We start from the raw sequence: 178,929 nt of genomic DNA, 5'->3' as shown, positions 1-178,929 counted from the left end.
TTCTTCGATCATCTCGCTTCCCCAGCACCAGGTGCTGGATTCAGCGTGTCCAAGAACCGGGGTCAGGCCCCCACCACCGTTCCGGCTTTGGGTCGGAACACGCTCGACCCGTCCGCGCGACGAAACAGCGAGGGGCTCTTCGCGAGCTCGGGCGGAGTGAGGCGCAGCGAGACCCGTTCTGCGGCATCGACGATCTGCTGGGTGATGACGTCCCGGTCGTTCGCGGACGCGAAGCGGAGAGCCATCGTCTGTCGCACGGCCTCCGCGTGGAGGTTCCACCGTTTCCACGTCGCTCGCCGGTCACCGACCTGCTGCACCACGACCTCGGCGACCTCCTCGAGATCCTCCAACGGGATATCGTCTGCCCGCAGCAACGGTTCGTGCTCACTACCGGCGAGCAGTGCCGACGCCCAGGTTGGCGCGTCCTCACCCAGCAACGCGGTCGCGCGTTCTCGCCACTGGGAGGTGAGATCGCTGAGAGAGTGCTGCTGCTTCGGGGGCCGAGTCTCGAGCGTGGCCTGCTGCCGGAACTGCCACACCAGCTTCGGGGACGGCTGCCTCCCGTGCTTCGAGACGTAGTCGTCGACCAGCCGGTCTTTGACCTGCTCGATATCGCGAGTACGGGAAGAGAACTCGTCCATCAGCTCCTGCGGCACGCCAACGATCTCCCACGCCGTGGAGCGCCCCGCACCGCGCTCACGGGCTTCCCACCCGACGCCGAGGATCTGAGTGAGATGGTCCGAGAGGACCGCGTTGTAATGCTCCGATAGGCCGGTGACGGCGGCGTGGATAGCGCGAGAATCGAGCGTGCGCCACTTCCCGTCATGAGCTGCTTGCACGCGGTTGGCGACGACAATGTGCGTGTGGAGTTGTGGATCCGCGGCCCGAGAATCGTAATGATCGTAGGCAGTCGCAATCACACCCCGCACGTCGACTTGCGCGACGGCGCCACGCGCCCCTTTCGCGCCGACCCTGGTCATCGCGACGTCGCGCTCGAGTAGGGCGATCATGTCTCGGATCGCTGCGTGGTGAGCTTGGGCAATGAGTGCTTGCGTGCCGCCGTCGGCAACTGCCCAGAGGGTCGAGACGGACTTCGGGACCGAGAACGTGAGATCGAACCCTGCGACCGGCGCATTCGTTGGCTTCTGTGCTTCCTCCGCCTCGATCAGCGCTTGCTGCGCGGTACGCTCACCTGCGGTAAGGGACTTCGGGAGCTGATCGAGGCGGCGCTGCGTCCGCTCGCCCGCGGTGGCAAACTTTCGGTACGGACGCCCCAGTTGCTCGCCGCTGTTCGGATCCTGCCCGTGCCCCATGAGGCGCCGTAACTGCTCCTCGCTCACCGAGGCACCGACGGCGATCTCTCCGGCGAGTCCTGGGAGGCCGGCCCCGAGCCAGATGCCGGGAGGCGTTCCTGCTTCAAGGTAGTACCTTGTCAGCGCTGACGACGCATCGCGATCCCCGTCGCCAGCGACAACTGCGTTCAGCAGGTACCGGTACCCGTCCCCAGCGGTCATGACCCTGATCGAGATCGTCACACTGGGCAGGTGCGCCGCAGATCTTGGGATCTACCCTCGGAAGGCGGAGAGCGCGATGTTTGCGTCAATGCAGGGAGATAGCGAAGAGCGCGCTTCAACGGAGATGCTCGAATGGGTCCACGACGGATTGGACTCCGTGGTCGCGGCAGACGTAGACGATTCACACGCCGTACCCGTCGGCGCCGCTCGGCTCGGGGTCGCATTCTGCGCGGCAGACGTTACAGAGCCGGTGCTCGTTGCTCCCCCAGACCGTGACCTCGATATCGTCGGGGATCTCCATTCCGTCGAACTCCATATGCGGAGGTTAGCTGTCGCGGATTGAGTCGTGTCAAGATGCGGCACCGATGCTAAACCGCCGTTACCTATGGTCATCGCGCCGGTCACGCACTCGACGCTTAGTTCTTGAGGTACTCGAGGACGGCGATGACGCGCTTGTTTCCTGTGCGCTCGTTAAGGTCGAGCATGGTGAAGATGCTGCTGATGTGCCGTTCCGCGATCGCGACGCGACATGCATACGGTCCCTGATTTGCTCGTTAGTGAGCTCCGTAGCCATGAGCAAAACGTCAGTATCGCGGAGGAGCTGCTGCGGGAGCGGGAAAGGATTGACCTTACTGACGCAGAGACCCAAAGCGCGAGCATCCCTCATCGCTTTGATGCCAGCCCTTCAACCATTGCAACTAACCCGAACTCGAAATCTAGGTCTTGATCGACAGGCTCACATCCGTTGTCGAGCGCTGTTTGTTCTTCTAGTACGAAACCGACCGTATAGCGGCTGATAGCCATGAGAGCTCGGACCGCAGAGACCTCAGCGAATCCTTCGGACACGAGAAACTCGATCTGACTTTCGGGGGCATCCGAGCCCGCTGGCATCTGGTCACTCTTTTGACGGTGAAACTCTGCGTGCAGCCGTGCTCCATCCCGGACTGCCAGAAGCGCTGTCCGGAAGCTCCGCGCGTTGCGCAGGAGAAAGTCGTCCCAGCGCTCCCCTGACTCTGGGAGTGAGGCGTGGTGTTCGCGATCAAGCACATCAGCTGCGAGCGATCCGAGCAGGTGGCCCTTTGTCCGAAAGTGCCAGTAGAGCGCTGGCTGCTGCACCCGCAGATGCGCAGCCAGCGCCCGCGTGGTGAAACCGTCGATCCCCGTGTTATTGAGCACATGCCTCGCACCGCGCAAGACTGCTGCACGATCGAGTCGCGCTTGTTTCTGAGCCATGCTTGCACTTTATCATCGATAACTTTATCGTTGATAAGGTGTCATCTCTCACTTCCGCTCGTGGCTCGTTGGCCACGGTCCTCATCACGGCTAGCCTCGACGCCGCCGGCATGGGCCTGGTGATGCCGATTCTCCCCGCACTGCTACACGAGGCAGGGGCCACCGCTGATGCGGTTCCGCTGAACGTCGGAGTGCTGATCGCGCTCTACGCGGTAATGCAGTTCATCTTTGCCCCCGTACTGGGAACACTGTCGGACCGATTCGGCCGCCGCCGGGTGCTGCTTGTTTCCCTGGCCGGTGCGACCGTCGACTATCTCGTGCTCGCCACGGCATCCGCTCTGTCGGTGTTCTATATCGCCCGTGCAGTGGCTGGGATAACCGGAGCGACCAATGCGGTCACCGCCACCGTGATCGCCGACATCACGCCACCCCACCAGCGCGCCAAGCGTTTCGGTTTACTCAGTGCCTGCTATGGCGGCGGAATGATCGCGGGGCCAGCCATGGGTGGACTGTTCGGTGCCATCTCGCCACATCTGCCGTTTTTGCTCGCTGCTCTTCTCTCAGCGAGCAATCTGGCACTCACCTTTATCTTGTTACGCGAGACCCGTCCTGATTCCCCTGCGCGCTCTGCGTCGCTCGCTCAGCATCGTGGTCGCCCCGGCCTCAGCGCGGTGCCTGGGATTACCTTCCTATTAGTCGCATTCGGCCTTGTTCAATTCATTGGGCAGGCTCCAGGTGCGACCTGGGTGCTGTTTACTGAACACCGCCTCGACTGGAGTCCCGTCGAAGTTGGAATCTCCCTGTCCGTCTTCGGGATCGTACAGGTTCTCGTGCAGGCCCTCCTTACTGGCCGCATCGTGGAGTGGATCGGTGAGGCAAAAACAGTCATCATCGGGTGTGTTACCGACGCCTTGGGTCTCGTAGGCCTGGCGATTGTCACTGACGCATTTTCCATGGCGCCTATCTTGGCGGCACTGGGGATCGGTGGCATCGGCCTCCCCGCTCTGCAAACCCTTCTCTCCCAGCGCGTCGATGAACAGCACCAAGGGCGCCTCCAGGGTGTGCTCGCCAGCATCAACAGCGTCACATCGATCTTCGGACCGGTCGCTTTCACAACGATCTTCGCGCTCACTTACATCAACGCCGACGGCTTCCTCTGGCTCTGCGCCGCAGCACTCTACGTGCCCTGCGTGATTCTCATCATGCGTGGTACAGCAGCGTCCCCGAAGTTCGGCTCATGGGCGAGCGGCGACTCGATGTGAGTTGTGAGACGTGAGCAGGAGCAACACGGCGGCGACACTGCTTCGCCATGGCCGACTAGCGAGACGGCGCCACCGGGAAACTCGGCATCATCTACCAAGGACAGGTCAGCTGGGAGCCTGATAGACCCATCGAAATGTGCGTGCCGATCGCGGAGAAAGGCCGGGCGCATCGGATCGAGCCATAGCACCATGAGTCTTCACGGAAGTGCGTTGACGGAGACTTCGTTGTGAACCGGGCCAAGGGAGAGCTGGAGGCCCTCTCCGAGTGGCTTGCCGATGACATGAGCTGGACGCTCATCGAGAAATCCACACACAGCGGCCCCAGTGCAGCCCGAGAGGTGCGCCCGCCGTTCTCCCGAGCGGGTGGAGGTCATTTCTGTCGTCACCCACGGACGACGCGCTTCCTGCGACGGCTACCTCGAGGCTGGAGGAATGCGCGTCCGTTTCAGCCATGCGTTCCGCTTCGTCAGCACCCCCAAGACCGCGATGATCGCAGAACTGCGACGCTACTGCATCGAGACGCAGGTTGACTGAGGCCTGTGCGGACAGCACGAACGACCCTTAAGCCCGTAATCTGGGAACCGCAGAAACTACCCGATCGAAACGCAACTACTTTGCCGGCCCTACGGGGTTGGCTCGCGGTCGTCGTCCTTGGCCGCGACCGTGCGCAGGAGGTGCTTGTAGCCATCCCTCGCGATCATCACGCGCATCGAAACCGTCACGACGCTACTGCCTTCGACGATCAGGGGAGCGGGGACTGATCGCGGACGCGCTGTCCACTTTGGTTAAAAGATTGCGCCGCTGTAGACGACCGCCATCTAGATGCCGACGATGACCATGCTCTCGAGTGCGCCACTACCCACCATTAGTGTGGTCAGGGTCGGCTTCAGGTGATGAGTCCATGTCGGTAGGCGGTGATGGCGGCGTGGACACGGTTGTCGATGCCGAGGGTGTTGAAGAGCTGGGAGACGTATTGCTTGACGGTGCCTTCGGACAGATGCATGGCCCTGCCGATCTGGGCGTTGGAGAGTCCGCGAGCGATGTGGGTGAGGAGCTCGATCTGGCGCTCGGTGAGCAGGGCAGTGAGTTCGTCTCGCGCGGTTCGGGTGCGGTGGCCCGCTCGTTGCTCGGCGGCGAGCCAGCGGGCGACTCGAGGGGAGAACGCGCCTCCGCCGTGCGCGAGGGCCCTGACGCCGGCAATGAGTTGCTGAGGTTCGTCGGACTTGAGGAGGAAACCGAGGGCGCCGGCGTTGATCGCATCGGCGATGAGATGGTCGTCGGAAAAGGTGGTGAGCATGGCGATCGGAAGCTCGGGCAGTCGGTGCCGGATCTCACGGAGAGCTCCGATGCCGTCGAGTCGTGGCATCTGGATATCCAGCAGTGCGACGTCAACGCGGTGTGTTGCCGCGGCGTCGACGGCCTCGTGGCCGTTGCTGGCGAGGGCGGTGATGTCAAGGTCAGTGGCGGAGGCGAGAATAGCGGCGACGCCGGTGCGGACGAGCTGGTCGTCATCCGCGATCAGGACACGGATCGGCGGGGTGTCGGTGCGATCCTCCGGGGTCATGGCGCGGGAACCGTTCCGATCCTGCTGACCTGGTCGGAGGCGAAGCAGACGACGTGGACGTCGACTCGTTCGAAGAAGCTGATTTCCGCCTCGTAATAGTGACAGGTCTCGTCGGGGCGAGGCGGGAACTCATCGCGTGGAGGATCGAGCATCTCCAGGGCGGCCACCGCGTCCTGTCCGGCGACTCGAGGGGCAATGGCAGTCTGTGTGGTCTCGGTGACGACCGTAGTGGTGCCGACTAACCCAGCGACCAGGTACAAGTGGACCATGGTCAGCGAGTCCAGTGCCAGGGCAGTGATCACCGTCGCCAGCAGCATTGCTCGGACCAGGCCAGAGCCAGCGAGCAGCCGCACCGTGGGCGAGCGGTCGACCAGGACCCCAATCGGGATCCCCAGCACGAGGAATGCCAGTGTTCCGATGGCGTTGAGCAAACCCATCTGCGCAGCACTGGCTCCAAGAACCAGTACCGCCAAGACATCAGTTACGAAGTCGACACCCCGACGCCCAGCGGCATCCAAGGCATTGGACAATAGCAATGGCCACCTGGGCCGTGGTAGCGAGGATCGCAGAGAAGAAGAGGAATCGGTAGAAGACATGAACTTCCCTCAGGAATGAGCGGGCGAGTGGGCAGAACAAAGGACCGCGCGACGTTCCAGCGCGGTCCTGTTACTCGCCACTTACAGGCTGGCCCGAGCCCTGAAGAACATGTCCCAACCTTCCTGGATGGATCGACCAGGAGCGTGGACAACCGTCCCCGCTCAGTGCTGAGTCTAGGCCAGCGCCAGCGCAGACCCTCAGTCGCATCCCCACATGCCGCCGAGCACGCGTCCTCGATTCCCTCCCCCGCGTCGCTCTGAAGGCCGGAACTGACTGCCCCAGCCCTTCGCGGGGGAACATGCCCGAGCCGGATGCGCAGTGGTGCCGGTGCCGCGCTGCGTTCTCCGACAGATAAAGCAGCACGGTCCCGCTGCGCGCCCCTGGCCGAGCAGATCGGCGCACGCGCCATGGTGCCCGCGATCGGCGTTGCTGCCAAGGCCGTGACCACGCTCGCGATGTCAGGCCCCTCGGCTGAACCACAGCCTGACTCAGCTCGTATACGCCCAACCTTGATACGCAGGGTTACCAGTAGCGCCAAGCGCTGACCTCGCGACCTCTCCCTCACCTTGACACACAGGCTCCCATCTATCGATCATCGATAGATGAACCACGCGACCATCCTCATGCTGCGCACGATGCTCGGCGTCCTCATGCTCGGCACGCTCGGGGCGCAGCTGCTCACTCCGGTCGTCGCGAACGAGATCGCCACCGCAACACCCGAGGTCAGCCACCTCGTCGTCCCGTACTCCATCGCCGGCATCCTCGGCATCGCCTGCGCCCAGGTGGTCCTCGTCGTCATGTGGCGCATGCTCGGTCTCGTCGCCGACGACACGATCTTCTCGTCGCACGCCTCGCACGCACTCCGGCTCGTCGACGTCGTCGTCGGCGCCTTCGCTGCCGGGACGCTCCTCACCGGCGTCGTCGCGACGACGATGCTCGTCGTCCCGAACGCAGCCTCGCCCGCCGAACTTCTCGCGACCCTCGGTGTCGGCGCGGTCGGCGTCGCGCTCGTCCTCCTCATGATCGTCATGCGAGGACTCCTCGCCGCGGCGGCGCGCGACCGCGCCGAGCTCGCCGAGGTCGTCTGATGGCGATCGTCGTCGACATCGACGCACTCATCCAGTCGCGCGGTCTCACCGTCGGAGCCCTCGCCGACGCCGTCGGGATCACGCCCGCCAACCTGGCAGTGCTCAAGAACGGTCGTGCGAAGGCGGTCCGGTTCACGACGCTCGACGCGCTCTGCAGGGTGCTGGAGTGCCAGCCGGGCGACATCCTTCGACGCGTTCCCGACTCCCCCGACTGACCTGCGACGAATCGGGCTGCCCAACTCGTCGAACGGCGGATACAGTGACGGCGTGCCACTGACTGAGAACGTCCGACGAGCTCTCGTGCGCGGCGCTGCCGTCACGGTCGCCACCCCGTTCGCGCTCGCCGGTGCGCTCGTCGTCGCGGAGGCGATCAAGACGTACCGTCACGGGCGCAAACCCGCCCAGTTTCCCCACCTGCCCCCGCTCGACGCAGAGATCGGCGCGTCCCGCTCGACCGTGTTCACGTACGGCGAGGACCTCTATGCGGCGATGCTCGAGGCGATCCGTGGTGCTCGGACGACGGTGCTCCTCGAGTCGTACATCTGGAAGAGCGACGAGCTGGGCGAGCAGTTCAAGCAGGCGCTCATCGACGCCGCCGCTCGCGGCGTCGACGTCTACGTCATCTACGACGCCTTCGCGAACATGGTGGTCCCACGCGCCTTCTACGACCTTCCCGCACCTATCCACGTGCTGCGCTACCCGTTCGTCCATGCGAAGACGTTCACGTTCAACATCCGCCACCTGGGCCGTGACCACCGCAAGATCCTCGTCGTCGACGACGAGATCGGGTTCGTCGGCGGCTTCAACATCGGCTCCCTCTACGCGACTGAGTGGCGCGACACGCACCTGCGGCTCGTCGGACCAGCCGTGTGGGACCTCCGCAACGCGTTCGTCGACTTCTGGAACGGCAAGCGCAAGGCCCACCACCCGATCCTCCCCGACCCGGGCTCTGACGTCTGGGACCCGCACATCCGCCCTGCGCGGAACGTCCCGTCCCACATGCTGTTTCCCATCCGCGGCATCTACCTCCAGGCGATCGACCGTGCACGGCGCAACATCTTCATCACGCAGGCCTACTTCATCCCGGACGAGGAAATGCTCGACGGCCTCCTCGCCGCGGCGCGACGCGGGGTCGACGTCCGGATCATCGTGCCGGCCGCCTCGAACCACGTGCTCACCGACTGGCTCTCCCGCGGGTTCTACACGACGCTCCTCGCCGGGGGCGTGACGATCTGGATGTTCGAGAACGCCATGGTCCACGCGAAGACCGCGACGATCGACGGCGAGTGGACGACGATCGGCACCGCGAACATCGACCGGCTCAGCCTCACCGGCAACTACGAGATCAACCTCGAGGTGTACGACCGTGACGTCGCAGCCCAGATGGAGCGGGTGTTCGCGACGGACCTCACCAACTGTCGGCAGCTGACACTCGACGAGTGGTCCGTGCGGCCGTGGTACTCGCGGCTCGGCGAGCGCATCCTCGCGCCGCTGCGCCCTCTTCTCTAGCGCCGCTCCCCCACGTTCTGCTCCCAGCACGCGCCGGGAACGACGAAGGCCCCGCCATGGCGGGGCCTTCGTCGTCGATCGTTCAGCCGTAGTCGCGGGTCGCGTCCGCGATCTCCTCTTCGGGGCGCGGCGGGACCGTCTCGTCGTCCTCGAGGAGCGGCACCTCGTCGAACTCGGGATGCTGCGCGCGCAGGAGCGCTGCCACCTCGTGAGGATCGTGCGCGGCGCTGCTCATGGCATCAGCCGACGTTCCGTGCCCGACGACGCGCCGCAAGCTCGTCGACCGGGGCCGTGGCCTGCTCCTCGTCGGAGAGGCGCTCCGTCGGGAGCTCGGCGAGGGTTCCCTCGACCTCGCGCCACACGCGGCCGACAGCGATGCCGAAGACACCCTGTCCGCCCTGCACGAGGTCGATGACCTCGTCGGCGCTCGTGCACTCGTAGACCGACGCGCCGTCGCTCATGAGCGTGATCTGCGCGAGGTCCTCGACGCCACGCTCGCGGAGGGTGCCGACGGCGGTGCGGATCTGCTGGAGCGAGACTCCTGTGTCGAGCAACCGCTTGACGACCTTGAGGACGAGGATGTCGCGAAAGCTGTAGAGCCGGTGCGTGCCCGAGCCGGTCGCCGGGCGGACCGTGGGTTCGACGAGACCGGTGCGAGCCCAGTAGTCGAGCTGGCGGTAGGTGATGCCGGCTGCTCGGCAGGCGGTGGGGCCGCGGAAACCCGTCGCGGGGTCGGCCTCGGCGAGGTCCTCGCCGAAGAGGAGGCCCTGCGACGCGACGACCGCGCGGGCTGGTCCGTCGTTCGTCTCTCCGGTGACGCTCACTGTGCCTCCTGATGGCGGGGTCCGGTTCCCCTCGCGGGCGCCGGGCTCGATGTCTACCGCTACGCTACGGTCCCCCCATGGCAGCGTCAACGACATCGGGTCCGACACGCTGTCGGCGTGTCGCACGTCGAACCCTGACCCTCAACTTCAACTTGAGGGTGGGGCGCTCCGGGCGTGTCAGCGCAGGTCGAGCCGGGCGACCGACTGGCGCAGCATCGCCGCGTGCAGCTGCGTGAACGACTCCCCCAGCTCAACCGCAGCAGCCTCGGCGCGCGCCTTCGCATTTCGCCCGACCTTCGCCCGTGAGGGTGCCACGACCTGTTCGACGAGCCCGATCTCGCGGTCCACCGCCGTCCGCAGCGCACGCAGGTGCCGCGGCTCGACGCCGTGCTCGGCGAGGACGGACGCGTGCAGCACGACCTGACGTGCCCACGCGTCGAATCCCCCGCGCTCGTCGAGCCGCACGATGCCGGCCTCGACGAGCGCGACGACGAACGTCTCCTCGACACCGAGGTCCGCCGCGAGGGACGACGCAGTCTCGCGGTCCGCCGCCCGCAGCGGCGCGTACGGGACCCCGTCCTGAACCGCCTGGGGACCCGTCGGCACCTCGGCGAGCCCCGCATCGAGCTCGGCGAGCTGCTCCTTGATGACACGAAGCGGCAGGTAAGCGTCACGCTGCTGCGCGAGCGCATATCGCAGTCGCTCGACGTGCGCCTGCGAGTACTGGCGGTAGCCCGCCGGAGTCCGCACCGGCTCGACGAGCCCCTGTTCCTCGAGGAAGCGCAGCTTGGAGTGGGTGAGTGCAGGGAACTCCGGCTTGAGCGCCGCGAGAACGTCTGAGATCCGCATCGTGGCCGTCGTCGGGACCCCGGCCGGCCACGACCGCACGAGATCGAGGCGGGGTGCCTCGACGGCACCTTCGTCCGTGACCTGCGGCAGCTGCCGCGGCGTCACGCAGGAGCCCCGGGCTGCTGGCGGCTCGGGAAGTAGACCATGCGGAACTTGCCGATCTGCACCTCGTCACCCGTGCGCAGCGGTGCGACGTCCACCCGCTGACGATTGACGTACGTGCCGTTGAGCGAGCCCGAGTCACGTACGGCGAAGCTCCCGCCGTGACGGACGAACGCCGCATGCTTGCGCGACACGGTGACGTCGTCGAGGAAGATGTCCGAACGCTCGGAACGCCCGACGAGCACCTGGTCGGCGTCGAGGAGGAACTGCGATCCGGCACCCGGACCCCGAAGCGTCACGAGGAGCGCGCTTCCCGCAGGGAGCGCGGCGATCGCAGCCTCGTCCTGGGCCCCGGGACGTTCGACGGGCTCTCCGCTCGACGGCTCGGGCGCGATCGCGCCGAAGACCATCGTCTGGTCCACTCCCCGCAGGGGGTCGTCCCCCGGAATCGGGTCGCCTGCGTGCGTCATGGGCCCTCCTCGCTGCGTCGGTCACGCCGGGGCGACCGGCGTCACACCATTCTAGGTGACCACCGGCGTGACGTCGCACGTCCGACGCTGCTCAGCTCGCCGGATCGACGGGCACAGGAACGGCCCAGCGCGTCGCGGGCGCCTCGTGGATCGCCGTCACCTTGACCTCGTCCCGGGCGACGACCTCGCCCGTCGCACCGGCGTTGCGCACCTGGGCCATCGCCCCGCCTGGGATCTCGAGCGCCGGCATGATCGTCTCGGCCGAGCCGATGACCTCCCAGACGACGGGCGCCGTGAGCACCGTCCCGTCGAGCGCGACGCCCTGTGCTGTGTCGACGAACGACGAGCTCGCGACGATCCGCACGTCGTCGACCTGGACGACTTCCGCGCCGGCGTTCCGCAGCTCCTCAAGGATCGCCCGGTACACCGTCGCGCGCAGCGGCTCCGTGCCCTCCGAGATCCGGATCGTCACCCCGGGGCCGACCGCCGGGAGGCGGCCCGAAAGAATGCCCTGCACGGCAGCGCGCTCGCGCGCGACGGTGAGAAGTGCCTTCTGGTCGGCGTTGCCGGACTCGAGTTCGTCGAGCTGCTCACGCAACGACTCGGCCTGACGCGCGAGCTCGTTGCCCCGCCGCGTCGTGTCGTCGAGGATCCTCACGAGCTCGTTCTGGCGCAGTCCCGTGAGGGGCTTTTCCCGCGTCGACGAGACCTGGACGACGATTGCGAAACCCAGCAGGCCGCACAGCAGCGCCACGACGGCCTGGGTGCGCGTCGCACGGGGCGACGCCGCGCGGGCGAGCGTCCGCCAGGCGCTGCGTCCCGAGGCCGTGGGACGGGCGTGCTCGGCGACGTGCGTGCCTTCGCCTCCTGACGCACCGCGGGGCTCCTCGCCGCGGGGCTCCTCGTCCGCGACCGCGGGAACGTCGTCGTCCGCCACGGTCACGCCTTGAAGAGGTGGCGGCGGATGGCCGCAGCGTTCGAGAAGATGCGGATGCCGAGGACGACGACGACGCCCGTCGAGAGCTGCGTCCCGACGCCCAGCTGGTCACCGATGAAGACGATGAGCGCGGCGACGACGACGTTCGAGAGGAACGAGACGAGGAAGACCTTGTCGTCGAAGATGCCGTCGAGCAGGGCCCTCAGGCCGCCGAAGAGCGCGTCGAGCGCAGCGACGACCGCGATCGGGAGGTACGGCTGCAGCACGACCGGGACGTCGGGTTGGAAGTACAGACCGAGCAGAGCGCCGGCGAGCAGGCCGAGCACGGGGATCACGGGCGACCTCCTGAGTTCATGGTGTCGGAAGACCGGCGGGACGGTTCTGCGACGCGCCCGAGCCTAGCGCCTCGACGGGGCGTGCGAGCAACGTCTCGGCGGCCCGGCCCGCCGGCAGGGCGAGCGCCTTCTCGCGGCGCACGTCCGACGTGATCGCGTAGCGAGAGCCGAGCACTGTGAGGTGCTGCTGCCCGACCGAGCGGGCGAAGAACGCCGGCAGCGTTGACGGGTCGCCGATCGCCTCGATCGTGTAAGGGCTGCTGAGCCCCACAAGATCGACGAGGATCGCCTCCCCCGCGCTGCGGATCGCGCTCGTCGCGGTGAGCCGGTGCCCGTTGACGGCGATCGCCTGCGCCCCGGCGCTCCACAGGGAGTTGACGACGACCTGGAGGTCGTAGTCGAGGACGCGCTTCGACGCGCTGTCCGTCTCACCGAGCAGCGGCACCGCGTCACGCATGGTGACGACGAGCCCGGGCCCGGTCACGGCGACCGTCCCCGCAGCCGCGCCGTCGCGCTGCGTGCCGTCGAGCAGGACCGGGTACGCGTCGCCAAGGCCAGCGTTCTGGAGCGCGTCGATGCGGGCGTCGAGCTCGAGGATCGCCTCCGCCGCGGCGTCGGCCTCCTCGGAACGCTGGACGATCTCGTCGTGGAGGACAGAACGGGCCGTGAGGACCGAGTCGCGCGGCTGGAGCGCGACCGCCGCCGCAGCCGTGCCCGCGCCGAGGAGCACCGCGACGATCGTGAGGACGAGCGTCCGACGCGGGCCGCGGGTCGAGGTCCCGTCGCGACGTCGCGCCGCCTCGTCGGCGTACCCGGGGTCGAGCGGACGTCGCATGACCTCGTCGAGCAGCACCATGGAGGCGTCGGGCCGGGTCGGCCGCGTACGCGTCTCAGATCCAGCCTTCACGGGTCGTGCCTCCTGCGTCCGGTGCGCCTGTCATCCTAGGCTGCGCAGGTGCGCATCGCACCCGACCGCCGAGGAGGCCCACGATGATCGAGCTGCTCACCGGGACGAGCCTCGCCTCGGCCGCCGGCCTCAACGCGTACGTGCCGCTCCTCGTCCTCGGTCTCGCCGACCGCTTCACGACGTTCGTCGAGCTGCCCGCGGCCTGGTCCTGGCTCTCGGGCTGGCCTGCGCTCGCGATCCTCGGGGTGCTGCTCGTCGTCGAGGTCGTGGCCGACAAGGTCCCGGTCGTCGACTCCGTCAACGACGTCCTCCAGACGGTCGTGAGGCCCGCCTCGGGCGGTCTCGTCGTCGGTGCGGGAACCGCGGGTGAGCAGGTGGTCGACAGCGGCACGTGGAGCGGCACGAGCTGGTGGGCCGTCGCCCTGGGGGTCGGGGTCGCGCTCGCCGTCCACCTCCTCAAGTCGGCGGTCCGGCCCGTGCTCAACGCGGCGACGCTCGGTGTCGCCGCGCCTGTCGTCTCGACCGTCGAGGACGCGTCGTCCATCGTCCTGTCGATCCTCGCGATCGTCGTCCCTGTACTCGCGGCCGTCGGCGCCGTCACGGTCGTCGTCATGCTCGTCCGCATGCTGCGACGACGACGCCGCAGCGTCGTCGTGCCCGGCTCCGCAGGCTGAGCGAGCCTGTGGCCGACCTCACCGGTCCGCCTCCTCACGCAGCCGGGGCCGGACACGCTAAGGTGGAAGTTCAGCTTGGAGCGTGTCGCGCGTCCCGCGTGTGAGTCAGGTGGTCACCTCACGGTGGCCGTGTGGGTTGTTTCGGGAGTAGCGACCGCGGTGGACCCGACGTCCGCCGCACCGGCTCCGCACCCCGAACAGAAGATCGGTCCCTCTCGAATGTTGACGTCCGAGCAGGGCACGCTTCCGCGCGCCCTCGACGCCCAGCCCACCCGTTCCTTCGACGGCCTCGGCCTCCCCGACGCCCTCATGGCCGCAGTCGCCGACCTCGGCTTCCAGACACCGTCCGCCATCCAGGTCGAAGCGATCCCCGCACTCCTCGCCGGCCGTGACATCACCGGCATCGCCCAGACCGGCACGGGCAAGACCGCCGCGTTCGGCCTTCCGATGCTCGCCGCCGTCGACGCGTCGCTCCGCGCGACGCAGGCCCTCGTCCTCACCCCGACGCGCGAGCTCGCCATGCAGGTCGCCGACGCGATCCAGTCGTTCGCGACGCACCTGTCGGGCCTCGAGGTCCTCGCCGTCTACGGCGGCTCGCCCTACATCCCGCAGCAGCGTGCCCTCCAGCGTGGTGCGCAGGTCGTCGTCGGCACCCCCGGCCGCGTCATCGACCACATGGAGCGCGGCGCGCTCGCCATGGACGGCATCCGCTTCCTCGTCCTCGACGAGGCCGACGAGATGCTCCGCATGGGTTTTGCCGAAGACGTCGACACCGTTTTCCGGCGCGCCCCCGAGAAGCGTCAGGTCGCCCTCTTCTCCGCGACGATGCCGCCCCAGATCCGCCGCGTCGCCGCCGAGCACCTCACGGACCCCGTCGAGATCGCGGTCGCCCGGCAGGCGTCGACCGTCACCTCGGTCGTCCAGGAGTACGCGGTCGTCCCGTTCCGCCACAAGGTCGGAGCGCTCAGCCGGGTCCTCGCGACGTCCGACGCCGACGCGGCGATCGTCTTCTGCCGCACTCGCGGTGCCGCCGAGGAAGTCGGTTCCGAGCTCATCGCCAAGGGCATCTCCGCCGCGACGATCTCCGGTGACGTCGCCCAGAAGGAGCGCGAGAAGATCGTCGAGCGCCTCCGTGGCGGTCAGCTCGACGTCCTCGTCGCGACCGACGTCGCGGCACGCGGCCTCGATGTCGACCGCATCGGTCTCGTCGTGAACTTCGATATTCCGGGCGAGCCCGAGGCCTACGTCCACCGCATCGGCCGCACGGGCCGTGCGGGGCGTACGGGCCGTGCGCTGTCGTTCGTGACGCCCAACGAGCGCGGCCGCCTGCGCGGCATCGAGCGCACGACGCGGACGCCGCTCACGCTCGTCGAGATCCCGACCCCTGCCGACGTCTCGGCACACCGCGCGCGCTCCGTGCTCGCACAGGTGCCTGCGCGGATCGAGTCGGGCCGCCTCGACCTCTACCGCTCGCTGCTCTCGTCCTACGCGGCCGAGTCCGGCACGGACCCGCTCGAGGTCGCTGCGGCGCTCGTCGCGCTCCACGTCGGTGACGACGGCCCGCGCGCCTACGCGGAGCAGGTCGCAGCCGAGGCTGAGCGTGACGAGGCCCGACGGCTCGAGCAGCGCGCCAAGGAGCGTGCCTCCGAGCGTGACCAGCGTGGAGACCGACGCTTCGACGACCGTCGCTACGAGGACCGCCGCCACGACGGGCGTGTCGCCCGTCGCGAGCACGGCGCCGCCGGCACGCGCTACCGCCTGGCGGTCGGCCGCAACCACGGCATCCAGCCGCGCGGCATCGTCGGCGCCCTCACGAACGAGGGCGGCCTCTCCGGCTCCGACCTCGGCAAGATCGACATCTTCGGCAGCTTCTCGCTCGTCGAGATCAGCGCGTCGCTCGACGACCAGGCGATCGAGCGCATCTCGCGTGCGAAGGTCGGCGGCAAGTCGCTGCGCATGACGCTCGACGAGGGCGCTCCCCCGGCACGCGGCGGTCGCGACGAGCGTCCCGCCTACGGTCGGCGGGACGAGCGTGGCCCCCGCCGCGACGACCGTCACCGCTCGGCCGACGCCCCGCGCACGACGCGCTGGACGCGCTGACGCACGACGCGCCCACGCACGATCGAGCTCTGGCGCTGAGCAGGGGTCCACGGACCTCGGCTCAGCGCCATAGCCGTCTCACAAGGGGATCAGCGTGGAGGCTCCTGGGCCTCGCCGTAGCGCTCGACGAGCGTTGCGAGGCGACGTGCTTCGGACCGGCCGAACGCCCCGTCGGAGGACTGCACCGCCATGACCGCGAGCGTCGTGCCGTCCGTGAGGTCGAGCGTCACCCACGGCTGCCCCTGCGCGAACCGCACCGCCTCGACCTGCGCCCACTCGAGCGCGCGTGTCCGTACGAGGTTCCGCACGACGATCCCCTCGGGGCTCACGACCGCGAGGACGCCCGCGTGGCGTCGCAGCAGCCAGACGGCAAACCCGGCGACAAGGCACAGCGCGACCGTGTTGAGTGGGTCGTAACCGACGCCCGGGTGCCCAGGGGACGCGAGGAGCACGAAGGCTGCGCCCGCGACGATCGTCACGGCGAGCGTCTGCCCGACGACGCGCGCTCCCCGGGGCCGGAACGGTCCGAAGAGGTGCGCGTCTCCAGGGCTCATGGCTGCTACAGCCGGCTCGCGTGGATCGACGTGACGATGATCGCGCGCGCTCCGACCTCGTAGAGGTCGTCCATCACACGGTTCGTCTGCTTGCGCGGGACCATGGCGCGGACGGCCGCCCAGTCACGGTCGTGGAGCGGCGACACCGTCGGTGACTCGAGGCCGGGCGTGATCGCGACCGCTGCGTCGACCTTGTCGACCGGCACGTCGTAATCCATGAGCACGTACTCGTGGGCGGTGAGCACGCCCTGGAGGCGACGCGTGAGCGTTGCGAGCCCCTCGGGGTCCTCCCGGTCCGCACACTTGATGAGCACGGCCTCCGAGCGGAGGATCGGCTCGCCGAAGACCTCGAGCCCGGCCGCGCGCAGCGTCGTGCCCGTCTCGACGACGTCCGCGATGACGTCCGCGACACCGAGGCGCACCGACGACTCGACCGCGCCGTCGAGGTGGACGACACGGTCCGCCGCGATGCCGCGGTCCGCGAGGTAGTTCTCGACGAGGAGGTTGTACGACGTCGCGACGCGCAGGCCAGCGATCTGCGGAATCTCGGTGACCGTGCCGGACGGCGCCGCGAACCGGAACGTCGAGCGGGCGAAGCCGAGCGGCAGGTGCTCGACCGCGTGCGCGCCCGAGTCGAGCAGCAGGTCGCGCCCGGTGATGCCGGCGTCGACCGTGCCCGAGCCGACGTACACGGCGACGTCGCGCGGACGCAGGAAGAAGAACTCCACGTCGTTGTCCGGGTCGGCGAGGACGAGCTCACGGGCGTCACGGCGCTGGCGGTAGCCGGCCTCCCGGAGCATGTCGGCGGCGGGCTCGGACAGGGATCCCTTGTTGGGGACGGCGATACGGAACACGGGTGGTCCTTCGGGTCGGCCCGCACCGGAAGGTCCGGCGCGGACGAGAGATCGGGGAGGAGCGGCGGGCGTGGCCCAGAGTCGCTCAGAGGTAGGAGTAGACGTCCTCGAGGGTCAGGCCCTTGGCGACCATGAGCACCTGGAGGTGGTAGAGCAGCTGGGAGATCTCCTCGGAGAGCTCCGCGTCGCTCTGGTACTCGGCGGCCATCCACACCTCGGCCGCCTCCTCGACGATCTTCTTGCCGATGGCATGCACGCCCGCGTCGAGCTCCTTGACGGTGCCTGACCCGTCAGGACGTTCCACGGCCTTGCGGCCCAGCTCGGCGAACAGCGTGTCGAAGGTCTTCACAGGGATCGAGCCTAGCGCGCGCACGACGTCGGCCGGTGACCGTCCCGAAGGACGGTCACCGGCCGACGCCGTGCGCGCAGGTGGGACGCACGACGTCCCACCCCGTGGGATCAGAGCGCCCGGAGGGCGACGACCGTCGCGACCGCTGCCTCGACGGCCTCGGCGCCCTTGTCCTCGCTCGAGCCCGGCAGGCCCGCGCGAGCGCGCGCCTGCTCGACCGTGTCGACGGTGAGGACACCGAACCCGACAGGGACGCCCGTGCGCACCGCGACGTCCGTGAGGCCCGCGGTGACGCCCTGGCACACGTACTCGAAGTGCGGCGTGCCGCCGCGCACGACGACGCCGAGCGCGACGACGAGGTCGAAGCCGGCCTGCGCCGCGCGCGAAGCGACGACCGGCAGCTCCATCGAGCCCGGCACGCGGATCTCGGTGACGTCGGTGACGCCCGTGCGCTCGAACGCGCGGCGTGCGCCCGCGACGAGACCGTCCATGATCTCGGTGTGCCAGCTCGCGGCGACGAGCACCGCGCGCAGGCCGGTGCCGTCCGTGACGACCTGGGGTGCGCCTTCTCCGCTCATCGCGGGTCCTCCTCGGTGGTGATGGTGGTGCTCGCGGGAGCCACGACCGTGTCGAGGACATGCCCCATCGCGAGCTTCTTCGTCAGCAGGTAAGCCTGGTTGTGGGGGGTGTGGCCGACCTCGATCCGCCGCGTGCCTGCGACGTCGACGCCGTTGGCCGTGAGGCCCGTGACCTTCGCCGGGTTGTTGGTGAGCAGCTCGACGTGGTCGACGCCGAGATCCTTGAGGATCGCGGCCGCGGCCCCGTACTCGCGCCGGTCCGCGGGCCAGCCCAGCTCGAGGTTCGCCTCGACCGTGTCGAGACCCTGGTCCTGGAGCTCGTAAGCCGAGATCTTCGCGACGAGGCCGATGCCCCGCCCCTCGTGGCCTCGCATGTAGACGACGGCGCCACCCTCACGGGCGACGGCCGCCATCGCGGCGTGGAGCTGAGGCCCGCAGTCGCAGCGGGATGACCCGAAGGCGTCGCCCGTCAGACATTCCGAGTGGACGCGCACGACGGGACGCTCCCCCGGCTCGGCTGGAGCGGACGACGGGACGAGCGCGACGTGCTCCGCCCCCGTGCGCAGGTCGCGGTAGCCGTGGATGCGGAAAGCGCCGTGTGCGGTCGGCAGGTCGGCGACGCCGGTGCGCTCGACGCGCTTGGCATCGGCGAGGCGTCCCGGCGTCTCGGGGGTCACGGGGTCGTGCTCCCGCCGCCACGCCTGGAGGTCCGCGATCGTGAGGACGACGAGCCCCTCCTTCTCGGCGAGCTCCATGACGGCCGGCAGACGCATCATCGTGCCGTCGTCGTGGACGAGCTCTGCGATCGCGCCGACCTCGCCCGCGCCTGCGAGCCGGACGAGGTCGACCGCGGCCTCCGTGTGGCCGCCGCGGTGCAGGACGCCGCCCGCGACCGCCCGCAGGGGCAGGACGTGTCCGGGACGGATGAGGTCGATCGGGCCCGAGACCGGGTCGGCGAGGACGTGGAGCGTCCGCGTGCGGTCCGCGGCCGAGATCCCCGTCGTCACACCCGTCGCCGCGTCGACCGTCACCGTGTACGCGGTGCGCCGCGGGTCCTGCGACTGCGGCACCATGAGCGGCAGCTCGAGCGCGTCTGCGCGCGGACCCGGCATGGGCGCACACAGGTAGCCCGAGGAGTGCCGGATCGTCCACGCGACCCATTCGTCGGTCGCGGTCGACGCCGCGAGAATGACGTCGGCCTCGTTCTCACGGTCCGGGTTGTCGGCAACGAGCACGGGACGCCCCTGCCGGATCTGCTCGAGGGCTTCCTCGACGGTCGCGAGCCTCATGCCCTCGCCCCCAGCAGCCGCTCGACATACTTCGCGACGACGTCGACCTCGAGGTTGATCGCGTCGCCCGGCGCGAGCGCACCGAGCGTCGTCGCGGCGAGCGTCGTCGGGATGAGCGAGACGCCGAAGGTCTCGTCGTCGACGTACGTCACCGTGAGGGAGACACCGCTCACCGTGATCGACCCCTTGTGGACGACGTACCGCAGGACGTCGGCGGGAGCCTCGACGACGAGGTCGTCCCACCGCTCCCCCGGCGTGCGCGACAGCAGCCGCCCGACGCCGTCGACGTGCCCCTGGACGATGTGCCCGTCGAGGCGGCCGCCGACGAGAGCAGCACGCTCGAGGTTGACCGGGTCGCCCGGCCGCAGCGCGCCCAGCTGTGTGAGCCGCAGTGTCTCGGGCATGACGTCGGCCCCGAACGTGCCGGCCTCCGCGTCGAGCGTCGTCACGGTGAGGCACACGCCGTTGACGGCGATCGAGTCGCCGTGCGCCGCGGTCGACGTGACGAGCGGCCCGCGGATCGTCAGGCGTGCGTCGGTCCCGAGGTCCTCGGACGCGACGACCGCGCCGAGCTCCTCGACGATGCCGGTGAACATCAGTGCTCCTTCGTGAGGGGGGTGGCGTGAGCGTCCGAGGACGCACGCCGGGGACGGGACACGACGAGGACGTCAGGCCCCAGGACCTCGACCGACGTCGGCTCGAGGCGCAACGCCTGCGAGATCGACGTGAGGCCGAGGTCGGCGACGGCCGGACGGCCGGCGCCGAGGAGGACGGGGGCGACGTAGGCGTGGACCTCGTCGACGAGCCCCGCGCGGAGGAACTGGGCCGCGACCCGGGGCCCGCCCTCGACGAGGACGTGCCGGACCTCGAGCGCCGCGAGCTCGGCGAGCGCCTCGTGGACGTCGTGCGTGCGCAGATGGACGAGACGACCGCCCGGCGTCGTCCGCAACCGTGCCTCGCGCGGGATCTCGGTGCGTCCGAGAACCACGCGCAGCGGCTGGTGCACCCCCCGCGTGCTGCCGTCGGGACGCGCGTCCGCGGCGCGCGCCGTGAGCGCAGGGTCGTCCGCGAGGACGGTGCCCGTGCCGACGAGGATCGCGTCGACCTCGGCCCGTCGCTCGTGCGCGTGGTGGCGTGCGGTCTCGGACGTCACCCAGCGGCTCGTGCCGTCGGCCGCCGCGACGCGACCGTCGAGCGTCGTCGCCATCTTCAGCGTGACGAACGGGCGGCCCGTCGTCACCGAGTGCAACCAGGCCCGCACGAGCTCGTGAGCGGGGCCGTCGTCCACCTCGGTCGGGCCCACGACCGTGACGCCCGCCGCAGCGAGATGCGCGGCACCGCCAGCCGCGACCGTGCTCGGGTCCGGCACCGCGAACGTCACCTCGGCGACGCCCGCCGCGAGCAGCGCCTCGCTGCACGGACCGGTGCGCCCCTGGTGGTCGCACGGCTCGAGGCTCACGAACACCGAGGCGCCCGTGACGTCGACGCCCGCGTCGGCGGCCTGCGTGAGAGCTGCGGCCTCCGCGTGCGGCGTGCCCGCGCCACGATGGATGCCCGTCGCGAGCACGCGGCGCGGGTCGGACCCCTCGCCCGGAGCGAGCACGACGCAACCGACACGAGGGTTGGGGCCGTACGCAGGACCGTCGGCAGCGATCTCAATCGCGTGCGCGAGGGCCTCGGCGGGAGTGAGGTACTCAGGGGTCCGATCGGTCCCCGTGGGGGCGTCGTGCATGGTCGCTCCAGGACGGTCGGCCCCGGGGCGACGGACGGACGTCCGCGACGACGCCGCACGTCACGTCACCCGAGAGGTGACACGCATGCCCGCGTCGTCGTCACGTACGCCTCCCATCCGGACTTTGACCGTCGGTTCCGGAGTTCCACCGGATCGGCCGAGCGCCAGCCACCGGCGGTGGCGACGACCCGGTTCGCGGACTATGACCGCCGGCTCGGAATTTCACCGACCCCGGAGCACGTGCTCACCCTCAACAATGCCACATGCGCCGCGTTCATTCCCGCACGTCGGCACCAAGTCCGCCCGTTGGACGGTCAGTGGCCACAGGCGGCAGCACCGAGCGCGCGCAGCGCCGCGATCTCCCCCGCGATGTCGTCCGCACCGTAGACGGCCGAACCAGCGACGAAGACGTCCGCCCCGGCCTCCGCCGCACGCTCGATCGTCGAGCGCGACACACCGCCGTCGATCTGTAGCCGCACCTCGAGGCCCGAGGCGTCGATCGCCGCGCGAGCACGCGCGATCTTGCCGAGCGTCGCGTCGATGAAGGACTGGCCGCCGAAGCCGGGCTCGACCGTCATGACGAGGATCATGTCGAGCTCGGGAAGAAGGTCGACGAACGGCTCGATCGGCGTCGCTGGACGCAGCGCGAGCGCCGCACGCGCCCCGAGCCGACGGAGCTCGCGCGCGAGCCGCACGGGCGCCGCCGCAGCCTCCGCGTGGAACGTCACGGAGGCCGCGCCCGCCTCCGCGTACGCGGGGGCCCACCGGTCCGGGTCCGCGATCATGAGGTGCGCGTCCACCGGCACGGGGCATACCTCGACGATCCGCTCGACGATCGGCAGGCCGAGCGTGAGGTTCGGCACGAAGTGGTTGTCCATGACGTCGACGTGCGCGGCGTCCGCGGTCGAGATCGCCTCGAGGTCGCGCTGGAGGTTCGTGAAGTCGGCCGAGAGGATGCTGGGGTGGATGGCGATGCCCATGGCCGCCACCCTACCGGCGCCCCCGCGCTTAGCGGGTGCGTCGCAGGAGCGTGAGGTGCATGGCGTCGGTCCCGTGGACGTGCGGCCACAGCTGCACGTCGGTCCCCGGGACGAGCTCAGGCTCCTTGAGCGCGACCGACCGCAACGCGCTCGCCGCGTCCGCGCGCTCGACGTCCGAGCGCCCCGCCAGGACGTCATCGACGACGAGTCGGGTCTCGGCGAGGTGCGGCGAGCACGTCACGTAGGCGACGAGCCCGCCGGGCCGCGTCGCGTCGAGCGCCGCGCCGAGCAGCTCGCGCTGCAGCCGGGCGAGCGCGGGCACGTCCGACGGTTCCCGCCGCCACCGGGACTCGGGCCTCCTGCGCAGAGCGCCCAGACCCGTGCACGGCGCATCGACCATGACGCGGTCGAACCCGCCCTCGGTGCGCTCGAGGATCGTGCGACCGTCACCGACGACGACACCCTCGACCGCGTCCGCGGGAACCGCACGCAACGCCTGCTCGACGAGCCGCGCGCGGTGCGGCTGCGCTTCGTTCGCGAGAAGCCGGGCTCCGCGCTCCCCCGCGAGCGACGCCAGAAGTCCCGCCTTGCCGCCAGGGCCCGCGCACAGGTCGAGCCAGCGCTCGTCCCGACCGTCGAGCGGCGCCGCGGCGAGGGCGAGCGCGACGAGCTGCGAGCCTTCGTCCTGGACCGCAGCCGCGCCTGCGCGCACCGCCGGGATCGACGCAGGGTCACCACCCTGGAGGATGGCCGCGGTCGGCGCGTACCGCGCCGGGACGATACGTGCCTCACGGTCGCCGAGCTCGTCGGCGACCTCCTCGCTGAGCCCCGTGACGTCGAGCAGCCCGGGACGCGCGACGAGCGTCACCCGTGCTGCCGCGTTGTTGGCCTCGAGCAGCGCCTCGATCTCCGTCGCGTCACGACCGTGCGCGGTGAGCGCCTCACGCAGCGCCCGGACGACCCACGCCGGGTGGGACCCGAGGACCGCGAGGCGCGAGTCGTCGTCCGGGGCCTCGGACGCAAGGATCTCCTCCCACTCCTGCGAGCTCCGCTCGGAGACGCGCCGCAGGACGGCGTTGACGAACCGCGACGGCCCCGTGCCCGCGTGCACGCGTGCAAGCCCGACCGTCTCGGAGACCGCCGCGTGCGTCGCGACCCGCATGCCGAGAAGCTGGTGCGCACCGAGGCGCAGCAGATCACGGACGACGGGGTCGACGTCGGTGAGTGCGCGGTCCGTGCAGCGCGTGAGGATCGCGTCGTACCGGCCCTGGAGGCGGAGCGTCCCGTACGCGAGCTCGGTCGCGAAGGCAGCGTCACGACCGTCGAGGCGTGCCCGGCGCAGCGCAGGCGGGAGGACGAGGTTGGCGTACGCGTCCGCGTCCGCGACCTCGCGCAGCACCTCGAGCGCAACCTCGCGCGCGGCGTCCGACCCCTTGCGTCGAGCCGACGGCGCGAGCGTTGACCGCTCGTCGTAGCGGCGCACAGCGCCGCGCTCGCGGCCCTTCGCATCGCGGCGTGGACCCCGCCTCTCACCGTCGCGGGCGCTCATGCGGCACCGAGCCGCGTGCCGTGGCCGAGCGGTTCGCCGTCCGCGCCACGCGCGCCACGCGCCCAGTCTGCCGCGGGCATGAGCTTCTTGCCGACGGGCTGCACGTCGCCGAGACGGACGGCGTGCGTCGCGGTACCGACGTGGACGTCACGACGCCCGACGCGCAGCTCGCCCGGGGCGAGGTCAGTGACGTCGGCGGCGAGGGTCACCGGGCCGAGGCCGAGCCGGGCACCGTCGGGGAGCGTCGTCCAGGCGCCCGGCGCCGGGGTGCAGCCACGGATGCGACGGTCGACCGCGAGGGCGGGGACGGTCCAGTCGACGCGGGCGTCAGCCACCTCGATCTTCGGGGCGTGCGAGATGCCGTCGGCCGGCTGCGGCTCGGGGACGAGCCGACCTTCGGCGAGCGCGTCCATCGTCGCGACGAGCAGCGGCGCGCCCGCCTGCGCGAGGCGACCGAGCAGATCGCCCGCCGTGTCGCGTGCGCGCACGGTCTCCGTGAGCGTCCCGAGCACGGGTCCGGTGTCGACCCCGTCGCCGATGACGAACGTCGTCGCGCCCGTCACCTCGTCGCCCGCCATGATCGCGTGCTGCACAGGGGCCGCGCCGCGCCACGCGGGCAGGATCGAGAAGTGGAGGTTGATCCAGCCGAGCGGCGGGATCGCGAGCGCGTCAGGACGCAGGATCTCGCCGTACGCGACGACCGCAGCGGCGTCTGGCGCGAGCTCGCGCAGCCGTATGAGCGTCTCCGCGTCCCGGGGCCTGCCCGTGATGACCTCGAGGCCGAGCTCCTCCGCGCGCACCCGGACGGGGCTCGGCGTGAGCCGCTTGCCGCGGCCCGCCGGCGCGTCGGCCCGGGTGAGCACCGCGACGATCTCGTGCGGGGAGGCGACGAGCGCCTCGAGGGAAGGGACCGCGACCTCGGGGGTCCCGGCGAAGAGGATGCGCATAGGAACCCATCCTAGGCGTGGACGAGCCCCCGACGACCGCGTCGTCGGGGGCTCGTCCGTGCTGCGGAGGACTCAGCCCTCCTGGCGACGGCGGCTGCCGACGCCTGCGGCCGCCGCGGCGATCGCGAGAGCGGCGAGCACGCCGCCGCCCGCGGCGAGCTGCTTCGTCGGGCTGCCTTCGACCTGCGTGCGCAGGTCGAGCGTGCCGTTCGCCACCTGTCCGGTGCCGTCGGCGAGCGTCGTCGCGCCGTCGGCGAGCTGGGAAGCACCGTCGGAGAGGTCGCCCGCGCCGGTCGCGAGCTGCCCCGCGCCGTCCGCGAGGTCGCCCGCGCCGGTCGAGAGCTCGCCCGCGCCGTCCGCGAGCTTGTGGGCCCCGGAGTCGGCCTCGGTGAGCCCGTCACGCAGCTCAACGGAGCCCGCCGCAAGAAGGCTCGTGCCCTCGGCGAGCGCACCCGCTCCCGCAGCGAGGTCGCGAGAGCCCGTCGAGAGGCGCGCGGCACCGTCCGCGAGGTCGCCTGTGCCCGCGCTGAGGGTGCTGGCACCCGTCGCGAGAGACGTCGACCCGGCGAGGAGCTTCTTCGTGCCCGACGCGAGGTCCTTTGTCCCCGTGCTCAGCGTGCTCGCTCCCGTCGCAAGGGTGCCGGCGCCGGTCGCGAGCGAGCGTGTCCCGGTCGCGAGGGCCGTCGTCCCGGCGGCAAGCGTCGTCGAGCCGTCGGCGAGAGCCCCGGCTCCGGTCGCGAGCGTCTTCGTGCCCACGGCGAGCGTGGACGCACCCGTGCTGAGCTCTCCCGCACCTGCGGCGAGCGTGGACGCACCCGTCGCGAGAGCGTCGGCACCGGCGGTGGCCCGCGCAGCGCCCGTGACGAGGCTGCCCGTGCCCGTGGCGAGTGCTGCGCTGCCGGCCTGGAGCCGTGCGCCGCCCGCGACGAGGGGCTCGAGCGCCTGGTCGTCGAACGCGGCGGCGCCGGCAGCGAGCCGCGAGGCCGCGGCGTGGGCCGCGGTGAGGCGGGCCTCGAAGCCGATCTCGGGTGCCGCGATCTGCTGGGCTGCGCCGTGCGCGTTCGTGCGGATGCTCGTCGCGCCCTGCGCCAGCTGGTCGATCGTGCCGAGCATGCGGCGCTGCGTGGTCTCGTCGAGCGCCGTGTCGGTCGCGACGAGCTGTCGGAGTCCCGCGAGACCAGCCTCGAGGTCACCGGCGCCCGTCGAGATCGAGCTGAAGCCATCGGCCAGGTCCCCCGCGGCCCCGGGCGCGGCAGCGAGAGCCGAGGCGAGCTGCTGCGTGCCCGCCTCGATGCCTGGCTGTGCCGTGTCGATGCTCGTGAACGCCGCGCGTGCGGTGGCCAGCTTCGTCGCGAGCTCGGTGGCGCCGTCGCGCACGCCGGTGGCGCCTGCGTCGGCGGCACCGATACCGACGGCCAACTCGTGGACGCCTGTGCGGAGCGCGGCGGCGCCGTCGTTGAGAGTGCCGGCCCCGGTGGCGAGAGCGTCCGCGCCGTCCCGGACCTTGTCGGCCCCCTCGGAGGCGGACCGCGCGCCGGTGCTGAGAGCGCCCGCGCCTGCTGCGAGATCGTTCGCGCCCTTGTCGACCTGCGAGGCTCCCGTGCTCGCGGCCGTGGCGCCGTCGCGCAGCGTCACCGCGCCTGCAGCGAGGCTCGTCGCACCGGCGCGGAGCTTGCCGGCGCCTGCGTGTGCGCTGCTCGTACCGTCGCGGAGGTCGCCCGCACCTGTCGCGAGGGCGGAGGCGCCGGCGTCGAGCTTGGTCGTCCCGGCGGCGAGGGTCTGCGCCCCGTCGCGGAGGGAGACGGCACCGGTCGCGAGCTGCCCGGCGCCGGTGTGGGCGTCGCCGAGCCCGGCGGCGAGCGTCGTCGCGCCCGCGCCGAGCTTCGTCGTGCCCTCGGCGAGGGCCGTGGCTCCGGTCGAGAGCGCCCCGGCCCCGTCGGCGACCTTGGTCGCACCGTCGGAGAGCTGTCCGGCTCCGTCGGAGACCTGAGCCGCGCCCTGGGCTGCGGAGCCGGCGCCCGTCGCGAGCTGGGCGGCTCCGTCGTCGACCTTGCCCGAGCCCTCGGCGAGGCGACGGGAGCCGTCGTGGACGCGGCTCGAGAAGATGAGGAGGAAGGCGATGAGAACGATCGCCGTGATCAGCAGCAGGGTGTGGCCGACGACGTGCGCCGCCGTGGACCGCGAGGCCCTCACCCCGTTCGAGGTCAAGCTCATCCGAACTCCTTCGTCACGCGACGCGCGCGTGCGTCATGGGCCGAGCCGTCGCGCAGCGTCGCGCGGCGGCCCCGGGAGGTCCGGCCCACGTCGTCGGGGGCCGGTCGAACATCTATCTGAGACGTGGCGTATCAGGTACTTGCCGCTGCAAGATTACACGATGACGTGATCCGCGTCACAGAGAGGGTTGGGGGGGTTCAGTCACGCGCCGCGACATACGCGTCGGCGACCAGCCGCGCATACACCGCAGCACCGTCACGCGTCGGGTGCACACCGTCCGCGGCAAGCAGCTCGCCGTGCGACCGCACCGCACCGTGCCAGTCCGCGACCGACACCTGAGGATGTTCCTTCGCCGCCTTTGCGATGACTGCGTTCGTCCCCTTGATCCAGCTCCGGGCCCCGTACGCGTTGACGAGCACGACCCGACGCTTCGGCCCCACGGCCGCGAGCACGTCGTCGATCGTCCGCTCGCGCAGTGTCGTGTTCGTCGCGAGGGCCAGCACGACGACGTCCGGAAGCTCACCCTTCTTCTCGAGCTCACCGAGGATCCCGGGAGCCACGAGCATCGAGCGCGACACCGCCGAGTCGATCCGCACGTCCGGCAGGAGAGCCCGGATCTGCTTCGCCGACGCCGCGGTCACCGAGTCACCGACGACGACAAGGTCAGCACCGGTCGCAGGCGGTGCCGTCGACGCGCTCGGCTCCGCCCCCGCCCCCGGCTCCGTGCTCGGCGCACCCGACGGCTCCCCGGGCACGTCCGACGGAGCTGGCGAGGGCACGTCCGACGGCTCCGAGGTCGCCCCCGGCGTGCCGGACGGCGCGACCGTCGGCACCTCAGCGGCTCCCGGCCCAGGGGTGCCGGGCCCCTCGCCCGGCCCGTTCTCCCCCATGCCCGCAGCGATGTCCTGCTCGATCGACGTCACGTGCGGGGCCGTCGCCACAGCGAACCCCGTGAGCACGAGGCACGCGACCATCGCTCCGCCGACCAGAGGTGCACGCAGCCCACGACCCGGCGCGCTCCGCGCCGGACGCACCCAGCGCGCCAGCCGCTCGAGCGAGACGAGCACGCCGTCGCGCACGACGGGCTGCTCGACGTAACGGAACGAGAGACCCGCAAGGACGAACGTCACGACGACCGTGACGACCCACACGAGCGGCACCCCCGAGCCCTCGACCCACTGCTTCGCGAAGATCTGCGTGAGCAGCACGAACACCGGCCAGTGCCACAGGTAGACGCCGTAGCTCCGCTCTCCGATCCACCGCAGCGCAGGCGTCTCGAGCAGCCGTCGCACGCGCGAGTCGTGGAGCATCGTCGTGACGAGGAGCGCCGCCGCGAGCGACACGACGAAGAGCCCGCCGCGGTACGTCACAGCGGAGTCCCACGGCACGAGCAGCGAGAAGGCGCCGATGACGACGAGGCACACGCCCGCGACGACCCCCGGGCGACGCCGCTTGAGCGCGCGGACGACCCGTGCACCCCGGCCCACCGGCGTGAGCGCCGCCGGCCACGGCGCAGGCCGTCCCGTCCGGACGTTGCCGAAGTACCAGAACGCCAGGAGAGCCCCGAGCATCATCCCGAAGACGTGCGTGTCGGTCCCGTAGTAGACGCGCGTCGGGTCCTCGCCCGGCGTGTGCAGCAGCGCCATCGCGCCCGCGGACGCGAGCGCCGCCGCCCCCGCGGCCACGAGGCCCGCGCGCCGGGAACGCGCGAGCAGCAGCACCCCGAGGACGACGAGCGGCCACACGAGGTAGAACTGCTCCTCGACCGCGAGTGACCAGAGGTTCGAGAACATCTGGGGCACGAGCGCCGAGAAGTAGCTGTCCTCCGCGGCGATCGACACCCAGTTGCTCGAGAACGTCAACGCGCCGAAGACCTGCCGGTCGAGGTGCACGCGCACGTCACCGCCGACGAGCAGCGCGACCGGCGAGCACACCGCGACGACGACGAGGAGCGCAGGCAGGAGCCGCCGGACACGTCGCGTCCAGAAGTGTGCGAGGTCGATCCGCCCCGTGCGGGCCTTCTCCCGCAGCAGACCCATCGTGATGAGGAAGCCCGAGATGACGAAGAACACGTCCACGCCGACGAACCCACCCGGAACGGCGTTCGGTGCGAGGTGGAACGCGAGGACGAGGAGGACGGCGACCGCGCGCAGACCGTCGATGCCCGCGATGCGACGAGGGGTCGGCCGACGCTGGACCAGCCGGGTGGCGCCCGTCGGGGGGTCGACCGTTCTCACGGTCCCCGTACCGTTCTCCGCCGTCGCCGTCGCGTCCTCGACCGACAGGTCAGTCGTCCGTGCTGCCACTGCTCGTACTGCCTCCGTGCGTCGCTCCCAGCCTCCTACTGTGCCACGGGCAGGGGCTCGCTCCGGGATGCACGCCGCGGCGCCCCGCGCCGACATGACGCACGCCACGGGTAACTCGCGTCACACGAGGTCTGCGACGTCCATGTGCAGCCTCACTGTGCCCGCTCCGCGCCGTGCCCCGCGCCCGGCCACCCCAGCGCGCAACGACGCCGCGAGCAGGCGACCCTCCCCGCGGGGCGCACGGACGATCGCCCGCACGTCACCGAGCTCACCGCCGAGCACGGGCGCTCCCCCGTCGGCCGGCGTCACAGGGACGGGGCCGAGCACCGTCGCCCCCGGGGGCAGGGTCGTCTCCGCAAGCACGGCCATGACTGCCTGCCGCGGCCCTGTGAGCGCCCCGACGCGCACCGCCGGCGGCAGCCCGAGCTCGACCCGCTCGTCGAGCTCCCGGTCAGCGAGCCCCGCCGGGTCCCATCGCACGAGAGCTCCTGTGACGACCTCGTCACCGTCGCCGACGACCGCGACGACCCCGCCTGCTGTCGCAGGCCTCACGAGGCTCGCGGCCGTGAGCCAGCGTCGCACGGCATCCTGTCGCGTCCTCAGCTGCGTGCCAGCCGTCGCGACCCCGGCGTCGAGGAGCAGCGCCGCCGCATACCCGCCGGCCGCGACCGGCTCGGCGCCCGGGGTTGCGACGACGAGCGCGGACGCGCCCGACACCGTCGCGAGGACGCCCCCGGCAGACCGTGCCCCCGAGATCCGTACGGGAACGTTCGTGAAGGCACGCCCGAGTTCCTCCGCGGTGCGCTCGGAGCCGACGAGGACCGAGCGGAGCGTGCTCCCGTGGCAGCGGGGGCACGACCATGCGGCGGCGAGCCGACCGCACCACCGGCACTGGGGAGTCGAGGATCCCGACGCTAAACCGAGCGGACCGTGGCAGTCCGGGCAGTCCGCGGGTTCACGGCACGTCCCGCACGCGGTGACGGGCACGTAGCCCGCACGCGGCACCTGGACGAGGACCGGTCCCTGGGCGAGCCCCTCGCGCGCGATCCGCCACGCCGCCGACGGGATGCGCGCGACCGCCGCAGGCCCCTCGCGCGCGACCTCGACCCGGGTGAGGGCCCTCACCCGCGGTGCGCGCTCGCGGACGACGGCGCGGGCGGCACCGATCTCGTGGGCCCAGCCGGAACGCACGAGAGCCTGGGCCTCGACCGACCGACCGAGGCCCGCGACGAGCAGCGCGCACCCCTCGGCCTCCGAGCGCAGCGCGAGCACTTCCCGCACGTGCGGGTAGGGCGCGCGCTGCTCGGCGTGCAGCGGGTCGTCGTCCTCCCACACGACCGCGAGACCGAGCTCGGCGACGGGAGCGAACGCTGCTGCGCGCGTGCCGATGACGACGCGGGCATGGCCCCGCAGGGCGGCGAGGAAGGCCCGGTAGCGCTGGGCGGGGCCGTCGTCGGCGAGGAGGCGCACGTAGCCGTGGGCGCGTCCGACGTCGTCCGGGAGTGTCCGTCCGGACGCGGTCGCGTCGCGGAGCCCCGCCGCGTCGAGGGCGCGGCTCAGACGGTCGACGTCGCGCGCGTCCGGGAGCACGACGAGCACGCCCCGTCCGCTGTCGCGCACGACGCGGACCGCGCGCGCGACCATGTCCTCCCAGCCGTCGTCCGCGAGCACCGAGCCGCCGGCCGTCCATCGGCCGGGAAGTGCCGTCCACACCCCGCGCACGGCGGCTCCCGAGGCTGCGTGCCGGAGGAACGCCTCGCCGCCGGCGAGCCCGGACCACGGTCCGGCGTCCGTCGGCGCGGAGCCGTGCGGTGCGGAGGCGCCTGGTGCGGGCCCGTCCGGTGCCATGGGCGACCGGCTTCCGTTGTGAGGCTGCTCGCCCGTGGTGACGGCGGCCTCGGCGAGCGGCTCGTCCTCGGTGCGGGCGTGCCGGGGCGGGACGGCGAGTCGGACGACGTCGCTCATCGAGCCCGCGTAGTGCTCGGCGACGACGCGGCAGAGCCGCGCCGAGGCGTTGGGCAGGACGGGCTCGGTCGACACGAGCCGTCGCAACGGGCGCAGCGTCCCCTCGTGCTCGCTCGTCGCCAGGCGCTCGAGCACGTAGCCGTCGACGTCCTGCGCGCCGAAGCGCACCTTGACGCGCACGCCGGCCGTGACGCCGTCGGCCATCGACACGGGGACGAGATAGTCGTACGTGTGGTCGAGGCGCAGCACGGGCACCTCGACGACGACCCGGGCGACGGGGAGGTCGTCGGCCGCCGTGACGGCCTGCGCCCCGGGTGCGGGCCGTCGCCGAGGCGCAGGCATGCCGGGGAGCTCGAGCTGGTCGGGCTCGCCCGCGGCTGGGCCCTGCGCGGGCTCGGCGGGCTCCGTGCCCGCCGGACCCGTCACGGTCAGACGGCTGACCGCAGCGCGTCCACGCGGTCCGTGCGCTCCCACGTGAAGTCGGGAAGCTCACGGCCGAAGTGGCCGTACGCGGCAGTCGCCCGGTAGATCGGACGCAGGAGGTCGAGGTCGCGGACGATCGCGCCGGGACGCAGGTCGAAGACCTCGTTGATCGCGGCCGTGAGCCGCGGCAGCGGCACGGTCTCCGTGCCGAACGTCTCGACGTACACGCCGACGGGGTGCGCGCGGCCGATCGCGTACGCGACCTGGACCTCGCAGCGCTCCGCGAGCCCGGCCGCGACGACGTTCTTCGCGACCCAGCGCGTCGCGTACGCGGCCGAGCGGTCGACCTTCGACGGGTCCTTGCCGGAGAAGGCTCCGCCGCCGTGGCGGGCCATGCCGCCGTACGTGTCGACGATGATCTTGCGACCCGTGAGGCCCGCGTCGCCCATGGGGCCACCGACGACGAAGATGCCCGTCGGGTTGACGTGGACCTTTGTTGCGCGCGTGTCGAGATCGAGCTGCGCGGCCTCGAGGACGGGAGCGATGACGAGGTCGCGCACCGCGCTCGTGAGCACGTCGTGGCGCACGTCCGGGTCGTGCTGCGTCGAGACGACGACCGTGTCGAGGGAGACGGCATGATCGCCGTCGTAGCCGATCGTCACCTGCGTCTTGCCGTCGGGGCGCAGCCCGGGAACCTCGCCTGAGCGGCGCACGTGGGCGAGCCGCTCCGCGAGCCGGTGGCTGAGCCAGCCGGGCAGCGGCATGAGCTCGGCGGTGTCGGAGCACGCGTAGCCGAACATGAGGCCCTGGTCGCCCGCGCCCTGGAGGTCGAGCGGGTCGACGTCGCCCGCGTCGTTCGTCCGCGACTCCTCGGACTTGTCGACGCCCTGCGCGATGTCCGGGGACTGCTGCCCGATCGAGACGGAGACGCCGCACGAGTCGCCGTCGAAGCCGATCGCGGACGACGTGTACCCGATCTCGCGGACGACGGAGCGGATGATCTGCGGGATCTCGACGTACGCGGACGTCGTCACCTCGCCGGCGACGTGGACGAGGCCGGTCGTCACCATGGTCTCGACGGCCACCCGTGCCTCGGTGTCCTGCTCGAGGATCGCGTCGAGGATGGCGTCGGAGATCTGGTCGCAGACCTTGTCCGGGTGGCCCTCGGTGACGGACTCGGAGGTGAACAGGCGGAGGTGGTCGGTCATGGTCGCCAATCCTAGACGTCAGGGACGGGGCGGCCGCTCGAAGGTCGTGACGTGAGACGTCGCGGAGACGCCTGTGGTCAGGTCGACACGCTGCGGCTCGACGTCGCTCCCGACGAGGAGCGCGACCGTGGTGACGCCCGGGTCGTGGTCGACGCGCACGAGCGCGTCGAGCGCCCGCACAGGGCTCGTCCTCACCCGGATCCGCGCGGTCGTGCGGTCGGACTCCCCGGGTGACCGGAGGCCGTCGGGTCCGACGACGGTCCGGCGGTGCTGCGTCGCGAGATCGCCCTGCCCGGCCTTGACGAGCGACTCCTTGATGCCCCACGCCTCGAGGAACGCGAGCTGCGGACGTGACGAGGATCGCACGAGCGCGGCCTCGTCGGCCGTGAGCGTGCGGTCGACGACGCGCGGCGGGACGGGCCGTCCGCCCGTGCGTTCGACGTCGACCCCGCACGGCACGCCCGCGACGACGACGGCGACGGCCCCGCGGGTGTGCGCCCAGGCGACGTGGACGTCCGGGTGCCCGGCGACGTGCGGGCGTCCGTGCGGCCCGCCGCAGCCCGCGCACGACTGCGCGGGGACGAGCTCGCCGTCCTCGGTGCCCGTGGCGAGCGCGAGAGCCCGTCGGGCGAGGAGATGGGCAGCGCGGAAGTCGACGGCGTCCTCGGCCCGGACCATGCGTGCTGCCCGGGCCTCCTCGTCGACGCTCAGGGGAAGGTGACCGAGGACGTCGAGGACCTCGGTGCTCGGGGCGACGACGAGGAGCGGGTGGACGTGTGCCATCGCGGCAGGCTCAAGCACGCGCGCGGAGCACCGCGTCCCAGACTGCGTGGGCGACCGCGGCCTTCGAGCCGTCGGCCGACGCCACGGTGCTGCCGTCGCGGTCGAGGATCGTCACGGAGTTGTCGGACGAGCCGAACGTGCGCCCTCCGGAGACGTCGTTCGCGACGAGGAGGTCGGCGCCCTTGCGCCGCGCCTTGGCGCGCGCGTGGTCGAGCACGGTGCCCTCGGCGTCGCCCGTCTCGGCGGCGAAGCCGACGATGGTCTGCCCGGGGCGGCGACGCTGGTGCGCGAGGTCCGCGAGGATGTCGGGGTTCTCGACGAGCCGCACCACGGGCGGTTCGCCGCCGTCGGTCTTCTTGATCTTGTCGCGCACGACGTTCTTGGGCCGGAAGTCGGCGACGGCGGCGGCCATGACGACGACGTCGGCGGTGCGCGCGGCCGTGTCCATCGCCGCGTGCATGTCACGGGCGCTGCTGACCCGGGTCACCTCGATGCCCGCGGGAACGTCGACGTCGATCGACGCGGCGACGAGACGGACGCGCGCGCCGCGCTCGTGGGCGGCACGGGCGAGCTCGATGCCCTGGCGACCGGTCGAGCTGTTGCCGAGGAACCGCACGGGGTCGATCGGTTCGATCGTGCCGCCCGCGCTCACGACGACCTCGAGGCCGGCAAGGTCCTGCGGGCGGACGAGGGCGAGCGCCGCCGCTGCGATGACGTCGGGCTCGGGCAGGCGGCCTGGGCCCGAGTCGGCGCCCGTGAGCCGGCCGACGGCCGGGTCGAGGACGGTGACGCCGCGTTCGCGGAGCAGGGCGACGTTCGCTCGGGTCGCGGGGTGGTGCCACATCTCGGTGTGCATCGCCGGGGCGAGCAGCACGGGGCACGTCGCGGTGAGGAGCGTCGTCGTGAGGAGGTCGTCCGCGCGGCCGGAGGCCGCCCGGGCGAGGAGGTCGGCGGTCGCCGGAGAGACGACGACGAGGTCGGCCTCACGTCCGAGCCGGACGTGGGCGACCTCGTCGACGTCGTCGAAGATCTCGTGCGTGGCCTTCTCGCCCGAGAGGGCCTCCCACGTCGCGCGCCCGACGAACTCGAGGCTCGCCGCGGTGGGGATCACCCGCACCGAGTGGCCCGCCTCCGTGAGGAGGCGCAGCAGGAGCGCGCTCTTGTAGGCGGCGATGCCGCCCCCGACGCCGAGGATGATCCGCACCGCACGTCCTCCGTGGAAGTGGTCGAGCTGGGGCGTCAGGCCCCGGCGTCCTCGTTCTCGGTGAGCTCGAGGAGGCTCTGGTTGATCTCGCGCATCGCGATCGAGAGGGGCTTCTCCTGGACGCGCGTCTCGACCAGGGGTCCGACGTGCTCGAGGAGACCCTCGGAAAGCTGCGAGTAGTACGCGTTGATCTGGCGGGCCCGCTTCGCGGAGTAGACGACGAGCGCGTACTTCGAGCTGGCGTGCTCGAGCAGGTCGTCGATGGGCGGGTCGGTGATGCCCATGGGCTGGGCAACGGTTCCGGACAAGATGATCTCCGCAACGTGTGATCGGTGGTGGAGGCCCGGCGCGGAGCGCACGAGCCGAAGGGTCATCCTATCAGCGCAGCGGCGCACCTTCCGCGACCGGGTTCGCTGGGCGCGGTGCAAGGCCGATGACGCTCACGAGCTCGTCGGTCGCTCGCGTGACGACATCGTTGACGATGACGTGGTCGAACTCTGCCTCCGCGGCCATCTCGACGCGTGCCGTCGCGAGCCGACGCTCGCGCTCCTCAGGTCCCTCGGTCCCGCGTCCCACGAGCCGCCGCTCGAGCTCGTCCCAGCTCGGCGGCGCGAGGAACACGAAGCGCGCGTCCGGCATGGACTCCCGCACCTGACGTGCACCCTGGAGGTCGATCTCGAGAAGGACGGGCTCCCCCGCCGCAAGACGCTCGTCGACCGGACCGCGCAACGTTCCATAGCGGTTCTGGCCGTGGACGACAGCGGTCTCGAGGAACTCGCCCGCGGCAAGTCGCCGCTCGAACTCCTCGGTCGTGAGGAACAGGTAGTGCACCCCGTCGACCTCCCCCGGGCGTGGCGCCCGTGTCGTCGCCGACACGGACAGCCACACCTCGGGATAACGCGCACGGAGGTCGGCGGAGACTGTGCCCTTGCCGACCGCAGTAGGCCCTGCGAGGACCGTGAGACGTGCAGGATCGCGGTCGCGGGGCGTTGTGGGAGCGGAGATGTCAGCCGAACCTCTCGATGAGGGCCTGTGCCTGGTGCGGGCCGAGGCCACGGACACGGCGCGACTGTGCGATCCCGACCTCGTCCATGATCGCCTGCGCCTTGACCTTGCCGACCCCCGGCAGCGACTCGAGCAGCGCGGTGACCTTCATCTTGCCGATGACGTCATCCGTCCTGCCCGCCTCGATGACGGAGGAGAGTGAACCCTGAGAGTACTTCAACCTGTTCTTGATCTCGGCGCGCACGCGTCGTGCCTCTGCTGCCTTCTCGAGAGCAGCGGCCCGCTGCTCCGGGGTCAACGGTGGGAGTGCCACGTTCATCACCTTCCTCGCGGTGGGCTGGTAGTTGTGAACCTAGGCACATCTTCGCTGGTCGGCAAGCAGAGCCGGAGGTGATGGCGCCTGCGAGAGGGCCCGGGAGGGGCTCCAGCGGCGGGCTGGCGCCCCTCCCGGAGAAGGGTGAGAACGGGGTGGTTCAGCCGCGCAGAGCGCGGGCAGCCTCCCCCGCAGCCTTGAGCGCGGCAGCCCGGAGCGCGCCGAGGTCCGGACCTGCGCGAAGAACCCCGCGCGACGAGGACGCGAGGACCGTCCGGCGGGCGTCGCCGAAGACGGCGCGCAGCTCGTCGGGCCCAGCACCCTGCGCGCCGACGCCCGGGGCGAGCAGCGGACCGTTGACGCCGACGAGGTCCGTGCCGGTGCCCTGGGCGGCCGCGCCGATGGTCGCGCCGACGACGAGGCCGACCGACCCGAACGGCTCGGCCCCCGCGTTGAGCTCGCCGGCCGACGCGGCGATCGACGCCGCGACCGTCGTCGTGCCCGCCCCCGCGCCACGCCGTGCGTGCTGCACGGACGCACCCTCCGGGTTCGACGTGAGGCACAGGACGAAGAGGCCGCGGCCCGTCGCCGTCGCGAGCTCGACCGCTGGCGCGAGCGAGCCGAAACCGAGGAACGGTGACACGGTGAGCGCGTCGCCCGCGAGCGGCGAGCCGTCGCGGAGGAACGCCTCGGCGTACGCGCCCATGGTCGAGCCGATGTCGCCGCGCTTCGCGTCGACGATCGACAGCGTGCCCGTCTCGCGGGCCGCTGCGACGACCTCCTCGAGCACCGCGAGCCCCCCGGACCCGTGGCGCTCGAAGAACGCCGCCTGCGGCTTCACCGCGGCGACGCGCCCGCCGACGGCCTCGAGGACGCGCGAGGAGAACTCACGCAGACCTGCGGGGCTGTCGGGCAGCCCCCACGCCTCGAGGAGCGAGGCGTGGGGGTCGATGCCGACGCACAGCGGACCGTGCGCGTCCATGGCTGCCGCAAGGCGTGCGCCGAAGGGCACGACGCTCACGCGACGACCGCCGGGGTCGGCAGGTCGGACGCCGCAAGGGCCGCCATGTGCTCCTGGAGCGAGGTGACCTCGAACGGCCCGGCGAGGATCGCCTCGATGGCCTGGACCGCTGCCGCGAGCTGCTGCGTCGTCGTGACGATCGCACGGTCCGCGGCCGTCGACGCTGCGCGGATCTCGTAGCCGTCGGCGCGCGCGCCCTGGCCCGAGGGCGTGTTGACGACGAGGTCGATCTCGCCCGCGGAGATGAGGTCGACGATCGTCGGCTCCCCCGCCGGCCCGCGGCCGTCGGACTGCTTGCGGACGATGCGCGTCGCGATGCCGTTGCGCTCGAGGACCGTCGCCGTGCCGGACGTCGAGAGGATCTCGAACCCGAGCTCGACGAGTCGCTTCACCGGGAAGACGATGTCCCGCTTGTCGCGGTCCGCGACCGAGACGAAGACCGTGCCAGACGTCGGCAGGCCGCCGAACGCTGCGGCCTGGGACTTCGCGAACGCCGTCGGGAAGCGCTGGGAGAGGCCCATGACCTCGCCCGTCGAGCGCATCTCCGGGCCGAGCACCGTGTCGACCGCGACGCCGTCCGCCGTGCGGAAGCGCTTGAACGGCAGGACAGCCTCCTTGACGGCGATCGGCTGCGAGAGCTCGATGACCGCGGCGTCGCCCGCGGCGGGCAGGATGCCGCTCGCACGCAGATCAGCGATCGACTCCCCCGCCATGACCTGGGCGGCCGCCTTCGCGAGCGACACGCCCGTGGCCTTCGAGACGAACGGCACCGTGCGCGATGCACGCGGGTTGGCCTCGAGGACGTAGAGCACGTCGCTCACGAGCGCGTACTGGACGTTGAGCAGGCCGCGCACGCCGACGCCGCGGGCGATCGCCTCGGTCGAGCGACGGATGCGGTCGAGCTCGGCCTGGCTGAGCGAGACGGGCGGCAGGACGCACGCCGAGTCGCCCGAGTGGATGCCCGCCTCCTCGATGTGCTCCATGATGCCGCCGAGGTAGAGCTCGGTGCCGTCGTAGAGCGCGTCGACGTCGATCTCGAGCGCGTCGTCAAGGAAGCGGTCGATGAGGATCGGCGCGACCCGGCCACCCTGCTGGGCGGCGGCACCGAGCGCACGCTCGACGTAGCCCGTGAGCTGCTCCTCCGAGTAGACGATCTCCATGCCACGACCACCGAGGACGTACGAGGGACGCACGAGCACCGGGTAGCCGATGTCGGCGGCGATCTGGCGCGCCTGCGGGAGCGTCGTCGCCGTGCCGAACGCGGGGGCCGGTAGCCCGGCCTCCTCGAGGACCCGCCCGAAGACCGCGCGGTCCTCGGCCGCGTCGATCGCCTCGGGCTGCGTGCCGAGGATCGGCAGGCCCGCGTCCGCGAGGCGCTGCGCGAGGCTCAGCGGCGTCTGGCCACCGAGGGTGACGACGATGCCCTTGACCGGACCCGCGGCGAGCTCGGCCTCGTAGACCTCGAGGACGTCCTCGAAGGTGAGGGGCTCGAAATAGAGGCGGTCGGAGGTGTCGTAGTCCGTCGAGACGGTCTCCGGGTTGCAGTTCACCATGATCGTCTCGTACTTCTCGGCGAGCGCGAGCGTCGCGTGCACGCACGAGTAGTCGAACTCGATGCCCTGACCGATGCGGTTGGGGCCCGAGCCGAGGATGATGACGGCCTCGCGCTCGCGCGGTGCGACCTCGGTCTCCTCGTCGTACGTCGAGTAGTGGTACGGGGTCGTCGCGGCGAACTCCGCCGCGCACGTGTCGACTGTCTTGAAGACGGGCCGCACGCCGAGCGCCCGGCGCACCTCGCGGACCGTCGACTCCCCTGCGGGGCCGCGGATACCGCGCAGCGCGGCGACCTGGACGTCCGAGAGGCCATGACGCTTGGCGAGCGTGAGGACGTCACGCGTGAGGGCGGGCGCCTGCGCGACCTGCTCGGCGACCTCGTTGACGAGCTCGATCTGGTCGAGGAACCACCGGTCGATCTTCGTCGCCTCGTAGACGGCCTCGATGCCCGCACCGGCGCGCAGCGCCTGCTGGACCTGGACGAGACGCTGCTCGGTCGGGCGCTTGATGGTCTCGAGCAGCTCGTCGAGCTCAGCACCCGACGGGGCCTCGCCGTCCCAGTGGAACGTCGTGCCGGACTTGTCGATCGAGCGCAGCGCCTTGCCGAGCGCCTCGGTGAAGTTGCGGCCGAGGGCCATGGCCTCACCGACCGACTTCATGGTCGTCGTGAGCGTGTCGTCGGCCGCCGGGAACTTCTCGAACGCGAAGCGCGGGACCTTGACGACGACGTAGTCGAGCGTCGGCTCGAACGACGCGGGTGTCGTGCCCGTGATGTCGTTGGTGATCTCGTCGAGCGTGTAGCCGATCGCGACCTTCGCCGCGATCTTGGCGATCGGGTAGCCCGTCGCCTTCGACGCGAGCGCCGAGGAGCGCGACACGCGCGGGTTCATCTCGATGACGACGACGCGGCCCGTCTCCGGGTGGATCGCGAACTGGATGTTGCAGCCGCCCGTGTCGACGCCGACCTCGCGGATGATCGCGATGCCGATGTCACGGAGGTTCTGGTACTCGCGGTCCGTGAGCGTGAGCGAGGGCGCGACGGTCACCGAGTCGCCCGTGTGGACACCGACCGGGTCGACGTTCTCGATCGAGCAGATGACGACGACGTTGTCCGCCTTGTCGCGCATGAGCTCGAGCTCGTACTCCTTCCAGCCGAGGATGGACTCCTCGAGGAGCACCTCGGTCGTCGGCGAGTAGTGGAGGCCCTGACCGGCGATGCGACGCAGGTCGGCCTCGTCGTACGCGATGCCCGAGCCGAGGCCCCCCATCGTGAACGACGGCCGGACGACGAGCGGGTAACCGAGGTCCTCGGCAGCCGTGAGTGCCTCCTCGATCGTGTGGACGATGTGCGAGCGTGCGGACTCGCCCCCGCACACCTCGACGACCTCCTTGAACTGCTCGCGGTCCTCGCCCTTCTGGATCGCGGGGATGTTTGCGCCGATGAGCTCGACGCCGTACTCCTCGAGGACACCGGCCTCGTCGAGAGCGATGGCCGCGTTGAGGGCTGTCTGGCCGCCGAGCGTCGCGAGGACGGCGTCGGGCCGCTCCTTGGCAATGATCGACGTGAGGACCTCGGTCGTGATCGGCTCGACGTACGTGGCGTCGGCGAAGCCGGGGTCCGTCATGATCGTGGCGGGGTTGGAGTTGAGGAGGATGACGCGCAGGCCCTCCTCCTTGAGCACGCGGCACGCCTGGGTGCCGGAGTAGTCGAACTCGCAGGCCTGGCCGATGACGATCGGGCCCGACCCGATGACCAGGACGCTCTGGATGTCGTTGCGACGAGGCACGGGTCAGTTCTCCTTGCTGGCGGCGGGCGTGGCGGACGTCGCGGCCGAGAGGCCGGCGGCGGACTTCGCACCCGAGGTCATGAGGTCGATGAAGCGGTCGAAGAGGTAGGAGGCGTCGTGCGGGCCGGCCGCGGCCTCCGGGTGGTACTGCACCGAGAACGCCGGGATGTCGAGGCACTCGAGGCCCTCGACGACGTTGTCGTTGAGACCCACGTGGCTCACGACGACACGGCCGTAGCGGCCGTCCGCGTGCGGGGCCGTCGACGTCTCGCCGATGGGCGCGTCGACAGCGAAGCCGTGGTTGTGGCTCGTGATCTCGACCTTGCGGGTCGCGAGGTCCATGACCGGCTGGTTGATGCCGCGGTGGCCGTAGCCGAGCTTGTACGTGCCGAAGCCGAGCGCACGGCCGAGCAGCTGGTTGCCGAAGCAGATGCCGAAGTACGGCACCTTCGCGTCGAGCACCTCGCGCAGGAGCGCGATCGGGCCGGTGGCCGTCGACGGGTCGCCTGGGCCGTTCGAGAAGAACACGCCGTCCGGTGAGTACGCCATGAGCTCGTCGAACGTCGTCGTGGCGGGCACGATGTGCACGCGGACGCCACGCTCGGCGAGGCGCGCGGGCGTCATCGACTTGATACCGAGGTCGAGGGCGACGACCGTCGCGACGGGATCCTGGCCCTCAAAGCGTCCCGCGGGCTCGATCGTGTAAGCCGTGTCCGTCGACACCTCGGTCGCGAGGTCGGAACCCGCCATCTGCGGGCTTGCGAGGATCTCCTCGACGAGCGAGCCGATGCGGCGCGGGTGGCCGTCGACGCGCAGCGACGCGCCCGAGAAGATGCCGCCGCGCATGACGCCGCGCTCGCGCAGGTGCCGCGTGAGCGCCCGCGTGTCGATGTCGGAGATGCCGACGACGCCCTGGGCCGCGAGGTCGTCCGAGAGGTCGCCCTCCGAGCGCCAGTTCGAGGCGCGACGCGCCGCGTCGCGCACGACGAAGCCCGCGACCCAGATGCGCACGGACTCGGGGTCCTCGCTGTTGACGCCGGTGTTGCCGATGTGCGGCGCTGTCATGACGACGATCTGGCGGTGGTACGACGGGTCGGTGAGCGTCTCCTGGTAGCCGGACATGCCGGTGTTGAAGACGATCTCGCCGAGCGTCGTGCCGACCGCGCCGAAGGCACGCCCTGCGAAGGCGCGGCCGTCCTCGAGGACGAGCACGGCGGCATCGTCGTCGAGAGGCACGAGGTCGAGGGGCTGGTTCACTGCTGCTCCTTCGGTGCGGGGGCTGTGCTGAGGATCGAGCGGACGGCCTCGTCGAGGACGTCGCGCTCGGTGGAGTGGTCGGGGCGCAGCCCCGTGTCGAGGAGGACCTCGTGCCCGTCCGGGCCGCTCGAGGCCCAGGTGATGACGACGATCGACGCGTCGGCGACGAACTTGCCGACCATGCCCGAGGACCGGGCGACGCGGCGCAGGGTGTTCGCGGGAAGGACGAGGTCCGGCGCGCCGACGCGCTCGACGACGAGCGCGTGCTCGTGGACCGTCACCGTCGCGCGACCGCGGACGCCGAGACCGTGGGCGGCGACACGTTCGAGCCACTGCTCGTGGAACGTCGTCGCGACGTAGCTCGCGGCGATCGCGTCGGTGAGGGGCGTACCGCGCTCGGCGGGTGCGACGGGCAGCGCGCCGATCTCGAGCGCCGTGCGTGCGGAGCGTCGGCGCCAGCCGACGGCCATGCCGACGAGCGTCGCGACGGCGAGCACGGCGAGGACCGTGATCGTCACCTCGTGCGGGACGCCCATCAGGCGATCGTCCCCTGCGGGGCGGGTTCGCCGGCGGGGGCGAGCGCCTCGCCGTCGAGGACCGTGGGGCGGCCGCGGAGGAACGTCGCGACGACCTGGCCCGGCAGCTCACGGCCCGCGAACGGCGAGTTGCGGCTCATCGTGCCCTGGAGCGCGGGGTCGACCGTGCGGCGCACCGTCGGGTCGACGAGCGTGAGGTTCGCGGGCTCGCCCTCGGCGACGGGCCGGCCGTGCCGGTCGTCGACGCGGCCGATGCGCGCGGGGTTGGTCGAGAGGACCCGCGCGACGTCCTCCCAGGTGAGACGGCCCGTCTCGACCATCGTTTCCTGGACGACCGCAAGGGCCGTCTCGAGGCCGGTCATGCCGAACGCCGCGGCGTCCCACTCGCAGTCCTTGTCCTCGACCGGGTGCGGGGCGTGGTCGGTCGCGACGATGTCGATCGTGCCGTCCGCGAGGCCCGCGCGGACCGCCTCGACGTCCTCGGCGGTGCGCAGCGGCGGGTTGACCTTGAAGACTGGGTCGTAGCCGCGCGCGAGCTCGTCGGTGAGGACGAGGTGGTGCGGCGTGACCTCGGCAGTGACGGGCAGGCCGCGGGACTTCGCCCAGCGGACGATCTCGACCGAGCCAGCCGTCGAGAGGTGGCAGACGTGGAGGCGTGAACCGACGTGCTCGGCGAGCAGGACGTCGCGCGCGATGATCGCCTCCTCGGCGACCGCAGGCCAGCCGCGCAGGCCGATCTCGGCGGAGACGACGCCCTCGTGCATCTGCGAGCCGTCGGTGAGCCGCGGCTCCTGAGAGTGCTGTGCGATGACGCCGTCGAACGCTTTGACGTACTCGAGGGCGCGGCGCATGAGCACGGGGTCGTGGACGCACTTGCCGTCGTCGGAGAAGACGCGGACGCGGGCGGCCGAGGACGCCATGGCGCCGAGCTCGGCGAGCTGCTCCCCCGCGAGGCCGACGGAGACGGCGCCGACCGGGAAGACGTCGACCCAGCCTGCGTCGTTGCCGAGGCGCCACACCTGCTCGACGACGCCCGCGGTGTCCGCGACGGGCGTCGTGTTTGCCATGGCGTGCACGGCCGTGAAGCCGCCGAGGGCAGCAGCGCGGGTGCCGGTGAGGACCGTCTCCGCGTCCTCGCGGCCCGGCTCGCGCAGGTGCGTGTGGAGGTCGACGAGCCCGGGCAGGAGGACCTTGTCGGTCGCGTCGATGACGAGCGCACCCTCGGGCACCTCGAGCGACCCGGCTGGCGCCACCTTGGCGATGACGCCGTCCGCGAGGAGGACGTCCTGGGGCTCGCCACCGAGGATGCGCGCCGCCGTGAGGAGGACGGGTCGGTTCTGGGCGGTCATGCGAGCTCCTTCGACGTGGGGACGGGGGCCGCGGTGCCGGAGCCCGCGAGCGTGAGGTAGAGGACGGCCATGCGGACCGCGACGCCGTTGGAGACCTGCTCGACGACGACCGAGCGTGCCGCGTCGGCGGCCTGCGCGGAGATCTCGAGCCCACGGTTCATGGGGCCGGGGTGCATGATGACCGCGTGCTCGGCGAGGGTCGCGAGGCGCCGCTGGTCGAGGCCGTAGAGCCGTGAGTACTCGAGCGGGCTCGGGAAGTAGCCGCCGCCTGCGGCGCTCATGCGCTCGCGCTGGACCCGGAGCATCATCACCGCGTCGGGGCGCTCCGCGAGGGTCGCGTCGAGGTCGTAGCTCACGGTGCACGGCCACGTCCCGACGCCGACGGGCACGAGCGTCGGCGGTGCGACGAGGGTGACCTCGGCGCCGAGGGTCGTGAGGAGCTGGACGTTCGAGCGCGCGACACGCGAGTGCAGGACATCACCGACGATCGCGACCTTGAGGCCCGCGAGGTCCTTGCCGACGCCGCGGCGCGCGTCGAAGCCCTCTCCCGAGCCTGCGACGCCACGATCGGCGAGGTGCCGGCGGATCGTGAACGCGTCGAGCAGCGCCTGCGTCGGGTGCTGGTGCGTGCCGTCGCCCGCGTTGACGACGGCGGCGTCGACCCAGCCCGCGTGCGCGAGCAGGTGCGGCGCGCCCGACGCGTGGTGACGGATGACGATGCCGTCCGCGCCCATCGCCTGGAGCGTGAGCGCCGTGTCCTTGAGGGACTCGCCCTTGGAGACGCTCGAGCCCTTCGCGGAGAAGTTGATGACGTCGGCGCTCAGCCGCTTGGCCGCGGTCTCGAAGGAGATGCGGGTACGCGTCGAGTCCTCGAAGAAGAGGTTGACGACCGTGCGGCCACGGAGCGTCGGAAGCTTCTTGATCTCGCGGGACTGGGTCGCGGCCATCTCGGCGGCCGTGTCGAGGACCTGGACGGCGTCCGCGCGGGTGAGGTCGCGCGCGTCGAGGAGGTGTCTCATGCGCGGGCCTCCCCTGCGGTGATCGTCACGGCGTCCGTCCCGTCGATCTCCTCGACGAGCACGGCGACGCGCTCGCTCAGGGACGTCGGGAGGTTCTTGCCGACGAAGTCGGGGCGGATCGGCAGCTCGCGGTGGCCGCGGTCGACGAGGGTCGCGAGCTGCACGGCGCGTGGGCGGCCGAGGTCCTTGATCGCGTCGAGCGCCGCCCGGATGGTGCGGCCGGAGAAGAGCACGTCGTCGACGAGGACGACGACCTTGCCGTCGATGCCGTCGGCCGGGAGCGTCGTCGTGCCGATCGGACGCGTGGGGTGACGGTGGAGGTCGTCGCGGTACATCGTGATGTCGAGCTCGCCGACGAGGTGCGCGGCGTCGAGGCTGGGCTCGACCGCCGCGAGGCGCTCGGCGAGACGGTGCGCGAGCGGGAGGCCGCGTGTCGGGATGCCGAGGAGGACGACGTCGTCGCCGCCCTTGTTCCGCTCGAGGATCTCGTGCGCGATCCGGGTGAGCGCTCGGCCGATCTCGGGGGCGCCGAGGACTGTCGTCACGGCGTCTTCGGGCATGGGTGCGCCAGCCATGTGGCGACCTCCTTCTCCGCCTCTCTGGACGGTCTGTTAAAGGAAAGCCTGTCGGTGGCCGACTCTACGCCCGGGCTGTGCCCGCGCGGAGGTTCGTCCACGGAGCGGAAGGTGTGGCGTGCGCCACGTGTGCTGCGCGTGCACGGAGAGTCTCGGCTCGGCAGGCTCGAGGTGGCGACGGGCGTCGACCGTGCTGGGCCGGCCCGGCCGCATCTGTGCAACGAGCTGTCGTCGGCGCCGGTTCTTTGCTCATCCTCGGGCGAACGAGCTGCATCCGTGCTAAGAGCCCGCCCGCGGCCCGATTCTTTGCTCATCCTCGGCCCTCGCGGCAGCATCTGTGCAAGTAACTGCCCCGCGCCCCAGTTCGCTGTTCATCCTCGGGCGCGCCAGCGGCATCCGCGCAAAGAACCCGCCCGCGCCCCGGCTCGCTGCTCATCCTCGGGCCCAGCGGCAGCATCTGCACAGAGAGCCATCTCGCGCCCCTCCTTCTGCGCGATGCAGGGACGCGTCGCGGCCCGCGGTCGTCAGCCGCGGTGTGCTGCGTCGAGTGCCGCGTCGAGCTCGTCGAGGATCGCGCGCGCGTCCTCGACGTCCCACTGCGTGCCCTGGAGCTCGAACTCGTAGAGCACCGGACGCCCTGAGAGTCGCGCGATCGTGCGCGCGGCCGCCTGGTAGTGCTCGCCGAAGTTGCGGTTGCCGGAGCCCATGACCCCGACGAGACGCCGGCGCGTCACAGGGTTGCGCAAGAACCGGCGGACGGGCTCAGGAATCGTGTCGTTGTCAGGGTTGCCGGTCTTGTACGACGGCGTGACGAGCACCCAGGGCCCGTCGGGCACGGATCGCCGGACCTCCCGGTCGCCAAGGTCGTGGGCGGCGCGGCCCAGCCGCTGCGCGAACTGTTTGACCATGCCGGACGCGCTCGACGCGTAGTAGATCTCGATCATCGTGCCCTCCTCCCCCACCCTCGCCCGATCGCGGCGCGCGGCGCAGGGACGAAGGTCCTGCCGCCATGACCACAGGGCTCGCCATGCCGACGTCGATCCACAGCTCAAACGTGTGGTGTCCTGTCGCCGACGTACTGGTGCAAGCATCCGTCCATGGCCATGCTCACGGATCGCGGAGTGCCGCTGCCGGCGTCGGCACGCCAGGTCGGCGTCTTCACCCTGGTAGACTCGCGCGCTGCCGGTGCCACGCACGACCAGACGTCGCGGATGACGACGTCCGGCGCCTGGGTGCGCGTCGTCGGTGAGGCGTACTGCCGGGCCGGGACGCAGGTGACGGTACCGATGCTTCTTGCTGGAGCTCGGCTGACCTGGCCACGAGGCGTCGTCATGGGTCCGCTCGCGGCGATCCATTACGGCGCGCCACTCGACCGACCCGACATGATCGATGTCGCCCGTATGTGTTCCGGTCGCCGGCCACTCCACGGCCTTCAGCCGCGCGTCATCCCGCTGGGCGACGACGAGTGGCGCGACAACGGCGTGTTCCGCGTGACGCACCGAACTCGGTCCTATGTGGACACTCTCGCGTTCGCGCCGTTCGAACAGGCACGGCGCCTGCTGGTCTTTGCGTTCGCGCACGGCATCCTCACCCGGTCGGATCTCGTCGAACGGCTCGTCACGCACCCTGGCATGCACGGCAACGGCCAGATCCGGCGGCTGCTACGTGAGTCGGCCGGAGGTGCGTGGAGCCCCGCGGAGCACGACGCGCACGAGCTCTTGCGCCGTCACGGCATCACCGGCTGGTCTCCGAACATGCGGGTGCGCGATGCAGCTGGACGGATCATCGCGGTCGTCGACATCGCTTTCGGCGACGTGAGGCTCGCGATCGAGGTCGACGGTGAGTCGACCCACGCGCGGAGCATCCAGAAGGACTCCGCACGCAGGAACCGGCTCGTCGCAGCCGGGTGGACGGTGCTCAGCATCACGCCCGCCGACATCCGCGACCGTCCCGACCATGTCGTCAGCCTTGTCGCGACGACGATCGACAGGCTCCGCGGCACACGCTCGTAGTGCTCGCGCGTTGTCACAAGGACAGCGAAGAGTCGTCGGTCGGCCTTCCGCATGGGGCTTGTGGAGGACGGGCGGTTCGGTGGCCACGTGGTGTCCACTGTCGACGAGCGGACCCGGTCGCGATGAGCTGCGTTGCTCAAGTTCGACGCCATCGATCCAAGCCGCGCAAAGGACCGGTCCTGCGCGCGGTTGGTTGCTCAGGCTCGACGACTTCGACCGAGGCCGTGCACAGAACCGGCCACACGAACGGTTCGTTGCTCAGACTCGTCCCACTCGGACGAGGATGAGCAACGAACCGCCCGCCGCGGCCCCGGTTCGCAGCGTGAGAGCGTCGGGGCGCCATCGCCGCAAGAACCTACTACTCCGGCTTGCGCTTCATGATGTCGTCGCGGACGACGCGCCGCAGCACCTTGCCGATCTGCGAGCGGGGCAGCTCAGTGACGATCTCGAGCTGCTTGGGCAGCGCGTAGCGCGCAAGCTTCTCCTCGCCCCATGCGCGCACCTGCTCGAGGTCGATCGCGGCGGCGACGTCGGTCGCGAGGACGATCGCGGCGACGACGCGCTCGCCGAGGTCTCCCCCCGGCACGCCGACAACGGCAACGTCCTCGATGCCGGGCATCGCACGCAGGTGGTCCTCGACCTGCGACGGGTACACCTTGAACCCGCCGGAGATGATCATCTCCTTGATGCGGTCCACGAGCTTGACGAACCCGTCGGGCTGCACCACGACGACGTCGCCCGTGCGGATCCACGTGCGGCCGTCGACCTCGACAAGGCTGTCGGTGGTCTCCTCGGGACGGTTCCAGTACCCCTGGAACACCTGGGGGCCGGAGATGAGCAGCTCGCCACGCTCGCCCGCGGGGACGAGGACGCGCGGATCCTCCTGGTCGGTGACGCGGATGTGCGTCGACGGGAAGGGCAGCCCGAGGGTGCCGGGCTGGCGTGCGTCGGAGCACGGCGAGCCGAGCGCGACGGGCGACGTCTCCGTCATGCCGTAACCCTCGATCGCGAGGCCTCCGGTTGCGGCCTCCCAGGCGGACGCGACGGCTGTGGGCAACGGCATTGCGCCGCAGATGGCGAACTGGAACGACGTGAGGTCGACACCGGCGGCGGGTGCGGCCTTGGCGATGCGGTCGAGCATCGGTGGGACAGCGGGGAGGAACGTCCCGGGGACGCGCTTCTGCGCGGCGAGGAACTGCTCGACGTCGAACTTCGGCAGGAGGACGAGGGTCGCGCCGATGCGCAGGGCGAACGAGAGGCACAGCGTGAGGCCGAAAGCGTGGAAGAAGGGCAGGACGCCGTAGACGACGTCGTCGGAGAGGCCACGTCGCGGCCCCTCGGCCTCGTCCCTGCCGAGCTGCGTCCACTCCTGCCCCTGGAGGGCGTTGGCAACGAGGTTGCGGTGCGTGAGCATGGCGGCCTTGGGCGTGCCGGTGGTGCCGCCGGTGTACTGCAGGAGTGCGAGGTCGTCGGCCTCGGGCGACGGGTAGCTCGCGGGCACGGGACGTGCGTCGCGGAGCAGCTCCTCCCAGCGGGAAGTGCCGTCGGGGACGTCGCCGCGCATCTGGCTGCGCAGTGCGCGGGCGGTCGCGACTGGGAGCTTGAGGGCGAGGCGCTTGGCGCCGGGCAGGTCGCGCGTGAGGTCGACCGCGACGACGGACTTGACGCCGGCGTCGGCCTGGACGGTGAGGAGGCGTGCAGCGGTGGGCTCCCACGCGATCGCGACCTTGGCGCCCGAGTCGGCGATCTGGTGGGCGAGCTCGTCGCGCGTGTACGTGGGGTTGCACTCGACGACGACGCCGCCGACGCGCAGGACCGCGTAGAACGCGACGACGTGGGTCGGGCAGTTCGGCAGGGCGATCGCGACACGGTCGCCGGGGGCGACGCCGAGGCGGGTGAGGACACCTGCCGCGCGGGCGACCTCGGTGGCGAGCTGGCGGTAGGTCGTGCGTCGTCCTAGGAAGTCGAGCGCGATCCGGTCGGGGAAGGCCGCGGCGTTGCGCTCGATGACGGCGTGGAGGGGCTCGTCGGGAACGTCGACGTCGGCGGCGACGCCGGGTGCGTACGAGCTGAGCCAGGGACGGTCGGCAAGATCCATGCCTCAAGGCTAACCTACGGCGCCGTAGGTTACGTTCGCGTAGGTGCGCGACCAGGCAACTTGCCCCTGCCAGCAACAGCCAGGGCCCCGCTCCCGCGCGGGGAGCAGGGCCCTGATCGAGCAAGACGCTCAGCCGAGCAGCGTCGGCTTGAGCTCCATGATGCGCGCGAGCAGACCGTTGACGAAGCTCGGCGACTCGTCGGTCGACAGCGCCGAGGCGAGCTCGACGGCCTCGTCGATCGCGACAGCGTCCGGGACGTCGTCGTTGAAGACGATCTCCCATGTCGCGAGCCGCAGGATCGCGCGGTCGACCGCGGGCATGCGGTCGAGGGTCCAGCCGTTCGAATAGGTCTCGAGGACCTCGTCGATGCGTGCCGCGTGAGCGTCGTACCCCTCGATGAGCTCGCACGCGTACTGCGGGAGCGCCGCCTCCGTCCCGGGGGACGCGATGCGGTCGGCGAGCATCGTCAACGGTGCGACGTCGCGCTGCTCGGCCTCGAAGAGGACGTCGACGGCCCGCTTGCGGGCCTTGCTGCGGGCTGCCACGTCAGTCGGTCACGCGACCCAGGTAGGAGCCGTCGCGGGTGTCAACCTTGACCTTGGTGCCCTGCTCGAGGAAGAGCGGGACCTGGATCTCAGCGCCGGTCTCGAGCGTCGCCGGCTTCGTGCCGCCGGTCGAGCGGTCGCCCTGGAGGCCGGGCTCCGTGTACGTGATCTCAAGGACGACGGACGCTGGCAGCTCGATGTAGAGCGGCACGCCGTCGTTCTGGGCGACGAGGACCATCTGGTTCTCGAGCATGTAGTCGACGGCGTCGCCGACGACGGCGGACGAGACCGGCACCTGGTCGTAGGTGTCGGTGTCCATGAAGATGAAGTCGTCGCCGTCCTTGTAGAGGTACTGGTAGTTCCGCTTGTCGACGTTCGCGGTCTCGATCTTCAGGCCTGCGTTGAACGTCTTGTCGACGGTCTTGCCGGTGACGACGTTCTTGATCTTCGTGCGGACGAACGCACCGCCCTTGCCAGGCTTGACGTGCTGGAACTCGATGACGGTCCACAGCTGGCCGTCGAGACGGAGCACGGTGCCGTTCTTGATGTCGTTCGTGGTCGCCACGGTTCAACTTCCTCTTGGGGGTGTCAAGTGTCGGTGGTTCCGGAACCCGCGCGCCGGGGCGCTGGGCGTGCCGGAGGGTTGCCGCAGGGCGGCAGCCGCCGCAACTTGTCGAGTATAGCGAGCCTGCGGCGCCTGCGGTCGCTCGGCGCCGGGGTGGCGTGCGCCACTGGTGGCCGGCGCTGTGCGGGGCATGCCACCTTTCGACCCCTTCCGACAGTCGGACGGGCGGAGGCCGTCGAGCCGTCGGGCAGCGGCCGGATCAGGCGCCGGCGAGGGCCGAGAGCGCGAGCCGGTAGGAGTCGAGGCCGAAGCCCGCGATGGTTCCCGTCGCGACGGGCCCGACGACTGAAAGGTGCCGGAACGCCTCGCGTGCGTAGGGGTTGGAGATGTGCACCTCGACGAGCCGCAGCCCGACGTCCGTCACCTGGGCGGCGGCGTCGCGCAGCGCGTAGGAGTAGTGCGTGAACGCGGCAGGGTTGAGGACGGCGTCGGTACGGGTGTCGACGGCCTCGTGGAGCCAAGCGACGATTTCGGATTCGTCGTCGGTCTGGCGGACGTCGGCCTCAAGGCCGAGCGCGGCAGCCCATTCCTCGCACGCCGACCGCAGGTCGGCGAGAGTCGCGTGACCGTACACCTCGGGTTCGCGCACGCCGAGGCGACCGAGGTTGGGACCGTTGAGAACGAGGACGCGCGTCATGCGGCGAGCGTAGCGGTCCCCGGCCTCGGGTCGACGCCCGTCCCGCCCTGCGGTCGTGGCGCAGCGGTCACGGCGCAGTGTGCGCGGCGCGCCGTGGGGACGGTCGCGGTGCGGCCGCGATCCGGTAGGGGCAGTCCCGTACGTGGACCCCGCACACTTCGTCGCGACGGGTGCTCCCGCCGCGCCGCCGCCCGCGCCCGTGGCTAGGCTCGCGCTGCCACCGGGGCCCAGGGCCCCTGGTCGGACGACGACGCCCGTTCCCGAGAGGTCCTTCATGACTCCCCCGTTCAGCACCCCCGCCCGTCGAGGCGCCGTCCTCCTTGCCGTTGCCGGCCTCGCGCTCACTGCGGCGTGCACGCCCGACGCGACCCCCGCTCCTCCGTCCCAGAAGGGCCCGTCGGTCGGCACGACGGTCAACGAGCTGCGCGGTCCCGACGGCGCTCCGCTTGTCGCGAAGGTCGTCGACCTCGCGACTGCGAAGGTCGCGGCAGAGGGCGTCCAGTACAAGGTCGTCACCGAGACCCCGCCCGTCACCGCGGCCGGTCTCGCTGCGACCGCCGTGGGCGTGCGCCCCGACGGAACCACGCTGCTCGTAGGACTCCCTGAGGGCTTCCTCGCGAAGGACGGCACGCTCGCGGGCGACGCGACGTTCGGTGGCTACTTCGAGGGCAAGCTCTCCGAGCTCTCGCGCGCGACGGCTCTGCCCGTGGGAGCGTACGTGGCCGAGGACGTCACGGTGTGGGTCGAGTCGCTCACGGCCGACGTTGCGAACGGCCGCTGGCGCATCCGCGCGGCCGGGGCCGAGGGCGGCGTGCGCACCATCGCCGAGTCGAAGGACCTCGGGGTGCCGGGCAACGTGCACCCGGCGATCGCGACGCCCAAGCCTGTCGTCCACGACGGCCGCGCCTACTTCAACTCGGCGTACGTCGAGGAGGACGGCACGAGCCGCGTCCAGGTGCTGTCGGTCCCGCTCGAGGGCGGCAAGGTCCGCGTCGAGGTCAAGGGCGCGACGACGCCCGTCGTGTTCGACGGCGGCGTCGCGGTGCTGCGGCTGGGCGACGGACTGACGGAGGACGGCGCGCAGAACCCGCTCGACACGGTCGGCGTCTCGGTGCTGCTCGACGGCCGTTACCAGGAGATCGTCTCGGTCGGCGCGTCCGCCAACCCGGGCGCACAGGGCACGATCGCGGACCTCGCCGGAGGCGGCGACACGCTGACGTTCACGCGCCAGGGCGTCCTCTACGTCGTCGACGCGGCCGACGGCTCGGCCGTCGCGATCGGCGCGCCCACGGACTCGACCTTTCTCGGCGTGCAGCAGTGCGGCTCGCGCGTCACCTGGTCGACTCTCGGTGCCGACGCAGGCCAGATGGTCTACGACGTCGACGGCGACGCCCTGTGGCGCGTCGAGGACGCCGCCGTCACGGGCCGATCGATGTGCTCCGACGACCTGCTCGCCTGGGACCACACCGACAACTGGTCGGAGAAGCACACCGTGACCCTCGTGACCCGCTGGGTCTGACCCAGGCACGCGAGAGCCCGGCACTCCACGTGGTGGGGGGTGCCGGGCTTTCGTTTTCTTGCCTTCGCGTCAGCAGCGCGCTACTTGACTCCGTCCCGCACGATCGCTGCGTTGGCAAACTTCGCGGGGTAGTCGTAGAACGTCGACTTCTGGTACGAGTTGACGTGCACGGACAGCTTGAAGGACGCCACGATCGGGCCAGCGAACAGGTCGATGGGCTTTGCGTTGCACACGACGTCCTTCGGTGCGCAGACCGAGAGAACCCTGATTCCGTAGGCGCTCGGCAGGTTGGCTCCTCGCGCGAGGACGCCGCGCCATGTCTGCGGTTTGGCAAGCTTCTCGCCGCCCGTGAACGAGAGCATCAGCGGGTCCGACATGTTGTTGACGGGGTTGGCGATGAGGATGATGCTGCTGATCGCCTTCTGATACTTGCCCGTGAGCTGTCGCGCTACACCGTGCATCACCTGAGCGCCCTGCGAGTAGCCAGCAAGGACGATGCGCGTCTTGGGGCAGTTGTCGACGAGCTTCGTCACCATCGACTTGACGCTCGAGACGCCGTAGTTGACCGAGTTCTGGTAGACCTTCGGCGCGGTCACGGCGTTCGACGCCTCGACCGCAGGGTAGATCGCCGAGAGGTAGCGGATCTTCGTGCCGTTAGCCATCTTGGAGCGAATCGACTGTGCGACGGGGCTCACGCGGGTCCCGAAGCCGGGAATCGTCCCTGCGCTCTGCCCCTCGCCCGAACCGCGCGCCCCGATCACGGCGACCTGCGCCTTGCAGCTCTTGGTGATGACTTCCTTCGAGAGACTGGAGTCCTGGACGACCTCGGCCTTCGCATTGGCGGGGGCCACGCTGCCGAAGAGCAGCAGCAGTCCAGCAACTACGAGTGTTGCGAATCTTCGCACGGGTTCTCCTTCTTGAGTACGAGTACTGCGCGGGCATCGCAAAACTACCGACACAGATCTTTCCTGGCAATAGCCAGTATCGAACCTCTATGTCCAACTCAGTCAGGAAGGAGTCTCTCCAGAGCTACATACTGACGCGGCGGCCCTGTGCGGGGGCGTCGGCCGCGATCTCGGCGTACGCCGCGACGAGGAGCGTCGGGTCAGGACCTTCGAGGCGGCTCGGTCGGCCGAGGCCGTCGAGGACGACGAAGCGCAGCGTGTCGCCGCGGCTCTTCTTGTCGCGGCGCATGGCTGTGAGGAGCTGCTCCCAGCGGTCCCCGCGGTACGTCGTCGGCAGCCCGAGCGCCTCGAGGACGGTGCGGTGACGGTCGACGTCGGCGTCGGAGAGTCGGCCGGCGAGGCGGGCGAGCTCGGCGACGAAGACCATGCCGACGCTCACGGCGGCGCCGTGGCGCCACTGGTAACGCTCGACGTGCTCGATCGCGTGACCGAACGTGTGGCCGTAGTTGAGGAACTCGCGCGGGCCGGACTCCTTGAGGTCCTCGGCGACGACGGCGGCCTTCCACGCGACGGCACGCTCGATGAGCTCGACGAGCACGTCCTCGGGGACGTGCGTCGCGCCCTGCGTGAGCTCGGACGCGTGGGCCTCGACGAGCTCGAGGACCCGGGCGTCGTGGACGAAGCCGCACTTGACGATCTCCGCGAGGCCCGCGACGAAGTCCCAGCGGGGCAGGGTCTCGAGCGCGTCGATGTCGCACAGGACGCCCGCCGGCGGGTGGAACGCGCCGACGAGGTTCTTGCCCTCGGCGGTGTTGATGCCGGTCTTGCCGCCGACGGCTGCGTCGACCATCGCGAGGATCGTCGTCGGCACCTGGACGACCTTGATGCCGCGCAACCAGGTGGCGGCGACGAACCCGCCGAGGTCGGTCGTCGCGCCGCCGCCGACGGCGACGATCGCGTCCGAGCGTGTGAAGCCGGCCTGGCCGAGCACCTGCCAGCAGAACGCGGCGACCTGCGCGGTCTTCGACTCCTCGGCGTCGGGCACCTCGGCCTGGATGGCCTCGTAGCCCTGCTCGACGAGGTCGGCACGGATCGCCTCGGCGGTCGCGCCGAGCGCGGCCGGCGCGAGAACGAGGACACGGCGGACGTCGGGTCCGAGCATGGCGGGCAGCTCGCCGAGGAGGTGGCGGCCGATGACGACGTCGTACGGCTGGTCGCCGCGCACGGTGACGCGGACGGGTGCGGTGGTCACTTCGGGTCCTCCACGGTGGGTGCGGTCTCGGGTGCAGCGCCGAGCGCCGCAAGGATCTGGGCCGCCACCTCGTCGGGCGTGAGGTCGTCGGTGTCGACGCGCAGCGTCGCGACCTTCTCGTAGACGGGCCGCCGCGCCGTCATGAGCTGCTGCCACTGCGCGCGCGGATTCCCGAGCAGGAGCGGCCGCGACACGTTGAAACCGACGCGCGGCGCCGCCTGGGCAAGCGACACGTCGAGGAACACGACCGTGCCGCCCGCGGCGGCGTAGGCCGCGAGGACGTCCTGCGTCTCGGGAGCGAGCACCGCTCCCCCGCCGAGCGCAAGCACACCGTCGTGCTCCGCCACCGCACGGGCGACCGCCTCGCGCTCGAGAGCACGGAACGCCGGCTCGCCGTCGTCGAGAAAGATGTCGCTGATCGGCTTGCCGGCGCGGGCCTCGACGTCGGCGTCCGTGTCACGAACCTGCCAGCCTGTCGCGGCGCCGAGCGCCGCAGCGACCGTGGACTTGCCGGAGCCGGGCGGACCGGCGAGGACGACGCGGGGCATGACGGTGTGAGGCACGTAGGAGAGGGTACCCGGGCGCACGCCGTCGGTGGCTCGACGTCCGCCGCGCAGTGCGGTCAGCGCATGTGCTCGGGGATTGCCTCGAGATAGGCCTCGTAGTTGCGGCGGACCTCGGCGACGGAGTCGCCACCGAACTTCTCGAGGACGGCGTCGGCGAGAGTGAGCGCGACCATGGCTTCGGCGATGACGGCGGCCGGGGCGACGGCGCAGACGTCGGAGCGTTGGTGCTGGGCCTGGGCGGGCTCCCCCGTCGCCGTGTCGACGGTGCGCAGTGCGCGCGGAACGGTCGAGATGGGCTTCATGGCACCGCGCACGCGGACGACCTCGCCGTTGGACATGCCGCCCTCGACGCCGCCGGCGCGGTTGGTCGCACGCGTGATGCGGCCGCCTGCGACGTCGATCTCGTCGTGCGCCTGCGAACCGCGTCGGGTGGCGGTGCGGAAGCCGTCGCCGACCTCGACGCCCTTGAACGCTTGGATGCCCATGATCGCGGCGGCGAGGCGTGCGTCGAGCCGCCGGTCGGAGTGGACGTACGTGCCAAGCCCGGTCGGCACGCCGTAGGCGAGGACCTCGACCACTCCCCCGAGCGTGTCGCCGGCCTTGTGGCAGGCGTCGATCTCGGCGACCATCGCGGCCGACGTGGTGGCGTCGAAGCAGCGCACCGGGTCGGCGTCGAGCGCGGCGACGTCGTCGGGCGTCGGGATCGCGGCGCCGTCGGGGACGGCGACGGGACCGATGCCGACGACGTGCGACACGAGGCGCACGCCGACCGCCTGCTCGAGGAACGCCGCGGCGTAGACGCCGAGCGCGACGCGTGTCGCAGTCTCACGTGCGGAGGCACGCTCGAGGACGGGCCGGGCGTCGTCGAAGCCGTACTTCCGCATGCCGACGAGGTCCGCGTGGCCGGGGCGGGGCCGCGTGATCTTCTTGTTGCGGGCGATCTCACGGACGTCGCCCGTGCCCGCGTCGACCTGGAGGGCCGACGACTCGACGGGGTCCGGCGCCATGACGTCGACCCACTTGGGCCACTCCGAGTTCGCGATCTCGAACGTCACAGGCCCACCCTGCGTGACGCCGTGGCGCACGCCCGCGAGCACGCGGAGCTCGTCCTGCTCGAACTTCTGACGGGCGCCGCGCCCGTACCCGAGGCGGCGGCGGGCCAGCGCGTCACGGACGTCCTGGCTCGTCACCTCGACACCCGCAGGAAGGCCCTCGATCACTCCGACGAGCGACGGGCCATGAGACTCACCTGAGGTCAACCAGCGCAGCATGACGCGATCCTTTCACGTGCGACGACGACGCCCCCGCCACGTCCGCAGTGCGGTCGTGGCGGGGGCGGCGATCAAGAGTCGCTACTTGGCGCCGATGACGTCGGCGAACGGGTCGTCCTTGGTCGACGGCATCTTCGGCTCCTCGACCTCGGGCTCCTCGGGCTGCTGCGGCCCTTCGAGCACATAGGTCGAACCGGAGATCTTGTAGTCGACCTCGCCGGCGGGTCGGTCAGGCAGGCCGTTGCTCGCTGCCTTGTCCGCGAGCAACGTCTGGATCTCGAGCCCGCTCACCAGGAAGTGCCGCGAGCTCGTCGTCTGGAGTGCCTCGAGGATCGCGGACACCTGCTCGTAGGTCCCGCCAACGCTGATCGTCCAGTCGAAGACATGGAAGCCCTCGATCGCCGGGACCTTTGACGGCACCCGCTCGGCGACCGGCTTCTCGGTCTCGTCGCTTATCGGAGCGGCGGTCGTTGTGACCTCTCCCGGCTCAGGTGCTGCAGTGCTTGTCGGGGCCGGCGCAGGTGAGGGCGCGGCCGTCTGGGTCGAGGTTGGCACCGCGACCCGCGCTTCGAGGCCAGTGATCTCGAGGAGGTAGGCGTCGTTCTCCAGGATGAGTTCCGAGAGATACGCCTCGAACTCATCGATGTTTGCGGCGACGGGGATGCCGACCTGCAGCTCAGCGATCCGCTTTCGAATCTCCGGAAGACGCGCCTCGATAGCGCGCAGCTGCTTGATCTCGCCCGTGAGCTTCGCGTTCTGGATCTCTGCGAGATCCTGCTTGTCCCCCAGGTCGCTCGCCTCGTCGAGTGCGGGCTTGTAGGACAGCACGAACGTGGCGACGAGGATCAGAACTGCGACGATTGCGCCGCCCGCGATCCAGAACTTGTCACGTGAGACACCCATAGTCACTTACCCCCCTCGGCGTCGACGGCGAAACGCATGGAGAATGCGCTCTCCTCAACGGTCACGGCTGTCGTCGTGTCGAACCAGACGTCCGACTCGTCACCCCCACGCACAACCTTGAGGATCCGAGCGTGGGCGAAGCCCGGAATCGCATCCAGGTTAGAGATCCACTCGGAGGTCTCGAGCTCCTCGGGCGAGCGTGTCACGACGGTGAAGGTTGCGACGCGCCCGGGGACGAGAGAGTCAGTCGGTGCTTCGAGGACCGCCAGAGGTGTTTCCTGCACCATGACGATCTCGTTGATGACGGAGTTCTCGGGGAGCTGAGCCGCCATGGCCGCCACGAGTGGCGTCCATGCGATCTCCGTCGACATGCCGACCTGTTGCGCCAGCTCGGCGGTGACCCGCTGGTCCTCGACCGCACGGACCGGAGCGAGCGAGAGCTTCTCCGCCGTCAGGGTTCGCGTGCGGGTCTCAGCGACGTCGAGCTGGTCCTGGGCGCTGCTCACCGTGAGTGTTCCCATGAGCCAAAGGAGACCTGCGAGGACGACCGCGACGAGCACGACGAGGATCATGACGTTTCGCACCAACCTCTCGCGCGAGAGGTTGCGTACGCCTGAAGGCAGGAGGTTCACCTGGGCGAGGGGTGGCGCACCGACGTCGGCGAGCGACGCCGCGGCGCGCGTGCGTCGCGGCATCTTCAGCTGGAGGCTCATGCTGCCACCGCCGTCGCAAGTCCCACGGCGATCGTGACGTCCTGCTCGCCGACCTCAGCGATCGCGGCGGCAGGGCCGCGCGAGACCTTGAGGTTGTCGACGGCGCGCCCGAGCGTCACCTGGAGACGTGTCGCGGTCGCGAGCGCCTGCCCCAGGCCCTGCAGGAGCACGCCGCCGCCGCTGAGGACGAGGAGCTCGACCGGCTTCTGCGGGTTGGACTGTGTGTAGAACGCGACCGTGTTACGGACGTTCTCGATGAGGGAGCGCGCGACGGTCGTCGCCGCGTCGGCTGCCGGCTCGAGGCCGGGTGCGACGGCGAAACCGACGCCGATCTCTCGTTTGAGCTGCTCGGCCTGGCCGCCGTTGAGCTTCATGACCGATCCGATCGCATCCGTGATGTCCTGACCACCCGCGGGCAGCATGCGCACGAAGTGCGGCACGCCGGCCTGCGCGATGACGATGTCCGTGATGCGCGCGCCCACATCGACGTAGGCGACGGTTCGGTTGACCCGCTCGCCGTGGTGCAGTGCGCGCAGCAGCGCGAAGGCGTTGAGGTCGACCTGCACAGGGTTGAGCCCGGCGCGCACGACCGCGCTGATGTTCTGCTCGACTGTCTCGCGCACGGCGGCGACGAAGAGCCCGTTGAGCACCGGACCGTTCTGGCCCTCGCCCTGAGCGATCGGGTAGTAGTCCATGAGAGCGTCGTCGGCCGCCATGGGGAGGATGTCGGCGGCCTGGAAGCCGAGGGACTTGCGCAGCTGGCCGAGCGGCATCGCCGCGACCTCGAGGTCGCGGACGACGACACGCTGGTTCCCGATGCCGATGACCACGTCCTTCGTCGAGAACTTGCCCCTGCTCCACAGCGTGCGCAGCGCCGACGCGACGACCTCGACCTCGACCACCTCACCGTCACGCACAGCGCCGTGAGGCAGCTCGACCGACGCGAAGCTCCCGAGCGAGCCCGTGGAGGTGGACCCGCCGCTGCCGTAGCTCACCTCCGCACCGCGGACGTGCGTGGTGCCGATATCGAGCCCCACGACCTTTCTCCTGGCCACTCGTGATCCTTCCGTCCGTGACGCCACGTTGACGCTCCGACGTGTTATCGGCGTCTTGGGTGCACGACTTGAGGTTCAGCTCGTGCCGTCTCCGGGGTCAGCCGAGCAGCGACAGATAGCTCCCGAAGAGCGACTGCCCGACGACGAGCCCGATCCAGGTCCCGACGATCATCCACGGTCCGAAGGGAATGCCAGCCTTGGGGTCACGCGTGACAACGAGAACCGCGACGCCGACGATCGCGCCGAGCAGGAACGCGCCGAACATCCCGACGACGACCGCACCCCAGCCGACGTAGCCGAGGTAGAGGCCCAGCACGGGAGAGAGCTTGACGTCACCGAGCCCCATCCCTGCGGGATAGGCGATCGCGGCGACGAGGAAGAACAGGCCGACTGCTGCAGCACCGGCCAACGCTCGCAGCATCGCAGCGCCGTCTCCCTCGGCGACGGCCGCGAGGCCGAGGAGTGCGGGTGCGACGATCCAGGACGGGAGGACGATCGCATCAGGAAGTCGTCGCACGTCGAGATCGATGAGGCTCAGGCACACCGAGATCGCAGCGAGGTACAGGTAGGCAGGCAGGAGCACCGACCAGCCGATCCACCACGCGACGAGCCCGAAGGCGATGGCCGTGCCGAGCTCGACCGCTGGGTAGCGGGGGCTGATGGGTTCGCCGCAGTCCCTGCACCGGCCCCGCAGCAGCAGCCACGAGACGACGGGGATGTTGTCGCGTGAGCGCACCACGTGCTCGCACCGCGGACAGTGAGAGGCCGGGCGGACCACTGACTCGCCGCGCGGCACGCGCCACACGACGACGTTGAGGAAGGACCCGACCGCGAGACCGAGGACGCACGAGAGGACGATGGCGACCCCGGTCATGCGTCATCCGCCGCAGTCGGACCACCGAGGGCAGACAGGGTGAGCGAGAGAATCACCGGACCGTGATATCACGCATGGCACCGACCCGCAGGTCCCACAGCGTGTTGGTGTAGTCCTCGCCGCCCTGGGCGAAGATCATGTCGATGCCGGACTGCGCACTCACCTCGCAGCCGTAGAGCTGTCCGTTGAAGGTGCCGCTCGGCTTCGAGCTCAGCGTCGTCTTGCCCGACGAGTAGAGCACGACCTTCGAACGGAGCTTGCCATCCGTGTCGAGCTGGCTCCACCCGTTGGTCGACCACGTGATGTTCTTGCCCTTGTTCCCCGCGCAGGCGGTCTGCCCCGCGTCAGGAAGAGCGACGATGTAGAGGGTGTGGCGCTTCTCGTCGCCCGGTCCGTTGCCAGTGCGCACGGTCCAGGAGCCGTTCTTCACCGCGTTCTTCGTGAAGATCACGAGGTCGGCGTTGAGGACGATGTTGATGTGCCCGACGGTCCACGTGGCGCAGTCGGTGAGATCGACCTTCGTCGGCGTCTCGATGACGAGCGGCTTGCTGTAGTTGTATGCGTTGCACCGGCTGCCCTCAAGGCTTCCGGCGGTGAGCGTCGACCAGTCGGCCTCAGTGAACGTGTCCCAGGGTTCCTGGTCGTCCTTGAGCATCGGGAAGGACATCGTCTTCTTGTCCTCGGCCGTCTGCGGGTTCATGGGGTTGTCGAGGATCGACGGCAGGAGCCAGGTCTTGTCGCCTGCCGGCACGACGTAGTTCGGCACGAACCGTGACCCCAACGCCATGGTGGTCTGCTTGCTGTTCCACCCTGTGTCGGCCGCGCCCGTGGTGTAGAAGGTGCCGCCGACAAAGCCTGCTGGCAGTTTGTTGGACGATGTGAACTTCCCGTAGGCCCGGACGTCTCCCCAGAACGAGTGCCCCTCGGAGGACAGCTCGACGTTACCGTTGACGAGCGTGTCACCGCGGACCACGGTCTGGGACCCAGAGAGCTTTCCGTCGAGATAGAGGTTGCCGTGCACCTCGAGCTTGAACCCGATGTGCAACGAGCCGGAGACGTAGAAGTCACCCTCGATGACGCAGTTGTTGCTCACCGTCGCCCCACCGAGCGCATACACGCTCCCCGAGAGCGTTCCCGAAGCGGGACACGTCCACTTCTTGTTCGTCACGATGTCCGGCGACTTGTCCGTGTGCGGGCGCGAAGGGTGGGCTGGGTCCGGGTAGAGGTTGAAGTTCGTGTTCGACAGCACGTCGAGATCCCCGAACACGGCCTGGTCGAGCCCCATCGACTTCGGACGCGTGAACGTCACCTCGACCGTCGCCTTGTTGCCCCGGGTGTTCCCGTTCTGGCCGATCGACTTGGCGAAGCCCGTCGTCTGCACCTGGACGGCCTCCGCAAGCTTGGGGATCTTTCCGCCCGAGAGACACTCCACCCAAGGGCCGTTCTTGACCGCCTGGTAACGGACGTTGTCGACGGTGTAGTCGGTCCACCCGTGGGGATCCAGTCCGGTCACACCCGTGCAGGCTGTCGACTCTGCCTCTGACCGGGTGAGAAGTGCGCGTCCAACCTGCTGCGCCCCGCCCTCTGCGGCGGCCTGCGCCTGGGAGTGCGCGCGGGTCGCCGTCGTCTGGCCGATCGTGAACATCAGGGAGCTGAGCATGACCCCCATGAGCAAGGTGATGAGCATGACGCTCGCGAGCACGAGCACCATGGCATTGCCCTTGTCGTCCGTGGGCCGAGCCAACCTGCGCATCACCAGCACCGTCCTTCGGTCGCGACCCCGAGGCCGCGCGTCCCTGTCGTGGTCGTGAGGGTCACCGGGGGCTTCCCGGTCGTCGTGTCGATCGCGAGCGACGTCACGAGCTTGGTGGCGTCCGTCACGCCAGCGACGTTCTTGAGCGCGAAGACCGCACTGCTCCCGTCACCCGGGGAGACACCTTCGGCGAGCCTGGTCCACCCTGGACCGAACGTTGGACGCGAGGTGAGCGGCTTGGGCGTCTGGTTAGCCCCGGCCGGGTCGGCAAAGCGGCGGGAGACGTACACCTGGCGGGTGTCGGCAGTGTAGTAGAGAGCTGCGCAGCGGGTCACGCCGAACTCGGCGGCGCCGTCCTGCGTGCTGCGTGTCTGGGAGAGGACGACGATGTCCGACCCGATCGAGCGCACGGTGAACGCCGAGGCGTTCGAGACGAGAAGATCGACCTCGTTGACGATGTTCTGTGCGGTGTCGTTCGCCTGGGAGATCCGGGTGACCTCGGTCTGCTTGCGGAGTGTCGTCACGGTCATCGTGAGGATGATCGTCATGACGATGCCCAGCAGGAGCATGTAGACGAGGAGCTCGACGAGCGTCAGGCCCGCATCCCCGGACCGGACGTGACGCGCGCGCAGACGCTGGATCATCGCGGTCATGCCCCGAACCCCGGGACGGCGACCCAGGTCGCCGCACGGGCGAGCTCCTTGTTGAGGCCCTTGTCGACGACCTTGACGGCGAGGTAGTAGGTAGTGCCGGAGGCGGCTGAGGTCTCGACATCACGGCAGTGGGCGGTCGCAGCCGCCTCGGTGGTGAGCGTCGTACCGTCGGCGGCACCGACGGCCTGGGTCACCTCGTACGTGATCTTGCGCCGCGAGTCGGTCACGGTCTGCGCGGCGGCGTACGTGCCGACGAACTTCCCGAAGGCCACGCACGTGCCCGAGCTCGCGCGTGACTGGGCAAGGTCGATGCGGGTGTTGACGAGCTCGGTCGCTCCTGCGGTCCGCACGCTGCTCGCCGACGAACGGAAGGCGCTCACGAGGAAGGGCACGAGCGAGGCGAGCACGATCATCGCGATGGTCATCGCAACGAGGAGCTCGGCGAGGCTCATGCCTCGGTCCGACGACAGCGAGCGGTTGGTGCGCATCTTCTCCCCAGGCGGCATCAGAACGGCAACGGTATGCAGGCGCACAGGGTCGAGACCCTGTGCGCCTGCATCGACGTCAGAGCGTCACGGATTCGCCGGGGTCGTCGGGGCCGCGCCTTCCTTGATGATTCCCTCGTCGGAGTTGTACGTCCAGGACTTGCCCGTGAGGTTCGCGTGCGAGCCCGTGAGGTCGTAGCCAAGACCCGTGCTCTTGGGCGTGGCCGTGATCGTCACGTCGGGAGTCGCGCGGTAGCCGTTAGTGACGAGCGTGGCCGTCGTCATGCCGTTGTACTTGCCGTTGTTCGACGTCGCGAACGCCTCGGCGGCCGTGATCGAGTTCTTCATGTCCGAGACGACCTGCTTCTCCCAGGCCTTCTCACGCTGCTTGAGGAACATCGGGATCGCGATGGCCGCGAGGATGCCGATGATGATGACGACGACGAGGAGCTCGACGAGGGTGAAGCCCTTGTCTCCGTCCTTCTTGTTGAGCGCCTTGGAAACGCGAGCGATCATGATGATCTCCTAGAGTTCAAACTGAGTGGTGGTGACCAACCCTCTCGGGCCGGTCATCTCTGTATCGGCAGCCGGCGCACAGACTTGAGGCCTGACATGCAACTTCTTCGGCGCAATCACCCGATGAGCTCGAAGATCGAGAAGATCGGCATGTAGAGAGCGATGAGCATGCCGCCGACGATGACACCCAGGACTCCGATCATGAGCGGCTCGATGAGCGAGGTCAGCTGCTCCGTCGTCGCCTCGACCTCGTCGTCGTAGAAGTCCGAGATCTTCTCGAGCATGAGCTCGAGCGAGCCCGAGTCCTCACCGACCGCCATCATCTGCACGACCATCGGCGGGAACACGGAGTGCCGCGACAGTGGTGCGGTCAGCGCCTCGCCCTTGCGGACCGCCTCGCGAACATCCTTGACCGCATCCTCGACGACGATGTTGCCGGCCGTCTCGCCGACGATGTCGAGCGCGAGGAGGATCGGCACGCCCGAGCCGAGCATCGTGCCGAAGTTCCGCGTGAAGCGCGAGATCGAGATCTTCTGCGCGAGCGGACCGAAGATCGGCGCCTTGAGCTTCATCGGGTCCGCCTTGCGACGCACCGACTCGTCGTTCTTGTGACGCCCCCACCAGATCGCGATCGCGACGAGCACGAGCGCGATGGGGATGCCGGCCACCTTGAGGACGCCCGAGAGCCACACGAGCACCTTCGTCGGCGCCGGCAGCTCACCACCGAGCGACTCGAACATGCCCGAGAAGATCGGCACGATGAAGAGGAGCATGCCGATGACCGCGAGGATCGCCATGACGAAGACGACGACCGGATAGGTCATCGCGGACTTCACCTTCTGCTGGAGCTTGACCTCAGCCTCGAAGTTCGCGGCGATCGACAGCAGGGACTTCTCGAGGAAGCCGCCGGTCTCACCCGCACGCACCATGTTGATCATGATCGGCGGGAACTCGCGCGGATGCTTCGCGAACGCGACCGAGAGCGAGTGACCCGTCTCGATGTCGCCGCGGACCTGCCCGAGGATGCCTGCGAGCACCTTGTTCTCGGTCTGCTCGGCAAGGATCGAGACAGCGCGCAGGAGCGAGAGGCCTGCCGAGACCATCGTCGCGAGCTGACGCGTCATGACCGCGAGGTCCTTGAGGCCGACCCCCGAACCGAAGCCCAGCTTGATCTCCGCGTTGAGGCCCGTCGTCGAGACCTCGGAGATCTCGAGCGGGGCCACCCCCATCGTCTTGAGACGGCTCGCGACCGCGCCCTCGTTGGCGGCCTCGATCCGCCCCTTGACGATCCGGCCCTGCTTGTCGCGGACCTTGTACTCGTACAGCCGTCCGCTCGTCGACGTGCTCATCGCTCGCTCCTACCGATCTGGCCGGGCACGTAGGCGCCCGGGTCGAACACGGGCGCGTGTCCAGCGGCCGGGACGTCACCGCCCGTCGGCGCGAAGGGTCCGCCAGCGCCCTGTGCGCCGCCGGACTGGTACCCACCGGGAGCCGTCGGGAGCCCGCCGCCCGGCTGGTAGCCGCCACCCGGCTGATAGCCGCCACCAGCAGGTGCGCCGCCGTACACCTGGGCGTTGATCTCCGCCATCGCCTCCTCGTCGACCGCCTGAGCGCCCATCGACGACGCAGCGATTCCGGCACCCGTGCTGCCGGACCGCCCCGAGAGACGGTTGAAGTCCTCGATGAAGTGACACTTCTCCAGGCCCGTCTCGTACGAGATGCGCCCCTGCCGCACGAGGTCCGCCAGGTGCTGATCCATCGAGTGCATGCCGAGAGACTTGCCCGCCTGGAGCGCGGAGTAGATCTGGTGCGTCTTGCCCTCACGGATGAGGTTCCGGATCGCTGGCGTCGCCACCATCACCTCGGTCGCAACCGCACGGCCAGGACCGTCCGACCGCTTGCAGAGCGTCTGGCAGACGACGCCCTGGATCGCGCCCGCGAGCTGCACCCGGACCTGGTCCTGCTGCTCAGGGGGGAACACGTCGATGATGCGGTCGATCGTCTGGGCGGCGTCCTGCGTGTGGAGGGTCGCAAAGACGAGGTGGCCCGTCTCGGCAGCCGTGAGCGCGACCGAGATCGTCTCGAGGTCACGCAGCTCACCGACGAGGATGATGTCCGGGTCCTGACGCAGCACGTGCTTGAGCGCCTGCCCGAACGACGTCGTGTCGGTGCCGACCTCACGCTGGTTGACGATCGCCTTCTTGTGCTCGTGAAGGAACTCGATCGGGTCCTCGACCGTCATGATGTGCTCGGCGCGCGTCCGGTTCGCAAGGTCGATGACCGAGGCAAGCGTCGTCGACTTGCCCGAGCCCGTCGGCCCGGTGACAAGGACGAGGCCACGCGGCAGGTTGGCGAACGACCCGACGATCGCCGGCACGCCGAGGTCCTCGAGCGGCTTGATCTCCGTCGGGATGACACGGAACGCCGCACCGACGTTGTCCCGCTGCTGGTACACGTTGACACGGAAGCGTGATCCGCCGGGAACCTGGTACGCGAGATCCAGCTCGAGGTTCTCCTCGAAACGCTCGCGCTGCTTCTGCGAGAGGATCTGGTAGATGGAGCGTCGAAGCGCCTCGCCCTCGAGCACCTCGGTGTCGTCGAGCGGCTGCAGCTTTCCGTCCCGGCGGATCGACGGACGCGCGCGCGCCGTGAGGTGAAGGTCGGAACCCCGCTCCTCGACAGTCCGACGCAGCAGGTGGTCGAGACTGACATCGCCGTCCTCGGAACGCTGCGCCATGCCGACCCGCCCGTTGAGCACCGGAGCCGCGGCCCGGGGCGAGTCAGCCTGCGCGCGCGCCGCGTGCGGCGAGGCCGCCTGCTGTGCAGGAGCCCGCCCCGCAGCGGATGCAGGAGCTGCAGCCCGCGTCGGCGGACCGGCGTGCCCGACGGGCGCGCCGCCCGGTGCCCCCGGGCTCGCCTGCGACTGCGCGACTCGGCTCTGCGGGCTCACAGCGCGCACCGCCGCACTTCGCTGCAACGGGTCGTACGCCGCCTGGGGTGCGGCCGCCGGAGCAGCCACGGGACCCGCTGCGGCTGCGCGGGATGCCGCAACCCACTGCTGTCCGAGGACGGGCTCGCGACGAACCGGCTCCGGCGGAGTCTCCGCCTGACGTGCCCAGGTCTGCTCCGGATCCACGCGGGACGACGCAAGCGCGTTCGCAAAGGAAGCCCCGCGGCCAGGTTCCGGGGTGAAGATCTCGCTCACGTTGAGCCTCTCGCCTCTCGACTGCGACGCGCGGCACACGCGTCATCTCGTTATCGGCGCGCCAGACCACGCACTTGAGCGATCCGGACGATATTCACGCGACGACGCGGAGGATCTCCTCGATCGACGTCCGACCTTCGACGACCTTCCGCCAACCGTCGTCGCGCAGCGTCGTCATGCCATCCGCGATCGCCGACTTCGAGATCTCGGCAGCCGACGAGCCAGCGACTGCGTGCCGCTCGAGCGCCTCGGTCACCTGCATGACCTCGTGGAGCGCGAGCCGCCCCCGGTAGCCGGTCTTCGAGCAGGACGTGCACCCGGCCGGTCGGTGCAACGTGGGCTTGGCCTCCCCCGGCATCCACGGGAACCGAGCACCGAGGAGCTCCTCGTCGGACGGCACGTACGGCTCCTTGCACTTGTCGCACAGCTTGCGCGCAAGCCGCTGCGCGACGACGCAGTCGAGCGCCGAGCCCACGAGGAACGGCTCGATCCCCATCTCGACGAGACGCGTCACCGCCGACGGCGCGTCGTTCGTGTGGAGCGTCGACAGCACGAGGTGACCCGTGAGCGCTGCCTCGATCGCGATCTGCGCCGTCTCGTGGTCACGGATCTCACCGAGCAGCACCACGTCCGGGTCCGATCGCAGGATCGAGCGCAGCGCGCTCGCGAACGTCAGACCCGCCTTCGGGTTGACCTGCACCTGGTTGATGCCATCGAGCCGGTACTCGACCGGGTCCTCGACCGTGATGACGTTGATCTCCGGCTTCGAGACCGCGTTGAGCGTCGCGTACAGCGTCGTCGACTTGCCCGACCCCGTCGGGCCCGTCACGAGGATCATGCCGTAGGGCTTCTTGTACGACTCCTCGTAGATCCGGTAGTTCTCCTCGCCGAAGGACAGGTCGCGCAGGTCGAGCCGCGCGGTCGAGTTGTCGAGGATTCGCATGACGATCTTCTCGCCCCACACCGTCGGCAGCGTCGCGACACGAAGGTCGATCTTCTTGCCGTTGTGCGTCACCGACATACGACCGTCCTGCGGCTTGCGCCGCTCCGCGATGTCGATGTCCGAGAGGATCTTGACACGAGAGATCACTCCGTTGGCGATCTGCTTAGGAGACCGCTGCATCTCGTGAAGCACGCCGTCAATGCGGTACCGGACGCGCAGCTCGTGCTCGGCCGGCTCGATGTGGATATCGGACGCGCGGTCGGTGATCGCCTGCGTGACGAGCAGGTTGACGTAGCGGACGATAGGCGCGTCCTCGTCGGAGACGTTCCCGAGATTTGCGAGGTCGAGCTCCTCGAGCGTCGCGTTCTGCTCCTCCTCGAGGACGTTCTGGAGGTTCTCGAGCTCCCCGTCGGCGCGAACGTAGCGGTCGATCGCACGTGCCAGCGGGTCGTGCGACGCGACGGCGGTGCGGATGGGCATCCCCGAGACCGATCGCATGTCGTCGACGGCCATGACGTTGCCCGGGTCCGCCATCGCGACGACGAGGACGCCGCCGTCGTAGCGCACCGGCAGCGCGTTGTACCGACGGCAGACGGAGCCCGGGACGGCCGCCACCGCGGCCCTGTCGACCGGATACTCGTCGAGGTCCACGTACTCGAGACCCACCTGCTGGGCGAGCGCGCGGACGAGGTCGTCCTCCGAGAGGATGCCCAGCTCGACGAGAACGCGCCCGAGCGACGACCCGCGTTCGATCTGCACGTCGAGCGCGTGCATGAGCTGGGCCTCGTCGACGAGGCCCTCCTCGAGCAGGATCTCACCGAGCTGCTTCATGTCTGCCGTCCTCCCGTCGCACCGCGGATGGTGCACCTCGGGTTATCGGCAGACTGCGACGTTCTCTGAAGCGGATGAACGCGTTCTCACAGGATCATTACGTGATGGCGTCGGTCGACCCGCGGCGCGCGAGCTCCGCCTCGAGCGCGTCGCTCATGGCCACGAGCGGCGGCACGTGGCCCGTCATGAGGCGCACCTGCTCGGCCGCCTGGTGGAGGAGCATGCGCTCCCCCGGGGCGTCGACGCCGCCCAGGCGGCGCCACGCCGCCTGCAGCGCCGTGGGCCGCGGGTCGTAGACGACGTCGAGCAGCACTCCCCCGACGTTCTCGCCACGGGTGACGAGTCCGTCCGCGACGGCGTCGGCTCCCGCGCCGGGCACGGTCGAGACGACGACGTCCGCGCCGACGAGTGCCCGTGGCGCGTCCTCGAGCCGCCCGAACGTCGGCTCAACACCCATGCGGTGGGCTGCACGACGCAGCGATCCCGTGCGTGCGAGCGACCGCACGAGCACGAGCGGGTCGGTGATGCCGAGCTCGCCGAGCGCGGCGAGCGTCGAGGCGGCCGTCGCCCCGGCGCCGAGCACGACGGCCCGGGCGGCCCGCCCTTCTGGCGTGCAGTAGCCCGCCTCTCGGAGCGCAGCAACGATCCCGTGGACGTCCGTGTTCGCGCCGACGACGGTGCGCACACGACCTGATCGCTGCAGCAGCACCGTGTTGACCGCACCGACGACCTCGGCGAGAGGCTCGACGTGGTCGCACAGGCCGAGCGCCGTCTGCTTGAGCGGCATCGTGAGGCTCAGGCCCGCCCACTCCGGACCGCACTCGGCAAGGAACGCGCCGAGCTCGTCCTCCGTGACGTCGTGCCGGTCGTACTCCCAGTCGAGCCCGAGCGCCGCATACGCGGCGCGGTGAAGGACGGGCGACAGCGAGTGCTCGATCGGATGGCCGAGGACCCCCGCACGGGTCACTCGGACGTCTCCTCGTCATTCTCCTTCGCGGCCATCCGCTCGTTGTAGTCCTTCTGCCATTCCTGGAAGCGGAGCTTGGCGGCGGCGTGCTCGACAGCGGTCTCGGAGAACACCGTCTCACCGGTCTCACCGTTGACGGTGACGAAGAACATCCAGTTTCCGGGCTCCGGCTTGAGCGCGGCCTCGATCGAGGCCTTGCCCGGCGACCCGATCGGTCCCGGCGGGAGGCCCGCGTGCTTACGCGTGTTGTAGGGGCTGTCGTTGTCGAGGTCGGCCTTCGAGATGCCCATGTCGGCCGACCGCTTGCCCAGGATGTACAGCACGGTCGAGTCCATGCCGAGCGTCCACCCCTGCTCGAGGCGGTTCTCGATGACTCGTGCCACCTTCGCCCGGTCGTCAGCGTGCGACTCGGCCTCGACAATCGATGCCTTCGTCAAGAGCTCGTGCGCATCCTTGAGGTCGACACCCAGATCATCAAGAACAGTCTTCTGCTTCGCGATCATCGTCGAGAGCAGGTCCTCCGCGGTCGTGTCGCTCTCGAACGGGTACGTCGCAGGTGCGAGCCAACCCTCGAGATCACCCTTGGCGACCTCCGGCAGCCCGAGCGCATCGGTGTCCTCAGCGGCCTTCTCGAAGTTCTCGAGGGGGATCCCCGTGACGCTCGAGAGTCGTTCGAACGTCTCGGACACCCAGCGCCCCTCGATGACCGTCACCCCGTCCTGCTTGAGGTTCTTACGGTCGAGCATTGCGGCGAGCGCGTCCTTCGCCGTCATGCCCTCCTTGAGCGAGTATGTGCCGTAGCTGAGGACGGCCGCCGTGCCCTGCGCCGTCGCGTGCGCGCTCAGCGCCTCCGCGAACGCCTCCTGCGACTTCACGACGCCCGCGTCGACGAGCGCCGCGCCGATCGCAGAGTTCGACGCCCCGCGGGGAACCTTGACGAGAGCCTCACCGCTGCCCGGCCCTGGGTAGTCCGCGACGACCTTCTCCGTCGAGAACAGCTCGGGCAGCTTGCCAGCGAGGAAGACGCCCGTGCCGCCGACGACGACAAGAGCAGCCACGATGATGACGGCAAGTCGCATCCGCCGCTGCTTGCGACGGCGGCGAGCAGCAGGGTTGTTCCGGCTCGCAGCACGGGAACGCGCAGGCTGCGATGCCTGGGGCGCACGGGGCTGGGGCTGGGAGAACAGGTCGGTCACGCGTGGTCCTTCGTGCTCAGTCGTCGGTCGGGGCGGGGACGTCGACGAGGATGCCTGGACGACGGGCGCTCGCACGCTCGCCGTCGAGGGCGGTCTGCAGGATGATGACGGCTGCTACCTGGTCGACGACCGCACGATGCTTCCGGCCGGCACGACCCGACGCGTGGAGCGCCTGGTGGGCCGAGACGGACGTCATGCGTTCGTCGACAAGACGAACCTCGACGGGAGCCACGAGCGACGCGAGCCGCTCCGCATACCCACGCGCGGCCTCGGCAGCGGCGCCCTCGGTTCCCTTGAGGTGCCTCGGCAAGCCAACGTACACCACGCTTGCGGCGCGTTCACCGACCTCGGAAGCGATCCTCACAAGATCCGCCGGGAGCGTGCCGTCGGCGTGCTCGCCGTCGCGCGCGAGCGTCTCGACGGGAGTCGCGACGAGCCCGTCGGGGTCGCTCGACGCGAGGCCGACGCGGACCGAGCCCACGTCGACCCCGAGACGAGCGCCCCGCGGAAGTGCGTCGCTCATCGCGCGGCGACGCTCGCCGTCACAGCCTCGAGCGCTGCCGGCACGGCGGACGCGTCCGAGCCGCCACCCTGCGCGAGGTCGTCCTTGCCGCCGCCACCGCCACCGAGGACAGCGGTCGCAGCCTTGACGAGCGCACCTGCACGCACGCCCGCCTCGCGAGCGGCCGCGTTCGTTGCGACGACGACGAGCGGGCGTCCGGCCGACACGCCTGCGACAGCGACGACCGCACCCGAGGAGTCACCGAGACGGCCACGGACGTCGAGCGCGAGCGCACGCAGGTCGTCCGCCCCCGAGACCTCGCCCGCGTCGTGCGCGACGACCCGCACACCCGCGGCATCGACCGCCGAGGACGCGAGCGTGCCCGCGACCGCGAGCAGCTGCGCCTGCCGCAGCGCGGCGAGTTCCTTCTCCGCGTCCTTGAGGCGCGACATGAGACTCGCGACCCGGTCGACGACCTCCTCGCCACGCGCCCCGAGCAGCCCCGAGACCTGACCGACGATCGCGCGTTCCTTCGCGTGCGACGCGTACGCGCCCGCACCGACGAGCGCGTCGACACGCCGCACACCCGAGCCGATCGACGACTCGCCGAGGAGCGTCACGAGACCGAGCTCGCCCGAACGCTGCACATGCGTGCCCGCGCACAGCTCACGCGACCAGTCGCCGCCGATCGAGACGACGCGCACCCGCTCTCCATACTTCTCGCCGAAGAGCGCCATCGCGCCCGAGGCGCGCGCCTCGTCGAGCGTCATGATCGCCTCGGTGACCTCGAGGTCCTCCTGGAGACGAGAGTTGACGCGCTCCTCGATCTCCGCGAGTGCCGAGGCCGGGACGGCCGAGCCGCGACGGAAGTCGAAGCGGATGCGGCTCGGTGCGTTCTCCGAGCCAGCCTGCGTCGCGTCCTTGCCGAGCGACTCCTGCAGCGCCTTGTGGATGAGGTGCGTCGCCGAGTGGGCACGTGCGATCGCCCCGCGCCGCGCGGTGTCGATCGTCGCTTCGCCCGACTCGCCGACCGTGAGGGTGCCGTCGACGAGACGACCACGGTGGACGTTGAGGCCCTTGATGGGCGCCTGGACGTCGTCGACCTCGATGACGGCACCGCCGTCGAGACGGATGACACCCTCGTCCGCGAGCTGGCCACCGGCCTCCGCGTAGAACGGGGTGCGGTCGAGCACGATCTCGACGTTCGCAGGCGCCGTCGCCGCCGGCGACGGGACACCGTCGACGAGCAGCCCGACGACCGTGCCGCGCGCCGACGCCTCCGTGTAGCCGAGGAACGCGACCGGCGCGGACATGTCCGCCTTGATCGACTCCCACACGGCCACGTCCGTGTGGCCCGCCTTCTTCGCGACCGCGTCGGCCCGAGCACGCGCCTTCTGCTCGGCCATGAGCGAGCGGAACGCCGCCTCGTCGACCTGGACGCCGTGCTCCGCCGCCATCTCGAGCGTGAGGTCGATCGGGAAGCCGTACGTGTCGTGGAGGGCGAACGCCTCGTCGCCGCCGAGGACCGGGGTTCCCTCCCCCGCCGCCCGGACGGCCTTCGACACCGCGGTGTCGAGGATCGTCGTGCCCGAGGCCAGGGTCCGGAGGAACGCGTCCTCCTCGCCGTAGACGACGTCCGCGATGCGGTCGAAGTCCGCACCGATCTCCGGGTACGACGCCATCATGAGGTCACGCGACACCGGCAGCAGCTGCGGAAGCACGGCCTCCTGCACGCCGAGCAGCCGCAGCGAACGCACCGCACGACGCAGCAGACGGCGCAGCACGTAGCCACGCCCCTCGTTCGACGGACGCACGCCGTCGCCGACGAGCATGAGCGAGGACCGCACGTGGTCCGCGATGACGCGCATGCGCACGTCGTCCTCGCCGCCCTGGCCGTAGGCCTTGCCCGTGAGCTCCTGCGTCGCCGCGATGACGGGGAAGACCTCGTCGATCTCGTACATGTTCTGCTTGTCCTGCAGGAGGAACGCCATGCGCTCGAGGCCCGCGCCCGTGTCGATGGCCTTCTGGTCGAGCTCCCGCACGAGCGGGTAGTCCTTGCCCTGACCCTCGCCGCGCAGGAACTGGTCGAAGACGAGGTTCCAGATCTCGAGGTAGCGGTCGCCGCCCGGGTCGACGTCACCGCCGACAGCCTCGGGACCGTACTGGGGGCCGCGGTCGTAGTGGAACTCCGCGCACGGCCCGGCCGGACCGGGCTGGCCCGTGTCCCAGAAGTTCTCCTCGCGCGGCAGGCGCACGATGTGCTTCGGGTCGATGCCGATCTTGCGCGTGAGGACGTCGAACGACTCCGTGTCCTCGTCCCACAGCGTCACCCACATGCGGTCGCCGTCGAAGCCGTAGCCTCCCGCGTCCTGCGAGCCCGTGAGGAGCTCCCACGCGAGGTCGATCGCGCCTTCCTTGAAGTAGTCGCCGAACGAGAAGTTGCCGTTCATCTGGAAGAACGTGCCGTGGCGCGTCGTGCGGCCGACGTTCTCGATGTCGTTCGTGCGGATGCACTTCTGCACCGACGCGATGCGGGGGTGCGGCGCCGGCTCGGTGCCGATGATGTACGGGATGAACGGCACCATGCCTGCGACCGTGAAGAGCAGCGACGGGTCCGGCGAGATGAGCGAGGCGCTCGGCGCGATGTGGTGTCCCCGGGACTCGAAGTGATCGAGCCAACGCTGGCGGATGTCGGCGGTACGCATGGTGTCCTCGTGTGTCTGGTGGTCGTGCATGGGTCGGCGCTCGGGCGCCGAAGGTCAAGGGTAGGTCCCCGGAGGGCCCTAGAAGGAGTACGGGAGGTCGTCCTCGTCGTCGATCCGCGTGGTGCGGCCCGGGAAGTCCCCGCCCGACGACGCCGGGTCGACCGGCTCCGCGCCCCAGCGTGCCGCGGTGCGCGCCTGCTCGCGCAGGTGGCGGGCCTGGCCCCGGGCGTCCGTGCGGTCGGCGGGCGCCCGGCCCTCGGCGGCGAGCGCCCCGTGGAGCTCGGCCTCACGGCGGTCGCGCGCCTCGGCCAGGTCGCCGCCGAACGCCGCAGCAGCCTCGCGTACGCGGCCCACGAACGTCGTCGCCTGAGCCGTCGCGCCCTTGACCGCGCGGTCGACGACCGCAGGCGGGCTGTAGCGCTCGCGCAGCTCTGTGGCCTTGCGCACGGCGAGCACCGTGACGCCTGCGCCGACCGCGACCCAGAAGAGCCGCTTCATCGGGTGCTCCCCCGTCGTCCGCGCAGGTCGGGGGCCGGGCTCGCCGGTGCGGCGTCGTCCGGGTCGAGGCCCCGCACGCGCGCGAACGCACGAGCCGTTGCCTTGCGCGCGCCGTGGAGCGTGCTCGCGACAGCGATGACAGGGCCGCCGAGCACCGAGGCGTAGAGGCCCGTGAGCGCAGAGACGTTCTCGGCGACCTGTGCGGCCGACGTCGTCACCGTGTCGACCTTCGCGAGCTGGACGTTCGTCTCCGCGACCGTCGTCGTCGCCTCGTCGAGGATCGGCACCGTGTGGTCCGTGAACTTACGCACCGCGTCGCGCGTCTCGTCGAGCACGCGGCCCAGCTTGAGCAGCGGCACGGCGAGCAGCCCGACGAGCAGGACGAACGCGATCGCGGCGATGAGTCCGGCCACGTCTCCGAGCGAGGTCATCGGTGCTTCCTTCCGGTGCGGGAACCCCGTGGCGGGGCACCCGGCAACTCTACCTGCAGCGGGACCTCAACGACCGTGCGAACGAGCACGCCGAACGACGCTGCTGCCACCCACACGGCGTTCCCCCGAGAATCCGCACTGATGGCCACTCCCAGTGACCATCTGCGCGGATTCCTCGGGCGCGGACGCCGGCGCGGACGGGGCCGGGAACGCGGACGCCCCGCGCGCTGCGAGGCAGCGGCGGGGCGTCCGACGTGATGCTCAGGCTGATCAGCGCGAGTAGTGCTCGACGACGAGCTGGACCTCGGCGGTCACGGGGACCTCGACGCGCTTGGGGCGACGCACCAGGGAGAACGAGAGCTTCTCGAGCTGGACGTCGAGGTACGCGGGGACGGCCGGGAGGACGTCACGGTGCGCACCGGCTGCGGCGACCTGGAACGGGACGGTGGCCTGGCTCTTTGGCTTGACCTGGACCGTCTGGCCCGGCTTCACCTGGAACGAGGGGCGGTCGACGATCTTGCCGTCGACGAGGATGTGGCGGTGCACGACGGCCTGACGAGCCTGGAGGATCGTGCGGGCGAAGCCGGCGCGGAGAACGAGCGCGTCGAGACGCATCTCGAGGATCTCGACGAGAGCCTCACCGGTGAGGCCGGCGTCCTTCTTGGCGACCTCGAACGCGCGGGCCATCTGCTTCTCGCGGAGGCCGTACTGGGCGCGGAGACGCTGCTTCTCACGGAGACGGACCGCGTAGTCCGACTCGGTGCGGCGGCGGGCGCGGCCGTGCTCACCCGGGGGGTAGGGGCGCTTCTCGAAGTGCTTGACGGCCTTGGGGGTGAGCGCGATGCCGAGGGCACGGCTCAGACGCACCTGGCGGCGCGAACGGGTCACAGAGGACACGGTGGTTCCATCCTGTCGTGGGATATTGACGTCACACCCGGGCGACCGGGTGCGGGACCAGCCGACGCACAGCCCTCAGACGCGAGGTCAGGAGCAGTGTCAGGGCCGAGGTCCCAGGCGTGCCCGCTAGGGCAACCTGTCTATCGTACCCGATCCCCTCGCGACCCTCGACCACCCCGACACGTAGGCCCCCAGCACCGTTCGACGGTGCTCAGCACCTACGAGTCGGCGGGACGAGGCGCTCGGGCGAGGATGTCACGCACCGCGTCGAGGCGCGGACCCACCTGCCGTTCGAAGCCACGGTCCGTCGGCTCGTAGTAGCGACGCCCCACGAGCGTGTCGGGCAAGTACTGCTGCGCCGCGACCGCATGTGGCTCGTCGTGCGCGTACACATACTCCTGACCGTGCCCGATCCGCTGCGCACCCGCGTAGTGCGCATCCCGCAGGTGCGTCGGCACCGTGCCGGCCCGCCCCGCGCGCACGTCCGCGATCGCCGCGTCGATCCCGAGGTACGCAGCGTTCGACTTCGGCGCCGTCGCCAGGTGCACGACGGCCTCCGCGAGGACGATCCGCCCCTCCGGCATCCCGATGAGCGCGACTGCCTGAGCTGCCGCCGTCGCCGTCTGCAACGCGCTCGGGTCCGCGAGCCCGACGTCCTCCGCCGCCGAGATGACAAGGCGCCGCGCGATGAACCGCGGGTCCTCCCCCGCGACGATCATCCGCGCCAGGTAGTGGAGCGCCGCGTCGACGTCCGAGCCACGGATCGACTTGATGAACGCCGAGACGACGTCGTAGTGCTGATCCCCCGCGCGGTCGTACCGCACGGCCGCGACGTCGACCGCCTTCTCGACCGTCGCCAGATCGACCGTCGCGCCCGCCCCGCGCTCCTCGAGCGCAGACCCCGCCGCCGCCTCGAGCACGGTGAGCGCCTTGCGTGCGTCACCGCCAGCGAGACGCAGCAGATGCTCGAGCGCGTCCTCGTCGAGCGAAACCTCCCCGCCGAGCCCCCGCTCGTCGGACACGGCCCGCTCGACGAGCGTCCGCACGTCGTCCTCCGCAAGAGGTTGCAGAGTGAGCAGGAGCGAGCGCGACAGCAGCGGGGAGTTCACCGAGAAGCTTGGGTTCTCCGTCGTCGCCGCGACGAGCGTCACCCACCTGTTCTCGACACTCGGCAGCAGCGCGTCCTGCTGCGTCCGCGAGAACCGATGGACCTCGTCGACGAAGAGCACCGTCTCCTCGCCGCCCGCCACGAGCCTGCGCCGCGCGTCCTCGACGACCGTCCGCACGTCCTTGACGCCCGCCGTCACCGCCGACAGCTCGACGAAGCGTCGGCCCGACGCCCGTGCCACGAGGTACGCGAGCGTCGTCTTCCCCGTCCCTGGAGGCCCCCACAGGACGACCGACGACGGCGCGGCGCGCCCTGAGGCCTCCCCCGGCTCGACGAGACGCCGTAGCGGCGAGCCCGGCACGAGCAGGTGCGCCTGCCCGGCCACCTCGTCGAGCGAGCGCGGTCGCATCCGCACCGCAAGAGGAGCCCCACGCGACGGCTCCGGAACGCCCGCGACATCCGTCCCAGCGGTCTCGAACAGGTCCATGGCCCGAGCCTACGGCGCTCCGCACCCGCGCTCGGACCACCCCTGCTCGTGGCGAACGCCCTCGTCCCGATGGGATAGTGGCTCAGTGTTCGCATCCCTCGGCCGCAGCCTCATCCGCCATCCGCGCCGCGCCCTCGTCGTCTGGGCGCTCGTGTCGCTCCTCGGCGCAGGCATCGCGCTCCTCGGGACCGGCGGTGGCAACCTCTTCGACCGGCTGTCCACCGGCGAGCCCGCCGTCACCGGGTCCGAGAGCGCCGAGGGCAGCCGGATCCTCGCGGAGAACACGACCACCGGGCCGACCCTCACGATGATGGTCTCGGGCGTCGACCCCGCTGACGACGCGCTTCCAGCCGCGGTCGAGAGCGTGAGGACCGCCGTCGCCGCTGTACCCGGTGTCGCCTCCGTCGTCGACCCGTACGCGCTTCCCGACGGCATCGCGAACCCTGCCGCGGCGCCCCTGCTCGCCGTGTCCGGCAGCGGCTTCGTCATGGTCGCCGAGCTCGACCCGACCCTCGACGACGACGCCCGCGCAGCCGCGGAGAACGCCGTCGTCGCGGCGTTCGCCACCGCCGACGACGCGCTCGTCGCAGCGATCCCCGGTGCCACGACGCTCGTCGGCGGGACGAGCCTCGTCGTCGAGGCCGTCACCGATCAGGTGAAGGCCGACCTCGTCACGGGCGAGGTCGTCGCGCTGCCGGTTGCCCTCATCATCATGGTCCTCGTCTTCGGCGGTTTCCTCACCGCCTCGATGCCCATGGTCGGGGCGATCGCATCGATTGGCGCGGGCCTCGGCGTCATCTACGGCCTCACGTACGTCATCGACGTCGACTCCTCCATCGTCAACGTCGTCACCCTCCTCTCGATCGGGCTCTCGATCGACTACGGGCTCCTCATCGTCTCCCGCTACCGCGAAGAGCTCGCGCTCGCACGGACCCAGGAAGCCACGGGCGGCATGCGTCGCCGCCGCGGCGACGGCGCCGTCCAGGTCGCACTCGTCCGCACGATGTCCACCGCAGGCCGCACCGTCGCCTTCTCGGCCCTCACCGTCGCCATCTCGATCGCCGGCCTCGTCGTCTTCGACCCGTCGATCCTGCGGTCGATCGGCCTTGCCGGCCTCGCCATCGTCCTCATCTCGGTCGCGACCGCCCTCACCCTCGTCCCGGCGCTCCTCCTCGTCGCCGGAGCGCGGCTCGAACGGCCCGGGGTCCTCACCCGCGTCCCGTGGCTCGCAGGCGTGCTCGCCCGCACGGCTGACGTCGAGAGCGACGAGGGTGTCTTCTCGCGCTGGGCAGCACGCGTCCAGAAGCACCCGTGGTGGGTGCTCGTCAGCTGCGTCACCCTCCTCGGCGCGATGGCCCTCCCCCTCGGCCACCTCCACCTGCGCAACTCCGGAGTCGACCTGCTTCCCGCGTCCGACAGTCAGCGGCAGTTCGTCGAGCAGCTCTCGGCCGAGTACCCCGCGACGTCCGGGTCCGACCTCGTCGTCGTCGTCGACGGCACCCTCGAGGAAGCGGCCGCCTGGATCCCCGACATCGAGGCGCTCCCGCGGGTCGCTGAGGTGCGCGGTCCGTCCGCGCTCGGTGCCTACGCGGTCCTTGCGGTCGACACGACCGACGACGACGCCGGCGGCCCCGAGTCCGTCGCCGCCGTCCACGACCTGCGCGAGCTCGACCCGCCCCACCGCACGTGGGTGACGGGACAGGCCGCCAACCAGGTCGACTTCCTCGACGCCCTCACCTCCCGGGCCCCGTGGGCGGTCGGGATCGTCGTCGTCGCGACCCTCATCCTGCTGTTCCTCATGACCGGCTCGGTCGTCGTCCCCGTCAAGGCGTTGCTCACGAACGGGCTCTCCCTCGCCGCGTCGACGGGCGTGCTCGTCCTCGCGTTCCAGGACGGCTGGCTCGAAGGGATCCTCGGCTTCACGTCGACGGGCGGGATCGAGACGTACGTCTTCGCGCTCGTGCTCGCGTTCGCGTTCGGCCTCGCGATGGACTACGAGGTCTTCCTGCTCGCCCGGATCAAGGAGCTCGTCGACGCAGGTCACGAGTCGGAGGAGGCCGTACGTCTCGGCCTGCAGCGGTCCGGCCGCATCATCACGTCGGCCGCCGCGATCATCGTCGTCGTCTTCGCAGGCTTCGTCTTCGGGGAGCTGCTCGTCATCAAGGAGGTCGGGTTCGCCCTCGCGTTCGCCGTGGCGCTCGACGCGACGCTCGTCCGGATGCTGCTCGTGCCGGCGACGATGACGTTGCTCGGGCGGTACAACTGGTGGGCGCCTGCGCCGCTGCGCAGGCTCCACGAACGCTTCGGCCTCGAGCACTGACATACCGCGCCAAGGTCTCAAGACGACGACGCCGAGGGAGACTGGCCGCGTGGATCGCCGTGGGCGCGCGGACGTCCGGGGCAGGCCGCATAGATACACGGACGCCCCGGAGCGCACCGCGAAGGTGCGCACCGGGGCGTCCGTCGTCCGGGGTCTCAGGCCTCTGCCGGAGCAGCCTCCGCCTTCGGGGCGGCCGGCTTCGCGTCGACGCCGGCCTCCTTGCGCTGCTGCGCCGTGATCGGCGCCGGAGCCTGCGTGAGCGGGTCGTAGCCGCCGCCCGACTTCGGGAACGCGATGACGTCGCGGATCGACTCCGAGCCCGTGAGGAGCATGAGGATGCGGTCCCAGCCGAACGCGATGCCGCCGTGCGGCGGGGCGCCGAACTTGAACGCGTCAAGGAGGAACCCGAACTTCTCCTGCGCCTCGGCCTCGCCGATGCCCATCGTGCGGAAAACCCGCTCCTGCACGTCACGGCGGTGGATACGGATCGATCCGCCGCCGATCTCGTTGCCGTTGCAGACGATGTCGTACGCGTACGCGAGGGCCTCGCCCGGGTTCTCCTCGAACGTGTCGATCCACTCGGGCGTCGGCGACGTGAAGGCGTGGTGGACGGCCGTCCACGCACCCTCGCCGACTGCGACGTCGTCGTCCTCGCCCGTGGGCTTGAACAGCGGCGCGTCGACGACCCACACGAACGCCCACGCCGACTCGTCGATGAGCCCCGCCTTGCGGCCGACCTCGAGACGCGCGGCACCGAGGAGCGCGCGCGAGTCGCTCGCGCGACCCGCGGCGAAGAACACCGCGTCGCCCGGCTCCGCACCGGTTGCCGCCGCGAGCCCGGAACGCTCCGCGTCGGAGAGGTTCTTCGCGACGGGACCGCCGAGCTCGCCGTCCTCGCCGAACGTCACGTACGCGAGGCCACGGGCGCCGCGCTGCTTGGCCCACTCCTGCCACGCGTCGAAGCCACGACGCGGCGTGGCCGCACCGCCCGGGAACCGGATCGCACCGACGTACGGGGCCTGGAAGACGCGGAACGTCGTGTCGGCGAAGTACGCCGTGAGATCGACGAGCTCGAGCCCGAAGCGAAGGTCGGGCTTGTCCGAGCCGTAGCGCTCCATGGCGTCCTTGAACGTCATGCGCGGGATGGGCAGCGAGATCTCATGACCGCCGAGGCGCCAGAGCTCGACGAGGATCTCCTCGGCGACCTCGATGACGTCGTCCTGCTCGACGAAGCTCATCTCGACGTCGAGCTGCGTGAACTCCGGCTGACGGTCGGCGCGGAAGTCCTCGTCGCGGTAGCAGCGCGCGATCTGGTAGTAGCGCTCCATGCCGGAGACCATGAGCAGCTGCTTGAACAGCTGCGGCGACTGCGGCAGCGCGTACCAGGAGCCCGGCGCGAGACGTGCGGGCACGAGGAAGTCGCGCGCGCCCTCGGGCGTCGAACGGGTGAGCGTCGGCGTCTCGATCTCGACGAACTCGTGGCGGTCGAGCACACGGCGCGCCGCGGCGTTCGCCTTCGCGCGCATGCGCAGGGCAGAGGCCGGCGCGGGACGACGCAGGTCGAGGTAGCGGTGGCGCAGGCGCGCCTCCTCGCCGATCTGCTCGGTGCCGTCGAGCGCGGTCGAGACCTGGAACGGCAGCGGCGCCGACTCGTTGAGGACGACGACCGTCTCGGCGACGACCTCGATCGCACCAGTCGGGAGGTTCGTGTTCTCGTTGCCGTCGGGGCGAGCGTTGACCGTGCCCGTCACCTGGAGGACGAACTCGGCGCGCAGCGGGTGCGCGACGGCCTCGTCCCGGATGACGACCTGGGCGATGCCCGAGGCGTCACGCAGGTCGATGAACGCGACGCCACCGTGGTCGCGGCGTCGGTCGACCCAGCCCGTGAGGGTGACGGTCTGACCTGCGTGCTCGGTCCTGAGGGAGCCGGCGGGGTGTGTGCGGAGCACTGGGATCTTCCTTCCGGGAAGTCTGGGGGCGGTCCGCCGAGACGGGGCGGCGCCGGAGGAGAGCGTGCCGCGGGCGGCACGCACGTCGGTCCATCCTAGGACGCGACAGGCGCGGGCCCCAGCCGTTTCCTCGGCCGGGGCCCGCGGGTGAGCGTGGGTCAGGCGGTGGCCGCCCGGACGGTCGGGCGGGCGTCGGCCGCGGGCGGGGCCCACGACGACGCGTCCGCGTCGACCTGCTCGCCCGAGCGGATGTCCTTGACCTGATGCCCCTGCGCGGGCACGACGGAGCCGTCCGCGCGCGTGTGCTCAGGCGTCGGCGGGAACCAGACGAACGGGATCGAGCGACGGTCGGCGTAACGGATCTGCTTGCCGAACTTCGCGGCACTCGGCGCGACCTCGCACGCGATGCCGCGGGCACGTAGCGCGGCGGCAACGTCGTCGGAGACTGACCGCTCGGCCTCGTCGTTCACCGCGACGAGCACCGCGCTCGGCACGCCGCGGGACGCGACGACGAGCCCGTCGGACAGGAGACGCGACACGAGACGCGAGACGCCGATCGACAGCCCGACACCCGGGAACGTGCGCTTGCCGTCCGAGGCGAGCGTGTCATAGCGACCGCCCGAGCAGATCGAGCCGAGGCTCTCGTGCCCGACGAGCAGCGTCTCGTAGACGGAGCCCGTGTAGTAGTCGAGGCCGCGAGCGATCTTCATGTCCGCGACGACGACCCCCGGGGCGCGCACTGCAGCGGCTGCGACGAGCGCACCGAGCTCGGTAAGCCCCTCCTCGAGGAGCTCGGTCACCGCGCCGTGCTGCTCGGCGAGAGCGCGCACGCGATCGACGACCGTCGTGTCGGACCCGCTGATGGCCGCGAGCTCGAGGCACGCGGCGGCCTGCGCTGCGCTCGCGCCCGCCTCCGCGGCGAGCAGCTCCGCGACGGCGGCGGGCCCGATCTTGTCGAGCTTGTCGATCGACCGCAGAACAGCCTCGACGTCGTCGAGCCCGAGCCCGCGGTAGAAGCCCTCGGCGACCTTGCGGTTGTTGACGAGGATGCGAACCTCGGGCACGCCGATGTCGCGCAGCCTGCCGAGAGCGTCGGCCATGACGAGCGGCAGCTCAACCTCGTAGTGGTAGGGCAGCTCGCCGTCGCCCACGACGTCGACGTCAGCCTGGAGGAACTCCCGGAACCGGCCGTCCTGGGGACGCTCGCCGCGCCACACCTTCTGCATCTGGTAGCGCTTGAACGGGAACGCGAGGTGGCCCGCGTTCTCGAGGACCCAGCGCGCGAACGGCACCGTGAGATCGAAATGCAGGCCGAGCTGCTTGTCCGGCTCAGCACCCTCCTCCTCCTGGAGGCGACGCAGCACGTAGACCTCCTTGGAGGTCTCACCCTTGCGGAGCAGCTGGTCGAGCGGCTCGACCGCCCGCGTCTCGATGCCCGCGAAGCCGTGGAGCTCGAAGGTCTCGCGCAGGACGTCGAGGATGTGCTGCTCGACGACGCGCCCCTCAGGGCGCCACTCAGGAAATCCGGACAGGGGGGTGGGGCGTGCCATGGTCCCCGATCCTACCGGCGGGCGAGGTACGGGTTCGACGCCATTTCGTGCCCGACGGTCGTCGCCGGGCCGTGCCCCGGCAGGACGAGCGCATCGCCCGGGAGCGTCGCGACGACGTCGCGCAGCGTGCGCGCCATGCCGGCACCGTCCCCGCCGGGCAGGTCCGTGCGCCCGACGCTCCCCGCGAAGAGGACGTCACCCGTGAGCACCGTCGACGTCACGACGGCGCGAGGCCGGCCAGGGCGTGGCAGCTCCGAGGAGTCGTCGGGCACAGCCGAGACGACGTAGAGCGTCGACCCCTCCGTGTGCCCAGGTGCGTGCACGGCCTCGACCGTGACACCGGGCCCGAGCGTGTCCTCGCCGAGCAGTCCGCCCGCACCGACGAGGAGCGTGCGCTCCCCCGCGAACGTCATGACACGCTCCGGGACGCGCGTCTCGTCAACCTGCACACCCTGCTGCGCGACCGCCTGGACGAGCGGCCCCCGCGGGCCCCACGGGTCGAGCGTCCCCAACGGGTCCGCGAGGCGGTGCGCGTCGGCCTCATGGAGGACGAACGGGATCCCGGCGTCGTCGGTGACGAGCGGTCCGTCCCACACGTGGTCGAGGTGCCCATGCGTCGCGAGCACGGCCACCGGAACGAGGCCGTGCTCGTCGAGGTGCGTGCGCAGCGCGGGCGCGACCCCGCCGCCCGCGTCGACGACGAGGCACGGGCCCGAGCCCGTGGCCGACAGGACGTGGCACGACGCACCGAGAACCGGCGCGACGAGCGTCGTGAGGTGGAACGTGGACGCGTCGGCGGCGGGCATGCCCCCAGGCTAGCGGCGCGTTCCCCGTCCGCCCTGCGCGGACAGGGTGTTCTCTCGCGCACGAGCGCGCGCCGGAGTGCCTAGACTGGCCACGGCCGTGTTCGTCACCGAACCGGTGCCCACCGGTCCCCGCGCGGGGACAGTCGCTGATGTCACCCGGTCGCACCGGCCGGTACGCGTCACAACCCGAGGAGTGATGCCCTGTGTCCGAGACCACCCCCACCGCCGACGAGCCGATCGTCGAGACCGCCGAGGGCACCGCTCCCGAGTCTGCTCAGGCCGAGACGGCCGCTGAGGTCCCCGCCGAGGACGCCGCGACGTCCACGCCCGAGGTCGCCGTGACCGAGGCACCCGCGACCGAGGAGCCCGCCGCCGACGCCCCTGCCCCGGCAGCCGCGGCGCCCGCCGCTGAGCCCGCGACGCCCGCAGCGCCGCGCCCCGCGGCCCGTCCCGTCCCGCGTCCCACGCCTCGTCCCGCCCCGAGCCCTCTCGCGGTCGCCCAGTCGCGCCCCGCGGAGGCCGCGCCTGTCGCAGCCCCCGACGACGCCGCCGAGGCGCTCGCCGCGGCCGCGTTCGGACGCGTCGACGAGGACGGCACCGTCTATGTCCGCGAGGGCGAGACCGAGCGTGCCGTCGGCCAGTTCCCCGGCGTGAGCGCCGAGGAGGCCATGGCTCTCTACGTGCGTCGCTTCCTCGAGATCCAGTCGAAGGTCGCGCTCTTCGAGACCCGGCTCGGCTCCGCCGACCTCGCGGTCAAGGAGATCGACCAGACGATCGCACGCCTCACGGAGGACCTCGCAGAGCCCTCCGCGGTGGGCGACCTCGCCGGCCTGCGTGCGCGCCTCGACGGGCTCCGCGAGCGTGCCGCCCAGCGCCGCTCCGAGCTCGACGCTGAGCGCACCGCCGCCCGCGCCGCGGCCGTCGAGCGTCGCACCGCGATCGTCGAGGCCGCCGAGGAGATCGCGGGCACCGACCCGTCGCGGATCCAGTGGCGCCCGTCGGGTGACCGACTCCGCCAGCTCCTCGACGACTGGAAGGACGCTCAGCGCAACGGCCCGCGCATCGACCGGCCGACGGAGGAGGCGCTCTGGAAGCGGTTCAGCCACGCACGGACCACGTTCGACCGCGAGCGTCGCCACTTCTTCGCGGAGCTCGAGACCCGCAACTCCGCCGCGAAGTCCGCCAAGGAAGCCCTCGTCGCCGAGGCCGAGGCACTCTCGACGTCGACCGACTGGGGGGCCACCGCGGGTGCGTACCGCATCCTCATGGACCGCTGGAAGGCCGCAGGCCGCGCCAACCGCAAGGACGACGACGCGCTCTGGGCACGCTTCCGTGCCGCCCAGGACCGCTTCTTCGCGGCCCGTGACGCGGACAACGCCGCGACCGACGCCGAGTTCGAGGCGAACCTCGCGGTCAAGGAGGACCTGCTCACCGAGGCTGAGGCACTCGTCCCCGTCACTGACCTCTCCCGCGCCAAGGCCGCGCTGCGCGACATCCAGGAGCGGTGGGAGGCGGCCGGCAAGGTCCCGCGCAACGCCATGGGGCGCGTCGAGGCACGTATGCGTGCCGTCGAGACCGCGGTCCGCGACGCCGAGCAGGCACAGTGGGTCCGCACCAACCCTGAGACGCGTGCGCGCGCCGAGGGCGCGGCCGCTCAGCTCGAGGCGTCGATCGCCCAGCTCGAGGCTGAGCTCGAGGCTGCCCGCACGAAGGGCGACGAGCGCAATGCCCGCTCGCTCGAGGAGGCCGTGACGGCCAAGCGCGCGTGGCTCGAGCAGATCGTCCGCGCTGCTGAGGACGCGCGCGGCTGACGCTCCGTCCACAGGACGACGGCCCCGGTGGAGATTCACCGGGGCCGTCGCGCATCCTGGGGGTGTGCTCCTCCGTCACGCCCTCACCCGCCCCGAGCCGGGTCTCCCCCGAACCCTGCGACCTGCGACGGTCGGCGGCGAGATCGCGTACTCGTCGCTCCGCGCGGCGGGGCACCTCGTCGAGCTGACGCCCGGGGTCGCCGTCCTCGCCGGAACGTCCGTCACCCGAACCGACCGCCTCGCGGCCCTCGGGCCGCGCATCCCCCCACGCACCGTCGTCGGAAGGCTCAGCGCCGTCTGGGTCCACACCGGTCACGGTGTCCCGAGCGAGCTGAGCGTCCTCTACGCCCCTGGCACGCACCGACCACCCGGGCGGCCCGACCTGCGCACGCACCAGGCGACGCTCGCCCCGGCTGACGTCGAGGGACTCCCGGGCCTCCACGTGACGTCGCCGCTGCGCACCGCGGTCGACGTCGCGCGTCACGTGCCCCGCGACCTTGCGCTCACCGCTCTCGCGCAGCTCTGGAGCGCCGGCCTCGCCACGCCGGCCCAGACCGCCGCGCGACTGCGGGAGCACCGAGCAAGCCCGTGCACGTCGGAGGCGCTCGACATCGTCGCCGAGCTCGCGGCACGCGACGGTCGTGGACCCAGTCCGGCCCCGCGCCCGGTCGCCGTCAGCGTGTCGGCGCGGCCTTCGACCCGGTGACGCGGTAGACGTCGAAGACCCCCTCGACCTTCCGCACCGCCTTGAGAACGGTCGCGAGGTGCGCGGGCTCCGCCATCTCGAAGACGAAGCGCGACGTCGCAACCCGGTCCGACGACGTCGAGACCGACGCCGAGAGGATGTTGACGTGATTGTCCGAGAGCACCCGCGTGATGTCCGAGAGCAGGCGTGCGCGGTCGAGCGCCTCGACCTGGATCTGCACGAGGAACAGCGTGCTCGCCCCCGCGCTCCACGCGACGTCGACGAAGCGCTCCGGTTGGTCGCGCAGCGCCTCGACGTTGACGCAGTCCGCACGGTGCACCGAGACGCCCTGCCCACGCGTGATGAAACCGACGATCTCGTCGCCCGGCACGGGTGTGCAACATTTCGCGAGCTTCACCCAGATGTCCTCGACGCCCTTGACGACGACGCCCGGATCGCCCTGGCGCGACCTGCGACGCGTCGCCCCGGGGAGCGCGACCTCCGCAAGGTCCTCCTGCGCCCCTTCCTCGCCGCCGAACGCCTGCGCGAGACGGGTGACGACGGTCTGGGCGGACACCTGCGCCTCGCCGACGGCCGCGTACAGCGCCGAGACGTCCGCGTATCGCATGTCCGACGCGAGCCCGGCGAGCGCCTCGTGGCTGAGGAGCCGCTGGATCGGCAGGTTCTGCTTGCGCATCGCCTTCGCGATCGCTTCCTTGCCGTGCTCGACCGCCTCCTCGCGGCGCCCCTTGGAGAACCACTGCCGGATCTTGTTCCGGGCGCGCGGACTCTTGACGAACGCGAGCCAGTCCTGGCTCGGCCCCGCGGTCTCGGACTTCGAGGTGAGGACATCGACGACGTCGCCGTTCTCGAGCGGCGAGTCGAGCGACACGAGCCGGCCGTTGACGCGCGCACCCATGGTGCGGTGCCCGACCTCGGTGTGCACGGCGTACGCGAAGTCGACGGGAGTCGACCCCGCCGGGAGCGCCATGACCTCGCCCTTGGGCGTGAAGACGTAGACCTCCTGGCCAGCCATCTCGAAGCGCAGCGAGTCAAGGAACTCCGTCGGGTCCGCGGTCTCCCGCTGCCAGTCGACGAGCTGGCGCAGCCACTGCATGTCGCCCGCGCCCGCATCCGGGCCGGCGGTGCCGGCCTTCGCGGCCTCCTTGTACTTCCAGTGGGCCGCGACGCCGTACTCCGCACGACGGTGCATCTCGAACGTGCGGATCTGGATCTCGACAGGCTTGCCGCCGGGCCCGATGACCGTCGTGTGCAGCGACTGGTACATGTTGAACTTCGGCATCGCGATGTAGTCCTTGAACCGGCCCGGGACCGGGTTCCACCGCGCGTGCAGCGCACCGAGCGCCGCGTAGCAGTCACGCACCGTATCGACGAGGACACGCGTGCCGACGAGGTCGTAGATGTCCTCGAAGTCGTGACCGCGGACGATCATCTTCTGGTACACCGAGTAGTAGTGCTTGGGCCGGCCCGTCACCGTCGCCTTGATCTTCGCGGACCGCAGGTCGGCGACGATCTGCTCCCGGACGACCGCGAGGTACTCCTCGCGCGCTGGAGCACGCTCAGCGACGAGACGCACGATCTCCTCGTAGACCTTCGGGTAGAGCGTCTGGAACGAGAGGTCCTCGAGCTCCCACTTGATCGTGTTCATGCCGAGCCTGTGCGCGAGCGGTGCGTAGATCTCGAGCGTCTCGCGGGCCTTGCGGGCCGCCGACTCCGCCGGCACGAACTTCCACGTCCGCGCGTTGTGGAGCCGGTCAGCGAGCTTGATGACGAGCACACGAATGTCACGCGACATCGCGACGACCATCTTGCGCACGGTCTCCGCCTGCGCCGCATCACCGAACTTCACCTTGTCGAGCTTGGTGACGCCGTCGACGAGCATGGCGATCTCCTCGCCGTACTCGCGCGTCAGCTGGTCGAGCGAGTAGTCCGTGTCCTCGACGGTGTCGTGGAGCAGCGCCGCGGCGATCGTCGGCTCCGTCATGCCGAGCTCGGCGAGGATTGTCGCGACGGCTACGGGGTGCGTGATGTACGGGTCGCCCGAGCGTCGCTTCTGGCCCCGGTGGGCCTTCTCCGCCGTGACGTACGCGCGCTCGATGAGCGAGAGGTCAGCCTTGGGATGGTTGGTGCGCACGGCCTGCAGCACGGGCTCGAGCGCAGGCGACACGCCCGCGCGCGGCGTGAACCAGCGCATGAGCGACGACGGGCGCGCCGGGGTCTGGGGCGTGGGTGCGGCGGCGGACGACCGCTGGGCAGGGGTCGGCACCTTCGTGTCGTCGGCCATGAGCCCCTCCCGTCCGTCCCGTCCCCGGGACGCCAGTGCCCGGGCTACGTGCCCCGGGCGACGTCGAACGATGCGCAGGTGGACAGTCTACGGCGCGCAGCAGGTGGTCCTGCGCGCACGACGGCGGCGTCATCCCTCGAGGGGATGACGCCGCCGTCGTGGAACGCGTCAGACGATGAGGGATCGCACCTCACGCCCGGCGAGCCGGTCCCGGCCCCCGAGGCCGGGAATCTCGAAGAGGAACGCGAGCCCGACGACGGTTCCCCCCGCACGTTCGACGAGGTCTGCACCCGCCGATGCGGTTCCCCCGGTCGCGAGGATGTCGTCGAGGACGAGGACGCGCGCGCCCGCCGGGATCGTGCCGTCCCGCAGCTCGAGCGTCGCGGTGCCGTACTCGAGCTCGTAGGTCGCGGCGAGCACCGGCGGCGGGAGCTTGCCCGCCTTGCGCACGGGGATGAACCCCGTGCCGAGGTGCGTCGCGAGCGGCGCGCCGAAGAGGAAGCCGCGCGCCTCCATGCCGGCGACGAGGTCGAACTCACCGAGCTCGCTCGCGAGGTCCGCCATCGCGCGCGTCGCCGCCGCGAGGCCCTCGCCCGAGGCGAGGACCCCGGCGACGTCCCGGAAGAGGACGCCGGGCTGCGGGAAGTCCGGAACCTCCCGCAGCAGGCTCTCGACGATCTCGACGTCCGCCGACCGGTGGTGCGGTGCGGTCACTTCTTGCGCCGCCTCGGCTGTGCCGCGTGCCCTTGGTGCTGCCCGGGGAGCAGCTTGCCCGTCACGGCGTACGCCGCGGCCGGCTCGCCTGCCTCGGCGCCCGCGCGCAGCGCGAGGACCTTCTCGGTGTGTGCCTTGATCGCGGGCTCACGGTCGCGCAGGGCAACCTCGATGGGCGTCGCGAGGAAGATCGACGAGTAGGTGCCCGCCGCCATGCCGACGAACAGCGCGAGGGCGATGTCACGCAGGGTGCCGGCTCCGAGGACGAAGGCGCCGATGAAGAGGATCGAAGACACGGGCAGGAGCGCGACGACGGACGTGTTGATCGACCGGACGAGCGTCTGGTTGACGGCGAGGTTCGCCTGCTCCTCGTACGTCGAGCGCTTCTGCGCGAGAATGCCGTCGGTGTTCTCCCGCACCTTGTCGAAGACGACGACGGTGTCATAGATCGAGTACCCGAGGATCGTGAGGAACCCGATCATCGTCGCCGGGGTGACCTCCCAGCCCACGAGCGCGTAGGCGCCGAGGGTGAGGATGAGGTCGTGGAAGAGTGCGAGGATCGCACCCGCCGCCATCCGCCAGTTGCGGAAGTACGCCGTCATGACGAGCGTGACGAGCAGGACGAAGACGATGAGTCCCTGGATCGTCTTCGACGAGACGTCCTTGCCCCACGTCGCACCGATGGTCGTCACGGTGACCGCGTCGGCCCCGACGTCGTACGCCTCGGCCAGACCGGCCTTGACCTCGTCGATCTGGGCCTGCTCGAGCGGAACCGTCTGCACGCGCACGGCGGAGGATCCGAGTGACGAGACACGCGGGATCTCAGTGACCCCGGTCTTCTCGACGACCTCCGTCGCGATGCTCTGCGAGGTGTCGGAGACTCCTGACACCGTGAACTCCGAGCCACCCGTGAACTCGATGCCGAAGTTGAACCCTCGGATACCGAGCACGAGCGCGCAGAGTGCGACGATGACGAGCGACACGGCGAAGAAGCCCTTGCGCTGGCCGACGATGTTGTATGAGCGACGGCCCGTGTGGAGGTCGTTGCCCCACTGGGAGAACCCGCGGCGTGCCATCAGTGCTTCTCCTCGTCCTCGCCGGCGACCTCGGTGGTCGCGGCCTCGGGTACGTCGTCCTGGGTGTCGGGTGCCTCGTCCGTGGCGGTCGTCGGCTCGGGCTGCGACGGCTTCTCCTCGCGGAGCGCGAGCGCTCGGCGCTCGGCGATCGTCAGCGGGCGGTCCTCGACGTCGGTCGCCGACGAACCCGCGAAGCCGCCGAGCGTGACGCCGTCGGACTCCTTCTTCCGGACGGTCGCCTGCGGCGCACGGACGCGTCCGCGGCCCTGGTAGACCGCCGCACGTCCGCCGAGCTGGCGCGGGTCGAGACCCGAGGCCGGGTGACCGCCGCCGAAGAACCGGGTCCGCGCGAGCAGCTCCATGAGCGGGTGCGTGAAGAAGAACACGACGATGACGTCGATGACGGTCGTGAGACCGAGCGTGTACGCGAAGCCGCGCACCCCGCCGACCGCGAGGAAGAACAGCACGATCGCGGCGAGGAGGTTGACGGCGTCGGACGCGAGGATGGTGCGGCGTGCGCGGTCCCAGCCCTTCTCGACCGAGCCGACGAGGGCGCGACCGTCACGCAGCTCGTCACGGATGCGCTCGAAGTAGACGATGAACGAGTCCGCCGTGATGCCGATCGCGACGATGAGGCCCGTGACGCCCGCGAGCGAGAGGCGGTAGCCCTGAAGCCACGACAGGTACGTGATCACGATGTACGTGATGATCGTCGCCATGACGAGCGAGGCGACGGTGACGAACCCAAGCACCCTGTACTGCACAAGCGAGTAGAGGACGACGAGGATGAGGCCGATGAGTCCCGCGAGCAGGCCCTTCTGGAGCTGCTCGGACCCGAGCGTCGCCGAGATCTCCATCTCGCTCTGCACCTTGAAGTCGAGCGGGAGCGAGCCGAAGTTCAGCTGGTTGGCGAGCGTCGCCGCGCTCTGACGCGTGAAGCTGCCAGAGATCTCCGCGCGGCCATCCGGGATCGCCTGGGTCACCTGAGGTGCCGAGATGACGAGCCCGTCGAGGACCATCGCGAAGAGGTTGGGGGCGACGTCTGCGCCCGCGCTTCCCTGTGCGTACTGCTCGGCGAGGCGCTTCGTGGTCTGGTAGAACGCCTCCTTGCCCTCGTTCGAGAACTCGATGTTGACGACCGACTCGTTCGTCGTCGCGTTGTTGACGACGCGGAGACCCGACTGGGCGTTCTTGATCTGCGTCCCCGGGATCTCGACAGGGCCGAGGATGTACTTGTAGAGGCCGTCGTCCGAGCACGTGACGAGAACGGCGTCGGGATCGCCCGAGTCGCCGCCCGTGAGCTTCGAGTCGTCGCACACGAGCGCGTCAAACTCCTTCTTCACGGTGTCGGTGATCTGCGCGAGGTCGGACGGGTTGGACGCCTCGGTCTTCGGCTGCGTCGTCGGCGTGCTCGTCGGCTCGTCGGTGGCGTTGTCCGTGGCGGTCGACGTCGCAGAAGCCGTCGCAGTCGCGCTGTCCGTCGACTCCTTCGACTCACCGCCCGTCGAGCCGGTGGTCGCGCCGTCCGTGGCCTCGTCCGTCGACTCGTCGGTGGCCTCGTCCGTCGACTCGTCGGTGGCCTTGTCCGTCGGCTCGTCGGTGGCCTTGTCCGTCGACTCGTCCGTGGCCGACGGCGTCGGCGTGGGCTCGGCAGCGAAGCCGTAGTCCTGGACGAGCACCGGACGGAAGTTCATCTGCGCGGACCTGCGCACGAGGTCAAGGGTCGCCTGGTCGGGCGTGCCGGGAAGGGCGACGACGATGTTCTGACCGCCCTGGCTCGAGATCTCCGCCTCCGCGACGCCCGAGGCGTCGACACGCTGACGGATGACGTTGATCGCCTGACGGAGGTCCTCCTCGGTGATCGCCGAGCCGTCGGTCGCGACGGGAGTGAGGATGATCTGGGTCCCGCCCTCGAGGTCGAGCGCCAGGTTCGGGGTCCAGTCCGCGTCCCCCCACTTCACGCCGGCAGCGAGGCCGCCGACCGCGAGTGCGATGAGGATCGCGAGGCTGATGAGCGTCCGCAGGGGACGCGTCTTCTTCGTACTGCTCGCCACCAGAGTGATCTCTTCCCGTGTGCGGACCAGGAGACCTGGTCCGGTTCAGTCGACGTGCGCCGTGAGCGTCGCGCGCCGAGCCTAGTCGTTCGTCGGCCGCTCGTCTTGCGACGTCACGGTCGTGTCCGTCCCGTCTTCCTCGGGCACGTCGAGCGTGTCGTCCTCGACGACCGGCTCGACGACCTTGGCGATCGCCTGCCGGATCCACGTCGTCCGGCCGCCGTCCTCAGCGGCGAGCGTGATGCGGTCGCCCTCGACCGCGACGATCGTCCCGAAGAAGCCGGAGCCGGTCATGACCTCCGTGCCCACCTCGAGGCTGTCCCGGAACGCCGAGGCCTCCCGCTGCTGCTTGCGGGCACGGCGCGAGCCGAAGAACATCATGAGCACGAGCGCGCCGAGAACGATGTAGAGGAAGATGCCGCTGCTACCGCCGGTGCCGGTCGCAGCTGCGAGGTTCGTGACGTCGGTCATGACGAGGATGCTCCTTCGAGGGTGGACTGCGCCTGCCGCAGTCTAGCTGCGGTTCCGGAGGTCCAACGCCCGCCGGTCGCGGGAGGTTCCCTCGCGGGAGGTTCCCGGACGACGTTAGGCGGGCGGGGTGAGGCCGAGGTGCGCCCACGCCGCAGGGGTCGCGACCCGCCCGCGCGGCGTGCGTCCCATGAGCCCCTCGCGCACGAGGAACGGCTCCGCGACGGTCTCGACCGTCTCGGGCTCCTCCCCGACCGCGACGGCGAGCGTCGAGAGCCCGACGGGTCCCCCGCCGAACCGGGTGCACAGCGCCGAGAGCACCGCACGGTCGAGCCGGTCGAGACCGAGCACGTCGACCTCGTAGACCTCGAGCGCAGCCCGCGCTGCCCGCAGGTCGAGCCGCCCGTCGCCCCGCACCTGCGCCCAGTCGCGGACGCGCCGCAGCAGCCGGTTCGCGATGCGAGGCGTGCCGCGAGAACGGCCGGCGATCTCCGCGGCCGCGTCGGCCTCGAGCACCGTGCCGAGCAGTCCCGCGCTCCTCAGCAGCACCTGCTCGAGCTCGGACGCGTCGTAGAAGTCGAGGTGACCCGTGAAGCCGAAGCGGTCGCGGAGAGGCGCCGGGAGCAGCCCGGCGCGCGTCGTCGCCCCCACCGCGACAAAGGGCGGTAGGGCGAGCGGGATCGCGCTCGCGCCCGGTCCCTTCCCGACGACGACGTCGACCCGAAAGTCCTCCATCGCCATGTACAGGAGCTCCTCGGCGGGCCGGGCGAGCCGGTGGATCTCGTCGATGAAGAGCACCTCGCCCTCCTCGAGCGAGGACAGCACGGCCGCAAGATCACCCGCGTGCGTGATCGCGGGACCCGAGGTCACGCGCAGGGATGTGCCGAGCTCGGCCGCGATGATCATCGCGAGCGTGGTCTTGCCGAGCCCGGGCGGGCCCGAGAGCAGCACGTGGTCAGGGCTCCCGCCCCGCCCGAGTGCCGCATGCAGGACGAGCGAGAGCTGGTCGCGCACCGTCGACTGCCCGACAAACTCGTCGAGCCTGCGAGGGCGCAGCGCCGCCTCGGCAGCACGCTCGACGTCGTCGGCACCCCCGTCGAGGAGACGGTCCGCGACGGGCTCAGCCACGACGCCCGCCCAGCATCCGCAGCGCGGCGCGCAGGACGTCGGGCACGTCGCCCTCGGCAAGCGGCTCGTCCGCCACGACACCGCGAGCAGCGAGGACGTCGCCCACCGCGTCCTCCGCGGTCCGAGCCGTCCACCCGAGTCCCTCGAGCGCCTCGACGACCTTCGTCCGGTGGTCGACCGGCGCGACCGCGGTCTCAACCGACGCGCTGCCACGCACCGGGCCGAGCCGGTCGGCGAGCTCGAGCACGAGCCGCTGGGCACCCTTGCGCCCAATACCCGGAACCTTCATGAGCGTCGTGAGGTTGCCCTCGGCGACTGCGCCGCGCAGCGCGTCGGGCGAGAGCACCGCGAGCATCGCAAGCGCCGTCCGCGGGCCGATGCCCGAGACGGTCTGCACCGTCTCGAACGTCTCGCGCTCGTCGGCGTCCGCGAAGCCGTAGAGCGTGAGCGAGTCCTCACGCACGACGAGCGTCGTGTGGAGCCGCGCGTGCTCTCCCACCCGCAGCAGCGCGAGCGTCGACGGCGCAGCGAGGACTGCAAGGCCTATTCCCCCCGTCTCGACGACGGCGCGGTCGATCCCGACCGCGAGCACCTCACCACGCACCGAGGCGATCACGACGCTCCCTCCGTGCCACCACGGCGCACGGCCGCAGCGACTTCAAACACCTGTACGAACACCGGACCACCGTAGCAAGAGCTACCGACGTCCCCCGCCACGGCGCGCCGCGTCCTCGGCCGCCGCCCACGCCCGCTGCGCCGGGGTGAGCTCGTGACGATCGCCGCCCTGCAGCGCCCCCGCAGGCCGCCACAGGTGGCAGACTGCGAGAGCGAGAGCGTCCGCCGCGTCCGCAGGTCTCGGAGCCTCGGCAAGACCGAGGATCTGGCCCACCATCCGCTGGACCTGCGCCTTGTCGGCGCGACCGTTGCCCGTCACCGCAGCCTTGACCTCCGACGGCGTGTGCATCGCGACCGGGACGCCACGACGCGCCGCTGCGACCATCGCGAGGCCAGCCGCCTGCGCCGTGCCCATGACCGTCGAGACGTTGTGCTGCGCAAAGACCCGCTCGACCGCGAGGACGTCGGGCACGTGCGCGTCGAGCCACCCGTCGAGCCCGTCCGCGATCGTCCGCAGGCGCAGGTCGACGCTCAGCGTGGGCGACGACTCGATGACACCGACCGCGACGAGGCGGGCCCTGCGGCCCGGCAACGAGTCGACGACACCCACGCCGCAGCGCGTGAGCCCTGGGTCCACGCCGAGCACCCTCACGCGAACCCCTTCCTGCCCCCGTACGGGGACGACGACGGCGCGTCGGCCAGCCGGCCGACGCGCCGTCGAGCGATGGTCAGTCGTCCTCGAGCGCAGCGAGCACCTCGTTCGAGGCGTCGAAGTTCGAGTAGACGTTCTGGACGTCGTCGGAGTCCTCGAGCGCGTCGATGAGGCGCAGCACGGCGCGCGCCCGGTCGACGTCGACCTCGATCTCCATGGACGGGTAGAACACCGTGTCAGCCGAGTCGTACTCGATCCCGGCCTCCTGGAGGGCGGTGCGCACCGCGACGAGATCCGTCGCCTCGGTGAGGATCTCGAAGACCTCGCCCTCGTCGGTGACTTCTTCGGCACCCGCGTCGAGCGTCGCCTCCATGACGGCGTCCTCGCTGGTCCCCGCCTTGGGGACGACGATGACGCCCTTACGCGAGAAGAGGTACGAGACCGAGCCCGGGTCAGCCATCTGGCCGCCGTTGCGCGTGAACGCGATCCGAACCTCGGCCGCGGCGCGGTTCTTGTTGTCGGTGAGGCACTCGACGAGGACGGCGATGCCGCCGGGCGCGTAGCCCTCGTACATGATCGTCTGGTAGTCCGCGCCGCCGGCCTCAGCGCCCGAGCCACGCTTGACCGCGCGCTCGATGTTGTCGTTGGGGACGGAGGTCTTCTTCGCCTTCTGGATCGCGTCGAAGAGCGTCGGGTTGCCCGCAGGGTCTCCGCCGCCCGTGCGGGCGGCCACCTCGATGTTCTTGATGAGCTTGGCGAAGAGCTTGCCACGCTTGGCGTCGATCGCCGCCTTCTTGTGCTTCGTGGTGGCCCACTTGGAGTGACCGGACATGCCTTACCGCTCCTTAGAAACGAGTCGGATGAAATGCGCGTGAACCCTGTCGTCACCCGTGATCTCCGGATGGAACGACGTCGCCATGAGCGGGCCCTGCGCGACTGCCACGATCCTACCGGTGGCCGGGCCCGACCCGACGGTCGCGAGGACCTCGACCCCCTCGCCGACCTCCTCGACCCACGGCGCGCGGATGAACGTCGCCGGAACCGGACCCCCCGCCACCCCTTGCACGTCGAGCGCCGTCTCGAACGAGTCGACCTGCCGCCCGAACGCGTTGCGCCGCACCGTCATGTCGATCCCACCAAGCCCGAGTTGCCCCGCAGCCCCGTCGAGGACCCTGTCCGCGAGGAGGATCATCCCCGCGCACGAGCCGTACGCCGGCATACCCTCGCGCAGCCGCGCGAGCAACGGCTCCCGCAGCTCGAAGACGTCGAGCAGCCGCGACATCGTCGTCGACTCCCCGCCAGGGAGCACGAGCCCGTCGACCCCGTCGAGCTCGCGCGCGCGGCGCACGCGCACCACGCTCGCTCCCGCGGACTCAAGGGCACGCACGTGCTCGGGGACATCACCCTGCAGCGCCAGGACGCCGATCGTCGGTCTCACGTCGCACCATGCTACGGGCCCGCCGCGAAATGAGGAGGGAGACGACGCCCACCGAGCAGCACCGCACGTGAACTGCCGCCCTGCTACTTTTGCGCCATGACGACCCCCGGGAACGACCCGTTCACGACCCCGCCCCCACCCGGTCAGGGATCCCCGACCACGCCGCCCTACGGCGTGCCCGACGGCCAGACGTACGGTGCCCCGACGGGCCGGCCGTACGGCGCTCCCCAGCACGGCGCCCCCGCCCCGCAGCCGTACGGCACCCCCGGCGGCCCTCAGTACGGCGCACCTGCGCCCCAGCCCTACGGAGCGCCCGGCTGGCAGCAGCCTGCCCCGTCGGTCCGCAAGACCCGCGGCGCCAAGATCCTCACGTTCCTCGGCATCGGGCTCGGCCTCGTATCGCTCGTGCTCCTCGTCGTCGGGTTCAGCCAGATCACTTCGGCCGTCGCGCAGGGTACCACCGAGCTCACCGAGACGATCGTCACGGTGCCCTCGCCCGGCACCCGCGACACCGAGCTCGCCGCGGGATCCACCTACGAGATCTGGGCGACCCAGAGCACGACGTTCTCGCCATCCGTCACCGACATCACTGTCACCGACCCCACAGGCGCCGTCGTCGCCCTCAGCGGGGCGACGAACGCGCCGGACTTGTCCGACCTCGGGATCGACCTCGTCGGGCGCTTCACCACGACCGAGACCGGCACCTACACGGTCACCGTCCCCGAGGGCGCCGACGTCGTGCTCACGTCAGCCGGGGCCTTCGACGACCTCGTCTCGACGCTCACGGCCGGTGGCGGCATGCTCGTCGGAGGCTTCCTCCTCGGCAGCCTCGCCTTCCTCATGACCGTCGCCGGCGCCATCTGGTGGGGCGTCGCGGCCTCGAACAACCGCAAGGCCCGTGCCCTCGGAGCGGGCCGCCCCGTCGGCTGATCTCCCCCGGGAGCCTCCGCGGACGCTTTCCCGCACCTCGTACGCCGGTGCCCGGGCGGTCCGACCGCCCGGGCACCGGCGTCTCCACGATGCGCTGCGCGTCGACGAAGCGCTGCGCGTTCACGACTCGCTGTGCGCTGCGCAAGCCCCGCCATCCGTGTCGATGCCGATCTCCTCGACGACGCCGTCCCAGCCGGCGGCGAGCGCCCGGACGATCCGGGGCAGCGCCGCGGGGAACACCTCGTCCGTGCTCGCCTCGATCTCGTCGGGCGTCAGCCACCGCACCTCGTCGACGAAACTCTCCTCGAGCTCCGTCCAGCCCTCGCTGCTGAGCGTTGGCCGGTCCGCGACCCGCAGGACGAAGAACTCCTCGTGCTGCCGGCAGTGCTCGCGCGCGAAGTCAAAGATCGCAGAGCGTCGCAGAACAGGGCCCTCGAGCGCGACAGGGTCGACGACCATGCCGGTCTCCTCGCGCAGCTCACGCGCCGCAGCGTCCCGCGAGGACTCCCCCGGGTCGATGCCGCCGCCGACCGAGAACCACCAGTGCCGATCCGGCTCGTCCGCATCATGACCCCGCACGAGCAGCACCGCCCCGGCACCGTCGAGCACGAGCACCCGCGCCGCCGAACGCTCCCGCACGCCATCCGGCCCACGCACCCACCCCTCGTCGAGATGGAGCGGCGCGTCGGCCTCACGGGATCCCGCCGAGGCTGGCACCATCGGACGGGCTGCGCCCGTGACCCCCGGCGTCGAGGCGGGGGTCACGGGCGCAGGTTGCCGGTCAGCCACGTCACCAGCCGCGGTCCTGCAGGCGATGAGCGACGGGAACCTCGTCGACGTTGATGCCGACCATGGCCTCACCGAGACCGCGCGAGACCTGCGCGAGGACCGCCGGGTCGTCGTAGAACGTCGTCGCCTTGACGATCGCCGCCGCACGCGCGGCCGGGTCGCCGGACTTGAAGATGCCCGAGCCCACGAACACGCCCTCCGCTCCGAGCTGCATCATCATCGCCGCGTCAGCGGGCGTCGCGATCCCACCCGCGGTGAAGAGCACGACAGGCAGACGTCCGGCCTCCGCGACCTCCTTGACGAGCTCGTACGGGGCCTGGAGCTCCTTCGCCGCGACGTAGAGCTCGTCGTGTGACATCGACGTGAGCCGCGCGATCTCCGCACGCAGCGTCCGCATGTGCGTCGTCGCGTTCGAGACGTCACCCGTGCCCGCCTCACCCTTGGACCGGATCATCGCGGCACCCTCGGTAATGCGGCGCAGCGCCTCGCCGAGGTTCGTCGCACCGCACACGAACGGCGTCGTGAACGCCCACTTGTCGATGTGGTGCGTGTAGTCAGCCGGCGTGAGGACCTCGGACTCGTCGATGTAGTCGACGCCGAGAGCCTCGAGCACCTGCGCCTCGACGAAGTGACCGATCCGGGCCTTCGCCATGACGGGGATCGAGACCGCGTCGATGATCCCCGCGATCATGTCGGGGTCGCTCATGCGCGCGACCCCGCCCTGGGCGCGGATGTCGGCAGGGACGCGCTCGAGCGCCATGACGGCGACCGCCCCAGCGTCCTCGGCGATCTTCGCCTGCTCGGGCGTGACGACGTCCATGATGACGCCGCCCTTGAGCATCTCCGCCATACCGCGCTTGACGTGGGACGTCCCGACGACGGGGGCGGAGGAGTTTTCGGTGCTCACGATGTGTACCTCGTTCGAAAGTGTGGCGGTACGGGGCGGACGCCCCGTACGGACGGGCACATGTTATGCCTCTTCGGGGTCGACGTGGCTCCCCGGTCTGCCGAGTCCCACGGGCCAGGCATCGTCGAGCTCGACGGTCTGCGGCATGGCTGCGCGGCCCGCGAGGCGCGCGAGCCGCACCCAGCCCTTGGCCCGCATGCGCTGCGTCTGCGCGACCGCCTCGTTGTGGAACCGACGCGCGAGCTGGACGCGGAACCAGGCGGCCGAGAGCGCCTCGAGGACGTCCGTGCCGCCCGGCGCCGAACGCACCTGGGCGACTTCCTCAGGCGTGTCGAGAACACCACGCAACGCAGCCGAGAGGTTCGACTCCGCATCCGTGCGTTCTGTCCCGAGCCCCTCGCCGAGCGCTTCCCCGATGATCCGGCCCGTCGCCACGCCACGGACCTCGTCGGCGAGGTCAGGCACCGCGACCGCGAGCTCGCGCCCGCCCTGTCCCTCGGAGCCACCCGTCGCCACGACTGCGTCGGCCACGAGGAGCGCCGCGACCGGGTCGAGCGCACCTGACACCACGAGGTCACCCGCAGCGCTCGCCCGCCGGACGAGCTGCGCGTCGAGCGCGATGCGTGACGCGACGACCTTCCGGTGCAGCCGGTCGAGCCGCGTCGCCGCGCGCCAGCCGACAACGAGCAGCGCACCGAGGACCGCGACGACCGCGACGACGACCTCCGACCACGTCATGACCCGCTCCCCTCGACGTCGAACAGCCGACCCCGGCCGCCCTGAGCTTCGTCGACCCGCACCGTCGCGTTCGACGCCGCGAGCACCATCTCGTACACCGTGAGCACCTCGTCAGTGACGACCGACCAGTCGTACCGCCGCACGGCGTGCTCGCCGCGGGCTGCGACCGCGGCGCGCCTCTCGTCGTCGGCGAGGATCTCGAGCAGCGTCCGCGCGAGGTCGGCACTGTCGCCCGTGCGGAAGAGCACTCCCGCCTCACCCTCGTCGAGCACGCGACGGAACGCCCCGAGGTCGCTCGCGACGACGCACGTCCCCGCGCTCATCGCTTCGACGAGGACGATGCCGAAGCTCTCGCCGCCGGTCTGCGGTGCGACGTAGACGTCGGCCGACGTGAGGAGCGCCGCCTTGTCGTCGTCGGAGATCCCGCCAAGGAACTCGACGTGGCGCGCAAAGTCGCCGAGCTCGGCGATCGCCGCGTCCCGCCCCGCGTCGCCACGACCAGCGACGAGAAACCGTGCGCCCGGGATCCGGGTGACGACCTCACGCACCGCGCCGACGAGGACGGGCAGGCCCTTGCGGGGCTCGTCGAGCCGGCCGAGGAACGCGATCGTCGGCGCCTGGGGCGTGCCCGTGAACCGGGCGTCCGGCTGCGCGACCCGGAACGGCTCGACGTAGACGCCGTTGGGGATGACGACGGCGTCGCCGCCGAGGTGGTCGATGAGCGTGCGCCGTGCGTCCTCCGAGACCGCGATGCGCGCGTCAATCTTCTCGAGCGCCGGACGCACGAGGGGCGACACCATCTGGAGCGCGCGCGACCGCACCATCGAGGTGTGGAACGTCGCGACCGTCGGCCCCGTCGCGTTCCACAGGGCGAGGAGCGAGAGGCTCGGCGTCACGGGCTCGTGGAGGTGAAGGATGTCGAAGTCGCCCTGGTCGAGCCAGCGCCGTACCTTCGTCGCGACGAGCGGCCCGAACGAGAGCCGGGCGACCGACCCGTTGAAGCGGAGCGGGATCGAGCTGCCCGCCGACGTCATGTACGGCGGGATCTCCGTGTCCTCGTCGGCGGCGATGAGCACGCCGACCTCGTGCCCGCGCGCCATGAGCGCCTCGGCGAGGTCCCGCACGTGGAACTGGACGCCCCCGGGGACGTCGTAGGAGTAGGGGCAGACGATGCCGACGCGCAGCCGCCGTCCGTCGAGCGGGACGCTCATGACGCGCTCCCCTCGGGCTCGGGCTCCGTGCGTCGTGAGGCGCGCTCGAGCGTGCGCGCGTAACGCTCGGGGTCGAGGTCCTCGACGAAAACATGCTGAAGCATGTGCCAGTCCTCCGGCTTCTCGGCGATCGCGCTCGTGAGCGCGTCGACCCAGCCCTGGGTCGCGGCGGCGGTGCGCTCCTTGCGGGGCAGCGCAGGGTCCGTCGTCACCTCGGGGTGGAACCTGATGACGAGCCCCCACGGCGAGCCGGCACGCCGCCGACGGTCTCCCGCGAGCCGCTCGTAGGAGAGGGAGATCGGGACGAGCGGCGCGCCAGTCGCGACGCTCAGCGCGGCGGGGCCCGCCGCGACGCGTGCGCGACGGCCGAACATGTCGACCTCGATGCCCGAGGCCGCGAGATCGCGGTCGGCGAGGAGCGGCACGAGACGCGGCGGCGTCGCGCGCACGGCACGCAGCAGCGACTGGAACACGCCGTCGTCCCCGAGCGCGAGGATCTCCATGCCGAGGTCCTGCCGGAACGCGAGGAACTCCTCGAAGAGGTGCGGGGGCTCGAGCCGCTCCGCGACGGTCGTCACGGGCATGATGTGCAAGCCCGCGTACGCGCCGGCGAGGTCCCAGTTGCCGAGGTGACCGAGCGCCCCGACGACGCTGCGCCCTGCGTCGCGCGCCGCGAGGACGGGCTCCGCGTCGACGAGGCGCACGCGCGCCTCGATCTGCTCGGGCGTCATGCCACGCAGCGTGAAGGCCTCAGCGTAGTACCGCATGTACGAGCGCATGCCGGCGCGGGAGAGCCTGCGCAGCGCGCGGCGCGACTGGCCGGGCCGGACCCTCGCATAGTTCGCCTCGAGGCGGCACACGCCGGCGGGCCGGACGAGCCATGCGGCATCGGCCGCCGCGGCGAAGACCCCGCGCACGACGGGCCGTGGGAGCCGCGGCAGGACCTTCCACGCGATCTCGAAGAGCCGACCGGAGTCCACGCTCACTCCCCCTCGCCCGCTGGACGCACCGCGGCGAGGGCCCGTGCCTGCGCGTGCACGGTCGCCATGCGCTGGACGACGGTGATCGCGGAGAGCGCCGCGAGCACCCCGAGGGTCCACACGAGCACCGCGAGCGGCGCCCCGTAGCCGACGACGACGGTCGCGACGAGCGCGATCGCGAGCCGGTCGGCGCGCTCGGCGACCCCGACGGCCGCCGTCATCCCCAGCCCCTCGGCACGGGCGCGGGCGTACGGCACGACCGCGCCGAGCGCCAGGCATGCGAGGGCGACGACGACGCCGGTGTCGGAGCCCTCACGGAGGAAGAAGAGCAGCAGGCCCGCGAAGATCGCGGCGTCGGCCACGCGGTCGAGCGTCGAGTCGAGGAACGCTCCCCACGCACCCGAGCGCCCGGCGGTGCGCGCCATGATGCCGTCGAGCGCGTCCGCGAGCACGAGCGCGCCGATCGTCCACGCCCCCGCGACGAGGTGTCCTGTGGGGAACAGCCACAACGCCGCGACGACAGTGCCGACCGTGCCGCCGATCGTCACGGCGTCCGGCGTCACCCCGAGCCTCAGGAGCAGCTTGGCCACGGGCGTGAAGAGCCACGTGGACAGCGAGCGCAGGTTGTCGAGCACCGTCGTCCTTCCGTCAGCGGGCCGAGGCCCTGGATGCCGGGTGTGCCCGGCGGGCGGTCCGCGGTCGCGGACCTGCGCGCTCAGGGCGCGCCGTGGGTCAGTGGGTGGCGTCGGGCCACGCGGCCGCGAGGCGCGCTCGCGTGTCCGCGAGCAGCTCGGGCAGCGCCTTGGTGCGCCCGACGACGGGCAGGAAGTTCATGTCGCCGAGCCAGCGCGGCACGACGTGCTGGTGGAGATGCGCCGCGATGCCCGCGCCCGCGACCTCCCCCTGGTTCATGCCGAGGTTGAAGCCCGCGGGGCCGGACACCTCGCGCAGCACCCGCATCGCGGTCTGCGTGAGCTCGGCGACCTCACGGGTCTCGGCCTCGGTGAGGTCGGTGTAGTCCGACACGTGCCGGTACGGGCAGACGAGCAGGTGCCCACCGTTGTACGGGTAGAGGTTGAGGACGACGTACGCGACCTCGCCGCGGTGGACGACGAGCGCATCAGCGTCGCTGCGCGACGGCGCGACGCAGAACGGGCACGAGGCCTCGCCCGGGTCGGTCGGCTTGTTCTCGCCCTGGATGTAGACCATCCGGTGCGGGGTCCACAGCCTGCCGAAGCCGTCGGGCACGCCCGCAAGACCCGGGGCCTCCTCGGCCCCGGGTCCACGTGCGTCGTCCGCCGTCGACATGCTCAGACCTGGACGCGGTCGCGGATCGCCGTGAGGATCCGCTCGACCGCGTCGGCGACAGGGATGCCGTTCTCCTGCGACCCGTCGCGGAACCGGAACGAGACCGCGCCGTTCTCGACGTCCTCGCCGCCCGCGATGAGCGTGAACGGGATCTTCTGCGTCGACGCCGTGCGGATCTTCTTGGGGAAGCGGTCCGAGGAGTCGTCGAGCTCGGCGCGCACGCCCGCCGCTCGCAGCTGCGCGACGACGTCCGCCATGTAGTCGTTGAACGGTTCCGCGACCGGGATCGCGACGACCTGCACGGGCGCGAGCCACGCCGGGAACGCACCCGCGTAGTGCTCGAGGAGCACACCGAAGAACCGCTCGATCGAGCCGAACAGCGCCCGGTGGATCATCACGGGGCGCTGACGCGTACCGTCGGCCGCCGTGTACTCGAGCTCGAAGCGCTCGGGCAGGTTGAAGTCGAGCTGGATCGTCGACATCTGCCACGTCCGGCCGATCGCGTCGCGCGCCTGCACCGAGATCTTCGGGCCGTAGAACGCCGCGCCGCCCGGGTCCGGGACGAGCTCGAGGCCCGACTCGGTCGCGACCTCCTCGAGCGTGCGGGTCGCCTCCTCCCACACGGCGTCGTCGCCGACGAACTTCTCGGGGTTCTTCGTCGACAGCTCGAGGTAGAAGTCGTCGAGCCCGTAGTCGGCGAGGAGGTCGAGGACGAAGCGGAGCGTCGTGGCGAGCTCGTCCTTCATCTGCTCCTTCGTGCAGTAGATGTGCGCGTCGTCCTGCGTGAGGCCGCGGACACGCGTGAGGCCGTGGACGACGCCCGACTTCTCGTAGCGGTAGACCGTCCCGAACTCGAACAGCCGCAGGGGCAGCTCACGGTACGAGCGGCCTCGTGCGTCGAAGATGAGGTTGTGCATCGGGCAGTTCATGGGCTTGAGGTAGTAGTCCTGGCCCGGCTTCGTCACGACGCCCGCGTCGTCGACCTCCTCGTCGACGTGCATCGCGGGGAACATCCCGTCGCGGTACCAGTCGAGGTGCCCGGAGATCTCGTAGAGGTGCCCCTTGGTGATGTGGGGCGTGTTGACGAACGAGTACCCGGCCTCGATGTGGCGGCGACGCGAGTAGTTCTCCATCTCGGTGCGGATGACGCCACCCTTGGGGTGGAACACCGGCAGGCCCGAGCCGATCGCGTCGGGGAACGAGAAGAGGTCCATCTCGGCGCCGAGGCGTCGGTGGTCGCGCCGCTCGGCCTCGGCGAGGCGGTCGAGGTACGCCGTGAGCTCGTCCTTCGTCGGCCACGCCGTGCCGTAGAGGCGCTGGAGCTGCGGGTTCTTCTCGGAGCCACGCCAGTAGGCGGCGGCCGAGCGCATGAGCTTGAAACCGTTGCCGATGAGCTTGGTCGACGGCAGGTGCGGCCCGCGGCACAGGTCCTGCCACGCGACGTCGCCGTTGCGGCGGACGTTCTGGTAGATCGACAGGCCGCCCTCACCGACCTCGACGGAGGCGCCCTCGGCGCTGCCCGCGGTCGACTTCAGGCCGATGAGCTCGACCTTGTACGGCTCGGACGCGCACTGCGCGAGCGCCTCGGCGTCTGTCACCTCGACGCGACGGAAGGTCTGGCCCTCCTTGACGATCCGCATCATCGCCTTCTCGAGGGCCTTGAGGTCCTCGGGCGTGAACGGCGTCGCGACGTCGAAGTCGTAGTAGAAGCCGTCGGTGATGGGCGGGCCGATGCCGAGCTTCGCGTCCGGGTTGGCCTGCTGGACCGCCTGGGCCATGACGTGCGCGGCCGAGTGGCGCAGCACCGCGAGCCCGTCGGGCGAACCGATCTCGACACCCTCGACGACGGCGCCGGCCTCGAGGACCGTGTCGAGGTCCTTGAGCTCGCCGTCGACGCGGACGACGACGACGTCACGACGGTCGACGAAGAGCTCGGTGCCCGTCGTCCCCTCCGCCACCGTGGTCTCGACGCCGTCGACGGTGAGGGTGATCCGGGGTTCTGACACAGGAGCTCCTTGCGCTCGCGGGCGGCCGTACCGGGGCCGTCCGTCGGTGGGTGGTGTGCGTGCGCGGACGTGCCGCACCCGACGATGCTACCGGCGACGCACGCCGCGCGACGCGACCGCCGTCGTCGGGTCCTCGGGCCAGTCGTGCTTGGGGTACCGGCCCCGCAGCTCGGCGCGCACCTGCGGGTATCCCTGCACCCAGAACGACGCGAGGTCGCTCGTCACAGTCGTCGGCCGCCGGGCGGGCGAGAGCAGGTGGAGGAGCACGGGCACGCGGCCGTCAACGAGACGCGGCGTCGCACCCCAGCCGAAAACCTCCTGGACCTTCGCGGCGAGCACGGGGACGTCGCCCGTGTAGTCGACGGCCGCGGTCGTGCCCGCGGGTAGATCGAGACGCTCCGGCACGAGCTCGTCGAGGCGCGCGGCGTCGGGCCACGGAAGGAGGCGGCGGAGCGCGGCCGTGTCACGGCGGGCGAGGTCCGCCGGAGTGCGCAGGTCGCCGAGGTCGGGTCCGAGCCAGTCGTCGAGCCGCGCGAGCAACGCTGCATCAGAGACGTCGGGCCAGGGCGCCCCGAGCGTGCGGTGGAGGAGCGCAAGGCGCGTGCGCAGGCGCGTCGCCGCGTCCGAGAGCGGCGGCAGACCGTCGCGGAGCAGACCGTCGCGGACGGCCGCGGCGACCGTCGCGCGGTCGGGCCGCGGCAGCTTCTCCTCGACGAGCGTGATCGCCCCGAGCATCGTCCGGCGCGTCGCGGTGAGCCGACCGTCGCGATGCTCGAGCGTCGACTCCTCCCGGAGCAGCGAGCCTGCGGCGTCGAGCGCCGCGTCCTCGTCGAGCGGCGCGGCCGAGCGCACGAGCGCGTCCGAGCGGCCTGGCCCGCGGTCGGCGTCCGCGACCGCGAGCCACGCGGCACCGGCGAGCGGCGAGCCCTCGGGAAGCCGGGCCCCCGTGCCGCCCGCCATGAGGAACCCGCGGCCGCCAGGACGCCGTCGCGCGACCCGCTCGGGGTGTGCGAGCGCGACGACGAGGCCGGCAGCCTCGTCGTCGGCGAGCCGGTCCACCGGCTCCCGTGCGCTGCCGAGCCGCTCGCCGAGACGACGCGCCTGACGACGCCACTCCTCGCTCCCCGGCGCGCCGCAGCGCAGCCGTCGCCATGCCGCGACGAGGTCCGCGTCGGGAGCGCGCACGTCGGCGTCGAGGAGCGCGACGACCTCCGCGGCACGCTGCGGACCGACGAGCTCGGCCCCGTCGAGCAGCGCACGTGCGAGGCGAGGGTCGGTGCCGAGCGCGTCGATGCGGCGTCCGCGCGCAGTGACGCGGCCGTCGTCGTCGAGAGCTCCGAGCGCGCCGAGGGTCGCCCGGGCCGCGGCAAGCGCGGCCTCGGGCGGAGCGTCGAGCAGCGCAAGAGCATCGGGCGCGCTCCCCCAGCACGCGGCCGCGAGCACGAAGGACGCGAGATCCGCCGTGCGGATCTCCGGCTCCGCGAACGGGCGCAGCCGCGGATGCTCGTTCTCGGCCCAGCAGCGCCACACGGTTCCGGGGCCGAGCCGCCCCGCACGGCCCGCACGCTGCTCGGCCCCCGCCCTGCTCACCGAGACCGTGACGAGGCCGGCGAGACCCCGGACGTGATCGGTGCGGGGCTCGCGCGCAAGCCCCGCATCGACGACCGTCCGCACCCCCGGCACCGTGAGCGAGGACTCGGCGACCGCGGTCGCCACGACGACGCGACGCCGCGGCCCCTCGCGCAGCGCGAGGTCCTGCTCCGCGCCCGGAAGCCGCCCGTGGAGCCGACGCACGTCGACCGGTCCCCCGTCAGCCGCGCGCGCACCCTCGAGGGCACGGGTGACCACGTCGACCTCCCGCGCGCCGGGCAGCATGACGAGCACGTCGCCAGGCGACCCCGCGACCGCGGTCCGCGCGGTCGCCGCGACATGGTCGAGGAAGCCGCGCGTCGGACCCCGCTCGTCGAGCCGGGCGACCCGAGCCGGCGGCGGCACCCACCGCACCTCGACCGGGAACGTCTCGGCAGAGACCTCAACGACGGGCGCGGGCTCGCCGTCGCCGAGCAGCGCCGCGACCGCCGCGGCGTCGAGCGTCGCGGACATCGCGACGACGCGCAGGTCCGGCCGGAGCGTGCGCCGTACCTCGACGAGCAACGCAAGCAAGAGGTCGGCGTCGAGATGCCGCTCGTGGACCTCGTCGAGCACGACCACGTCGACACCGTCGAGCCCCGGGTCCGCCTGCAGGCGGCGCAGCACGAGCCCGGCCGTCGCGACCTCGACACGCGTGCGCGCGCTGCGCCGCACGTCGCCGCGGACCGCGTGACCGACGATCCCGCCGACGTCCTCGCCGCAGAGCTGGGCGAGGCGACGGGCGGCTGCACGCGCCGCGATCCGACGCGGCTGCGTGACGAGGACGCGCCCGGCGACGTCAGCCGCGACCGCCGGCGGCACGAGCGTCGTCTTGCCCGTCCCGGGCGGAGCCGCGACGACGAGCACCCCAGCCTCCGCGAGCCTGGCCCGTACGACGTCGAGGTGCAGCGCGACGGGAAGGTCGGGCGGCGCGGCGAGCAGGCGGGCGATCGGGTCGGTCACGAGGACCATCCTCCCCCGGGAGGCAGGGCGTTCATCGTCGCTGCAAGCGGCGTCGCGTGCCTCCTGCGCAACGACGTCGGCAACATCGTCGCCGCACCGGGCGGGACCGAGGCCGTCCTCGGCACCGTGGCCGAGGCCAGGGCGGTCGTCGCTGCCGCAGTGCACCCCGTGCCGCCCGCCGTGCACCACGCGACCGTCCGGGCCCTCACCGCCGAGGGGTCGACCTTCACGTCGTCGCTCTACCGCGACGCCGTCGCTGGTCGGGACGGTGAGACCGAGCACCTGCTCGGAGCGTTCCAGACGTGTGCACGCGAGCACGGCGTCGCCACGCCCCTGCTCGATCTCGTCCTCGTCCAGCTTCGCGCCGCTGCGCTCGCGGCGTAGGGCTCTGACCGCGCGACGTGTGACGCTTCTCGCACCGTGCGGGACCTGTGGCCGTCACGCTCGGCGCGCCTCGGGGAGAAGATGGAGGGCATGACCTCCACCGACGAGCGGCCCTGGGTCGCGCAGTACCAGCCGGGCGTCCCCGCCGACATCGAGATGCCGACGACCTCCCTCGTGACGATGTTCGAGCAGTCCGTGCGCGAGGCAGCGCCGGACACCGCCCTCGAGTTCTTCGGCCGTCGCACGACGTACGCCGAGCTCGGTGCCAAGGTTGACCGCGTCGCGGAGGGCCTTCGTCGCCTCGGCGTCCGCGCCGGCGACCGCGTCGCGCTCGTCCTGCCGAACTGCCCCCAGCACGTCGTCGCGTTCTACGCGATCCTGCGGCTCGGCGCGATCGTCGTCGAGCACAACCCGCTCTACACCTCGCGCGAGCTGCGTCACCTCTTCGAGTCCCACCAGGCGCGCGTCGCGATCGCGTGGGACAAGACGGTCGCGGCGCTCCAGGAGTTCCCCGCCGACATGGCAATCCCGACGATCGTCGCGGTCGACCTGCTTGCAGAGTTCCCCGCGGTCAAGCGCGCGGCGCTCCACCTGCCGGTCCCGAAGCTCCGCGAGACGCGCCGCGGGCTCACGGCCCGCACGACCGGCACGGTCGCGTGGAAGGACCTGCTCGCCTCCCCCGCGCTCGACGCCGCGACGCCTCACCCCGACCTCGACGACCTCGCGGTCATCCAGTACACGTCAGGGACGACGGGCCGGCCCAAGGGCGCGATGCTCACGCACCGCAACCTCTTCGCGAACGCGCTCCAGGGCGAGGCGTGGATGCTCGACGCCGAGCGTCGCAAGGAGACGATCTTCGCGATCCTGCCGATGTTCCACGCGTTCGGCATGACGCTCTACCTGACGTTCGGCGTGCTCAAGCAGGCCAAGCTCGTCCTCTTCCCGAAGTTCGACCCCGGCATGGTCCTCGACGCCTGGAAGAAGTCGCCCGCGACCGTCTACTGCGCGGTCCCGCCGATCTACGAGCGCACGGCTCTCGCGGCGAAGGAGCGCGGGCAGTCGCTGCGCTCGGCGAAGTACTGCATCTCGGGTGCCATGAACCTGCCCGACCACGTCGTCGAGCTGTGGGAGTCGATGTCCGGCGGGCTCCTCGTCGAGGGCTACGGGATGACGGAGTCCTCGCCCGTCGCGCTCGGCAACCCCTTCCACCCCTCCCGGCGCACGGGCACGATTGGCGTGCCGTTCCCCTCGACGTGGATGAAGGTCGTCGACCAGGACGACCCGACGCGCGAGGTCGCGCAGGGCGAGGCGGGCGAGCTCCTCCTCAAGGGCCCGCAGGTCTTCCAGGGTTACTGGCACGAGTCCGAGGAGACCGCGAAGTCACTCCTCGACGACGGGTGGCTGCGCACCGGCGACATCGTCACGGTCGACGCCGACGGCTTCACGACGATCGTCGACCGCGTCAAGGAGCTCGTCATCACGGGCGGGTTCAACGTCGCGCCGTCGGAGGTCGAGGAGGTGCTCCGCCAGCACCCGTCCGTCAAGGACGCGGCGGTCGTCGGCAAGCCGCTCGAGCGTGGGGGCGAGATGGTCGTCGCGGCCGTCGAGCTCGAGGACGGCGCGTCCCTCGACGAGGATGCGCTGCGGGCCCACTGCCGTGCGCGCCTCGCGGCGTACAAGGTGCCGAAGCGGATCGTCGCGATCTCGGACACGCCGAGGTCGATGCTCGGCAAGGTGCTGCGCGCGAAGGTCCGTGAACAGGTGCTGCCGCTCCTCTGAGCGGACCCCCGCCGGGCCGTGGCCGGAGGGCTGCGGCCCGGCGCGCAGGCAACGCTCGAGGCGCCCCGGAGCGCTCGATTTCGCACCTCGCCCGACGACGCGCTAGAGTCGTCCCCGCACCACGCCGGGCGATTGGCGCAGTGGTAGCGCGCTTCGTTCACACCGAAGAGGTCACTGGTTCGAACCCAGTATCGCCCACGAGCACGAAGGCCCCTCCCGGACGGGAGGGGCCTTCGTCGTTCTCGGGGACGCGCGACAGCGTCGTCGTGGGGCCTCGAGGACCGTGGTGCGCTCAGCCCTGTGAGGACGTCCCGGACACGGCGACGTCGGGCCGTCCGACGAGCCCGGGCCACTGCTCGGCCACCCATGGGAACACCCACACGAACAGTGCCGCGACGAGCGCAACCATGACGATGAGCACGAGCAGCGCGCGGACAGCCGCAGGTCCGGGAAGGTGCCGGAAGATCCACGTCCACATCAGGGGGCCTCCATCTCGGCGACGACGTCCGGGGTGCCGGCGGAGCGCGGCAGCCACCCCTCGAGCTCGGCGTGGACGATCCAGCGGTGGTCGTTGCCGAAGGCGCCGTACCGGAGGGAGTGGCACGTCGTCATCGTGAGCATGCGACGGTCAGGCTCCTCCCCAGGCTTGCCGGGGACGGGAGCGACGACGTCGGTGCGGTCCGGGGTGACGATCTCGTGCCCCGTGACACGGTAGACGAACCACGTGTCGGCGGTCTCGACGACGACGGCCTCACCGGCCTCAAGATCGGGCACGTGGAGGAAGTTGTTGCCGTACGAACGGCGGTGCCCCGCGACGGAAAAGTTGCCGAGCTGCCCCGGTGCCGCGGTGTCCGGGTAGTGGCCAGCGAAGGCACGGTCGAGGACGTCGGGCGTCACTCCCTCGACGACAGGCATGCGGTTCTGCGTCTTGTCAGCCCACGCGGGGACGATGAGGACGCCGAGCGTCTCGCCGTGGCCGACCTGCGCGACCTCGGGGACGTCGTCGGTGCGCAGGCCGTCGGGCTCGACGACCTCGGGCGCGGCGGGCTCGACGTGCGCGTAGAACCGCGTGACCTGCTCGCGCGCCTCCGCAGCAGGGGCGAGCCCCGTCCACCACAGCTGCCAGACGACGAAGAGCCCCACGACGACGCCCCCTGTGAGGAGGAGCTCGCCGAGGAACCCGAGGACGCCGATGCGGGCGGGGGCGCGACGCGCGCCGTGGCGGCCGACGGCCGTCGCGTGCTCCATGCGCTCTCCTTACCTGCGTGTGGCGCTCATCCTACGTGTCGTCACCGCGCACCCCGGGCTGCGCGGAGTGCGGCAGGATCACGGGTCCAGGTCGTCGTCCCGCAGCGCGGCGAAGGCCCGCGCGACCTCCGTCGTACGCGCATCCTCGGGCTGGGCAGCGCCGTCGAGCTCGACGACCGGTGCGACGCCGCGCAGAGCCGACGTGAGGGCGAGCGGTCGTCCCTCGAGCGCGTCGAACGCGACGTCTCCCTCAGTCACCGGGACGGGCAGCGCGGCGGACCATGCGAGGAGGAGCGCGCGGGTCACGCCCGGCAGGCAGCCGGTCGCGAGCGTCGGGGTGAGGAAGCACTCACCGTCACCCACGAGGACGTTCGAGGTCGCCGCCTCGCTGAGGCGGCCGGTCGTGTCAGCGAGGAGCGCCTCGTCGGCGCCGCGCCGCCTGGCTGCGGCAAGCGTGACGACGTTCTCCTGGTACGACGTCGATTTCACGCCGGCGAGCGGTGACCGTTCGTTGCGCACCCACGGCGCGCGCCATGCGCGCACCGGTCCGGTGACGGGGGCGGCCGACGCACTGACGAGCAGCCGACCGGGCCCGTCACCGCGCACCGGCCCGGCGGGGCCGTCCCCTGCGGTCCAGGTGACCCGCACGCGTCCGGCGGTCGGATCGGCCCGCAGGACGGCGTCGATCGCGCCGCGGACGACGTCCTCGTCTGGCAGGTCGATCCCGACCTTCGCCGCGGACGCCGCGAGCCGACCGACGTGTCGGGTCACAGCGAAGGGCCTCCCCCGGACGACGGCGAGCGTCTCGAAGACGCCGTCACCGAGGGTGAGCGCGCGGTCGGTCACGGGGATCCCCACGCGGGCGTCCCCCAGGATCCGGCCGTCGAGCCACGTCGTCGTCATCGGTCCTCCGTGGTCGTACGCAGCCGCGCAGGAACGGACGCGAGCCCGACGAGCCGCACGGCCTTGAGCTCGGTCTCCCGCCACTCGCCGTCCGGGTCGGAGCCCCACGTGATGCCGGCCCCCGTCCCGAAGCGGAGGACGCCGGCCTCCCACCAGAACGTGCGGATGCCGACGCCGAGGAGCGCTCGGCGGGCGTCGGCGTCGATCCAGCCGAACGCGCCGCAGTACGGGCCGCGCGGCACCGGCTCGAGCGCGGCGATGAGGTCGAGCGCAGCGCGCTTCGGCGCGCCGGACACCGACGCGGGCGGGAACGTCGCGGCGAGGATGTCGTCCCAGCCCGCCCCCGGCAGCAGCTCACCCGCGACGGTCGTCACGAGGTGCGCGAGCCCGGGGTGCTCCTCGACGTCGAGGAGCTTCTCGACGCGCACAGTCCCGGGCGTGCAGACCCGGTGGAGGTCGTTGCGGACGAGGTCGGTGATCATGATGTTCTCGGCCTCGTCCTTGGGTGTGAGGCCCGTGGCGGTCGCCGCGGTCCCCTTGATGGGCGCGGAACGCAGGACGCCGTCGTCGAGCGACAGGAAGAGCTCGGGCGACGCCGGGACGACCCACGCGGGCGGGACCGGACGGCCGTCGGGGAGCAGCTGGTCCGCGGGGACGTGGAGGTGCCCGCCGTAGGGCGACGGGTTGCCCGCCGCGAGCCTCGCGTCGAGCGCCGCGGCGTCGGGCTCACCCCCGGCAGGAGCGAGCGGCGCGGCGAGGACGCGGCACAGGTTCGCCTGGTAGACGTCGCCCTCGTGGACTGCGGCCCGCACCGCGCGCACCCCGGAGCGGTAGCCGTCGGCGTCGAGCGAGGTCGACCAGCGCGCGGGGTCGGGGCCCTCCCACGGTGCCCCGGCCGGTGTCGCGTCGTCGGCCACGACCTCGGCCATGCGCCACGCGACGCAGTCGCCCTCGAAGGTCGCTCGGACGAACCAGGTCCCACCCTCGGCGAGGCGGGCGGCACCCGCCCGGGTCGAGGGGTCGACGACGTCGATGACCCCCCGCGCAGCGATGCCGCCGAACCGCGCGGTCGCGGCGGCTTGCTGGGCTGCGTGGAAGATCACGGCGCCACGATATCCCGCGACTCCGGGCCGGGGACGGACGGGTCCGGGGGCAGGTCACACGGGTGTGAGTTGGACGTCCGCGCATGTGTCGACTAATGTTCTGCGAGTGCCGCGGCACCGGGGACACCCGGAGGCCGATGTCATGCGGATGTGGCTCAGTGGTAGAGCATCACCTTGCCAAGGTGAGGGTCGCGGGTTCGAATCCCGTCATCCGCTCGGAGACGAGCGCCGGTTCGCCGGTTCGCGTAGTCCACGGTGGAGTGGCCGAGAGGCGAGGCAGCGGCCTGCAAAGCCGTACACACGGGTTCGAATCCCGTCTCCACCTCGCAGCAGTACCCCTCTGGGCGATTGGCGCAGCGGTAGCGCGCTTCCCTGACACGGAAGAGGTCACTGGTTCGATCCCAGTATCGCCCACAGCACGAAGGCCACCCCCTCGGGGGTGGCCTTCGTCGTTCTCCACGCGCTTCTGCCGGCCCTCCTCGCGCTTCCGCGGGCTCACGTCGTGCCCGGCGCGCGGCACCGGGGTTCGTTTTGGAGTTCCGCGCCTCCGTGGACTATCTTTGTGGAGCACCGCGCGGCCCGGGAGACCGGATCGCGATGGCGTGCGGATGTGGCTCAGTGGTAGAGCATCACCTTGCCAAGGTGAGGGTCGCGGGTTCGAATCCCGTCATCCGCTCGGACGAGAATTCTGGATCGAGCCGCCCCGTGGGGCGGCTCGTCGCTTGGATCCGCTCCTCCGCCGCCTGGCCTCCAGGCGTCGGGCGATTGGCGCAGCGGTAGCGCGCTTCCCTGACACGGAAGAGGTCACTGGTTCGATCCCAGTATCGCCCACACACACGAAGGCCACCCCTCGGGGTGGCCTTCGCCGTTCCCGTCCCCTGGCGACGAGCGTTCTACCCGAACTGCGCAAGGACGGACTATGCTGACAAGGTCACCGTGCGCACCCCGGGAGGCCCCATGCACGTCGAGCTCGTCAAGCTGCCGCCGCAGACGGTCCTGGCGATCCGCGACGAGGTCGCCGTCGGTGAACTTGGCGCTTTCCTTCCCGTGGCGTACGCCGAGCTCGATCTCGCGCTCGCCGCGACCGGGCACGCGGCCGCAGGCCCCTTCGTCGCGTGGTACCACTCACGTTCGGGAGCCGCGACCGACGTCTCGGCCGCCGTCGCGCTCTCCCCCGCCACGATGGTCACGCACGGCCGCGCGACGACGCGGTCCCTGCCGGGCGGGCCCGCCCTCGTGACGACGCACCGCGGTGCCTACGCGTGCCTCCCGCACGTCTGGATGCGGCTCGAGGACGAGCGGGTCGCACGCGGCCTCGACCTACGCGGCGACCTCCTCGAGGAGTACGTGAGCGAGCCGGCACCGGGCGGCGACCCAGCGGCCGCGGTCACGCGGCTCGTCATGCCGGTCCTGACGCCCTAACCCCGCCCAGCCCCGGTCCTGCGCGGACGGAAGTCCCACGATTGCCCCTCTCAGGCCGTCAATAATCGTGACATGAGCAATCGTCGTGTCACCACGTACCGCGCGCTCGCCTCGGCGAGCCGGGTCGCGCTGCTCGACGCTCTCCAGCACCGCGACGGCATGACGGTCACCGAGCTCGCGCAGGTGGCCGGCATCCACGCGAACACCGCGCGCGAGCACCTCGCCCGGCTCATCGACGCGGGCTTCGTCACCTGCACCCCCGAGGAGCGACGCACCCGCGGGCGGCCGCGCATGCTCTACCACGCGGTGAGAACCCCTGAACCCGTCCAGACGCCCGGCAGGGCGGCCGACGAGCGGGACGAGCACGCCCGCGAGGAACTCCTCCGTCTTCTCGTCCAGGGCTTCGGCGCGGGCACGCCCGCCGACGTCGAGCGTGCCCGCGACCTCGGCCGCGACGCGTCCCTTCACCCGGGGACGCTCCTCGGGTCGCCCGCCCAGGGGCCGCGTCTCGACGACGGGTGCACCGACCTCGACCCTGCCGAGGGCGCCGGCTGCACCCAGCTCGGGCTGCTCGAGGACCACCTCGCCGCGACAGGCTTCGACCCGGCCGTGAGCGAGGACGGCACCGTTCTCGAGACGCACGGCTGCCCCTTCTTCGACCTTGCGCGCGAGCACCCCGAGGTCGTCTGCCGGCTGCACGAAGGCCTCCTCGAAGGCGTTCTCGCCCGCGGGCGCGGGCCCTGGGTCCTCGACCGGATCGACACGTTCGTCGCGCCCGGCCGGTGCATCGTGCGTGTCCGTCGCGGTGACGACGCAGCGACCACGGCCCGCTCCCGAGCGGTCCCCGCGTTCCCGCAGCGCGCCGCCGCGACACGCACCGAGCTCCCGACGCCGCCCCGCAGCTGACCGGCACGCGGCTGACGAGCACGCGACTGACGAGCACGCGACCGGGCCGTCTGGCCGCACGGCGCGCGCACCGCCGTCGCCGTGCGACCCTGGGGGGATGAGAACGCGACCCGGCCGTCCCTACCCGCTCGGTGCGACCTTCGACGGCGGTGGTACGAACTTCGCGCTGTTCTCCGAGGTCGCAGATCGCGTCGAGCTGTGCCTGCTCGACGACGAGGGCACCGAGACCCGCGTCGAGGTCACGGAGTCGACCGCGCACGTCTGGCACGTCCACGTCCCTGGGGTCGAGCCCGGCCAACGCTACGGGTTCCGCGTGCACGGTCCCTACGACCCTGCGCGGGGCCACCGCTGCAACCCGGCGAAGCTCCTCCTCGACCCCTACGCCAAGGCGGTCGATGGCATGATCGACTCCTCCGACGTCCTGCTCTCCTACACGCGCGACGCCTCCGGCACCGTCCTCGACGACGCAGATCACCTCGACCCGCGCGACTCCGCACCCCACACGATGTACTCCGTCGTCGTCAACCCGTTCTACGACTGGGGTCACGACCGCCCGCCCCGGCACGGCTACCACGAGACGGTGCTCTACGAGGCACACGCGCGCGGCCTCACCATGACGCACCCCGCAGTGCCCGAGAACCTCCGGGGTACCTACGCGGGGCTCGCTCACCCAGCCGTCGTCGCGTACCTGACGGACCTCGGGGTCACGGCTGTCGAGCTCATGCCGGTGCACCAGTTCGTCGACGACCCCGTGCTGCGGGATCGCGGCCTCACGAACTACTGGGGATACAACACGATCGGGTTCCTCGCACCGCACAACGCGTACGCGTCCTCCGGCACGCGCGGTCAGCAGGTCCACGAGTTCAAGACGATGGTGAAGACGCTCCACGAGGCCGGGATCGAGGTGATTCTCGACGTCGTCTACAACCACACGGCGGAGGGCAACCACCTCGGCCCGACGCTCTCATTCCGCGGGATCGACAACGCCGCGTACTACCGCCTCGTCGACGACTCCCCCGCGCACTACTTCGACACGACCGGCACGGGCAACTCGCTGCTCATGCGCTCGCCGCACGTCCTGCAGCTCATCATGGACTCGCTGCGCTACTGGGTGACCGAGATGCACGTCGACGGCTTCCGCTTCGACCTCGCTGCGACGCTCGCGCGGCAGTTCCACGAGGTCGACCGGCTCTCGGCATTCTTCGACCTCGTCCAGCAGGACCCGGTGATCTCGCAGGTCAAGCTCATCGCCGAACCGTGGGACCTCGGCGACGGCGGGTACCAGGTCGGTGGCTTCCCACCCCTGTGGACCGAGTGGAACGGGCTCTACCGCGACACGGTGCGGGACTTCTGGCGCGGCCAGCCGTCGACGCTGCCGGAATTCGCGAGCCGCCTCACGGGCTCGTCGGACCTCTACGAGAGCACAGGCCGGCGGCCCGCCGCCTCGGTGAACTTCGTCACGGCCCACGACGGCTTCACCCTCGCCGACCTCGTCTCCTACGACCACAAGCACAACGAGGCCAACGGGGAGGACGGCCGGGACGGGGAGTCCCACAACCGTTCGTGGAACCACGGCGTCGAAGGCCCGACCGACGACCCGGCGATCCGCGCGCTGCGCGCCCGTCAGCAGCGCAACTTCCTCGCGACGCTCCTCCTCTCGCAGGGTGTGCCGATGCTCTCCCACGGCGACGAGATCGGCCGCACCCAGGGCGGCAACAACAACGTCTACTGCCAGGACGGTCCGACGTCGTGGTTGGACTGGGACCTCGACGACGACGCCCGTTCCCTCCTCGCCGTGACGCAGCGGCTCGTCGCGCTGCGTCGCGAGCATCCTGTGCTCCGGCGTCGCAGGTTCCTCACGGGACGTCCCCCAGAGTCGCTGCCGGACGGTGCGGAGGTGCTCCCCGACGCGCTGCCCGACGTCGTGTGGTTCGACACGAGCGGCGACGTCATGGACCAGGCCGACTGGGACGCGTCGTTCGCGCGGACCGTCGGTGTCCTCCTCGAGGGCGAGGCGATCACCGAGCCCGACGACGCCGGCGGGCGCATCGTCGACGACTCGGTGCTCATCCTCTTCAACGCGTTCTCCGAGGACGTGACGTTCCGCGTGCCCGCAGCGTCCTACGGGCCTTTGTGGGGTCTCGAGCTCCGCACCGACGACCCTGAGGCGACCGACGTGCGTCGCCCGGGCTCCGCGCCGGCACCTGCGGCAGGCGCGACGCCTGCGGCGGCCGCGGCGCGCTCGGGTGCGGTCGCGGCGGGCGAGGAGATCGTCGTGACGTCACGCTCACTCGTCGTCTTGCTCCGGCCGCCGCTCCGCGCCCGGGTCGTGCCGCTCCCCCACGCCCCACGGTCGGCCTCGGCGGACGGCTGACGCGCACGTCGCGGCGCGCCGCAGCGCGTTCGGCCCGCCGACGGCTCCCCGTGCGCGATACTCGCCGGAGACGGACGGCGACGGCGCCGCCCCGACGACGGGAGCACGCGATGGGCAGGAAGAAGCTGGCACGTCTGGACGGCATTGACGACGCGCTGCGGGTCGGACCCGAGCCCGGTGCGTTCGACCTTGCGGGCATGGACCGCGCCGCGACGCCCTGCGTCAAGGACGCCGCGACCGCGGCCGAGCTCCGCCCTCTCCTCGGTGACGAGCTCGCCGACCTCCAGGAACGTCTCTACGCAGAGGGTCGTACGGACGGTACCCGTTCGGTGCTCCTTGTCGTCCAGGGCCTCGACACCGCGGGCAAGGGCGGCATCGTCCGGCACGTCGCGGGGATGATGGACCCGCAGGGTCTTGCCATCCGGTCGTTCGGCGTGCCGACGCCCGAGGAGCGTGAGCACGACTTCCTCTGGCGCATCCGCCGTGCCCTGCCCGCCCCGGGCCGCATCGGGGTGTTCGACCGGTCACACTACGAGGACGTCCTCGTGGCGCGCGTCAAGGAGCTCGTCGCTCCCGAGGTGTGGGAGGCGCGCTACGACGAGATCGTCGCGTTCGAGCGCGACCTCGTCGCCGCGGGGACGACGATCGTCAAGGTGGCGCTCATGGTGTCCCGCGACGAGCAGTACAAGCGTCTCGCTGCGCGCCTCGACCGGCCCGACAAGCTGTGGAAGTACAACCCGAGCGACGTCGACACGCGGCTGCAGTGGGACGAGTACCAGGCGGCCTACCAGGCCGTCCTCGACCGCACGAGCATCCCTGAGGCCCCCTGGTACGTCATCCCGGCCGACTCCAAGGACTATGCGCGGCTCGCCGTGACGAAGCTGCTGCTCGACGCGTTGCGCTCCCTCGACCTGGGCTGGCCCACGCCCGACTACGACGTCGACGTCGAGAAGGCACGTCTGGCCAAGACCCGCTGAGCGGACGCCGGCGCGTCAGGCCGACGTCGGCGCGCCGGTCGTCCCCGCCGTGACGAGCTCGCGGCCCTCCTGCGCGAGCGCGCCGAGGCGCGAGAGGGTGCGGAGGTACTTCTTGCGGTAGCCGCCCGCGAGCATCTGGGCCGTGAAGAGTGCGGTGCGCTCGTCGCCACCGAGGAGGACGGGCACGCCACGGTCGTAGAGCCTGTCCGCGAGGACGACGAGCCGCAGCGCGTCGTCCTGCCGGTCGACGGTGCGCACGCCGCGCAGCGCGACGAGCTCGACGCCGTCGAGGAGCGCGCCGTAGCGGCTCGGGTGGACGGAGCGCAGGTGCTCGAGAAGGTCGTCGAGGAAGTCGCACGTCGCCCCTGCGCGGTGGGTCGTCGCCTCGACGAGCACGTGGTCCGGGAGCGGGTGCGCGTCGGTGACGACGGCCCGCTGCCGGTAGTCCTCGCCGTCGACCCGAAGCACCTCGAAGCGGGCCGAGAGCGCCTGGATCTCCCGGAGGAAGTCCTCTGCGGCGAACCGCCCCTCGCCGAGAGCGTCAGGCAGCGTGTTCGACGTCGCGGCAAGCGCGACGTCACGGTCGGCGAGCTCTCGCAGGAGCCTCGACACGAGGACGGTGTCCCCCGGGTCGTCGAGCTCGAACTCGTCGATGCACACGAGGTCGAGCGCGCCGAGCGCGTCGACCGTCGCGGCGAAGCCGAGCGCGCCGACGAGGTTCGTGTACTCGACGAACGTGCCGAACGCAGCACGCTCGGGTCCGAGCGCGTGAGCGAGCGCCGCGAGGAGGTGCGTCTTGCCGACCCCGAACCCGCCGTCGAGATAGACCGCGGGCGGCACAGCACGGCGCCGCCTGAGGATCGCACCGAGGCCGCGTGCGGGAGCGGTGAGCTGCTCGGCGACCTCGGCGAGACGCTCGACCGCCGCCTGCTGGCTCGGGTGCGCCGGATCAGGGACGTAGCTCGCGAAGGAGGCGCCCTCGAAGTGGCGCGGGGGCACGAGGTCCGTGAGGAGCCGCTCGCGCCCGACGGCGGGGCGCACGTCGCACAGTGCGGTCGGTCGGGTCACCCGTCCACGGTATCCGCGGCACCCGGCGAGCGGGACCTTAGTCCCGCGTGCGCGTGTGCGACGCTCGTCACAGCCGTGCGCACGCCTAGGCTGGCCGCATGACGAACCTCGCCGACCGCCCCACGTTCGACCTCCTCGTCGCCGAGGGCACGACCGCGAGCGGCACCATCATCCCGCCGGAGACCGACGAGCCGGGGCTCGGGCTCCTGCTCGCGCACCCGACGACGAGCCGCCGCAACGGCGCCGTCGCCGGTGCCTGGGTCCGCGCCAACATGATCGCGACCGTCGACGGTGCCGCCTGGGGTCACGATCACCGGTCAGGATCGATCAACGGCCCTGCCGACCTCCGCGTCTTCGAGGTGCTCCGGGCTCTCGCGGACGTCGTCGTCGTGGGCGCGGGAACCGTCCGCGCCGAGGGCTACGGAACGCTCGACGTCCCCGAGCACCTCCGCGGGCTGCGCGCCGAGGCCCGCTGCGCGGACGAGCTCGTGCTCGCGGTCGTCACGCGTGCGGGCGAGGTCCCCGCGCACCTGCTCGCGGACCCGCACGTCCTCGTCGTCACGTCGGCGGAGGGCGCCGCGTGCCTCGGCCCGGACCTCCCGTCCGAGCGCCTCGTCGTCGCAGGCACCGACGACGTCGACCTACGCGCCGCGCTCACCGACCTCGCAGGCCGTGGCCTGGGGCGCATCCTCACCGAGGGAGGCCCTCACCTCCTCGCCGACCTTCTCGCTCACGGCCTCGTCGACGACCTCTGCGTGACGACGAGCCCGACCGCCGTCGGCCCGGGTGCGGACCGGATCGTCGCGGGCGACCCAGGTCGGCCCGCGGCCGACCTCCGGCTCGCGACGCTCCTGCGCGCGCGCGACGTGCTCGTCGCGCGTTGGCGCGTCGCCTGACGCCCCGGCGTCCGCCGGGTCACGCCTCGTCGCGCACGGTCCCGCCAGCGTGCCGGATCGTCGCGCGGGCGAGCTGGTCGGTCGAGTCGATGAAGAGCGGCTCGGCGAGCAGCCCATGGTCGACCGCGACGACCGAGAGCTCGGTGCAGCCGAGGATGACGACCTGTGCCCCGCGTTCCACGAGGTGCGAGGCGACTCCGCGCAACGCTGCGAGGTCCGCGGGCCGTCCCGCCTTCACCTGGTCGTAGATGATCGACGAGACGACGGCCTGGTCGGCGTCGTCGGGCAGGAGCGTCGTGACGCCATACGCACCGAACGCGTCCTGGTACACGCCCGACGACGCCGTCCCGCTCGTCGCGAGCAGCCCGACCGCGCGGAGGTCGGCCACCCGCTCGCGCGCGGCGTCGACCGTCACCTCGACGATCGAGACGAATGGCACCGAGATCGCGTCGAGCACCTGCTGCGTGAAGTAGTGCGCCGTGTTGCACGGCATGACGAGGAAGTCCGCGCCGAACGCCTCGAGTCGGCGGGCGTCGCGCGCGAGCACGGGACCCGGGTCCTCGGCGGACCGTCCGAGGATGAACTCGGTCCGGTCCGGAACCGTCGCGTGGTTGAGGACGACCATGTCGACGTGGTCCTGGTCGCGCTCGGCGACCGTGAGCCGTACGACGTGGTTGAGGAAGTAGGCCGTCGCGAGAGGTCCGACACCGCCGAGGACACCGACGAAGGGACGGGTTCCGGGGTCGTTGCTGCGCTCAGACGTCACGCCGCCATGGTAGACCTCCCCCGCCCGACGCTGGGGGCGGCCACGCCCGTCACGGGCACGCGTCATAGGATGACAGGGCTCGCGGCGCCACGGCGCCGGTCGCGCCCCTCACCTGGAGCCTCGTCGCATGACCTACGGCAACGCCGAGTTCGTCCCCGTGATCCTCGGGACGAACATCAACACGTACAACATGGCCCGTTCGCTCCACGAGGCCTTCGGCGTCCGGACGATCGCGCTCGGACGTGCAGCGCTCCGCGAGACCGCGTCCTCGAGCATCGTCGACGTCCGTGCCGACGCCCGGCTCGGTGACCCCGAGGTCGTCGTCGCGACGCTCCTCGAGCTCGCATCCGAGCTCCGCGCCGACGGTCGCACGCTCCTGCTCCTGCCGAACATCGAGTTCTACGCGAACGTCGTCCTCGACCACCGCGAGGTCCTCGAGGAGCACTACGTCGTCCCGCTCGTCCGCAAGGAGCTCGCGGACCGGCTCATGCACAAGGCGCGCTTCGCGGAGCTGTGCGCCGAGCTCGGCATCCCGCACCCCGCGACCGAGATCGTTCCCCCGGGGCCCGTCGCCGAGGACCTCGGCGACGACCTTCCCTTCCCCTTCCCCGTGATCGTCAAGCCCGCGAACACCGACATCTACCCGCGCCTGCGCTTCCCGGGCAAGCAGAAGGTGTACCTCGTCGCCGACGCAGCGGGCCTCCGGGACGTCGTGCGCCGCATGGTCGACGGCGGCTACGACGACGACATCGTCGTCCAGGAGTACCTTGCGGGCGACGAGTCGGTCATGCAGGTCGTCAACACGTACTCCGACCGCCACGGCCGCATGCGCTTCAGCTCGCTCGGGCAGATCGTCCTCGGCGAGCCCGACCCGGGACTCGTCGGCAACTACAACGCGATCGTCACGACGCACGACGACGAGGTCACGGCGATGGTCCGCACGCTCCTCGACAGCGTCGGCTACACGGGCCCCGCGAACCTCGACATCATGATCGATGCGCGTACCGGCGCCCGGACGATCCTCGAGGTCAACCTCCGTCAGGGTGCCGCGAGCTTCTACACGATGGCTGCGGGCGGCAACCTCACCCGCTGCTACGTCGACGACCTCGTCCACGGCGTCGACCTTCCCGACGTCGTCACGCGCGACGAGCGGCTCTGGCTCAACGTCCCGTACCTCGTGGCGCTCCGCTACGCGCCGCGGTCGCTGCGGCCCCTCCTGAGGACCGCCCGCCGCCATGGTGTCACGCACACTCTCCGCTACCGAGCGGACCGCTCTCCGCGCCGTCTGCTCGAGCTTGCCCGGATCGACCTGCGGCGGACGCTCGACTTCGTGCGCCACGGCCGGGAGCGGCTCAACCGCTGACGGCGCGCCTCACGACGTCGGCGATCTCGCGGGCACGCTCGACCGTGACGTTGGTCGGGAGGTTGACGAGCCGCGCGACCGCGTCCTCGCTCACCGCGAGGCGCGGGTCGCCCGGCGTGTAGCCGTAGACGGCGGGGTCGTCGACGCCCGGGAACAGCGCGGGTCGGTACCACCGGCCCGCGTGGACATGGGCTGACGTGAGCGTCGCGAGCAGCCGCTCGGCCGCGTCCTCGTCACGTGCGAGCACCGGGAGCCGCAGGAGCGGCTGGAGCTCAGCGCGCGAGGCGGCGTCGACGATCGTCGCGGGGATCTCGACGACGTCCGCGAGCACGTCGACGTACGCGGTGACGCACGCCGCACGCTGGGCCTCGTCGACGTCGAGCGCGGGGAGCGCTGCGGCGACCTGCGCGACCATCCATCCGGACGGGGCCGACGGGCGATACGGGAGCGCGCCGCGCATCTCGACGGGAGCGATCGCGGGGTCGAGCAGCCCGGCTCGGACGAGGCCCGAGCGCAACGGCCGGGAGACGCGCCGCGGCAGGCGGTTGAGCACGCGGTTCTGCGTCCGGTAGACGCGCGCGAGGAGGTCGAGCCGCCGGCTCACGGCCGGCAGCTCGGCGAGGCGTGCGCGCACGAGGTCCCGCAGCGCGGCGTCGGCCATGTCGGGCGCGACCCACACGGCGCCGCCGAAACGCGTCGGGAGCATCTTCTCGACCCCGAACGAGTGGACGGACACGTCCGTGTACGGGCGGCCATCGGGACGGCGGGCGAGCCTTCCGACGCAGTGCGCCGAGTCCTCGAGCAGCAGGGCGCCCGCGTCGTCGGCCGCGTCCCGCAGCCCGCGCGCCGTTGCGGCGTCGATGACGCCGAACGTGTGCTGGAGGACGATCGCGCGCGTGCGCTCCCCGACGACGAGCCGGGCCGGGTCGATCGCGAGCGACGCGGGTGCGACGTCCGCGTGCACCGCGGCGTGACCGGCGACGAGGATCGGGTCGACCGCGGTCGCGCACGTGAGGATCTGCGTGACGACCTCGCCCGGTCCCCGGTGTTCGGCGAGCGCGCGCAGGACGACCTCCATGCCGTAGCGCGCCTTGTGCACGAGGAACCAGTCCCCCGGCTGCGTGCCCGTGCGCCGTGCCAGCTCGCGGGTCACGTCGGTCGTTCCGTGCGGGGTCATGTCGGCTCCTCGGGCTTGCGGGCGGTCCCGGTCACGTGGTCGTACGGCGACGGCGGGGCGCCGGCCGGTGTCGTCACCGGCTCGGTGCCCCGCCGCGCGGGAAATGAGGTCGGTCAGGCGTCGGACTCGGTCCGGTCACCCGTCCACTCGGTGTGGAAGACGCCGTCCTTGTCGATGCGCTGGTACGTGTGCGCCCCGAAGAAGTCGCGCTGAGCCTGGATGAGGTTCGCGGGCAGACGCTCGGCGCGGACGCCGTCGTAGTAGGCGAGCGACGACGAGAACGCGGGGGTCGGCACGCCGTTGAGTGCTGCCTGCGCGACGATCCGACGCCATGCGCCGACGCCCTGGCCGACCTGCTCCGTGAAGTACGGGTCGGCGAGGAGGAGCGAGAGCTCCGGGTTGCGCTCGTAGGCCTCGGTGATGCGGTTGAGGAAGCGGGCGCGGATGATGCAGCCGCCACGCCAGATCCGGGCCATCGCGCCGCGGTCGATGTTCCAGCCGAGCTCGGCGGACGCCGCGGCGATCTGGTCGAAGCCCTGCGAGTACGCGACGACCTTCGAGGCGTAGAGCGCGAGGCGCACGTCCTCGATGAACGCCGCGCGGTCGCTGATCTCCCACGCGCCTGACTCGGCGGGCAGGACGCGTCCGGCCTCGCGCTGCGGGACCGAGCCCGAGAGCGCGCGGGCGAACGTCGCCTCCGCGATACCCGTGATCGGCACGCCGAGGTCGAGGGCGTTCTGAACCGTCCAGCGGCCCGTCCCCTTCTGCTCCGCGCGGTCGAGCACGACGTCGACGAACGCGTTGCCGGTCTCGGCGTCGACGTGCGCGAGGACGTCGGCCGTGATCTCGATGAGGAACGACTCGAGGTCGCCCTTGTTCCACTCGGCGAAGATCTCGCCGATCTCCTGCGCAGAGGCGCCCAGGCCCTGCTTGAGCAGGTCGTAGGCCTCGGCGATGAGCTGCATGTCCGCGTACTCGATGCCGTTGTGGACCATCTTGACGAAGTGGCCCGCCCCGTCGGGGCCGACATACGTGCAGCACGGGACGCCGTCGACCTTCGCCGAGATGTCCTCGAGGATCGGGCCGAGCCACTCGTAGGACTCAGGCGAGCCGCCGGGCATGATCGAGGGGCCGTTGAGCGCGCCCTCCTCGCCGCCCGAGACACCGGTGCCGACGAAGTGGAGGCCGTGAGCCTTGAGCTCGGCCTCGCGGCGGCGCGTGTCCGGGAAGTGGGCGTTACCGGCGTCGATGACGATGTCACCCTCCTCGAGGAGGGGGATGAGCTCGGCGATGACGGCGTCCGTCGCGGCGCCAGCCTTCACCATGATGACGACCTTGCGCGGCCGCGCGAGCGAGGCGACGAAGTCAGCCATCGACTCGGACGGGACGAAGTCGCCGTCGTCACCGTGGTCCGCGACGAGCGAGGCGGTCTTGGCGTACGAGCGGTTGTGGACCGCCACCGTGTAGCCGTGTCGTGCGAAGTTGCGGGCGAGGTTGCGGCCCATCACCGCAAGCCCCGTGACGCCGATCTGGGCGCGTGCCGTCATCGTGTGAACTCTCCCTCCGGATGAACATGTTCCGCCTGCGAGGGTATCCCGCGGTCCGGCTGAGCCGCCCGGACGACCAGCATGTGACGGTCCGGGTCCGCGGCGTGGCACTCGGGCGACCGCGCGCCGGATGCCTAGAGTGACGCCATGGTCGCCACCGCGCTCACGCAGCTGCCCGCGCCGTTCGCGCAGGCGCTCGCCTCGTTGCGTGCCGCAGCCCTCGGCGCGGGGATCGAGGTGCGGGAGGTTCCCGCACCCTCGCGCGCCGCGGCGTTCGCGGTCGCGCTCTCGGGCTCCCTCGCTCGTGCGGGTGTGCCCGACGACGAGGTCGCCGACGGCACGTTCGTCGTTCTCTACGACCCGCCCCTCACGCCGGTCGACGACGGCGCGTTCCGCGTCATCGTCCTTGTCCGGGCCGAGCTCGACGAGGAGATGTCGGGCGACCCCATGCTCCCCGAGGTCGCCTGGGACTGGATGCTCGAGGCGCTCGAGGCGTGCCCGGTCGCGCCGGTCGAGCCGGGAGGCTCGGTGACCCGGACCATCACGACGAGCCACGGCGCGGTCGCCGGCCGCCCCGAGGAGGTCGAGCTCGAGCTGCGCGCGTCATGGTCCGCAGTCGATCCGGACGTCGGCGCGTTCCTCACCGCGTGGGCGCGCGTCCTGCGTCTCTTCGCCGGCGTGCCGCCGGTCGGTGTGACGTCGCTCGACGACCGTCGCTGACGACGTCCGCCCCGCTCCGGGCCGCGTCGTTCGCGGGTTGCCGGCCCGCGCAGGTCTAACCTTGCCCCCATGAGCCAGACCGCACCGTCCGCTTCCGCGGACGAGGAGCCCGACGTCGCCCCTCTGACGACCCCCGCCGACGGGGTGCCCGACGTCCTCACGACGCAGTCCGGGCTCGACCGGGCCGTCGACGCCCTCGCCGGTGGCGCGGGGCCGGTGGCCGTCGACGCGGAGCGCGCGTCGGGTTACCGCTACGGCCAGCAGAACTATCTCGTGCAGCTGCGCCGCGCAGGTGCGGGCACGATGCTCATCGACCCGGTCGCGCTTCCGGACCTCGCTGCGGTCAACGACGCGCTGCGCGGGACCGAGTGGGTGTTCCATGCGGCCTCGCAGGACCTCCACCCGCTGAGCGAGCAAGGTCTCGTACCGGACGCGATCTTCGACACGGAGCTCGCGGCACGCCTGCTGGGGCTCGAGCGTGTCGGGCTCGGCGCGGTCGTCGCCGAAGTGCTCGGCCTCGGTCTCGCGAAGGAGCACTCTGCGGTCGACTGGTCGACGCGTCCGTTGCCGGCGTCGTGGCTCACGTACGCGGCGCTCGACGTCGAGGTGCTCGTCGACCTGCGCGACGCGCTCGCCGAGCGGCTCGAGGCGGCAGGCAAGGCTGAGTGGGCGCGCCAGGAGTTCGAGGCCGTGCGCCTCGCGCCGCCGCCCGCGCCGCGGGTCGACCCGTGGCGGCGCGTCTCGGGAGTTCACGCGCTGCGGTCGCGGCGGCAGCTCGCCGTCGTCCGGTCGCTGTGGCAGGCGCGCGAGGACAACGCCCGGCGACGCGACATCTCACCGGGCCGGGTCCTTCCCGACCGGGCGATCATCGCGGCGGCGCAGGCCCTGCCGCGCAACGTCGGCGCGCTCACGGCGCTGCCGACGTTCTCGGGACGTGGCACCTCGCGCCGGGCCCCGATGTGGCAGACGGCGATCGACGTGGCCCTCGCGCTGCCCGAGGCCGACCTCCCGCCTCTGCGCGGGCCGCGGACGGACGCCCCGCCACCGCCGCGTGCGTGGGCCGATCGCGAGCCTGCGGCCGCGGCCCGGCTCGAGGCGGCGAAGGCGGTCGTCACGGAGCGCTCCGAGCTCCTCACCGTCCCCGTCGAGAATCTCCTGCAGCCCGACGCGCTGCGCCGGCTGTGCTGGTCCCCGCCCGCGCAGGTGACGGAGGAGAGCGTCGCTGCGGCGCTCGCTGCGCGGGGCGCGCGCGTCTGGCAGACGGACCTGCTCGCGGGGCCGCTCGCGGCCGCGATCGGCGCCGCCGGATAGGGTTGTCGGGTGCTGCACATCGAGACTGTCACCGACCCTGCCGAGTGGAACCGACTGGTGGATGCGGGTGGTGGTCACCCGCTCCAGCTGTGGGGCTGGGGCGAGGTGAAGGCGACGGGAGCGTGGCGCGCGCTGAGGCTGCGCGCGGTCGATGGCGAGGGACGGACTGTCGGTGGCGCCCAGGTGCTCGTCCGTCGGCTGCCGGCCCCGTTCCGCGCCTTCGCCCACGTGCCACGGGGCCCGTTCGTCGGGTCCGACGGCGTCGGGACTGCCTCCGAGCGGTCCGCCGTCGCCCGGGCGGTCGTCGAGCACTGCCGCCGAGAGGTCCGTGGCATCGGCGTCGCGCTCGAGCCGGACTGGGACGCAGGCACCGAGCTTGACCTGCCGGGGTCGCGACCGGCCGAGCACACGATCCTCTACCCGAGCACGCTCATCCTCGACCTCACGAAACCGGAGGACGAGCTCCTCGCGGCTGCGGGCCGCTCGACGCGGTACGACATCCGCAAGGCGGCCCGGACGGGCCTCGAGGTGCGGCGGGTGACGGACGAGGCCGAGGTGCGCGCGGTCATCGAGCTCTACAAGGTCTCAGCGGAGCATGCGGGGTTCGCGCTCCATGACGACGACTACTACCTCGCGATCCACCGCGAGCTGGGTGAGGCCTCGCTTCTCGTCGCGGCGTTCGAGGACGGGCGCCCGTGCTCGTTCGTGTGGGACGTCCTCTCGGGGTCGACAGCGTTCGAGCTCTACGGGGGCGTCGACGACACGGGCCGGAAGTTGCGTGCGAACGCGCCGGTGAAGTGGCACGCGGTGCGGCTCGCGGCGGAGGCGGGTGCGCGACGGTACGACATGAACGGGCTGCTCAACGACGGCATCAGCGAGTTCAAGAAGTCGTTCGCCCAGCACACGGACGAGCTTCTCGGCACGGTCGAGGTGCCGTTCGGGCCGTTGTTCGACGTCTGGGACCGCCTGCTGCCGACCGCGAAGCGGGTCGTGCGCCGACTGCGTCGAGCCTGACGGGAATTCTGTCGAGGGACCTCGGTCCTACCTCTTGCGCTTTTTACTGATACTCGCGGTATCGTGTACCTGAACGAGCGAACCGCTCCGGACACCGTCGTCCAGATCAGGAGAAGCCATGCCCGTGGCCCAGCCAGCACGTCGCGCCCTGCGCGACGTCGTCTTCGTCGAGGGGGTGCGCTCCCCGTTCGGCAAGGCGCGCCCCGACGGCCTCTACGCCGAGACCCGCGCCGACGACCTCGCGGTCGCCGTCCTCCGCGGCCTTCTCGACCGTATCCCCGCCCTCCCCCACGATCGCATCGACGAGGTCGCGATCGCCGCGACGACCCAGCGCGGCGACCAGGGCCTCACGCTCGGCCGCTCGGTCGCCGTCCTCGCCGGGCTCCCCCGCACCGTCCCCGGCTTCGCGATCGACCGCATGTGCGCAGGCGCCATGACCGCCGTGACGACGACCGCGTCCGCGATCGCCACCGGCATGCAGGACGTCACCGTCGCGGGCGGCGTCGAGCACATGGGCCACCACCCCATGGGTTTCGACGCCGACCCCAACCCCCGCTTCGTCGCAGACCGCCTCGTCGACGGCGACGCGCTCGTCATGGGCGCGACCGCCGAGACGCTCCACGACCGCTACCCCCACCTCACCAAGGAGCGCACCGACGCCTACGGGGCGGAGTCCCAGCGGCGCTACGCCGCAGCTCTCGCCGCAGGCCGCGTCGAACCCGACCTCGTGCCCGTCGCCATCAGGTCCGCCGAGCTCGGCTGGGGCCTCGCGACCGCCGACGAGCTCCCCCGGCCCGGCACGACCATCGAAGGCATGCGCGACCTCAAGACCCCGTTCCGGCCCGGTGGCCGCGTCACCGCGGGCAACGCCTCGCCCCTCACCGACGGCTCGACGATGTGCCTGCTCGCGGCCGGTGACACCGCCGCCGAGCTCGGTCTGCCCGTCCGCATGCGCCTCGTCTCCTTCGCGTACGCAGGCGTCGACCCCGAGGTCATGGGCCTCGGGCCCATCCCCGCGACCGAACGTGCCCTGCGCACCGCAGGCCTGACGATCGACGACATCGGCCTCTTCGAGATCAACGAGGCCTTCGCGATCCAGGTCCTCGCATTCACCGATCACTTCGGGCTCGCCGACGACGACCCGCGCGTCAACCCCGACGGCGGTGCGATCGCCGTCGGCCACCCGCTCGCCTCCTCAGGAGTGCGGCTCATGACGCAGCTCGCCCGCCACTTCGAAGCGCACCCCGAGGTCCGGTACGGCCTCACGACGATGTGCGTCGGGCTCGGCATGGGCGGCACCGTCGTCTGGGAGAACCCGCACCACGCCGACTACTCGGGCCACGTGCCCGCCGCGACCGAGGGGACCGACCGATGACCACGACGACTCCCGCACGAGCCGAGCGCGTCGCACGCTCCCTCGTCCGCGACGTGACGATGCCGGGCGGCGCCGGCACGATGGCGCTCCTCACGCTCGACAACGGCCTCGACCACACGAAGCCCACGACCCTCGGACCCGAGGGCCTCGCGGGACTGCGCACCGCGCTCGAGGGCCTGCGAGCCCGTGCCGCCGCGGGCGAGATCCAGGCGATCGGCGTCACGGGCAAGCCGTACGTCCTCGCCGCCGGAGCAGACCTCACCCAGGCGGGAGACCTCGCGACGCGCGACGAGGCGCGCGAGCTCGGCCGCGCCGGCCACGCCGCTTACAGCCTCCTCCACGATGCAGGTGTGCCGACGTTCGCCTTCGTCAACGGCGTCGCGCTCGGCGGCGGGCTCGAGCTCGCGCTCGCGTGCGACTACCGCACAGTGTCGACGTCGGCCGGCGCGCTCGCGCTGCCCGAGACCGCGCTCGGGCTCGTGCCCGGCTGGGGCGGGGCGCACCTCGTGCCACGCCTCGTCGGCATCGAGCGCGCGTGCGAGGTCATCCTCACGCGTCCCGCGCAGAACAGGCCCTACAAGCCGGCCGAGGCCGTCGACATCGGTCTCGCCGACGCCCTCCTCGACAGCGCCGACTTCCTCGCCCGTTCCGTCGCCTGGGCGGCGTCCGTCGTCCGCGGCGAGACCGTCGTCACTCGGCCCGAGCCGGTCGACGCCGACGAGTGGGAGGCCGTCGTCGCCCGCGCCCGCGCGCAGGTCGACATCGTCGTCGCCGGCGCGCGCCCCGCGCCCTACCGCGCCCTCGATCTCCTCGCGCTCGGACCCGGCACGACCCGCGAGGAGGGTTTCGCCGCCGAGGACGAGGCGCTCGCCGACCTCCTCATGACGGACGAGCTCCGCGCGAGCATCTATGCCTTCTCGTCGGTCAACGCCGCGAAGAAACCGCAGGGCGCTCCGCCGAAGGAGCTCGCGCGTCCCGTGACGCGCGTCGGCGTCGTCGGCGCGGGCCTCATGGCCGCGCAGCTCGCGCTCCTCCTCGCGCAGCGGCTCGGCGTCCCCGTCATCATGCGTGACCTCGACGACGAGCGCGTCGCCAAGGGCCTCGCACACGTGCGGGGCACGGTCGAGAAGCTCGTCGCGACCGGACGCATGTCGTCCGACGCGGGCGCGCGCATCGTCGCGTCCGTCCACGGGACGACCGTCCTCGAGGACATGGCCACGTGCGACCTCGTCATCGAGGCCGTCACCGAGGTGCTCGCGCTCAAGAAGCGCGTGCTCGCCGAGGTCGAGGGAATCGTCGGGCCCGAGACCGTCCTCGCGACGAACACATCGGCGCTCTCCGTCTCCGAGATGGCCGCGGACCTCGCGCACCCCGAGCGCGTCGTCGGGCTGCACTTCTTCAACCCGGTTGCGCAGATGCCGCTCGTCGAGGTCGTCCGCGCGGACGCGACCGACGAGGCGACGCTCGCGACGGCGTTCGACGTCGCTCGTCGGCTCCGCAAGACCGCCGTCGGCGTCGCCGACCGGCCCGGCTTCGTCGTCAACCGACTCCTCGTCCTCCTGCTCGGCGAGATCGTCAGGGCCGTCGAGGAGGGCACGCCCGTCGAGGTCGCAGACCGAGCGTTGCGGCCGCTCGGGCTTCCCATGGGGCCGTTCGCGCTGTTCGACCTCGTCGGGCCGGCCGTCGGGCTCCACGTCCTCACGTCACTGCGGGAGGACCTCGGCGAGCGCTTCGCGCGGTCCCCCGGGCTCGAGCGGATCGTCGCCGAGGGCACCAAGGTGGTGCTGCCACCGATCGCCAAGGGGCTTCCCGCGCGCGTCGATCCCGCGATCCAGGAGGTGTTCGGTGAGCCCGGCGGGCCGGGCGCGCTCGACGAGGCCGGAGTGCTCGACCGTGTGCTCACGGCGCTCGCGACGGAGATCGGTCACATGCTCGACGAGGGCGTCGTCGCGGACGTCACGCAGATCGACGTCTGCATGATCCTCGGGGCGGGCTGGCACTTCGCGACGGGGGGCATCGCGCCGTACCTCGACCGGACGGGCACGTCCGAGCGGGTGCTCGGCCGGCGCCTCCTCCCGGACGGTGTCGCGAACGTCCCGCGGGGTTCCTGACCCCACCCTTTCGCGCCCCGCCCGCCCTCGCTCCAGGGGCGGGCGGGGGGGCGTGTGAGACACCGCGTTCACGATGTGAGACGTTCGGCGGATCGCCTGGCATCCCGAGCGCACCGGTCTACTTTCTGGTCCAGAAGCACGGACGCCCGCACGGGGCGCCCCCAGGAACCAGGAGGAACACCATGGCCCGCAACGACGTCCTCGTCTCGGCCGAGTGGGCCGAGGCGAACCTCGCGACCCCCGGCATCGTTTTCGTCGAGGTCGACGAGGACACCAGCGCCTACGACGACGCGCACCTCCCCGGCGCGATCAAGCTCGACTGGAAGCTCGACCTCCAGGACGCGGTCCGCCGCGACTTCGTCGACCGCGCCGGCTTCGAGAAGCTCCTCTCCGAGCGCGGCGTCGCGAACGACGACACCGTCGTCCTCTACGGCGGCAACAACAACTGGTTCGCCGCCTACGCCTTCTGGTACTTCAAGCTGTACGGCCACCAGGACGTCCGCCTCATCGACGGCGGCCGCAAGAAGTGGGAGCTCGACGGCCGCCCGCTCGACGCCGAGCCCGTCAACCGCCCCGCGACGCAGTACGTCGCGAGCGAGCAGGACCTCACGCTCCGCGCGTTCCGTGACGAGGTCGTCGCGTCGATCGGGACGAAGAACCTCGTCGACGTCCGCTCGCCCGAGGAGTTCACGGGCAAGATCCTCGGCCCGGCCCACCTCCCCCAGGAGCACGCGCAGCGCGGCGGCCACGTCCCCGGCGCGATCAACGTCCCGTGGTCGAAGGCCGCGAACGATGACGGCACCTTCCGCTCCGACGCCGAGCTCGCCGAGCTCTACGGCGCCGCGGGCATCGACACCAACCGTTCGACGATCGCGTACTGCCGCATCGGCGAGCGCTCGAGCCACACGTGGTTCGTGCTCTCCCAGATCCTCGACCTCCCGGACGTCAAGAACTACGACGGCTCCTGGGTCGAGTATGGCTCGCTCGTCGGCGCGCCCATCGAGGTCCCCGTCCCGGCCTGACACCCGACCGCACGAGCACACGAGGAGCACACGATGACCAGCTGCGGAGCCCCCGCCCAGACCGGCCAGGTCGCTCTCGCCCCGGGCGCGACGATCATCGACGGCACCGTGACGGCAGGCGGCGCCCCCGTCCGGGGCGCCTACGTCCGCCTTCACGACGCGGACGGCGAGTTCACCGCCGAGGTCGTCACCGGTGACACGGGCCAGTTCACGTTCTACGCCCGCCCCGCGAGCTGGGAGCTCCGCGTGCTCTCGCGCGCAGGGAACGGCTCCGAGCGCCTCGAAGCCACCGAGGGCCGGACGACGGTCGAGCTCGGTCTCTGACCAGCCCGACGACCGTCCGGGGCGTCGAACGGCAGCCACCGCTCGACGCCCCTCGGCCCCGGCAGCGACCGGCCGGTCCTCCCGGTCCTCACGCCTCCGAGCGGCGACCCCTCGCAGGAGACGTGACGACCCACCCGTCCGGACGTGACGAAGAGCCCCGCACCGTGAGGTGCGGGGCTCTTCCGTGTCCTGGGGTCGTGCGCGGCGCACCGAGCCTCGTCAGTAGACGGTGAGGCCCTTCGCACGGAACTGGTCGCGCACACGGTCGACCTCGGCGTTCGTCGGCGGCTGCGTGTCGCCAAGCTCGTACGGGATGCCGAGGCTCTCCCACTTGTCCTTGCCCATCTGGTGGAAGGGAAGCACCTCGACGCGCGAGACGGTCGGGAGCGTCGCGGCGTACTCGGCGATCGTCTCGACGTTCGCCGGGTCGTCGGTGAGGCCGGGGACGAGGACGAAGCGCAGCCAGATCTCCGTGCCGAACTCCGCGAGGCGCCGGCCGAACTTCAGCGTCGGCTCGAGCGCACGGCCAGTGACCTTCCGGTACGTCTCTGGGTCGCCCGACTTCACGTCGAGGAGGACGAGATCGATGTCCGCGAGCATCTCGTCGGTGCAGGCCGCACCGAGGAAGCCCGACGTGTCGATCGTCGTGTGGATGCCCATCTCCTTGGCGCCCCGCAGGAGCGTCGCCGCGAAGGCAGGCTGCATGAGCACCTCGCCGCCCGAAAGCGTGATGCCGCCGCCCGAGTTCTTGAAGATGCGCCGGTAACGCTTGATACGGAGCAGCAGCTCGGAGGCCTCGACGGGCTCACCGTTGCGCATCGCCATCGTGTCGGGGTTGTGGCAGTAGAGGCAGCGCAGCGGGCAGCCGGAGAGGAAGATTGTCATGCGGGTGCCGGGGCCGTCGACGGCCGTGACGAGCTCCCACGAGTGGACCGACCCGAGCTCACCCGCGCGCATCCGCGCGAACTTCTCCGAGCGGTCCGCGTCGCTCAGCTCAAGACCGACGAGGCCAGCGCCCGCGGCCCGCCCGACGGGGGCCTCGAAACCCTGGTCACCGCTCGCACCGTCGGCGCCGGTCGTGGGGGTGGCCTCGCAGATCGTCATGATCGTCGGTCCTTCCTCGTGCCAGGCGCTGGATGCGTGCGGGGTAGTGCTGGTGGGGCGGGGACCCGGCCGGGTCCCCGCCACCAGTGTCTCAGGCGCTGTGGTGGAACGTGCGCGAGAGGACGTCGAGCTGCTGCTCACGGGTGAGCTTGACGAAGTTCACCGCGTAGCCCGAGACGCGAACCGTGAGCTGCGGGTACTTCTCGGGGTGCTCCATCGCGTCCTCGAGCGTCTCCTTGTTGAGGACGTTGATGTTGGCGTGGTAGAGCCCCTTGACACCACCGTTGGCGTCACGAGCAGCCTTCATGTCGGCGAGGCGCTCGTCGTAGGTCTTGGCCATGATGATTCCCTTTCCTGCGTTCCGTTGGTGGGTCAGTCCTGCGGGACGAAGCCCGAGTCGAGGATGCCGACGAGGTTGCCGACCTGCTCCTCCTTGGTGCGGCCGAGCCCGGCCGGCGTGATCGTGTTCGTCAGCGAGATGCCATCGAGCGCGTCGTTGTAGTCGAGCTTGCCGACCGACATCATCGACGCAACCATGCCGTGCGTGTCCGCACCGTTCTCCGGGTTGGCGCCCGGCGCGAACGGCGTGCCGGCCTCGTGACCCGAGGGGAACGAGCCCGTCGCCTTGCCGTAGACGACGTTCGACGTGATCGTGAGGACCGACTGCGTGGGGATCGCATCCCGGTACATCGGGATCGCCTTGATCTTCTGCATGATCGTGTGGACGATCGTCGCCGCGATGTCGTCAGCCTTGTCGTCGTCGTTGCCGTACGTCGGGAAGTCGCCCTCGGTGACGTAGTCGACGATGAGGCCGGTCTCGTCACGGACGGGCGTGACCTTGGCGTACTTGATGGCCGCGAGCGAGTCCGCGACGATCGAGAGGCCTGCGATACCGCAGCCCATCGTCCGGATGATCTCCGAGTCGTGCAGGGCCATCTCCATGGCCTCGTACGCGTACTTGTCGTGGCTGTAGTGGATGATGTTGAGCGCCTCGACGTACGTGCCGACGACCCAGTCGAGCATGCGCTCGTAGCGGTTCCAGACGTCGTCGAAGTCGAGCGGGCCGTCGCCCTGGACACCTTCGTAGCCGGTGACGATCTGCTTGCCGGAGACCTCGTCCCGGCCGCCGTTCATCGCGTAGAGGAGAGCCTTGGCGGCGTTGACGCGAGCTCCGAAGAACTGCATCTGCTTGCCGACCTTCATCGGCGACACGCAGCACGCGATGGCCGCGTCGTCGCCCCAGCGCTCACGGATCTGCTCGTCGGACTCGTACTGGATCGCGCTCGTCTCGATCGAGATCGCGGCGCAGAACTCCTTGTAGCCGTCGGGCAGCGTCTCGTCCCAGAAGATCGTGATGTTCGGCTCCGGGGCCGGGCCGAGGTTCCGCAGCGTCTGGAGCAGGCGGAACGACGTCTTCGTCACGAGGGTGCGACCATCCTCGCCGAGGCCGCCGTCGGACCACGTGGCCCAGTAGGGGTCACCCGAGAAGATCTGGTCGTAGTCGATCGTGCGGAGGAAGCGCACGATGCGGAGCTTGATGACGAGGGCGTCGATCATCTCCTGCGCGTCGGACTCGGTGATCGTGCCCTCGGCGAGGTCGCGCTCGAAGTAGGCGTCGAAGAAGCCGGAGAGGCGGCCGATCGACATGGCGGCGCCGTCCTGCGACTTCACCGAGGCGAGGTAGCCGAAGTACGTCCACTGGACGGCCTCCTGGGCCGTCGCGGCGGGGCGGCCAAGGTCGAAGCCGTACTGGGCGCCGAGGTTCTTGAGCTTCTTGAGCGCCTTGATCTGCTCGGAGTGCTCCTCGCGGTACCGGGCCCAGTGCTCGGAGAACGGCTGGTCGGCGACCGCGTCCTTGTCCTTGGTCTTCTCGGCGATGAGGAAGTCGACCCCGTAGAGCGCGACGCGACGGTAGTCGCCGATGATGCGGCCGCGGCCGTAGGCGTCGGGCAGGCCGGTGATGATGTGCGACGAGCGGGCGGCGCGGATGCGCGGCGTGTAGATGTCGAAGACGCCGTCGTTGTGGGTCTTGCGGTACTTGGTGAAGATCTCCTTGACCGCGGGGTTCGGCTCCTTGCCGGCCTCGCGGATCGCGGTCTCGACCATGCGCCAGCCGCCCGAGGGCATCATCGCGCGCTTGAGCGGGACGTCCGTCTGGAGTCCGACGATGACGTCGTCGTCGGAGCTGATGTAGCCCGCGGGGAACGCGTCGACGTCCGCCGGGGTGTCGACGTCGACGTCGTAGACGCGACGCTCACGCTCGACGGAGAGGTACTCCTTCTCGAGCGTCTCCCAGACGCGCTGGGTCTTCTCGGTCGCGCCCGCGAGGAACGACGCGTCGCCTTCGTAGGGCGTGTAGTTCCGCAGGATGAAGTCACGCAGGTCGACCGACTCGGTCCAAGGACCGGTCTCGAACCCGCGCCAGGGGTCAGGGGTCGCTGCACCATCGATGGTGGTGCTCGTCTCCGTCGTCGTCATCGCCGTCTCCCGTAGGTCGCTCGATCACTGTTTGATCTTGGGACCAAGGTACTGAGAAATTCATGGGACGACTTGGGACCTTCGGCCGTGCCGAGGGTCCAGCACCTGAGTCGTGCGTCACAGGCTCCGTCGCTGGTCCCGCAGGGATTCCGGCAGCGCACCGCACCCCTGCCAACAGGGTGTCACGCCCCGAATATTCACGGGGCCCCGGCACGCCGTGCCGAGCCCCCCGCGCGGACCGACACCGGGACGCGTCCGGGCTTAGCGTCCGAGCGCCCGCACGACATCCGCGACGACGTCGCCCGCCGACATCCGGTGCGCCTCGACGACCTGGTCGCGCGATGCGTGATCGAGGAACGACGTCGGCAGTCCGACCGTCCGCACCGTCGTGCCCACACCGTCGCGCGCGCACGCCTCGGCGATCGCCGCACCGATGCCGCCCGACGCGAGACCGTCCTCGAGCGTCACGACGAGGTCGTGCTCGCCAGCCGCCTTGACGACGCCCGACGGCACCGGAAGCACCCACGTCGGAGCGAGGACCGTCGACGGCACGCCAAGCGCTGCGAGCTCCGCCCCCGCGGCGAGCGCCGTCCGCACCATCGCGCCGATCCCGACGAGCAGCACGCGCGGCCCCTCGCCCGGGTGCTCAGCGAGCACGTCGACGTCGTCGAGCGTCCCGACCGCCGGCAGCGGATCGCCCAGCGCACCCTTGGGGTAGCGCACGACCGTCGGCGCGTCGTCGACCGCGACCGCGTCCCTCAGCGCTGCACGCATCGTCGCCTCGTCGCGCGGCGCCGCGAGCCGTAGCCCCGGGACGATCCGCAGCATCGCGAGATCCCACATGCCGTTGTGGCTGGCCCCGTCGTCCCCTGTGATACCCGCACGGTCGAGCACGAACGTCACGCCCGCCCGGTGGAGCGCGACGTCCATGAGCACCTGGTCGAACGCGCGGTTGAGGAACGTCGCGTAGAGCGCGACGACAGGGTGCAGACCCGCGAACGCCATGCCGGCCGCGGCGGTCACCGCGTGCTGCTCGGCGATGCCGACGTCGAACGTGCGGTCGGGGAACCGCTCCGCGAACGGGGCGAGGCCGACCGGAGCGAGCATCGCCGCCGTGATGCCGACGACGTCGGGACGCGACTCGCCGATGCGGACGATCTCGTCGGCAAAGACGCTCGTCCACCCGAAGCGTGAGGGCGCGACGGGCAGGCCCGTCTCGGGATGGATCTGCCCGACCGCGTGGAAGCGGTCGGCGATGTCCTGCTCCGCGGGGATGTAGCCGCGGCCCTTCTCCGTCATGACGTGGACGAGAACCGGCCCTCCGTAGGCCTTCGCCGCGGCGAGCGCCCGCTCGAGCGACTCCGTGTCGTGCCCGTCGACCGGCCCCACGTACTTGAGGCCGAGGTCCTCGAAGAGCCCCTGCGGCGCCAGCGCGTCCTTGACGCCCTTCTTGAGCGCGTGCAGCGCGTCGTACGCCATTCGCCCGGGCACGCCCGAGCGGGTGAGGGTTCGCTTACCCCAGCGCAGGAACTCCTCGTAGCCGCGCGTCGTACGCAGCGTGTCGAGGTGGTGCGCAAGGCCGCCGATCGTCGGCGCATAGCTGCGCCCGTTGTCGTTGACGACGATGACGAGCCGTTCGTCGTCGGACGCCGCGATGTTGTTGAGGGCCTCCCAGGCCATACCGCCCGTGAGCGCACCGTCGCCGATGACCGCGACGACGTGCCGGTCGGTGCGCCCCGCGAGGAGGTTCGCCTTGGCGATGCCGTCGGCCCACGACAGCGAGGTCGAGGCGTGGGAGTTCTCGACAACGTCGTGCTCCGACTCGGCGCGGCTCGGGTAGCCCGAGAGCCCCTCGCGGCGACGCAGCGCGGAGAAGTCCTTGCGGCCTGTGAGCAGCTTGTGGACGTAGGACTGGTGGCCCGTGTCGAAGACGAACGTGTCGCGCGGCGACTCGAAGATGCGGTGCATCGCGATCGTCAGCTCGACGACACCGAGATTGGGGCCGAGGTGGCCGCCGGTCCGGGACACGGAGGAGACGAGGAACGACCGGATCTCCGCCGCGAGCTCGCGGCACTCCTCGGCGCTGAGATCCCTGAGGTCGCCAGGTCCCTCGACGTTCTCGAGCAGGCTCATGCCGTCCTCGTTCCAGGTCGGGTCCGGGCCTCCGGGGCTCCGGGACGGAAGTGTGTTGACCGTCCACTCTACGACGGGACGACCGGCGGACGCGCCACGGGACGTGCCGCGGTGCGGCACGTCCCGTGGGGGTGCGGTGCAGATCCGTGGACCTGCGCCGGAGGACTCAGTGGCCGCCGGCGACGATCCAGAGAATCCCGACGATGACGGCGAGGCTCACGACGCCGAACGCCAGACCGGCGACGGCGCGGCCCCCGGCGGTCACCGCGAGGGTGCCGTCGGGACGCGCCTCGGTGCGGGCGAGGCCCTTGAGGCCGAGCGCGAAGAGTGCGGGCAGGCCGGCGCCGAGCGTGATGCCGACGACGAGGACCTTGACGAGCGAGAGACCGATGTCGGAGAAGTCCACGGGGCGTCCTTTCAGGCGGGGGTCGCGACGCGACGGGGGGCGGGCTCGGCGGCGTCCTCGGCCGGCAGCGGAACCTCAGGGGCCTCGTCGAGCACGGTGACGGTCGCGAGCTTTTCGGCGGGCTGGGCGGCGGGCTCGAGGCCCTCCTCCCAGTCGGCGTTGACGTTGTCCGGGTTCACCGGGGCCCGGCGCGAGCGCAGCCACATCGCGAAGCAGCCGGCCACGAGGATCGCGAAGACCACGAGCATGCCCGTCGCACCACCGATGAGGTGTGCGATCCCCCAGGCGACCGCGCCCATCGCTGCGGCAGCGGGGAGCGTGACGAGCCACGCGACACCCATGCGGCCGGCGACGCCCCAGCGAACCTGGGCACCCGGGCGGCCGACGCCCGAGCCGAGGATCGAGCCGGTTGCGACGTGCGTCGTCGACAGCGGCAGGCCGAGGCTCGAGGAGGTGAGGATGATCGCGGCCGACGAGGTCTCGGCCGCCATGCCCTGCGCGGGCGAGATCTCGACGAGACCCTTGCCGAGGGTGCGGATGACGCGCCACCCACCGAGGTAGGTGCCGAGGCCGATCGCGATCGCGCACGCGGCGATGACCCAGAACGGAATCGTGTCGTCGGCGGTGACGGAGCCGTGCGCGACGAGGGCCAGGAAGATGACACCCATCGTCTTCTGCGCGTCGTTCGTGCCGTGCGCGAGCGAGACGAGCGACGCGGAGCCGACCTGGCCCCAGCGGAACCCCTTCTCCTGCGTCGACTCGGGGACGGTCGCGACGATGCGGTGGACCACCCACGAGCCGATGCCGGCGACAACGCCCGCGACGACGGGGGCGAGCAGCGCGGGGAAGACGATCTTCGCAACAACGCCGTTCCACAGGACGCCCGACGTGCCGAGCGCGACGAGCGCGGCACCGATGAGGCCGCCGAAGAGAGCGTGCGACGAGCTCGACGGGATACCGAGCAGCCACGTGAGGACGTTCCAGAGGATCGCACCGACGAGGCCGGCGAGGACGATGCGGAGCAGGTCCTGCCCACCGACGCCCTCGAGGTTGACGATGCCCTTGGCGACCGTCGCGGCGACCGCGACGGAGAGGAAGGCACCGATGAGGTTGAGGACCGCGGAGAGCGTCACGGCGACCTTGGGCTTGAGAGCACCGGTCGCGATCGACGTCGCCATCGCGTTGCCCGTGTCGTGAAAGCCGTTCGTGAAGTCGAAGGCAAGAGCGGTGATGATCACCAGCAGGAGGATGAGTGTCTCGGCCACATGTCCATTGAGGGTGTCTCGACGCCTCGTGTCTACCCGCCCGACACGCTGTGGCGCGAGATCACGTCGAACGGGCGCGACCTTTCATGCCTCGTTCACCTTCCGTTCACCTTGGGGGTCGGGTGTTTACCCGAGAGGGCTCGCGGACGGCACTGAGGCACCTGGGACGGAGGTCCCAGAGCGCTCAGCGCCCAGGCCCCGGAAGCGGCTGGCGCGGCGCCGCGCGGAGTGTCCGAGCCCCGCCGTACGCTCGTCGCATGCGCTTCCTGCCGGGGCACACCCCCACCCACGACCTCACGTACGGCGACGTCTTCCTCGTCCCGTCCCGCTCCGACGTCGTCTCCCGCTTCGACGTCGACCTCGCGACAGCCGACGGCACCGGCACGACGATCCCCCTCGTCGTCGCCAACATGACGGCGGTCGCCGGTCGTCGCATGGCGGAGACCGTCGCGCGGCGCGGCGGCATGGCGGTCATCCCGCAGGACACGCCCGTCGACGTCGTCGCGAGCGTCATCGCGGACGTGAAGTCCAAGCACACGATCGTCGAGACCCCCGTGACCGTCACTCCCCACGACACGGTGCACACGATCCTCTCGCTCATGGGCAAGCGGTCCCACGGGGCGGCCCTCGTCGTCGACCACGACAGGCTGCTCGGCATCGTCACGGTCGACGACTGCCACGGCGTCGACCGCTTCACCCAGGCACGCGACGTCATGTCGCACGGCCCGGTGACCGTCGACCTCTCGGTCCTCGACGGCCCGGACGGCCTCCGGCACGTGTTCGAGCAGCTCCACGAGGCCCGCAGGCGCATCGCGCCCGTCGTCGACGACGGCCGGCTCGTCGGCGTCGTCACGCGCAAGGGGGCGCTGCGCTCGAGCGTCTACTCCCCCGCCGTCGACACCTCCGGACGGCTGCTCGTCGCGGCGGCCGTCGGTATCAACGGCGACGTCCGCGGCAAGGCCGAGGCGCTCCTCGCAGCCGGTGCGGACACGCTCGTCGTCGACACCGCGCACGGCCACCAGGGCAAGATGCTCGACGCGCTCGCCGCCGTGCGCGCCGCGAACCCCAACGTCCCCGTCGTCGCGGGCAACGTCGTGACGGCCGACGGGGTGTGCGACCTCGTCGAGGCCGGCGCAGACATCGTCAAGGTCGGCGTCGGCCCGGGCGCGATGTGCACGACCCGCATGATGACGGGAGTCGGCCGACCCCAGCTCTCGGCCGTCCTCGAGTGCGCGGCCGCCGCGCGCGAGCTCGGCAAGCACGTGTGGGCGGACGGCGGCGTGCGTCACCCGCGCGACGTCGCGCTCGCGGTCGCGGCGGGTGCGAGCCAGGTGATGATCGGCTCGTGGTTCGCGGGCACGCACGAGTCCCCCGGCGACCTCCACGACGACGGCACGGGCCGTCTCTACAAGGAGTCCTTCGGCATGGCCTCCGCGCGGGCCGTCGCCGCGCGCACCTCGTCGGACGCGGCGTTCGACCGGGCCCGCAAGGGACTCTACGAAGAAGGCATCTCGAGCTCGCGCATGTACCTCGACCCGCAGCGCCCGGGCGTCGAGGACCTGCTCGACGAGATCACGTCGGGCCTGCGCTCGTCGTGCACGTACGCGGGCGCTCGCTCGCTCGGGGAGTTCGCGGAGCGCGCCGTCGTCGGGCTGCAGTCCGCCGCCGGCTACGAGGAGGGACGCCCGCTCCCCGCGGGCTGGTGAACGGGCAGTCGCCCGGCGTCAGCGACGCCGGGCGACGAACGCCTCCGTGACGTAGGGGAGGTCGACGCGGGGGTCGGTGGCGCTCCGCGGCGCGACCGTCGCGGCGAGCCGACGCACCGCGGCAGCGACCTGCGCACGACGCTCCTCGCCCGCCTCGACGACGTACGACCGAGTCGCGGCGAGGGCGACGAGGTCGTCGACCGACATGGGGAGCGTCCACCTCTCCGCACGGTGCTCGGGCGTCGTCAAGACGCCGCCGAGCTCGGGTGCGGCGACGCGGGTGGGCGGCGCGACGCCGTCACCGAACACCCGGCCGAGCTCGCGCACCCACGGCACGGACTCGTCCCGCGTGTTCCACACGACGCCGAGGGTGCCGCCCGGGCGCAGCACGCGCGCGACCTCGCGCACGGCGACGGGCTCGTCGACCCAGTGCCACGCCTGTCCGACGACGACCGCGTCGACGCTCGCGTCCGCCAGCGGGATGCGTTCGGCCGTGCCGACGTGCCGTTCGACGTCGAGGCGCTCACCGAGGATGTCGAGCATCCGCGCGTCGGGGTCGACCGCGACGACCTCACGGCCGAGGGACGCGACAGCACGCGCAAGCTTGCCGGTACCCGCACCAAGGTCGAGCACACGGTGGGCGTCACCCACGAGGAACGCGACGGTTGCCGCAGGGTAGTCGGGCCTCACCGCGTCATAGAGCGCGGCGACCTCGCCGAAGCGGCGCGCCCCGGCACCGCCTGCCGGCGTCATCGCCGGACGGCACGCACGGCGAGAGCGGCGCCCACGGCAAGGACCTGACCTGCGACACGCGTGACGATCTTCATGGCCCGACGCTAGCGCGCGCCCCTTCACCCCACCACCGGGCGACGTAGGGTCGAGGCGTGACGACGACCGACGACGCCCTCGGCCAGCTCCGGGCCCTCGCACGCACCGGGGTCGACTGGGGCGCGCGCACCGGCGCAGTCGTGTACACCGGCCCCGGGCAGCGACCAGCGTCGGTCCTCGTCCTGCTCGGCCGGCTCGACGGCGTGCCGGCGCAGCACGATACGCCGCTCGTCCCGGCTGACCTCGACGTGCTCCTCGTGCGGCGCGCCGCGACCCTCCGGCAGCACGCAGGACAGGTCGCGTTCCCCGGCGGACGGCAGGACCCCGAGGACTCCGGCCCGGTCGCGGCCGCGCTGCGCGAGGCCGAGGAGGAGACCGGGCTCGACCCGGCGGGCGTCGAGGTCCTCGGGACGCTCGGCACGCTGCCGCTGCCCGTGAGCGACCACCTCGTCACCCCCGTCCTCGCCTGGTGGGCGCGGCCCACGCCCGTCGCGGTCGTCGACCACGGCGAGTCCGCACAGGTCTTCCGCGCACCCGTCGCGGATCTCGTCGACCCCGCCCACCGGCGGACCGCGACCCTCACGCGCGGCGCGCGCACGTACCGGGGCCCCGCGTTCCTCGTCGGAGACAACCTCGTGTGGGGCTTCACCGCGCTCGTCCTCACCGAGCTGCTCGGGGCGCTCGGCTGGGACGAGCCGTGGGACCACGCGCGGCTCGTCGAGGTCGACGCGTGACACAGGCACCGCCCGCCGACGTCGACGTCACGGTCGACCTCGTACGCAGCCTGCTCGCTGAGCAGCACCCGGACCTCGCCGACCTGCCGCTCACCGTCGTCGCGCACGGCTGGGACAACGTCGTCCTGCGCCTCGGCGACGACCTCGCGGTGCGGGTGCCCCGGCGCACCGAGGCCGCGCGGCTCGTCGAGCACGAGCTGCGGGCGCTGCCCGTCCTCGCCCCGCGGCTGCCCGTCCCCGTCCCCAGGGCCGTGCGCGCGGGGAGGCCGTCGGCCGCGCTCGGGTACCCGTGGGTGTGGGCGGTCGTGCCGTGGACCGAGGGCGTCGTCGTGGCCGAGCTCGAGCGTGCGGCCCGCGCGCCGCTCGCGGAGCCGCTCGCCGACGTCCTCGTCGCGCTCCACACGCCCGCTCCCGCGGACGCACCGCACAACCCCGTGCGCGGGGTCCCGCTCGCGACGCGCTCCGGCGCCGTGCGGGAGCGTCTCGCCCGTCTTGCCGCGCCGGGCGGGTACCTCACGACGTCGGGGCTCGTGCCGACGTCGGTCGACGACGGTCGCGCACCGGTCGCTGCCATCCGCGCGGCGCTCGAGCGCCTGTGGGACGACAGCCTCCCAGCCCCGGTCCACACGGGACCACCGTCGTGGGTGCACGGCGGCCTCCACGCCGCGAACCTCGTCGCGACGCCTGGCGCGGCGCCCGCACTTGCCGCCGTCGTCGACTGGGGCGACATCACCGCGGGCGACCCCGCGACGGACCTCGCAGCCGCGTGGCTCGTCCTCGACGCGGGCGCCCGCCAGCGGTTCTGGGACCGGCTCCGCGCGGGCCACCACCCCGTCGTCGAGGACGCGGCGGCGCGCGCACGTGCCCGGGCGTGGGCGCTCAGCATGGCGACGGCCATGGCCGAGCATGCCGCACCCGGCACCGGGTACCATGCGCTCGCGACCGGCGCGCTCGCCGAGCTGCTCGGGCTGCGGGCGCCGACGGGCTCACGCTGACTCGGGGCCCTCGTGGGACGTGCCCCGGTGGCTCGTGAGGCCGGGCCCGTGGTGGCGTCCCGGCGACGGTTCCCGCACCGTGTGCCGCGTCCGCGATCAGCCCTCCGCGTGGTGGTCCATGACCCCGCGCGTCACGGTCGCGTACGAGGCGCGGAGCATCTCCTCGAGGACGTCCATGTCGACCCTGTCGAGGTTCGTCACGTACACGCAGGCCTTCGACGCCCGGTGCGGGCCGAGCCTCGCGAGGCGTTCCGCGTGCGGGCCCGTTCCCTCGGGGAGGTAGATCGTCATCGCGGCCTTGCGCGGGGAGAAGCTCGCGGCCGCAGCCTCTCCTGTCCTCCCCGAGTCGTAGGCGTACGTGTAGCGGCCGAAGCCGACGATCGTCGGCCCCCACATGACCGCCTCCTCGCCCGTGAGCCGCGCAAGGAGGTCGTGCAGGCGCCAGCCGTCGCGACGCCGGACGGGATGCTCGACCGCGTCGAGGAAGGCACCGACGGCCGCGTCGGTCGGGTGGGTGAGGTTCTCGGTCACAGGAGGAGTCTGCCCTTGTCCGTCGCGCCCGGGCGAGGGTGCGACGTGCGCGAGGACGTCTCACCTGCGGGTGCTCCGCACGCGCAGGTGAGGTCGACGCTCGGTCAGCGTGGGTCGTCGACCGCCGCAAGGAGGACGGGCCAGCCCGTCGTCGAGTCGGACACGGTGACGAGGAACGGCCGGTCGACACGCAGCGTCGTCGGGGGTGTCACGGGTGCGCTCACGACGCGCACGCCGATCTCGGTGACCGCCGCGGCGCGCGTGCCGTCCTCGTCGAGCCGCAGGACGGCCTGCTGCACCGCCTGGTCGACGGACCCGGGGCGTGCCTGCTCCGCGAGAATCTGGTCGATGCCAGAGCGTTCCTCGGACACGAGGTGGCCGAGCCCCGCCGCCTTGAGGGCTCCCACAAGGTCGACCCTGCTCTCGAGGTCCACCTTCGGCAGCCACAGCTCGACCGCTGAGGGCTTGGCAGCATCGAGCGCCGCCGTGAGCCTGCCGAGAACGGCACGGTCAGGGCGTCGGACGTCGGTGTCCTCGGGTGGCAGGACGACGTCGGTGTGCAGGCCGGGCCCGTCCGTCGTCGCGTAGCGCAGGCGGACCGCCTGCCACCCGTCGACCGCGGCGTGGGCCGCCTCGAGCTCCCCGCGCATCGTCGCGACCTGCGTGACCGTGCCGTCGGTCAGGTGGAACGGCGCGTCCGATGTCAGCCGGGCGTCGAAGGGCCGCTCCCAGCGCGCGGCGAGCGCCACGGCGTCCTGGAGGACCATGACAAGGTCCGGGCTCGGGGTCATGGCCGAGCGTTCCACGAGGCCGCCCGTGTGCTCGGACACCCAGGCGTGCAGCGGGTGGAGCCCGTCGTCCGTCGCGAGGTCGGTGCGGAGAACGCCCGCGCCGTAGACCTGCCACAGCGTGTCGAGGTAACCCTCCGCCGCGCGCTCGTCGTCGTCGACGACGAGCTGGCTCGCCTGGTGGACGACAGGACGCTCGGGCAGCTCGTCCCCGCCGACGAGCCCCGGGTCGCCCTCGTAGTCTCCGAGCGAGCCGCGCAGCGCGACGACGGCCGCATGCCGGGCGCTGCCGGACGCGCCGAGCACGTCCTCGGTTGCGGCAAGGCCCACACCGCTCGCGCCGTCGGCGAGCATCGACAGCGCGACGTAGAGGCTCGAGGGCGACACGACGACGCCCGCACCCGGCTCGGCGGCACTGAGCGCCGCAAGGCCGAGCGACCAGGTCGCGTCGACGACCGGACCGACGTCTGCCCCCGGGTCCGCGACGAGGCGCGTACCGGCCCCGACATGGAGTCCGACCGCGCCGCGGTCGCCACCCGGTCCGACCGTGTCGATCCCGCCGGCACATCCGCTGAGCATGCTCGCCGCTCCCATCGCCATGATCACCCACGCTGCCGCGCGGCGTCGTGACCGGCCCGCTCCACCATTGCTCGTCATGACCGCTCTGTGTCGTGACGACGCTCGTGCTTGCAGGTCGTCGACACGCAGGTCAGCCCACCGTCGCACGCCACACGTCAGCCTCGCCGAGGACGACCTCAGTCCGGGACACGACGGCGCGACCGGCGCCGGGTGCAGCGCAGAGCCGGCGACGCCCCCGCCACCACACGGCGGCAGGACGCCGACGGGGCGTCCACCGTGCGGTGGACGCCCCGGCGGGTGGTGCGTGCGTCAGGCTGCGACGAGCGAGCGCAGGACGTACTGGAGGATGCCACCGTTGCGGTAGTAGTCAGCCTCTCCGGGCGTGTCGATGCGGACGACCGCGTCGAACGCGACGACCGAGCCGTCGGCCCTCGTCGCCGTCACGGCGACGGTCGCCGGCGTCGTGCCCTCGTTGAGCGCCGTGATGCCCGCGATCGAGAACGTCTCCGTGCCGTCGAGGCCGAGGGAGTCAGCCGACTCCCCCGCCGGGAACTGGAGCGGGAGGACGCCCATGCCGATGAGGTTGGAGCGGTGGATCCGCTCGAAGCTCTCGGTGATGACGGCCTTGACGCCGAGGAGAGCAGTGCCCTTGGCCGCCCAGTCGCGCGACGAGCCGGAGCCGTACTCCTTGCCGCCGAGGATGACGAGCGGAGTCCCCTGCGCGGCGTAGTTCTGCGCCGCGTCGTAGATCGCCGCCTGCTCGCCCGTCGTGAAGTCGAGCGTGTAGCCACCCTCGACACCGTCGAGGAGCTGGTTGCGCAGGCGGATGTTCGCGAACGTGCCGCGGATCATCACCTCGTGGTTGCCTCGGCGCGAGCCGTAGGAGTTGAAGTCACGACGCTCGACGCCGTGCTCCGCGAGGTAGCGGCCCGCCGGCGAGTCGACCTTGATCGCGCCCGCGGGCGAGATGTGGTCGGTCGTCACGGAGTCGCCAAGCTTCGCGAGGACGCGTGCGTCCACGATGTCGGAGACGGGCTCGGGCGTCATCGTCATGCCCTCGAAATACGGGGGCTTGCGGACGTACGTGGAGTCGGCGTCCCACTCGAAGACGTCACCCTCGGGCGTCTGCAGCGCGCGCCACTTCTCGTCGCCCGCGAAGACGTCCGCGTAGTCGTCCTCGAACATCTTGCGGTCGATCGACGAGTCGATCGTCGCCTGGACCTCCTCGGCGGACGGCCAGATGTCGCGGAGGAAGACGGGCGTGCCGTCGGCGTCGCGGCCGAGGGGCTCGTGCTCGAAGTCGAACTCCATCGTGCCGGCGAGCGCGTAAGCGATGACGAGCGGCGGCGACGCAAGGTAGTTCATCTTGACGTCGGGGTTGATGCGGCCTTCGAAGTTGCGGTTCCCCGAGAGCACCGAGACGACGGCGAGGTCGTGCTCGTTGACGACGGCCGAGACCTCGTCGGCGAGCGGGCCCGAGTTGCCGATGCACGTCGCGCAGCCATAGCCGACGAGGTGGAAGCCGAGCTTCTCGAGGTACGGCCAGAGGCCGGCCTTCTCGTAGTAGTTCGTGACGACCTGCGAGCCGGGAGCCATCGACGTCTTCACCCACGGCTTGGCGACGAGTCCGCGCTCGACGGCCTTCTTCGCGAGGATGCCCGCGGCCATCATCACGGACGGGTTGGAGGTGTTCGTGCACGAGGTGATCGACGCGATCGCGACTGCGCCGTGGAAGAGCTCGTAGGTCTCCCCCTCAGGGGTCGTCACGGGGAACGTCGGACGCACAGGCTCGGAGAACGCGGGCGCGTCCGAGGCAGGGAATGACTCGATCTCAGCTTGGTCGACGGCGTTGACGATGCCGTCGACGTAGTTCGGCAGGTCCCGCTCGAACGCGGCCTTGGCGTGCGAGAGCTCGATGCGGTCCTGAGGCCGCTTGGGGCCGGCGATCGACGGGACGACCGTCGAGAGGTCGAGCTCGAGGTACTCGGAGTACACGGGCTCGACGTAGTTCTCGGCCGTCGGGTCGAGCCAGAGACCCTGCTCCTTGGCGTAGGCCTCGACGAGCGCGAGCTGCTCCTCGGAGCGGCCGGTGAGGCGCAGGTAGTCGAGCGTGATGGCGTCGATCGGGAAGATCGCGGCCGTCGAGCCGAACTCCGGGCTCATGTTGCCGATCGTCGCACGGTTCGCGAGCGGCACCTGGGCGACGCCGTCGCCGTAGAACTCGACGAACTTGCCGACGACGCCGTGCTCTCGCAGCATCTGGGTGATCGTGAGGACGACGTCGGTCGCGGTGACGCCCGAGGGGATCTGGCCGTTGAGCTTGAAGCCGACGACGCGCGGGATGAGCATCGAGACGGGCTGGCCGAGCATGGCGGCCTCGGCCTCGATGCCGCCGACGCCCCAGCCGAGGACGCCGAGGCCGTTGACCATCGTCGTGTGCGAGTCGGTGCCGACGCAGGTGTCGGGGTAGGCGCGCAGGACGCCGCCGACCTCACGCGTCATGACGACGCGCGCGAGGTACTCGATGTTGACCTGGTGGACGATGCCGGTGCCCGGGGGGACGACCTTGAAGTCGTCGAAGGCCGTCTGGCCCCAGCGGAGGAACTGGTAGCGCTCGTGGTTGCGCTCGTACTCGATCTCGACGTTGCGACGGAACGCGTCGGCGCGGCCCGCGACGTCGATCTGCACGGAGTGGTCGATGACGAGCTCGGCCGGTGCGAGCGGGTTGATGCGGCTCGCGTCGCCGCCGAGGTCGGCGACCGCCTCGCGCATGGTGGCGAGGTCGACGACGCACGGCACGCCGGTGAAGTCCTGCATGATGACACGGCCAGGGGTGAACTGGATCTCGGTGTCCGGCTGCGCGTCAGGGTCCCAGCCCGCGAGTGCGCGGACGTGGTCGGCGGTGATGTTCGCGCCGTCCTCGGTGCGCAGGAGGTTCTCCGCGAGGACCTTGAGCGCGTACGGGAGGCGCTCGACGCCCTCGACGGCGCTGAGCCGGAAGATCTCGTACGAGGTCCCTCCGACGTCGAGCGTTCCCTTGGCACCGAACGAGTCGACTGTGCTCACGATGACTCCTCACTCCTCACGATCGTCCGTGGCGTGCGAGTGCACCGCTCACGGGTCTGGGCGTGCGGGGCGGGCCCCGCGTCGACCGTGGGCGCACGTCGGCCTCGACGGTGTCCGCGGTCGCTCCACTCTACCATTTATCTTGACGTCAAGATAAGTCACGTCGTGCTGACGTTATTCCTCATCGTCCCAGCAGCCGGACGTCTCGTCGCGGGCGTTCCCCCACGCCTCCGGTCACGCGCGGTCGAGGACCGCGACGCACTCGACGTGGTGCGTCATCGGGAACAGGTCGAAGGCTCGCAGGCCCGACAGCACATAACCCGCCTCGCCGAGCAGCCCGACGTCCCGGGCGAGCGACGCCGGGTCGCACGCCACGTGGACGACGCGCCGCGGCGCGAGCGCCACGACCGCGTCGAGGACACGGCGACCGGCACCCGCGCGCGGCGGGTCGAGCACGACGACGTCCGCTCCCCCCGACGCACCGTGCTCGCCCGACGCGAGCACCTGCGCCACGTCACCGACGTGGAGCTCGACGTGCGACGCCTCGTGGAGCGCCCGGCGCGCGTCGCGCACCGCCCGCTCGTCGCCCTCGACCGTGACGACACGGCCCGCGGCACCCACCGCGTCCGCGAGCGGCGCAGAAAAGAGCCCGGCCCCCGAGAAGAGGTCGACGACCCGCCCACCGTCGACGTCGCCGACCGCGTCGAGCACCGCCGACGCGAGCAGGCCCGGAGCCTCGCGGTGCACCTGCCAGAAGCCGTCGGCCGCGACCCGGTACGCGTAGTCGCGGCCACCCACCGCCACCGTCTCGACGACCGTGCGGCGGGCGTTGGGCCGCTGGTCCGGCACACCGAGATGGCCCGGGACGCCGTCGACGAGCAGAAGTCCCGGAGCGCCGCCCGCGGGTGCCACGAGCTCGAGCCGCGACCCTGGCCGCCACCGGCGCGAGAAGACGCCCTCGGCCCGCGCCAGCTCCGTAACGCCCTCGGTCGCAAGCGGCATCGCACGCAGCGCGTGGACGTCGTGCGAGCGGTACCCGAGCATGCCCGCTCGCCCCTCGTCGTCGGCCACGAGGTCGATGCGTGTGCGCCAGCCGAGCCCGCCGCGCTCGTCGTCGCCCGGCGCTGCCTCGACCATCACGTCGCGGCCGAGCCCCGCGATGCGCGCGAGCTGCTCCGCGACGACCGTCGCCTTCCACGCACGCTGGGCAGGCAGCGCGACGTGCGAGAGCTCGCCCCCGCCCACACCGCCCGGTCCGGCCTCGGGCCACGCGGCCGCGACCCGGTCGGGGCTCGCCTCGAGGACCTCGACCGCGTCACCGCGCCAGAAGCGATCCTTCTCACCTGCCTGGACAAGCCTCACGCGGACCCGCTCCCCCGGCAGCGCGTGCCGCACGAAGATCACACGGCCCTCGTGCCGCGCGACGCAGTGGCCGCCGTGCGCGACCGGCCCGACCTCGACCTCGACGAGCGGGAGGTCGGCAGGCGCAGCAGCCCGCGGCGGGCGCGGGTTCCGGCGTGGGGTGCCGCGACGGGAGTCGTCCGACGATGTGCGGCGGGCGCCGCGGGACGGACGGGGGGAAGTCATGAGGTAGGGCCCTTCGGAGGGTAGAGCTGTGCGTCGGGAGACGCTCCCGCGACCGACGACGCGAGGCGCCACGGTACGGAGGCGACGACGACGCCCGGGGTGAACAGGAGGCGCCCCTTGAGCCGCAGCGCCGACTGGTTGTGGAGCAGCTGCTCCCACCAGTGGCCGACGACGTACTCGGGGATGTAGACGACGACGAGGTCGCGCGGGCTCTCGCGCCGGATCGACCTCACGTACGAGAGCACAGGGCGTGTGATCTCCCGGAACGGCGAGTCGAGCACGCGCAGGGTCACAGGGAGGCCGAGGGACTCCCAGCGTTCGACGAGCGCCGCCGAGTCCTCCTGGTCGACCGCGACCGTCACGGCCTCGAGCGTCGAGGGGCGCGTCGCCCGCGCGTACGCGATCGCGCGCATGACGGGCTTGTGGATCTTCGAGACGAGGACGATCGCATGGACGCGGCTCGGCAGGGCGCGCTCGGTGTCGACGTCCGCGTCGAGCTCGAGCTCGGCAGCGACGGCGTCGTAGTGGCGCCGGATCTTGCGCATGACGAAGAACGCAACAGCCATCGCGAGGATCGCGATCCATGCGCCGTGGAGGAACTTCGTGAGGAGCACGACAACGAGGACCGTCGCCGTGAGCCCGAAGCCGACGATGTTGACCGCGCGCGAACGCTTCATGCGCGACCGCACGCGCGGGTCGTACGCGAGGCGCAGCGCCGACGTCCAGTGCCGGACCATGCCGAGCTGCGAGAGCGTGAAGCTCACGAAGACCCCGACGATGTAGAGCTGGATGAGACGGGTCACCTGTGCGTCGAACGCGACGATGAGGACGATCGCACCGACCGCGAGCGAGATGATGCCGTTGGAGAACGCGAGCCGGTCACCGCGCGTGTGCAGCTGGCGCGGCAGGTAGCCGTCCTTGGCGAGGATCGAGCCGAGAACCGGGAAGCCGTTGAACGCGGTGTTCGCGGCGAGCACGAGGATGAGGCCCGTCGCGGCCGAGATGAGGTAGAACATCGGCGGGAACGACGCGAACACCGTGTGCGCGAGCTGCGAGAGGACCGGCACCTGGACGTAGCCGACGGGAGCGTGACCGTCGATGAGGAGGTCGCGGGCGGGGTCCTCGACGTACGTCGCGCCGGTCGCGATCGCGAGCAGGAGGATCGAGCCGAGCATGAAGGCGGAGATCGCGCCGAGCATCGCGAGCGTCGCCGCGGCGTTGCGCGACTTCGGCGGCCGGAACGCCGGCACGCCGTTGGAGATCGCCTCGACACCCGTGAGAGCCGCGCACCCGGACGCGAACGCGCGCGCGACGAGGAACGCGCCTGCGACGCCGACGAGGCCCTGCTCGTAGGCCGCGCTCGGCACGACCTCGTACGCCGCCGACTCCGCCCGGCCGAGGGTTCCCGTGACGTACTGGACGAAGCCCGTGATCGCGGTCGCGCCGACCGCGATCATGAAGAGGTAGACGGGCACCGCGAAGAGCCGGCCCGACTCCTTGACGCCCCGGAGGTTCACGAGGGTGAGCAGCACGACGAGGCCGACGGCGAGGAGGGTCTCGTGGCCCCGGAGCGCGGGGAACGCCGTCGCCGCGTACTGGGCGCCTGACGAGATCGAGACCGCGACGGTGAGGACGTAGTCGACGAGAAGCGCGCTCGCGACCGTGAGGCCCGAGGTCTTCCCGAGGTTCTCCGTCGCGATCTCGTAGTCGCCTCCTCCCGAGGGGTAGGCGTGGACGTTCTGCCGGTACGAGAGGACGACCGTCACGAGGACGAGGACGACCCCGAGCCCGACCCACGGCGAGAGCGCCGTCGCCGCGATGCCAGCGAGTGCAAGGGTCAGGAGGATCTCGTCGGGCGCGTACGCGACCGACGAGAGGGCGTCCGACGCGAAGATCGGCAGGGCGATGCGTTTGGGCAGCAGCGTGTGGCCGAGGCCGTCGCTGCGCACGGGCCGCCCGAGGAGGAGACGCTTGCCAGCGTCCACGATGTCCGACACAAGGACCCATGCTAGGCCCGGGCGGGCCCTCGTGGCGCGCGTCCGGGCGTCCGGGACCGACACGAGGACGACGGACCAGGACGCACGACCCTCCCTGGGCATACGCTCGTCCCGTGCACTTCGTCATCATGGGCTGCGGCCGGGTCGGGGCGACGCTCGCCCACTCGCTCGAGCGCAACGGCCACTCCGTCGCCGTCATCGACCAGAATCCCGAGGCGTTCCGGCGTCTCCCCGCGACGTTCTCCGGCAAGAAGGTGACGGGCGTCGGGTTCGACCGCGACACGCTCTCCCAGGCCGGGATCGAGGAGGCCTACGCGTTCGCCGCAGTGTCGGACGGCGACAACTCGAACATCGTCGCGGCCCGCGTCGTCCGTGAGACGTTCGGCGTCGACAACGTCGTCGCCCGCATCTACGACTCCCACCGCGCCGAGGTCTACGAGAGGCTCGGCATCCCCACCGTCGCGACCGTGCGCTGGACGTCGGACCAGGTGCTCCGGCGCATGCTGCCGCTCGGGACGAGTGACGAGTACCGCGACCCGACCGGTTCGGTCCGACTGTGCCAGGTGGACCACCATCCCGGGTGGGTCGGGCGCAGGCTCGCTGCGGTCGAGCGCACGTCCGGCGCCCGCGTCGCGTTCGTCACCCGGTTCGGCACGGCCGAGCTGCCGACGCCCGAGACCGTCCTCCAGGACGGGGACATCCTCCACGTCCTCGCTCGTACGCTCGACCTCGTCGAGGTCGAGCGCATCCTCACCCACGCCCCCGAGCAGGAGGACTGATGCGCGTCGTCATCGCCGGAGCCGGATCCGTCGGCCGTTCGATCGCTCGTGAGCTCCTCGGCCGCGACCACGAGGTGACGATCGTCGACCGCTCCCCCACGGCCATGCGGATCGCGCAGGTCGCGGACGCCGACTGGCTGCTCGCCGACGCGTGCGAGATCTCGACGCTCTCGGAGGCGAAGGTCGACGAGTGCGACGTCATCGTCGCGGCGACGGGCGACGACAAGGCGAACCTCGTCATCTCCCTGCTCGCGAAGACGGAGTTCGGCGTGCCGCGCACCGTCGCGCGCGTCAACAACCCGAAGAACGAGTGGATGTTCGACGAGTCGTGGGGGGTCGACGTCGCTGTGTCGACGCCGCGCATCATGACGGCCATGGTCGAGGAGGCCGTCGCGGTCGGCGACCTCGTGCGGATCTTCACGTTCCACCAGTCGGGCGCCGACATCCACGAGATCACGCTGCCGCGCGACTCCCACCTCGTGGGAGCCCGTGTGGGCGCCGTCGCGTGGCCGCCCGGCTGCGTCCTCGCGGCCGTCGTCCGTGACACGACACCGCTCGCGCCCTCGGACGACGACACGCTCGAGGCGGGTGACGAGCTGCTGCTCGTCACGGGTCAGGGTGCGGACCTCGGAGCGATCCAGTCGCTCCTCACGGGTGTGGAGGCCGCTGCGGGTTCTTGAGGACCGGATGGACGACGACCCACGTCGCCCAGAGCGTCAGCGCCCACAGCGGCACGCCCATGACGAGGTGGGCAATGCCGAGCCACTCGGTCGTCGCGTCGAGGTACAGCGGGGTCTTCACGGCGAGCCGCACTCCGAAGAGCGCGACCCAGAACCACGTCGCGAGGGCGTAGCGGCGCACCGTGACGGGGTCCCGGCGCCACGCGGACCAGCCGGCGAAGAGGTCACCGAGCGACGGCTCCGGGGTCGTGTCGCCGTCTTCGCGCTTCTCCACCTCGCGTGCTCCTGCGAGCCCGGAACGGAGCAGCTCGACGACGACGCCGACACCCGGCCAGCGCACGAGGATGCTCACGACGCAGGCGAGCAGGTAGGCGGCGTTCGTGAGCAGCGAGAAGAGGAAGAAATCCTCGACCTCGCCCGAGCGCCACGCCCAGACGACGCCGATGACGACGCCGAGCACGCCCGAGAACGCCTGTGTCACGGGCGTGCGCTGGACGAGCCGCACGACGACGGCGAGGAGCGAAACCCCGAGCGCCGAGAGGATCGTCGGCATGAGCTCGCGCGTCGCGATGTAGACGACGACGAAGACGACACCGGGCAGGAGCGTCTCGGCGACCCCGCGGACGCCGCCGACGGACTCGGTGAGGGAGAACTCCTCCGCCGTGAGCTGGCGCATACCTCGCGCGGGCTCGTCCGGCGTGACGTGCGTGCCCGCGGGCGCAGCGTCGGGCGCAGCGTCGGGCTCAGGGGGTGACGTGGTCACGGAGGGTCCTTCCGGGGTCGGCGGGCGCCGGGCGGCGCCGACGTGCGGCGAGCGCGCTCAGAGCTTCGCGTCGGAGGGGGCGACGAACTCGTAGTGCGGGTTGTAGATGACGCGTCGGCCGTCGACGACGGTGACGAGCCCGCGGACCCTGACGCGACGACCGGGCTCGATGCCGGGGATGCGGCGTCGGCCGAGCCAGCGCAGCTCGACCGAGCCCGACCCGTCGTAGAGCTCCGCCTCGACGACCTGGACCTTCTCGGAGGGGCGGAGGATGACCGAGCGCAGCACACCGGAGAGGACGGCGGTCGCGCGTTCGGGGACGTCCGCGACCGCGGCGGTCCCGCCGCGCGCGGCGCGCAGACGTTCCTCGTCGGCCTCGACCTCGTCGCGGCCTGCCACGAGGGACCTCAGCGCGCTGCGCAGCGACATGTCAGCCGATCTGGGTGATCTCGGGTCCGCGCTCGGGCGGGGTGAGCGGCGACGGCTTCCCGTCGTCGACCTTGGCGAGGCCGCCGTTCGCGCCGTCGCCGATCCGCGGCTCGTGCAGCTCGAGGAGCTCCCGTGGTGCGCGGGCGGCGTCGTCACGGACGACGACGATCTCCCGGAAGATGTTCTCGACCTTGGTGGCGCCGTCGGTCGCGATCTCGGCGGGGCCGTTGATGACGCCGCGGAGGAACCAGCGAGGTCCGTCGACGCCGAGGAATCGGATGACGCGCAGCGTCCGTGAGCCGTCCTCCTCGCGGAACGACGCGCGTGCGAGCAGCTCGCGGCCGAACGGGCCGACGATGTCGTCGACCTTGGCGCCCTGTTCGGTGAGCGAGGCCGCGATCTCCTCGCGGATCTCGTCCCAGATGCCCTCCGTGCGCGGGGCGGCGAACGCCTGCACCTGGAGGCTCACGCCGTCGACGAGGATCGACACGCCCGCGATCTGGTTGGTCGCCTTGTCGATCTCCATGCGCATCTGCATGCCGGGGACGCCCGGGAGCCACACCGCTCCGAGGTCGATACGTCCCTCGCCGTCCGTCACGTCGGCACGGTCCCACGGACCGTGCTCACGCTCCGAGGGTGCCTCGACGGGCACCTCAGCGACCGTCTCCTCGACGGGCGCCACCTCGCTCTTCACCCTCGTACCACGTCGACCGAAAAGACCCACTCGTCCCAACTCCGTCCGTTCTGGCGCCACGCAGGCGCACCGCCCAAGCCTATGCGTTCGAGAGGGGCATGTCCCCATCCCGCCGGGGTCAGGCCCCGGCCCACCCGCCCGACGAGCCGAAACCACCCTCGCCGCGGTGCGATCCCGGCAGCCGCTCCGCTCGGACGAAACGCGCCCGCTCGACCCGCTGGATCACGAGCTGCGCGATCCTGTCGCCCCGACGGAGCGTCACCGGCGCGACCGGGTCCGTGTTGAGGAGCGTCACCGAGATCTCTCCGCGGTACCCGGCGTCGACCGTCCCCGGAGCGTTGACGATCGTCACGCCGTGCCGCGCTGCGAGCCCCGACCGCGGGTGCACGAACGCCGCGTAGCCGTCCGGCAGCGCGATCGACACGCCCGTCGGCACCGTGGCCCGCGCACCTGGCGCGAGCTCGACGTCGACCCGCGCCACGAGGTCCGCCCCGGCATCACCGGGATGGGCGTACGCGGGCTCGGGCAGCTCCGGATCGAGCATGACGAGAAGGATCTCGAGGTCTCCCCCACCAGGGGACGTTGCGTGCGTCACGCCCGGCATCGTAGCCCGGACGCAGCCCCGGACGTGCACCGCGGGCTGGCATGCTGGGACCCATGAGCAGCGCGCCCACACCCGCACCAGGCACCTCGACGTACCGCGAACGGCTCGTGCCGGGGCCCGCTGGCGTTGCCGCCGTCGTCCTCTTCGCTGTCATGTGCGGCCTCGTCGTCCTCGTCTCGAGCACCGTCGCCGCAGCCATCACGTCCCTCACCGTCCTCGTCGTCGGGCTCGTGCTCGTCGCCGTGACCTCACCTGTCGTCGAGGTCCGCGGCCGTGAGCTCCACGCAGGACGCGCCCACATTCCCGTCGACCTCCTCGGCGAGACCGAGGTGCTCGACGCCGACGGCGTGCGCACAGCGCTCGGCCCTGGCTACGACCCCCGCTCCTTCGCCTGCCTGCGCACCTGGACGAAGGGCGCCGTCACCGCACGCGTGCTCGACCCGGCAGATCCGACACCGTCGTGGCTCGTCTCGACCCGCCGACCCGCCGCGCTCCGCGCCGCGATCGAGGCGGCACGGGGCGCCTGACACCGCAGTACACGACGAGAGCCGCGACCCCGTGGGGCCGCGGCTCTCGTCATGCGGACGCGTCTGTCAGGCGGCGCACTCGGTGCAGACCTGCTGGCCGTTCTTCTCGTAGGCGAGCTGGCTGCGGTGGTGCACGAGGAAACAGCTCGAGCACGTGAACTCGTCGGCCTGCCGGGGCAGGACACGCACCGAGAGCTCCTCGCCCGAGAGGTCAGCGCCGGGGAGCTCGAAGCCCTCGGCCGCCTCGGTCTCGTCCTCGTCGACGACGCCCGAGGACTTGTCGGACCGCCGCGCCTTGAGCTCCTCGAGCGAGTCCTCGGAGAGATCTTCCTCGGTCTTGCGCGGTGCGTCGTAGTCGGTTGCCATCTGTCGCTGTGCTCCAGTCGTCGTTCGTCCGGGACCGGGTTCGGCGGTCCCGCCTTGGTGCTGCACGGTCCGGCGGCCCTCCAGGGCGCCGTACCGATTCCCCCGCCGCAGCGCGAGCAGCGGCGAAGGGGATTGTGCACCATCTCGCGCGCCGATGCACGTGTACGTCGACCCAGAGGGCCGGTGACGGGATGCGTGGCGCACGCAACGCCCCTCTCCCAGGGGCCCGTCGCCCGCCCAACGCTCGGGGTGCGCGCCTTGTTCCCGGGCCGCTCACGGACCGCCGTGCGGTCGGTCACACCGCTGGCGGAAACCCAGGGGTGATCCCCGGGCGGCGTCCCGCACCGAGCCGGGCGAGCAGCGGCTCCAGAACGTCCAGCGTCCCCGCCGGACCAGCGACGACGAGCCCGCGGCCGGGCGCTCCGCCGCCCGCGCCGTGCACGACCCCGCCCGCCTCCTCGACGAGGAGCGTCCCCGCCGCGTGGTCCCACGGCGACAGCCCTTCCTCGTAGTACGCGTCGACGCGCCCGTCGGCCACCCGGCACAGGTCGAGCGCGGCCGAGCCGAAGCGGCGGACGTCCCGCACGTGCGCGAGCAGCTCGCCGACGCTGCGTCCCTGCCCTGCGCGCAGGGCGTCGTCGTAGTGGAACCCCGTCGCGACGAGCGCGTGCCGCAGGTCCGTCGCCTCACGCACCCGCACCGGGGTCCCGTCACGCGTCGCGCCCCGCCCGCGAGCCGCCGACCACGTCGTCCCCGTAGGGATCTCGCACACCGCCGCCGCGAGCAGCTGCCACCGCACAGGGTCGGCCGCGCCGAGGACGACCGCGACGGACACGGAGCACGAGCCGAGCCCGTAGAGGTAGTTGACCGTGCCGTCGATCGGGTCGACGACCCACGTGAGGCCGCTCGACCCGTCCGAGGCCCCGCCCTCCTCGCCGAGGATCGCGTCCTGGGGACGCCACCGCGCGATCTCGGAACGCAGGTAGTCCTCCGCCGCACGGTCGGCGCGCGTGACGACGTCGAGGTCGTTCGACTTCGTCGCGGCGACCTCGACAGTCGTGGGGGTCTGCGCACGGACGAGCTCCGCCGTCGAGCTCGCGAGATGCTCGCAGAGCGTCCGCAGGCCCGTGATCGTAGCGTCCGGGGGCATCGCGCTCATGCTGACGTCTCCGTCCCGGGGAGGTCCGTTCCCGGCGCCGTACGACGGCGCCCCACGCGCGACGGACCGCCGCGGCGCAGGCGACGCGGCGTGCGGCGTGGCACTCCGAAGCCCTGCCAGGGTCCCGGCGCCTGCCACCTGAGGCGCAGCGAGACGAGCCGGAAACCGAAGATCGCGAGGCAGATGAGGCCGCCGGTCACGTAGTTGAGGTGCCCCATCTCCCCTACCCACGCGGCCAGCACCGCTCCAGCGGTCGCCGGGATCGCGTAGAGCTCCCTGTCACGCAGGACGATCGGGGCCTCGTCGACGAGCAGGTCACGCACGAGACCACCGCCGATCCCGGTGAGCATGCCGACGAAGACGGCCGCGAGCGGACCGACCCCGTACTCGAGGCCCTTGTGGACACCGATGACGACGAACATCGCGAGCGCCCCCGCGTCGAAGACGATGATCGCGCGGCGCAGCCGGTCGAGCCGCACGTGGAAGAGGTGCACGAGCGCGCCCGCGAGGAGCGCGGCCGTCACGTACTTCCAGCTCGTGATGCCGACGGGCGGCACCGCGCCGATGAGGACGTCGCGCAGCAGACCGCCGCCGAGGCCCGTCACCCACGCGAGGAGGAGGACCGAGAAGATGTCGAAGTTCTTCCGGACGGCGGCGAGGGCGCCCGAGACGCCCGCGAAGAAGATCGCTGCGAGCTCGAGCCACATGTAGGCGTCGTCGAGCAGCGCGTTCCCGTTGATCTCGAGGTGCACGCCTCTCATTCTCGCAGGAGCCAGCACCCTGCTCGCGCGCGGCGCACCGGCCCGCCTCCGCGCTCGACGGGCTCGTGGATGGCACGGTAGGGGTGAGAGAACGTCGGAGGGACCTCATGGCAGAGCTCGAGCTCATCGGACTTGCCGACGACGGCGAGCACCTCGTGCTCGCCGCGTCGGACGGCACACGCTTCACGCTGCGGATCGACGAGCCGCTGCGCGCGGCCGTACGCCGCAACCGCCCGCACCTCGAGCAGCTGCGGGCCGCCGACGCAGGCACGATGCCGCCCCGTGAGATCCAGGCGCAGGTGCGGGCGGGTCTCACCGCCGAGGAGGTCGCGGAGCTCGGAGGTGTGAGCGTCGCGCAGGTCCGCCGTTACGAGGGCCCGGTGCTCGCGGAGCGCGAGTTCGTCGCGACGCAGGCCCGCGGCACGCGTGTCGGCCGGGACGGGGACTCCCCGGTCCTCGGCGACCTCGTCACCGATCGCCTCGCGGCACGCCACGTCGACACGACCGAACTCGTGTGGGACGCGTGGCGGCCCGTCGGCGAGCCCTGGCACGTCACGGTGTCCTACGAGGTCGGCACGGAGTCGCGTCGCGCCACGTGGACGTTCGACCAGCAGTCTCGGACGCTCACCGCGGTCGACGACGAGGGCCGGTGGTTCTCGGAGACCCGCATCGTCGACGAGCCCGTGCGCCGCCACCTCGAGCCGGTACGTTCCCGTGTCTTCGACGCGGTCCCCTACGACCAGGAGTCCGACCCGCGCGGTCCTCTCGTGCCCGGCCCAGCCGCGCCCGAGCCGCCGCACGACCCGACGGCGGCGCTCCTCGACGACCTCTCGGCACGACGCGGTGTCCGCCAGGACATCGACCTCGACGTCGAGGAGGAGCTCGACGAGCCCTCGGACGAGGACGCCGCAGGCCCCGAGGTCCCGACGACGCCCGACGTGCCGTCCGACGACCAGGCCTCGAGCGGCGGTGCGCGTCTCTACTCGCTCGCGGACCGCGCGCGCCCGACGCCCTCGTCCGGTGGGTCCGCCCCGACCGCCGGCTCGGCCACCGGCACGGACGCGGGCGACGACGCACCGGGCCTCGCGGTCGTCACCCCGTCGTCGCACGACGGCACGGCGGAGGACGACGGGACGCTCGGCATCCCGGTCGACGACGCGACCCCGCCGCCGCTCGAACGGTCACGCACCCGCGGCGGCAAGGGCCGGCCCAAGGTGCCGAGCTGGGACGAGATCGTCTTCGGGGCGCGCACGGACGAGTAGCCGCGCGCGGCAGCACCGCGGTCTACGTCGTGAGCGCGACGAGCGGGACGTCGGTCTCGGCGGGCGTGAGCGACCCGTGGACGCCCCTCAGCCCGAGCGATGCCGCGCTCTGCGTGCGCGGGTCGACGACAGTCGCCTGCCCGGTCGCGAGGACGAGCACGTCGCCGACCGTCGGGGCGACGTGCTCGGCGAGCGGGCCGAGAAGCCCCGCTCCGACCGCGTCGTCGCGCGTGAGGACGACCGCGTCGTCGCCGAGGACGTCCTGCCAGCGTTGCGCGACCACGCCGGGCTCGGCGCCGTTACGGACGTGGACGTGCGACATCCGGGGCTCCCCCGCGATCATCGTCACGTCCTCGGTGAGGTGCGGCGCGGCCGTGACGTCGTGCCGGTGCGCGAGGTCGACGTCGACCATCCCGTGGTCGGCCGTGACGAGGACAAGGGTCCCGCGCGGCACGACCCGCAGCAGACGTCCGATCGCGCGGTCAACGTCCGTGACAGCGTCGCCCCACGCGTCCGACGTCCAGCCCGCATGGTGCCCGACCTTGTCGACCTCGCCGAAGTAGAGGTAGACGAGACCGGGTGCTCGCAGCGCGCGCGCTGCCGCGTCCGCGCGCGCCCCGAGGTCGTCGACGCCGACGTGCCGCGCTCCACGCAGCACGGCACGGGTGAGCCCCGAGCCGTCGAACCGCCTCAGGCCGACGGAGGTGACGGGAAGTCCGCCCGCGGATGCTTGCTCGAGCACCGTCGGCTCGCGCTGGACGTCCGCCGGGTCGCCGAGCCCCGTCCACGACACGAGGTTGCCGAGCCGCCCGTCCGCGCCGCGCGCGGTATAGCCGACCATGCCGGTGAGCCCCGGGGCGCACCCGGTCCCGAGGAGCCCGAGCGACGACGCCGTCGTCGACGGGAACGCCGAACAGAGGGCGCGCGCACCGTCGAGGAAGGGGCGGAGGGTGGGTGCATGACCGCGCCGCTCGCGCAGCTGGGCGAGGCCGAGCCCGTCAACGAGGACGACGACGACCCGCTCGGCCCGTGGCAGGCGCAGCAGGGCGCGGGCCTCGGCGCCGGTCCGCTCCGCGCCGTCGAGGGACGTCCGCGCGGCGACGACTGCGCCCGCGGCGTCCGCGGCAGCGAGCAGGACCGCACCGAGGGACAGCTCGTGGTCGGGCGGGCGCAGCCCCGCCCGGGCGAGCCGTGTCTGCACCCCGGACGTCGCGGGCACGGTCAGCCGTGCTGACCGGTCGCGGCCGCGAGGGCCCGCGCGAACGCGAGGGCCTCGCGCACCGCGGCGACGCCCTCGGCCTGCGCGCTCACGCGCAGCACGACGTCGTCGGGAGACATCGTGCCCGTGAGGCCGTGGTCGGCGTCGCACCCTGGATCGCCGCAACCGGCTGGCTCGAGCTCGACACGGTTGACCGCGCCCCAGCCGACCGCGATCGTCACCTCGGACGGCGGCTCGCCCGGCACGTGATCGGCAGGCGACACGACGACGTGCGTCGTGACGACGGACCGCACCGCAGACAGCGGCAGGACCTCGCTCGTCGCGATCGCGCTCGCCACCGCGTGCTCGGCGTCGGCGGGCTGGTCGTCGACGTGGACGGACACGAGACGTGTCGGGGTGAGGACGAGCACCGTGACGTGACGGTGGACCTCGTTCGTCGCGAACGTCGTCTCGACGTGGACGAGGGACTCCCGGATGCTCTCCCCGACGACAGCGCCCTCGACGATGTCGAGCACGAGCTCCGGGTAGTACCCGGCTCGCTGGAGCCGGTCGCGGAGCGCCTCACGGTTGTCGGTCGTCGAAGAAGTCACCCGACCATCATCCCAGACGCGGCGCGCGGCCCGCGGCCCGGTGTCCGAGCGGCGTGGACACGTCGCGCACAGCGGGCCGTTGTGGTCAGCGGGGCGGCGCGGGCATCGCGCGACGGGACTCGTCGGGCCGGAGCGTGCGCCCGAGCGTCGCCCGCGCCTGCAGCACGCGCGCACCCTCGTGCCCGACGACGATGGGATAGAGCTCGAGGGACCGCAGCACCGGGAGGTCGTCGGCGAGCCGCGAGGCGCGCGCGAGGACGGCCTCGACAGCAGCCGTGTCCATCGGCGCGAGCCCCTGGTAGCCGAAGAGCTTCGGAGCCGCCTTGACGGACCGCACCATCTCGTCGACGTCGACGTCCGTGAGCGGCGGGATGCCGTACGAGACGTCGCCGAGCAGATCGATCGCGTCCCCCGCGAGCCCGAACGCGACGACGGGCCCGAACAGCGGGTCCTCAACCGTCCGGACGACGCACGCGACACCTGCGGGCACCATCGCCTGCACCTCGAGCCTCACGTCGGTGCCCAGTCGCTCCCGCCCCTCCGCGCGCATCGCGGCGAACGCCTCGCGGAGGTCGTCCACGTCCTGGAGCCCGAGCCGCACACCGCCGAGGTCCTGCCGGTGGCGCAGCGCCGCGTCCATGTTGTTGAGCGCGACCGGCCAGCCGAGCCGCTCGGCCGCAGCGACGGCCGACTCGGCGTCGTGCACCTCGATCGAAGGCTCGACGTCGATGCCATAGCACGCGAGAAGCTCGGCGACCTGCTCGGGCGCGAGCCTCACCTCCTCGTCGGCCCGCGTCCAGCTCTCCGCAAGCTCGAGGGCCCGCGCCTGGTCCGCGTCAGGTCGCAGGTACTCGCCGTGGTCACGCTCACGCCACGCGGCGTAGCGCGCGACCGATGCGAGCGCTAGCACCGCATCCTCGGGCGTCGCGTATGCCGGCACCTGGACACGTCTGCCGTCGTCGGTAGTGCTCGCGAGCTCGCCGTCGAGCCCGTGGCGGCCGAGGACCGACGCGACCGTCGTCCGGCCCGTCCGCGCCGCGGCGCGCGCGACGGCGCGCGTGAACGCGCCGTCGCCGAGCCCGAGGACGGGGATGTCGACTGCGACGAGCGCGTCGATCTCACCGCCGGAGACCTCGTCGACGACGGCCGCGGCCGTCGCGTCGTCGGCGGACTCCCCGACGATCCCGACGTGCCCCGTGACGAGGAGACCTGCCGAGCTCGCTGCCTCGGCGACGAGCGACGCGAGCGCCGCTGACGATGTGACGATGCCGATGCGCCGCCCCGCCGGGAGCGGCTGCGTGTCGAGCAGCTGCGCGACGTCCGCCATCTGGTGGGTGTTCTCGGCTCGGATGACGCCCGACTGCCGGAGCATCTCCTCGAGCGTCCGCCGTGGCGCGTGCGACGCCCGGACCGCATGCCCAGGCGGCACGACCTGGCCGGAACGCCCCGCCGTGACGACGACGACCGGTTTCACCGCCGACAGGCGCCGCGCGATGCGTGAGAACTTGCGCGGGTTGCCGATCGACTCGAGGTAGAGGCACACGACGTCCGTCGCCGCGTCCTCGTGCCAGAACTGCATGAGGTCGTTGCCCGAGACGTCCGCCCGGTTGCCCGCCGAGAGGAACGTCGAAAGGCCCAGCCCCCGTCGCGCGAACGTGGCGAGGAGCGTCACGGCCGTCGGTGACGACTGGCAGAACAGGCCGATGCGTCCCGGTGCGGGTGCGCCCGCGGCGATCGTCGCGGCGACCGGGACGTCGCCCGTGAGCCGGGCGAGCCCGTACGAACCCGGACCGACGACGCGCATGCCCGCGGTGCGCGCCGTGTGGAGGAGGTCGCGCTGAAGGGCCAGACCGTCGCTGCCGGTCTCGGCGAAGCCCTCGCCGAGGACGAGGACACCCCGCGGCCCGAGGTGCGCGAGGTCCCGCACGGCCTCGACGGTCGCGTCCGCGTCGAGCGCGACGACCGCGAGGTCGACCGTCCGCCCCGTCGAGCGCAACGCGTCGAGCGTCGCGTGATAGGTCACCTCGTCCCGGTTCCACAGACGGCTCGCGCCGGCGAGCCCGACGACGTCGATGTGCAGCCCGGGACCGCCGTCCCCGCGGGCGCTCCCGTGCCTGTCGGTGCCCCGGGGCTCGTCGGCGGCCCCCGGCGGCACGAGGCGTCGCGTCGCGACGAGCGACTCGACCGCGCGCTCCGCGAGGAGCGCGACGGGTGACCCCGCGGGCGTGTCCGGGTCCGTGACGACGACGACCGACGCCACCTCGAGCAGGCCCTGCACCGAGCGGGCCTCCGCCCGGCGCTCACGCTCCGCCATGACGGTCCGTGAACGTTCCGTCGGGTCGAGGTCGAACGACACCGCGACGATGCCGTCCTCGACGCGCTGCGAGACGTCGTACCCCGCCTCCCGGAAGACCGCGAGCATGCGCGTGTTCTGCGGGAGCACCTCCGCCGAGAAGCGCCGGACACCACGCTCCCTCGCGGCCGCCGCGATGTGCTCGAGCAGGACCGAGCCGAGGCCACGGCCCTGGACGGAGTCGGCGATGTTGAACGCCACCTCGGCCTCGTCGGGCGTGATGCGGTCGTAGCGCGCGACCCCGAGGATCCGCTCCTCGGGCTCGGGCGTCCCGGCCGCGAGGGCGAGGGGCGCGGCCGCGGTCGTCGTCGACGAGGCCACCGCGATGAGAGCGACGCGGTCGACGTGGTCGACGTGCGTGAACCGTTCGAGGTCACGCTCAGGGAGCCGTTTGAGCGGCGCGAAGAACCGCATGTAGATCGAGCGCTCCGACTGCGCGACGTGGAACGCCTGGAGCGCGTCGGCATCCTCAGGGGTGATCGGCCGCAGGTGCGTCGTCGACCCGTCGCGCAGGATGACGTCCGCCTCCCACTCCACGGGGTAGCGGGCGGCGCCGTCCGGCGTCGTCAGTGTCACAGCCTCAGGCTAGCCTGACGCGGCGCGTCCGAGCCGGTGAGGGCCGGCGCGGCGCGCCGTTCGCCCCGCACCCTGCCGGGCGGCGACAATGACGGCTGATCGTCGAGCGTGAGGAGCGCACCCACCCATGGCCCGCAGGACCTCGAAGACCGTCGACCCCGGCGAGGACTACGTCGAGAAGATCGTCGACATCGACGTCGGCGAGGAGATGCGCGGGTCGTTCCTCGAGTACGCGTACTCGGTCATCTACGCACGGGCGCTACCGGACGCGCGCGACGGACTCAAGCCCGTCCAGCGCCGCATCCTCTACCAGATGGCCGACATGGGCCTGCGCCCGGACCGCCCCTACGTGAAGTCCGCGCGCGTCACCGGCGAGGTCATGGGCAAGCTCCACCCGCACGGCGACGTCGCGATCTACGACGCACTCGTGCGTCTCGCGCAGGACTTCTCGTTGCGGCTGCCGCTCGTCGACGGCCACGGCAACTTCGGTTCGCTCGACGACGGGCCCGCGGCGCCCCGGTACACGGAGGCTCGCCTCGCGTCGGCCGCCATGGCGATGACGGCGGACCTCGGCGAGGACGTCGTCAACTTCGTCCCCAACTACGACAACAAGCTCACGCAGCCCGAGGTCCTCCCCGCTGCGATCCCCAACCTCCTCGTCAACGGCACGACCGGCATCGCCGTCGGCATGGCGACGAACATGGCGCCGCACAACCTCGTCGAGGTCGTCGCGGCCGCCCGGCACCTCCTTGAGAACCCGGACGCCGAGCTCGAAGAGCTCATGCGCTTCGTGCCCGGCCCGGACCTCCCTGGCGGCGGCAAGATCGTCGGCCTCGAGGGCGTCCGCGACGCCTACCGCACGGGCCGCGGCTCGTTCCGGACGCGTGCGACCGCGCGCATCGAGAACGTCACAGCCAAGCGCAAGTGCATCGTCATTACGGAGCTGCCCTACCAGGTGGGCCCCGAGAAGGTCATCGAGAAGATCGCCGACGGCGTCAAGAACAAGAAGATCTCCGGGATCTCCGCCGCGACCGACCTCACCGACCGCGAGCACGGCCTGCGGATCGTCATCGAGGTGAAGACCGGCTTCAACCCCGAGGCCGTGCTCGAGCAGCTCTACCGGCTCACGCCCCTCGAGGACTCGTTCGGCATGAACAACGTCGCGCTCGTCGACGGCCAACCGCGCACCCTCGGGCTCAAGGAGCTCCTCCAGGTGTGGGTCGACCACCGGCTCGACGTCGTGCGACGCCGCTGCACGTACCGCCTGGACCGTCGGCGCGAGCGCCTCCACCTCGTCGACGGCCTCCTCGTCGCGATCCTCGACATCGACGAGGTCATCGAGGTCATCCGCACGTCCGACGACGCTGAGTCGGCGCGCAGCCGCCTCATGCAGGTCTTCGACCTCTCGACGCTCCAGGCCGACTACATCCTCGAGCTGCGCCTGCGCAGGCTCACGAAGTTCTCGCGCATCGAGCTCGAGGACGAGCAGGCGAAGCTGCGCGCGGAGATCGCCGAGCTCGAGGCGATCCTCGCGTCCGAGCCGCGGCTGCGTGCGCTCGTCTCCGAGGAGATGGCCGAGGTCGCCCGCGTGCACGGTACGCCACGCCGGACGATCCTCCTCGAGTCGTCGGGCGGCGAGACGCCCGCAGCCCGCAAGGCGTCGGCGACGCCCCTCGAGGTCGCCGACTCCCCGTGCTGGGTGCTGCTCTCCGCGACGGGGCTGCTCGCCCGCACGACCGACGGCGACGAGCCCGTCCGCAGCAAGGAGCGCTCCGCGCACGACGCGCTCGCCGCGCAGGTTGCGGCGACGGCCCGCGGCCAGGTGGGCGCCGTGACGAACCGCGGCCGGATCGTGCGCGTCGACGTCCTCGAGCTGCCGGCGCTGCCGCCGACGGGCGGCGCTCCGTCGCTCGGCGGCGGTGCGCCCGTCGGCGAGATCGTCGCGCTCGAGCCTGGTGAGCGCGTCCTCACGCTCGTCTCGCTCGACTCGTTCGCCCCGACCGTCGTCCTGGGCACCCGTCAGGGCGTCGTCAAACGCGTCGCGCAGGACGATGTGCCGGGCAAGGACGCGTGGGACGTCATCACGCTCAAGGACGGCGACGAGGTCGTCGGCGCGGGAGCGTGCACGGACGACGACGAGCTCGTCCTCATCTCGACCGACGCGTCCCTGCTGCACTTCTCGGCGTCGCAGGTCCGTCCGCAGGGCCGCGCCGCCGGCGGCATGGCGGGCCTGCGGCTCGCCGACGGCGAGCAGGTGCGCTTCTTCGGCGTCGTGCCTGCGGGTCTTGGCCCGCAGTCGGTCGTCGTCACGGTGTCGGGCTCGTCGGCGGCGCTTCCCGGCACGGAAGCCGGTGCCGCGAAGGTCACGCCCTACACCGCCTACCCGTCGAAGGGCCGGGCCACGGGGGGTGTCCGCTCCCACCGGTTCCTCAAGGGCGAGGACACGCTGCTGCACGCCTGGGTGGGCCCCGCGCCGGCCCACGGCGTCGCGTCGGGCGGTCAGGCGGTCCCGCTGCCGGACGTCGACGAGCGTCGTGACGGCTCGGGCGTCGCGCTCAAGGTTCCGCTCCACGCGATCGGCTGATCCCACCCTCGCGAGAATCCGCGCAGATGGTGACTACGAGCAACCATCCGCGCGGATTCCCGGGGCCGGAGACCAGGGTGCGGGCAACGCGGACGGCACGCGACACTCCTCCCTAGACTCGGGCCATGCTCACAGCCCGCGCCGCATCGTTCAAGAACGCACTCGCCACGAGGGTCGTCGTCGCCGACGGCGCGATGGGCACGATGCTTCAGGAAGCGGATCTCACGCTCGACGACTTCGAGAACCTCGAGGGCTGCAACGAGATCCTCAACGTCACGCGGCCCGACGTCGTCGAGTCCGTGCACGACCGCTACTTCGAGGTCGGCGTCGACTGCGTCGAGACGAACACGTTCGGCGCCAACTGGTCGAACCTCTCCGACTACGGGATCGACGACCGCATCACCGAACTCGCCGAGGCCGGAGCCGCGATCGCACGCCGCAGCGCGGACAAGCACACGGCGGCCGACGGCCGCGAGCGGTGGGTGCTCGGTTCGATGGGCCCCGGCACCAAGCTGCCGAGCCTCGGCCACACGACGTACGCACACCTCAAGGACACGTTCTCGCTCCAGGCCGAGGGCCTCGTGCGCGGGGGTGCGGACGCGATCCTCATCGAGACGAGCCAGGACCTCCTCCAGACCAAAGCCGCCGTCAACGGCTCCCACGAGGCCATGGAGCGGCTCGGCCAGCACGTGCCGATCATCGCCCAGGTCACCGTCGAGACGACGGGCACGATGCTCATGGGCTCCGAGATCGGCGCCGCCCTCACGACGCTGCGCGTCCTCGGCGTCGACGCGATCGGCCTCAACTGTGCGACGGGTCCTGCCGAGATGAGCGAGCACCTGCGCCACCTCGCCAAGCACTCCCCCGTGCCCGTGTCGTGCATGCCGAACGCGGGCCTGCCGGAGATCGGCGCGCACGGCGCCGTCTACCCGCTCACGCCCGCGGAGCTCGCCGCGGCCCACAAGCAGTTCGTCGGGGAGTTCGGGCTCGCACTCGTCGGCGGCTGCTGCGGAACGACGCCCGAGCACCTGCGCGCGGTCGTCGAGGCCGTCGGCGGGGCGCCGCTCGCGCCGCGCACGCCCGTCGTCGAGCAGGGCGTCGCGAGCCTCTACACGCACGTCGACTTCGACCAGGACGCGAGCTTCCTCGCGATCGGCGAGCGCACGAACGCCAACGGGTCCAAGGCGTTCCGCGAGGCGATGCTCGCGGGCGCGTGGGACGAGTGCGTGCGCATCGCGCGCGACCAGACGCGGGACGGCGCGCACCTGCTCGACGTGTGCGTCGACTACGTGGGACGCGACGGTGTCGCCGATGTGCGCGAGGTTGTCTCGCGCCTCGCGAGCGCCTCGACCCTTCCCCTGGTCCTCGACTCCACCGAGCCCGACGTGCTGCGCGCGGGCCTCGAGCTCGTCGGCGGTCGTGCCGTCGTCAACTCCGTGAACTTCGAGGACGGAGACGGTCCCGGCTCCCGTTACCAGCGGATCATGCCGCTCGTGCGCGAGCACGGCGCGGCCGTCGTCGCGCTGACGATCGACGAGGAGGGGCAGGCACGCACCGCCGACCACAAGGTCGCGATCGCGAGCCGGCTCATCGACGATCTCGTCGGGACGTGGGGCATGGCGGTGGAGGACATCATCGTCGACGCCCTGACGTTCCCCATCGCGACAGGTCAGGAGGAGACGCGGCGCGACGCGATCGAGACGATCGAGGCCATCCGCGAGCTCAAGAAGCGCTACCCGGGCGTCCACACGACGCTCGGCGTGTCCAACGTCTCCTTCGGTCTCAACCCGGCCGCACGGACCGTCCTCAACTCCGTCTTCCTCCACGAGGCCGTCAAGGCCGGGCTCGACTCGGCGATCGTCCACGCCGCAAAGATCCTGCCGCTCGCGAAGATCCCCGACGAGCAGCGCGAGGCCGCGCTCGACCTCGTATGGGACCGCCGCCGCTACGACGACGAGGGCAACCTCGTCCACGACCCGCTCGCGCATCTGCTCGACCTCTTCGCGGGCGTCGACTCAGCGTCCCTCAAGGACCAGCGGGCTGCCGAGCTCGCCGCGCTGCCGCTCGGTGAGCGCCTCGCGCGGCGCATCGTCGACGGCGAGGCCAAGGGCATGACCGACGACCTCGACGAGGCACTCGGCGCGGGCGTCAAGGCCCTCGACATCGTCAACGACCACCTGCTCGAGGGCATGAAGGTCGTCGGCGAGCTCTTCGGCCGCGGCGAGATGCAGCTGCCGTTCGTCCTGCAGTCTGCCGAGACGATGAAGCAGGCCGTCGCGTACCTCGAGCCGCACATGGAGAAGGTCGAAGGAACGGGCTCCAAGGGCACGATCGTCCTCGCGACCGTGCGGGGCGACGTCCACGACATCGGCAAGAACCTCGTCGACATCATCCTCACGAACAACGGCTACACGGTCGTCAACATCGGCATCAAGCAGACGATCGGCGCGATGATCGAGGCCGCCGAGGAGCACGGCGCGGACGTCATCGGCATGTCGGGGCTGCTCGTGAAGTCGACGCTCGTCATGAAGGAGAACCTCCTCGAGCTCAACTCACGCGGGCTTGCGAGCAAGTACCCGGTGATCCTCGGCGGTGCGGCGCTCACGCGTGTCTTCGTCGAGGACGACCTCGCTGACCTCTACGAGGGCGAGGTCCGCTACGCGAAGGACGCGTTCGAGGGCCTGCGGCTCATGGAGCCGCTCGTGCGCATTGCGCGCGGCGAGGCACGCGACGCCGTCGGGCTGCCCGCGCTCAAGAAGCGCCGGCACACGGTCGTCACGCCGACGTTCACCGAGCCGGAGGACATGCCCGCGCGTTCCGACGTCGCCGCGGACAACCCGGTGCCGACGCCGCCGTTCTGGGGTACGCGCATCGTCAAGGGTGTGCGCCTCGCCGACTACGCGGGGTTCCTCGACGAGCGTGCGACGTTCATGGGCCAGTGGGGCCTCAAGCCGACGCGCGGCGACGGCCCCGGCTATGACGAGCTCGTCGAGACCGAGGGGCGGCCGCGGCTGCGCGGCTGGCTCGACCGGATCGTCGCCGAGGAGCTCTTCGAGCCGACCATTGTCTACGGCTACTTCCCCGTCGTCGCCGAGGGCAACGACGTCGTCGTGCTCCACCACGAGGGGCCCGACGGAGGCTCGGGCGGCGAGCCCGGCACTGAGCGGCTGCGCTTCACGTTCCCCCGTCAGCGTCGCGATCGTCACCTGTGCCTCGCGGACTTCGTGCGGTCGCGCGAGTCCGGTGAGATCGACGTGCTCGGGGTGCAGCTCGTGACGATCGGGGCGCGCGTCAACGACGCCACGGCGGAGCTCTTCGCGGCGAACAAGTACCGCGAGTACATGGAACTTCACGGGTTGTCCGTGCAGATGACGGAGGCGCTCGCGGAGTTCTGGCACTCACGCGTGCGTGAGGAGCTGGGCTTCGCGGCGGAGGACCCGGCGGATGTCGCCGGCATGTTCGACCTCGAGTACCGCGGTGCACGCTTCTCGCTCGGCTATCCCGCGTGCCCTGACATGGAGGACCGTCGCAAGGTCGTCGAGCTGCTGCGCCCCGAGCGCGTCGGCGTCGAGCTCTCCGACGAGCTCCAGCTCCACCCCGAGCAGTCGACCGACGCGTTCGTGTTCCACCACCCGGAGGCGAAGTACTTCTCGGTGTGACCGCTCGTGCGATGCTTCCCCGCATGACTGGACCCGGTACCACAGCGGGCACGCCGACCTACCGCACGTCGCGTCGTCCGCACTGGCAGGACGTTTCCGCCGCTGCACGTGACGCCGTGGAACGTCGACTCAACGCCCGGGTCGTCGCGGGCTCGAGCGCGATCGCTGGTTTCACCCCGGGCCTCGCAAGCGTTCTGACGCTCGACGACGGGCGGGCCGTCTTCCTCAAGGGCGCAGGTCCCACCCAGGAGGCGTGGCTGGCGCAGGCCTATCGTCGCGAGGCGGCGACTGTCGCGGCCTTGCCGTCGCACCCCGCGACGGTCCCCCTGCTGTGGACGCTCGACGCCGATGGCTGGTTCCTCGCGGCCTACGAAGCGGTCGCGGCAACCCATCCGCCGCGGCCCTGGACACAGAAGGATGCCGCACGCGTGCTCGACACCCTCGTAGGGCTCGGCGCGTCGCTCACACCTCCCCCACCTGGCATCGATGCGCCTTCGTGGGTTGGCGAGTTTGGCACCTTCGTCGACCAGCTAGGTCTTCTAGAGTCGCGCCTCGGCGCGGCGCGCACCGCCGAGATCCGCGAGCTGGCGCGTCGGGTCCTGCTGGAGGCTCCCGCGACGACGTTGAGCCACGACGACGTCCGCGACGACAACCTTCTGCTCGGGGCAGACGGCAGCGTGAGGCTCGTCGACTGGAGCGCGGGGCTGCTCGCGCCGCCCTGGTTCATGGCGGTCGTCGCGATGATCGCGCCCGCCGCCGACGGCGTGGACGTCCGAGCGCTCCTCGCTGCGCATCCTGCGACGCGCGACGTTCCCGCGGCACATGTCGACGGCGTCATCGCGCTGCACCTCGGCTACTTCCTCGGCGTTGCCGACCTCGACGAAGTCGAGTCCTCACCGTGGCTGCGCACGCACCAGCGCTGGTACAGGGACGCGACGTTGCGCTGGTTCGAGAGAGACTGACGCCAGCACGTCAGCGCCGCACGGGGGTCACGCGGACGGGCGCCGCACCCGGTAGCGCCCGCACATGAAGGCACGGTTGCGGGCGACGTCGACGGGCTCGACGTCGAGCCAGCACGTGAAGAGCGGATGGCCGTCCTCGCCCGCGGGGACCGGCAGGTCGCGGTGAGTGAAGCACCCCGGCCGGCTGTGTGTACGGCCAGGGCTCGTCCCGGCGCCGCATCCACTCAGCCGTCGAGGCGCCCACGACGATCGCCCCGACGCCGTCGGCGAAAGTCGCGTGCGGCATGGGTGCGGCCCAGTGTGGCCGCGGTGATGCTGCCCTCCCGGCAGGGTGGGGCCCTTGCGCGTGATTCGAGCGCCCGACAACGACGACGATGAGCTGGCAGGATAGAGGGCATGACTGCTCTCGACGTCTCGATCAACATCGTCGAGCAGAGCGCGCCATGAGCTGGCGAGCCGTGCAGCTGAACCTCGACAGGGACAGCGTCGCGATGGGCGACGACATGGAGTCGCACGCCGCCACAGCGACCGTGCCCCTCGGCACACTGCTCAGCAAGGCGCTCAACGATCATCCTCCGGGGATTCGGGCGAAGGGGTGGTCGTGGATAGCCGTGGTCGACGGGGTGGTCGCCGCCGTCTGGTCGGTCGACCACGGCGTCCAGCTCCTCGTCCCCGACCGCAGGCTCTGGCGCGGGCCGGTAGCGGTGTTCTTCCGCTACTTCCTGCAGATGGACCCGGCCTGGCTCCACGCGCGGCTCGCGGCCGGCGAGCCCGCGGATCGACGGGCCTTGGCAGAGGCCTGGGTGCCGCTCGGGGCCGAGCGGCACCGTGCCGAGCTTCTTCGGCGGGAGCGCGAGATCCCCGAGCGGCTCGTGAGCGCGGACTGCGTCGAGGCGCTCCAGCACTACGGCGCGGAGATCACCCTGCACTGCGACACGGTTTGCGAGTTCTCGTTCGCCGAGGAGAGATGGTCGGCGCAGCGGCACGACACCATGTTCTTGGTATACATAGGCACGGGGTCCTCGCGCGCCTCGCTCCGGCCGCACGCTTTTGGCGAGGCCTGGCTCGTCGGCAGGGTCGGCGCCGCCGCGCGCAAGGAGCGCGGGCTGCCAGAGTTGCCCGAGTTCGAGCCCAGGCCGGGCCTGGAGCTGGAGGCTCAGTCGGCCCCGCTCGGCCCCCGCTGGATCTCGCACGGCGCCACCGTGGCACAGCTGCATGAAGAGCTCTCGGCGCAGGTTGCCCTGCTCGCTCACGGGCGCTCAGTGACAGAAGTCAGGGCGCTGCTCGCGATCTGAGCGCCTATGCGCACCTCTATCCGAGGGGACCCCCGCAGCATCGCACCGCGGTGCTTGGTCAAGCCCCTGGGAGTGGTGTAGCGGGCTGGTGATCCTTTGAGTTGGTTGGGTCAGGCGCTGAGCTCGAGCAGGGACTCGCTCACCTCCCCGGGCCCGGTGTCATTCCCTGCGTCGGTGTCGGTGACGGCGTTCATTCGGCTGCGGGCAATGATGTCCAGACCGAGGTAACGGCGCCCTTCAGCCCACTCGTCGCTCTGCTCGGCCAGGACCGCGCCGACGAGCCGGACGATCGCCTCCCGGTTGGGGAAGATCCCCACCGAGTCCGTGCGCCGTCGGATCTCGCGGTTGAGACGCTCATTCGGGTTGTTCGACCAGATCTGCGCCCACAGGCCTTCAGGGCAGGCGGTGAAGGCCAAGATGTCGGCGCGAGCGGCGTCGAGGTGGGCGAACACGTCGGGCAGTTTGTCTTCGACGTAGTCCAGGAGCCGGTCGAACTGCGCCTGGACCGCCTTGGCGTCGGGCTGGTCGTAGACCGAGTGCAGCATCGCCTTGACCGCGGGCCACAAGTTCTTGGGCGTCACGGCCATGAGGTTGGCCGCGTAGTGCGGGCGGCAGCGCTGCCAGGAGGTCCCGGGCAGGTTCGCCGCGATCGCCTCCACCAGGCCCTGGTGCGCGCCGGAGGTCACCAGGCGCACTCCCGTGAGTCCTCGAGCGACGAGATCGGCGAAGAACTGGTTCCAGGCCGGTCCTGTCTCCGCCGTCGCCACGCGCATGCCGAGGACCTCCCGGCGCCCGCCGGCGTTGACACCGGTAGCGACCATGACCACGGCGTTGATGACGCGTCCACCTTCACGGATCTTCATCGTCAGAGCGTCGGCGGCCACGAACGTGAATGGTCCTGCCTCGTCGAGCCGGCGGTGGCGGAACTGTGCGACGTGCTCGTCGAGGTCGGCGGCCATGCGCGAGACCTGGGACTTGGACAGGGAGTCGATGCCGAGGGTCTTGACGAGCTTGTCCATGCGGCGCGTGGAGACCCCGGCGAGGTAGCAGTCCGCGACGACGGTGATCAGGGCCGTCTCGGCGCGCTTACGACGTTCGAGCAGCCAGTCTGGGAAGTAGGTGCCCTTGCGCAGCTTGGGGACGGCCACGTCGATCGTGCCGACGCGGGTGTCCAGGTCCCGGTGGCGGTAGCCGTTGCGCTGGGCTGTGCGGTCCGGGGAGGCCTTGCCCCACTCGGCGCCGCAGAAGGCGTCGGCGTCGGCGGAAAGCAGGGCGTTGATCGTGGTCTGCAGCAGCTGACGCATCAGGTCCGGGGACGCCTGCGAGAGGGCTTCACCAAGCAGGCTGGCAGGGTCGACAATGTGTGGAGCGGTCATCGTGACGACTCCGTTCGAGGATTGTGGAAGGTTGACTCGAAGGATCACACGGTGGCCGCGCCTACGTCGGTGACGAGGTCGGCCACGGGGTGGCTACACCACTATCAGGGACCCCACTAGCATCCGACGGGTTCGGGGCGACGTCGGCGACGAAGCTCATGGCTCGTAAGCGTCCTCACCTGGTGCCGATCGCGGACTCGGTCGTGATGGCCGAGCTGAGCATCGTCAAGGAGCGGCTGTGGCAGCCGCTGCATGCGTGGATGCGCGAGGTCGGTCCTGACGGGCGACCGAACCACAAGCACTTGGAGAAGCTGCGGCGCCAGGCGCAGCTGCCGGAGGTCATTTCCACGCTGCGTGTCTTCGACGTCATCGCCTGGCGAGTCCGGTAGGGTCACGCCGAGCGTCTTCTGGCGTAGCGGCATGCTGGTGGCGACTCAAGCCTGCGCCCGGGTGCGCCGATACATCGGTACAGACTCAGCAAACGTAAGGATCGTGCGATGTCGGCAGAGCAGCCAATCTTGAGCCCGGATGGAACCATGCGGTGGGACGGGCAGAAGTGGGTCCCCTACGCCGGCGCCACCTCGTACGCCACGGGCCCGGTGCCCGGGGCGCCAGCAGTTGCCCCCGCCGCGGTGCCGCCGCACGCGAGCGGGCCGACGACCAGCCGCTCCGGGCAGTCCTTGTTCGGGCTCGTGCTGTGCCTCGCCGCCGGCGCCGTGTTCGTCTACTTCTCCAGCCTCGACGAGGCCTTGTCCTTCTTCATGTTCCCGGCGCTGCTGTGCGGCATCGGTGCGGTCTTGTTCGGTGCGCGGCTGGCTACCCAGGTGCAGTGCAACGCGTGCAAGGCGAATGTGCCGAAGACGGCGCGCGTCTGCGGCAGGTGCGGCGCCGCGCTGTAGCTCAACGCGGCAGCACCGGAGTGGGCCGCTACTGCCCTGGCGGGCGTGGCCGGCACCGTCAACGATGACGGCCGGACCTGACGGCGCTCGTCGAATTTCCTCAGAGTTGCTCGGTGAAGTTCCTCAGGTCGCGCGGGTAGGTTAGCGCAGGTTCGTGCCGGTGGTGGCGCGGCGGATTTCGTCGGCTGCGGCGTGGTGGCCGCGGAGGCGGTAGGACGCTCCGTCGAGGGTGATGACGACGGATCGGTGCAGGAGTCGGTCGAGCATCGCGGCGGCGACGGTGGTGTCGCCGAGGATCTCGCCCCAGGCCCCGACGGGCCTGTTCGTCGTGATCACGATCGAGGTCTTCAGGTAGCGCTGGTTGATGACTTGGAACAGTGCGGAGGCGGCTTCGGCGGGCAGCGGCAGGTAGCCGAGCTCGTCGATGATGAGCAGGGTGGGGCCGGCGAAGAAGCGCATCATGGTCGACCATTTGCCTTCGATCGCGGCGCGGTGGCAGCGGGCCGCGAGGTCCGCTGCGGAAGTGAAGTAGGTGCGGTAGCCGGCTTGGACGGCGGCGTGTCCGAGCCCGGTGGCGATGTGGGTCTTGCCGACCCCGGGCGGGCCGATGAGGAGCACGTTGGTGGCGGTGTCGATGTAGCGGCAGGTGCCCAGCTCGGTCAGCAGGCTCTGGTCGATGCCGGAGGCGTGGTCGAGGTCGAAATCGGCCAGGGTCGCTCCGGTGGGCAGGTTCGCGAAGCGGAACCGCCCGGCCAGGCGTCGGGCTACGGTGGGACTGCTGCACGAACAGGTGACAGTCAGGTTCAGGCTGCGAGTGCGACCTGAGTGGTCAGGATGGTCTCGAACTCGATCGGGGTCAACCGCCCCAGTCGGACCTGCCGCCGGCGACGGTGATAGGTCCTCT

The 178,929-nt window shown here is 71.3% G+C and carries 159 protein-coding genes, 6 tRNA genes, 1 pseudogene and 1 riboswitch; of the genes and pseudogenes, 46 read left to right on the top strand and 120 right to left on the bottom strand.

Translation table 11 applies throughout. The annotated features are described in order from the left end of the window. Nucleotides 1–62 precede the first annotated feature (62 nt). The 3 genes from mobF to IGS67_RS13200 form a co-directional block, all read right to left on the bottom strand. On the bottom strand, nucleotides 63–1,535 hold the full coding sequence (mobF, locus tag IGS67_RS13205; RefSeq protein WP_328742774.1) for a MobF family relaxase: 1,473 nt from the start codon (nucleotides 1,533–1,535) through the stop codon (nucleotides 63–65). Between the two features lie 160 nt (nucleotides 1,536–1,695). Continuing rightward, entirely contained in the window at nucleotides 1,696–1,830 is a 135-nt protein-coding gene (locus IGS67_RS14230; RefSeq protein ID WP_255180144.1) for a hypothetical protein, read from the bottom strand. A gap of 347 nt (nucleotides 1,831–2,177) precedes the next feature. Then, nucleotides 2,178–2,747 (bottom strand): TetR/AcrR family transcriptional regulator C-terminal domain-containing protein, encoded by a 570-nt coding sequence (locus IGS67_RS13200; protein ID WP_010154754.1) that lies wholly within the window; start codon nucleotides 2,745–2,747, stop codon nucleotides 2,178–2,180. Between the two features lie 38 nt (nucleotides 2,748–2,785). Here IGS67_RS13200 and tet(33) point away from each other — a divergent pair, with 38 nt between their 5' ends. Next, nucleotides 2,786–4,009 carry a tetracycline efflux MFS transporter Tet(33) gene (tet(33), locus tag IGS67_RS13195; RefSeq protein WP_192282067.1) on the top strand — a complete coding sequence of 408 codons (1,224 nt, stop codon included), beginning with the start codon at nucleotides 2,786–2,788 and terminating at the stop codon, nucleotides 4,007–4,009. An 886-nt stretch (nucleotides 4,010–4,895) separates the two neighbouring features. Here the strand turns inward: tet(33) and IGS67_RS13190 are convergent. Together IGS67_RS13190 and IGS67_RS14085 are read right to left on the bottom strand one after the other, a co-directional pair. Further along, nucleotides 4,896–5,573 (bottom strand): response regulator, encoded by a 678-nt coding sequence (locus IGS67_RS13190; protein WP_010154757.1) that lies wholly within the window; start codon nucleotides 5,571–5,573, stop codon nucleotides 4,896–4,898. Then, nucleotides 5,570–6,010, bottom strand: a complete 441-nt coding sequence (locus tag IGS67_RS14085) for an MFS transporter (RefSeq protein WP_064846260.1) — start codon at nucleotides 6,008–6,010, stop codon at nucleotides 5,570–5,572. The genes IGS67_RS13190 and IGS67_RS14085 overlap by 4 nt, the downstream gene beginning before the upstream one ends. Nucleotides 6,011–6,772: 762 nt before the next feature. Here IGS67_RS14085 and IGS67_RS13180 point away from each other — a divergent pair. Genes IGS67_RS13180 through IGS67_RS13170 form a run of 3 tightly spaced genes read left to right on the top strand, consistent with a single transcriptional unit; the run spans nucleotide 6,773 to nucleotide 8,767 of the window. Beyond that, nucleotides 6,773–7,258 carry a DUF2975 domain-containing protein gene (locus IGS67_RS13180; RefSeq protein ID WP_192281997.1) on the top strand — a complete coding sequence of 162 codons (486 nt, stop codon included), beginning with the start codon at nucleotides 6,773–6,775 and terminating at the stop codon, nucleotides 7,256–7,258. Continuing rightward, nucleotides 7,258–7,473, top strand: a complete 216-nt coding sequence (locus tag IGS67_RS13175; RefSeq protein ID WP_192281994.1) for a helix-turn-helix domain-containing protein — start codon at nucleotides 7,258–7,260, stop codon at nucleotides 7,471–7,473. The genes IGS67_RS13180 and IGS67_RS13175 overlap by 1 nt, the downstream gene beginning before the upstream one ends. Nucleotides 7,474–7,525: 52 nt before the next feature. Continuing rightward, the gene (locus IGS67_RS13170) at nucleotides 7,526–8,767 is read left to right on the top strand and encodes a phospholipase D-like domain-containing protein (RefSeq protein WP_328742761.1); all 1,242 of its coding nucleotides are present in this window, start codon (nucleotides 7,526–7,528) and stop codon (nucleotides 8,765–8,767) included. Between the two features lie 82 nt (nucleotides 8,768–8,849). Here IGS67_RS13170 and IGS67_RS13165 read toward each other — a convergent pair whose 3' ends face one another. The 7 genes from IGS67_RS13165 to IGS67_RS14225 all read right to left on the bottom strand — a co-directional run bounded on the left by IGS67_RS13165 (nucleotide 8,850) and on the right by IGS67_RS14225 (nucleotide 13,191). Further along, a complete protein-coding gene (locus IGS67_RS13165) occupies nucleotides 8,850–9,002 on the bottom strand; it encodes a hypothetical protein (protein ID WP_192281991.1) in 153 nt (50 codons plus the stop codon). A 4-nt stretch (nucleotides 9,003–9,006) separates the two neighbouring features. Beyond that, nucleotides 9,007–9,591, bottom strand: coding sequence for a MerR family transcriptional regulator (locus IGS67_RS13160; protein ID WP_328742759.1), 585 nt, complete (start codon nucleotides 9,589–9,591; stop codon nucleotides 9,007–9,009). A gap of 177 nt (nucleotides 9,592–9,768) precedes the next feature. Beyond that, entirely contained in the window at nucleotides 9,769–10,545 is a 777-nt protein-coding gene (ftsR, locus tag IGS67_RS13155) for a transcriptional regulator FtsR (protein ID WP_192281988.1), read from the bottom strand. Continuing rightward, nucleotides 10,542–11,012, bottom strand: a complete 471-nt coding sequence (locus tag IGS67_RS13150) for an FHA domain-containing protein (protein ID WP_192281985.1) — start codon at nucleotides 11,010–11,012, stop codon at nucleotides 10,542–10,544. Before IGS67_RS13150 ends, ftsR begins: the two co-directional genes overlap by 4 nt. Nucleotides 11,013–11,103: 91 nt before the next feature. Beyond that, entirely contained in the window at nucleotides 11,104–11,949 is an 846-nt protein-coding gene (locus IGS67_RS14455; RefSeq protein WP_192281982.1) for a DUF881 domain-containing protein, read from the bottom strand. 2 nt (nucleotides 11,950–11,951) lie between these two features. After that, on the bottom strand, nucleotides 11,952–12,284 hold the full coding sequence (locus IGS67_RS13140) for a small basic family protein (RefSeq protein ID WP_102508668.1): 333 nt from the start codon (nucleotides 12,282–12,284) through the stop codon (nucleotides 11,952–11,954). 16 nt (nucleotides 12,285–12,300) lie between these two features. Then, on the bottom strand, nucleotides 12,301–13,191 hold the full coding sequence (locus tag IGS67_RS14225; protein ID WP_192281979.1) for a DUF881 domain-containing protein: 891 nt from the start codon (nucleotides 13,189–13,191) through the stop codon (nucleotides 12,301–12,303). A gap of 83 nt (nucleotides 13,192–13,274) precedes the next feature. Between IGS67_RS14225 and IGS67_RS13130 the strand changes: the two genes are divergently transcribed. Both IGS67_RS13130 and IGS67_RS13125 read left to right on the top strand, forming a co-directional pair. Next, nucleotides 13,275–13,865, top strand: coding sequence for a DUF4126 domain-containing protein (locus IGS67_RS13130; RefSeq protein WP_192281976.1), 591 nt, complete (start codon nucleotides 13,275–13,277; stop codon nucleotides 13,863–13,865). A 219-nt stretch (nucleotides 13,866–14,084) separates the two neighbouring features. Beyond that, entirely contained in the window at nucleotides 14,085–15,965 is a 1,881-nt protein-coding gene (locus tag IGS67_RS13125; RefSeq protein WP_192281973.1) for a DEAD/DEAH box helicase, read from the top strand. Between the two features lie 89 nt (nucleotides 15,966–16,054). Here IGS67_RS13125 and IGS67_RS13120 read toward each other — a convergent pair whose 3' ends face one another. From IGS67_RS13120 to nrdI, 27 genes are all read right to left on the bottom strand, one after another. After that, nucleotides 16,055–16,519: a PH domain-containing protein gene (locus IGS67_RS13120; protein ID WP_192281970.1), complete on the bottom strand. Its 465-nt coding sequence runs from the start codon at nucleotides 16,517–16,519 to the stop codon at nucleotides 16,055–16,057. Nucleotides 16,520–16,524: 5 nt separating this feature from the next. Then, nucleotides 16,525–17,373, bottom strand: a complete 849-nt coding sequence (hisG, locus tag IGS67_RS13115; RefSeq protein WP_192281968.1) for an ATP phosphoribosyltransferase — start codon at nucleotides 17,371–17,373, stop codon at nucleotides 16,525–16,527. A gap of 85 nt (nucleotides 17,374–17,458) precedes the next feature. Continuing rightward, entirely contained in the window at nucleotides 17,459–17,722 is a 264-nt protein-coding gene (locus tag IGS67_RS13110; RefSeq protein WP_192281964.1) for a phosphoribosyl-ATP diphosphatase, read from the bottom strand. A gap of 110 nt (nucleotides 17,723–17,832) precedes the next feature. After that, on the bottom strand, nucleotides 17,833–18,300 hold the full coding sequence (gene ribH, locus IGS67_RS13105; protein WP_192281961.1) for a 6,7-dimethyl-8-ribityllumazine synthase: 468 nt from the start codon (nucleotides 18,298–18,300) through the stop codon (nucleotides 17,833–17,835). Then, nucleotides 18,297–19,589, bottom strand: coding sequence for a GTP cyclohydrolase II (gene ribA / locus IGS67_RS13100; RefSeq protein WP_192281958.1), 1,293 nt, complete (start codon nucleotides 19,587–19,589; stop codon nucleotides 18,297–18,299). Before ribA ends, ribH begins: the two co-directional genes overlap by 4 nt. Then, the gene (locus tag IGS67_RS13095) at nucleotides 19,586–20,185 is read right to left on the bottom strand and encodes a riboflavin synthase (protein WP_192281955.1); all 600 of its coding nucleotides are present in this window, start codon (nucleotides 20,183–20,185) and stop codon (nucleotides 19,586–19,588) included. The genes ribA and IGS67_RS13095 overlap by 4 nt, the downstream gene beginning before the upstream one ends. Beyond that, on the bottom strand, nucleotides 20,185–21,321 hold the full coding sequence (gene ribD, locus IGS67_RS13090) for a bifunctional diaminohydroxyphosphoribosylaminopyrimidine deaminase/5-amino-6-(5-phosphoribosylamino)uracil reductase RibD (RefSeq protein ID WP_192281952.1): 1,137 nt from the start codon (nucleotides 21,319–21,321) through the stop codon (nucleotides 20,185–20,187). The genes IGS67_RS13095 and ribD overlap by 1 nt, the downstream gene beginning before the upstream one ends. Before the next feature lie 101 nt (nucleotides 21,322–21,422). Further along, nucleotides 21,423–21,564: riboswitch (FMN riboswitch) on the bottom strand. A 71-nt stretch (nucleotides 21,565–21,635) separates the two neighbouring features. After that, on the bottom strand, nucleotides 21,636–22,301 hold the full coding sequence (rpe, locus tag IGS67_RS13085) for a ribulose-phosphate 3-epimerase (protein WP_192281949.1): 666 nt from the start codon (nucleotides 22,299–22,301) through the stop codon (nucleotides 21,636–21,638). Between the two features lie 28 nt (nucleotides 22,302–22,329). Continuing rightward, entirely contained in the window at nucleotides 22,330–23,850 is a 1,521-nt protein-coding gene (locus IGS67_RS13080; RefSeq protein ID WP_192281946.1) for an RsmB/NOP family class I SAM-dependent RNA methyltransferase, read from the bottom strand. Further along, nucleotides 23,847–24,797 (bottom strand): methionyl-tRNA formyltransferase, encoded by a 951-nt coding sequence (gene fmt, locus IGS67_RS13075; protein WP_192281944.1) that lies wholly within the window; start codon nucleotides 24,795–24,797, stop codon nucleotides 23,847–23,849. The genes IGS67_RS13080 and fmt overlap by 4 nt, the downstream gene beginning before the upstream one ends. A 72-nt stretch (nucleotides 24,798–24,869) precedes the next feature. Continuing rightward, complete coding sequence (locus tag IGS67_RS13070; protein WP_192281941.1) at nucleotides 24,870–27,011, bottom strand: YhgE/Pip domain-containing protein; 2,142 nt, start codon at nucleotides 27,009–27,011, stop codon at nucleotides 24,870–24,872. Between the two features lie 197 nt (nucleotides 27,012–27,208). Further along, a complete protein-coding gene (locus tag IGS67_RS13065) occupies nucleotides 27,209–29,317 on the bottom strand; it encodes an acyltransferase family protein (RefSeq protein ID WP_192281938.1) in 2,109 nt (702 codons plus the stop codon). Between the two features lie 120 nt (nucleotides 29,318–29,437). After that, nucleotides 29,438–31,708, bottom strand: coding sequence for a primosomal protein N' family DNA-binding protein (locus tag IGS67_RS13060; protein WP_328742749.1), 2,271 nt, complete (start codon nucleotides 31,706–31,708; stop codon nucleotides 29,438–29,440). 2 nt (nucleotides 31,709–31,710) lie between these two features. Next, on the bottom strand, nucleotides 31,711–32,913 hold the full coding sequence (gene metK / locus IGS67_RS13055; RefSeq protein ID WP_192281935.1) for a methionine adenosyltransferase: 1,203 nt from the start codon (nucleotides 32,911–32,913) through the stop codon (nucleotides 31,711–31,713). 18 nt (nucleotides 32,914–32,931) lie between these two features. Beyond that, nucleotides 32,932–33,696, bottom strand: coding sequence for a 4'-phosphopantetheinyl transferase family protein (locus IGS67_RS13050; RefSeq protein ID WP_192281932.1), 765 nt, complete (start codon nucleotides 33,694–33,696; stop codon nucleotides 32,932–32,934). Nucleotides 33,697–33,706: 10 nt separating this feature from the next. After that, a complete protein-coding gene (gene coaBC / locus IGS67_RS13045; protein WP_192281928.1) occupies nucleotides 33,707–34,900 on the bottom strand; it encodes a bifunctional phosphopantothenoylcysteine decarboxylase/phosphopantothenate--cysteine ligase CoaBC in 1,194 nt (397 codons plus the stop codon). Between the two features lie 35 nt (nucleotides 34,901–34,935). Further along, nucleotides 34,936–35,208: a DNA-directed RNA polymerase subunit omega gene (gene rpoZ / locus IGS67_RS13040; protein WP_192282056.1), complete on the bottom strand. Its 273-nt coding sequence runs from the start codon at nucleotides 35,206–35,208 to the stop codon at nucleotides 34,936–34,938. Between the two features lie 70 nt (nucleotides 35,209–35,278). After that, the gene (gene gmk / locus IGS67_RS13035) at nucleotides 35,279–35,905 is read right to left on the bottom strand and encodes a guanylate kinase (RefSeq protein ID WP_192282053.1); all 627 of its coding nucleotides are present in this window, start codon (nucleotides 35,903–35,905) and stop codon (nucleotides 35,279–35,281) included. Between the two features lies 1 nt (nucleotide 35,906). Further along, on the bottom strand, nucleotides 35,907–36,218 hold the full coding sequence (gene mihF, locus IGS67_RS13030) for an integration host factor, actinobacterial type (RefSeq protein WP_102510488.1): 312 nt from the start codon (nucleotides 36,216–36,218) through the stop codon (nucleotides 35,907–35,909). 160 nt (nucleotides 36,219–36,378) lie between these two features. Further along, on the bottom strand, nucleotides 36,379–37,239 hold the full coding sequence (pyrF, locus tag IGS67_RS13025) for an orotidine-5'-phosphate decarboxylase (RefSeq protein WP_328742745.1): 861 nt from the start codon (nucleotides 37,237–37,239) through the stop codon (nucleotides 36,379–36,381). Further along, nucleotides 37,236–40,580 carry a carbamoyl-phosphate synthase large subunit gene (gene carB, locus IGS67_RS13020; RefSeq protein ID WP_192281925.1) on the bottom strand — a complete coding sequence of 1,115 codons (3,345 nt, stop codon included), beginning with the start codon at nucleotides 40,578–40,580 and terminating at the stop codon, nucleotides 37,236–37,238. The genes pyrF and carB overlap by 4 nt, the downstream gene beginning before the upstream one ends. 3 nt (nucleotides 40,581–40,583) lie before the next feature. Continuing rightward, entirely contained in the window at nucleotides 40,584–41,837 is a 1,254-nt protein-coding gene (gene carA / locus IGS67_RS13015; protein ID WP_328742742.1) for a glutamine-hydrolyzing carbamoyl-phosphate synthase small subunit, read from the bottom strand. Next, nucleotides 41,834–42,373 (bottom strand): PH-like domain-containing protein, encoded by a 540-nt coding sequence (locus tag IGS67_RS14070; protein ID WP_192281922.1) that lies wholly within the window; start codon nucleotides 42,371–42,373, stop codon nucleotides 41,834–41,836. Before IGS67_RS14070 ends, carA begins: the two co-directional genes overlap by 4 nt. Further along, the gene (locus tag IGS67_RS13005) at nucleotides 42,373–43,722 is read right to left on the bottom strand and encodes a dihydroorotase (RefSeq protein WP_192281919.1); all 1,350 of its coding nucleotides are present in this window, start codon (nucleotides 43,720–43,722) and stop codon (nucleotides 42,373–42,375) included. The genes IGS67_RS14070 and IGS67_RS13005 overlap by 1 nt, the downstream gene beginning before the upstream one ends. Continuing rightward, complete coding sequence (locus IGS67_RS13000; protein WP_192281914.1) at nucleotides 43,719–44,741, bottom strand: aspartate carbamoyltransferase catalytic subunit; 1,023 nt, start codon at nucleotides 44,739–44,741, stop codon at nucleotides 43,719–43,721. The genes IGS67_RS13005 and IGS67_RS13000 overlap by 4 nt, the downstream gene beginning before the upstream one ends. Next, nucleotides 44,738–45,316, bottom strand: a complete 579-nt coding sequence (gene pyrR / locus IGS67_RS12995) for a bifunctional pyr operon transcriptional regulator/uracil phosphoribosyltransferase PyrR (RefSeq protein ID WP_328742738.1) — start codon at nucleotides 45,314–45,316, stop codon at nucleotides 44,738–44,740. The genes IGS67_RS13000 and pyrR overlap by 4 nt, the downstream gene beginning before the upstream one ends. Before the next feature lie 524 nt (nucleotides 45,317–45,840). Continuing rightward, nucleotides 45,841–46,260 carry a class Ib ribonucleoside-diphosphate reductase assembly flavoprotein NrdI gene (nrdI, locus tag IGS67_RS12990; RefSeq protein WP_192281907.1) on the bottom strand — a complete coding sequence of 140 codons (420 nt, stop codon included), beginning with the start codon at nucleotides 46,258–46,260 and terminating at the stop codon, nucleotides 45,841–45,843. A gap of 153 nt (nucleotides 46,261–46,413) precedes the next feature. Here nrdI and IGS67_RS12985 point away from each other — a divergent pair, with 153 nt between their 5' ends. Continuing rightward, entirely contained in the window at nucleotides 46,414–47,328 is a 915-nt protein-coding gene (locus IGS67_RS12985; RefSeq protein WP_192281903.1) for an endonuclease domain-containing protein, read from the top strand. 358 nt (nucleotides 47,329–47,686) lie between these two features. Here the strand turns inward: IGS67_RS12985 and IGS67_RS12980 are convergent, their stop codons facing one another. The 4 genes from IGS67_RS12980 to IGS67_RS12965 form a co-directional block, all read right to left on the bottom strand. Continuing rightward, nucleotides 47,687–49,426, bottom strand: a complete 1,740-nt coding sequence (locus IGS67_RS12980) for an AMP-binding protein (protein ID WP_192281900.1) — start codon at nucleotides 49,424–49,426, stop codon at nucleotides 47,687–47,689. Between the two features lie 129 nt (nucleotides 49,427–49,555). Then, nucleotides 49,556–49,972, bottom strand: coding sequence for a transcription antitermination factor NusB (gene nusB / locus IGS67_RS12975; RefSeq protein WP_192281897.1), 417 nt, complete (start codon nucleotides 49,970–49,972; stop codon nucleotides 49,556–49,558). 1 nt (nucleotide 49,973) lies between these two features. Continuing rightward, nucleotides 49,974–50,537: an elongation factor P gene (gene efp, locus IGS67_RS12970; protein ID WP_192281894.1), complete on the bottom strand. Its 564-nt coding sequence runs from the start codon at nucleotides 50,535–50,537 to the stop codon at nucleotides 49,974–49,976. Between the two features lie 259 nt (nucleotides 50,538–50,796). Beyond that, entirely contained in the window at nucleotides 50,797–51,234 is a 438-nt protein-coding gene (locus tag IGS67_RS12965) for a type II 3-dehydroquinate dehydratase (protein ID WP_192281891.1), read from the bottom strand. A 274-nt stretch (nucleotides 51,235–51,508) separates the two neighbouring features. Between IGS67_RS12965 and IGS67_RS12960 the strand changes: the two genes are divergently transcribed. Beyond that, a complete protein-coding gene (locus IGS67_RS12960; RefSeq protein WP_192281888.1) occupies nucleotides 51,509–52,753 on the top strand; it encodes a hypothetical protein in 1,245 nt (414 codons plus the stop codon). Between the two features lie 80 nt (nucleotides 52,754–52,833). Here IGS67_RS12960 and IGS67_RS12955 read toward each other — a convergent pair whose 3' ends face one another. The 23 genes from IGS67_RS12955 to IGS67_RS12845 all read right to left on the bottom strand — a co-directional run bounded on the left by IGS67_RS12955 (nucleotide 52,834) and on the right by IGS67_RS12845 (nucleotide 77,469). After that, entirely contained in the window at nucleotides 52,834–53,604 is a 771-nt protein-coding gene (locus IGS67_RS12955; RefSeq protein WP_192281885.1) for a cutinase family protein, read from the bottom strand. A gap of 178 nt (nucleotides 53,605–53,782) precedes the next feature. Further along, nucleotides 53,783–54,910, bottom strand: coding sequence for a 3-dehydroquinate synthase (aroB, locus tag IGS67_RS12950; RefSeq protein WP_192281882.1), 1,128 nt, complete (start codon nucleotides 54,908–54,910; stop codon nucleotides 53,783–53,785). After that, nucleotides 54,907–55,458 carry a shikimate kinase gene (locus IGS67_RS12945; RefSeq protein WP_192282041.1) on the bottom strand — a complete coding sequence of 184 codons (552 nt, stop codon included), beginning with the start codon at nucleotides 55,456–55,458 and terminating at the stop codon, nucleotides 54,907–54,909. The genes aroB and IGS67_RS12945 overlap by 4 nt, the downstream gene beginning before the upstream one ends. Before the next feature lie 74 nt (nucleotides 55,459–55,532). Beyond that, nucleotides 55,533–56,747 carry a chorismate synthase gene (aroC, locus tag IGS67_RS12940; protein ID WP_192281879.1) on the bottom strand — a complete coding sequence of 405 codons (1,215 nt, stop codon included), beginning with the start codon at nucleotides 56,745–56,747 and terminating at the stop codon, nucleotides 55,533–55,535. A gap of 81 nt (nucleotides 56,748–56,828) precedes the next feature. After that, nucleotides 56,829–57,656, bottom strand: a complete 828-nt coding sequence (locus IGS67_RS12935; RefSeq protein ID WP_192281876.1) for a hypothetical protein — start codon at nucleotides 57,654–57,656, stop codon at nucleotides 56,829–56,831. After that, a complete protein-coding gene (locus IGS67_RS12930) occupies nucleotides 57,653–58,363 on the bottom strand; it encodes a hypothetical protein (protein ID WP_192281873.1) in 711 nt (236 codons plus the stop codon). Before IGS67_RS12930 ends, IGS67_RS12935 begins: the two co-directional genes overlap by 4 nt. Continuing rightward, nucleotides 58,360–59,418, bottom strand: coding sequence for a type IV pilus assembly protein PilM (gene pilM / locus IGS67_RS12925; protein WP_192281870.1), 1,059 nt, complete (start codon nucleotides 59,416–59,418; stop codon nucleotides 58,360–58,362). The genes IGS67_RS12930 and pilM overlap by 4 nt, the downstream gene beginning before the upstream one ends. A gap of 97 nt (nucleotides 59,419–59,515) precedes the next feature. Continuing rightward, nucleotides 59,516–60,292 (bottom strand): prepilin peptidase, encoded by a 777-nt coding sequence (locus IGS67_RS12920; protein ID WP_192281867.1) that lies wholly within the window; start codon nucleotides 60,290–60,292, stop codon nucleotides 59,516–59,518. Between the two features lie 52 nt (nucleotides 60,293–60,344). After that, on the bottom strand, nucleotides 60,345–62,048 hold the full coding sequence (locus tag IGS67_RS12915; protein ID WP_192281864.1) for a bactofilin family protein: 1,704 nt from the start codon (nucleotides 62,046–62,048) through the stop codon (nucleotides 60,345–60,347). Continuing rightward, nucleotides 62,045–62,698: a prepilin-type N-terminal cleavage/methylation domain-containing protein gene (locus IGS67_RS12910; protein WP_192281861.1), complete on the bottom strand. Its 654-nt coding sequence runs from the start codon at nucleotides 62,696–62,698 to the stop codon at nucleotides 62,045–62,047. Before IGS67_RS12910 ends, IGS67_RS12915 begins: the two co-directional genes overlap by 4 nt. Next, entirely contained in the window at nucleotides 62,695–63,186 is a 492-nt protein-coding gene (locus IGS67_RS12905) for a type IV pilus modification PilV family protein (protein ID WP_268888800.1), read from the bottom strand. The genes IGS67_RS12910 and IGS67_RS12905 overlap by 4 nt, the downstream gene beginning before the upstream one ends. Nucleotides 63,187–63,270: 84 nt before the next feature. Continuing rightward, a complete protein-coding gene (locus tag IGS67_RS14220; RefSeq protein ID WP_268888799.1) occupies nucleotides 63,271–63,699 on the bottom strand; it encodes a type IV pilin protein in 429 nt (142 codons plus the stop codon). A gap of 116 nt (nucleotides 63,700–63,815) precedes the next feature. After that, nucleotides 63,816–65,048, bottom strand: coding sequence for a type II secretion system F family protein (locus IGS67_RS12895; RefSeq protein WP_192281855.1), 1,233 nt, complete (start codon nucleotides 65,046–65,048; stop codon nucleotides 63,816–63,818). Further along, nucleotides 65,045–66,649: a type IV pilus twitching motility protein PilT gene (locus IGS67_RS12890; RefSeq protein WP_328742726.1), complete on the bottom strand. Its 1,605-nt coding sequence runs from the start codon at nucleotides 66,647–66,649 to the stop codon at nucleotides 65,045–65,047. Before IGS67_RS12890 ends, IGS67_RS12895 begins: the two co-directional genes overlap by 4 nt. 349 nt (nucleotides 66,650–66,998) lie before the next feature. Continuing rightward, complete coding sequence (locus tag IGS67_RS12885; protein WP_192281852.1) at nucleotides 66,999–68,678, bottom strand: GspE/PulE family protein; 1,680 nt, start codon at nucleotides 68,676–68,678, stop codon at nucleotides 66,999–67,001. Between the two features lie 97 nt (nucleotides 68,679–68,775). Continuing rightward, nucleotides 68,776–69,645, bottom strand: coding sequence for a shikimate dehydrogenase (locus IGS67_RS12880; RefSeq protein ID WP_192281849.1), 870 nt, complete (start codon nucleotides 69,643–69,645; stop codon nucleotides 68,776–68,778). Continuing rightward, the gene (mltG, locus tag IGS67_RS12875) at nucleotides 69,642–70,841 is read right to left on the bottom strand and encodes an endolytic transglycosylase MltG (protein WP_192281846.1); all 1,200 of its coding nucleotides are present in this window, start codon (nucleotides 70,839–70,841) and stop codon (nucleotides 69,642–69,644) included. The genes IGS67_RS12880 and mltG overlap by 4 nt, the downstream gene beginning before the upstream one ends. A gap of 16 nt (nucleotides 70,842–70,857) precedes the next feature. Further along, the gene (gene ruvX / locus IGS67_RS12870) at nucleotides 70,858–71,364 is read right to left on the bottom strand and encodes a Holliday junction resolvase RuvX (protein WP_192281842.1); all 507 of its coding nucleotides are present in this window, start codon (nucleotides 71,362–71,364) and stop codon (nucleotides 70,858–70,860) included. Further along, nucleotides 71,361–74,048, bottom strand: a complete 2,688-nt coding sequence (gene alaS, locus IGS67_RS12865) for an alanine--tRNA ligase (protein ID WP_192281839.1) — start codon at nucleotides 74,046–74,048, stop codon at nucleotides 71,361–71,363. Before alaS ends, ruvX begins: the two co-directional genes overlap by 4 nt. Before the next feature lie 78 nt (nucleotides 74,049–74,126). Next, nucleotides 74,127–74,546, bottom strand: a complete 420-nt coding sequence (locus tag IGS67_RS12860) for a hypothetical protein (protein WP_192281834.1) — start codon at nucleotides 74,544–74,546, stop codon at nucleotides 74,127–74,129. Then, nucleotides 74,543–74,977 (bottom strand): DUF948 domain-containing protein, encoded by a 435-nt coding sequence (locus IGS67_RS12855; protein ID WP_192281831.1) that lies wholly within the window; start codon nucleotides 74,975–74,977, stop codon nucleotides 74,543–74,545. Before IGS67_RS12855 ends, IGS67_RS12860 begins: the two co-directional genes overlap by 4 nt. Nucleotides 74,978–75,247: 270 nt before the next feature. Then, a complete protein-coding gene (gene rpsD / locus IGS67_RS12850; RefSeq protein WP_192281828.1) occupies nucleotides 75,248–75,874 on the bottom strand; it encodes a 30S ribosomal protein S4 in 627 nt (208 codons plus the stop codon). Nucleotides 75,875–76,092: 218 nt separating this feature from the next. Continuing rightward, complete coding sequence (locus tag IGS67_RS12845) at nucleotides 76,093–77,469, bottom strand: replication-associated recombination protein A (RefSeq protein ID WP_192281825.1); 1,377 nt, start codon at nucleotides 77,467–77,469, stop codon at nucleotides 76,093–76,095. 85 nt (nucleotides 77,470–77,554) lie between these two features. Between IGS67_RS12845 and IGS67_RS12840 the strand changes: the two genes are divergently transcribed. Next, a complete protein-coding gene (locus tag IGS67_RS12840; protein WP_328742721.1) occupies nucleotides 77,555–79,789 on the top strand; it encodes an MMPL family transporter in 2,235 nt (744 codons plus the stop codon). A gap of 155 nt (nucleotides 79,790–79,944) precedes the next feature. On the opposite strand, the gene aspS is transcribed toward IGS67_RS12840, so the two are convergent. The 3 genes from aspS to IGS67_RS12825 form a co-directional block, all read right to left on the bottom strand. Then, nucleotides 79,945–81,738: an aspartate--tRNA ligase gene (gene aspS / locus IGS67_RS12835; RefSeq protein ID WP_192281819.1), complete on the bottom strand. Its 1,794-nt coding sequence runs from the start codon at nucleotides 81,736–81,738 to the stop codon at nucleotides 79,945–79,947. Nucleotides 81,739–81,896: 158 nt separating this feature from the next. Next, the gene (gene hisS, locus IGS67_RS12830; RefSeq protein ID WP_192281816.1) at nucleotides 81,897–83,288 is read right to left on the bottom strand and encodes a histidine--tRNA ligase; all 1,392 of its coding nucleotides are present in this window, start codon (nucleotides 83,286–83,288) and stop codon (nucleotides 81,897–81,899) included. Nucleotides 83,289–83,299: 11 nt separating this feature from the next. Further along, nucleotides 83,300–84,094 carry an MBL fold metallo-hydrolase gene (locus IGS67_RS12825; protein ID WP_192281813.1) on the bottom strand — a complete coding sequence of 265 codons (795 nt, stop codon included), beginning with the start codon at nucleotides 84,092–84,094 and terminating at the stop codon, nucleotides 83,300–83,302. A 203-nt stretch (nucleotides 84,095–84,297) separates the two neighbouring features. Here IGS67_RS12825 and IGS67_RS12820 point away from each other — a divergent pair, with 203 nt between their 5' ends. Together IGS67_RS12820 and IGS67_RS12815 are read left to right on the top strand one after the other, a co-directional pair. Next, nucleotides 84,298–85,905, top strand: coding sequence for a DUF349 domain-containing protein (locus IGS67_RS12820; protein ID WP_192281810.1), 1,608 nt, complete (start codon nucleotides 84,298–84,300; stop codon nucleotides 85,903–85,905). Nucleotides 85,906–85,969: 64 nt separating this feature from the next. Then, nucleotides 85,970–86,611 (top strand): hypothetical protein, encoded by a 642-nt coding sequence (locus IGS67_RS12815; protein ID WP_192281805.1) that lies wholly within the window; start codon nucleotides 85,970–85,972, stop codon nucleotides 86,609–86,611. Here IGS67_RS12815 and IGS67_RS12810 read toward each other — a convergent pair. The 10 genes from IGS67_RS12810 to pdxT form a co-directional block, all read right to left on the bottom strand. Continuing rightward, the gene (locus IGS67_RS12810; RefSeq protein WP_192281802.1) at nucleotides 86,580–88,895 is read right to left on the bottom strand and encodes a RelA/SpoT family protein; all 2,316 of its coding nucleotides are present in this window, start codon (nucleotides 88,893–88,895) and stop codon (nucleotides 86,580–86,582) included. The two genes, IGS67_RS12815 and IGS67_RS12810, sit on opposite strands and share 32 nt — an antisense overlap. A 168-nt stretch (nucleotides 88,896–89,063) precedes the next feature. Continuing rightward, nucleotides 89,064–89,609 carry an adenine phosphoribosyltransferase gene (locus IGS67_RS12805; RefSeq protein ID WP_192281799.1) on the bottom strand — a complete coding sequence of 182 codons (546 nt, stop codon included), beginning with the start codon at nucleotides 89,607–89,609 and terminating at the stop codon, nucleotides 89,064–89,066. Then, nucleotides 89,606–90,685, bottom strand: a complete 1,080-nt coding sequence (gene secF, locus IGS67_RS12800; protein ID WP_192281796.1) for a protein translocase subunit SecF — start codon at nucleotides 90,683–90,685, stop codon at nucleotides 89,606–89,608. The genes IGS67_RS12805 and secF overlap by 4 nt, the downstream gene beginning before the upstream one ends. After that, entirely contained in the window at nucleotides 90,685–92,739 is a 2,055-nt protein-coding gene (secD, locus tag IGS67_RS12795; protein ID WP_328742714.1) for a protein translocase subunit SecD, read from the bottom strand. The genes secF and secD overlap by 1 nt, the downstream gene beginning before the upstream one ends. Before the next feature lie 81 nt (nucleotides 92,740–92,820). Next, a complete protein-coding gene (gene yajC, locus IGS67_RS12790) occupies nucleotides 92,821–93,210 on the bottom strand; it encodes a preprotein translocase subunit YajC (RefSeq protein WP_192281794.1) in 390 nt (129 codons plus the stop codon). Nucleotides 93,211–93,324: 114 nt separating this feature from the next. After that, a complete protein-coding gene (ruvB, locus tag IGS67_RS12785; RefSeq protein WP_192281791.1) occupies nucleotides 93,325–94,335 on the bottom strand; it encodes a Holliday junction branch migration DNA helicase RuvB in 1,011 nt (336 codons plus the stop codon). Next, nucleotides 94,328–94,951, bottom strand: a complete 624-nt coding sequence (gene ruvA / locus IGS67_RS12780) for a Holliday junction branch migration protein RuvA (RefSeq protein WP_192281788.1) — start codon at nucleotides 94,949–94,951, stop codon at nucleotides 94,328–94,330. Before ruvA ends, ruvB begins: the two co-directional genes overlap by 8 nt. Before the next feature lie 81 nt (nucleotides 94,952–95,032). Then, on the bottom strand, nucleotides 95,033–95,602 hold the full coding sequence (gene ruvC / locus IGS67_RS12775) for a crossover junction endodeoxyribonuclease RuvC (protein ID WP_192281785.1): 570 nt from the start codon (nucleotides 95,600–95,602) through the stop codon (nucleotides 95,033–95,035). Between the two features lie 76 nt (nucleotides 95,603–95,678). Next, nucleotides 95,679–96,434 (bottom strand): YebC/PmpR family DNA-binding transcriptional regulator, encoded by a 756-nt coding sequence (locus tag IGS67_RS12770; protein ID WP_192281782.1) that lies wholly within the window; start codon nucleotides 96,432–96,434, stop codon nucleotides 95,679–95,681. Between the two features lie 3 nt (nucleotides 96,435–96,437). Next, nucleotides 96,438–97,040 (bottom strand): pyridoxal 5'-phosphate synthase glutaminase subunit PdxT, encoded by a 603-nt coding sequence (pdxT, locus tag IGS67_RS12765; RefSeq protein ID WP_192281779.1) that lies wholly within the window; start codon nucleotides 97,038–97,040, stop codon nucleotides 96,438–96,440. 96 nt (nucleotides 97,041–97,136) lie between these two features. Here pdxT and IGS67_RS12760 point away from each other — a divergent pair, with 96 nt between their 5' ends. Continuing rightward, entirely contained in the window at nucleotides 97,137–97,970 is an 834-nt protein-coding gene (locus IGS67_RS12760) for a YML083C domain-containing protein (RefSeq protein WP_192281776.1), read from the top strand. Nucleotides 97,971–98,090: 120 nt separating this feature from the next. On the opposite strand, the gene IGS67_RS12755 is transcribed toward IGS67_RS12760, so the two are convergent. From IGS67_RS12755 to hrpB, 9 genes are all read right to left on the bottom strand, one after another. Next, nucleotides 98,091–98,735 carry an NUDIX hydrolase gene (locus tag IGS67_RS12755; protein ID WP_328742708.1) on the bottom strand — a complete coding sequence of 215 codons (645 nt, stop codon included), beginning with the start codon at nucleotides 98,733–98,735 and terminating at the stop codon, nucleotides 98,091–98,093. 25 nt (nucleotides 98,736–98,760) lie between these two features. Next, nucleotides 98,761–99,666 carry a pyridoxal 5'-phosphate synthase lyase subunit PdxS gene (gene pdxS, locus IGS67_RS12750; RefSeq protein ID WP_328742706.1) on the bottom strand — a complete coding sequence of 302 codons (906 nt, stop codon included), beginning with the start codon at nucleotides 99,664–99,666 and terminating at the stop codon, nucleotides 98,761–98,763. A gap of 63 nt (nucleotides 99,667–99,729) precedes the next feature. Further along, on the bottom strand, nucleotides 99,730–100,404 hold the full coding sequence (locus IGS67_RS12745; protein ID WP_192281773.1) for a hypothetical protein: 675 nt from the start codon (nucleotides 100,402–100,404) through the stop codon (nucleotides 99,730–99,732). Beyond that, nucleotides 100,401–101,615 (bottom strand): glycosyltransferase family 4 protein, encoded by a 1,215-nt coding sequence (locus IGS67_RS12740; protein ID WP_328742703.1) that lies wholly within the window; start codon nucleotides 101,613–101,615, stop codon nucleotides 100,401–100,403. The genes IGS67_RS12745 and IGS67_RS12740 overlap by 4 nt, the downstream gene beginning before the upstream one ends. Continuing rightward, the gene (locus tag IGS67_RS12735) at nucleotides 101,612–102,595 is read right to left on the bottom strand and encodes a phosphatidylinositol mannoside acyltransferase (RefSeq protein WP_328742701.1); all 984 of its coding nucleotides are present in this window, start codon (nucleotides 102,593–102,595) and stop codon (nucleotides 101,612–101,614) included. The genes IGS67_RS12740 and IGS67_RS12735 overlap by 4 nt, the downstream gene beginning before the upstream one ends. A 2-nt stretch (nucleotides 102,596–102,597) precedes the next feature. Beyond that, nucleotides 102,598–103,230 (bottom strand): phosphatidylinositol phosphate synthase, encoded by a 633-nt coding sequence (gene pgsA, locus IGS67_RS12730; RefSeq protein WP_192281767.1) that lies wholly within the window; start codon nucleotides 103,228–103,230, stop codon nucleotides 102,598–102,600. Between the two features lie 97 nt (nucleotides 103,231–103,327). Continuing rightward, nucleotides 103,328–103,903 carry an HIT family protein gene (locus IGS67_RS12725; protein WP_192281764.1) on the bottom strand — a complete coding sequence of 192 codons (576 nt, stop codon included), beginning with the start codon at nucleotides 103,901–103,903 and terminating at the stop codon, nucleotides 103,328–103,330. Nucleotides 103,904–103,905: 2 nt separating this feature from the next. Beyond that, entirely contained in the window at nucleotides 103,906–105,909 is a 2,004-nt protein-coding gene (gene thrS, locus IGS67_RS12720; RefSeq protein ID WP_192281761.1) for a threonine--tRNA ligase, read from the bottom strand. An 87-nt stretch (nucleotides 105,910–105,996) separates the two neighbouring features. Beyond that, a complete protein-coding gene (gene hrpB / locus IGS67_RS12715) occupies nucleotides 105,997–108,510 on the bottom strand; it encodes an ATP-dependent helicase HrpB (RefSeq protein ID WP_192281758.1) in 2,514 nt (837 codons plus the stop codon). On the opposite strand from hrpB, the gene IGS67_RS12710 reads away from it, so the two are divergent. The 3 genes from IGS67_RS12710 to IGS67_RS12700 all read left to right on the top strand — a co-directional run bounded on the left by IGS67_RS12710 (nucleotide 108,442) and on the right by IGS67_RS12700 (nucleotide 110,862). Continuing rightward, complete coding sequence (locus IGS67_RS12710; RefSeq protein ID WP_192281755.1) at nucleotides 108,442–108,885, top strand: ketopantoate reductase C-terminal domain-containing protein; 444 nt, start codon at nucleotides 108,442–108,444, stop codon at nucleotides 108,883–108,885. The two genes, hrpB and IGS67_RS12710, sit on opposite strands and share 69 nt — an antisense overlap. 90 nt (nucleotides 108,886–108,975) lie before the next feature. Then, nucleotides 108,976–110,664 carry a long-chain-fatty-acid--CoA ligase gene (locus IGS67_RS12705; RefSeq protein WP_192281752.1) on the top strand — a complete coding sequence of 563 codons (1,689 nt, stop codon included), beginning with the start codon at nucleotides 108,976–108,978 and terminating at the stop codon, nucleotides 110,662–110,664. Between the two features lie 126 nt (nucleotides 110,665–110,790). Continuing rightward, nucleotides 110,791–110,862: transfer RNA gene (locus IGS67_RS12700), tRNA-Val, on the top strand. 94 nt (nucleotides 110,863–110,956) lie between these two features. Here the strand turns inward: IGS67_RS12700 and IGS67_RS12695 are convergent. The 4 genes from IGS67_RS12695 to IGS67_RS12680 form a co-directional block, all read right to left on the bottom strand. Then, on the bottom strand, nucleotides 110,957–111,142 hold the full coding sequence (locus IGS67_RS12695; RefSeq protein ID WP_192281749.1) for a hypothetical protein: 186 nt from the start codon (nucleotides 111,140–111,142) through the stop codon (nucleotides 110,957–110,959). Continuing rightward, nucleotides 111,142–111,912 carry a class E sortase gene (locus IGS67_RS12690; protein ID WP_192281746.1) on the bottom strand — a complete coding sequence of 257 codons (771 nt, stop codon included), beginning with the start codon at nucleotides 111,910–111,912 and terminating at the stop codon, nucleotides 111,142–111,144. The genes IGS67_RS12695 and IGS67_RS12690 overlap by 1 nt, the downstream gene beginning before the upstream one ends. Before the next feature lie 78 nt (nucleotides 111,913–111,990). Continuing rightward, nucleotides 111,991–112,815 (bottom strand): aminotransferase class IV, encoded by an 825-nt coding sequence (locus tag IGS67_RS12685; RefSeq protein WP_192281742.1) that lies wholly within the window; start codon nucleotides 112,813–112,815, stop codon nucleotides 111,991–111,993. Next, on the bottom strand, nucleotides 112,812–113,918 hold the full coding sequence (locus tag IGS67_RS12680; protein WP_328742694.1) for a chorismate-binding protein: 1,107 nt from the start codon (nucleotides 113,916–113,918) through the stop codon (nucleotides 112,812–112,814). The genes IGS67_RS12685 and IGS67_RS12680 overlap by 4 nt, the downstream gene beginning before the upstream one ends. A gap of 144 nt (nucleotides 113,919–114,062) precedes the next feature. On the opposite strand from IGS67_RS12680, the gene IGS67_RS12675 reads away from it, so the two are divergent. From IGS67_RS12675 to IGS67_RS12635, 9 genes are all read left to right on the top strand, one after another. Continuing rightward, nucleotides 114,063–114,134, top strand: a tRNA-Gly gene (locus tag IGS67_RS12675). 38 nt (nucleotides 114,135–114,172) lie between these two features. After that, a tRNA-Cys gene (locus IGS67_RS12670) sits at nucleotides 114,173–114,243 on the top strand. Nucleotides 114,244–114,260: 17 nt separating this feature from the next. Further along, a tRNA-Val gene (locus IGS67_RS12665) sits at nucleotides 114,261–114,332 on the top strand. Nucleotides 114,333–114,522: 190 nt separating this feature from the next. After that, nucleotides 114,523–114,594: transfer RNA gene (locus IGS67_RS12660), tRNA-Gly, on the top strand. A gap of 83 nt (nucleotides 114,595–114,677) precedes the next feature. Next, a tRNA-Val gene (locus IGS67_RS12655) sits at nucleotides 114,678–114,749 on the top strand. 105 nt (nucleotides 114,750–114,854) lie between these two features. Then, nucleotides 114,855–115,340, top strand: coding sequence for a GyrI-like domain-containing protein (locus IGS67_RS12650; RefSeq protein ID WP_192281739.1), 486 nt, complete (start codon nucleotides 114,855–114,857; stop codon nucleotides 115,338–115,340). Between the two features lie 72 nt (nucleotides 115,341–115,412). Further along, entirely contained in the window at nucleotides 115,413–116,246 is an 834-nt protein-coding gene (locus IGS67_RS12645) for a helix-turn-helix transcriptional regulator (RefSeq protein ID WP_192281736.1), read from the top strand. A 97-nt stretch (nucleotides 116,247–116,343) separates the two neighbouring features. After that, nucleotides 116,344–118,620 (top strand): glycogen debranching protein GlgX, encoded by a 2,277-nt coding sequence (glgX, locus tag IGS67_RS12640; protein WP_192281734.1) that lies wholly within the window; start codon nucleotides 116,344–116,346, stop codon nucleotides 118,618–118,620. A gap of 110 nt (nucleotides 118,621–118,730) precedes the next feature. Beyond that, nucleotides 118,731–119,597 carry a PPK2 family polyphosphate kinase gene (locus IGS67_RS12635; protein ID WP_192281732.1) on the top strand — a complete coding sequence of 289 codons (867 nt, stop codon included), beginning with the start codon at nucleotides 118,731–118,733 and terminating at the stop codon, nucleotides 119,595–119,597. A gap of 15 nt (nucleotides 119,598–119,612) precedes the next feature. On the opposite strand, the gene zapE is transcribed toward IGS67_RS12635, so the two are convergent. Continuing rightward, nucleotides 119,613–120,665: a cell division protein ZapE gene (gene zapE / locus IGS67_RS12630; RefSeq protein ID WP_192281730.1), complete on the bottom strand. Its 1,053-nt coding sequence runs from the start codon at nucleotides 120,663–120,665 to the stop codon at nucleotides 119,613–119,615. A gap of 98 nt (nucleotides 120,666–120,763) precedes the next feature. Here zapE and IGS67_RS12625 point away from each other — a divergent pair, with 98 nt between their 5' ends. Then, nucleotides 120,764–121,561 (top strand): dihydrofolate reductase family protein, encoded by a 798-nt coding sequence (locus IGS67_RS12625; protein WP_192281728.1) that lies wholly within the window; start codon nucleotides 120,764–120,766, stop codon nucleotides 121,559–121,561. Nucleotides 121,562–121,580: 19 nt separating this feature from the next. Here the strand turns inward: IGS67_RS12625 and cuyB are convergent, their stop codons facing one another. Next, complete coding sequence (cuyB, locus tag IGS67_RS12620) at nucleotides 121,581–122,327, bottom strand: cysteate racemase (RefSeq protein WP_328742688.1); 747 nt, start codon at nucleotides 122,325–122,327, stop codon at nucleotides 121,581–121,583. 127 nt (nucleotides 122,328–122,454) lie between these two features. On the opposite strand from cuyB, the gene IGS67_RS12615 reads away from it, so the two are divergent. Continuing rightward, nucleotides 122,455–123,690 carry a carboxylate--amine ligase gene (locus IGS67_RS12615; RefSeq protein WP_192281724.1) on the top strand — a complete coding sequence of 412 codons (1,236 nt, stop codon included), beginning with the start codon at nucleotides 122,455–122,457 and terminating at the stop codon, nucleotides 123,688–123,690. Here IGS67_RS12615 and IGS67_RS12610 read toward each other — a convergent pair. Both IGS67_RS12610 and gndA read right to left on the bottom strand, forming a co-directional pair. Then, nucleotides 123,680–124,867, bottom strand: a complete 1,188-nt coding sequence (locus IGS67_RS12610; RefSeq protein ID WP_192281721.1) for a DegT/DnrJ/EryC1/StrS family aminotransferase — start codon at nucleotides 124,865–124,867, stop codon at nucleotides 123,680–123,682. The two genes, IGS67_RS12615 and IGS67_RS12610, sit on opposite strands and share 11 nt — an antisense overlap. A gap of 113 nt (nucleotides 124,868–124,980) precedes the next feature. Further along, complete coding sequence (gene gndA / locus IGS67_RS12605; protein WP_192281717.1) at nucleotides 124,981–126,414, bottom strand: NADP-dependent phosphogluconate dehydrogenase; 1,434 nt, start codon at nucleotides 126,412–126,414, stop codon at nucleotides 124,981–124,983. 147 nt (nucleotides 126,415–126,561) lie between these two features. Between gndA and IGS67_RS12600 the strand changes: the two genes are divergently transcribed. The 7 genes from IGS67_RS12600 (at nucleotide 126,562) to IGS67_RS12570 (ending at nucleotide 134,291) form a co-directional block, all read left to right on the top strand. Beyond that, a complete protein-coding gene (locus tag IGS67_RS12600; protein ID WP_192281714.1) occupies nucleotides 126,562–127,134 on the top strand; it encodes a DUF3000 family protein in 573 nt (190 codons plus the stop codon). Nucleotides 127,135–127,203: 69 nt separating this feature from the next. Then, on the top strand, nucleotides 127,204–128,445 hold the full coding sequence (locus IGS67_RS12595; protein ID WP_192281711.1) for an HRDC domain-containing protein: 1,242 nt from the start codon (nucleotides 127,204–127,206) through the stop codon (nucleotides 128,443–128,445). Nucleotides 128,446–128,454: 9 nt separating this feature from the next. Further along, nucleotides 128,455–129,459, top strand: coding sequence for a lipid II:glycine glycyltransferase FemX (locus tag IGS67_RS12590; RefSeq protein ID WP_192281708.1), 1,005 nt, complete (start codon nucleotides 128,455–128,457; stop codon nucleotides 129,457–129,459). 118 nt (nucleotides 129,460–129,577) lie between these two features. Continuing rightward, entirely contained in the window at nucleotides 129,578–130,834 is a 1,257-nt protein-coding gene (locus IGS67_RS12585; RefSeq protein WP_192281705.1) for a thiolase family protein, read from the top strand. Continuing rightward, nucleotides 130,831–132,945: a 3-hydroxyacyl-CoA dehydrogenase NAD-binding domain-containing protein gene (locus IGS67_RS12580; protein WP_192281702.1), complete on the top strand. Its 2,115-nt coding sequence runs from the start codon at nucleotides 130,831–130,833 to the stop codon at nucleotides 132,943–132,945. The genes IGS67_RS12585 and IGS67_RS12580 overlap by 4 nt, the downstream gene beginning before the upstream one ends. Before the next feature lie 182 nt (nucleotides 132,946–133,127). Continuing rightward, nucleotides 133,128–133,967 (top strand): sulfurtransferase, encoded by an 840-nt coding sequence (locus IGS67_RS12575; RefSeq protein ID WP_192281699.1) that lies wholly within the window; start codon nucleotides 133,128–133,130, stop codon nucleotides 133,965–133,967. 33 nt (nucleotides 133,968–134,000) lie between these two features. Next, nucleotides 134,001–134,291 (top strand): DUF1416 domain-containing protein, encoded by a 291-nt coding sequence (locus IGS67_RS12570; RefSeq protein WP_192281695.1) that lies wholly within the window; start codon nucleotides 134,001–134,003, stop codon nucleotides 134,289–134,291. A gap of 219 nt (nucleotides 134,292–134,510) precedes the next feature. Here IGS67_RS12570 and pflA read toward each other — a convergent pair whose 3' ends face one another. The 6 genes from pflA to IGS67_RS12540 all read right to left on the bottom strand — a co-directional run bounded on the left by pflA (nucleotide 134,511) and on the right by IGS67_RS12540 (nucleotide 141,677). Further along, a complete protein-coding gene (gene pflA / locus IGS67_RS12565; RefSeq protein WP_192281692.1) occupies nucleotides 134,511–135,395 on the bottom strand; it encodes a pyruvate formate-lyase-activating protein in 885 nt (294 codons plus the stop codon). A gap of 91 nt (nucleotides 135,396–135,486) precedes the next feature. Then, a complete protein-coding gene (grcA2, locus tag IGS67_RS14215) occupies nucleotides 135,487–135,738 on the bottom strand; it encodes an autonomous glycyl radical cofactor GrcA2 (protein WP_102508497.1) in 252 nt (83 codons plus the stop codon). Nucleotides 135,739–135,767: 29 nt separating this feature from the next. Further along, nucleotides 135,768–137,873 carry a pyruvate formate lyase family protein gene (locus tag IGS67_RS12555; RefSeq protein WP_192281689.1) on the bottom strand — a complete coding sequence of 702 codons (2,106 nt, stop codon included), beginning with the start codon at nucleotides 137,871–137,873 and terminating at the stop codon, nucleotides 135,768–135,770. Between the two features lie 261 nt (nucleotides 137,874–138,134). Further along, on the bottom strand, nucleotides 138,135–140,006 hold the full coding sequence (gene dxs, locus IGS67_RS12550) for a 1-deoxy-D-xylulose-5-phosphate synthase (RefSeq protein ID WP_192281686.1): 1,872 nt from the start codon (nucleotides 140,004–140,006) through the stop codon (nucleotides 138,135–138,137). A gap of 166 nt (nucleotides 140,007–140,172) precedes the next feature. Beyond that, a complete protein-coding gene (locus IGS67_RS12545; RefSeq protein WP_102508492.1) occupies nucleotides 140,173–140,412 on the bottom strand; it encodes a hypothetical protein in 240 nt (79 codons plus the stop codon). A gap of 11 nt (nucleotides 140,413–140,423) precedes the next feature. Continuing rightward, nucleotides 140,424–141,677, bottom strand: coding sequence for an inorganic phosphate transporter (locus tag IGS67_RS12540; protein WP_328742678.1), 1,254 nt, complete (start codon nucleotides 141,675–141,677; stop codon nucleotides 140,424–140,426). Between the two features lie 257 nt (nucleotides 141,678–141,934). Here IGS67_RS12540 and guaB1 point away from each other — a divergent pair, with 257 nt between their 5' ends. Further along, a complete protein-coding gene (gene guaB1, locus IGS67_RS12535; protein ID WP_192281683.1) occupies nucleotides 141,935–143,383 on the top strand; it encodes a GMP reductase in 1,449 nt (482 codons plus the stop codon). A gap of 18 nt (nucleotides 143,384–143,401) precedes the next feature. Here guaB1 and IGS67_RS12530 read toward each other — a convergent pair whose 3' ends face one another. After that, on the bottom strand, nucleotides 143,402–144,136 hold the full coding sequence (locus tag IGS67_RS12530; protein WP_192281680.1) for a class I SAM-dependent methyltransferase: 735 nt from the start codon (nucleotides 144,134–144,136) through the stop codon (nucleotides 143,402–143,404). A 131-nt stretch (nucleotides 144,137–144,267) separates the two neighbouring features. Between IGS67_RS12530 and IGS67_RS12525 the strand changes: the two genes are divergently transcribed. Together IGS67_RS12525 and IGS67_RS12520 are read left to right on the top strand one after the other, a co-directional pair. Then, nucleotides 144,268–144,945 (top strand): NUDIX hydrolase, encoded by a 678-nt coding sequence (locus tag IGS67_RS12525; RefSeq protein WP_192281677.1) that lies wholly within the window; start codon nucleotides 144,268–144,270, stop codon nucleotides 144,943–144,945. Further along, on the top strand, nucleotides 144,942–145,940 hold the full coding sequence (locus IGS67_RS12520; RefSeq protein WP_192281674.1) for an aminoglycoside phosphotransferase family protein: 999 nt from the start codon (nucleotides 144,942–144,944) through the stop codon (nucleotides 145,938–145,940). Before IGS67_RS12525 ends, IGS67_RS12520 begins: the two co-directional genes overlap by 4 nt. A gap of 96 nt (nucleotides 145,941–146,036) precedes the next feature. On the opposite strand, the gene IGS67_RS12515 is transcribed toward IGS67_RS12520, so the two are convergent. The 5 genes from IGS67_RS12515 to IGS67_RS12495 form a co-directional block, all read right to left on the bottom strand. Then, nucleotides 146,037–146,471 (bottom strand): DUF1801 domain-containing protein, encoded by a 435-nt coding sequence (locus tag IGS67_RS12515; RefSeq protein WP_192281671.1) that lies wholly within the window; start codon nucleotides 146,469–146,471, stop codon nucleotides 146,037–146,039. Between the two features lie 104 nt (nucleotides 146,472–146,575). Next, complete coding sequence (locus IGS67_RS12510; RefSeq protein ID WP_192281668.1) at nucleotides 146,576–147,916, bottom strand: serpin family protein; 1,341 nt, start codon at nucleotides 147,914–147,916, stop codon at nucleotides 146,576–146,578. 231 nt (nucleotides 147,917–148,147) lie between these two features. Beyond that, nucleotides 148,148–150,904: an aconitate hydratase AcnA gene (acnA, locus tag IGS67_RS12505; protein ID WP_192281666.1), complete on the bottom strand. Its 2,757-nt coding sequence runs from the start codon at nucleotides 150,902–150,904 to the stop codon at nucleotides 148,148–148,150. A gap of 234 nt (nucleotides 150,905–151,138) precedes the next feature. After that, nucleotides 151,139–152,491 (bottom strand): class I SAM-dependent RNA methyltransferase, encoded by a 1,353-nt coding sequence (locus tag IGS67_RS12500; protein WP_192281663.1) that lies wholly within the window; start codon nucleotides 152,489–152,491, stop codon nucleotides 151,139–151,141. Further along, nucleotides 152,488–154,488 carry an APC family permease gene (locus tag IGS67_RS12495; protein WP_192281660.1) on the bottom strand — a complete coding sequence of 667 codons (2,001 nt, stop codon included), beginning with the start codon at nucleotides 154,486–154,488 and terminating at the stop codon, nucleotides 152,488–152,490. Before IGS67_RS12495 ends, IGS67_RS12500 begins: the two co-directional genes overlap by 4 nt. Nucleotides 154,489–154,616: 128 nt before the next feature. Between IGS67_RS12495 and IGS67_RS12490 the strand changes: the two genes are divergently transcribed. Both IGS67_RS12490 and IGS67_RS12485 read left to right on the top strand, forming a co-directional pair. Next, on the top strand, nucleotides 154,617–155,267 hold the full coding sequence (locus IGS67_RS12490; protein ID WP_192282020.1) for a potassium channel family protein: 651 nt from the start codon (nucleotides 154,617–154,619) through the stop codon (nucleotides 155,265–155,267). Then, entirely contained in the window at nucleotides 155,267–155,947 is a 681-nt protein-coding gene (locus IGS67_RS12485) for a potassium channel family protein (protein ID WP_192281657.1), read from the top strand. The genes IGS67_RS12490 and IGS67_RS12485 overlap by 1 nt, the downstream gene beginning before the upstream one ends. Here IGS67_RS12485 and IGS67_RS12480 read toward each other — a convergent pair. The 4 genes from IGS67_RS12480 to dut form a co-directional block, all read right to left on the bottom strand. Beyond that, on the bottom strand, nucleotides 155,916–156,710 hold the full coding sequence (locus IGS67_RS12480) for a DUF3159 domain-containing protein (RefSeq protein WP_328742672.1): 795 nt from the start codon (nucleotides 156,708–156,710) through the stop codon (nucleotides 155,916–155,918). The genes IGS67_RS12485 and IGS67_RS12480 overlap by 32 nt on opposite strands. Before the next feature lie 57 nt (nucleotides 156,711–156,767). Further along, the gene (locus IGS67_RS12475) at nucleotides 156,768–157,139 is read right to left on the bottom strand and encodes an OB-fold nucleic acid binding domain-containing protein (RefSeq protein WP_192281654.1); all 372 of its coding nucleotides are present in this window, start codon (nucleotides 157,137–157,139) and stop codon (nucleotides 156,768–156,770) included. A gap of 1 nt (nucleotide 157,140) precedes the next feature. Then, nucleotides 157,141–157,833: a DUF3710 domain-containing protein gene (locus tag IGS67_RS12470; protein WP_328742669.1), complete on the bottom strand. Its 693-nt coding sequence runs from the start codon at nucleotides 157,831–157,833 to the stop codon at nucleotides 157,141–157,143. 118 nt (nucleotides 157,834–157,951) lie between these two features. Next, complete coding sequence (gene dut, locus IGS67_RS12465) at nucleotides 157,952–158,437, bottom strand: dUTP diphosphatase (protein WP_192281648.1); 486 nt, start codon at nucleotides 158,435–158,437, stop codon at nucleotides 157,952–157,954. A gap of 53 nt (nucleotides 158,438–158,490) precedes the next feature. Between dut and IGS67_RS12460 the strand changes: the two genes are divergently transcribed. Further along, nucleotides 158,491–158,964 (top strand): DUF3093 domain-containing protein, encoded by a 474-nt coding sequence (locus tag IGS67_RS12460; RefSeq protein WP_192281644.1) that lies wholly within the window; start codon nucleotides 158,491–158,493, stop codon nucleotides 158,962–158,964. 66 nt (nucleotides 158,965–159,030) lie between these two features. On the opposite strand, the gene IGS67_RS12455 is transcribed toward IGS67_RS12460, so the two are convergent. From IGS67_RS12455 to IGS67_RS12445, 3 genes are all read right to left on the bottom strand, one after another. Next, nucleotides 159,031–159,330 carry a DUF4193 domain-containing protein gene (locus IGS67_RS12455; RefSeq protein WP_102508472.1) on the bottom strand — a complete coding sequence of 100 codons (300 nt, stop codon included), beginning with the start codon at nucleotides 159,328–159,330 and terminating at the stop codon, nucleotides 159,031–159,033. 295 nt (nucleotides 159,331–159,625) lie between these two features. Next, nucleotides 159,626–160,489, bottom strand: coding sequence for an inositol monophosphatase family protein (locus tag IGS67_RS12450; RefSeq protein WP_192281641.1), 864 nt, complete (start codon nucleotides 160,487–160,489; stop codon nucleotides 159,626–159,628). Continuing rightward, complete coding sequence (locus IGS67_RS12445) at nucleotides 160,486–161,241, bottom strand: trimeric intracellular cation channel family protein (protein ID WP_328742666.1); 756 nt, start codon at nucleotides 161,239–161,241, stop codon at nucleotides 160,486–160,488. The genes IGS67_RS12450 and IGS67_RS12445 overlap by 4 nt, the downstream gene beginning before the upstream one ends. Nucleotides 161,242–161,357: 116 nt before the next feature. Between IGS67_RS12445 and sepH the strand changes: the two genes are divergently transcribed. Next, a complete protein-coding gene (sepH, locus tag IGS67_RS12440; protein ID WP_192281638.1) occupies nucleotides 161,358–162,512 on the top strand; it encodes a septation protein SepH in 1,155 nt (384 codons plus the stop codon). A 22-nt stretch (nucleotides 162,513–162,534) separates the two neighbouring features. Here sepH and IGS67_RS12435 read toward each other — a convergent pair whose 3' ends face one another. From IGS67_RS12435 to IGS67_RS12425, 3 genes are all read right to left on the bottom strand, one after another. Continuing rightward, nucleotides 162,535–163,731: an alkaline phosphatase family protein gene (locus tag IGS67_RS12435; protein WP_328742663.1), complete on the bottom strand. Its 1,197-nt coding sequence runs from the start codon at nucleotides 163,729–163,731 to the stop codon at nucleotides 162,535–162,537. A 2-nt stretch (nucleotides 163,732–163,733) separates the two neighbouring features. Then, on the bottom strand, nucleotides 163,734–164,321 hold the full coding sequence (locus tag IGS67_RS12430; protein ID WP_102508467.1) for a DUF5998 family protein: 588 nt from the start codon (nucleotides 164,319–164,321) through the stop codon (nucleotides 163,734–163,736). Between the two features lie 85 nt (nucleotides 164,322–164,406). Then, complete coding sequence (locus IGS67_RS12425) at nucleotides 164,407–167,244, bottom strand: GNAT family N-acetyltransferase (protein ID WP_192282007.1); 2,838 nt, start codon at nucleotides 167,242–167,244, stop codon at nucleotides 164,407–164,409. Between the two features lie 133 nt (nucleotides 167,245–167,377). Here IGS67_RS12425 and IGS67_RS12420 point away from each other — a divergent pair, with 133 nt between their 5' ends. The 4 genes from IGS67_RS12420 to IGS67_RS12405 all read left to right on the top strand — a co-directional run bounded on the left by IGS67_RS12420 (nucleotide 167,378) and on the right by IGS67_RS12405 (nucleotide 175,750). After that, nucleotides 167,378–169,834, top strand: a complete 2,457-nt coding sequence (locus IGS67_RS12420) for a DNA gyrase/topoisomerase IV subunit A (RefSeq protein ID WP_192281633.1) — start codon at nucleotides 167,378–167,380, stop codon at nucleotides 169,832–169,834. A 125-nt stretch (nucleotides 169,835–169,959) separates the two neighbouring features. Further along, nucleotides 169,960–173,493 (top strand): methionine synthase, encoded by a 3,534-nt coding sequence (gene metH, locus IGS67_RS12415; RefSeq protein ID WP_192281629.1) that lies wholly within the window; start codon nucleotides 169,960–169,962, stop codon nucleotides 173,491–173,493. A gap of 23 nt (nucleotides 173,494–173,516) precedes the next feature. Further along, complete coding sequence (locus tag IGS67_RS12410; RefSeq protein WP_192281626.1) at nucleotides 173,517–174,455, top strand: phosphotransferase; 939 nt, start codon at nucleotides 173,517–173,519, stop codon at nucleotides 174,453–174,455. 443 nt (nucleotides 174,456–174,898) lie between these two features. Next, nucleotides 174,899–175,750 (top strand): hypothetical protein, encoded by an 852-nt coding sequence (locus IGS67_RS12405; RefSeq protein ID WP_192281622.1) that lies wholly within the window; start codon nucleotides 174,899–174,901, stop codon nucleotides 175,748–175,750. A gap of 110 nt (nucleotides 175,751–175,860) precedes the next feature. On the opposite strand, the gene IGS67_RS12400 is transcribed toward IGS67_RS12405, so the two are convergent. Continuing rightward, nucleotides 175,861–177,126 (bottom strand): IS256 family transposase, encoded by a 1,266-nt coding sequence (locus IGS67_RS12400; protein WP_192282003.1) that lies wholly within the window; start codon nucleotides 177,124–177,126, stop codon nucleotides 175,861–175,863. Between the two features lie 89 nt (nucleotides 177,127–177,215). Here IGS67_RS12400 and IGS67_RS12395 point away from each other — a divergent pair, with 89 nt between their 5' ends. Together IGS67_RS12395 and IGS67_RS12390 are read left to right on the top strand one after the other, a co-directional pair. Beyond that, entirely contained in the window at nucleotides 177,216–177,515 is a 300-nt protein-coding gene (locus tag IGS67_RS12395; protein ID WP_328742655.1) for a DUF6308 family protein, read from the top strand. Nucleotides 177,516–177,623: 108 nt separating this feature from the next. After that, nucleotides 177,624–178,025: a hypothetical protein gene (locus IGS67_RS12390; protein ID WP_192281616.1), complete on the top strand. Its 402-nt coding sequence runs from the start codon at nucleotides 177,624–177,626 to the stop codon at nucleotides 178,023–178,025. Nucleotides 178,026–178,166: 141 nt separating this feature from the next. On the opposite strand, the pseudogene istB reads toward IGS67_RS12390, so the two are convergent. After that, a pseudogene (gene istB, locus IGS67_RS12385) lies at nucleotides 178,167–178,796 on the bottom strand (IS21-like element helper ATPase IstB); the annotation flags it as partial. Nucleotides 178,797–178,929: the final 133 nt, after the last annotated feature.

It is taken from the genome of Flavimobilis rhizosphaerae (assembly GCF_014852685.1).
Taxonomy (GTDB): Bacteria; Actinomycetota; Actinomycetes; order Actinomycetales; family Cellulomonadaceae; genus Flavimobilis; species Flavimobilis rhizosphaerae.
This window is presented reverse-complemented; position numbering and strand designations above follow the sequence as displayed.

What these genes read in the sequence shown, in the direction of transcription:
- IGS67_RS14230 (WP_255180144.1), bottom strand. Translation starts at nt 1,830, where the DNA reads ATGGAGTTCGACGGAATGGAGATCCCCGACGATATCGAGGTCACGGTC.
- IGS67_RS13200 (WP_010154754.1), bottom strand. Translation starts at nt 2,747, where the DNA reads ATGGCTCAGAAACAAGCGCGACTCGATCGTGCAGCAGTCTTGCGCGGT.
- IGS67_RS13190 (WP_010154757.1), bottom strand. Translation starts at nt 5,573, where the DNA reads ATGACCCCGGAGGATCGCACCGACACCCCGCCGATCCGTGTCCTGATC.
- IGS67_RS14085 (WP_064846260.1), bottom strand. Translation starts at nt 6,010, where the DNA reads ATGGGTTTGCTCAACGCCATCGGAACACTGGCATTCCTCGTGCTGGGG.
- IGS67_RS13180 (WP_192281997.1), top strand. Translation starts at nt 6,773, where the DNA reads ATGAACCACGCGACCATCCTCATGCTGCGCACGATGCTCGGCGTCCTC.
- IGS67_RS13175 (WP_192281994.1), top strand. Translation starts at nt 7,258, where the DNA reads ATGGCGATCGTCGTCGACATCGACGCACTCATCCAGTCGCGCGGTCTC.
- IGS67_RS13165 (WP_192281991.1), bottom strand. Translation starts at nt 9,002, where the DNA reads ATGAGCAGCGCCGCGCACGATCCTCACGAGGTGGCAGCGCTCCTGCGC.
- IGS67_RS13150 (WP_192281985.1), bottom strand. Translation starts at nt 11,012, where the DNA reads ATGACGCACGCAGGCGACCCGATTCCGGGGGACGACCCCCTGCGGGGA.
- IGS67_RS13130 (WP_192281976.1), top strand. Translation starts at nt 13,275, where the DNA reads ATGATCGAGCTGCTCACCGGGACGAGCCTCGCCTCGGCCGCCGGCCTC.
- IGS67_RS13125 (WP_192281973.1), top strand. Translation starts at nt 14,085, where the DNA reads ATGTTGACGTCCGAGCAGGGCACGCTTCCGCGCGCCCTCGACGCCCAG.
- IGS67_RS13120 (WP_192281970.1), bottom strand. Translation starts at nt 16,519, where the DNA reads ATGAGCCCTGGAGACGCGCACCTCTTCGGACCGTTCCGGCCCCGGGGA.
- ribH (WP_192281961.1), bottom strand. Translation starts at nt 18,300, where the DNA reads ATGAGCGGAGAAGGCGCACCCCAGGTCGTCACGGACGGCACCGGCCTG.
- ribA (WP_192281958.1), bottom strand. Translation starts at nt 19,589, where the DNA reads ATGAGGCTCGCGACCGTCGAGGAAGCCCTCGAGCAGATCCGGCAGGGG.
- IGS67_RS13095 (WP_192281955.1), bottom strand. Translation starts at nt 20,185, where the DNA reads ATGTTCACCGGCATCGTCGAGGAGCTCGGCGCGGTCGTCGCGTCCGAG.
- ribD (WP_192281952.1), bottom strand. Translation starts at nt 21,321, where the DNA reads ATGCACGACGCCCCCACGGGGACCGATCGGACCCCTGAGTACCTCACT.
- rpe (WP_192281949.1), bottom strand. Translation starts at nt 22,301, where the DNA reads ATGGGCATCGCCATCCACCCCAGCATCCTCTCGGCCGACTTCACGAAC.
- IGS67_RS13080 (WP_192281946.1), bottom strand. Translation starts at nt 23,850, where the DNA reads ATGAGCGCCCGCGACGGTGAGAGGCGGGGTCCACGCCGCGATGCGAAG.
- fmt (WP_192281944.1), bottom strand. Translation starts at nt 24,797, where the DNA reads ATGCGCATCCTCTTCGCCGGGACCCCCGAGGTCGCGGTCCCTTCCCTC.
- IGS67_RS13070 (WP_192281941.1), bottom strand. Translation starts at nt 27,011, where the DNA reads ATGAGCTTGACCTCGAACGGGGTGAGGGCCTCGCGGTCCACGGCGGCG.
- metK (WP_192281935.1), bottom strand. Translation starts at nt 32,913, where the DNA reads ATGACCGACCACCTCCGCCTGTTCACCTCCGAGTCCGTCACCGAGGGC.
- IGS67_RS13050 (WP_192281932.1), bottom strand. Translation starts at nt 33,696, where the DNA reads ATGGCACACGTCCACCCGCTCCTCGTCGTCGCCCCGAGCACCGAGGTC.
- IGS67_RS14070 (WP_192281922.1), bottom strand. Translation starts at nt 42,373, where the DNA reads ATGGGCGTCCCGCACGAGGTGACGATCACGGTCCTCGCCGTGCTCGCC.
- IGS67_RS13005 (WP_192281919.1), bottom strand. Translation starts at nt 43,722, where the DNA reads ATGACCGCCCAGAACCGACCCGTCCTCCTCACGGCGGCGCGCATCCTC.
- IGS67_RS13000 (WP_192281914.1), bottom strand. Translation starts at nt 44,741, where the DNA reads ATGAGACACCTCCTCGACGCGCGCGACCTCACCCGCGCGGACGCCGTC.
- pyrR (WP_328742738.1), bottom strand. Translation starts at nt 45,316, where the DNA reads ATGGCTGGCGCACCCATGCCCGAAGACGCCGTGACGACAGTCCTCGGC.
- nrdI (WP_192281907.1), bottom strand. Translation starts at nt 46,260, where the DNA reads ATGATCGAGATCTACTACGCGTCGAGCGCGTCCGGCATGGTCAAACAG.
- IGS67_RS12985 (WP_192281903.1), top strand. Translation starts at nt 46,414, where the DNA reads ATGGCCATGCTCACGGATCGCGGAGTGCCGCTGCCGGCGTCGGCACGC.
- IGS67_RS12980 (WP_192281900.1), bottom strand. Translation starts at nt 49,426, where the DNA reads ATGGATCTTGCCGACCGTCCCTGGCTCAGCTCGTACGCACCCGGCGTC.
- IGS67_RS12965 (WP_192281891.1), bottom strand. Translation starts at nt 51,234, where the DNA reads ATGACGCGCGTCCTCGTTCTCAACGGTCCCAACCTCGGTCGCCTCGGC.
- IGS67_RS12960 (WP_192281888.1), top strand. Translation starts at nt 51,509, where the DNA reads ATGACTCCCCCGTTCAGCACCCCCGCCCGTCGAGGCGCCGTCCTCCTT.
- IGS67_RS12945 (WP_192282041.1), bottom strand. Translation starts at nt 55,458, where the DNA reads ATGCCCCGCGTCGTCCTCGCCGGTCCGCCCGGCTCCGGCAAGTCCACG.
- aroC (WP_192281879.1), bottom strand. Translation starts at nt 56,747, where the DNA reads ATGCTGCGCTGGTTGACCTCAGGTGAGTCTCATGGCCCGTCGCTCGTC.
- IGS67_RS12930 (WP_192281873.1), bottom strand. Translation starts at nt 58,363, where the DNA reads ATGAGCCTCCAGCTGAAGATGCCGCGACGCACGCGCGCCGCGGCGTCG.
- IGS67_RS12920 (WP_192281867.1), bottom strand. Translation starts at nt 60,292, where the DNA reads ATGACCGGGGTCGCCATCGTCCTCTCGTGCGTCCTCGGTCTCGCGGTC.
- IGS67_RS12910 (WP_192281861.1), bottom strand. Translation starts at nt 62,698, where the DNA reads ATGACCGCGATGATCCAGCGTCTGCGCGCGCGTCACGTCCGGTCCGGG.
- IGS67_RS12905 (WP_268888800.1), bottom strand. Translation starts at nt 63,186, where the DNA reads ATGCGCACCAACCGCTCGCTGTCGTCGGACCGAGGCATGAGCCTCGCC.
- IGS67_RS14220 (WP_268888799.1), bottom strand. Translation starts at nt 63,699, where the DNA reads ATGATCGCTCGCGTTTCCAAGGCGCTCAACAAGAAGGACGGAGACAAG.
- IGS67_RS12895 (WP_192281855.1), bottom strand. Translation starts at nt 65,048, where the DNA reads ATGAGCACGTCGACGAGCGGACGGCTGTACGAGTACAAGGTCCGCGAC.
- IGS67_RS12885 (WP_192281852.1), bottom strand. Translation starts at nt 68,678, where the DNA reads ATGAAGCAGCTCGGTGAGATCCTGCTCGAGGAGGGCCTCGTCGACGAG.
- ruvX (WP_192281842.1), bottom strand. Translation starts at nt 71,364, where the DNA reads ATGAGCGACGCACTTCCGCGGGGCGCTCGTCTCGGGGTCGACGTGGGC.
- alaS (WP_192281839.1), bottom strand. Translation starts at nt 74,048, where the DNA reads ATGCGTACCGCCGACATCCGCCAGCGTTGGCTCGATCACTTCGAGTCC.
- IGS67_RS12860 (WP_192281834.1), bottom strand. Translation starts at nt 74,546, where the DNA reads ATGAAGCGGCTCTTCTGGGTCGCGGTCGGCGCAGGCGTCACGGTGCTC.
- IGS67_RS12855 (WP_192281831.1), bottom strand. Translation starts at nt 74,977, where the DNA reads ATGACCTCGCTCGGAGACGTGGCCGGACTCATCGCCGCGATCGCGTTC.
- IGS67_RS12845 (WP_192281825.1), bottom strand. Translation starts at nt 77,469, where the DNA reads ATGGACCTGTTCGAGACCGCTGGGACGGATGTCGCGGGCGTTCCGGAG.
- hisS (WP_192281816.1), bottom strand. Translation starts at nt 83,288, where the DNA reads ATGGCACGCCCCACCCCCCTGTCCGGATTTCCTGAGTGGCGCCCTGAG.
- IGS67_RS12825 (WP_192281813.1), bottom strand. Translation starts at nt 84,094, where the DNA reads ATGCCCGCCGCCGACGCGTCCACGTTCCACCTCACGACGCTCGTCGCG.
- IGS67_RS12810 (WP_192281802.1), bottom strand. Translation starts at nt 88,895, where the DNA reads ATGGCCGACGACACGAAGGTGCCGACCCCTGCCCAGCGGTCGTCCGCC.
- secF (WP_192281796.1), bottom strand. Translation starts at nt 90,685, where the DNA reads ATGGCACGCCGCGGGTTCTCCCAGTGGGGCAACGACCTCCACACGGGC.
- yajC (WP_192281794.1), bottom strand. Translation starts at nt 93,210, where the DNA reads ATGACCGACGTCACGAACCTCGCAGCTGCGACCGGCACCGGCGGTAGC.
- IGS67_RS12770 (WP_192281782.1), bottom strand. Translation starts at nt 96,434, where the DNA reads ATGTCCGGTCACTCCAAGTGGGCCACCACGAAGCACAAGAAGGCGGCG.
- IGS67_RS12760 (WP_192281776.1), top strand. Translation starts at nt 97,137, where the DNA reads ATGACGACCCCCGGGAACGACCCGTTCACGACCCCGCCCCCACCCGGT.
- IGS67_RS12745 (WP_192281773.1), bottom strand. Translation starts at nt 100,404, where the DNA reads ATGACGTGGTCGGAGGTCGTCGTCGCGGTCGTCGCGGTCCTCGGTGCG.
- IGS67_RS12740 (WP_328742703.1), bottom strand. Translation starts at nt 101,615, where the DNA reads ATGAGCGTCCCGCTCGACGGACGGCGGCTGCGCGTCGGCATCGTCTGC.
- IGS67_RS12725 (WP_192281764.1), bottom strand. Translation starts at nt 103,903, where the DNA reads ATGTCGACGGCGGACGACGCACGTGGACCCGGGGCCGAGGAGGCCCCG.
- hrpB (WP_192281758.1), bottom strand. Translation starts at nt 108,510, where the DNA reads ATGGTCCTCGTGACCGACCCGATCGCCCGCCTGCTCGCCGCGCCGCCC.
- IGS67_RS12705 (WP_192281752.1), top strand. Translation starts at nt 108,976, where the DNA reads ATGACCTCCACCGACGAGCGGCCCTGGGTCGCGCAGTACCAGCCGGGC.
- IGS67_RS12695 (WP_192281749.1), bottom strand. Translation starts at nt 111,142, where the DNA reads ATGTGGACGTGGATCTTCCGGCACCTTCCCGGACCTGCGGCTGTCCGC.
- IGS67_RS12690 (WP_192281746.1), bottom strand. Translation starts at nt 111,912, where the DNA reads ATGGAGCACGCGACGGCCGTCGGCCGCCACGGCGCGCGTCGCGCCCCC.
- IGS67_RS12685 (WP_192281742.1), bottom strand. Translation starts at nt 112,815, where the DNA reads ATGACGACGACGTGGCTCGACGGCCGGATCCTGGGGGACGCCCGCGTG.
- IGS67_RS12645 (WP_192281736.1), top strand. Translation starts at nt 115,413, where the DNA reads ATGAGCAATCGTCGTGTCACCACGTACCGCGCGCTCGCCTCGGCGAGC.
- glgX (WP_192281734.1), top strand. Translation starts at nt 116,344, where the DNA reads ATGAGAACGCGACCCGGCCGTCCCTACCCGCTCGGTGCGACCTTCGAC.
- IGS67_RS12635 (WP_192281732.1), top strand. Translation starts at nt 118,731, where the DNA reads ATGGGCAGGAAGAAGCTGGCACGTCTGGACGGCATTGACGACGCGCTG.
- IGS67_RS12625 (WP_192281728.1), top strand. Translation starts at nt 120,764, where the DNA reads ATGACGAACCTCGCCGACCGCCCCACGTTCGACCTCCTCGTCGCCGAG.
- IGS67_RS12615 (WP_192281724.1), top strand. Translation starts at nt 122,455, where the DNA reads ATGACCTACGGCAACGCCGAGTTCGTCCCCGTGATCCTCGGGACGAAC.
- IGS67_RS12610 (WP_192281721.1), bottom strand. Translation starts at nt 124,867, where the DNA reads ATGACCCCGCACGGAACGACCGACGTGACCCGCGAGCTGGCACGGCGC.
- gndA (WP_192281717.1), bottom strand. Translation starts at nt 126,414, where the DNA reads ATGACGGCACGCGCCCAGATCGGCGTCACGGGGCTTGCGGTGATGGGC.
- IGS67_RS12600 (WP_192281714.1), top strand. Translation starts at nt 126,562, where the DNA reads ATGGTCGCCACCGCGCTCACGCAGCTGCCCGCGCCGTTCGCGCAGGCG.
- IGS67_RS12595 (WP_192281711.1), top strand. Translation starts at nt 127,204, where the DNA reads ATGAGCCAGACCGCACCGTCCGCTTCCGCGGACGAGGAGCCCGACGTC.
- IGS67_RS12585 (WP_192281705.1), top strand. Translation starts at nt 129,578, where the DNA reads ATGCCCGTGGCCCAGCCAGCACGTCGCGCCCTGCGCGACGTCGTCTTC.
- IGS67_RS12580 (WP_192281702.1), top strand. Translation starts at nt 130,831, where the DNA reads ATGACCACGACGACTCCCGCACGAGCCGAGCGCGTCGCACGCTCCCTC.
- IGS67_RS12575 (WP_192281699.1), top strand. Translation starts at nt 133,128, where the DNA reads ATGGCCCGCAACGACGTCCTCGTCTCGGCCGAGTGGGCCGAGGCGAAC.
- IGS67_RS12570 (WP_192281695.1), top strand. Translation starts at nt 134,001, where the DNA reads ATGACCAGCTGCGGAGCCCCCGCCCAGACCGGCCAGGTCGCTCTCGCC.
- pflA (WP_192281692.1), bottom strand. Translation starts at nt 135,395, where the DNA reads ATGACGATCTGCGAGGCCACCCCCACGACCGGCGCCGACGGTGCGAGC.
- IGS67_RS12555 (WP_192281689.1), bottom strand. Translation starts at nt 137,873, where the DNA reads ATGACGACGACGGAGACGAGCACCACCATCGATGGTGCAGCGACCCCT.
- dxs (WP_192281686.1), bottom strand. Translation starts at nt 140,006, where the DNA reads ATGAGCCTGCTCGAGAACGTCGAGGGACCTGGCGACCTCAGGGATCTC.
- guaB1 (WP_192281683.1), top strand. Translation starts at nt 141,935, where the DNA reads ATGCGCTTCCTGCCGGGGCACACCCCCACCCACGACCTCACGTACGGC.
- IGS67_RS12530 (WP_192281680.1), bottom strand. Translation starts at nt 144,136, where the DNA reads ATGACGCCGGCAGGCGGTGCCGGGGCGCGCCGCTTCGGCGAGGTCGCC.
- IGS67_RS12510 (WP_192281668.1), bottom strand. Translation starts at nt 147,916, where the DNA reads ATGACGAGCAATGGTGGAGCGGGCCGGTCACGACGCCGCGCGGCAGCG.
- IGS67_RS12500 (WP_192281663.1), bottom strand. Translation starts at nt 152,491, where the DNA reads ATGACTTCCCCCCGTCCGTCCCGCGGCGCCCGCCGCACATCGTCGGAC.
- IGS67_RS12490 (WP_192282020.1), top strand. Translation starts at nt 154,617, where the DNA reads ATGGGCTGCGGCCGGGTCGGGGCGACGCTCGCCCACTCGCTCGAGCGC.
- IGS67_RS12485 (WP_192281657.1), top strand. Translation starts at nt 155,267, where the DNA reads ATGCGCGTCGTCATCGCCGGAGCCGGATCCGTCGGCCGTTCGATCGCT.
- IGS67_RS12475 (WP_192281654.1), bottom strand. Translation starts at nt 157,139, where the DNA reads ATGTCGCTGCGCAGCGCGCTGAGGTCCCTCGTGGCAGGCCGCGACGAG.
- dut (WP_192281648.1), bottom strand. Translation starts at nt 158,437, where the DNA reads ATGCCGGGCGTGACGCACGCAACGTCCCCTGGTGGGGGAGACCTCGAG.
- IGS67_RS12460 (WP_192281644.1), top strand. Translation starts at nt 158,491, where the DNA reads ATGAGCAGCGCGCCCACACCCGCACCAGGCACCTCGACGTACCGCGAA.
- IGS67_RS12455 (WP_102508472.1), bottom strand. Translation starts at nt 159,330, where the DNA reads ATGGCAACCGACTACGACGCACCGCGCAAGACCGAGGAAGATCTCTCC.
- IGS67_RS12450 (WP_192281641.1), bottom strand. Translation starts at nt 160,489, where the DNA reads ATGAGCGCGATGCCCCCGGACGCTACGATCACGGGCCTGCGGACGCTC.
- sepH (WP_192281638.1), top strand. Translation starts at nt 161,358, where the DNA reads ATGGCAGAGCTCGAGCTCATCGGACTTGCCGACGACGGCGAGCACCTC.
- IGS67_RS12420 (WP_192281633.1), top strand. Translation starts at nt 167,378, where the DNA reads ATGGCCCGCAGGACCTCGAAGACCGTCGACCCCGGCGAGGACTACGTC.
- metH (WP_192281629.1), top strand. Translation starts at nt 169,960, where the DNA reads ATGCTCACAGCCCGCGCCGCATCGTTCAAGAACGCACTCGCCACGAGG.
- IGS67_RS12410 (WP_192281626.1), top strand. Translation starts at nt 173,517, where the DNA reads ATGACTGGACCCGGTACCACAGCGGGCACGCCGACCTACCGCACGTCG.
- IGS67_RS12405 (WP_192281622.1), top strand. Translation starts at nt 174,899, where the DNA reads ATGAGCTGGCGAGCCGTGCAGCTGAACCTCGACAGGGACAGCGTCGCG.
- IGS67_RS12400 (WP_192282003.1), bottom strand. Translation starts at nt 177,126, where the DNA reads ATGACCGCTCCACACATTGTCGACCCTGCCAGCCTGCTTGGTGAAGCC.
- IGS67_RS12390 (WP_192281616.1), top strand. Translation starts at nt 177,624, where the DNA reads ATGTCGGCAGAGCAGCCAATCTTGAGCCCGGATGGAACCATGCGGTGG.